This window comes from Microcella indica (assembly GCF_013414345.1).
In the GTDB taxonomy this organism is placed as follows: domain Bacteria; phylum Actinomycetota; class Actinomycetes; order Actinomycetales; family Microbacteriaceae; genus Microcella; species Microcella indica.
Map to the genome: position 1 here is coordinate 113,775 of NZ_CP058670.1, position 224,664 is coordinate 338,438.

The window sequence follows — 224,664 nt, forward strand, 5'->3', positions numbered from 1 at the left end:
TGCGCGCGCTCTTCGACCGCTCGATCGCCCTCGTGGAGAGCACGCGGCAGACGCGCCTCACGATGCCGCCCGAGGAGGTCGCCGAGCGCGCCCGCGAGCTCGGCGGGTCCCTGCCGCCCGCGGAGGCCGCGCGCGCCATCTGCGACTGGGTGCACGAGAAGGTCGAGTACATGTCGGGCGTGACGGGCGTGCACACGACCGCCGCGGAGGCCTGGCAGGACCAGCGCGGTGTGTGCCAGGACATCGCGCATCTCGCGCTCGGGGCCATGCGCACCGCGGGCATTCCGGCGCGTTACGTGAGCGGCTACCTGCACCCGGTTCCGGATGCCCAGATCGGCGAGACCGTGGCGGGCGAGTCGCACGCCTGGGTGGAGTGGTTCGACGGCGGCTGGCGCGGCTACGACCCCACGAACGCGATCGAGATCGGCGACCGTCACGTCATCGTCGGCCGCGGCCGCGACTACACCGACGTGCCGCCGCTGCGCGGCGTCTACGCGGGGCCGGCGAGCTCGCGCCTCTTCGTCACGGTGGAGATCACGCGCGAGGCGTGAGCGCCCCGCCCCCTACGACTTGCGCGTCTCCGCCTCGATGACCGCGAGCTCCTGCGTCGCCGTCTCCCGGTTGCGCAGGCGCTTCGAGTAGTCGTCGCCGTCGTAGGCGACGGTCATGCGCCACCAGCGGTCGTCGGCGTGGCGGCGGCCGACGCGCAGGTTGCGGGTCGAGCGCATCCAGAGGATGGCGATGATCGCGGCGAAGAGCCCGCCGAGGGAGCCCGCGACGATCGCCCAGCGGGGCCCGGCCTCGTTGGCGATGAGGCCGACGAGGGGGGCGCCGAGCGGGGTGCCGCCCATGAAGACGGTCAGGTAGAGCGCGAGGACGCGCCCGCGAATGGATGCCCGGGTCGTGGTCTGCACGTAGGCGTTGGCCGAGGTCACCATCGTCATGGCGGTGAACCCGACCGGGACGAGGGCTACCGCGAAGAGCTCGAAGGTGGGCATGAGGGCCGCGGTCGCCATGGAGGCGGAGAGTCCGAGCGAGGCGAGCACGATGACGCGCAGTCGCGGCCGCACGCGACGCGCGGCGGCGAGGGCTCCCGCCACGGAGCCGACGGCGACGACGGAGGAGAGCAGGCCGAATTCGCTCGCCCCGCGTCCGAACTCCACCCGCGCCATGGTCGCCGTGAAGATCGCGAAGTTGAAGCCGACGGTGCCGATGAGGAAGATCATCGCGAAGATGACGAGCAGATCGCCGCGGCGACGCACGTATCGGATGCCCTCCCGCAGCTGCCCCCGGCCCTTGTTCGTCTTCCGTATCGGCTGCAGCCGATCGGAGCGCAGGAGGGCGATGGCGACGAGCATCGCCGAGAAGGTGAGCACGTTGATGAGCACGACCCAGCCTGCTCCGAGAAGGGCAACGAGCAGGCCTGCGATGCCGGGCCCGATGAGACGAGCTCCATTGAACGAGGTCGAGTTGAGGGCGACCGCGTTGGGCAGGTCGTCCTTGCCGACGAGCTCGCCCACGAACGTCTGTCGGGCCGGAGCCTCGGCGGCGGTCGTGATGCCGAGGCCGAGAGCGAGCGCGTAGACCATCCACAGTTCGGCGACGCCGGTGAGAATGATGATGCCGAGCACGAGTGCCAGGAGCGCCTGCACCGACTGGGTGGTCGCGATGAGCCGTCGCCCGGCGAGGCGGTCGGCGATGATGCCCGCGTATGGCCCGATGACGAGCGCCGGGCCGAACTGCAGGGCGAGGGTGATGCCCACCGCGGCGGCGTCGTTGTCGGTGAGCTCGGTGAGCACGTACCAGTCCTGCGCGGTCCGCTGCATCCAGGTACCGATGTTGGAGACGATCGCGCCGATGAACCAGATGCGGTAGTTCAGGATTCCGAGCGATCGGAACGTCGCGCTCACGAACTGGCGAGGCGGCGCAGGATCGGTCGCACCGCCTCGAGGGCTCGCCGCTCGGTGGCGGTGAGTGCTTCGAGCTGCTCGTGGAACCAGGCGTTGCGTAGCCGGCGGGTCTCGGCGACGAGCTCGTGACCCGCCGGGGTGATCGTGACCCACACTTGGCGCGCATCCTCGCTGCTGGGTTCTCGCGTGATGAACCCGGAGGCCTCGAGGCCGTTGAGGGTGCGATTGATGCTCGGCGGGCTCACGCGCTCATGCTCGGCGAGGGCACCGGGCGTCGTGCGACTGCCGGCGACGAGTCGCCACAGAACACTCAGCTGGCTGTCGGTGACGCCGCTGCCGGCACGCTCGGCGCGAATGCGGCGGGCCACCTGCTGCAGGAGGACTCGCAGCTCTTCATCCGGGTCGGTCGTCGTGGCCATGATGCCCTTAGCCTAGCTCATTACCTCGGCTAACCACTGGGCGACGCATACGATGGGCGTCAGGAGGATCCGCCATGCCCACATTTATCGCCGAGCGCGAGCACCGCACCGTCACCGACGCGCACGGCGTCGTCGTGCACTACTACGTGTGGGCGCCCGGCAAGCCGCGCGGTGCCGTGCAGATCGCGCACGGGGTGGGCGAGCACGCGCTGCGCTACGAGGCGCTCGCGCAGTCCCTCGTCACCGCCGGCTACGTCGTCTACGCCGACGACCATCGCGGCCACGGCCAGACCGGTGTCGAGTACTGGGGCGGTGACCTCAGCAAGATCGGCAAGCTCGGCGTCGGGGGCCTCCGGGCGACGCAGCAGAACCTGCTCGACCTCGCCGAGCTCGTGCGCCTCGACTACCCCGACCTCCCCTTCGCGCTCATCGGCCACTCCTGGGGCTCGCTCATGGCGCAGAACCTCCTCAACGAGGGCCCTGTGCCGTGGGACGCGGTCGTCCTCACCGGCACGGCGTACCGCACGCCGTTGGCGATGAACGGCGGCGACCTCAACGCGCGGCACAAGCACCTCGGCACGACGGGTGCGGAGTGGCTCAGCCGCGACCCGGCCGTCTCGGAGGCCTTCGCGGCCGACCCGCTCACGACCGACGCGAAGGTGCTGCAGCTCTTCGGCCTTCGCGACGGCCTCCGCCTCTACGGCACACCGAAGCGCGTCGAGCGGCCGATGCCGGTGCTCATCATGGTGGGCGACGACGACCCGCTCGGCGGCGAGGCGAGTGCCAAGAAGCTCGCCGACGCCTATCTGCAGCGCGGCGGCCTCACCGATGTCGAGCTCATCGTGTACGAGGGCGCCCGGCATGAGGTCTTCAACGAGACCAACCAGGTCGAGGTGCGCGCCGACCTCGTCGCCTGGCTCGACGACCGGCTGCTCGCCGGCTCCTAGCCGGCCGCGTCCGTCTCGGGCGTCCTGCCCACGGGCATCGAGATCGCCGTCAGCACGACCACGCTCGGCTCGAGCGCGTCGAGACGGTGCACACCGTCGGGGATGCGCGCGATCATCCCTGCGTCCATGTCGATCGTGCGGGTCGCATCGCTGAGGCGCACTCGTCCGCGCACGACCTGCAGCACCGCCTCGCCCGGGTTCCGATGGTCCGGCAGCGCCCCTCCCTCGGCGAATCCGATCGCCGTCATGCGCAGAGTCTCGTGATCGAGGTCGATGCGCTGCGCACTGCGCCCCTGAGGGCTGTCGGCGGCTTGGGCTATCAGGTGGTCGGCCAACGTGGGCAGGTGCAGGGCGATCGGATCCATGCCCGCACCCTACGCCGACGTCCGCACCCGCGCGTCGCGGTCAGCAGTAGGGTGGGTGCCCTGAAGGCGGGGTCTCCCGCCACCTGCACCGCCGACCTTGATTCCGGCGGGCACCGTCTCGAACGAAAGCGCTCCGCCATGTCGATCACGTCCTCGTCGCCGTCCCTGCGAAGGGTCGTGGACCCGATTCTCGAGACCGTCGCCGCTCGAAACCCGGGGGAACCCGAGTACATGCAGGCCGTGCACGAGGTGCTGGAGTCGATCGCACCGGTGCTCGACGAGCGCCCCGACTACGTCGAGGCGGGAATCCTCGAGAGGCTCGTCGAGCCCGAGCGCCAGGTGGTCTTCCGCGTGCCGTGGGTCGACGACGACAATCGCGTGCAGGTCTCTCGCGGGTTCCGCGTGCAGTTCAACTCGGCCCTGGGGCCGTACAAGGGCGGCCTGCGATTCCACTCGAGCGTCAACCTCGGCATCGTCAAGTTCCTCGGCTTCGAACAGATCTTCAAGAACGCCCTGACCGCTCAGGGCATCGGCGGGGCCAAGGGTGGGAGCGACTTCGACCCGCACGGCAGGAGCGACGGCGAGGTCATGCGCTTCTGCCAGAGCTTCATGGATGAGCTCTACCGGCATCTCGGCGAGCACACCGACATTCCCGCGGGAGACATCGGTGTGGGTGCTCGCGAGATCGGCTACCTGTTCGGGCGCTACCGCAAGATCATGAACCGGCACGAGTCCGGCATGTTCACCGGCAAGGGCGTTGCCTGGGGTGGGGCGGAGGTGCGCACGGAGGCCACCGGCTACGGCACGGTCTTCTTCCTCGAGCAGATGCTCGAACGCAGCGGCCGTGCGATCGAGGGATTGAACGCTGTGGTGTCCGGGTCCGGCAACGTCGCGCTCTATGCGATCGAGAAGATCCAGCAGCTGGGGGGAACAGCCATCACGGCGTCCGACTCCTCCGGTTACGTCGTCGATGAGAAGGGCATCGACCTCGATCTGCTCAAGCAGGTCAAGGAGGTCGAGCGCTTGCGCGTGAGCGACTACGCCGAACGTCGACCGGGTGCTCACTTCGTGCGCGCAGGCTCCGTGTGGGACGTGCCCACCGATATCGCGCTCCCCTGCGCCACTCAGAACGAGCTGGACGGCGCGGCGGCGGCCACCCTCGTTCGGCAGGGCGTCACCGCTGTGGCAGAGGGGGCGAACATGCCGTGCACGCCGGAGGCCATCGAGGCCTTCAGGGAGTCCTCAGTGCTCTTCGCGCCGGGGAAGGCTGCCAACGCGGGCGGAGTCGCGACGAGTGCTCTGGAGATGAGCCAGAACGCATCGCGCCAGCGCTGGAGCTTCGCCGACAGTGAGGATCGCTTGCGCGCCATCATGACGTCCGTGCACGACATGACCTACGAGTCATCGGAACGCCATGGCGCGCGGGGGGACTACGTGATCGGAGCCAACACGGCGTCCTTCGTGAAGGTCGCCGACGCGATGCTCGCGCAAGGCGTGATCTAAACGCGACTGCCAGGGTTCCCTGTCGCTGCGTCAGGGCAGGGCGAATAGGCTCAGTGTCATGCACGGTGAGGCACTGCACGCAGAGTACAAGGTTCCCGGCGGCAAGCTCGTCGTCGTCGACCTCGCGGTGAGCGACGACCGCATCGGCATGTTCCGCCTCGCTGGCGACTTCTTCGTCGAGCCCGACGAGACGATCCCCGCGATCGAGGCGGCGGTGCGCGGTATGCCAGCGGCGTCCGATGCGAAGACCCTCACGGCGAGAATCGAGGATGCTCTGCCCGACGGTGCCGTCCTCCTCGGGTTCAGCGCCGAAGCGGTCGCGACGACGATCCGCCGCGCGCTGTCGAGCGCGACGACCTTCGCCGACTACGACTGGCAGCTGCTGCGCGGCCCCGCGCTCGCGCCCCTGCAGCAGATGGCGCTCGACCAGGTGCTCGCCGAGTGCGTGGGCGACGGCTCGCGCGGGCCCACCCTGCGCATCTGGGAGTGGAAGAGCCCCGCGGTCGTCATCGGCTCGTTCCAGTCGGTCAGCAACGAGGTCGATCGCGACAACGCCGAGCGCTACGGCTTCGAGATCGTGCGCCGCATCTCCGGCGGCGGGGCGATGTTCATCGAGCCGCAGTCGGCCATCACCTACTCTCTCTACGCCCCGAGCGAGCTCGTCAACGGCATGAGCTTCGCGGAGTCCTATGCGTTCCTCGACGAGTGGGTCATCGTCGCCCTGCGCGAGCTCGGGCTCGATGCGCGCTACGTGCCGCTCAACGACATCGCGAGCTCGGCCGGCAAGATCGGCGGCGCGGCGCAGAAGCGGCTCGGCTCGGGCTCCGTGCTGCACCACGTCACGATGGCGTACGACATGGACGCGGATCGCATGACCGAGGTGCTGCGCATCGGCCGGGAGAAGCTCAGCGACAAGGGCGTGAAGAGCGCCAACAAGCGGGTCGACCCGCTCAAGTCGCAGACCGGTCTGACGCGGGACGAGGTCATCGAGACCCTGCTGGGCACGTTCCGCTCGCTCAACGGCCTCACCGACAGCGAGATCGCCCCGGAGGAGATGGAGCGCGTGGAGAAGCTCGTCGCGGAGAAGTTCTCCACGGAGGACTGGATCCAGCGCGTTCCGTGAGCCCGCGCATCCGGGCCGTCGGCCTCACGCTCCTGCTCGCCGGCGTCGTCGTCGGCGGCATCGTGCTGTCGGCGATCACGGGGCAGCTCGCGATCACGCCCACCGAGGTCGCTGGCTCGCTGCTGCGTGCTGTCGGCCTCGACACCGCGTGGGCGCCCACCGACCCCATCGTGGAGTCGACGCTGTGGTTCGTGCGCTTCCCGCGCATCCTCATGGGTCTGCTCGTGGGGGCGGCGCTCGCCGTCGCCGGCGCGGTCATGCAGGCGATCTTCGGCAACCCGCTCGCCGAGCCCGGCGTCGTCGGGGTGTCCTCCGGTGCCGCGCTCGGGGCCGCGACGGCGATCGTGCTCGGGGCCTCCGTGCTCGGCGGTGCGGGCATCGCGGTGTTCGCCTTCCTCGGAGCACTCCTCGCGACGCTCCTCGTCTACGTGGTCTCGCGAGCCGGCGGGCGTACGGAGGTCGTCACCCTGCTCCTGACGGGCATCGCGATCAACGCTTTCGCGCAGGCCGGCATCGCCTTCGTGCTGTTCGTCGCCGACACGGCGAGCCGCGAGCAGATCGTCTTCTGGCAGCTCGGCTCGATCGCCGGCTCCCTGTGGTCGCAGGTGGCGATCGTCGCCGGAGTCGGCGTCGCGGGCGTGATCGCCGCGATCCTCCTGGCGCAGCGGCTCGACCTGCTCGCGCTCGGCGAGCGCAACGCGCGTCACCTCGGCGTCAACGTCGAGCGACTGCGCCTCGTCTCGATCGTGCTCGTCGCGCTGCTGACGGGTGTCGCCGTCGCCTTCACGGGCATCATCGCCTTCGTGGGGCTCGTCGTGCCGCACATCATCCGCATGATCATCGGGCCTGCGCACCGCGGCCTCATCATCGCGAGCGCGGTGGGCGGCGGAGCCCTGCTCGTGCTCGCCGACCTGCTCACGCGCACGATGGTCGCGGGCGCCGAGCTGCCCATCGGCATGCTCACCTCGCTCATCGGCGGCCCGTTCTTCTTCTACCTGCTGTGGCGGCAGCGCCGCCGCAGCGGAGGCTGGGCATGAGCGCGCCGGGGTCCGCCCTCATCGAGGCCCGCGGCGTGAGCGTGCGCCTCGACGGGCGGGGCATCCTCACCGGCATCGATCTGGATGTGCGCGCGGGTGAGATCCTCGCCCTCGTGGGTCCGAACGGCGCCGGCAAGTCGACGCTGCTCTCGGTGCTCAGCGGCGACGCGAGCCCGAACGAGGGAGAGGTGACGCTGCTGGGCCGGCCGATCGGCGACTACCGTGCGCTCGAGCTGGCCCGGCTCCGCTCTGTGCTCACGCAGGCGAACGCCGTGAGCTTCCCTTTCCGCGTCATCGAGATCGTGCAGATGGGGCGCAATCCCTGGATGCGCGGCTCGACGGTCGACGACGACCGCGAAGCGGTCATCCGTGCGGTCGAAGCGGCCGACGTGGAGCACCTGCTCGGCCGACGCTTCACCTCGCTCAGCGGCGGCGAGCAGGCCCGGGTGTCGCTCGCCCGCGTGCTCGCGCAGTCGACCGACATCGTCTTCCTCGACGAGCCGACCGCGGCGCTCGACCTGCGTCACCAGGAGGAGGTCATGCGCGTGGCGCGCGGCCTCGCCGCGCAGGGCCGAGCGGTCGTCGTCGTCGTGCACGACCTCTCGCTCGCGGGTGCCTACGCCGACCGCATCGCCCTCCTCGACAGCGGTCGGCTCGACGCGCTCGGCACGCCCGCCGAGGTCATGACGGCCGAGCGCGTGAGTCGCGTCTACGGGCTCGAGGTGCGGATTCACCGGCTCGGCGCCTCGGGGCGACCGGTCGTGCTGCCGCTGCGCGACTGAGCTTCGGGCTGGGACTGAGAGCCGCGCCGACCAGGCTCAGCCCTGTTGCTCGGGGCGGGGCTTCTGCTCGTAGTGCGGCTGAGGACTCTGCTGAGGCTGCGAGCCGGGCTGCGGCCCGGCCTGACGCGGGTCGCGCCCGCTGAGGAGCTTCCAGATGGCGAAGCCCGCCCCGGCGAGCACCGCAAGGTCGTCCCCGAAACCGAGTGGACCCACGAGGATCTCGGGGATCACGTCGATGGGGGAGACACCGTAGGCGAGGGCGCCGAGGCCGACGAGGACAGCGGAGATGATGGCGCGGGTGCGGCTCATGGCACCAGAGTAGTCGCGCATCACCGCGCGCAGCGGCGGCGGGCCCGACCGCGAGCTGCCGTCGGTAGGCTCGACGGGTGATCGAGTGGTGGGGGTGGGTGCTCATCGTGATCGGGGTGATCGCGGTCGGCGTGCTCGCCCAGCGCCGCGGGTGGATCGACTTCCGGAGCAACGGGCGCAGGGGCGGATCAGGAGGAGGGCTTGTGGGCATCGGCGACGAGGTCTTCAACCCCACGCGGCACGAGGCGCAGATCGAGCTCGACCGGCAGACGATGCTACCCGCACCCGCACCTATCCCGGGCGACGAAGGCCCGGGCGGAATCCGCTTCGAGGGTGATCCGGATGACGGCGACGGTTACCGGGGGAGCGTACGCCTCTAGGAGACCGCTGAACAATTCGGGGGTTTAAGGCGCGCCTGCGGACTGGTCCGGGCTGCGGGTTAAGACTTGGTTCATGCAGGGTAGTGACGATGGTCAGCGTCAACTGTTGGATGTTCAGTCCTGGGCGGGTCATTTGCTCCCGCGGGGGTCGGTGTTCGCGTTCCTGGCCGCTCACCGGAGGCAACTGTTCCCGGATGACGCGTTCGCGGATCTGTTCCCGTCCGGGCGGGGTCGTCCCTCGATCCCGGCGGATGTGATCGCGTCGGTGTTGGTGTTGCAGACGATTCATAACCTCTCCGATCGGGAGACTGCGGAGGCGGTCACGTTTGATCTGCGCTGGAAAGCGGCCTGTGGGTTCGCGGTGGCCCAGACAGCGTTCCACCCGTCGGTGTTGACGTATTGGCGGCGCCGTCTGGCTGGCAGTGAGCGGCCGCATCGCATCTTCGATGCCGTGGCCGAGGTCATCGCTCAGTCGGGGGCGTTGACCGGTCGACGGCGACGGGCGATCGATTCCACGATCCTCGACGATGCGGTTGCCCGGCAGGACACGGTGACCCAGCTGATCGCGCAGATCCGCCGAGTCGGGCGGGAGGTCCCCGCAACGGCGGAGCTCATCGCGGGCCTGCCCGGGCATGACTACTCCACGCCTGGGAAGCCGGACATTGCCTGGGATGACCCGGCCGCCCGCGATCTGCTCGTCTCAGCGTTGGTGAACGACGCGTTGACGCTGCTGGCGGAGCTCGACGGTGTCGAACTGAGCGAGAAGCAGCAGGAAACGGTGGCGTTGCTGGCACTGGTCGCAGGGCAGGACGTTGAGCCGGCGGAGGATTCCGATGGCACCGATGGGCGGTGGCGGATCGCCCGGAAGGTCGCCCCGGAGCGGATGATCTCAACCGTTGATCCGGACACCCGGCATGCGCACAAGTCGCGGGAGAAGAAGCAGGACGGCTTCAAAGCCCACGTTGTGATCGAGCCGGACACCGGTCTGGTCACCGCTGCCGCCCTCACGAAGGCGTCCGGGGCGGCGAACAGCGACGCGGCCCGCGGGGCGGAGCTGCTCACCGCCGATACCAGCATCGGCGAGGAACCGGTCGACGTGCTGGCCGATTCGGCCTACGGCAGCGGTGAGCTGCTCGACCAGATCGGAACCGCCGGTCACACCGCGATTATCAAGCCGATGCCGCTGGCCCGGGCGGTTCCTGACGGGTTCACCATCGATGACTTCACCGTCGATGACACCGCGGGAACGATGACCTGCCCGGCCGGAGTCACCCGACCGATCGCCGCCAAGGGAACAGTGACCTTCGGCAGCGTCTGCTCCTCCTGTCCGTTGAAGCTTCGATGCACCACGGCGGCGCGAGGACGGAAGATGACCGTGACTGCGCATGACCGGATCAAACGCGAACACCGGGCCCGAGCCGCGGATCCTGGCTTCCAAGCCGATTACCGGCAACACCGGCCAATGGTCGAACGCTCAATCGCGTGGCTCACCCGCGACGCCAGACGCGTGCCGTTCCGTGGCGTCGCGAAGAACAACGCCTGGTGGGTCACCCGCGCCGCCGGAATCAACCTCAAACGACTTCTCAACCTCGGCCTCACCTTCCACAACGGGAACTGGGCGCTCGGATAGAGCCAGCCAGTGCGCCCAATCACGGTCGCAGCTCGGCGGAACCCCCGCCAACAGTGCCGCAACGCCGCCTTCCGGGCAGACAACTATTGGCACGGCAGACCAAGAACCGAGCCACCGACGCCCGCCCAGAGAACCGACACGGCCCAGCCGACCACGGTCAAGACCCCTTGTTCAGCAGTCTCCTAGGGCGTGATGCGGCGGTGCTCAGGCGCGCGAGGAGAGGTCGGCGTACTCCGGGTGCTGGCGCATCCAGGACGCCACGAAGCCGCAGATCGGCTTCACGGGCTCACTCGTGGTCTCCCGCAGCTCCTGCAGGATCGCCTGCACGACGGCCCCGCCGACGCCCTGGCCGCGCTTGAGCGGCGGCACTTCAGCGTGGAGGAGGCGGAGGGTGCCGCCGGCGTTGTCGTAGATGATCCAGCCCTGCAGCTCGTCGCCGTCATAGGCGGCGTAGCGGTCGGCGTCGGGCTCGTGGGTGACGGTGAGACTCATGCCGCTCACCCTAGCGAGAGGCGTCGAAGGTGCTCTCAGGCACTGTCTTACCAGGGCCTACGCATGAATCCGCTCGCTGGTACGCGTCGAGACTCTCTACGCGTAGCTCTATACGGAGTTCTGGACACGCCGCGCAGAGTTGCGGATACATGTGTAACCTAGTGGTACTCGGGTAATACGAGCGACGACCGACTCAAGCTTGCCTTGAAGGCACGAGAGAGATGAGAACGGTGACAACGCTAACGCTGTCTAACGACTCAATCATTGTTGACGATCAACTTCGAGATGAGGCTATCGAACTCGTTGAGACCGCTGAAGATGACCGACTTGGTCACCTTGAAGTGGTGATCAACGGAACCAACTACGAAGTACCGGAATCACTATCAAGGTTGCTCGTCCACGTCATTGAGCGCGCTGCTCGCGGCGGGACGATGCACATTCGATCGATGCCGGAAGAACTGACGACAACTGTGGCCGCAGAGCTACTGGGGGTTTCCCGACCAACGTTCATGAAGCTCATCAAGGCTGGCGACATCCGTTCGCGGATCGTCGGCACACACCATCGGGTTCTCGCTCAGGATGTTGTGGCACTTCGCGATCGACGCAACGACGCGCGTGTCGACGCGATCCGTGCGCTGCGAGAGGTGTTGCCCGACTAGCCTTGGAAAGTGATTCAGCAACGAGTATTCGTCGATGCAGATGTCCTCTATTCTGCGTGCCTTCGATACTGGCTGTTTCAACTGCGCGTTTCGACACGTTCAATGTTCCTGCTGTGCACTAGCGAAGACGTGATCGCTGAAACTCTCTCCAAGTTGCGAGACAACAATCCTCGGTGGGACGGCGGGCAGATCACGCGAATACGAGCGGCGATCGTCGAGGTCTTCGATGAGCTGGTGGATGATTTCGACGGATCCGTCGCGTATCAGGGTGCTGATCCCGACGACTTTCACGTGCATGCAGCTGCGCTCGCTGCCCAGGCCCAGATATTGCTGACCTGTGACCATGGCCTGCTCAACCAGCCCAATGCCGACGAGCTGGAATACGAGGCATATCATCCGGACGACTTCTTCGTGTTGGTGAATGACTCAGCACCGCTAAACGTGCGTGAGGCGTCTCTCGCGCAGTTGCGCTACTACGCCAACAAGAATGGAGAGCGAAACAGCGGGCTTGTCGATGCCTTGATCGCCGCGGGCAGTCCGCACTTCGCCGAATGCGTTCGACTGCACCTGGTCGATCTCGCGGGAGCCATGCCGCGCGTGCAGCGACGTAAGTTGCGCAGATTCGAGAGGTTGAATCTGGCGGCCTCGTCGCGATTAGGTGCCTAGCGGAGAAGTCGAGCCTGACCTGTAGCGCCCCTTTTGGCTCTCAGGCGCTATCGCCCTCGACGAGCTGCGTCGGAAGGATCGTGACCTGTGCGACTGCGCGACCCTCGATGCGGTCGACGATGAGGCGCGCCATCGTGCGGCCCACCTCCACGGAGGGCTGCTCGACGGTCGTGAGTCGCGGGGTGGCGTTCTGGGCGAAGTAGTCGTTGTCGATGGAGGTGATGGCGACGTCGTCGGGAATCGTGAGCCCAGCATCCCGCAGCACGCTCAGGGCGCCCGAGGCCATCTGCGAACTCGCCGCGAACAGCCCATCGATGCGCACGCCACGATCGAGGATGCGCCGCATCGCATCGGCGCCGCCCGCGGGTGTGAAGTCGCCGCGCTCCACGAGATCGGCTTCGAGCCCTGCCGCCTCGAGCCCGGCGCGCCAACCGTCGACACGATCGAGGCCTGCGGCCATGTCGGCGGGGCCCGCGATCGTCGCGATCCGACGGCGACCGCTCGCGACGAGGTGCTCGGTGGCGAGTCGGGCGGCAGCGACGTTGTCGACGTCCACGTAGTAGCCCTCTCCGCCTTCTGCGCTCATCGGGCGACCGCCGAACACGACGGGGAGAGTGCGGGCGAGCGCCAGGTACGAGCGGTCGTCGGAGTGGTGCGAGAGCACGAGAGCGCCGTCGACGTTGCCCGCCTGCAAGAAGTTGCGGGTCTTCTCGGCGTCGGCCTCGGGCGCGATGAGCAGGCTCAGGGTGTACGCCGTGCTCGACAGCTCGAGCGCGACGCCCTGGATGACTTGAGCGAAGTAGGGGTCGGCGAAGAACTTGGCGGTGTTCTCGGGGATCACGAGCGCGATCGCGAACGTGCGCCGCGAGGCGAGGATGCGGGCCGCGCGGTTGGGTACGTACCCGAGCTCGGCGATCGCGCGTTCGACGGCCGCGATCGCCGCCGGAGTCACGCGCGGCGAATCGTTGATGACGCGTGACACCGTGGCGCGCGAGACGCCCGCGACAACGGCGACCTCCTCGAGGGTCGGCGCGCCCATCGCGGTGGCGTCGGTCGCCGTGTCGTCGCTCATGAGGATGCTCCGATGGGGGTCGTGCCGGTGCGCCTCGGGTCGGCGGGGTCGGTGCGTGTCGCCATCCTACGGCGCGGCGGTCGCCGTGGTGGCGGCGCGCGCCTCGCTGATGAGCTGCGCGTACACGCGACCGCTGCGCTTGATCGTGCGCTTCTGCGTGTCGTAGTCGACGTGCACGATGCCGAACCGCTTGTCGTAGCCCCACGCCCACTCGAAGTTGTCGAGCAGCGACCACACGAAGTAGCCGCGCACGTCGGCTCCATCCTCGATCGCGGCGGCGACCGCCTCGAGGTGGGCGAGCAGGTACTCGACGCGGGGCTCGTCGTCGATCGAGCCGTCTTGCTCGACGACGTCGTCCCACGCCGACCCGTTCTCCGTCACGTAGAGCGGCGGAAGGGTCGGGTACTCGCGACCGAGGCGCACGAGCAGCTGCTGCAGGCCATCGGGGTTGATCTCCCAGTCCATGGCCGTGCGGGGCAGGCCGCGGCGGGGGAACGTGAGGTGCTCCGAGCCCACGAACGGGTTGCCGTGCGCGTAGTCGGTGGGCCGCAGCACGCGCGGAGCATCCGGAGGCAGGGGATGACCGCTCACGTTGTCGTCGTGGTAATGATTCACGCCCAGGAAATCGATCGGCGCCGCGATCGTCTCGAGGTCGCCTTCGCGGATGAGCCCCTCGAAGTGGTGCTCGCGCACGTCCTCGACGAAGTCGGCAGGGTAGGCGCCGAGCAGGAGCGGTTCGAGGAAGGCGCGGTTCCAGATCGCGTCGAGCCGTCGCGCGGCGTCCTGGTCCACGGGGTCATCGGGGTCGTTCGGCACCGCGTTCGTGAGGTTGAGCGTGATGCCGAGCTGCTGGGCTCCGTGCTCGCGCAGCGCGCGTGTGGCGAGCCCGTGCGCGAGGTGCTGGTGGTGCAGGGCCGCAAGCGCGGCGCGCGGCTCGCTGCGGCCAGGTGCGTGCTCGCCGCCCGCGTATCCGATGAGGGAGGAGCACAGCGGCTCGTTGAACGTCGTCCAGTGCGTGACGCGGTCGCCGAGCACCTCGTGCACGAGGGCGGCGTAGTCGCGGAACCGGTAGGCGGTGTCGCGGTTCGCCCAGCCGCCCTTCTCCTCGAGGGCCTGGGGAAGGTCCCAGTGGTAGAGGGTCAGCCAGGGGAGGATGCCCGCCTCGAGCAGCTCGTCGACGAGGCGGCTGTAGAACGCGAGCCCGGCGCGATTCGGCTCGCGGTCACCCGGCTTGACGCGCGCCCAGCTCACCGAGAAGCGGTACGAGTCGAGGCCGAGCTCGCGCATGAGGGCCACGTCGTCGGGCATGCGGTGGTAGTGGTCGACGGCGACGGCGGGGGAATCGCCGCGCGCGACGGCACCGGGAACGCGCGCGAACGCATCCCAGATCGAGTCCTCCTTGCCGTCCTCGTGCGCGGCGCCCTCGATCTGCGCGGCCGCGGTGGCGGACCCCCACAGGAATCCCGGGGGGAGGTTCCGTGGCGCCATCAGCCCTTCACCGCTCCCTGCATGATGCCCGAGATGAGCTGGCGACCGGCGGCGATGAAGAGGATGAGCAGCGGCAGCGTCGCGAGCACGGCGCCGGCGAGCACGATCGAGTAGTCGACGTAGTAGCCGGACTGCAGCTGGCCGAGAGCCGTCTGCAGGGTCGGGTTCTGCGGGCTCAGCACGATCAGAGGCCACAGGTAGTCCGTCCACGCCATCATGAACGTGAAGAGGCCGAGGATCGCCATCGCGGGTCGGGCGGCGGGCACCGCGACCGTGAAGAAGGTGCGGATCTGGTTGGCGCCGTCGACCCTCGCCGCCTCGATGAGCTCGTCGGGAATGACGCCCACGAGGTACTGCCTCATGAAGAAGACCCCGAACGCCGTGACGAGGGTCGGGATGATGACGGCGCCGAGCGTGCCCGTCCACCCCAGCTCGCGCATGACGATGAAGAGCGGGATGATGCCGAGCTGGGTGGGAATCGCCATGGTCGCGATGACGAACACGAGCAGCCCCTCGCGACCCTTGAAGCGCAGCTTCGCGAAGGCGTAGCCCGCGAGGGTCGAGAACGTCACGACGGAGATCGTGATGATCGAGGAGACGATGATCGAGTTGCCGAGGGCGAGCCAGAAGGGAATGGCGTCGAGCACTCGTGCGGCGTTGGCGAGGAAGTTCCCGCCGGGGATGAGCGGCAGCGTCTCGCCACGGGTGGCGTTGGTGCCGCTCGCGACGACGAAGGACCACCACAGGGGGTACGCGGTGCCGAGGACCCAGGCGAGCAGCAGGCCGTAGCTGAGGAAGCCGGGGCGCAGGGCCACGCCGGAGCCGCCGACTCGGCGCCTGCGCGGTCGGGGATGCTCGACCTCGGTCTCGTCGGCACCGGCGGGCCGCACGGGCATGACGGGGGTGGGGGCGGGCGCGGTCATCGGTTTCCCCTCCGGTGGGCGGCGAGTTGTCGTCGCGCACGACGGTTCAGGCGGTTCCCTTCGACGCTCGCGATGCGCCGGGAGATGCCGAAGTTGACGAGCCCGAGAGCGCCGATGAGCAGGAAGAGCAGCCACGCGATGGCCGCGGCCCGCCCGAAGTCCTGGCGGAAGAACGCCATCTCCCACAGGTAGAGCACCGTGGTCTGGAACTGTCGCTGGGCGCCGCCGATGCCACCGGCGTTCGAGACGTCGAACAGGCGGGGCTCGGCGAAGATCTGCAGGCCGCCGATCGTGGACGTGATGATGACGAAGATCACGGTGGGCCGGATGCTCGGGATCGTGATCGAGAAGAACCGACGGGAGGCTCCCGCTCCGTCGATGGCCGCGGACTCGTGAAGGTCGCGGGGCACCGCCTGCATGGCCGCGAGCAGGATGAGGGTGTTGTAGCCGGTCCAGCGCCAGTTGACCATCGTCGCGATCGCGACATGGCTGGCGAAGACGTCGTGCTTCCACTCGACCGGGTCGATGCCGACGAGGCCGATGAGGTTGTTGACGAGACCGGAGTCCTCGCTGAAGACGCTCGAGAAGATGAGGGCGACGGCGACGGGGGTCACGACGTAGGGCAGCAGCACGCTCATGCGCCAGAAGGTGCGGGCCTTGAGGTGCTGGTCGAGAATCGCTGCCAGCACGAGCGCCATCGCGAGCTGGGGCACGGTCGAGATGAGGAAGATGCTCAGCGTGTTGCCGATCGAGTTCCAGAAGAAGCGGTCGCCGAGGACGGCGGCGAAGTTGTCGAATCCGACGAAGTCGCCCTGCCCCTGCAGGAGCGGCCAGTCGTGCAGGGAGACGACGAGCGTGTAGATGAGGGGGAAGAGCCCCGTGACGGCGAAGAGCACGAAGAAGGGGGCGATGTAGAGGTACGGCGAGGCCTTGAGGTCGAATCGGGCCAGGGTGAGCCCCGTGCGACGGCGGGGCGCTGCGCCTGGGGTGGCCGGTGGCGTGCCCTGCTCGGGTCGCGCGAGTGTGCTCGTCATGGTGGTTCCGTTTCGCCGGCGCTCGAGGCCGGTGTCGGCCGCGATACGGGGAGGAGTGGGATGGAGGGAGGTGCGCGACGGGGGCCGTTCCGTTCGGGTCGGGAACGGCCCCCGTCGCCGTGGTGGTGCTAGCCGACCAGCTCGTCGAGCAGGGCCAGGGCCTCGGCCCAGGCGCCTTCGCCGTCGAGCTCGCCGCGGTCGAGCGCCTGCAGCGGCGGGCCGAAGACGTTCTCCTGGATCAGTGAGTCGTCCGGTCCCTTGAACTGCGCGACGACGCCCTCGGCGCGACCCGCGAGGATCGAGCCCACCGGCGCGTCATTGAAGAACGCGTTCGGCGTGGGGTTTGCGGCCAGCTCTGCCTGAGCCTCGAGGGTGCTCGGGAAGGTGCCCGCGGCCTCGAACTGCGTGATCTGCTGCTCGGGCTCGGTCAGCCACGAGGCGAGGGCCGCCGCGGCTTCCTTCTTGTCGCTCGTCTCGGGCACGGCGAGGAACGCGCCGCCCCAGTTCGCCGCGCCGCCGGGGAAGACGTCAGCGAAGTCCCAGCCGGTCGAGGCGTCGCCGCCACCGGCTTCGGTGTTGCCCTGCACGACGCCGAGCATCCAGCCCGGGCACACGAAGGTCGCGAAGGTGCCGTCGACGAACGACTGTCCGCCGTTCCAGTCCCACGCGCCCTGCGCGGCCGACTGGCCGCCCTCGGTCGCGGCGGCGAGCTGGTCGAAGCGCGCCTTGAGCTCGGCGTTGCCGTCGACGTTGAGCTCGCCATCCGAGGTGTAGTAGCCCTCGGGCAGCTGGTTCACCATGGCGTTCCAGACGAAGCCCGAGTGGTCGTACCAGGCCTTGCCGGTGGCGTCGACGTACTGCTGGCCGACCTCGAAGAAGGTGTCCCAGCCGCCATCGAGCAGCTCGGCGACGCCCTCGCGGTCACTCGGCAGGCCGGCGGCCTCGAAGAGCGGGCCGTTGAAGCAGATGCCCTCCGGTCCGATGTCGGTGCCGTAGCCGATGACGCGGCCGTCCGGGTCGGTCGCCTGCTGGTACTTCCAGTCGACCCAGTCGCCTGCGCGGTCCTCGATGCCGTAGTCGCGCAGGTCGACGAACTCGCCGCTGACCTCCATGATCGACCCGAGCCAGCCTTCCTCGAGGGCGACGATGTCGCTCAGTCCGCTGCCGGCGGCGAGCTTCGTGAAGGTGTCGGTGCGGGCGTTGCCACCGGTGTCGATGTTGTTGGCGACGATCGTCACGTTGGGGTTGAGGTCCATGTACTCCTCGTACAGGTCCTCGTACCCGAAGGTGCCGAAGGTCGTGATGGTGAGCTCGATGGGCTCGTCGGCCGAGGGCTCGCTGGCTTCGGTCGCGCAGCCGCTCGCGACGAGCGCGAAGGCTGCGGCTCCCGCGACGGCGGCGCCTGCTGTGGTGCGTCGTGACAGTCTCACGGTCACTCCTTTGTGCGTGTGTGGGTGAATGGATCGAGAGGGGATCTCTCAGCGTGAGAGCGCTCTCATTCAGAGACCGTGAGAGCGCTCTCACACTTCGGCACACAGTACGCATCATCGGACTGGAATGTCAACGCTAGTTCCAGATCGAACTGAAATCCCTGATCAGAGGGATGCTCTTCCCCCACCCGCGCACTCGCCGACCACCCTCGGGCTCGCGTGCGCGGCCCGGTAGGCTCGACTCGTGAACGCACGCGGCACCTCCCTCATCGCCCTCACAGCGGCGACCCTGCTCGCACTCGCGGGGTGCGCCGTCGACCGAGGGCCGCTGCCCGTGCCGAGCACCCCCACGGCGACCCCGAGCGAGACCCCGACGCCCACCCCCACGCCGACTCCGACGCCCACCTTCGACCGCGAGGCGCGCTCGATCGACGACCCGAACTCGCTGTGGGTCGTCGCGAACAAGCTGCGCCCGCTGCAGCCGCAGAGCTACGCCCCGAGCGATCTCGTATTCGTCGACATTCCCTACGTGTACGAGCCGTACTTGCGTGCAGAAGCAGCGGATGCCGCCGTCGACATGTTCGCGACGGCGCGCGAGGAGGCGGGGCTCGAGCTGCAGTCGCAGAGCTCCTACCGTAGCTACGACTCGCAGGTGCGCATCTATCAGGGCTGGGTCGACAGCCTCGGGCAGAGCGCGGCCGACCTCACGAGCGCGCGTCCAGGGCACAGCGAGCATCAGACGGGCCTGTCGATCGACATCAGCTCGGTGCCGTCGGTGTGTCCGCTCGATCAGTGCTTCGGCGACACGCCTCACGGTCAGTGGCTCGCCGCCAACGCGCACCGGTTCGGCTTCCACCTGCGCTACCCGGCGGGGCTCACCGACATCACCGGCTACGAGTACGAGCCGTGGCACTACCGATACGTGGGCGTCGAGCTGGCGACCGAGCTGCATGAGACGGGCATCCGAACTCTCGAGGAGTTCTTCGGGCTGCCCCCGGCGCCCACTTACGCGGGCTGAGCCTCCGTCCTCAGTAGGTCGGCTGCCTCGTCAGCGCCCGGCGGCGCGCGCGATGCCCGCGACGAGCTGCTCGACGAGCGGCCGAGGCGTCGCGAGGATCATGCGCACGTGGCCAGCGCCGGCCCGCCCGCTCGCGGTGCCCTCGGTGAGGGATACGGCAGCGCGCTCGCGAATGGTCGCCGCCGGGGTGTCGCCGAGCCCGAGCGCGCTCACGTCGAGCCACGCGATGTAGGTGCCCTCCGGCCGCCGGTAGCCGACCTCGGGCAGGCGGTCGGCGAGCAGTTCGCCGAGCAGGGCGAGGTTGCCGTCGATGTAGTCGACGACGTCGGCGAGCCACGCGCGACCGTGATCGTAGGCTGCCGTGTTGGCGATGACGCCGAGCGTGCTCGCGCCGTGGCTGCCGAGCGGCCCGAGGCTCTCCCAGATCGCCTCGTCGGCGTCGCTGCTCGTGATGAACTGCGCGCACTTGACACCGGGCAGGTTCCACGCCTTCGACGCCGAGATCGCGGTGACGGTGTGCCGGGCGGTCACGTCGCTCACGCTCGCGTACGGCACGTGGCGCCTCTCGCCGAACACGATCGGGGCATGGATCTCGTCGGAGAACACGCGAGCGCCGTGCCGGTCGACGACGGTCGCAAGCGCCTCGAGCTCCGGCCGCTCGAACACCCGGCCACCCGGGTTGAGCGGATTGCACAGCAGCACGAGACCTGCGCCCGCGGCCAGCGCGGCGTCGATCCCGTCGAGGTCGAGCGTGTGGCGGCCTTCGTCGACGGCGTGCGGAACCTCCACGACCTCCCGCCCGAGCGTCGCCGGGAAGGTCAGGAAGGGCATGTACGCCGGGGTCGGCACGACGACGGCAGAACCGGGGCGCGTGTAGTGCCTGATCGCGTACTCGAGGCCCTGGATGACGTCGGCGATGGGATGCACGCGCTCCGGCGTCGGATCCCACCCGGTCTCCTCGGCCAGCCATCCGGCGGTCGCCCGCGACAGCTCGTTCGAGACGCCCCGCGGCAGGTAGCCGAGGTCGCCGCGGTCGACCGCGTCATGCAGCGCCGCCGTGACCGCGGGCGCCGTGCCGAGGTCCGACTCGGCCACCCACGCGCCGAGCGTGCCGGGGAAGAGCGACCACTTCATGCCGCCGTGGGCACTCAACTGCTCCGGCGTGATCGCATCCCACGCGGCGAAGCGCTCGGCGCGGCTCACGAGCCGCCCAGCGCGGCGTCGACGATCGCCTTCGCCTCGCGCTGCACCTGCGCGAGGTGCTCGGGGCCGCCGAAGGACTCGGCGTAGATCTTGTAGACGTCCTCCGTGCCGCTCGGCCGCGCCGCGAACCACGCCCGGTGCGTCGACACCTTGAGGCCGCCGATGGCCGCACCGTTGCCGGGCGCCTCCGAGAGCGTCGCCGTGATCGGGTCGCCCGCGAGCTCTTCCGCCGTGATCGCGTCGCCCTGCAGCGAGCCGAGCGCGGTCTTCTGCGCGGCGGTGGCGGGAGCATCCACTCGTTCGTAGGCGGGGTCTCCGTAGCGGTCGGTGAGGTCCGCGTAGATCTGCGAGGGGGTCTGCCCGGTGACCGCGGTGATCTCCGACGCGAGGAGGGCGAGCAGAATGCCGTCCTTGTCGGTCGTCCACACCGTGCCGTCCTTGCGCACGAAGCTCGCCCCAGCGCTCTCCTCGCCGCCGAACGCGACCGAGCCGTCGAGGAGGTCGGGCACGAACCACTTGAACCCCACGGGCACCTCCCACAGGCGCCGCCCCAGGCCGTCAGCGACCCGGTCGATCATCGTGCTCGAGACGAGGGTCTTGCCGATCGCGGCATCGGCTCGCCAGCCGGGGCGGTGGGTGTAGAGGTACTCGATCGCGACGGCGAGATAGTGGTTGGGGTTCATGAGACCGCCGTCGGGCGTGACGATGCCGTGCCGGTCGGCGTCGGCGTCGTTGCCGGTGAGAAGGTCGTAGTCGTGCCGGTGGGCGAGCACGCTCGCCATCGCGTGGCGGCTCGACGGGTCCATGCGAATCTTGCCGTCCCAGTCGAGGGTCATGAAGCCCCACCGCGGGTCGACCGTCGGGTTCACGACCGTGAGGTCGAGACCGTAGCGCTCGGCGATGAGAGCCCAGTAGTTGACCGCGGCACCGCCGAGCGGGTCGGCGCCGATGCGCAGGCCGCTCGCGCGCACCGCGTCGAGATCGAGGATGTCGCCCAGGTCCGCGACGTAGTGCTCGCGGAAGTCGTAGGGTTGCGCATCGACGGCGACCTGACGCTGCACGTCACGGTTGCCTCCGGCGATGAGCTCGTTGGCGCGGCGGGCGATCCAGCTCGTCGCGTCCGAATCCGCCGGCCCACCGTGGGGAGGGTTGTACTTGAAGCCGCCGTCGCGGGGCGGGTTGTGACTGGGGGTGATGACGATGCCGTCACGCTGTGCGTCGGTGGGAGCATCCCGATTCGCCCGCAGGATCGCGTGGCTGAGCGCGGGGGTGGGAACCCAGTCGTTGTGAGCGTCGACGAGGGCCGTGACGCCGTTCGCCGCGAGCACCTCGAGCGCCGTCCGCTGTGCAGGGGCGGAGAGCGCGTGCGTGTCGGCGCCGACGAAGATCGGCCCGCGCGTGCCCTGCTCGGAGCGGTACTCGACGATCGCCTGCGTGATCGCGGCGATGTGGGTGTCGGTGAAGGCGCCGTCGAGGCTCGAGCCGCGGTGCCCGCTCGTGCCGAACACGACGCGCTGCGCCGGGTCGTCGAGGTCGGGAACGCGGTCGTCGTACGCCCCCAGCAGCGCGTCGATGTCGACGAGGTCGTCCGGGCGGGCGGGTGTTCCGGCGCGTTCGGTCATGCGCCCATCCAACCACCGGGCCCTGCGAGCATCCACACCCGAACCCCTGCGGCACAAGGGGCGGGATGCTCGGCAATAGACTGCCGAGCATGAGCGACGCCCCCGACGCGACCCCGGTGTACTCCTATCTGGGCCCGATCGGCACGTTCACGTGGGAGGCCCTGCGCCAGGTGCCTGAGGCCGCGGGTGCGACCTGGCGCAGCGTGAGCAATGTCGGCGAGGCGCTCGACGACGTGACCGCGGGCCGCAGCGTCGGCGCGATGATCGCGATCGAGAACTCGGTCGAGGGCGGGGTGAGCGCCACGCAGGACGCCCTCGCGACCGTGCCAGGCCTGCGCATCATCGGCGAGTACCTCGTGCCCGTGAACTTCGTTCTCGTCGCCCGACCGGGTGTGCGCCTCGAGGATGTGCGGGTCGTCTCGGCGCATCCCGTCGCCTACGCGCAATGCCGCCATTACCTGGAGTCGGCCCTGCCCGATCACGGCCACATCCCCGCGCCGTCGAACGTCGCCGCCGCTGCGGGGCTGCTCGAGAACGATCTCGCGCAGGCCGCGGTCGCGCCGCCGGGCATCACCGACCACCACGCTCTCGAGGTGCTCGCCGAGCAGATCGGCGACAACCCGAACGCCGTCACGCGCTTCGCGCTCGTGAGCCGCAGCCTCGCCATTCCCGAGCGCACCGGCGCCGACAAGACGAGCATCATCGCGGAGCTTCCCGACGACGCGCCCGGTCGGCTGCTCGAGATGCTCGAGCAGTTCGCCACGCGCGGTGTCAACATGAGCCTGCTCGAGTCGCGGCCCATCGGCGACGCCCTCGGCCGCTACCGCTTCGTCATCGACCTCGACGGCCACATCCACGACGAACGGGTCGCCGACGCCCTTCTGGGGCTGCGACGCTTCAGCCCCAAGGTCATCTTCCTGGGTTCGTACCCGCGGGCGGACAAGCGTCAGGTCGAGTTCGTGCAGGAGTACGGCGACGAGGTCTTCGCGGATGCGCGCGACTGGTTGCGGAGCATCCTCTCGGGGGAACCGGAAGCCTAGGACTGCCCGGCGGCACCGAGCCGCTCGCGCTCGCCCTTCGGGATGCGCACGATGAGGGCGGCGGGAGCGACCCGCACGGCGACGTGCGTCACGAGGCCGATCTCCTCGCCGTCGATCTCGAACTCCTCGGGCTTGTCGAAACCGAGGGTCATCCTGCGCCCTTGGAAGTAGCGGAGGGCGCGCACGCGCTTGTCCGCGGCCATGATGCGCCGACCGACGCGGGACTTGTGCAGCACCCCGTTCTCCCAGACGAGGGCGGTGCCGACGCGGATCCAGCCCCAGAGATTGCGCGGGCGCATGGCGACGACGTCGAGCAGGCCGTCGTCGATCCTCGCCTCGGGGAGGATGAGCACGCCGCCCGGGAGGGCACCGCAGTTGCCGATGAGCACGGTGTGGGCGCTCGTCGATCGGGGGGAGGAGCCGTCGAGGGTGTACCGCAGGCGCACCGCGTCGACGTCCTTGAAGATGCGCGCGATGGCTTCCACGTAGGCGAGCCAGCCGACGCGCTTCTTGAGGTCGGCATTCGTCGCCGCGATCATCTTCGCGTCGAGCCCGATGCCGATCATGACCACGAAGGCGTGCGCTTCCGTCTCGCCGCCCTCGCGCGTGATCTCCGCGATCCCCGCATCGATCGCGTGGTCCTCGCCCGTGAACGCGGTGCCGACTGCCTCCTTCATGCGGTTGACGCTCACGCCGAGGTTGCGGGCGAGCAGATTGCCGGTGCCCGCGGGCATGAGCACCATGGGCATTCCCGAGTCGACGAGCCCCTCCGAGACCGCCCGCACGGTGCCGTCTCCGCCGGCGACGAGCACGGCGGTCACGCCAGCCTCGACGGCGTCGCGCGCGACACCCTGGCCTGGGTCGTCGACGCTCGTCTCGAGCCAGAGGGACTCGGCCCAGCCGTGGTCCTTCTCCGCGGCCGCCACCGTGCGGCGCAGCTCCTTCAGCTCCACCTTGACCGGGTTGACGACGACGCCGAGACGCGGAAGGTCGGCGGAGGCGCCAGCAGTGGCCATGGCGTCAGAGTAGAGCATGTCGCACGGGCGATGCCGCGTGATTCCCAGCCGGGGTGCGTGACAGACTAGGGGCGTGATCGACCCCCAACTGCTGCGCGAGAATCCGGATTCCCTGCGACGCTCGCAGGAGGCCAGACGGGCGTCGGTCGACCTCGTCGACGAGGCGATCGCGGCCGATCAGGCACGACGCGAGGCGATCACCGCCTTCGAGTCCCTGCGCGCGGAGCAGAACGCCGTCGGCAAGACGGTCGCGGCGGCACCCAAGGAGGAGAAGGCGGCGCTCGTCGCCCAGGCCCAGGAGCTGTCGGCGCGCGTCAAGCAGGCCCAGCACGAGGTGACCGCAGCCGAGGAGGAGTTCGCCCGCGTCGTCGGCGGCCTCCCCAACGTCGTCCTCGACGGTGTGCCCGCGGGCGGTGAAACCGACTTCATCACGCTGCGCGAGGAGGGGACGGTACCGCGCTTCGACTTCGAGCCCCGTGATCACGTCGAGCTCGGCGAGCTGCTCGACGCGATCGACCTGCAGCGCGGAGTCAAGGTCTCCGGCTCGCGCTTCTACTTCCTCAAGGGCGTCGGTGCGCGTCTCGAGCTCGCGATCATGAACCTTGCGCTCGACCGCGCACTGGAGGCCGGCTTCACCCCCATGATCACCCCGACGCTCGTGACACCGGAGGTCATGTCGGGCACGGGCTTCCTCGGCGAGCACGCCGACGAGGTCTACCGCTTGCGCGACGACGACCTCTACCTCACGGGCACGAGCGAGGTGGCGCTCGCCGGCTATCACGCCGACGAGATCCTCGACCTGAGCGGCGGCCCCCTGCGCTACGCCGGCTGGTCGACCTGCTACCGCCGCGAGGCGGGCAGCTACGGCAAAGACACTCGCGGCATCATCCGCGTGCACCAGTTCCAGAAGCTCGAGATGTTCAGCTACGTCGACCCGGCTGACGCGGTCGCCGAGCACGAGGCTCTTCTTGCCCTCCAGGAGGGGATGCTGCGCTCACTCGGCCTCCCCTATCGCGTCATCGACGTCGCGGCCGGCGATCTCGGCTCGAGTGCCGCGCGCAAGTTCGATGTGGAGGCCTGGGTGCCGACGCAGGATGCTTACCGCGAGCTCACGAGCACGAGCAACTGCACGACCTTCCAGGCGCGGCGACTCGACACCCGGTATCGCACCGAGAGCGGCAAGACCGCGCCGGTCGCGACCCTCAACGGCACGCTCGCGACGACGCGCTGGCTCGTCGCGATCCTCGAGACGCACCAGCAGGCGGACGGCTCGGTCGTCGTACCCGAGGTACTGCGCCCCTACCTGGGCGGTCTCTCGGTGATGGAGCCCGTCGCGTGAGCAGAAAGTGGCTGGTGGCCCTCGACATCGACGGCACGGTTCTGCACGAGGATGGCACGCTCTCGGATGCAGTGCGCGACGAAGTGCAGCGCGTGCGCGATGACGGGCACGAGGTCATGCTCGCCACGGGCCGCTCGGTGGCGATGACGCTCCCCATCCTCGACCGGCTCGGCATCGCGCCCGAGTACGTCGTGTGCTCGAACGGCGCGATCACACTGCGTCGCGATGAGAAGGCCCCCACCGGGTACCGGCGCCACCATGTCGAGACATTCGATGCCTCGGCGGTGCTCGAGCGCATCCGGCCCCACCTGACCCACGCGAACTACGCCGTCGAGAACGAGGAGGGGCTGTACCGCTTCCACGGCTCCTTCCCCGACGGCGCTCTCGGCGCGGTGAGCGAGGAGGTGCCGTTCGAGAAGCTCGCGCACGAGCCCGCGACCCGCGTCGTCGTGATCTCTCCCGGGCACGCGATGGAGGAGTTCCTCGCCGCCGTCGAGCTCATGGGTCTGCACCAGGTGAGCTACAACGTCGGCTGGACGGCGTGGCTCGACATCGCGCCCGACGGCGTGAACAAGTCCACCGCCCTCGAGCGAGTGCGGGATGCTCATGGCATTCCCCGAGACCGCGTCCTGTGCGTGGGTGACGGCCGCAACGACATCGAGATGCTCGACTGGGCGACGCGCGGCGGGGGGCGCGGTGTCGCGATGGGGCAAGCCCCGGAGGAGGTCGTCGCCGTCGCCTCCGAGGTCACCGCGACCGACATCGAGGACGGCCTCGCGAAGGCGCTCGCGACACTCCAGGCCTCTGCATAGGCATGGTCGGGTACTCTTCTCACTGACCACCGAGGAGGGCTGTCCGAGCGGCCGATGGAGCTGGTCTTGAAAACCAGTGGGCAGAAATGTCTCGTGGGTTCGAATCCCACGCCCTCCGCTCGAGACGCTCGGCCCCGTCGGGCCGCACGCTTGCACCCTGAACCTGTGCACGAGGAGACCGCATGACTGAGCAGCTTCGTGATCGCGCGAGTCGATCGTTGCCGACAGCGGCCGTGCGCCACGGCCGACTCAAGCGTCACAGTGCATGGAAGACCCTTCTCGCCGTCCTCGGCGGCACGATGGCCGTTGTTCTGGTGAGCGGGGTCTCTGTCGCGGCGATCGCGGTGAATCAGCTCAATGAGAGCATCGACGTCGTCGAGCTCGTCACGGCAGAAGGCGAGGAGCGCGTCATCCCGACTGTCGGGGAGTGGGAAGGCGGTTTCAACGTGCTCCTCGTCGGCGTAGACAACGCCGAGGGCCAATCGGACGGCGACGACCGCGGAGGCGCCGTCCTCAACGACGTCAACATTCTCGTGCACGTCGCCGAGGACCAGCAGTCGGCGGTCGCGGTCAGCATCCCTCGTGACATGGTTGTGCCGATTCCGTCGTGCCCGAACCCGGAGGGCGGCAGCTACTTCGCGATGTCGGCGCAGCCCATCAACGTGGCGATGTCGTACGGCGGCCTGAGTTGTGTTGTGCTGACGGTCGAGGCCCTCACGGGCCTCGACGTCCCGTACGCCGGAATCATCTCCTTCGACGGCGTCGCTCGCATGTCATCCGCCGTGGGTGGCGTAGATGTGTGTGTTGATGGCCCCATCTACGATGAGTTCACAGGATTGAACCTTCCCGAGGCCGGCACCTACAGTCTCGAGGGTCGGCAGGCGCTGGCTTTCTTGCGCTCACGCAAGGGTGTAGGGGACGGTAGCGACCTCGGCCGGATCAGCTCGCAGCAGGTGTACCTCTCGTCGCTCATCCGCAAGGTGCAGTCGGAGGGCGTCCTCACCGATGTGACGAAGCTGTACGGGCTCGCGACGGTGGCGACCAGTTCGATGAAACTGTCGAGCAGTCTCGCGAACGTCGACACGATGGTCTCGATGGCTCTCGTGCTCAAGGACATCCCAACGGAAAACATCACGTTCGTCCAGTATCCCGGCACGACCGGTGGCACAGGGGTGTACTCGGGCAAGGTGCAGCCGATCGAGTGGCAGGCGTCCGCTTTGCTCGAGAAGATTCGCAATGACGAGTCTTTCGCACTCCAGGAGGGTGAGACAGGCATCGGCTCAGCGCTGGACCCCAACGCCCCGGCACCCGAGCCCACGACCCCCGCACCGACGGGTTCGGCGGCACCAACGGTCCCGCCACTCGCGGACGAGGAGCCTGCAGAGGTTCTCGAGGGCGTCAAGGGTCAGACCGCGGCTGACTACACCTGCTCGGTCGCCAACTAGGCCGTGTGAAGCCTCACCCACGAGCGGCTATAGTGGGGGAGGCTTCAGCCAGGAGACGTCGCATAGTCCGGCCGAGTGCACCACCCTGCTAAGGTGGAGTCCCCTTTGAGGGGACCGAGGGTTCAAATCCCTCCGTCTCCGCTCTCCTCCGTCCGTCTGGCTCGCAATGAACCCTGAACGAGTGCAACGAATCGAGAGCGCCCTGCTGGGGGTTCTCGTGATCGTCATCGCGGTCGTCATCTACCCCGAGTGGTGGTGGGTCACGCTCGCCGCCTTCCTGCTCTTCGACCTCTCAGCGCTCGGCTACCTGCGATCCCCGTCAGTGGGCGCCGCCCTCTACAACAGCGTCCACAACTACGCGTGGCCGGCTGTGCTCGGGGCTGTCGCTCTTCTCATGTCAGCATCCTCGCCCGAGCTGTCGACCATCTGCGGTCTCGCAGCGTTGGCCGGTGCCTTCCATGTGGCCGTCGATCGGGCACTCGGATACGGGCTGAAGCGGCCGGACGCTTTCACGCACACCCACCTCGGGTGGATCGGGCGCGACCGCCCGCGCACCTAGCGCGGACCCGTCGGGCTCACACGGGCAGCTCGACGGTCACCGTCGTCCCCCCGCCGAGCTCGCTCTGCACGCGGATGGTGCCGTCGTGCGCATCGAGAATGCGCTTGAGGATGGGCAGACCGAGCCCGACGCCAGGCGCTCCCGAGCGCATCGCGGCCTCGGTGCGGAAGAAGGGGTCGAAGATGCGCTCGATGTCGGCGGCCGAGATACCCATTCCGGAGTCGCGCACGGTGAGGCGCACGATCCCGAGCCCGTCAGTGCCGTCGCCCGCGTCGTAGTCGACGCCCACGTCGACGTGCCCGTGGAGGGGTGTGAAACGCACGGCGTTCGCGATGAGAGCCTCGGTGATGAGGCGGAAGAGCCGGGGGTCGAGTGGGGCCGTCGTCGTGGGCGCGCTGCAGTGCAACTCGATCGACTTGGCTTGCGCCTCATGCCGGAATGTCTCGAGTGCGTTCGCCGTGACGGCGTCGAGCTCGGTCGCCGCGGGCTGTGCCGAGCTCGGCTCCATGTCGGCCTGTGCTGCGAGGATGAGCTGGTCGACGATCGCGAACTCGCGCACCAGGTTGCGCTCGACCACCTCGAGGTACTCGGTGAGGCGGTCCCCTCCGCTCGCGTGGGACTCGGTCGCCAGCTCGAGAAAGCCCCTCATGACGGTGAGTGGCGTGCGCAGCTCGTGCGAGACGCTGCTGATGAGGCGGTCGCGTGAGCGCACGGCCTCGACGTAGGCGGTCACGTCGGTGAAGACCATGACCGTGCCCTCGAGCTGCCCTCGCTCGTCGACGAGGCGACGAGAGTTGGCGATGAACGCTGCGGTCGTGACACCGTCGTGGGCCCTAGCCCAGAACAGTTCGTCGGTCATGCCCTCCTCGGTCATCGCCTGCATAAGGGGCTCCCGCTCGGGAGTGTGCGGCGTGCGGCCGTCGGCCTCGAAGGAGGGGATGGAGCGGATCGCCGAGTACGGGTCGGGCCCTTCCGCGCGCACGACGGGGTGCTCGCGTAACGCGCGGTTGACGATCACCGGTGCACCGTTCCCGTCGAGCACGATCATGCCGACCTCGACCGTGTCGACGATCGCGTCGCGCGTGCGCCGCGCCGCGCGCTCAGAGCTTGAGGCGACTTCCGCCTCGTCGACGAGCTGGAACCCGAACAGGCTCGCGACCGCCGCGATGATCGGAACCATGAGGAGTGCGGGGAGATCTGCCTCGAGGGCGCCGGGCGGCGCCGTGGCAGTGCGGACGAGATCGCCCGCGATCGTGAGCGCCCCCAGCGCGAAGGCCACGAGGATGCTCCACGCGCGGCCGCTCGTGCCCAACCACGTGGCCGGCACGATGATCGCGAGCAGAGGCGAGAGCGACGCCGCGCCATCCGCGTCGACCCGGAGGATCGCGATCGCAAGGCAGTCGAGGGCGGGGACGACGTAGAAGAGCGCCGTCGTGGGGGTGAGAGCGGGTCGCGCGATCGTCATGACGACGGTGATCGCGAGGATGAGGACGAGCCCTGCGAGGGCACCGAGGGTGACGACGCCCTCGGCGTCGATCAGCGCGACGCCGAGCAGGCTCACGACGAGCAGGGCGAGGAACAGCCACTGGGTGATGAGCACGGCAGTGCGCGGGTCGAACGGATGAGGGAACAGGGTTAACGTCCGCACCGGTTGCGCTCGCTTCAGGATTCTCGTCACGTGCTGGTCATGCCTAGGGTCACCATCCTGGCCGAGGGCGACACGTTTCGTCCACGGCCAGGACGGTTTCTGCCCTACACCCGCGCGGGAACGGCAGTCTCCTCTCGGGTGACGGGGCTCGACCGGCGACCGGCACGCAGCAGCCACACCGTGAAGGTCAGTTCGGCGACGATTGAGGGGATGGCGACGATGGCCAGCATGACGTCGGCGATGGCCGCGTAGTCGGAGACGAGGACGTGCGCGAGTGTGTCGAGCGCGTACGTGGCCCCGGCGACGGCCAGGATGACTCCGATGAGGCGCGGGGCGATGCGGGATCGAATGATCAGACCTCCCAGCAGCATGAGGTGCAGGCCGAAGGCGATGAGCCCCACGTACCAGGTGAAGTCGAAGGCCGCGAGCATGAGAAGGGCGACGTCAGCGCCCAGGGAGGTCGATCCCGTGGCGATCTCGAGCCCGAGGAACATGAAGACGGCGCCGACGCCGAGGAAGACCGTGTACACGATGCGGAACCACGCGACCAGCAGCGACCGCGTGCGCCCAGCGGGGGCGAAGAGCACGTAGAGCCCCCAGGCGACGGGGACGTCGATGAGGAAGACGACGATGAAGGCGGCAAGGCCGACGCGGAACAGCGTCTCCTGCTCACGGATCGCGGCAACCGTGGCCTCGGCGTCGGCTGGGTCGATGATGCCTTGCTTGACGACGAAGTTGGCGAAGATCGCCAGGACGAAGAGTGCGATGTAGCCGATCCCGGCTACGCGTGCCGCGGTGCGACGAGAGCTATCGGTGTGCGTGGACATGGGGTGTTCTCCTTTTCTATGGGGTGGGTGACTTCTCAGGGTTGGGGTGGTGCAGGGGTGTGGGGTGGCGATCACTCCGCCACGTGCAGCACGGCTTTGCCGCGGACGCGACCGGCCGCGAGATCCGCAATCGCGTCGCGCACGGCGGACAGCGGGCGCACGGCCTCCGTGGTCGATCGGATGGCTCCGGACTCGATGAGGTGCACGAGCTCCGGCAGCCCGGCGCGAGACTCGGAGGAGATGAAGAAGCCGAGCCGTCGACGCGTGAAGGCGGAGCGGATGCGGGCACCGAACTGGCGCTGGATCCCGCCGGTGAGGCGGTCGCCGTCCTCACCGCCGACGATGACGAGCGCGCCCGTCTGCGTCAGGATGCGCACGAGGCGGTGAAGAGGCAGCCGACCGTTGATGTCGATGATGACGTCATAGCGGTCGGGGAGTCGGGTGACGTCGGTCGTGACGTAGTCGATGACCCGTGCGGCGCCGAGCGACCGCACGAAGTCAGACTTGGCCGCACTTGCGACGCCCACTACCTCGGCGCCGGCGGCGGCCGCAATCTGAACCGCGTAGCCACCGACCCCACCGGACGCACCGATGACGAGTACGCGCTGCCCCGCCTGGACTCGACCATGGTCTCGAACCGCCTCGAGAGCGGCGAGGCCGGAGACGGGGACCGCCGCAGCGTCGTCGTACTCCAGCCCGGCGGGCATCCGTGCAAGCGTGCTGACGTCGGCGACCGCGTAATCGGCGAAGCTGCCCGACGCGGTGCCGAACACGGAGTCGCCGATCGCGAGCTCGGTCACTCCCGGCCCCAGGCCGACGACGGTTCCTGCGACGTCGAGGCCGGGGACTGGCTGCCGGGGGGTCGTCATACCGAACATGGGCCGCACGATGTACGGCAGGCCCGCCATGATGTGCCATACGCCACGGTCGATTCCGGCAGCGTGCACTCGGATGAGGACCTGTCGGTCGCCGGGGTGCGGGACTGCGATGCGCTCCATCGTCAGCACCTCCGGCCCGCCGTAGCCGCGTTGGACGACGGCGCGCATGGTCGCGGGAATGGACTCTGTTCGGGGTTGCGAGAGCTGGTTCATGTGAGATTCCTCCGTTTCGTTCGTACTAAGTACGCTGATTCGAGAAACGTAGCCATACTTAGTACGATGTGTCAAGACCGAGTGTTGAGGAGGGCGAGATGCCTGAGCGGGGAGACCGTCCACGGGGAAGGTTGGGCCGGGATCAGATCATCGGCGCCGCAGTCGAGCTCGCGGATGAGATCGGCCTCGAGCCGCTGACCATTCGACGGCTTGCCGATCACCTCGGCGTGCGGCCCATGAGCCTGTACCACTACGTCCAGAACAAGGACGACATCATCGACGGCATGGTCGGTCGGGTGTTCGCCGAGGTGGAGCGTCCCGACCCCACTTCCCCGTGGAAGGACGAGGTGCGGGCGCGTGCCCGATCCCTGCGCGGCGCTCTGCGCCGCCATCCCTGGGCCATTCCCATCATGGAGTCCCGGCGCACTCCGGGCGCGGAGATTCTCGATCACCACGAGGCGATGCTCGCTACATGGTTGAGCACGGGCTACTCGATGGCGGTGGTGGCGCACGGACTCGCCGTGGTCGATGCTTTCGTGTACGGCTTCGCGCTTCAAGAGGCTGCGCTCCCCTTGGGGGAGAGCGGCGGTGATCTCACCGAGGCGAGCGAGCAGGTCGTGATGCCTCTCTCTCCCGAGCAGTATCCGTCTCTCGTGCGCTTCACGACGGAGCACGTGATGCAGCCCGGCTACGACTTCGGGGACTCCTTCGAGGTCGGCCTCGGCTACGTGCTCGACGGCGTGGAGCGCGCAGGGGAGGCAGCGGCGGGAGCGTGAGGCGATCGAGTGCCGCCGGTGGGGCGGACCACTGTCGGTGGCACTCGATCGGCGACTGTCACGCTCGCGTGAGCGCGCTCCCTTAGTAGGGCGTCGCGGCCAGGACGGACAGTCCCAGCGTGAACAGGGCCCAGAACGCGCCCACGCACACGAGGCCTACCCCCAGGCCCACGGGGGATGCCCACCCGTGCCATCGCATGGCGAGCAGCTTCTCCTCGCGCAGGTGTTCCTCTCGGGTCTTTCCGTGGTTGGTCGAATCGGTCATGTGCTTCTCCTTGTCCGGAATCGTACTAAGTACGTCGATGTGGCCGAGTCTATTCGTACTATGTACGTCTAGTCAAGGCAGGCGTCGGCATCCGGTTCGCCTCCCCGTCGCAGCGCTGGTATGCTCACTCAGTCGCCTCGTGCGACACGCGCCCGTAGCTCAATGGATAGAGCATCTGACTACGGATCAGAAGGTTGGGAGTTCGAGTCTCTCCGGGCGCGCCACCGCTTCACTCGCTACCGGCTAGCCTTGCCCGGTGACCCTCCTGCACCTGTCTCCCGATGTGGAGGCCGCGCTCGCCGCGGGCCGCCCCGTCGTGGCCCTCGAGTCGACCATCATCAGCCACGGCCTGCCGCGGCCGCGCAACCACGAGGCGGCCCTCGAGTTCGAGCAGCTCTTGCGTGACCAGGGCGTGACGCCCGCGACGATCGCCGTGCTCGATGGCGTTCCCCAGATCGGTCTGGACGCCGACGGCGTGCGGCGCATCGCCGAGGAGGATCTCGCGAAGGCGAGCGTGCGCGACCTGCCCATCCTCGCGGCGCGTGGGGCGAGCGGCGCGACGACGGTCGCCGCGACCGCGCACCTCGCCGCGATGGCGGGCATCCGCGTCTTCGCCACAGGCGGCCTCGGCGGTGTGCACCGCGGCGCGAGCGAGACCTTCGACGAGTCCGCCGACCTCTCCACGCTCGCGGTGACACCCATCACGGTCGTCTCGGCGGGGGTGAAGAGCGTGCTCGACATCGCCGCCACCCTCGAGCGTCTCGAGACGTACAGCGTGCCGGTCATCGGTCTCGGCACGACCGTGTTCCCGAGCTTCTGGCTGCGGGAGAGCGCCTTCACCCTCGACTGGTCGGTCGACAGCCCCGCCGACGTCGCCGCCGTCATGGTCGCGCACGATGCGCTCGGCCACCGTCAGGGCATCGTCGTCGCCAACCCCGTGCCCGCCGACCAGGCCTGGGAGCGCGAGGAGCACGACCGCGTGCTCGACGAGGCATTCGCGGCCGCCGAGCGCGCGGGGGTGAGCGGCAAGGCCGTCACGCCGTTCCTGCTCGGCACGATCGTGGAGCTCTCCGGCGGCCGCAGCCTCGAGGTCAACCTCGACCTCGCGCGCAACAACGTGCGGGTCGCGGGCGCGATCGCGCGCGCCTGGGCGGCACGGGCCGGCGCCTGACCGTGGCGGGCTCGCGCGTCGTCGTCGTGGGCGACGTCATCGACGACATCATCGTGGTGCCGGGCGGGCCCGTGCGCCCCGACACCGACACGACGAGCACGATCGTGCGCAGACCCGGCGGCTCCGCATCCAACACTGCGGCGTGGCTGGGGTGGCTCGGAGCTCCGGTCGACCTCGTGGGGCGGGTCGGGGCCGGGGATCTCGACCGGCACGCAGGCGCCCTGAGGGCATCCGGGGTCACGCCGCACCTCTCCGAAGATCCCGATCGCGTGACGGGCATGATCGTCATCGTCGTCGACGGTGAGCATCGCACGATGCTCACCGATCGGGGTGCCAACGCGACGCTGTCGCCGGCGGCGGTCACGGATGCCCTGCTCGACGAAGCTGCGTGCCTTCACCTCACCGGCTACACGCTCTTCGACGCGCTCGAGGCCGAGTCGTTCGCCCAGCTCGTGCGTCGCGCCCACGAGCGCGGAGTAATGGTGTCGCTCGACCCGGGGTCAGCCGGGTTCCTCGTCGACTACGGGGTCGAGCAGTTTCTCGCCGATACGCGCGGCGTCGACATTCTGCTGCCCAACCGGGCGGAGGCGCAGCTGCTCGTCGGGGACGCGATGGCGGCGGACGAGTCGACGCCCACGCCGGAGGAGTGCGCCGAGGCTCTGCTCGAGCACGCCCCGACGGTCGTGCTGACGAGCGGCGGTGATGGAGTGATCGTCGCGCGGCGCGGGCACGAGCTGCAGCGCGTTGCCGTGGAGCCCGTGGACGCCGTGGAACCGACGGGAGCCGGTGACGCCTTCTCGGCCGGTCTGCTGCACGGTCTGCTGGCCGGCGACGACGTGGTGGCGGCGACCGTGACAGGAGTGCGCACAGCACGAGAGGCGGTCGCCCTCTCAGGAGGACGACCGCCTCTCGTGTAGCTGTCGTGTGCTGACCGAGCCCCCCGATGCGGCTCGGGCTGCGCGCCCTTAGTCGGAGGAGCTGACGGAGGCGGGGCTCGCGGGCGAGTCGACGCTTGCCGGCGACGCGGGGCTGGCCGGTGACGGCGGGCTGTCGACGCTCACGGGGCTCGGCGCCGAGGCGGAGGCCGGGCTCAGAGGCGACGCGGGCGACTCCGTGCTCGCCGGGGAGGGCGTGCTCGCGGGCGACGGCGACACGATGCTGTCGCTGTTCACGTCGAACGTGAGGTCGCCGCTGTCATCGGTCGAGACCGAGTCGTCGTCGTTCACGGTGACCCCGGGAATCTGCAGGTTGGTGGCGCCGGAGACGAGCGGCATCGTGCTCGCCGTCGCGACGGCACCGCCGGTGAGGCCCGCGAGTCCGAGCGCCGAGACGGCGCTGATGGCGATCCAGTTCTTGGGGGTGAAGCTCATGAGGTGCTCCTTCTTCTGAGAATCAGGAGGCGGAATCCCTCCCGGTGATGTCTCCATCGTGGGCACTGTCGATGAGAGGGGAAGGAGGCGCGGATGAGGAGATTCTCATGCTGCGGGATCGACTGGAGGCCACAGCTCCCGCGCACGCTGCCATGACGACGACGATCGCGACGAGCTGCGCGGGGGAGAGGTCCTGCCCGAGCACGATGAGCCCGGCCAGCGCTGCGACGGCGGGGCCGAGACTCGAGAGCACGCCGAACACGCGCGTGGGCATCCTCTTGAGGGCCAGGAATTCGAGGGCGTACGGAATCGCGGAGGTCATGATCGCGACCCCGGCGAAGGCGAGCAGCAGGATCGGGTCGAGCGCGACCGCCCCGATCGCGGCGCTCGCCCCCCACGGGGCGACGAGCAGGGCGGCGACGACCATCGCCACCCCGAGGCCGTCGACACCGCGAGCACGAGGCCCGAGTCGCGCCGAGGCGACGATGTAGAGCGCCCAGAAGGCGGCGGCACCGGCGGCGAGGAGAGCACCGACGAGGTCGAGCTGCGCCTCGCCGTCGAGCCCGAGCAGGGCCACACCGATCGCCGCGAGGGCGACCCACGTCACGTCGCGCCACCGTCGAGTACCGGCGACGGCGACCGCGAGCGGCCCGAGCAGTTCGATCGTGACGGCGACGCCGAGGGGGATGCGGTCGATCGCGAGGTAGATGAGCGCGTTCATGCCGGCAAGGCCGACACCCAGGGCGACGACCCCTGCCCACGTCCGGCGGTCCCAGCCGCGCACGCGGGGGCGCACGACCGCGCACAGGATGGCGGCGGCGAGCGTCATGCGCAACGCCGCTGCTCCGAGGGGTCCGACGACGCTGAACAGCGAGCCGGCGATCGCGTTGCCGAACTGCACGGAGAGAATCGCGACGACCGCGAGCAGCACGGGCGGCACGGTCAGCGATCGGGGCGCAGTCATCCCCCTGAGTATCCCGTACTCGGCGGGACGGTCTGGAGACTCAGGCCTTGGCCGCCTTCACGGCTTCGTACGCCGCGAGCGCCTCGTCGCGCGACGCCTTGAGGTCGACGATGGGGTCGGGGTACTCCTCGGTGCCGACCTCGGGCACCCAGCGGCGGATGTACTCCTGCTCGGGGTCGAACTTCTCGGCCTGCAGCAGCGGGTTGAAGACGCGAAAGTACGGGGCCGCGTCGGCGCCGGAGCCGGCGACCCACTGCCAGCTCGCCGCGTTGTTGGCGGGGTCGGCGTCGACGAGCGTGTCCCAGAACCAGTCCTCGCCCACTCGCCAGTCGACGAGCAGGTTCTTGGTGAGGAAGGAGGCCACGATCATCCGCACGCGATTGTGCATCCACCCGGTCGCCCACAGCTCGCGCATGCCCGCGTCGACGATCGGGATGCCCGTCTGACCCTGCTGCCACGCTTCGAGCTGCCCGGGGTCGGGGCGACCCCACGGGAACTCATCGAATTCGCGGCGGAAGTTGACCGTCGCGAGGTCGGGCCAGTGGAAGAGGATGTTCACCGAGAACTCCCGCCAGCCCACTTCGCTGAGGAACTTGGCCCGGTTGCGCGCGGCCTCGGGGCTGATGCCCACCTGCACGCGGTGGCGAATCTGGTGCGGGCTGATCTCGCCGAAGCGCAGGTGCGGGCTCAGACGGCTCGTCGCCTCGATGCCCGGCTCGTCGCGCCGGTGGTAGAGAGCGAGGCCCTCCTCGACGAACTGCTCGAGGCGCTCGTGCGCGCCCTGCTCGCCCGGGGTCCACGTCGCGCGCAGCCCTTCGGCCCAGTCGGGTCGCGTCGGCAGCAGCTGCCAGCCCTCGAGCTGCTCGCTCTGGGCGGCGCGGCCCTCGAGGGCGTCGGGAGCAGTGACCGGATCGCGGGGCTCCTCGCTCGCGAGCGCCGCCTTCCAGAAGGGCGTGAAGACCTTGTACGGGGCGCCCGCGCCGGTCGTGAGAGTCCACGGCTCGTAGAGCACCGAGGCGGCGAAGCTGCGCACCTCGACGCCGTCCTTCCGCAGCCGCGCCTTGAGCTCGGCGTCGACCTCGCGCGCGGCCGAGTATCGGCGGTTCCAGAACACCGCGTCGGCTCCGACCTCGCGCACGAGGGCGGGCAGCACGTCGCTCGCGGCCCCGCGCCGCAGGGTGAGGCTCGCGCCGAGGGCGGCGAGGCTCGCGTCGAGGGCGGCGAGGCTGTGGTGCAGCCACCAGCGGCTCGCGCCGCCGAGCGGGCGCTGGCCGGGGGAGACCTCGTCGAGCAGGTAGAGCACGACGACGGGCGCTTCGCGCTCGGCGGCGGCGAGGAGCGCGGGGTTGTCGGCCACCCGGAGGTCGTCCCGAAGCCATACGATGCTGGAGGGTTGCGGCATGTGTTCAGCGTACGTGCGGCATCCTGCGATCACGCTTCGAGCGAGGGCGGCATGGCAGCGGAGGACGAGCAGGGCGAGGCGGGCATCCCCCTCGTTCCCCCGACCGTGCCCTCGGGACCCTTGCCGCCGTATGCCCTCGCCGGCGACCCCCGCCACGAGGCGTTCCGCGAGGTGTTCGCCGAAGCCGATCGCCTTGCGGTGCCGGTGCTCATGGGCGGTGGTGTCGTGTACGTGCAGCACGGGCTCATCTCACCGCGCGCCTCGACGGCGCTGTCGCTCATCGTCGACCCGGTCGGGTTCGAGGCGCTGCTCGGCACCCTCGGGTCGGCGGGGTGGGTGCCCGCGCGTGCTCCGTCGCGCTCGGTGATCCCTGTCGCGGTCGTCTCGCTGTGGCACCTGCCCTCGAACGCGTACCTCGACCTGTACCCGATCATTCCGGGCTTCCTGCGCCACCCCGTGAGCGTGTTCGAGAGACTGTGGAGCGACCGGGTGCCGATGCGCGCGTTCGGTCGCGAGGTGTGGGCGGTCGACCGTCTCACCATGATGATGCTCGCCGTGCACAGCCGGCTCGGGCCCCGCTCGGGGGGCCCGCGGCTGGAGGAGTTCCGCGCGTTCTTCTTCCAGCAGTTCTCGGTCGTCATCACGCCGGAGGAGAGGGCGCGCCTGCCCGACGTCACACGTTCTGTCGGCGGCGAGGGCGTCATGCGGCCCTTCTTCGACCAGCTCGGCATTCCCTGCCCGCCGTCGAGGGTTCCCTCGCTCGCCTACGCACGCGCCCGGTTCGGCGTCGACGAGGTTCCGAGTGCTGCGCGACTGCTCATCGGTCGCTGGGACTCGGCCGTGCGGCCACGCCCGCGTTTCGCCCGGGATGTGCGCCGCGCGCGGCGCTGGGTGCTGTGGGCGGCCGGGCCGCAGTTCATCCTTGTCTCGCGCATGCTGCCGGCCGCTGCGCTGCGTCGCCGCCGCGACCTCTTCCGAGCGCTCGGCGTCGCACCGCGCACCGCGCCTCGGCCCGCCCGCGAGACGTAGCCGCTACTCGCCGCGCAGGCGATCGCAGAGCGCCGTGAGCTGCCGCAGCTCCTCGGCGTCGAGTGAGCCGCCGACGCGACGGGCGATCGAGTCGGCGTGGATGACGGCCACGCGCTTGAAGAGCTCGAAGCCCTCCGGCGTGAGGGCCACGATCGTGCCGCGCGCATCGCGCGGGTCTGGCGTCTTCGCGACGAGGCCGCGCGCGGCGAGCCGGTCGAGCAGGCGACTCACACTCGGCTGGCTCAGCAGGAGGTGGGGGATGAGGTCGCGAATGCGCAGGCAGCGCCCGTCGGCACGGCTGAGGTTGAACAGCACGTCGTACTCGGTGAACGAGATCTCGTGGGTCGGAAACTCGGCGGTCAACTGCCGCAGCACCGAGACCTGCGCGCGGAACAGCGATTCCCACGCGTCGACAGCCAACGATTTCTCGGTCATGCGACAACTCTATGCACCCGCATGCGCGTGTGCAGAGTGTGACGCTGTGTGGCCGAGACGCCTGATGCGCCCGTCAACAGAATCGAGGGCCGGTTGCCGAGGCAAGCAACCGGCCCTCTCCCTTGCACCAAGAGTGTCCTGCAATCACATTCCGCGTCAGCTGCCACAGCAAACAACTTCCGCACTTGAGAAGGTATAACAGAACGGTAACGGTGTCTAGTTACCTTTCCGTTATTTTTCTGTGGATGCTCGGCGCAGGCCTCCCGGGCGGGGCGCCCCGCTGCTCGGCCGTAGACTGAAGGGTCGAACAGCAGGGGACGAGCGCGAGGTGAGGGTGGCATGACCGAGGTCGTCGAGCAGGCTTCCCGTCGCCGCACGATCGCCGTCATCTCCCACCCCGACGCCGGAAAGTCGACCCTCAGCGAGGCTCTCCTCCTGCACGCGAACCGCATCACGACGGCGGGTGCCGTGCACGGCAAGGGCGGTCGTGCCGCGACGGTGACCGACTGGATGGAGATGGAGAAGGCCCGCGGCATCTCCATCACCTCGGCCGCTGTGCAGTTCGAGCACGAGGGCGCCATCGTCAACCTCGTCGACACTCCCGGCCACTCCGACTTCTCGGAGGACACCTACCGCGTGCTCTCGGCGGTCGACTCGGCCGTCATGCTCGTCGATGCGGCGAAGGGCCTCGAGGCGCAGACGATGAAGCTGTTCGACGTCTGCCGTCGGCGGGGCATCCCGATCATCACCGTCATCAACAAGTGGGATCGCCCCGGCCGTGACGCGCTCGACCTCATGGACGAGCTGCGCGACCGCACGGGCCTCGTGCCGCAGCCTGTCACGTGGCCGGTCGGGCTCTCGGGCGTCTTCCACGGCCTGCTCAACGTCGCCTCGGGCCAGATGGAGCGCTACCACCGCACCCCCGGCGGCGCGACGATCGCGAGCATCGACACCCTCACTCCGGCCGAGGCGGAGGCCGAGTTCGGCGAGGACTGGACGACCGCGCACGACGAGGCGGCGATCGTGGGAGCGGATGCGGCCGACGCCGACGGAGCCGCCGTCACCCCCGTGCTCTTCGGCGCCGCCGTGCTCAACATCGGTGTGCGGCACCTGCTCGACCTCATCGTGAGTGCGGCGCCCGCCGCCGTCGTGCGAGTCGACGAGAAGGGGGCGGAGCGCTCCCTCGACGAACCGTTCTCGGCCTACGTGTTCAAGGTGCAGTCGGGCATGGACCCCGCGCACCGCGACCGCGTGGCCTTCGCCCGCATCTGCTCCGGCCGGTTCGAGCGCGGCATGATCGTGACCCACGCGCAGTCGGGGCGCCCGTTCGCCACGCGCTACGCGCAGCAGGTGTTCGGGCAGGACCGCGCGACGCTCGAGGAGGCCTGGCCCGGGGACATCGTCGGGCTCGTCAACGCCGCCTCGCTGCGCCCCGGCCACACACTCTACGACGAGCGGCCCGTGACGTTCCCGGCGATCGAGCCCTTCGCGCCCGAGCACTTCCGCATCGCGCGCAGCACCGAGGCGAACCGCTACAAGCAGTTCCGCCGCGGCATCGAGCAGCTCGACGAGGAGGGCGTGGTGCAGGTGCTGCGCTCGGAGCGCCGCGGCGATCGCGAGCCCATTCTCGGCGCCGTCGGGCCCATGCAGTTCGAGGTCGTCGCCGACCGCATGGAGCGCGAATTCCGCGTGCCCATCGCGTGGGATGCCCTGCCGTACTCGATCGCGCGCGTCACCGACCGGGCCAGCGCCGAGGTGCTCGCCCGCAAGCGCGAGTGCGAGATCGTCGAGCGCAGCGACGGCAGCCTGCTCGCGCTGTTCTCGAACGAGTGGCGCCTGCTCATCCTGCAGCGCGAGAACCCCGAGCTCATGCTCGAGGCCCCCACGGGTGCGGGAGCCGACGCGGCCCCCGCCTCGTTGCCGCAGACATCCTGAGGCTGTAACTTTTCGGTATGCCGAAAAATCGGGCTGCGGTGCCCGCGCCGTCCCGCCGCGCGGTGAGGGGCGCGGGTCTCGCCGTACTCGCGGCGCTCGCGTTCGGCGGCTGCAGCGTCCCGGCCGAGGAGGCCGACGACCGCCCCCTCGTCGTCACGACCTTCACCGTCATTGCCGACCTCGTGAGCGAGGTCGGTGGTGAGCGCGTGCGGGTCGAGTCGATCACGCGCGTCGGCGCCGAGATCCACGGCTACGAGCCTACCCCGGGCGACCTGAGGCGTGCGCAGGATGCCGCGCTCATCGTCGACAACGGCCTCGGCCTGGAAGCCTGGTTCGAGCAATTCCTCGAGAATCTGGACGTGCCGCGCGTCGTGGCGAGCGAGGGCATCGAGCCCATCGCGATCGCCGGCACGACGGCGCCCAATCCGCACGCGTGGATGTCCCCGGTCGCTGCGGAGAGCTACGTCGAGACGATCCGGGCGGCACTCACCGAGCTCGACCCCGAGGGTGAGGCAGAGTTCGCGAGCAACGCGGCGGCGTACTCGGCCGAGCTGCGCGCACTCGCTGCCGAGCTCACCGCCTCCATCGACACCGTGCCCGAGAGCAGTCGCGTGCTCGTCACATGCGAGGGCGCGTTCTCCTATCTTGCCCGCGACCTCGGTCTCGCCGAGCAGTACATCTGGCCGGTCAACGCCGAGCAGCAGTCCACGCCGCAGCGCATCGCCGACACGATCCGCGTCGTGCGGGAGCGCGAGGTGCCCGCCGTCTTCTGCGAGTCGACGGTCTCCGCCGACCCCATGCTGCAGGTGGCCGAGAGCACCGGCGCCCGGTACGCGGGCGAGCTCTACGTCGACTCGCTCTCCGAACCCGACGGCCCCGTGTCCAGCTATCTCGACCTGCTGCGCTACGACCTCGCCCTCATCGTCGACGGGCTCACCTCGTGAGTGGCGCGGCGCAGGCGGCACCGCACCGCGACCACGGCGGCGGCGTCGTGAGCCTCGACGGCGTGACCGTGCGCCACGGCGAGGTGCTCGCCCTCGAAGACGTGAGCCTCGATATCGCCGCGGGCAGCGTGGATGCCCTCGTCGGCATGAACGGCGCAGGCAAGTCGACACTCTTTGCCGCGATCATGGGCCGCGTTCCCCTCTCGAGCGGCTCGGTCCGCGTGTTCGGCGGGCCGCCGAGCGTCGCGCGCAAGGCGGGCCGGGTGGCTTTCATGCCCCAGGGCGACAGCGTCGACCGTGCCTTCCCGCTCTCGGTGCGCGAGGTCGTGACGATGGGCCGGTACGGTCGCCTGGGCGCGATGCGGCGGGCACGGGCATCCGATCGCGATGCGGTGCAGGATGCCCTCGCGCGCGTCCAGCTCAGCGACCTCGCCGAGCGCCCCATCGGCGCGCTGTCGGGCGGCCAGCGCACGCGTGCCCTCCTCGCCCGCGCACTCGCGCAGGATGCCGAGCTGCTCCTGCTCGACGAACCCTTCGCCGGGGTCGACCAGCGCAGTGAGGCCCTCATCGCGGGGCTGCTCACCCAGCTCGCGCGCGACGGCCGCAGCGTCGTCGTCTCGACGCACGACCTCACGACGCTGCCCGACCGGGCCGACCGCGTCATCCTCCTCGCCCGGCGGCTCATCACCGTCGACAAGCCTGAGGTCGCGCTCGCCCCCGAGTCGCTTGCGCGCGCCTTCCAGTTCCCCCGCGAGGAGCGAGCGTGAGCCTCCTCGACCTGCTCCTGGAGCCCTTCGGCTTCGAGTTCATGGTGCGCGCGATGGCCGCCACGACGATCGCGGCCGTCGTGTGCGCGGTGCTCAGCTGCTGGCTCGTGCTCATCGGCTGGTCGCTCATGGGCGACGCCGTGGCGCACTCGGTGCTGCCCGGCGTCGTGCTCGCCTACCTGGTCGGCGCGCCCTTCGCGCTGGGGGCGTTGGTCTTCGGGCTCCTCGCCGTGCTGCTCATCGGCCTCGTGCGCGACCACAGCCGCGTCAAGGAGGACGCCGCGATCGGCATCGTCTTCACGAGCCTCTTCGCCCTCGGCCTCGTGCTCATCTCCGTCGTGCCCAGTCAGATCGACCTCGGCCACATCGTCTTCGGCAACGTGCTGGGCGTGTCAGCCGGCGACCTCTGGCAGATCGGCATTCTCGGCGCGGTCGCGCTCACCCTGCTCATCGTCAAGCGGCGCGACCTGACGCTCTACGCCTTCGACGCCGACCACGCCCACTCGATCGGCATCTCCCCGCGCGCCCTCTCCGCGCTCCTGCTGGGCCTGCTCGCCCTCACCGCTGTCGTGAGCCTGCAGATCGTCGGCGTCGTGCTCGTCGTCGCCCTCCTCATCATCCCCGGGGCGACGGCGCACCTGCTCACCGACCGCATGGGCCGGATGCTCGTGCTCGCGCCCGTGCTCGCCGCGAGCTGCTCGATCATCGGCGTGTACGCGAGCTACTACCTCGACGTCGCCCCCGGAGGGGCCGTCGTGCTCGCCAACGCGGCGCTCTTCGCGCTCGCCTACCTGCTCGCCCCGCACCGCGGTGTGCTGTGGCGGCTGCGGTCTCTCCGGCGGCGCGCCACCGCTACCGCTTAGAGGGGGCTGACCCTAGAAGAAGTCCGGGCTCGGCGTCGAGGCGTACCGGATGACGACGTCGGCGTGCCGGTCGAAGCGGTAGCCGGCACCGCGCACGGTGCGCACGATGTCCTCGTAACCGCCGAGCTTCGACCGCAGTCGTCGTACGTGCACGTCGATCGTGCGCTCGTTGGGCACATCGTCGCCCTCGGCCGCGTCGGCCCACAGAGCCGCGATGAGCTGGGCACGCTCGATGGTCTTGCCCTCCCGCAGCACGAGGTACTGCAGCAGCTCGAACTCCTTGTAGGTGAGCGCGGCGGTCTCGCCGTCGAGCAGCACGCGCTTGCGGGAGATGTCGATCACGACACCCTCGACCGGTTTCTCGGCGGGCTCCGGTCCGCGGCGGTACCGCGCGAGTGCGGCCGGGTCCTGCAGCGCGAGGCGCACGACGTCGACGTCGCGCCCGCCCGCCCCGGCCGGGGCGAGGGCCACGGCGGCGTGGGTCTGCGACTGCGGGGCGAGCTCGGCGGTCACCCTCTTGAGCTCGTTCACGAGGCGACCGAGGTCGATGCCGGCGGCGGCGGCCTTCGCCTCGTCGAGGCCGACGTAGAGCACGAAGCCGCGCGCCTCGGTGCCCTCGGGCACGGTGCGCACGCGGGGTGTGCCAGACGCGGCTGGGGTGGGGGCGTCCGGCGAGCCGAAACGGACGGGGGAGCTCGGCACGTCGGGCGTGCGGGTGGGGTCGAGGGTCGGAGCGGTGCGGTCGAGGGCGGCGAGAGACATGGGCGTGACGCTTTCGGCTGAGTCGAACGGCTCCGCGCCGTCGGCACGCGAGTCGTTCGAAGATGTGCTGCGAGGGGTGCGCGCATCCCGTGCCGAATTGTCGGCTTCGGGAGCGGGGAGCCCGGCGTCGTCGCGATCGTCCACGGCTTAACTCATGGGTCGCACGGTCGGCGCAGGCTCGACGGAATCGTCGATCACGCGCACATTCGACAGCACTCGTCAGCGCGCACCGGCATCATCATGCCGACGATCCCGAGGGCCGTAGCGGCAGCAAGAGGATTCGCGGTGACGGTCATGCCCTGCAGTATCCCGGGCGCTCGCGGGGTCGTCAAGTCGCCCCGCCCTCCCCGCTGTGCCCGTATGGGCCAGATCTGGCGCGACGGGGCGCTCGGCCGATACGTGTTCGCCCATATGCGCCAGATCTGGCCCGTGTGGGCACACTTGCGCGGGCGTGCGGGCTACGCGACCGTGCCGTAGAGGCGGTCGCCCGCGTCGCCGAGGCCCGGCACGATGTACCCGTGCTCGTTGAGGCGCTCGTCGAGCGCGCCGAGCACGATCGTGACGTTGCGGCCCTCGGTGGCCTTATCGATCATCGCGAGACCTTCAGGTGCTCCGAGGAGGCAGACGGCCGTGACGTCGACGGCGCCGCGGTCGAAGAGGTACTCGATGGCGGAGAGCAGCGAGCCGCCGGTCGCGAGCATGGGGTCGAGCACGAAGCACTGCCGGTTCGCGAGGTCGTCGGGCAGGCGCTCGGCGTACACGCTCGGCTCGAGGGTCTCCTCGTTGCGCACCATGCCGAGAAAGCCCACCTCGGCCGTCGGTACGAGCGTCGTCATGCCGTCGAGCATGCCGAGGCCCGCGCGCAGGATGGGCACGATGAGCGGGCGGGGCTCGCTGATGGCGAGGCCCGTGGTGGTGGTCACGGGCGTCGTGATCTGCACCTCGTGCGTGCGCACTCCGCGCGTCGCCTCATAGGCGAGCAGCGTGACGAGCTCGGCCGTGAGCGCGCGGAAGGTGGGCGACGGCGTCGAGGCGTCGCGCAGAACCGTGAGCTTGTGGGTGATGAGTGGGTGGTCGGCTACGTGCACTCGCATAAGGTCAAACTATACGGAAGGGGCACCATGGCCGTCGTGAGCGCGAGCGACCGCGAGGCGATGCGCGAGGCGCTCGCCGAGGCGCGCGTCGCCCTCGAGACGGGGGATGTGCCGGTCGGGGCCGTGGTACTGGATGCTCAGGGCCGGGTCATCGCGCGTGGCAGGAACTCCCGAGAGCGCGACAGCGACCCGACTGCCCACGCCGAGGTCGTCGCGCTGCGCGAGGCGGGTCGAGCATCCGGCGATTGGCAGTTGTCGGGGTGCACGCTCGTCGTGACCCTCGAGCCCTGCGTGCTGTGCGCCGGCGCCATCCTCGCCGCGCGTGTCGACCGCGTCGTCTTCGGCGCCTGGGACGAGAAGGCGGGCGCGGCGGGCAGCGTCGTCGACCTGCTGCGCGAGCGCCGCCTGCCCTACCGCGTGCGCGAGGTCGTCGCCGAGGTCGACGCGGAGGAGTCTGCGCAGCTGCTGCGCGACTTCTTCAGCGAACGCCGCCCCTAGCAACCGCCTCAGGCGTGCCGCCCGCTACCAGAAGACGGCGATGACGACGTTGACGAGCGCGAGCCCGCCCGCGGCGTGGAAGAAGGGCTTCACGGCGCGCGTGTTGCCGTTCTTGCGGGCGCGCAGCCAACCCAGCAGCGCGGCGATGAAGACGACGAGCGCGATGCCGAGCTTAACGAAGATCTTCGTGTAGTCCTCGATCTGCGAGGCGGCGATGCCCGCGAGGGCGATGCCCGTGACGAGCTGCGTGATCGCGCCGCCGAGGACGGCGCCGATGGCGAAGTCGCTGTTGCGGCGCATCTGCAGCAGGAAGGGGCCCACGATCGCGGCGAGGCCGATGAAGTGGCCCACGATGAAGAACGAATACAGGAATTCCATGGTCACTCTGCTCCTCTGATGACGAAGACGTCGGTGGGCGGGTTGGCGTCGACGCGCGGTGCGGCGACCTCCGGCTCGAGCACGATGTCGCGAGCGCCCGGTACGGCACGGCGGATGCCGGCGCGCACGGCGCCGAGCACCGCGACGACGTCGGCGATGGGCGTGGAGCGCCCGAACCCGAGTCGCGCCGTGATGACGAGGCGCTCGTCCTCGAGGCGCAGCGCGCGCACGTCGCCCACGGACTGCACTCCCGGAGTTCCCGCGATGACCTCGCGAATCGCAACGGCCTCGGCACTCGCGAGAGTGCCGGACTGGTCGGGGTTGTCGTCGGTCACGTTGCTCGCCGCCTTCCGCCTCCTCCGCGCCACCGCGCGGTATCTGTCTGGCGCCCTCCAACCTACACTCGTGGCATGACTGAGCAGCTGCCCTCCCTCGCGATTCTCGGCACCGGCTCAATGGGCGGTGCGATTCTGCACGGATTGCGCCAGCCGGGGATGAGCGTGCCGTCGCTGCGCGCCACGACCCGCACGGACGCCTCGGCGGCCGCTCTGCGCGAGCGCGGCATCGAGGCCAGGGCCACGGAGCACGAGCACGACGCGAACCGGTGGGCGGTCGAGGATGCTCGGCTCGTGCTCCTCGGCGTCAAGCCGGCGCAGATCCTGCCGCTCCTCGATGAGCTCGCTCCCCACCTGCACCCCGAGGCTCTTGTCGTGAGCGTCGCCGCGGGCGTGACGACCGAGGCGATGGAGGAGCGGGTCGCGCAGGCCGTGGTGCGGGCGATGCCCAACACCCCCGCCCTCGTGGGCCGGGGTGTGACGGGGGTGAGCGGAGGGTCGCGCGCCTCGGCGGCAGACCTCGCGCTCGCCGCGACGCTGTTCCGCACCGTGGGCACGGTCATCGAGCTGCCGGAGGCGCAGATCGACGCGCTCTCCACGATCTCCGGCTCGGGGCCCGCCTACGTCTTCCTGCTCATCGAGGAGTTCACGAGGGCGGCCGAGGAGCTCGGCTTCGAGGAGGAGGTGGCCGCCCTCATGGTGCAGCAGACCTTCCTCGGCGCGAGTCTGCTGCTCGAGGCGGGAGACGAGGACCCGGCGGAGCTGCGGCGCCGCGTCACGAGCCCGAAGGGCACGACCGAGCGCGCCGTGGCCGTGCTGCAGGATGCTGAGCTGGCCGAGGTCTTCGGCCGGGCCACCCGCGCCGCCCTCGCGCGGGCGAAGGAGCTCGCAGGCGGCGGGTAGGCGAACGGCGGTGCGCTGTGTCAGCGCTGGGCGAGCCTCGACCTCCCTCCTGCGCTGCGCATAGGCGGCGCATAGGCAGGGCGGCGACCGTGCTCGAGTGGTTCGCAAATCATGCGGGCCGATCGACACGAAGGAGGCCGTCATGACGACGGAGAGCAACGATCGTCCAGACCAGCAAGGCGCCTCGGAGCCCGCACCGGCGACCCCGGCGTCGCCGTCCGCCCCTGCGGCGACGAGTCGCGGGGGCACGCGGACGGTTCTCGCGGCGACGGGCATCGCCGTCGGCTCCGTGCTGCTGCTGGGGCTCACGTTCGGCGGGGGCGTGCTGCTCGGCACGCATCTGCCCGATCGCGGGCCCGGCGGCCCGGTGATGGCGAGCGAGGCGGTCGAGCGCCTGCAGGAGCGCCTCGACGATCGCCGCGAGGAGCGGGGCGACCGCCGCGACTGGGTCCGCGAGCACCGCGAGCTGCACGGTTCGCCGAGCGAGGAGTCGCCCGAGCAGTAGCGTGGCCGCGCGCCTCGCTCGGCGCTAGTGGTCGAGCGAGGCGAAGCGGTCGATGTCGCTCTCGGTGCCCGAGACGATGATGAGGTCGTGGTTCGACACGACCGTCTGCTCGGTCGCGTAGGTGAACGGCTTGCCGGGGCTCTTGACCCCGACGACGGTGATCTTGTACTTCGAGCGCACCTGGGACTCGGTGAGCGAGACCCCGCGGATCGGCTTGGGCGGGTACATCTTGACGAGCACGAAGTCGTCGTCGAACTCGATGAAGTCGATCATGCGGCCCGAGACCAGGTGGGCGACCCTCTCGCCCGCCTCCGCCTCGGGGTAGATGACGTGGTTGGCGCCGATGCGGGCGAGGATCTTGCCGTGCGATTGGCTGATGGCTTTCGCCCAGATCTGCGGCACCTTGAGGTCCACGAGGTTCGCCGTGATGAGCACGCTCGACTCGATCGACGAGCCCGTCGCGACGACGGCGATGGAGAACTCCTCCGCGCCGATCTGGCGCAGAGCATCCAGTGACCGGGCGTCGGCCTGCACCGTGTGGGTGACGCGCTCCGACCACTTCTGCACGAGGTTCGCGTCTTCGTCCACCGCGAGCACTTCGCGGCCGAGCCGCTGCAGCTGGCCGGCCGTGGCCGCCCCGAAGCGGCCGAGCCCGATCACGAGGACGGGGGCGTCGTGCCGGATTCTCTCAACCAACGATCGGCCTCTCTTCTGCTCGCCGGAACAGCTGCCGGCGCTGCGCCGCCGCGAGCGACGCGGCGAGGGTCACTGTACCAACGCGCCCCGCCCACATGGTGGCAGCGAGGATGTACTTCGCCGAGTCCGGCAGGTCGTTCGTCGTGAGACCCGCCGAGAGCCCGCACGTCGCGAACGCCGAGATGACGTCGAACAGCACGATGTCGAGCGGAGCCTTCGTGATGTGCAGGATGGCGATCGAGGATGCGGAGACGATCGTGGCCCCCCACAGCACGATGCTGACCGCGAGGCGCAGCACGTCGGTCGGGATGCGTCGCTCGAACACCTCGATGTCGCGGTCGCCGCGGGCCTCCGCGAACGCGGCGAGGAACAGCACCGCGAGCGTCGTCACCTTGATGCCACCTGCTGTGGATGCACTGCCGCCCCCGACGAACATGAGCATGTCGAGCGCGAGCAGGGTCGAGCCGTTCATCGCGCCGATGTCGATGGGGCTGAAGCCGCCCGAGCGCGTCATCACCGAGACGAAGAACGCGGTGAGCGGCCGGTTCGCGTAGTCCTGGTCGCCGAGAGTCATGGCGTTGTTCCACTCGAGCAGCAGGATCACGATCATGCCCACGAGGATGAGCACGAGGGTCGTGACGATCGTGAGCTTGGCGTGCACGGTCAGGCGCGCGCGGAACCGCGCGAAGCGCGTGAGCGCGAAGATGACGGGGAAGCCCAGGGAGCCGAGGAACACCCCCACGGCGATCGTGATGAGCATCCACGGGTCTGCCGAGAACTGCTCCATGCCGTCGACGAGCGGTACGAATCCCGTGTTGGTGAACGCGGAGGCGGCGAGGTAGAAGCCCTGCCAGATCGACGTCCACACGTCGAAGCCGGCGAGCAGCAGTCTCGGCAGGATGATCGCGAAGAGCACGAGCTCGATGAGGAGCGCGCTCACCGCGACCGTGACGAGGAGGTTGCCGATCTCGCCGAGGCGCACGGCCTGCGACTCCGACACAGGCCCGCCGTGCGTCCGGGCGGCGTTCGTGTCGCTCGCCGCGAGGAGCTTGGCGCGCAGGCCGAGGCGCCGCGAGACGACCAGACCGAGGATGCTGGCGAGCGTGAGCACGCCGATCCCGCCGATCTGCAGCGCGAGGACGATCACGACGTTGCCGAACACCGACCAGTGTGTGGCCATGTCGACGGTCACGAGCCCGGTCACGCAGATGGCAGAGACGGCCGTGAAGAGTGCGTCGGCGAACGGAGTCGGTTCACCACTCGCACTCGCGATGGGCAGCATGAGGAGCGTCGTCACGAGGCCGATGAGCACCGTGAAGACGATGATCGCGAAGCGGGCGGGGGAGGAGGCGAGAACGTCGTTGGTGGCGTCGCGCAGTCGCTGGAGGGGCGTGCGCGCGACTCGCGGCGCGTTGCCGCGCATGCGCGCCCTGCTGGCCATGGAAGCTCCCCTCGGCCCGCGGGCCGCCTGTCATGGTACTCCGGGGCAAGCCTGAGTAGGTTGGTCACATGGCCGACATCTTCGACGTGATCGCGGACGCAACGCGGCGCGAACTCCTCCAGCACCTGCTCGACGCGGCGCTCGCCGCGGACGCCTCATCGGGAGAGTTGAGCGTGGGAGAGCTCGTCGAGCGCATGGACGCGACCCAGCCCACCGTCTCCAAGCACCTCAAGGTGCTGCGCGAGCACGGTCTCGTGACCGTGCGTGAGGAGGGGCAGCACCGCTACTACCGGGTCGAAGCGAGCCCGCTCGAGGAGGTCGAGGACTACCTCGTGCCGTTCCTGAGCGCCGGTGCCGACGGGCTCGAGCCCGTCACGAGCCCCGTCTTCACGGCGTGGGCCGGGGCGGATGTCGAGCGTGCCGGCAGCACGGTCGGTCGCGTCGCGGCCGGGGCCTCGCACCAGGCGCGCACGGTCGTGCACGAGGCTCAGGAGCGCCTGCACGGCGTGCAGGAGCGGTTGCACGAGGTGCAGGAGTCGGTCACGCAGAAGCTGCCCTGGAAGCGCGGCGAGAGCTGAGCATCCCGCTCGATAGCCCCCGATCGGGTCTCTTTACTTCAGTCACACGTGCCCCTACTCTGAACTTCGGACACATTCGTCACTCCACGAGTGTGCGCACGACCCGAGGATGACGACATGGACCGCGACCTGAGCGACGTGCGCTTCCTGACGGTGGCGGAAGTCGCCGACATGATGCGCGTCTCCTCGATGACCGTGTACCGCATGGTGCACGCGGGCGACCTGCCGGCGATCCGCTTCGGGCGCTCGTTCCGCATCCCCGAGTCGGCCGTCGTATCGGCCATCGACACGCCCATCAGCGACGTCGGCTAGACTCCTGCGGTACATGACACGGTCCTGAACGGGCCGTTGCTCCCGTTCAGTCGACGATCAGAGGATTTTCTATGGGTTCCGTCATCAAGAAGCGCCGCAAGCGCATGGCCAAGAAGAAGCACCGCAAGCTGCTGCGCAAGACGCGTCACCAGCGTCGCAACAAGAAGTAGAGGCCACCGAGCCTCCGACAGGCGTCCGGCCCCCAGGGTCGGGCGCCTTTCGTGTTGCCGGGCCTTCCGCCGTCGGGCGTTGCCGGGCCCACCGCTGGCGGGCTCAGCGCCGGCGGCGCATGACAGCAGACGACTGTGCCCACAGGGGGCATGTGTGTCTGTCGGAGCGCACACAGATGCCGCGAGCACGCACAGGTGCGGGGCGCTCGAGACGGCTCTGCTCAGCGCTGGCGGCGCGCCGACCGCGCAACCGCGCGCGCCTCGCGACGGACGCGCCGGCGTGCGGCGCGGATGCTCGCGGCACCCGCGGTGAGGATCGACCACGAGCGTGCCTTCGCGTAGCGCGCGAGGGCCGCATCGGGGTTCACGACCACGCGGTTGCCCACGAGTTCGAGCAGAGGGATGTCGTTGCGCGAGTCGGAGTACGCCCAGCAGTCGGCGAGCTCGGCACCGCGCTCGGCGACGAGCTGAGCCGCGGCCGTCGCCTTGTGCGGCCCGTGCATGACGTGGCCGAGCAGCTCGCCCGTGAACACGCCGTCGACGCTCACGATGCGCGAGCCGATCGCACCCGTGAGCCCGAGCCGCTCGGCGATGACCCGGGCGCAGGCCTCCGGGGTCGCGGTGATGAGCCACACCTCGTGACCCTTGTCGCGGTGATCCTGGGCGAGCCCCACGGTCTCCGGCAGCAGCAGCCGCTCGATGCGCTTCTCGTAGGTCTCGATCGCGAGCTCCTCGAGCTCGGCCTCGGTGTGGCCAGCGATGAGCTCGAGCGCGCGGTCGCGCACGGCGACCTGGTGGCGGTGGTTTTCGCCGACGGCGATGAAGCGCATCTGCTTCCAGCCGAACCGCACGATGTCGCCGAAGGTCACGTAGCCGCGCTTCCAGGCCGCGCGACCCAGGTGGTACACGCTCGCCCCTCGCATGAGCGTGTTGTCCACGTCGAAGAACGCCACGATCGGGGTCGGGCTCGGTGCAGCTGCAGGCCCGGCGTCGGCGGCGGTGTCAGACATCGTGACCAGCATAGGCACGGCGCTCGCTCCCGGCGCACGCGTACACTGAGCGCGTGCCCGCGACGACCGTCACCCTGCTCGCCAAGCCCGGCTGTCACCTGTGCGATGTGGCGCGCGACATCATCGAGGATGCCCTGCTCGACTTCCCGCAGGTCGAGCTCGTCGAGCACTCGATCCTCGATGATCCCGAACTCTTCGAGCGGCACCGCAACGACATTCCCGTGGTGCTCGTCGACGACGTCGTCCACACCATCCACCGCGTCGACTCGACCCGGTTGCGCGCGGCGCTCGCCGCGGAGGCGCCCTGATGTGCGGGCGGTACGCGAACACGAAGAGCGGTGAGGAGCTCGGCGCCTACTTCGAGGCCGACGAGGTCGACGCGGTCGCGATGCCGGCGAGCTGGAACATCGCGCCCACGCAGCAGGTGCCCATCGTCGTCGACCGGGTGCCGAAGAACGACCCGGACGGGATGCCCTCGCGCCTCGTCACGGCGGCGCGCTGGTCGCTCGTGCCGCGGTGGGCGACCGAGCTCGCCTCGAAGTATCCGACGTTCAACGCGCGCAGCGAGACCGTCACCGAGAAGGCCACCTTCAAGAACGCCGTCGTGCGCTCGCGTGCGATCCTGCCCGCCGACGGCTACTACGAGTGGCACACCGTCGAGAGCTCGAGCGGCAAGCCGCTCAAGACCCCGCATTGGATCACCGATCCGGTGGAGGGGGAGCTCGCCTTCGCCGGGCTGTACTCGTGGTGGCGGCCGCCCGCCGCCGAGGGTGCCGAGCCGGAGCCGTGGGTGCTGACCGCGACGATGCTCACGCGCGCAGCCCACGGGCCGGCGGCGAGCATCCACGATCGAGCGCCCGTCATGCTGCCGCGTGAGGCGTGGGACGCCTGGCTCGACCCGACCGTCGAGGGCGATGCCGCCCTCGTCGACATGGTCGTCGCCGAGAGCGAGACGGTGCTCGAGAGGCTCGAGCTGCACGCGGTCGCACCGCTGCGCGGCGACGGGCCGCACCTCATCGAACGGGTGTAGCGCGCGGGCCGCGCGGGCCTTGCGTCAGCACTGCGCCCAGAGCCCGAGCCGGGCATCCCGCGCCTCTCGTTCGGCCGCGCGCAACTCGTCCCAGTAGCGATCGTTGGGCTCGAAGAGGACGGCCTCAGCGGCGCCGCGCGCGACGAGCTCGAGGTTCACGAACGTGCCGTCCTCGGTGTAGAGGTACAGCAGCTCGCGGTCGTAGGGGTCGCGCGGGTCGAGGTCGTATTCCACGCGCAGCACTGCGCCGACGGGTGCGAGGTCGGCGAGGAGTGCCTCCGCCTCCGGCCCGAAGCACTCGACCTCGGGGTGCACCTCGGGGGTGTCGATGCCGATGAGGCGCACGGCGAGCTCCTCGCCATCAAGTGCGAGGCGCAGAGTGTCACCGTCGGTGATCGAGAGGACGGTGCCCGTCGACGTCGCACGTGCGTCGTCACCGATCGACGGAGCCTCGCCGCCGCACGAGGCGAGCCCGAGCAGGAGCCCCGCGACCGTGAGTGTCGCTCCAAGGGAGACGGGCGAGAGCATGCTGTGAGGCTACCGGGCACCCTCCGGCACCCCGAACGGGGCGGGTTAGGCTGACCGCACCGCACGCACCGAAGGAGGTGGGTCGACGTGAGCCCTCGCGAGACAGACCTGGACCCGCGATACCCGACCGCCTTTCAGCGCGGCGGGGCCGAGGAGACTCCGCCACCGGCCGCGGCATCAGAGACACGTGCCGTTCGGTCGGACTCCCCGAGAGGCCCGGTTCTCGATGCTGGCGTCGCTGTGCCGGCGTCGACGCAGCGGCACCGCCCGACGGCGCGTGCGCTCGACGACCACGCGCACTTCGAGATCGTCGTCGCCGGCAACCCCTGGCTGCGTGCACTGTGGGCCGTGGGTGGCCTCGCCCTCGCTCTCGCGATCGCCCTCACCGTGTACAGCGAGTACGCCTTCAGCGTCGCGCCCGGCATCTACGATCCCAGCACCTACGTGGTGCCGCGCATCGCGCAGATGCTCGCGCTGCCGCTCAGCATTGCCGGAGTCGTCGCGCTCACGGCCGCGGCGAGCCTGCGCATCGTCGCCTGGCGCCCGAGCGGGGCGCGCGACGCCGAGGAGTAGCTCCCGACCATCCGCTGTGCTCTCAGTGCTGGCACTGCGGGCAGAACCACGTGATGCGCTCGGTGAGGGCGTCGTCGCCGAGGGTTCCCCGCTGCACGGGGGTTCCGCATCGCCGGCAGGGTTCGCGGTCGCGGTGCGCGACCCACAGTCGGCGCCCTCGACGCGTGTCGCCCGTCGTCGTGCGTTCGACTCGGTCGCGGTTGGCGCGGATGAGGCGCACCGCCAGATCGAGCGCGGCAGCAGCATCCACCTCGCCCACGGTGCGCTCGGGGAGGATGCCGCGCAGGAAGAGCGTCTCGTTGCGGTAGTCGTTGCCGAGGCCGGCGATGATGCGCTGGTCGAGCAGGGCGAGACCGAGGGGCCGAGTCGGGTCGGCGGTCAGGCGGCGCAGCGCCTCCTCCCGGTTCCAGTCGTCGCCGAGCGGGTCGGGCCCGAGGTGGCCGACGAGCTCCTCCTCGCGGTCACGCGGCGCGATGTCGAGCTCGCCCAGCGCGAAACCGACGGCCTGCCAGGGGTGAGCATCCCCGCCTCCGGAGGCCACGTCGAGCACGATGCGCGCCTCGAAGGCGGGGCGGCGCCACCGCGTGCCCGGGCGGTAGACGTGCCACGAGCCCTCCATCTTGAGATGCGAGTGCACGACGCTCGGCCCGATGCGCATGATCAGGTGCTTGCCCCGCGCGACGACAGCGTCGACGACCTCGCCGCTCAGATCGACGGTCGCGTGCTGGGGCACGCGCACGTCGCTGCTGAGCACCGCACGACCCTCGAGCGCCTCGGCCAGCCGACGCGCGGCGCGATGAACGGTGTCTCCCTCCGGCATGCTCGGCGCCTCAGACCCTGAGCCTCAGGCCCTGCGGCGTGGCGACGAAGCCCGCGGCGGTCAGGGCGTCGGCGAGAGGTGTGCCGAACACGCTCTGCGAGTTGACCCGCTCCACCCGCACGCTGCGCAGTCGGGCACGCACGACGGCGGCGAGCTCAGCGGCGGCGGCCTCGAGCACGGCGGCGTCGTCCGTGAACGTCAGGGCGCTCTTGCCGCCGCGCTCCAGGTAGACGGCGAGGTGCCCGTCCACGAGCAGGACGATCGCCCCCGCCTTGCGGCCCGCGCGGTGACCCGGCGAGGCTCCCCGTGCGGAGTCGGCCGAGTCGATCTGGACGGCCGGCCAGGGCAGCGCAGCGCCGTAGGGGTTGGCCGGGTCGCTCGCGGCGAGCACTACGGCGCGCAGCGCCGGGGCGGCATCGGGGTCGCGCGAGTGCGCGCGCACCCGGTCGACGGTCGCCGGCGTGGCGAACTGGGCGGCCCCGAGGTGCTCGACGAAGTAGCCGCGGCGCACCCGGCCGGCCTCCTCCATTCGGCTGAGCACGCGATACAGCAGCGCGAAGCCTCCCACGACCTCCTCCGCCTGCGCGGCACCGCGCGTGATGACGCCATGCCGTTCCAGGAGGGTGTCGGCGAGATGCGCTGCTCGCCGAGTCGCGTCCCCATCACGGTCGGGCAGCAGCGACCACCGGCCCGCCGCGATCGGCGGCCCCGTCCGAGAGACGGAGGCCGGGCGCGCGTACCCGCGATAGCTGCGTGAGCGCGGTGCGCGCCGAGGAGTGCTCGCCCGCTGGCGCGTGGCACCGAGCATCACCCGTACGGGCGCGAGCGTGTCGTTCGTCAGCAGGCCGGCCCACACGAGCTGCCAGAGATCATCGGCCAGGGCGGCATCGTCGACGCGGTCGAGGCCGTCCTGGCTGTTCACGACGTCGGAGAGCTGGCGGAAGAAGTAGGCGCCACCGCTCGAGAGCGCGGCGAGGATCGCCTCCTGCGACAGGGTCGGCTCGGTCGGTGCGGGGTCGTGCAGGCTCAGCGGCGCCGTCTCGGGCAGGTGCAGGCTCAGCCAGCCGTCGTTGCCGGCGAGGGAGCCCTCTCCCGCCCAGACGAGCTCGCCCGCGGCGGTGAGCTCGTCGAGCCAGGCGGGGGAGTAGTCGCGCACACGGCTCGGCAGAACCAGGGTCTCCCATGCACTCGCGGGCAGAGCCGCGCCCTGCAGCTGCTCGACCGCCTGCAGCACGCCGTCGAGCCCGCGCAGCGTGCTGCCCACGTTCTGCCACGAGGGGAGGAAGCGCCCCAGTGTGCCCGCGCTCACGGGCTCGATCTCCGAGCGCAGGGCCGCGAGGCTTCGCGTGCGCAGCCGCCGCAGCACCTCGACGTCGACCCACTCTGTGCCGCTCGCGCCCGGGCGGAACTCGCCCTCGAGCACACGCCGCTCGCCGGCGAGCCGGCGCAGGGCATCCGTCACCACCGCGATGCCGAGCCCGAAGCGGTGCGCGACGTCCTGCGCGACGAACGGGCCGTGGGTGCGCGCGTGGCGCGCGACGAGGTCGCCGATCGGGTCGGGCACGCTCTCCAGGAACGCGGTCGGCACACCGATCGGCACGGGGGTGCCGAGGGCGTCGCGCAGCCTCGCGGCGTCCTCGACGATCGCGTAGCGGGACACCCCCGCGATCGACACCGAGTGGACGCGGTTCGCGCGACCCAGCTCGTGCAGCCAGCCCGAGACGACTTCGGCGCGGCCGGGCGGCTCGGCCGCGAGCTCGACGCCTGCGCGCTCGACGAGCTCCTCGAGCGAGAGCGGCCCGAGGAGGCGAAGCAGGTCGACCACGCCCTCCGCATCGCGAGCCCGGCGATCGGGAGCCAAGCGCTGCAGCTCGGCCTCGGTCTGCAGGATGACCGTCGGGTCGAGCACCTCCCGCAGCTCCGCGCGGCCGAGCAGCTCGGCGAGGAGGGTCGAGTCGATGCTGAGCGCCGCAGCGCGACGCTCGGCGAGCGGGCTGTCGCCCTCGTAGAGGAAGGCGGCGACATAGCCGAAGAGGAGGGAGCGCGCGAAGGGGGAAGGCGTCGGCGTCTCCACCTCGACGAGGCGCACCGATCGCTGGCGGATGCGATCGGTGAGTTGCGTGAGGCTGGGCAGATCGTAGACGTCGCCGAGAACCTCCCGCACGGTCTCGAGAATGATCGGGAAGGCGGGAAACTCGCGGGCGACCTCGAGCAGCTGGCTCGCACGCTGCCGCTGCTGCCAGAGCGGGCTGCGCTGGCTCGGGTTGCGCCGCGGCAGTAGCAGGGCGCGCGCGGCGCACTCGCGGAACCGGCTCGCGAACATCGCCGAGCCCCCCACCTCGACCGTCACGAGCTCGTCGAGCTCGTCCTTCTCGAACAGGAAGAGCTCGGCGCCCGGCGGCTCGCTCTCCGTGTCGGGCAGCCGCACCACGATGCCGTCGTCGGCGGCGATCGCCGCGCCATCGAAGCCGTGGCGCTCGCGGATGCGCGCCGACACGGCGAGGGCCCAGGGCGCGTGCACCGCAAGGCCGTACGGCGAGTGCAGCACGAGCCGCCAGTCGCCGAGCTCATCGCGAAACCTCTCGACGACAAGAGTCTCGTCGGTCGGCAGGTGACCGGTGGAGGCGGCCTGCTCGGTGAGCAGAGCATCCAGATTGAGGATGGCGCGGTCGTCGAGACCCGCGGCGACGAGGCGCTCCCGGCGACCCTCCGCGGTCGCCGCGCCCAGCTCGCGCGTCGCGGTGCCGAGCGCGCGCCCGAGCTCCGCGGGCCGCCCCAGGCCGTCCCCGCGCCAGAACGGCACCTTGCCGGGCTGCCCGAACGCGGGCGTGACGACGACGCGGTCGTGCGTGATCTCGTCGATGCGCCAGCTCGTCGCCCCGAGGGAGATGACGTCGCCGACCCGCGACTCGTAGACCATCTCCTCGTCGAGCTCGCCCACGCGACGACCGGCTCCCTCGCCGGGCAGGAAGACCCCGTAGAGGCCGCGGTCGGGAATGGTGCCGCCGCTCGTGACGGCGAGGCGCTGAGCACCGGGTCGACCGCTGAGCTCGCCTCGTACGCGATCCCACACGATGCGCGGCCGCAGCTCGGCGAAGCGGTCGCTCGGGTAGCGGCCGCTCAGCAGGTCGAGCACGGCGTCGAAGGCCGAGCGCGGCAGGCCGGCGAACGGAGCACTGCGCCGCACCGTGTCGAACCACTCCTCGACGTCGCACGGTTCGAGCGCCACGTGGGCGACCGTCTGCTGAGCGAGCACGTCGAGCGGGTTCTGCGGAATGCGGAGCTCTTCGATGAGGCCGCTCACCATGCGCTCGCTCGTGACGGTCGCGTGCAACACGTCCAGCCGGTGCTTGGGCATGAGCACGCCCGTGGAGACCTCCCCGACCTGGTGGCCGGCGCGGCCGATGCGCTGGAGCCCGCTCGCCACGCTGGGAGGCGCCTCCACCTGGATGACGAGGTCGACCGCTCCCATGTCGATGCCGAGCTCGAGGCTGCTCGTCGCGACGACGCAGCGCAGGCGGCCCGACTTCAGGTCGTCCTCGATGTCGGCCCGCTGGTCCTTGCTCACCGAGCCGTGATGCGCGCGGGCGAGGAGGGGCTCGGCGCCTCCCGTCGCGCCGGCTTGAGCCATCATCGAGGCCGGTGGCGCCGTCGGGGGCGACGGTTCGCCAGCGAGTTGCTCCGCGTAGATCTCATTGAGCCGGGCTGTGAGCCTCTCGGCCAGGCGGCGGGAGTTCACGAAGACGATCGTGGACCGGCGCGCGAGCACGCGCTCGACGATGTCCTCCTCCACGTGCGGCCAGATCGACGGCGGCGGTGCCACGCCCGAGGTCGACCCCTCCTCCTCGACGGGCACGAGCGAGCCGGGCGCAGTCATGTCGTCGACAGGCACCGAGATCGTCAGATCGAAGGTCTTGGCGGCCGGCGGCTTCACGATCGTGACCGGGGCGGCCCCGCCGAGGAACCGCGCGACCTCCTCGACGGGCCGCACGGTCGCCGAGAGCCCAATGCGCTGCGCGGGGCGCGCCAGCCGGGCGTCGAGCCGCTCGAGGCTCAGCGCGAGGTGCGCGCCGCGCTTGGTTCCGGCGACCGCGTGCACCTCGTCGACGATGACCGTCGTGACGCCGTCGAGCGTCTCGCGGGCGCTCGAGGTGAGCATGAGGTACAGGCTCTCCGGGGTCGTGATGAGGATGTCTGGCGGGTTCTTCTGCAGGGCGCGACGCTCCTGCGTGGGGGAGTCGCCCGACCGCACCCCGACGGTGATCGGTGGCACGTCGACCCCGAGCCGTGCTGCCGTGCGCTCGACCCCGATGAGCGGGGCACGCAGGTTGCGCTCCACGTCTACGCCGAGCGCCTTGAGCGGGCTCACGTACAGCACGGTCGTGCGGGAGCCGCCCTCGGTCGCCGTCGCCGAGCGCTGCGAGGGGGTCGCGACAAGACGGTCGATCGACGAGAGGAAAGCCGCGAGTGTCTTGCCCGACCCGGTCGGTGCGACGACGAGCGCGTGGCGCCCGGTCGAGATCGCCTCCCACGCGCCCAGCTGCGCCGGAGTCGCCGCCGGGAAAGCTCCGGTGAACCACTCGCGCGTGGCCGGCGCGAAGCGACCGAGCACGTCGTCAGGCTCGGGGTCGGTCATCCCGCCATTCTGCCCCTCGGCACCGACCGCGAGCCTGACAGGATGCGCCCGGGCCGCGCTCAGGCGTAGCGGGCGCGCAGGAAGGCGAGCACGTCGGCGAGCTCGGGTTCGCTCACGCTGTGGCCGAGCCCTTCGTAGATGCGCGTCGTGAGGGTCGAGTGATGCGGCAGCCAGCGCTGCGTGGCCTCGACGAACGACGACGGGATCACCTCGTCGTGCGTGCCGCGCCCCCAGAAGACCGGGGGAGCGAGCTGCGCAAGCCGGTCATCGGCGGGGGCCTGGCCCGGCACGACGAAACCGGCGAGCGATACCGCGAACGCGAAGCGCTCCGGGGCGTGACGCAGCAGCTGGATGCTCATGGCCCCGCCCTGGCTGAAACCGAGCAGGCCGACCGACGTGGCCGAGGTTCCGTCGAGCCACTGCAGAAGGCCCCGGGCGGCGGCGTCGGCCCCCGCTGCGCGCTCCTCGTGCGAGACGTTCTCGAGCGGGTACCAGGAGTAGCCGGGGCCGGCGCGCAGGGGGGCGCGCACGGCGGCGATGACCGGGTCGAGGGGGAGGTGGGGGGCGAGGCCGAAGAGGTCGCCCTCGTGCGAGCCGTATCCGTGGAGCAGCACGAGCAGTGGTCGGTCGGCGCGCTCGCTCTGCGGTGCAGACCACAGCACGGCGCTCTCGTCGATTAGTTGCACGGCGCTCATTCCCCCATGGTGTCAGGTGCATCGTGTCTGATGCGCGCGGGAGGCCGCCGAGCGGGTGACAATGGAGCATGGCTACCGTGCGCACCCCCGACCCCAACCCGGGCTGGCTCTCGGATGAGGAGCTCGAGCAGATCCGCCAGCGACTGCCTCTCGTCTACATCGAGGCGGTGCCCGTGCGCGTCGACGGCATGGGCACGGTGACCGACGTCGGAGTCCTCCTGCGCGCCACCGACTCGGGCAGCATCACGCGCACGCTCGTGAGCGGTCGCGTGCTGTACGGCGAGACTCTGCGTGACGCGCTGTTCCGCCATCTGGAGAAGGACCTGGGCCCGATGGCCTTCCCGCAGCTTCCCGCATCGCCCGTTCCGTTCGCCGTCGCCGAGTACTTCCCGTTCCCGAGCCCGACGCGGTTCTCCGACGACCGGCAGCACGCCGTCTCGCTCGCCTACGTCGTCCCCGTCACCGGAACGTGCGACCCCCGGCAGGATGCGCTCGAGCTGACGTGGCTGAGCCCGGCCGAGGCGGCGACCGATCGGGTCTCCGACGAGATGGAGGGCGGTCGCGGTGCCCTTCTGCGCTCGGCCCTCGCCTCGGTGGGCGTGCTGCCCTAGCGGCACGAGTTCCCTGTCGTACCCCTGTTTGGGGCCACGAGTACCCCCGTTCTAGGGACATGAATGAGGTTCATGGACCTCTAGGGTGAAAGACGGGGGCGGCGTCCGGTCGTCGCGCCGGCACGTCAACCCGGGGGCAGCACATGTTTCGACGATTCTCTACGCGCGTACTCGCGGCGATCGCGGCCGCGGGTCTCATCGCCCTCCTCGCGCCCTTCGTGACGATGCCGTCGGCGGTCGCAGCCGAGGGCGACCCCGACGAGCCCGTGCTCATCCAGTTCGAGAAGGAAGCGATTCCTGCCGCGCCCACCTCCGTCGGCCCCGGCCAGACGGTGACCTACCAGTTCAGCATCAACTGCTCCTCGCTCGAGACCGACTGCCTCGACCTCACGCTCGCCGACTCGGTGCCCGCGCCGCTCGAGCTTCAGTCGGTCACCATGGCGACGCAGGTGCCGCCCATCGACGTGCAGATCTCGGGCAACGCCTTCACGGTCGAGGTCATCGACGATCTGGGAGGCGGCTTCACGGGCATGCAGGCCGGCACGGGCGTGCAGATCAGCGCGACCGCGACCGTCCCCTCCGACCTGTCCGCCGACTTCGACGGAACCCTGCTGCCCAACACGGCGACCGTGACGGTCAGCAACCGAGAGGACCTCGCGCTCGACCCTCCGCGCCCGAGCCTCGTCGAGTCGAGCGCCGAGGTGCTGCTCGCCGTGCCGCGCGTGCTCGGCTCCGACACGACCAAGTCCGTGACCCCCGCCACCACCCCGGCCGTGCTCGGCCGCACCGTCGCCTTCGACCTGGGGGCGACCAACACGAGCAACGGCTCGGTCGACGAGCTCGTCATCCAGGAACCCGCAGACACCTCCTCGACGATCCTCGACTACGTCGAGATCACGGGCCTGAGCGGGCTCGAGCTCCCCGCGGGCGCCGATCGTGTGCGCGTGGACTGGTTCGACGGCGCCGACTGGACGTCCGGCACGCCCGCGGCCACAGCCGCCCTTCCCACTGGAGTCGACACGGCCGACATTCGCGGGCTGCGCATCGTCTTCTCGTCGAGCACCGGGCGGGTCGACCGGGGTGCGACGGGTGGCATCACGATCGACGGCGAGCTCACGGCGACCGCGGCCGCTGTCGCCTCGACCCTCACTCTCACCAACACGGCGAGCTCGTGGGTGCGCTTCGACGCGACGACGACGAGCCCCGAGCCGGCCGCCGACACGATCCGCCTCGACCCCTCGAGCATCGCCCCTCTCGCGACCAAGCAGTTCGAGAACGCCTACGTGATCGGCGGTGCGTTCGAGCGCGTGACGATCGGAGGCCAGAACGGGGGAGACTTCGCGCTCAAGGAGCTCACGCTCACCGAGCCCGCGCCCGGCTCGACCTCGCTCGCCGATCAGGGCCTGAGCTTCGACAGCTGGGTCGACGCCGATATCGAGTGGCCCGTGAGCGCCACGAGCGCCGAGGTGAGCTACTGGTACGAGGGCGATGCCGACTTCAGCGCGCCCGTCACGACGACCACCGTCGACACGCTCCCGGCCCCGGTGGATGCTGCGCTCGTGCAGAGCGTGCGGGTCCGGTTCCTCAGCACGCAGCCCGGAGGCATGACGCCCGGGCAGTACGCGTCGCTGCCCTTCCGCGTGGTCACGGATGCCGTCGTGAGCGACGAGACCACGACCAACCAGGTGCGTGTCGACGTCGTCGCTCTCGACGACCAATCGGCCTCCGCCCTGGCCTCGGACGACCTCACCCGTCGCACCTCGCGCGTGAACACCGAGGTCGAGAAGATCATCAGCCCCGACGAGCTGTACAGCCTCGAAGGTGCGACGACGCTCATCTCCCTGCCCGGCCGCATCACGCCACTGCCGGCGACGGCAGTCGATCCTTCGTCCTCGACGGTCGGTTCCGTCGCTCTCGTCATCACCGACCCGCTGGAGACGAGCGCCGACGAGTTCTACAACTACTTCACCCTCACCGACATCGTGGCGACAGCCGTTCCCGCGAACACGACTCTCACGGTGGAGTACTTCGACGGGTCGACGTGGAGCGTGCTGCCCGGCGCCGACGGGCTCCTCGGCCCGTCCTTCCTCACGACGAGCATCGATGCCGGCGTGCGCGAGGTGCTCCAGGGCATCCGCTTCAGCTACCAGCACGTCGACTACGACACCTCGGGCACGCTGCTCAACCCCGGCTTCAGCGCGCAGCCCAACCTCCGTTTCGCCCTGCGCGGCGAGCTGCGCGACGGAACGGGCGAGGCCGCGTCGGCCACGCGCACCGCGTCGATCAGCGTCGACAACACCGTGCAGGCCCGCGTGTCGAACCCGGTGGCGACGCCCTCCGAGGCCACGGACGACGCCGTGGCTCCCCTCCTGCTGCTGCCCACCGTCGACAGCGGTGACGGCTCGGGCGGTATTGCGGCGATCTCCAAGGAGTGGCAGCCCGTGGCGAGCACGGGCTTCGAGGCTGTGAATGCCCGCAGCGCCGATCAGGCGACGGCGCGCATCTCGTGGGGCACGGCTGGCACCTTCTTCGACTCGGTCGTGCTGTCCGACACCGCCACCGATCCTGCGACGACGCCCGTCGCCGACACCGTGTTCGAAGCCTTCGACCTCGTCCGTATTCCGGCGATCTCCAGCGGCATGGACGCCCTGCTGACCTTCGACCGCATCGCCGCGGTCGAGCTCTTCGTGCCCGGGTCAGGCTGGGTCGGGGCGACGGGCGACCCGTGCCCCGCGAGCTGCGACGGCACGTTCCCCGGGTACACGCTCACCGACGCCGAGAGCGCGGCGGCGACCGGGGTGCGCCTCATCGTCGAGGAGAGCCCCTCGCGCGGGTCGCGCATCGGCACCAACCCTGCGGCACCTCCCGTCGGCACGGGCGTCGCCCCGTCGATGGGTCTCGACCGCCGCGTCGACCTCGTCTTCGAGGTGCGCGACGTGCGCCGCTCCGACTCCGGTGTCGCCGTGCTCGGCGCCACTCGGGAGGCCCTGTACAACACCGCTGACTTCGGCGTCGTGAACAACACGGCGCGCTTCGAGGGGCGCGATGAGGCCGAGAGCGTGCTGCTGACGCGCACGGATGGCGACACGATCCTCATCTTCGATCAGCCGCTGACCGTCGAGATCACGAAGAGCTGGGTCGACGGCCCGCTCGGCACCCCTCCCGGCGGCACGCCCCAGGCGCTCTACCCTCGAGCCCGCATGACGATCGACGCGCAGAACACGTCAGTGTCGAAGGTCGATGAGCTCTCCATCCTCGACCCGGTCGCGGGTACCACTCCCTTCGAGTCGGTCAACCTGTACGATATCGTCTCGCTCAGCGTGCCGTCGGGGGCGACGTCGACTGAGGTCATCCTCGAGCGTGAAGGGGCGGCGTTCACCTCCTACACCCGCTCGGCCGCCCTCGCGCTCAGCGCGGCGCAGCTCGCCGATGTCGTGGGCATCGAGGTCGTGCACACGGGGCGCATCGATGTCGAGGCCTCCACACGCCTCGTCGTCGACACCCAGCTGCGACAGGACCTCCGCAGCACGCCAGGCACGCGCGTCAACAGCACGACGAGCGCCATCGTGGCGAACACTGCCGAGGCCACGATCACCGACCCGGGCGGTCTGACCGACCCTGCCGAGGGAGAGACCGACAACGTCCTCACCGCGCAGGCGAGCGCGCAGGTCACGGTCGAGAACCTCTCGTACGCGGTCACGGCGACCAAGGGAATCCAGGCAGACACGACGGCGACACCGACCGTGCCGGCGACGCAGTTCGAGGGCAACTCGCGCACCGCGACGGTGACACTGACCGGTCAGCCCTCCGGCAACGTGCGCTCGACCGACATGGTCATCGAAGACCTCACCCCGTCGTTCTGGAATGCGTACAACTTCAGCGGATTCTCCTCTCACTCGTTCGCTGCGCCGCTCAACCGGGTGAAGGTCGACGTCCTCGTCGGCGTCGACTACGTCGTCGATGGCTCCGGTGGCATCACGGCCGAGTGCAGCGGATCCGCCGTGCTCGACGCCTGCTGGGTCGAGGGGTCGTTCGGCTCGACGCTCGAGCTGCCGTCGCTGCCGTCCGGCGCCGTGACCGCCGACATCCGCGGAATCCGTCTGCACTACACGCGCGCCGACGGCGCGGCGTGGGAGCGCCCGTACAACCCGCTGCAGACAGTGCGCTTCACGGCGACGCGGCGTGACCTCCTGGTCGCCCCCAGCACCGAGCCGGTGCCGTCGACCCTCTACATCTACTCAGAGCCTGCTCCCGGGGAGACCGAGGTTGGCGTCTTCACGAACGACGTCGAGGTGACCTCGTGGGCCGACAACGGCGCGGATGCTCCGCTCTGGCAGGCGACCGACGACGACACCCGGCAGATCCTGTTCCAGCACCGCCCGGCCGAGGTTCGCGTCATCAAGACGCCTTTCGGCCCGCTCACCCTGGGCGCTCCGATCCCCTACGAGATCACGGTGCGCAACCTCGGCACGGGCCAGGACAAGGACCTCGCCGAGCTGCAGATCGTCGACCTCATCCCGGTCGACGGCACCGGGCCGATGCTCGAGCTCGGCATCGATCCCGAGACGGGCACGCCGTACGAGCCCGAAGACCTCATCGAGATCTCCGTCGTCGACGAGTCCAGCCAGTCGGTCGCGGCTCCCTCGTTCACTGCTGACCTCGGGGCGAGCGCGTCCGGCGGCCAGCCGCTCACGATCACGCCAGACCCCGCGTTCATCCTCGAGAAGGGCTGGACCCTCACCATCTCGGCGCCGCTGCTCTTCCGCCAGTTCCTGCAGGCGGGCTCCGAGACGTCGGACTTCGTCGTCAACAGCGCGATCGTCACGAGCGACCAGGAGTTCGATCGCTGCGAGTACTCCACGAACGGCATTCTCGAGCCCGACCCGCAGCTCGAGGTATCGAGCTGCACGGCTACCACGAAGGTCTGGGCGCTCCCGAGCGCGCCCATGAACATCGTCAAGGGAGTGAAGGGCGTCGGCGCTGGGCCCCTCGACATCAACGGCGACCCCGTCGTCGACCCCGTCACGAGTGCGCCCTACGACGATCTGGGCGTCATCCGCACGGTCAACAACGGCGTCGACTGCAGCGCTCCCACTCTCGCCGTGGACGGCAAGGACTACTACCGCTACCCCTGCGTGCCCATCACGCGCCCCGGCGGCACGGAAGAGTGGGCCGGCAACTTCTTCAATGCGGGCAACGTGCGCGTCTTCGAGGTCGTCGCGATCGACGTGCTCCCGAGGGAGAACGACCGCGGCGTCATCATCAACGACAACCGCAACTCGCGGTGGACGCCGACGCTCACCGAGCGACCGCGGCTCGTCGGCTGGCCCGATGAGGCCCTCACGGTCTACTACACCGATCGTCTCGATCTCGCGACTCCGGCGTGCAACGGCGCCGACATTCAGCGCGAGCTCGGCATGTCGCCCAGCTCGACCCCGCCGATGGTCGAGCAGTACTGGCCCTGCATCGACAGCCCGAGCACGGGAGGCATCCCCGACCGGGATGACCCTGTCGACGGCTGGCAGGTCATGCCGGCGGTGCCCGACGCAGCGCTGCTCGAGAGCGTCATCGCGCTCAAGTTCGTCGTCGACCTGACGGTCGGCGTCGCCGAGGCCGACCAGGGCCTCCTGCCGGGCGAGGACATCTCGATCGTGTACCGCTCGGAGACCGCGCGCGAGCCGGTGCTGCGCGAGACCGACGCGAACCTCGACCGTGACTCGATCGCCTACAACTCGATCGCCGGTGCCGCCCGCGGCCGCGACGGCGACAACGACCTCCCCTACCGCTTCGTGACCGAGCCGCGCAAGGTCGGCGTCGCTCTCGCGACGGGTGCTCTCGACCTCGCGAAGATCGTCGAGGGAGAAGGAGCCTCGTTCGCACCAGGCTCGGTGCCGATCGATGTCGCCTGCTCGGTCGGCGGCGAGCCCATCTCGCTGCTCGACAGTGCCGGTGACGACCGCTCGCCCTTCACGATCACGAGCAACGCGGCGGCCGAGCGCATCCTCGGCATCCCGCTGTATGCCGAGTGCGGCATTAGCGAGGCGGGCACGACGGGTGCCACCTCGATCACGACGCTGCCGTCGACGGTCACCGTGCGGGCGCTCGACTACAGCCCCTCGACCGTCTTCAACCCGCGCCCCGCCTTCGCCGAGCGCCCCGCGATCCAGCTGAGCGAAGTCACCAACACCTACGACCTCGCCGGGCTGACGATCTCCAAGTCGGTGGACATGAACGGGGCGGTCAACGCGGCTGGCGACCCGATCATGCAGACCAGCTTCACCTTCTCGATCGCCTGCACGTTCGACACCGGGTCGGGCGCGCAGCCGATCGCGGTCTCGCCCTCCACCTTCACCCTCAACGACGGCGGCTCCCGCAGCTACACGGGGCTGCCGGCCGGCGCGGTCTGCACAGTGACCGAGACCCAGTCGCGCGGTGCCACGGTCACGAAGGTCATCACGACGGGCGGAGCGGCCGCGGCGCCGACCGCCGGCACCTCGGCCATCGTGACCCTGGCGCCCAACGACGGCGCGGGCGAGCCGACCAACGCGGTCGACTACACCAACAGCATCCCCGTGGGCTCGCTCACCGTGACCAAGGCGATCACGGGAGCCGGCGCGACCGACCCCTACGACTTCGGCGACGGCACCTTCACCGTTCTCGTCAACTGCACGCGCACCGCGTCGACGATCGCGCCCGCCACGCAGCCGCCGGGGGCGAGTGCCACGGCGGTCTGGTACGGCACGCTCACCTTCAGCGCGTCGACGCAGCTCAGTCAGACCATCGACAACATCCCCGCGGGGTCGACGTGCGCCATCACGGAGCAGCAGAGCGCGGGCGCCACGCAGGTGACGAACCCGAGCAACGTGACGATCTCGGGCAACAGCACGGTGAGCCGCACGGTCACCAACCGCTACGACCTCGCCTCCGTCACCGTGGGCAAGACGGTTCTCACCGACGCCGTCGATGAGAACGACGACCCGGTGTACCCGGCCGACCCCTTCGCCTTCGCGGTGTCCTGCACCTTCCAGGGCGACCCGGTGCTCGCCGACGGCTTCGCCGCCGCACCCATGACATTCGCGCTGCGCCACGACGAGACGCGCACACTCACGGGTCTGCCCGCGGGCGCCTCGTGCACGGTCTCCGAGACGGAAGACCAAGAAGCGGACTCGACGTCGATCGCTCGCACGGTGGGAGGCTTCTCGACCTCGATCGACGGCACGTCGACCACGATCGCCTCTCTCTCCGCGAATGGCACGAGCCCGGTGACCCGCAACACGGTGCAGTTCACCAACCGCTACGGCGTAACGAGCTTCACGATCGCCAAGGACGTCATCGGAGGGGGCGTCGGGCAGTTCGCCCCCGAGTCCGTGACGGCGAACGTCGTCTGCACGAGCCCGCTCGTCGGCGAGTCGTTCAACGGCGACGTCACGGTGCCCGCCGACGGCTTCGTCACGATCGAGAACCTCGCCGACGGCTCGACCTGCGCGGTGTTCGAGCGCGACCCGCTCGCGACGGGCGCCGATGCGCACCGCATCGTCGACGACGAGGGAACAGTCATCGACGGCACCGGCATCGTCGTGACATCCGGCGCGCCCGCGTCGGTGACCCTCGAGAACTACTACCTGACCGGCTCGGTGGAGATCTCCAAGACCGTGCTCGGGGCGGGAGCCACGTACGGCGACGGACCCTTCGAGGTGACGCTGGCGTGCGTGCGCGACGGCGTCGACGTGACGATCGCAGGCGGAGCGACGCGCACTCTCGCCTCGGGCGGTACCGCGAGCTACACGCTTCTGCCGTCTGGTGCCGCGTGCACCCTCACCGAGAGCGACCCGGCCGGCGCGACCTCGAGTCGCATCCTCGATGCGGAGGGCGGTGAGCTGACCACGGACGTGGCCACCGGCCACACGTTCACCGTCGTGGTCGACGACTCCGAGCTCGTCGACGACCAGGTGCAGCCGGCTCTCGAGGTCGAGAACACGTTCGAGCTCGCGAGCCTCGCCGTCACCAAGACCGTCTCGAGCGACGCTGTCGACGCTGCGGGCGCAGCCATCGACTACGGGCCCTTCCCCATCGCCGTCGCGTGCACCTTCGAGGGCGACGCCGTCTACGGCACGGGCTACGACGCGGAGACGCCGATGCAGCGCAGCCTCGCCGACGGTGAGACATGGTCGCTGAGCGGCCTGCCCGACGGGGCCCGGTGCACAATCACCGAGACCGACACGATGGACGCGGCGCAGACGCGCGTCGTGACCGTCGTGGACGGCGGGGGGTCCTCGACGATCGTCGCCGATGCCGCGGTCGTCACCCTCGGCACGAGCACGACCGCCGAGATCGAGAACGACTACACCGTCGGCTCGATCGAGCTCGCCAAGTCGGTGGTCGGCGCGGGCGCCGACGCATGGGCGGACGCTCCTGTCGAGATCGACGTGACCTGCGAGCTCGACGACAGCACCGGTCTGCGCACGGTCTTCACCGATACGTTCACGTTCGCGCGCGGCGACGAGCCCGTGACGATCGAGAACCTCGCCACGGGAGCCGTGTGCACCGTGACGGAGACTGCCACGGGCGGAGCCTCCTCCACGACCGTGACCCTCGCGGGTGCCTCGATCGACGGCTCGATCGTCGACGGCGTCACGGCGGACGTCACGATCGGGAACGAGCCCATCGACGTCACGGTTACCAACACCTTCGCCCTCGGCGAGGTCGAGGTCGAGAAGGAGCGCGTGGGGGAGGGTGCTGCGACGTGGGGCGCTGGGCCGTTCGAGGTCGAGCTCACGTGCCTTCGTGACGTCAACGGGATCGAGCAGCAGCTCGAAATCCCTGGCGGAGCACTGCGCGAACTCACCTCCGACGGCTTCTACCGTGCGACCTACGAGGGTCTTCCCCTCGACGCCGACTGCTCTCTCGTCGAGACGCGCGCGGCGGGCGCGACGAGCACGAGCATCGATGTCGATGAGGTCACCGTCTCCGCCGAGCCGGTCGGCTTCACGGTGACCAACACCTTCGACGTGGGGGGCGTCGTCGTGGAGAAGACTTTCGCGGGCGACGGCACCGGCACGTTCGTGCGGGGATCCTTCGAGGCGAGCCTTGCCTGCACGCTGCCGATCGATGGCGTCGTCACCGCCCTGGAGATCCCGGGAGGTGCGGCGCGCGAGCTCACCGAGCTCAACGGTTACCGCAACAGCTGGGAGCAGATCCCGGCGGGTGCCGACTGCACGGTGACGGAGACCCGCACGGGCGGTGCCACGCGCACCGACGCGACGGCGAGCGAGTTCGTCGTGGTCGCCGACGAGGATCACACCGTGGGACTCGAGAACACCTTCCTGCTCGCGGCCTTCTCGGTCACGAAGGACGTCACGGGCCCCTTCGCGAGCGAGGCCACTGACGCCACGTTCGTCATCGAGACCTCGTGCCTGTGGGACCGCGACGGTGAGCTTGTGCCCCTGTTGCCGGGCGACTGGATGGACGAGGAGAGGCTCCCAGACGAGGGCACCCAGGAGGGCGCGACCGACGAAGGCGGGGAGTCGGAGGAGAGCGAGCCGGAGCCGGAGCGTCCGACGAGCATGGTGTCGCAGATCCGCGACGGCACGACCGTGATGTTCGAGAACCTGCCGGCGAATGCCGTCTGCTCGATCTCGGAGGTGGACAGCGGCGGAGCCACCGCCCAGGTCGTGTGGCTCGATGGCGTCATGCAGCTCGGTGATCTCACTCTCGCCGACGGGCTCAACGACTCGACGCTCTCCAACGTCTTCCTCACGACGCTCGCCCTCACGGGTGTCGAACTCGCCGCGTGGATCGCGCTGGTCATCGCGCTGCTGCTCGCGGGAGCAACCCTCGTCGTGATCAGTCGGCGCCGCGCTCACGCCTCCTAGCGAAACGGCGCCGCTCCCCACGAGGGGGAGCGGCGCCGCCGTGAAGGAGCTGCCGGGTCAGAAGAACCGGATCAGGGCTGCCGGGTCAGCGCCCGCGGCGCTGGCCGCCGGTGCTGTTGGAGCGGACGACCTGGCCGACGCGGATTCCGCCGCCGGTGCTGCCGGGAGAGGATGCCCGGCGCGAGCCCTGGCGCGCACGAGGTGCTGCCGGCGCATCGCTGTGGCGCGGTGCCGCGGCGCGAGCCGGGGCGGCGTCGCCGCGCGTGCGTCCGGCGTCCGTCGACCGTCCGCCGTCGGCGCGAGCCGCGCCGTCACGACCGGAGGCGCTTCGGCCGGAGCCGCCGCGACGCGATCCGCCGCGCTGGCCGCCGCGGCCTGCGCCGCCGCCGTCACCGTCGCGACCGGCGCGCTTGCGCTGAGCGTTGGCGCCCTGCGAGCGGCCCCCACCCTGCACGGGCGGGCGCAGCACGGAGGGGAGGTCGGCGAAGGCGACGGGAGCCGCGACCTCGCCGGTGAGGCGCGTGACGGCCTCCGAGCTCGCGGTGACCTGCTGCGGCTGCACCTGGATGGCGGCCTTGCGCAGCAGCATCGCGGTGTCGCGGCGCTGCTCGGGCAGCACGAGGGTGACGACGTCGCCCGCGGCGCCCGCGCGAGCGGTGCGGCCTGAGCGGTGCAGGTACGCCTTGTGCTCCATGGGCGGGTCGACGTGGATGACGAGCTCGATGTCGTCGACGTGCACGCCGCGCGCGGCGACGTCGGTGGCGACGAGCACGCGCACGCTGCCGTCGCCGAAGGCGGCGAGGTTGCGGTCGCGCGCGGGCTGCGAGAGGTTGCCGTGCAGGTCGACGGCGGGGATCCCGTCGGCCGTGAGCTGCTTGGCGAGCTTCTTGGCCTGGTGCTTGGTGCGCATGAAGAGGATGCGTCGACCGGAGCCCGAGGCGAGCGTGGAGACGAGGCGCTTCTTCTCGTCGACGCCGGAGACCTCGAAGACGTGGTGGGTCATCGCCGCGACGGGCGAGTTGGCCTCGTCGACCGAGTGGGTCGTGGGGTTGTGGAGGAACTGCTTCACGAGCTTGTCCACGCCGTTGTCGAGAGTCGCGCTGAAGAGCAGGCGCTGGCCGTCGGTCGGGGTCGACTTCATGATGCGCGTGACGCCGGGCAGGAACCCGAGGTCGGCCATGTGATCGGCCTCGTCGAGCACGGTGATCTCGACGGCGTCGAGGGTCACGAGGCGCTGCTTCATGAGGTCCTCGAGGCGGCCGGGGCACGCGACGATGATGTCGACGCCTGCGTTCAGCGCCTGCACCTGGCGGTGCTGCGAGACGCCGCCGAAGATCGTCGTCGTCGTGAGGCCGTAGGCCTTCGCGAGCGGCTCGAGCACGGCGTTGATCTGCGTGGCGAGCTCGCGCGTCGGCGCGAGCACCATGCCGAGCGGTGCGCCCTTGCGGCGCGGGCCGCCCGCGAGCCGCGTGCCGAGGCGCGCGACCATGGGGATCGAGAAGGCGAGCGTCTTGCCCGAGCCGGTCTTGCCGCGGCCGAGCACGTCGCGCCCGGCGAGGGTGTCGGGCAGGGTGTCGACCTGAATGGGGAATGCCTCGGTCTTGCCCTGTGCTTCGAGCACCTCGACGAGGGGGTATGGCACGCCGAGCGTGCGGAAGGTGGTGGTCATGGGATGGTGCCTTTCAGTGTTCCACCCCCACCAGATCTGGCGCACAAGGGCGCTTGCCTGGGGTGACAGTCACACTTCGCGGCGAATCTGACGGGGTTTCCGTCACACTGCGCGCAGCGTTGATGTCCGTGCAGAGCACGAGGGTGATGGTTGGCGACGGCGGCGATGGCCGCAATCAGTTCGCCGTGAGAAAGTATCGATTCGCTGCGCGCGAGTCAGTGCGCGATGTACGAGAAGAGGAAGCGTTCTACGACGCTGGGAGCCCATCGATGGGCTGTCCAATACGTCAACCGTAGCAGGTCGCCTTCAGGATGAGTCCAGGAGTGTGTCAGAGCGTGAGGCTGCCGTTGCCGTAGCGCTCGCCGACGGGGATCTCGATGTCGACGACATTGCCGGCTGGAGCGAGCGGGCAGGCCCATGCCTCGTCGTAGGCGCACGACGGGTTGTAGGCGAAGTTGAGGTCGAGCACGAGCGACCACGGCGCCCGGCCTCCCCCGAGATCGGCGCCCTTGACGGTGTCGAGCACGTAACGGCCGCCCCCGTAGGTGCCGCCGGGCTCGCGCGAGAGGTCGTCGCGCACCGGTACGAAGAGGCCGCCGCCGTACGACGCGAGTCGCCAGACGTCGAGAGCGCCGACCCCGGGCACCTCGACGAGCCCGAGCCGCTCGAACGGCACGACCCCGTCGGTGCCGGTCTCGACGTCGAGGCGCCGTGGCTCAGCATCCTGAATCACGCACTCGAACCGCCACGCCGGGTCGTACGGTGTGACGCGCAGGCCGGTGAACGCCTCGCGGTCGGCAGGCAGCAGCGGCGAAGCGGGGTGATGGGCGAAGAGCTCGTCCCGCGCGCGCCGCCAGTGGTCGTGCGCCGCGGGCAGGTCGGTCGCCTCCCGCACCTCGGCGTAGAGCGCCGTGATGCGTCGGCGCCAGTCGGCTACGGCCAGCGCGCTCACCGCGCGCTCGGGAGCGCCGGATGCCGCGCTCACGCCGACCCCTCCGGCGAGGTCGTCGCCCCGAACTGCGCCGCCCAGCCCGGCGCGAGCCGCCGCAGCTGGCGCGCCCGCAGCTGCCAGAAGACCCAGAACCCGAGCCACGCGAACGGCGTCAGCAGCCCCGCGCCCACGTCGAGGGTGTCGCGAAAGCGGGTGCGGCCGTCGCCGGCATCGCTCACGGCCATGCGATGGTGCCACCGACGCACGATGCGCATCGCGCCCGTGAGCGGGCGACCCTCGTCGTGCACGACGCGTTCGCCGGGCAGCATCTCGTCCGAGAGCCGGATGAGTTGAGTGCCCATCGGCAGCATGCCGAGCATCCTCAACCGCACCCGGTGGTCGCCCCCGGGCCAGCGCTGCGGAAAACCGCCAGGCTCGAGGGACTGCGCCACCGTGATCGGTCCCGAGACCGCCTGGAAGACCGCGGGCGAGTGCACGGCCTCCCACGCCGCGTCGGGCGGGCAGTCAAGCAGCAGGTTCAGTCGCACACGCATGAGCCCAGTGTGCGGCACCTCGCTACGATCGACCTGTGACCACAGCATTCGACGCCGCCCCTGAGGCTCAGGAGCGCTACCAGGTCCGCCTCGATGTCGGTCTCGACGGCGCTCGCCGCATCGGCGAGTCGGCGCACCTGCTCGTCTGGTGCGACGCGCTCGTGGGCGAGGTGTGCCCGGTGGATGCTCTGCCTCCCCGCCTCGAGATCATCGACGCCACTCTGGGCTCCGTCGGAGACATCGCTCGGCGACTGCTCGCGCTGCAGGCAGAGCGCGGCGAGCGCACGATGGTCGCCGTCGTCGCGGCAGGCTCGCCCGTCGAGGCGCCGGACGGTCTCGCGGTCGAAGACCTCCTCCTCGCCGGCGCCGTCGTCGAGGCGCTCGGCGCCGTCGGCATCGACGCGACGAGCCCCGAGGCGGCTGCCGCCTCCGCCGCCTACGCGGGGTTGCGCGGTGCCGTCGGCCACATGCTGAGCGCCTCGGTGGGCGGTCGAGCGCTTGCGAGCGAGGCCGGGCCTGAGGCGGTCGCGGCCGCTCGGGAGCGCCTCGAGAGCGGCGAGCTGCGTATCCTGCGGGAATTCAGCCTGCCCGCCTAGCGTTCCTGCCCATGGAGCGTGCCGCTTCCCGGCGCGTGATCCGACACTGAGGGAGGACACCATGAAGGCACACATCAACGGCACCGTGATCGCCGAAGCGCCGCAGGACGAGCTTCTCAAGATCGAGGGCAACTGGTACTTCCCGCCGTCGAGCGTCAAGAGCGAGTTCCTCGAGAAGAGCCCCACGCCGTACCACTGCCCGTGGAAGGGCGACACCCAGTACTTCACGGTCGTCGTCGACGGTGAGAAGTTCCAGGACCGCGCGTGGAGCTACCCCACGCCCATGCCGACGGCGTTCGAGCGCGTGGGTGCCGACTTCAGTGGCTACGTCGCCTTCTGGAAGGACGTGCAGGTCAGCGAGTGATCGCGCGCCACTTAATGAGGTGGGCGCGGTCGAACCCGCGCCCGCAGCGCCCGCACGCCAGATCGCGAGTGGGTCGGCGGAAGCGCACGAACTCGTGGCCGGCCGGGCAGTGCCCGCGCCAGCGAGCGCGATCCTCGGCGATGGGCTGGTCGTGGGTGCGGCCGCCGACGTAGCCGAGCTCGGCGGCGATGCGCTTCCACTCCGGTCCGTGCCCTGCCTTCGGCCCGGCGAGGGCGTGCGCCACCTCGTGCAGGAGGGTCTGATGCACGACGTCGTCCTCGGCCCGCTCGGCGAGGTGGCGTGAGACGGTGATGCGCTTCTTCGCGAAGTCGCAGAGCCCGGCACGCCGTGCCGCCCGGTCGAAGGCGAAGCTCCAGGAGCCGTCGAGGTGCAGTCGAATCAGGGCCTCCGCCCACACGCGCACTCGCTCCAACTCGCTCACGCCCTCGATGGTAGGCGGCCCGCCCGACGGTCGGCGCCCGCGGCGCCCGCGGCACGGGCGCTGTGGACTCAATCGTCGCGGGGGAGGAGCGGCACCGAGAAGAGGTGGTCGTCACCCGTGCGGGGCGAGCCGCGACCGTCGGTGTTGTTGGTGAGGAACCAGAGGGATCCGTCGGGCCCGGCCAGAGCATCCCTCAGTCGTCCGTACTCGCCCGCGTAGACGGCCGTGCTCTCGCTCGGGCGATCGAGGTCGACAAGCCACAGTCGCTGCCCCCGCAGGGAGGCGAGCACGAGGGTCTCGCCCACGATGCCGAGGCCGCTCGGGCTCGCCTCGCTCGTCGACCACTGCTGCACGGGGTCGACGAAGCCCGCTCCGCCGCCCTCGCCCTCGACCTCGGGCCAGCCGTAGTTGGCTCCCGGCTCGATGCGGTTGAGCTCGTCCCAGGTGTTCTGCCCGAACTCGGCGGCCCACAGCTGACCGCTCGCGTCGAAGGCGAGGCCCTGCGGGTTGCGGTGCCCGAGCGAGTAGACGTACGAGCCCGGCGTCGGGTTGTCGTCGGGCACGGCCCCGTCGGGGGTGAGGCGCAGAATCTTGCCGGCGAGGGAGTCGGCGTCTTGCGCGAGACCGGGCTGGCTCGCATCCCCGGTCGTCGCGTAGAGCATCCCGTCTGGACCGACGGCGAGGCGGCCGCCATTGTGGGTGCGTGATCTCGGGATGCCCGTGAGCACGTCCTCGCTCGCTCCGAGTTCGTACCCGCCGGGCTCGCCGAGCAGCTCGAACCGGACGATGCGATTGTCGGAGCCGCTCGTGAAATAGGTGTAGAGGTACGGCGTGCCCGCGTCGTGGGCGGCGAGGCCGAGCAGCCCGCCCTCTCCGCCGGGGACGACTCCCGGCACCGTGCCGACGACGCGTACGTCGCCGCTCGGGGTGTGCTCGAGCACCCGCGCCGTGTCGCGCTCGCTCACGAGCGTCGACCCCACGGGCAGCGGTACGACCGACCACGGCGCGGAGAGGCCGGAGATCACCGTGTCGGGCTCTGCCGCGGGGCGCAGGGGACCGCGCTCGTCGGTGCCGCTGCTCCCGGTGCCGCCGAACTCACCGGTCGGGGTCGGCACCGGCTCGCCGCTCGGCAGGGGAAGGAACTCGGGCCCGGCAGGGGAGCAGCCCGCGAGAAGGAGAAGTGTCGCCGCCGCGAGGGCAGTCGGTGTCGAGCGCCGTCCCATGCGCGTCCTCCCCAGGCTCCGGTATTCCCACACTGGACGGTGCGGCTGGGCGCTCGGTGTGTGACGTCTGCGCGGCCATGTACGCTCACCACGACACCTGAGGGGAGGTCACGATGACCCTGTACGAACGGTTGGGCGGTGCTGCCACCGTCGAGCAGCTCGTCGACGAGCTCTCCCGGCGCCTGCTCGACGACCCTCGGCTCGGGCCGGCCTTCGCCGAGCTCAACCTCGACATCCTCCAGCAGCACCGCGCGGCCTACCTCACGGTCATCCTCGACGGCCCCGAGGAGTACGAGGGCCGCAGCATGCGCGAGGCGCACCAGCCCCTCGGCCTGACCGCTGGCGACATGGATGCCTTCCTCGTCGTCCTGCGCGGCGTGCTCGACGATGCGGCCGTCGACAGTCCAGATGCGAGCGCGGTCGTGCGCGCGATCGAGCGACTGCGGCCCGCGATCGTCGCGGCCGACCCACCGCGTCCCTGACCGCTCAGTTCCTCGCCACGGTTCCGCGCGCGGCGAGGCGCATTCATCGCCGTGTGCTGAAGAGACCGCTCGAGGGCGCGGGGGAGGCGACGGCGGTGGCGTCGGTCGTGATCGGTGCTCCCGCGACCCAGGCGGTCAGGTCCTTCCCGCTCGTGACCGTGGCCGGATGCGGGCCGCGAGCCATGAGGCGGGGCATCCAGTCGAGCGGCAGCGAGTCGGCTCCCGCCGCCATGACGACGTTGCCGAACCGGCGACTCTTGAGCACGCCCGTCTCCGCGAGGATTGCGACCTCGGCGAAGACGTACTGCAACGTGGCGGCCTGGCTGCGGGCGAAGGCGAGGCCCGGGCCGTCGGCGATGTTGACCGCGATGATGCCGCCGGGGGCCAGGAAGGCGCGCAGTTCTTCGTAGAACTCCACGCTCGTGACGTGGGCCGGAATGCGCGCCCCGCTGAACACGTCGACCGCGACGATGTCGACCGAACCGCGCAGGGCCGCCGGCAGGCGCGCGAGCGTGGCTCGGGCATCCCCGTAGCGCAGCCGGATGCCGGACTGCCGGGGAAGAGGAAGGTGCTCGCGCACGAAGCCCACGAGCTCCTCGTCGAGCTCGATGACCTGCTGGCGGGAGCCAGGGCGCGTGGCGTGGATGTAGCGGGGCAGGGTGAGAGCGCCCGCCCCGAGGTGCACGGCGGTGAGCGGCTCGCCGGGGTCGCCCCACTCGTCGATGACGTGGCCGATGCGCTGCACGTACTCGAAGAACAGGCGGCTCGGGTCGTCGAGGTCGACGTGCGACTGCGGTGTGCCGTCCACGACGAGCTGGTAACTTCCGGCGTCCCACCGGTCCGGCTCGATGCGCGCGAGAAGGCCGCTCGGCAGGCGCGTCTCGACTGCTCCCGTGTCGCGTGCGCTCGTCATGCTCGCAAGCGTGGCACATCCCCGTTCCGCGCGCCCTGCGCGGCAAGCCGAGGAATTTTCTGGCGCTTATAGCGCAGGGTTCGCATCTGGTCAAGGAAGGGGACTGGACACAGCGGGCAGGGGGCACCTAGTATTGAGGTTTGCGCTCACCGTGTCTTTCAGCCGTCATATGGCGGATGGCTGAGGTGCCCCGAGTATAGCGGCGGGGCGGATCTCATTCTTCGCAGATCCCCACGAATCGTGGCGCGTTCACTCGACCGAAAATCATCTGTCATCGCCCGACAGGACTTGGGGCCTCTTCTAGGGGCCCACGGAGGTTAGATCCTTGGCTGCTGCGCGCACTGCACGCTCGAACAACTCTCCCAAGAACGGCCGCACCGCCTCGCGGCTGTCATTCGCCAAGGTCAGCGACACGCTGACCGTTCCCGATCTGCTGGCACTGCAGACCGAGAGCTTCGACTGGCTCGTCGGCTCCGATGCCTGGAAGACCCGCCTCGCCGAGGCCGAGGCCGCCGGTCGCACCGATGTGCCCGCCCGCAGCGGACTCGAGGAGATCTTCGAGGAGATCTCCCCCATCGAGGACCTCGGCGAGACCATGCAGCTCTCGTTCACGAACCCCTACCTCGAAGAGCAGAAGTACTCGATCGACGAGTGCAAGGAGCGCGGCAAGACCTACGCGGCCCCGCTCTATGTCGAAGCCGAGTTCATGAACCACATGACCGGTGAGATCAAGACCCAGACCGTGTTCATGGGCGATTTCCCGCTCATGACCGAGAAGGGCACGTTCATCATCAACGGCACCGAGCGCGTCGTCGTGTCGCAGCTCGTGCGCAGCCCCGGTGTCTACTTCGAGCGCGCGCTCGACAAGGTCACCGACAAGGACGTCTACACGGCGCGCATCATCCCCTCGCGCGGTGCGTGGCTCGAGTTCGAGGTCGACAAGCGCGACCAGGTCGGCGTGCGCATCGACCGCAAGCGCAAGCAGTCGGTCACGGTCTTCCTCAAGGCCCTCGGCCTCACGACCGAGGAGATCCGCGAGCACTTCGCCGGCTTCGACTCGATCGAGCAGACCCTCGAGAAGGATGCCGTCCTCACGAAGGAAGAGGCGCTCAAGGACATCTACCGCAAGCTGCGCCCGGGCGAGCAGGTCGCCGCCGAGGCCGCGCGCGCGCTCCTCGACAACTTCTACTTCAACCCCAAGCGCTACGACCTCGCGAAGGTCGGTCGCTACAAGATCAACCGCAAGCTCGGTGTCGAGGCTCCTCTCGCCGACTCGGTGCTGAGCGTCGACGACATCGTCGCGACCATCAAGTACATGGTGTCGCTGCACGAGGGCCGTGAGACGATCGCGGGCCGCCGCAGCGGCAAGCCCGTCGACCTCCGGCTCGACGTGGACGACATCGACCACTTCGGCAACCGTCGCATCCGCGCTGTCGGCGAGCTCATCCAGAACCAGGTGCGCACGGGCCTGAGCCGCATGGAGCGCGTCGTGCGCGAGCGCATGACGACGCAGGACATCGAGGCGATCACGCCGCAGACGCTCATCAACGTGCGCCCCGTCGTGGCCGCGATCAAGGAGTTCTTCGGCACCTCGCAGCTCAGCCAGTTCATGGACCAGAACAACCCGCTGGCGGGCCTCACCCACAAGCGCCGGCTGTCGGCGCTCGGCCCGGGAGGTCTCTCGCGTGAGCGCGCCGGTGTCGAGGTGCGCGACGTGCACCCCAGCCACTACGGCCGCATGTGCCCCATCGAGACGCCGGAAGGCCCGAACATCGGCCTCATCGGCTCCCTCGCCTCGTTCGCCCGCATCAACGCGTTCGGCTTCATCGAGACGCCCTACCGCCGGGTCGACAAGGCCAAGGGCAAGGTCACCGCGACGATCGACTACCTGACCGCGAGCGACGAGGACGACTTCGTCGTCGCCCAGGCCGGTGCCCCTCTCAACAGCGACGGCTCCTTCGCCGACGACCGCGTCCTCGTGCGCAAGAAGGGCGGCGAGGTCGAGCTCGTGCCCGCGAGCACCGTCGACTACATGGACGTGTCGCCCCGCCAGATGGTGTCGGTCGCGACCTCGCTCATCCCCTTCCTCGAGCACGACGACGCGAACCGCGCCCTCATGGGTGCCAACATGCAGCGTCAGGCCGTGCCGCTGCTGCGCTCCGAGTCGCCGCTCGTCGGCACCGGCATGGAGAGCTACGCCGCGGTCGACGCCGGTGACGTCATCACGGCGACCGGTGCGGGAGTCGTCAGCGAGGTCTCGGCCGACGCCGTGACCGTGCAGCTCGACGAGGGCGGAACGCAGGAGTACTACCTGCGCAAGTTCGACCGCTCCAACCAGGGCACGAACTACAACCACCGCGTCGTCGTCAACGCCGGCGACCGGGTCGAGGTCGGCGAGGTCATCGCCGACGGGCCCGCGACTGAGAACGGCGAGCTCGCGCTCGGCAAGAACCTCCTCGTGGCGTTCATGTCGTGGGAGGGCTACAACTTCGAGGACGCCATCATCCTCAGCCAGAACCTCGTGAAGGACGACACCCTCTCCTCGATCCACATCGAGGAGTACGAGGTCGACGCTCGCGACACGAAGCTCGGCAAGGAGGAGATCACGCGCGACCTGCCGAACGTGAGCCCCGAGCTGCTCGCCGACCTCGACGAGCGCGGCATCATCCGCATCGGTGCCGAGGTGGCGCCCGGCGACATCCTCGTCGGCAAGGTCACGCCGAAGGGCGAGACCGAGCTCAGTGCCGAGGAGCGCCTGCTGCGCGCGATCTTCAACGAGAAGTCGCGCGAGGTGCGCGACACCTCGCTCAAGGTTCCTCACGGCGAGCAGGGCACGGTCATCGGCGTCAAGGTGTTCGACGCCGAGGAGGGCGACGACGAGCTCGGCTCCGGCGTCAACCAGCGCGTCGTCGTGTTCATCGCTCAGAAGCGCAAGATCTCCGAGGGCGACAAGCTCTCCGGCCGCCACGGCAACAAGGGCGTCATCTCGAAGATCCTCCCCGTCGAGGACATGCCGTTCCTCGAGGACGGCACGCCAGTCGACATCGTGCTCAACCCGCTCGGCGTCCCCGGCCGCATGAACTTCGGCCAGGTGCTCGAGATCCACATGGGCTGGGCGGCATCGCGCGGCTGGAAGATCGAAGGAAGCCCGAACTGGGCCGAGGGAGTGCCCGCCAACGCGCGCGAGGCGGCCCCCGGCACCAAGATCGCCACACCGGTGTTCGACGGTGCGCGCGAGGACGAGATCGCGGGTCTTCTCGACTCGACGCTCCCGAACCGCGACGGCGTGCGCATGATCGACTCCTCGGGCAAGGCGCGGCTGTTCGACGGCCGCTCCGGAGAGCCGTTCCCTGACCCGATCTCGGTCGGCTACATGTACATCCTCAAGCTGCACCACCTCATCGACGACAAGATCCACGCGCGCTCGACGGGCCCGTACTCGATGATCACGCAGCAGCCGCTGGGTGGTAAGGCGCAGTTCGGTGGCCAGCGCTTCGGCGAGATGGAGGTCTGGGCTCTCGAGGCCTACGGCGCGGCGTACGCGCTGCAGGAGATCCTCACCATCAAGTCCGACGACATCCTGGGCCGCGTGAAGGTGTACGAGTCCATCGTCAAGGGCGAGAACATCCAGGAGCCGGGCATTCCCGAGAGCTTCAAGGTGCTCATCAAGGAGATGCAGTCGCTGTGCTTGAACGTCGAGGTCCTCTCGGCCGACGGCACCGCGGTGAGCCTCAAGGACACCGATGACGAGGTCTACCGCGCCGCGGAAGAGCTCGGCATCAACATCTCCAGCCGCTTCGAGTCGTCGACGATCGACGAGATCTAAGCCGCTCTCGCCCCACGAGTATCTGACGACGTTTAGAGAAGAGAAGAAACGTGCTCGACGCAACAACTTTCGACTACCTCCAGATCGGCCTGGCTACCGCCGAGAACATCCGCAAGTGGTCGCACGGCGAGGTCAAGAAGCCGGAGACCATCAACTACCGCACGCTCAAGCCTGAGAAGGACGGCCTGTTCGGCGAGCAGATCTTCGGCCCCTCGCGCGACTGGGAGTGCTCGTGCGGCAAGTACAAGCGGGTGCGATTCAAGGGCATCGTGTGCGAGCGCTGCGGCGTCGAGGTCACGAAGTCCTCGGTGCGCCGCGAGCGCATGGGCCACATCGAGCTCGCCGCTCCGGTCACGCACATCTGGTACTTCAAGGGTGTGCCGAGCCGGCTCGGCTACCTGCTCGACATGGCGCCGAAGGACCTCGAGAAGGTCATCTACTTCGCCGCCTACATGGTCATCTCGGTCGACGAGGAAGGTCGCCACGCCGACCTCCCCGGGCTCGAGAACGAGCTGCGCCTCGAGATCAAGACCCTCGAGGACCAGCGCGACAGCGGCATCGCCTCGCGCATGCAGAAGCTCGAGACCGAGCTCGCCGAGCTCGAGGCCGAGGGCGCCAAGGCCGATCAGAAGCGCAAGACCAAGGACGCCGGTGAGAAGGAGATGGCGCAGCTGCGCAAGTCCTTCGACGAGCAGATCGGTCAGCTCGAGCGAGTGTGGGAGGACTTCCGCACCCTCAAGGTCGGCGACCTCAAGCCGGAAGACGCCGTCTTCCAGGAGCTGCAGGACCGCTTCGGTCTGTACTTCGAGGCCTACATGGGCGCCGAGGCGATCCAGAAGCGCCTCGAGGCCTTCGACCTGGCGACCGAGAGCGAGCAGCTCCACGAGCAGATCGCGGCTGGCAAGGGTCAGAAGAAGATTCGTGCGATCAAGCGCCTCAAGGTCGTCAACTCGTTCCTGCAGACGGGCAACTCGCCCGCCGCGATGGTGCTCGACGTCGTCCCGGTCATCCCGCCGGAGCTGCGCCCGATGGTCCAGCTCGACGGTGGACGCTTCGCGACGAGCGACCTCAACGACCTGTACCGGCGCGTGATCAACCGCAACAACCGCCTGCGCCGCCTTCTCGACCTCGGAGCACCCGAGATCATCGTGAACAACGAGAAGCGCATGCTGCAGGAGGCCGTGGACGCGCTGTTCGACAACGGTCGTCGCGGCCGGCCCGTCACGGGCACCGGCAACCGCGCGCTCAAGTCGCTCAGCGACATGCTCAAGGGCAAGCAGGGTCGGTTCCGCCAGAACCTGCTCGGCAAGCGCGTCGACTACTCGGGCCGTTCGGTCATCGTCGTCGGCCCGCAGCTGAAGCTGCACCAGTGCGGCCTGCCGAAGATCATGGCGCTCGAGCTCTTCAAGCCGTTCGTCATCAAGCGCCTCATCGATCTGGGCCACGCTCAGAACATCAAGAGCGCCAAGCGCATGGTCGAGCGCTCGCGGCCGCAGGTGTGGGAGGTGCTCGAGGAGATCATCCGCGAGCGCCCCGTGCTCCTCAACCGCGCGCCCACGCTGCACCGTCTGGGCATCCAGGCGTTCGAGCCTCAGCTCATCGAGGGCAAGGCTATCCAGCTGCACCCGCTCGTGTGCGCGGCGTTCAACGCCGACTTCGACGGTGACCAGATGGCCGTGCACCTTCCGCTGTCGGTCGAGGCCCAGGCCGAGGCGCGCATTCTCATGCTCGCCTCGAACAACATCCTCAAGCCCTCCGACGGCCGCCCCGTGACGGTGCCGACGCAGGACATGATCATCGGTCTGCACCACCTCACGACCGAGCGCGAAGGCGCCGAGGGCGAGGGTCGTGCCTTCTCGACGATCCCCGAGGCGATCATGGCCATGGATCAGGGCTCGCTGCACCTCAACGCGAAGATCCGCATCCGCCTCGAGGGCCAGAAGTACGGCGGGCGCCAGCTCAAGGAGACGACGCTCGGTCGCGCCCTCTTCAACGAGCTCATGCCGGAGGACTACCCGTTCATCGCCGATGTCGCCGACAAGGGCACGATCAGCCAGATCGTCAACAACCTGGCTGAGCGCTACCCGAAGACGGTCGTCGCGGCGACGCTCGACAAGATGAAGGACGCCGGCTTCTACTGGGCGACGCGCTCGGGAGTCACGGTCGCGCTGAGCGACGTGCTCACGCCGCCGCGCAAGAAGGAGATCGTGGCGACCTACGAGGCTCGCGCCGCGAAGATCCAGGGTCAGTTCGACAAGGGTCTGACGACCGATGACGAGCGTCGCGCCGAGCTGGTCGCGCTGTGGACGGAGGCGACCAAGGAGGTCAACACCGAGATGCGCGCGAACATCCCGCTCGACAACACCATCAACCGCATGGTCACCTCCGGTGCCCGCGGTAACTGGCTGCAGGTCGGAAACATCGCCGGGATGCGCGGGCTCGTGTCGAACCCTCGTGGTGAGATCATCGCCCGTCCGATCATCAACTCGTACCGCGAGGGCCTCTCGGTGGCGGAGTACTTCATCGCCACGCACGGTGCGCGCAAGGGTCTCGCCGACACGGCGCTGCGCACGGCGGACTCGGGGTACCTGACGCGTCGACTCGTCGATGTCGCGCAGGACGTCATCATCCGCGAGGAGGACTGCGGCACGTCCAAGGGTCTCGACTTCCCGATCGCCCACGAGGTGGATGGCGCCTGGGTGCGCGACGACAACGTCGAGAACCTCGTGTTCGCCCGCACCCTCGCGGCCGACGCTGTCGACGCCAAGGGCACGGTCGTGCTCGAGGCGGGATCCGATGTCGGCGACGTGCAGATCACGGCGCTCGTCGATGCGGGCGTCGCTGAGATCAAGGTGCGCTCGGTCCTGACCTGCGAGTCCGCGGTCGGGGTGTGCGCATCCTGCTACGGCCGCTCCATGGCCACGGGCACGCGCGTCGACCTGGGTGAGGCCGTGGGCATCATTGCGGCCCAGTCGATCGGCGAGCCCGGCACGCAGCTCACGATGCGCACCTTCCACACGGGTGGTTCGGCGGGAGCGGACGACATCACGCAGGGTCTGCCCCGCGTGACGGAGCTCTTCGAGGCTCGCACCCCGAAGGGCGCGAGCCCGATCGCGGAGAGCGCCGGTCGCATCACGATCGAGGAGACCGAGAAGCAGCGCCGCATCGTGCTGACGCCCGACAACGGCGACGAGCCTGTCGCGGTCGTCGTGTCGAAGCGCGTCTCGCTCCTGGTCGAGGACGGCCAGCACGTCGAGCTCGGCCACCAGTTCTTCGAGGGTCCGGTGGACCCGAAGGAGGTCCTGAGGGTCAAGGGCGTGCGTGCCGTTCAGCAGCACCTCGTCGAGGGCGTGCAGGGTGCGTACCGCTCGCAGGGTGTCCCGATCCACGACAAGCACATCGAGGTCATCGTGCGCCAGATGCTGCGCAAGGTCACCGTGGTCGACCACGGCGAGACCGAGCTGCTGCCCGGTGAGCTCGTCGACCGCTCGAAGTACAACTCCCTCAACCGGGCTGCGCTCTCCGAGTCCAAGAAGACGGCGTCCGCGCGTCAGGAGGTCATGGGCATCACGAAGGCCTCGCTGGCCACCGAGTCGTGGCTCTCGGCCGCGTCCTTCCAGGAGACGACGCGCGTGCTCACCGAGGCCGCCATGCAGGGAAAGCGCGACCCTCTGCTGGGCCTCAAGGAGAACGTCATCATCGGAAAGCTCATCCCGGCCGGTACCGGCCTGCCCGCGTACCGCAACGTGTCGGTCGAGGCGACGGAGGAGGCGAAGTCGGAGCGCTACCCGAACCGCATCTTCGCCGACGACTCGAGCTTCACCGAGGCTGACCTCTCGTTCGTCGACTTCGACTCGTTCTCGAGCGACGAGCCGACGCCCGGCACGTACAGCTAGCCGGCACGTCCAGCTAGGCGGGGCCAGGCCCCAGCCAAGCGCTCGCGGGGCCCGCACCGAATACGGTGCGGGCCCCGCGGTGTTCGTGGGGCGAATGTTATTCCTGTGGCGAGTGTGGACTACCCCCGAACGCGGGACTATTGTCGAGCGCACGGCGTGTCGTACCGTGACCGAGAAGCAGTCCATGCATTCGGCCGGTGGCCGGGCGCGTCCAGGGGGGAGGTTCTGCTGTGGTTTCCGTCACCGAAGTGCTGATCATTCGCGGACTCGTCCCGATCGAGTCGCTCGACCAGGTGCACGACCCAGGCGACGACGAGGTGCTCGTCGGCGAGTTCGTCGAGCGCGGTTTCGTGAGCGCGGCCCAGGTCGCGTCCGCGCGAGCCGAGGTCGCCGGGCTGTCCTTCGTCGAGCTCTCCGAGTACCCGGTCGACCGCACGGCGGTCGCGATGGTCCCGGCGCAGCTGTGCCGCCGCCACCACGTACTGCCTGTCCACGCGACCGCGACGACGATCACGCTCGCGATGGTCGACCCGCGCGACGTGCTCGCCATGGACGACGTGCGAGCCCTGACGCGCATGCAGGTCGCGCCCGTCGTCGCCGAGAAGGGCGACCTCGAGGCGGCGATCAATCGCTTCCACCGCGCCGACGGCGAGCTCAGCGATCTCACGACGGCGATCGAGGAGGAGATCGCGCCGACGCCCTCTGACCAGGTGGCGGTGCGCGAGGCCGACCCCGACGACGCTCCCATCGTGCGCTTCGTCAACCTCATCATCGGACAGGCGATCCAAGATCTCGCCTCCGACATCCACATCGAGCCCGGCGAGTTCGAGATGCGCGTTCGCTACCGCATCGACGGCGTGCTGCACGATGTGCAGCAGGCGCCGAAGAACATCCAGAACGGTGTCATCTCCCGGCTCAAGATCATGAGCGACATCAACATCGCCGAGCGCCGCCGGCCGCAGGACGGTCGCATGTCGGTGCAGCACGGCGGCCAGGTCATGGACCTCCGCGTCGCGACTCTGCCGACCGTGTACGGCGAGAAGGTCGTCATGCGCATCCTGGACAACAATGCGACGACGCGCGATATCGGCGATCTCGGGATGCTCGAGGGCAACTTGAGCGCCTTCCGCAACTCGTACACCAAGCCGTACGGCATGATCCTCGTCACCGGGCCGACCGGCTCGGGAAAGTCGACGACGCTCTACACGACCCTGCACGCCGTCTCCCGTCCGGAGATCAACGTGATCACGGTCGAGGACCCGGTCGAGTACCGCATGGCGGGCATCAACCAGGTGCAGGTGAACCCCAAGGCGGGTCTCACGTTCGCGAGCGCGCTGCGCAGCATCCTGCGCTCCGACCCCGACGTCGTGCTCCTGGGTGAGATCCGCGACCAGGAGACGGCGCAGATCGCCATCGAGGCCTCGCTCACGGGTCACCTCGTGCTGTCGACCCTGCACACCAACGACGCCCCCAGCGCGATCACGCGCCTCATCGAGATGGACATCGAGCCCTTCCTCGTCGGCTCGGCGCTCGACTGCGTCGTCGCCCAGCGCCTCGCGCGCCGGTTGTGCGACCGCTGCAAGCAGCTGCAGGAGTACGACCTCGCGCACCTCGACCACCTCGGCTTCGGCCGCCGCGAGGAGGAGACGAGCCCGCGGTTCTACCACGCCGTCGGCTGCTCGGCCTGCTCAGGCACCGGGTATCGGGGTCGCATGGCGATCCACGAGGTGATGACCGTGACGGAGGATATCGAACGGCTCGCCGTTTCTCGCGCCTCAAGCGCCGAGATCATGAGGCTCGCGGTCTCGCAGGGCATGCTCACCCTCCGTCAGGACGGCTGGGCGAAGGTGCGCGCGGGGCTCACCTCGATCGAGGAGATTCTGCGCGTCGTCGCCTGAGCGGGCGCGGCGACACCACACACAGCCGGTATGCACCGGATCACGACGGGGGAGACAGCATGACGGAGGCCAACGGCTTCGGGGGTACGGGGGAGGGCGCCGCGGCGCCGCGCAGGGTGTGGTCGGTGACCGACGAGTCCGCAGGGCCGATCGCCGACCACACCACTGCGCCGAGCGGTACGCCGGTCTCGGGCCTCAGCGCACCATTCGCGCCACCCACCGCGGCCTCCGTGCACGCTATCCCTGACGTCGCGACGGGTACCCCGCACCTTCCTCCGCCCCCGCCGGTCGGGCAGCAGCCGGTCGCCGCGCCGCCTCCCGTCGGCACGCCGATGGCTCCGTCCGCTGCGCCTCCGACGACCTCGGCGGCCGCGCCACCGCTGCGCGGCCCAGGAATCGACGCCGCGCCCCCCGCGCAGCCCGCCTACGATGCGCCGCCGCCCGTCGCGGGGCTCGGCACGGCGATGCCGGGCATCCACCCTCTTCTTCTCCACGCGCTCGACGATCTCATCGCGCGCGGCGGCTCCGACCTGCACATCGCCACCAATGCGCGCCCCATGGCGCGCATCGACGGCGAGCTCACTCCCGTCACGGGCGCGGAGATCTGGGACAAGGCGACGGTCGACGCCGTTCTCGGCAGCGTCATGAGCGATCGCCAGCGCGAGGCCTTCGACGAGCAGTGGGAGCTCGACTTCGCGATCAGCCCGCGCGGCGAGGACCGCTTCCGCACGAACTTCTACCGCGAGCGCGACTCCCTGGCCGGCGCCTTCCGCCTCATCCCCACCGAGATCAAGTCGCTCAAGCAGCTCGGCGTCCCGTCGGTCGTGGGGCGCTTCGCGACCCTGCCGCGCGGCCTCGTGCTCGTCACGGGCCCGACCGGGTCGGGAAAGTCGACGACGCTCGCCGCCCTCATCGATCTCGTCAACAAGACGCGCGCCGAGCACATCGTGACGATCGAGGACCCGATCGAGTTCGTGCATGCCAACCAGCGCGCCCTCGTCAACCAGCGCGAGGTCGGCGCCGACACGCACTCCTTCGCCGACGCCCTCAAGCGCGTGCTGCGGCAGGACCCCGACGTCATCCTCATCGGCGAGCTGCGCGACCTGGAGACCGTGTCGACGGCGCTCACGGCGGCGGAGACCGGCCACCTCGTCTTCGCGACGCTGCACACGCAGTCCGCGGCGCAGACCATCGACCGCATCATCGACGTCTTCCCTCCGCACCAGCAGGGCCAGGTGCGCTCGCAGCTGGCGCTCACACTGCAGGGAGTGGTCTGCCAAACGCTGCTGCCCCGCGCGACCGGCAAGGGCCGCATCATCGCGACCGAGATCATGATGACGACGGGCGCGATCGCCAACCTCATCCGCGAGGGCAAGACCTACCAGATCACCTCGGCGCTGCAGGCGGGCCGTGAGGCTGGCATGCACACGATGGATCAGCACCTCGCCGACCTCGTCAACAGCCACATGGTCACCCATGAGGCCGCGCACGCCAAGATGCAGGATCCGGAGAACTTCAACCGCCTCGTCCACCGTCAGGCCACACCCATGGGTGGTGGCGGGTCGAACGCCATGGCCGCCTCGACCCCCAGGAGCTACTGATGGCGAGCGCGCTCACCTACGCGTACACCGGCCGCGATGCGAGCGGCAAGACCGTCAAGGGCCGTGTGGATGCTCCGAGCGAGACCTCGGTCGTGGCACGTCTGCGCACCATGGGTATCGCCCCCGTCTCCATCCAGCAGGTCGCGGCCGGCGCCGGCCTCAACCGCGACATCTCGCTGGGGGGACTCTTCGACAAGAAGGTCACGCTCAAGGATCTCGCCGTCATGAGCCGCCAGATGGCGACGATGATCAGCGCGGGTCTGCCGTTGCTCAAGGCGCTGAACATTCTCGCCGGGCAGTCGGAGAACCCGAAGCTCGCGGAGACCCTCGACGAGGTGCGCTCGGCGGTCGAGGAGGGCAGCACCTTCTCCGACAGCCTCGCCAAGCACCCGAAGGCCTTCCCGCCGATCTTCGTCAACCTCGTGCGCGCGGGCGAGGTGGGCGGCTTCCTCGAGACATCCCTCGAATCCGTCGCGAAGAACTTTGAGAAAGAGGTCGAGCTCAAGGCCACGATCAAATCGGCTCTGACCTACCCCGTGGTCGTTCTCATCATGGCGGTGCTCGCGGTCGTCGGCATGATCGTCTTCATCGTGCCCGTCTTCGACGACCTCTTCAGCGACCTCGGGGGCACGCTGCCGCTGCCGACCCAGATCCTCGTCGTGATCTCCGAGAACATGATCTGGATCGGTCCGGTCGCCCTCGTGCTCGGCATCGCCGGGTCGATCTGGTGGCGGGCGAATAGGCGCACCCCCAAGTTCCGGTCGATCTACGAGCCGCTTCTGCTCAAGATGCCCGTCTTCGGCGATCTCTTCAAGAAGATCGCGATCGCGCGCTTCACCCGCAATTTCGGAATGATGATCGGCGCGGGCGTGCCCATCTTGCAGGCGCTCTCCATCATCGGTTCGACATCGGGCAACTGGCAGGTCGAGCAGGCGGTGAATTCCGTGCAGGACTCGGTGCGCCAGGGGCGCTCAATCGCGGGTCCCCTCGCGAGCGAGCCCATCTTCCCGCCCATGGTGACGCAGATGATCGCAGTCGGGGAGGACTCGGGGGCGCTCGAGACGATGCTCGAGAAGATCGCCGACTTCTACGATGCCGAGGTGCAGACGACGACCGAGTCGCTCACCTCTCTCATCGAGCCGCTCATGATCGCCTTCCTCGGGGTGGTGCTCGGCGGCATGATCGTCGCGCTCTACCTGCCCATCTTCGACATCTTCAACCAGGTCCAGTAGCAGGGTGGCCCCCGCACTGGGGGCGCCGGGATGCTTGATCACCCCCGTAGAGGGGATATGCACGGTGAGCACCATGAACCACCATTGCTTGCGGGGGGCCAGTTTCATGTTCCGTGGGGGGCCCACCTGTCAATCATCGTTTGATAGGAAAGGAAACGGACACATGTCCATCAACACCGCACTTGCTGCACAGCGCAAGCGCCTCGCCGAGGGCAAGGACGAGGGCTTCACCCTCATCGAGCTCCTCGTCGTGGTCATCATCATCGGCATCCTCGCCGCCATCGCTATCCCGGTGTTCCTGGGTCAGCAGACGGCAGCGCAGAATGCCGCATACGAGTCCGACCTCGCGACCGCCAAGGTTGCGTACGTCAGCTCGCTCGTCGACACGACCACTCCGATCGAGGACTTCGGGTTCCCGGACAACGTCACCGTGACGTCCGAGGACACCGCGGCGGGCACGTTCTGCCTCGACCACGACGACGCCGACTGGAGCGTCACCGAGGCGTCTGCCGGCCCCTCGAACGTCACCTGCGCCGCTCGCCCCTAGAGGCGAGCAGCACCATCCGTCGGGTGGGTCCCCCAGTTCGGGGGTCCCACCCATACGGGTATCCGGGCCGCTCCGAAGAGTCGGAGTCAGCACCGGTCCTGCAGCACCGCAGAGAGGGGGGTCTCTTGAGCACAGAGAGTGCACTGTCGCGCGTCGATAACGAGCGCGGCCTCGGCCTGCTCGAGATCGTCATCTCGATGTTCCTCATCGCGCTCATCGCGATCTCGTTCATCCCTGTCCTCGTTTCGGGTCTGCGGGCCTCCGCGGCGAACTCGACGATCGCCACGGCCACACGGCTCGTCGCGCAGGTCACCGACCGCGCTCTCGCCCAGGCTCCGGATACCTGCGCCGCCCTGCAGATCCTCGGCGGCACGACCTCCGAGGTCGACGCCCAGGGCGTCACGATCGAGGTCGTCACGACGGTGCCCGACCTCGCGACCTGCGTGGAGCGCTCCACGAGCCTCGTGCGCGTGATCGCCCGCGACGCCGCGGACGACAGCGTGCTCGCCGAGTCGCGCACCCTGCTCTTCTTGCCGGGGACCTCGCCGTGAGCGCGCCCCGTCGGTCTGACTCCGGCTTCACTCTCGTCGAGCTGCTCATCAGCTCCGCCCTCGCCTCCGTCGTCATCGTCGTCGTGGGCGGAGTGCTCGTGAGCTCGATGCGGGCGGACGAGACCGTGCGCACCGTCACGACGTCGACGACCGATGGCCAGCTCGTCGCGAACGTCATCGACGGCGGCATGCGCAACTCGACGGCCGTCGCCGTCTCCACAGCGGCCGACGGCATCTCGACCTTCGCCGTCGCCCGCGTCGCCGGCGCGAGTGGAGCCGAGTGCGTCGCCTGGTTCTACGACGCCGAGGTCGACACGATCTTCCGCCGCACGTCCCTCTCGGCGATTGCGGCACCGGAGCCCGGCTCCGTCGGTGCAGACTGGGTTCCCCTGAGCGACGGTATCGTGCCCGATGTCGACGGCGCTGGCACGGAGTACCCTGTGTTCGCGGCCGAGGGTGCCCGCGGTCTTGCGCTGCGGTACGCCGTCGAGGCCGCCAGCGGGCCCAACTCACTCTTCATCACCACGATCACGGGCCGAGCGCCCTCGACGAATGCGAGCCCGCAATGCTTCCCATGATGCGCAGCCAGCGCCAGAGCCGTCTCCGCGATGACGAGACCGGCAACGTCATGATCGCGGTCATCGGGCTCATCGCCGTCACCTCGATCATCACGCTCACGATCTCGTCGGCGACCGTACAGGCGGTCGGCTACACCTCCCTCACGCGCGCGGGCGTGCAGTCGCAGGCCGCCGCGGAGGCCGGTGCCGAGGCCATGCGCGCGGCTCTCGAGACCGACGCCTGCCCCTCCGACGGCAATCTCGGCGCGACGTACGGAGACGTCGACGAGACCATCACGGGGGCTGCCGCCGCGCAGCCCTTCTACGCCGTGGAAGTCGAGCAGCGCGCGGGAGCGACCGGCTCCTGGACTTCGGGCTGCCCGACGGGCTCCTCGACCCACGTGCGCATCCAGTCCACTGGGTTCGCTCTCACCGAGGGTGTCGCCGAGAGCTCCTCCGCGCTCGATTCGGCCGCCGTTGAGGTCGTCTACGACTGGCTGCCGGGAGCGCCTTCCGCTGCGGCGAGCGGTGCAGCCGTGTTCAGCTACGGCAGCCCGGGGCTCAGCAACAACCTCGAGCTCGTCCAGCTCAACGGCAACTCCGCGAACGTCATGGTGCGCGAGGGCAGCATCCAATGCAGCAACTCGGTCACGATCGAGGGTGACATCATCGCCGCGAATGGTGACATCACGCTGAGCAACACGTGCAGCGCCGAGGGCGATGTGTGGGCTTCAGGCGCGGTCGCGCTCAACAACAACCAGGTCATCGGCGGCGACGTCATCGCGGTCGGCTCCGGCACATCGAGGTTCAGCCCGAGCGTGTCGATCGGCGGAGGCGTCTACGTCGGAGGCCTGATCGACACGTGGGGCCAGCGCTGCTCTTCGGGCGACACCGGCTGGAACCCGGCCGGCAACGCGTGCGCCCTCGCCCGCAGCTCGGGTGCTGACCCCGTGCTCTACAACCAGCCCGGCCTGCCGCTGCCCGTCGTGCCCGACTGGGTGGACGTCGACTTCCGGGCCTCCGACTGGACCGACGAGGGGTGGAACGTCGTCACCTACTCGGGGCCGTGCAACATCGACAAGAACGGCTCGCAGACAGCCGCGGTGCAGGCCTTCAGCCAGTACACGACGCCGACGGTGATCGACGTGCGCGGCTGTACGGGCGGGTTCACGATCTGGTACAGCACCTATGAGCTCGAGCTCAAGACCGATCTGACCTTCATCACGCCCAAGACCGTCAACATCGGTCAATTCGAAGTGAGCTCCGATGACCCCAACGAGGAGCGTCGGCTTCGCTTCATTACTCCCGACACGGTTCCGGATGCTCGGCCGACGACCTCGGGCTGCGGCCAGTTCGACGTCAACAACACCAACACCATCGCGGAGCCCGTCGCCGTGCTCATCTACTCTCCCTGCACGATCCGCAACAGCAACCGCCTCACCTGGCGCGGCCACTACTACGGCGGCATCGTGAATTTCAGCAACAACAGCGAGCTGACCTTCGTGCCGATCGGCATCCCTGGCTACAACTTCGACGGCGGCGAACCCTCGGGCGGGGGCGCAGGGGGCGGCGGCGGGGCGGGCGGCCTCGGCGAACTGCTCGAGTACCGCGACGTCGCCGCGGCGGGCTCCTAGGGCACCATGGCAGTTCTCCTGCCGGTGCTCGCCGGGGTGCTCGGCGCTGTCGTCGGCTCCTTCCTCAACGTCGTGATCCACCGCGTGCCCGCGGGGCTCTCGGTCGTGCGCCCGCCCAGTGCGTGCCCGGCATGCTCCTCCCCGGTGCGTGCCTACGACAACGTTCCTGTGCTCTCCTGGCTCGTGCTGCGGGCGAAGTGCCGCGACTGCGGCGCGCCGATCTCTGCGCGGTACCCGCTCGTCGAGCTGGGAACGGCCGTCGCCTTCGTCGTCGTCGCCTCGCTGCTCGGCCCGCAGCTTGTCCTCGGCGCTGCGGTGATGCCGCTCGTCGCCGAGCTCGTCGTGCTCGTGGCGCTCCTGTACCTTGCCGCGATTTCCATCGCCCTCGCCGCGATCGATCTCGACGTTCACCGGTTGCCCAACAGCATCGTGCTGCCGGCGTACCTCGTGGGCGGGGTGGCGCTCACCGTGGCGGCGATCTCGACCGGAGACCTCGTGAGCCTCGCCCGCGCGGCAGCGGGGGCGGGCATCCTCTTCGCCTTCTACCTCGTGCTCGCCTTCATCGCTCCGCGCGGCATGGGCATGGGCGATGTGAAGCTCGCGGGAGTGCTCGGGCTCTTCCTCGGCTGGTTCGGGTGGGATGCTCTGGCGGTGGGTGCGCTTGCCGCTTTCCTGCTCGGCGGACTGTACGGAGTGATCCTCATCCTCGTCCGTCGGGCGCGTCGCACCACCGGAATCCCCTTCGGGCCGTGGATGCTGGCAGGAGCGTGGGTGGGCATCCTGTTCGGTGAACCGATCGCACGCGGCTACCTGGCCGCGTTCGGGCTGGAGTGAGAGGCGAACTATGACGGGGCCAGTAGTCGGAGTCGACATCGGCAGCACGACGCTGCGCGCGGTCGAGCTCGATGACGCCGCTAAGGCGAAGCCCACGATCGTGCGCGCGCACGAAGTACCCCTCCCCGAGGGCTCCGTGAAGCGCGGCGACGTGATCGAGGTGCATACCCTCGCCTCCGCCTTCAAGCGGCTGTGGGCGGCTGGAGGGTTCCGCACGAAGGACGTCGCCCTCGGCATCGGAGGGCAGAGCGTGATCGTGCGCGACCTCACCGTGCCCCGCATGCCGCTCGCGCAGATCAAGGAGTCGCTCCCCTTCCAGGTGCAGGATCTCCTTCCCGTGCCCGTGAGCGACGCCGTGCTCGACTACTACCCGATCAGCGAGACCCAGAGCGAGTCGGGACCCGCGGTCAACGGGCTCCTCATCGCCGCATTCAAGCAGGCGGTCACGACCAACATCACGGCCGTGACGATGGCGGGTCTCACTGCGGTGAGCATGGACCTCCTGCCCTTCGCCACGACGCGCGTCCACGCGCTCTCCTCGCCGACGGAGGGCTACGCCGTGCACATGAACATCGGCGCCAACGCGATGACGATCGTCATCGTGCAGGCTGGCGTTCCCCAGTTCATCCGCATCGTCCCCGCGGGGGGCGACGACACGACGCGGGCGCTCATGAGCCGCCTGAGCGTCTCGCGCGAGCACGCCGAGGGGCTCAAGCGCGAGTTGGGCCTCTCACCGCTCGCGCACACCGACGAGCAGCGGCGGGCCGCCGAGATCATCCACGAGTCGACGAGCGAGCTGCTCACCGCCGTGCGCAACACGCTCGCGTACTTCGCGAGCGTGCGCCCTGGCGTCCTGTACGACCACCTCTCCGCGGGCGGCGGCGCGATGCAGATGCGCGGGTTCAGCGTCGCGCTCGCCGAGTCGACCCGCATCGCGGTCGTGCCCGTCAACCCGCTCGGCGCCGTCACGCTGTCGAGGTCGCTGCGCGGCAAGGTCAGCGAGGAGCGGCTGCAGTCGTGGTCGACGGCGATCGGTCTCGCGATCGGGGGAGGCTCATGAGTCGGCAGCAGTCGCGCGACGCGTCGTCGGCCCTCGTCTACGGTGCCATTCCCCGCGCGCAGCTCATGCCGCCCGAGGTGGCGCTGCGTCGCCGGGAGAGCTCGCGGCGACGAGGGCTCATCGCTCTCGTCGCGGTCGTGCTCGTCCTCGTCGTCGGGGGCATCGTCGCCACGTACTGGCTCGCGGCGGCAGCGCAGCAGCGGCTCGAGGCTGAGCGCGTCGTCACGCAGAAGCTGCTCGCCGAGCAGCTCGAGTATGTGGAGGTTCTCGGCATCCAGGAGCGACTCGAGGCGGTGGTCGCGCAACGCGACGCGCTCGCAGGCGTCGAGGTGCTCTGGCGGGACGAGCTGCAGCCGTACCTTGCTGTTCTCGACTCGAACGAGGTCGTCGAGGCAGTCAATGCCGAGGGGAACACGCCCTTCGAGCCTCCCCTCGCCCAGCAGGGACCACTGCGTTCGGCGCGATCCGCGACAGTGCTTCTCACGGTCGCCACGGTGGAGCTGCCCGATCCCTCGCGATGGCTGAGGGCATGGGAGCAACTCGAGGGGTACGCTGACGCGAGCATCGACTCGATCTCTCTCGACGAGGAGTTGGGCTACCTGACGGTCGTGACGCTCAATCTGTCGAGCGCCGTGCTCACCGAGCAGGAGGTCTCCGAGTGAACTCCGCGTCTACGCGAATCTGGACATTCGCGACGGTCTTCATAATCATCGCCGTCATCGCCCTGGGGTGGTTCCTCGGCGCCGCCCCCAAGCTCGCCGAGATGGCGCGCTATGACACCGAGCGCGCCGCCGTGCTCGTGCAGAACCAGCTCAGTCGCACGACGCTCGCGCAACTCGAGGCCGACTTCGAGCGGCTCGACGAGTTCGAGCAGGAGCTCGCCGAGCTGCAGGCGGAGTTCCCCGAGCTGCCGAAGTATGCCGACTCGGTCGAGACTTTTCTGAGAGGACTCGTGAGCGAGGGTCTCACGCTCGAGAGCCTCGTGGTCGACGAGCCCGTGCCTGCCGACCCCACCGTCGTGCCTGACCAGTTCGGTCAGGTTCCTCCCGGCACACTCCTCCGGCTGGATGTCGTGGCGGATGTAAAGGGGGAGCTCTCACGCGCGCTCGCGTACATCGATGCGCTCCAGGGGTCGGACCGGTTCACCATCGTTCCCAGCTTCGTCTTCAGCGCGGGAACGAATTCCGAGGTGCGCTCCACCACGATCACGATCGCGCTCTACATGATCGCGGGCGACCCTGCTCCGGGAGTCCTGCCTCTCGATGGCACGACGCCCGAGGAGTCGACGGGCGACGAGGTGGACGGAGAGCCCGCCGAGGGCGAGACCGAGGGCGAGTCCTGACGGCGTCCTGAGAGCTCTCACGTGCGGAACCCTCGCATCGCGTCACCTCGCCTTGCTAGGGTGAGCCGCCAGCACCGTCGACGTCTCAGGAGCGTGTCATGACCAGCACACCGTCATCCGACAAGCAGGATCCGACCCCCGATTCGCAGAAGCCGGCCACGGCGGACGTCTCGCAGGAGGAGCAGGGTTCGGCCCCGCAGTCCTCGGCGCCCGCGGGTGATGACTCGACACTCGCTGCCGCTGCTGAGCCCGCGACTCCGGCCGAGGAGCGGCCGGCGGCGACTCCGGAGGCCCCCGTCGAGGAGGCGCCGACCACGAGCGCGACCACGGCGCAGTCGGCCACTGCTGAGCAGTCGACGACGGCCGAGCAGCCCACGGCGACGGCGGCAGACTCCAAGGTCGTCTACGTGAGCGCCCCGCCCGAGCCCAAGAAGAAGGGCGCCCGCGGTGTCGGCACGCTCGTCGTCCTACTCGGCGCCGTCATCTTCGCCGCCGTGTACGCCGCTCTGGTGCTTCTCGTGAGCATCATCGCGCCGCCCGTCTCCGCTGGGGCGATGCTGCAGTACTTCGCGGCCCCCATCTACTGGGTGCCCGTCATCGTCTTCGCCCTGAGCTACCTGCTGCTCGTCATCATCGTCAATCGAGCGGGATGGTGGGCTCACGTGCTGGGCGGCTTCATCGTCGCCGTGCTCGTCTACGTGTCGTTCATCGGCGCCGCGCTCATCATGGCGGGAGCCGTCGGTGCCGAGGCGAGCGTCGTGGGCTCGATCGTGCTCGCGCAGCTCACGAGCCCCCTCGGGTTCGCCGCGGCCATCGCCGCGCGCGAGGTCCCGATCTGGGTCGGCGGGCTCGTCGCCAAGCGCGGGCGCACGGTCACCGCGCGCAACGCGGAAGCCCGGGCGGCGTACCAGCGCGACCTCGAGGCGCACCGGGCGTCGGTCGGGGGGCAGACTGCCGTTTGACCGGCAGGAGCACTGCGGCTATTCTTGGGCAGGTGTGTGCTTCGGCGCGCGCTTGCGCTGTGCCACGGAAGTGGCCGGGGCAACGCGAGTGACGAGCATCCACAATCGGGTCCCTCGCGGGAGTCCGCTTCGGCGGCCGTCCACGACACCCCCACGGCATATCCGTCACCGCGAACCGATCGCGGAGTCCGGCGGATTCGCGTGAGCCCGCATCGTGCACAGCACGGTCGGGGCATAACACCACCGCAACCGCTGTCACCGTGCAGCTTTACGAGGAGCAATCTTGCCCACAATTCAGCAACTGGTCCGCAAGGGTCGCAGCCCGAAGGTCGTCAAGACCAAGGCGCCCGCCCTCAAGGCCAACCCCCAGCAGCGCGGCGTCTGCACGCGCGTCTACACGACGACCCCCAAGAAGCCGAACTCGGCTCTGCGCAAGGTCGCCCGCGTCAAGCTTTCGAACGGCACCGAGGTCACCGCCTACATTCCCGGTGAGGGCCACAACCTGCAGGAGCACTCGATGGTGCTCGTGCGCGGCGGTCGCGTGAAGGACCTCCCCGGCGTGCGCTACAAGATCGTGCGCGGCGCCCTCGACACCCAGGCCGTCAAGAACCGTCAGCAGGCCCGCAGCCGCTACGGCGCGAAGAAGGACAAGAAGTAATGCCTCGTAAAGGACCCGCGCCCAAGCGCCCCGTCGTCGCAGACCCCGTCTACGGCGCCCCGATCGTCAGCCAGCTCGTCAACAAGATCCTCCTCGACGGCAAGAAGGGCCTCGCCGAGCGCATCGTCTACGGCGCGCTCGAGGGCGTCGGCACGAAGAGCGGCCAGGACGCCGTCGTCGTGCTCAAGAAGGCTCTCGACAACGTGCGCCCCACCCTCGAGGTGCGCAGTCGCCGCGTCGGTGGCTCGACCTACCAGGTGCCCGTCGAGGTCAAGCCGCACCGCGCGAACACTCTCGCGCTGCGCTGGCTGACCAGCTACGCGAAGGCTCGTCGCGAGAAGACGATGACCGAGCGTCTCATGAACGAGATCCTGGATGCCTCCAACGGCCTGGGCGCCGCGGTCAAGCGCCGCGAAGACACCCACAAGATGGCCGAGTCGAACAAGGCGTTCGCTCACTACCGCTGGTAGCACTCTTCGCGTGAGCGGGGCGGCCAGCCCGCCCCGCTCACGAATCCCCTCAACCTGACCGGAGGAACCCCGTGGCACTTGACGTGCTCACCGACCTGAACAAGGTCCGCAACATCGGCATCATGGCGCACATCGATGCCGGCAAGACGACGACCACCGAGCGCATCCTGTTCTACACGGGAATCACCCACAAGATCGGTGAGGTGCACGACGGCGCCGCGACGATGGACTGGATGGCGCAGGAGCAGGAGCGCGGCATCACGATCACGTCCGCCGCGACGACGTGCTTCTGGGCCGACCACCAGATCAACATCATCGACACGCCCGGTCACGTCGACTTCACCGTCGAGGTGGAGCGCTCGCTCCGCGTGCTCGATGGTGCGGTCGCGGTCTTCGACGGCAAGGAGGGCGTGGAGCCCCAGTCGGAGACCGTGTGGCGTCAGGCCGACAAGTACGACGTGCCGCGCATCTGCTTCGTCAACAAGATGGACAAGCTCGGCGCCGACTTCTACTTCACGGTCGACACGATCATCAAGCGCCTCGGCGCGAAGCCGCTCGTCATGCAGATCCCCATCGGGTTCGAGAACACCTTCGAAGGTGTCGTCGACCTCGTCTACATGCGGGCCCTCACGTGGCGCGGAGACTCCAAGGGCGACGTCAAGCTGGGAGCCGAGTACGCCATCGAGGAGATCCCGGCCGACCTCGTCGACAAGGCCAACGAGTACCGCCAGGCGCTGCTCGAGACTGTCGCCGAGTCCGACGACGCGCTGCTCGAGAAGTTCTTCGGCGGTGAGGAGCTCACGCCTGAGGAGATCAAGGGCGCGATCCGCAAGATGACCGTGAACAGCGAGATCTACCCGGTCTTCTGCGGTTCGGCCTTCAAGAACCGCGGCGTGCAGCCCATGCTCGACGCCGTCATCGACTACCTGCCGTCGCCGCTGGATGTTCCCGCGGTCGAGGGTCACGACGTGCGCGATGCCGAGAAGATCGTCGAGCGGCACCCCGACTCGACCGACCCCTTCGCCGCTCTCGCGTTCAAGGTCGCCGTGCACCCGTTCTTCGGTCGCCTCACCTACATTCGCGTGTACTCGGGCACCATCGAGTCGGGGTCGCAGGTCATCAACTCGACCAAGGGCAAGAAGGAGCGCATCGGGAAGATCTTCCAGATGCACGCCAACAAGGAGAACCCTGTCGAGAGCGTGACCGCCGGTCACATCTACGCGGTCATCGGCCTCAAGGACACCACGACGGGCGACACTCTGTGCGACCCGAGCGAGCAGGTCATCCTCGAGTCCATGACGTTCCCCGAGCCGGTCATCGAGGTCGCCATCGAGCCGAAGACCAAGGCCGACCAGGAGAAGCTCGGCACGGCCATCCAGAAGCTCGCTGAAGAAGACCCGACGTTCCGCACTGAGCAGAACACCGAGACCGGTCAGACGGTCATCAAGGGCATGGGCGAGCTGCACCTCGACATCCTCGTCGACCGCATGAAGCGCGAGTTCAACGTCGAGGCGAACGTCGGCAAGCCGCAGGTGGCCTACCGCGAGACGATCCGCAAGACGATCGAGAAGTTCGACTTCACCCACAAGAAGCAGACGGGTGGGTCGGGCCAGTTCGCCAAGATCCAGATCATGCTCGAGCCTCTCGAGGTGACGCCGGAGACGAGCTACGAGTTCGTCAACTCGGTCACCGGTGGCCGCGTTCCGCGCGAGTACATCCCTTCGGTGGACGCGGGCATCCAGGACGCCATGCAGGTCGGCGTCCTCGCCGGATTCCCGACGGTGGGCGTCAAGGCGACGCTGCTCGACGGCGCGTCGCACGACGTCGACTCCTCGGAGATGGCGTTCAAGATCGCCGGTTCGATGGCCTACAAGGAGGCCGCTCGCAAGGCGAGCCCCGTGCTGCTGGAGCCGCTCATGGCGGTCGAGGTGCGCACCCCTGAGGAGTACATGGGCGACGTCATCGGCGACCTCAACTCTCGTCGCGGCCAGATCCAGTCGATGGAGGACGCTACGGGTGTCAAGGTCGTTCGCGCCCTCGTGCCGCTGTCGGAGATGTTCGGGTACGTCGGTGACCTTCGGTCGAAGACCTCGGGTCGTGCCGTCTACTCGATGACGTTCGACAGCTACGCGGAGGTCCCGAAGGCTGTGGCCGAGGAGATCGTCCAGAAGAACAAGGGCGAGTAATCGCCCTGCCCGTGAGGGCTCGCTGAGAGCCTTCAGTACGATAGATATCAACCAACTGCGGGAATCCAACTGCAAGAGGAAACCTGCGACCAAGTCCTGAGGAGGACCCACAGTGGCTAAGGCCAAGTTCGAGCGGACCAAGCCGCACGTCAACATCGGAACCATCGGTCACGTCGACCACGGCAAGACCACGCTCACCGCGGCGATCTCGAAGGTGCTTGCTGACAAGTACCCTTCGGCCACCAACGTGCAGCGTGACTTTGCCTCGATTGACTCGGCTCCGGAGGAGCGTCAGCGCGGCATCACGATCAACATCTCGCACGTCGAGTACGAGACCCCCAAGCGTCACTACGCGCACGTTGACGCCCCGGGTCACGCCGACTACATCAAGAACATGATCACGGGTGCCGCGCAGATGGACGGCGCGATCCTCGTGGTTGCGGCGACCGACGGCCCGATGGCGCAGACGCGTGAGCACGTGCTCCTCGCCAAGCAGGTCGGCGTGCCCTACCTGCTCGTCGCGCTCAACAAGTCTGACATGGTGGACGACGCCGAGATCATCGAGCTCGTCGAGCTTGAGGTTCGCGAGCTCCTCGCCAGCCAGGGCTTCGACGGCGACAACGCTCCCGTGATCCAGGTCTCGGGCCTCAAGGCGCTCGAGGGCGACGAGAAGTGGGTTCAGTCCGTTCTCGACCTCATGGACGCCGTGGACGAGTCGATCCCCGACCCCGTGCGTGACAAGGACAAGCCGTTCCTCATGCCGATCGAGGACGTCTTCACGATCACCGGTCGTGGCACCGTCGTCACGGGCCGCGCCGAGCGTGGAACTCTCGCGATCAACGCCGAGGTCGAGATCGTCGGCATCCGCCCGACGCAGAAGACGATCGTCACGGGTATCGAGATGTTCCACAAGCAGCTCGATGAGGCGTGGGCCGGCGAGAACTGCGGTCTTCTCCTCCGCGGCACCAAGCGCGAGGACGTCGAGCGCGGTCAGGTCGTCGTGAAGCCGGGTTCGGTCACCCCTCACACGAACTTCGAGGGCACCGCGTACATCCTCTCCAAGGACGAGGGTGGGCGTCACAACCCCTTCTACACGAACTACCGCCCGCAGTTCTACTTCCGCACCACCGACGTCACCGGCGTCATCACGCTGCCCGAGGGCACCGAGATGGTCATGCCCGGCGACACCACCGACATGACGGTCGAGTTGATCCAGCCCATCGCCATGGAGGAGGGCCTCGGCTTCGCCATCCGCGAGGGTGGCCGCACCGTGGGTGCCGGAACGGTCACGAAGGTTCTCAAGTAGTCCTTCAGTTCCACACGAGAGCGGGGATCGGGCTTCGGCCCGGTCCCCGCTCCGTCGTTAACCCCTCCCAGTGATCGTGCTCGGCACGCTACGCTCAGCCGCACACCATCCCTGAGCGCGGAGGAGCACCATGGCAGGACGCGTCACCCTCGAAGTCGGCGTGACGCTGCTGCTCACGATCCTGCTGGCGTGGAGCATCTTCGGTCTCGTCGCGCTGACCGACTCCGGGGACCCCGTGGGGACCTTTCTCGACCAGGTGCCCAGGGTCCTCTTCGGCCTGCTGGGCATCGCCCTCGTGCTCTGGGCGATCATGCTCATCATCGGCTCGATCGCGCACCGGTATCGCGCCGTGGGCTGGCGGATCGGCACGCACATCCTGAGCCTCGTCGTCGCCGTGATCATCAACGTGGGGGTGCTGGCGTTCGTGACGGTTGCGTCCTCGGGAGGGGGCGGATGGGAGCTGCTGCTCGTCGGTATAGCCGTCGCGGCGGGAGCAGTGCTGCTCGTGAGCGGGGTCGTCGCCGTGCTGGTGGTGGAGTTGGCCATCCTCCGGCCCCGCACGATCCCGCGCAGTGCCCCGCCGGTCCAGGTGTAGAGCCGACAACCGCCCGCCGGGACGGCGAGCCTGTGCTGCTCAGGCCGACAATCGACCGCCGGGACGGCGGTCGGGGCGCTGTCGCCGGCGAGGCCAGAAATGGCCTCGCCTTCAGGCGACACGCCCGAGTTGCAGGGGGGCTATCGGTGTGGCAGACTCTTCTAGTTCCACACGCCGTGCTAGTGCGCGGCTCACTGCCAGGCAGTGCATAGGACGAGCGCCGCATCGAGTGATCGACAGCGGCTCGCGATGAGCCTAGGCCGCGGGCAGAAGAACACAGCTTAAACCGACAACCACTTGGCACAGGGATACCTCTGTGCCTGGCGAAGGCGACACGCCCGAGCGCGGGGGTCGGTGACCTGAGCGGAGATCGCGGCCGCCGAGAATGTCGCGCGAGAGGGAGACCTCGCGTGCGGCAGCGGCAGTCCGGTTGACGTTTGACAGAAGAACAGTGGTGCGACCTCTCACGAGCGCTCCGCAGGAGTGCGCGCCCGACAGGGTGCGCACCGACCTAAGAAGGAAGAGAGTTGAGCATGGCGGGACAGAAGATCCGCATCCGGCTGAAGTCTTACGATCACGCCGGTCTCGATGCATCGGCGCGCAAGATCGTCGACACCGTGACGCGTGCGGGAGCCACTGTGGTGGGCCCCGTCCCGCTGCCGACGGAGAAGAACGTGATCGCCGTCATCCGGTCGCCCCACAAGTACAAGGACAGCCGCGAGCACTTCGAGAAGCGCACGCACAAGCGGCTCATCGACATCATCGACCCGACGCCGAAGGCCGTCGACTCGCTCATGCGACTCGACCTGCCCGCCGACGTCAACATCGAGATCAAGCTCTAAGGAATCCGACAATGTCTGCTACCAAGACGACCAAGGGACTGCTGGGCACCAAGCTCGGCATGACCCAGGTGTGGGATGAGAACAACACACTCATCCCCGTCACCGTTGTCGAGATCGCTCCCAACGTGGTGACGCAGGTCCGTACCCCCGAGGTCGACGGCTACGCGGCGGTGCAGATCGCCTACGGTGCCATCGACCCGCGCAAGGTCACGAAGCCCCTCGGCGGCCACTTCGAGAAGGCCGGCTCCACGCCGCGCCGTCACCTCACCGAGGTGCGTACCGCCGACGCCGGCGAGTACACGCCCGGTCAGGAGCTCGCGGTCGACATCTTCGAGGCCGGCCAGCGCGTCGACGTCGTCGGCACGAGCAAGGGCAAGGGTTTCGCGGGCGTCATGAAGCGCCACAACTTCAAGGGCGTCTCGGCCTCGCACGGTTCGCACCGCAACCACCGCAAGCCCGGCTCGATCGGTGCCAGCTCGACCCCCAGCCGCGTCTTCAAGGGCATGCGCATGGCGGGTCGCATGGGCGGCGACCGCGTGACCGTTCTCAACCTCACCGTGCACTCGGTCGACCTCGAGAAGGGACTCCTGCTCGTCAAGGGCGCCGTTCCCGGTGCTCGCGGCCGCCTCGTGTTCGTCCGCAACGCCGTGAAGGAGGCGTGATCGCCATGGCTGCTTCTCTCAACGTCGTCGACGCCGCAGGCAAGAAGACCGGATCGGTCGACCTGCCCGCCGAGCTGTTCGACGTCCAGACCAACGTGCCGCTGCTGCACCAGGTCGTCGTGGCCCAGCTCGCTGCCGCGCGCCAGGGCACGCACTCGACCAAGGGTCGTGGCGAGGTCTCCGGTGCCGGCCGCAAGCCCTTCAAGCAGAAGGGCACGGGCCGCGCTCGTCAGGGCTCCATCCGCGCTCCTCAGATGACTGGTGGTGGCATCGTCCACGGGCCGACGCCGCGCAACTACGCGCAGCGCACCCCCAAGAAGATGATCGCAGCAGCACTCCTCGGTGCGCTCTCGGATCGCGCTCGTGGCGACCGCCTGCACGTGGTCGAGTCGTTCGGCTCGGACACGCCCTCGACGAAGGCAGCAGCATCCACGCTCGCCGCCGTCGCCTCGGGCCGCAACGTGCTCGTCGTCATCGAGCGCGGGGATGACGTCAACCTCAAGAGCGTGCGCAACCTGCGCAACCTGCACGTCATCAGCCCCGACCAGCTCAACGCATACGACGTGCTGGTCAGCGACGACATCGTCTTCACGACGACCGCGTTCGAGGCCTTCGTGACGGCCAAGACCAAGAAGGAAGAGGTCAGCGCATGAGCGTCCACGAGGTCGCCCAGAACAAGGACCCCCGCGATGTCATCATCGCGCCCGTCGTGAGCGAGAAGAGCTACGCGCTCATCGATGACGGCAAGTACACCTTCATCGTGGACCCCCGCGCGAACAAGTCGGAGATCAAGCTCGCAATCGAGAAGATCTTCGGCGTCAAGGTCGCGTCGGTCAACACGCTCAACCGCACGGGCAAGACCCGTCGCACCCGCTTCGGCACGGGAAAGCGCAAGGACACCAAGCGCGCGATCGTGACCCTGAAGTCCGGCTCGATCGACATCTTCACGGCTGTCGGCTAGGCCCGGAAGGACAGACACCATGGCTATTCGCAAGTACAAGCCCACGACCCCCGGTCGTCGCGGTTCGTCGGTCTCGGACTTCGCCGAGATCACGCGCTCGACCCCCGAGAAGTCGCTGCTCAAGCCGCTGCCCAAGACGGGTGGCCGCAACAACTCGGGTCGCATCACGACGCGCCACATCGGTGGTGGCCACAAGCGCCAGTACCGCATGATCGACTTCCGTCGCAACGACAAGGACGGCGTCAACGCGAAGGTCGCGCACATCGAGTACGACCCGAACCGCACGGCGCGCATCGCGCTCCTGCACTTCGTGGACGGCACCAAGCGCTACATCCTCGCGCCGAACAAGCTCTCGCAGGGCGACATCATCGAGTCGGGCCCCTCGGCTGACATCAAGCCGGGCAACAACCTGCCGCTGCGCAACATCCCCGTGGGTACTGTCGTGCACGCCATCGAGCTCCGCCCCGGTGGCGGCGCGAAGATGGCCCGCTCGGCCGGCGCCTCGGTGCGTCTTGTCGCCAAGGACGGCCCCTACGCCCAGCTGCGTCTGCCCTCGGGCGAGATCCGCAACGTCGACGCGCGCTGCCGCGCCACGATCGGCGAGGTCGGCAACGCCGAGCAGTCGAACATCAACTGGGGCAAGGCCGGTCGCAAGCGCTGGAAGGGCGTGCGCCCGACCGTCCGCGGTGTCGCCATGAACCCGGTCGACCACCCGCACGGTGGTGGAGAGGGCAAGACGTCCGGTGGACGTCACCCGGTCAGCCCCTGGGGCCAGGCCGAGGGCCGCACGCGTCGCCCCAACAAGGAGAGCGACAAGCTCATCGTCCGCCGCCGCACCGTTGGCAAGAAGCGCTAGTAGGAGTCGAAAAAGATGCCACGCAGTCTCAAGAAGGGCCCCTTCGTCGACGACCACCTGCTTCGCAAGGTGTTCACGCAGAACGAGGCCAACAGCAAGAACGTCATCAAGACCTGGTCGCGCCGATCGATGATCGTGCCCGCGATGCTCGGCCACACCATCGCCGTGCACGACGGTCGCAAGCACATCCCCGTGTTCGTGACCGAGACCATGGTCGGGCACAAGCTCGGCGAGTTCGCGCCCACCCGCACCTTCCGTGGACACGAGAAGGACGACAAGAAGGGTCGTCGCCGCTAACGCGGGGACGGTTGAAGAGGAGATACACATGGTGGAGTCGATCGCCCGCGTGCGACACATCCGCGTGACGCCTCAGAAGGCTCGTCGCGTCGTCGACCTGATCCGCGGCAAGCAGGCCCTCGAGGCCCTGGCCATCCTGAAGTTCGCACCCCAGGGTGCGAGCGAGCCCGTCTACAAGCTCGTCGCGTCGGCCATGGCCAACGCACGGGTGAAGGCGGATGCAGCGAACTCCTTCCTCGACGAGCAGGACCTCTATGTGTCCCGCGCATTCGTCGACGAGGGCACGACCCTCAAGCGGTTCCAGCCGCGCGCCCAGGGTCGGGCGTTCCGCATCCTCAAGCGCACCAGCCACATCACGATCGTCCTCGCGACGCCGGATGAGCTGACCGCCGCGGGCTCGAGCACGAGCAAGAAGAAGGCGAGCAAGTAGACATGGGCCAGAAAGTCAATCCGTACGGCTTCCGACTCGGAATCACCACCGACCACGTGTCGCGCTGGTTCTCCGACAGCACGAAGGCCGGTCAGCGCTACTCAGATTATGTCGCGGAGGACGTCAAGATCCGCCGGATGCTCACCACGAGCCTCGACCGCGCCGGCGTCGCCCGCATCGAGATCGAGCGCACCCGTGACCGGGTTCGCGTCGACATCCACACCGCCCGCCCGGGCATCGTGATCGGTCGCCGCGGCGCCGAGGCTGAGCGCATCCGCTCCGACCTCGAGAAGCTCACCGCCAAGCAGATCCAGCTCAACATCCTCGAGGTCAAGAACCCCGAGGCCGAGGCGCAGCTCGTCGCGCAGGGCATCGCGGAGCAGCTCAGCGCTCGCGTGGCCTTCCGCCGTGCGATGCGCAAGGGCCTCCAGGGCGCCCAGCGTGCCGGCGCCAAGGGTGTGCGCATCCAGGTCTCCGGCCGCCTCGGCGGCGCCGAGATGAGCCGCTCCGAGTTCTACCGCGAAGGCCGTGTGCCCCTGCACACCCTCCGCGCGAACATCGACTACGGCTTCTACGAGGCCCGCACGACCTTCGGTCGCATCGGCGTGAAGGTCTGGATCTACAAGGGCGACATCACCAACAAGGAACTCGCTCGCGAGCAGGCGTCTCAGAAGTCGTCGCGCCCCGAGCGTCGTGACTCTGACCGCGGCCCGCGTCGCGACGGCGGCCGTCCGGCCGCCGCCAAGGCGCCCGCTGCGGCCGGAGCGGAAGGCTAGAGACATGCTTATTCCCCGTAAGGTCAAGTTCCGGAAGCAGCACCACCCCAAGCGCGGTGGCCACGCGACCGGCGGAACCGTCGTGTCGTTCGGCGAGTACGGCATCCAGGCCATCACCCCTGCCTACGTGACCAACCGTCAGATCGAGTCCGCTCGTATCGCGATGACGCGTCACATCAAGCGTGGCGGCAAGGTGTGGATCAACATCTACCCCGACCGTCCGCTCACCAAGAAGCCCGCCGAGACCCGCATGGGTTCCGGTAAGGGCTCGCCGGAGTGGTGGGTCGCCAACGTCAAGCCGGGTCGCGTCCTCTTCGAGGTCGCCGGTGTTCCCGAGCAGCTCGCTCGTGAGGCCATGACCCGCGCAATTCACAAGCTGCCCCTCAAGGCACGCATCATCAAGCGCGAGGAGGGCGACGCGTAATGGCGATCGGATCGAAAGAGCTGGCACCTGTCGAGCTCGACACCTTTGAAGACGAGCGACTCGTCGACGAGCTGAAGAAGGCGAAGGAAGAACTCTTCAACCTTCGCTTCCAGGCCGCGACCGGGCAGCTCGAGAGCCACGGCCGGCTTCGTGCCGTCAAGCGCGACATCGCGCGCATCTACACCGTGATCCGCGAGCGCGAGCTGGGCATCCGTGCCACGCCCGCCCCCATCGAGGTTCCCGAGAAGCCGGCGAAGAAGTCCACCAAGGCGAAGGCCGCGGCTGACGCTGGCGAGAAGCCCGAGGCTTCGGACAAGGGTGCTTCGGACAAGACTGAGGAGAAGAACTGATGGCGACGACCGAGAAGAAGGCCGCTGCCGGCCACGAGTCGGCCGCGCACGACGTTCGCGACGAGAGCGCCCGCGGGTACCGCAAGGTGCGCCGCGGCTACGTGACGAGCGACAAGATGGAGAAGACCATCGTCGTCGAGGTCGAGGACCGCGTGAAGCACCCGCTTTACGGCAAGGTCATCCGTCGCACCTCGAAGGTCAAGGCGCACGACGAGCAGAACGCCGCCGGTGTTGGCGACCTCGTGCTCATTTCCGAGACCCGTCCCCTGTCCGCTACGAAGCGCTGGCGCCTCGTCGAGATCCTCGAGAAGGCCAAGTAGGCCCTCGCGCCTATTGGGTAGGAGAGAACAATGCTTCAGCAGGAATCCCGCGTCAAGGTCGCCGACAACACCGGCGCCAAGGAGCTGCTCACGATCCGCGTGCTCGGCGGCTCCGGCCGTCGGTACGCCGGCCTCGGTGACGTCATCGTGGCGACCGTCAAGGACGCCATCCCCGGTGGCAACGTCAAGAAGGGCGACGTCGTCAAGGCGGTCATCGTGCGCACCATCAAGCAGACCCGTCGTTCCGACGGCTCGTACATCAAGTTCGACGAGAACGCCGCCGTGATCCTGAAGGCCGACGGGGACCCTCGTGGTACCCGCATCTTCGGGCCGGTCGGTCGTGAGCTTCGCGACAAGAAGTTCATGAAGATCGTCTCGCTCGCCCCGGAGGTGCTGTAACCCATGGCCAAGATCAAGAAGGGCGACATCGTCCAGGTGATCAGCGGCGCGACCGAGGACCGCGGCGGAGACCGCGGCAAGCAGGGTCGCGTCATCGAGGTGCTCGCGGAGAAGAACCGCGTCATCGTCGAAGGCGTCAACTACGTCACGAAGCACGTGCGCGTCGGTCAGACGCAGCGCGGCACCAAGACGGGCGGCATCGAGACCTCCGAGGCCTCGATCCACATCTCGAACGTGGCGCTCGTCGACCCCAAGTCCAAGAAGCCGACCCGCGTCGGTTTCCGCGAGGAGACCGTGACGAAGGACGGCGTCAAGAAGACCGTCCGCGTGCGGTACGCCAAGAAGTCAGGTGAGAAGTTCTGATGTCAACCACTGCCCCTGCGCAGGCTGGCACAATCCAGCCGCGCCTCAAGCAGAAGTACCGTGCCGAGATCACCAAGGCGCTGACCGAGGAGTTCGGGTACACCAACCCGCACCAGGTTCCCGGTCTCGTCAAGATCGTCGTGAACACGGGTGTCGGCGAGGCCGCTCGCGACAGCAAGGTCATCGACGGTGCGATCAAGGATCTCACCGCGATCACCGGCCAGAAGCCTCAGGTCACGAAGGCCCGCAAGTCGATCGCTCAGTTCAAGCTCCGCGAGGGCATGCCGATCGGCGCCCACGTGACGCTGCGCGGCAACCGCGCCTGGGAGTTCATGGACCGCCTCGTGACGCTCGCGCTGCCGCGCATCCGCGACTTCCGCGGCCTGAGCCCGAAGCAGTTCGACGGCCACGGCAACTACACCTTCGGCCTCACGGAGCAGAGCGTGTTCCACGAGATCGATCAGGACAAGATCGACCGCGTGCGCGGCTTCGACATCACGATCGTGACCACCGCGAAGACGGACGACGAGGGTCGCGCACTCCTGCGCGCGCTCGGCTTCCCCTTCGCGAACCCCGCCCAGTAGGGCACCCACCACCGGTCCGACTCGGACCACGATCGCCCAGGTCGTCACTCGTGTAACGGGTGAGCGAAACCAGGTGAGAAACGGAAGACACCACTATGACGATGACAGATCCGGTCGCAGACATGCTGACCAGACTGCGCAACGCCAACTCGGCGCACCACGACACGGTCTCGCTGCCCGGCAGCAAGCTGAAGTCGCACATCGCCGAGATCCTCAAGCGCGAGGGCTACATCTCGGACTGGGCGGTCGAGGACGCGCGCGTCGGCACGACGCTCACGCTCTCGCTCAAGTACGGGCCGAACCGCGAGCGGTCGATCGCCGGCATCAAGCGAGTCTCCAAGCCCGGCCTTCGCGTGTACGCGAAGTCCACCGAGATCCCGAACGTTCTCGGCGGCCTCGGCGTGGCCATCCTGTCGACCTCCTCGGGTCTCTTGACCGACCGCGAGGCGATGAAGAAGGGCGTGGGTGGGGAAGTCCTCGCCTACGTGTGGTGATCTGACATGTCACGAATCGGACGCATGCCCATCGACATCCCCAGTGGTGTCGACGTGAAGATCGACGGCCAGGCCGTCACCGTCAAGGGCCCGAAGGGCGAGCTCGGCCTCACGGTCGCGCAGCCCATCCGGGTCGCCCTCGACGACAACCAGGTCGTCGTGACCCGACCAGATGACGAGCGCGACTCGCGCTCGCTGCACGGCCTCACGCGCACGCTCATCCAGAACCAGATCATCGGCGTGACCCAGGGATACACCAAGGGTCTCGAGGTGGTCGGCACCGGATACCGCGTGCAGTCGAAGGGCGCCGCGGTCGAGTTCGCGCTCGGCTACTCGCACTCGATCACGGTCGACCCGCCCGCCGGGATCACCTTCACGGTCGAGGGCAACAACAAGCTCACCGTCAGCGGCATTGACAAGCAGGCCGTTGGCGAAGTCGCGGCCAACATTCGCAAGCTGCGCAAGCCCGAACCATACAAGGGCAAGGGTGTGCGCTACGCCGGCGAGGTTGTCCGTCGCAAGGCCGGAAAGGCTGGTAAGTAATCATGGGTCTCGGAACAAGAGGCAAGAGCAAGACGGCCGCCAAGGGCCGCCGTCACGCGAGGCTGCGCAAGCGCGTCACGGGCACGGGGGAGCGCCCCCGCCTCGTCGTCACGCGCTCCGCTCGCCACGTCTTCGTGCAGGTCGTCGACGACACGCAGGGTCGTACCCTCGCGAGCGCGTCGACCATGGAGGGAGACCTCCGCACGTTCGACGGAGACAAGACTGCTAAGGCGCGCAAGGTGGGCGAGCTGCTCGCTGAGCGCGCGAAGAAGGCCGGTGTGGAGGCTGTCGTCTTCGACCGGGGCGGCAACCGCTACGCAGGACGCGTCGCGGCGATCGCCGATGGAGCTCGAGAGGGTGGGCTGAGCCTGTGACCGAGAACGCGAAAGACCAGACCGTGGCTGCCGCTGAGGCTCCCGTGGAGACTGCTGCGTCGTCGGAGACCGCGAACGAGCCCCGTGAGGCGCGTCGCGGCGGTCGCGAGCGCAACCCCAACCGCGACCGTGGGTCGCGCGATAGCGAGAAGAGCCCCTTCCTCGAGCGCGTCGTGACGATCAACCGCGTCTCCAAGGTCGTCAAGGGCGGGCGTCGCTTCAGCTTCACCGCGCTCGTCGTCGTCGGCGACGGCAACGGCATGGTGGGCGTCGGCTACGGCAAGGCCCGCGAGGTGCCGACCGCGATCTCGAAGGGCGTCGAGGAGGCGAAGAAGAACTTCTTCCGCGTGCCTCGCGTAGCCCAGACGATCCCGCACCCCGTGCAGGGCGAAGCCGCTGCGGGTGTCGTGCTCCTGCGCCCCGCCGCTGCGGGTACCGGTGTTATCGCCGGTGGTCCCGTGCGCGCCGTGCTCGAGTGCGCCGGCATCCACGACGTGCTGAGCAAGTCGCTCGGTTCGTCGAACACGATCAACATCATCCACGCGACCGTGGCGGCGCTCAAGCAGCTCGAAGAGCCGCGTGCTGTCGCCGCCCGCCGTGGGCTCGACTTCGAGGATGTCGCTCCTGCGCGCCTCGTGCGCGCCGAGGCCCTCGCGGCCGAGGCGGCAGCCGGAAAGGGTGGTGCCTGATGGCCGCGCAGCTCAAGGTCACTCAGATCAAGTCCGTAATCAGCGAGAAGCAGAACCAGCGCGACACCCTGCGCAGCCTCGGCCTCAAGCGCATCGGCGACAGCGTCGTGCGCGAGGACACCCCGGCGAACCGCGGGTACGTCACCAAGGTTGCTCACCTCGTCAAGGTCGAGGAGATTGACTAATGGCAGAAGACAAGAAGGACGAGGCCGCGAAGGCCCCGGCCAAGAAGGCTCCCGCGAAGAAGGCCCCGGCCTCCTCGAGCGCGAGCAAGGCGTCGGCTGACAAGCCCGCCGCTGCGAAGAAGGCTCCGGCGAAGGCAGGCGCTGACAAGCCAGCCGCTGCGAAGAAGGCTCCGGCGAAGGCCGCGGCTGACAAGGCTCCGGCGACGAAGGCCCCGGCCAAGAAGGCGCCGGCGAAGGCCGCCGCTGAGAAGCCGGCCGCCGACAAGCCGGCTGCTGCGAAGAAGGCACCAGCCAAGAAGTCTGCGGCGACCTCGAGCGCGGCTGCGTCGGACTCGACCGCCGAGAAGGCTCCCGCCAAGAAGCCCGCAGCGAAGAAGGCGTCATCCGACTTCGCACGCGCGCAGGTTCTCAAGGTGCACCACCTCCGCCCCGCGGCGGGCTCCAAGAAGGAGCGCACTCGCGTGGGTCGCGGTGAGGGATCCAAGGGCAAGACGGCCGGTCGCGGTACCAAGGGCACGAAGGCTCGCTACTCGGTGCGCCCGGGCTTCGAGGGTGGAAACCTGAACTTCGTCATGCGCCAGCCCAAGCTGCGCGGCTTCACGAACCCGTTCCGGGTCGAGTACCAGGTCGTGAACCTGGAGAAGCTTGCCGAGCTGTACCCCCAGGGTGGCGAGGTCACTGTGGGTGACCTGGTCGCCAAGGGTGCTGTGCGCAAGAACGAGAAGGTCAAGGTTCTGGGCTCCGGCGACATTGCGGTTAAGCTCACTGTGGCAGTCGACAAGGTCTCGCGCTCCGCGGAGCAGAAGATCGTCGCCGCTGGCGGTTCCATCAAGTAGCCGCTCGGGTGGCCCTTCGGGGCCACCCGCCACCGGCCCGAACGGGCCACAGCAGCTTTCGCCGCCGGGCGGGAAGATGCTCATGTCGTTACTACGGGAGGTCTCGTGTTCAGAGCAATCGGGCGGATCTTCCGCACGCCAGACCTGCGCCGGAAGATCGGTTTCACACTCGGAATCGTCGCGCTCTTCCGCCTGGGTTCCTTCATCCCCGCGCCGTTCGTGGACTACCAGAACGTGCAGCTGTGTCTGGCGGGCAACGAGGGAGCCACGGGCCTGTACCAGCTCGTCAACCTGTTCAGCGGCGGGGCGCTCCTGCAGCTGTCGATCTTCGCGCTCGGCATCATGCCCTACATCACCGCGTCGATCATCACGCAGCTGCTGCGCGTCGTCATCCCGCACTTCGACACCCTCCACAAGGAGGGCCAGGCCGGTCAGGCCAAGCTCACGCAGTACACGCGCTACATGACGATCGCGCTCGCCGTGCTGCAGTCGACGACGCTCATCACCGTCGCACGAGCCGGAGCGCTCTTCCCGACGACGAGCGGTGTCGCCGAGTGCAGCCAGCTCATCACGAACGACGCCTGGTACGCGATCCTGCTCATGGTCATCACGATGACCGCCGGCACGGGCCTCATCATGTGGCTCGGCGAGCTCGTCACCGAGCGCGGCATCGGCAACGGCATGTCGCTGCTCATCTTCGTCTCCATCGCGGCGACGTTCCCGTCAGCGCTCTGGTCCATCGCCGTCACCTCCGGCTTCGAGATCTTCCTGCTCGTCCTCGCGCTCGGCATCCTCGTGATGGGCGCGGTCGTGTTCGTCGAGCAGTCGCAGCGCCGCATCCCCGTGCAGTACGCCAAGCGCATGGTGGGTCGGCGCACTTTCGGCGGCAACAACACGTACATCCCCATCAAGGTCAACATGGCCGGTGTCGTGCCCGTCATCTTCGCCTCGTCACTGCTGTACCTGCCCGCGCTCGTCGCGCAGTTCAACCAGCCGGCGGCCGGGGAGACCGCGCCGGAGTGGGTCGTCTGGATCCAGAACAACCTCGTCTCCGGCGACAACTGGATCTACATGGTCGTGTACTTCCTGCTCATCGTCGGCTTCACGTACTTCTACGTCGCGATCACGTTCAACCCTGAAGAGGTCGCCGACAACATGAAGAAGTACGGTGGCTTCATCCCCGGCATCCGCGCGGGGCGCCCGACCGCGGAGTACCTCGACTACGTCCTGACCCGCGTGACCCTGCCCGGCTCCCTGTACCTGGGGCTCGTGGCACTCATCCCGCTCCTGGCCTTCGCCTCGGTGGGAGCGAACCAGAACTTCCCGTTCGGTGGCGCGAGCATCCTCATCATCGTCGGCGTCGGCCTCGAGACGGTGAAGCAGATCGATGCGCAGCTGCAGCAGCGGCACTACGAGGGCCTGCTGCGATGAGCGAAGCACGACTGCTCCTCATCGGCCCTCCCGGGGCGGGCAAGGGCACGCAGGCGCACGCCCTCTCCGACGCACTCGGCGTGCCGGCCATCTCGACGGGCGACATCTTCCGTGACAACGTGCGCAACGAGACCGAGCTGGGACGTCAGGCGAAGGCGTACATGGATGCCGGCGACAACGTGCCGGACTCGCTCACCAACGACCTCGTGCGCGATCGACTCGCACAGGATGACTGCGCCGGGGGCTTCCTGCTCGACGGCTATCCCCGCACGACCGATCAGGTGCGCGCCCTCGACGAGTTCCTCGCCGGCCAGGGCACGTCCATGGACGCCGTCATCGAGCTCGTTGCAGACCCCGACGTCGTCGTCGAGCGGTTGCGCAAGCGCGCTCTCGACCAGGGTCGCGCTGACGACGACGAGTCGGTCGTGCGACACCGCCTGACGGTCTACCGCGAGCAGACGGCGCCCCTCATCGACGTGTACGCCCAACGAGGCCTGCTGAGCCAGGTCGACGGCATCGGCGAGATCGACCAGGTCACGGGGCGCATCCGCACCGCGCTCGCCGAGCGCGGCATCCACGTTCCCGCGTGAGCGGCTCCGCTCGACTTGCCCCCGGGGTGCATTATCACCTAAGCTAAATCTTTGGTGCTTTCGGCACGCCTCTGGCGTGTCCGCCGCCTCTCACCTGCCGTGCAGACGGGAGTCAACAGGGCTGAGCACCGTGATCCGCACGACCAGTTCGACATTCCCCACTTTTAGCGACGAAGAGGCTATGGCCAAAAAAGACGGTGTCATCGAGATCGAAGGCTCGGTGGTCGAAGCGCTGCCCAACGCGATGTTCCGCGTTGAGTTGAGCAACGGCCACAAGGTTCTCGCCCACATTTCGGGCAAGATGCGCCAGCACTACATCCGCATCCTCCCCGAGGACCGCGTGATCGTGGAGCTGAGCCCCTACGACCTGACCCGCGGCCGGATCGTCTACCGCTACAAGTAATCGGAATCGTCGACCTGGGTAAGGAACGGCCCGAGAATCCACTCGGCGCACGAGGCCAGCGAACAAGAGAGATACGCACCATGAAGGTCAACCCCAGCGTCAAGCCCATCTGCGACAAGTGCAAGGTGATCCGTCGTCACGGCAACGTGATGGTCATCTGCGACAACCCCCGGCACAAGCAGCGTCAGGGTTAAGGCGGCACAGGCCATTTCTGGCCTGTGCAACCCCGACGCGGGCGGTCTTCTTGACCGCCCGGAGGCGACACAGCCGAGAATCTTGTCGCCGAACAACTGAATACGAACACCAGGCAGTTCCAGAACCCGCGAGAGCGGCGGACACCCAGGGCGAGAGGCCTTGGCACCGGAGCTGCTCCACACCTCTCACGAATCCCCTGAAGGAGCCGTCATGGCCCGTCTTGCCGGAGTCGACATTCCTCGCGATAAGCGCGTCGAAGTCGCCCTCACCTACATCTACGGCGTTGGCCGTACTCGCGCGACGCAGACGCTCGCCGAGACCGGTATCGACCGGAACATCCGCGTCAAGGACCTCACCGACGACCAGCTCGTCGCGCTCCGCGACCACATCGAAGGCACCTACAAGGTCGAGGGTGACCTCCGCCGCGAGGTCGCCGCCGACATTCGCCGCAAGGTGGAGATCGGGTCGTACGAGGGCATCCGCCACCGCCGCGGCCTGCCCGTGCGCGGTCAGCGCACCAAGACCAACGCGCGCACCCGCAAGGGACCCAAGCGCACCGTCGCCGGCAAGAAGAAGGCCCGATAGTCCCCGGGTTCGCCCTGACTATCGATTCGACCTCGTTTTAGGAGAACACCATGGCAGCACCGAAGTCGGCCGCTCGTAAGCCGCGTCGCAAAGAGAAGAAGAGCATCGCCGTGGGCCAGGCCCACATCAAGTCCACCTTCAACAACACGATCGTGTCGATCACGGACCCGAGCGGCGCCGTTGTGAGCTGGGCATCGTCCGGGCAGGTCGGATTCAAGGGCTCGCGCAAGTCGACGCCCTTCGCCGCTCAGCTCGCCGCCGAGTCTGCCGCGCGTCAGGCGCAGGAGCACGGCATGAAGAAGGTCGACGTCTTCGTCAAGGGCCCGGGCTCCGGTCGCGAGACGGCGATCCGCTCGCTTCAGGCCGCGGGCCTCGAGGTCGGGTCGATCAGCGACGTGACTCCGCAGGCGCACAACGGGTGCCGCCCGCCGAAGCGTCGTCGGGTCTAGTTTTTCGCCCTCAGTGACCCGACCCGAGCCCAGCTCGTGTCGGTGCTGGGGTCGCGGCGATGCGATGCATCGCTTCCAGCTCCACCGCACTCAATAACTCAACACATCCGGCGGGCCAGCCACCCGCCGCGCCACAAGTGTCATATGGCGGACACTTTGCCGAAAGGAATCCATAGTGCTCATCGCACAGCGTCCCACCCTCACCGAGGAGAGCGTTTCCGACTTCCGCTCGCGGTTCATGATCGAGCCGCTCGAGCCCGGTTTCGGATACACGCTCGGAAACTCGATGCGTCGAACCCTCCTCTCGTCGATTCCCGGAGCGGCCGTCACGAGCATTCGCATCGACGGCGTGCTGCACGAGTTCAGCACCATCGCGGGTGTCAAGGAGGATGTCACCGAGATCATCCTCAACATCAAGAACCTCGTCGTCTCGAGCGAGCACGACGAGCCCATCACGGCGTACCTGCGCAAGCAGGGCGCTGGCGAGGTGACGGCGGCCGACATCTCCGCACCCGCGGGGGTCGAGATCCACAACCCCGAGCTCGTCATCGCGACGCTCAACGACAGCGCCAAGTTCGAGCTGGAGCTGACGATCGAGCGCGGTCGCGGCTACGTGAGCGCCACGCAGAACCGCAGCGAGTTCAGCGAAGCGGGGCAGATCCCGATCGACTCGATCTACTCGCCCGTCCTCAAGGTGACCTACCGCGTCGAGGCGACCCGTGCCGGGGAGCGCACCGACTTCGACCGTCTCGTCGTCGACGTCGAGACGAAGTCGGCCATCACGCCGCGCGATGCGATCGCGTCGGCCGGCCGCACGCTCGTCGAGCTGTTCGGCCTGGCCCGCGAGCTCAACACGCAGGCCGAGGGCATCGAGATCGGCCCTGCGCCGGTCGACGCGGTGCTCTCCACCGAGCTGAGCATGCCCATCGAAGACCTCGATCTGTCGGTGCGCAGCTACAACTGCCTCAAGCGCGAGGGCATCAACACCGTGAGCGAGCTCGTCGCCCTGTCGGAGACGCAGCTCATGAACATCCGCAACTTCGGGCAGAAGTCGGTCGACGAGGTCAAGGACAAGCTCGTCGAGATGGGCCTCTCGCTCAAGGACGCCGTTCCCGGCTTCGACGGCGCGCACTTCTACGGCGGCTTCGACGACGACGAGCAGTCGAGCTAGGCCTCGCGCCGCCCTCGATCCCCACACCGTCACTGATACGAAAGAACAGACATCATGCCTCAGCCCACCAAGGGTCCTCGCCTCGGAGGAGGCCCCGCTCACGAGCGGTTGCTCCTCGCCAACCTGGCGACCGCGCTCTTCACCCACAAGCGCATCACGACGACCGAGACGAAGGCGAAGCGCCTGCGTCCGCTCGCGGAGCGGCTCATCACGTTCGCCAAGCGCGGTGACCTGCACGCGCGCCGTCGCGTCATGACCGTCATCCGCGACAAGAGTGCCGTGCACGAGCTCTTCACGGAGATCGCGCCCCTCGTCGCCGAGCGCGAGGGCGGCTACACGCGGATCACGAAGACCGGGTACCGCAAGGGCGACAACGCGCCTATGGCAGTCATCGAGCTCGTGCTGGAGCCCGTCAACCCGAAGCCCAAGAGCGCCAAGAAGTCGGCTGCCGCCGAGGCAGCATCGGCTCCGGCCGCCGCGCCTGAGGCAACCGAGCCTGAGGCCGAGGCGACGGACGCTCCGGACGCGGTCGAGAACGACGCGGATGCTCAGGCTGACGCCGTCGAGTCCACCGACGAGGCGTCGAGCGAGGACGCCTCGAGCGCCGAGGCCGACGACACCAAGTAGCACCGGCTGCCACAGCACTCGGCCCCCGCACCCGACGGTGCGGGGGCCGTACTGTTGTGCCTGTGACCGAGAACGACCGCATTCCCCTGCGTGAGAGGGTGCAGGCTCCCTCCTCCCTCACGCTCCCCGCCGACTCCGCCCACTACCGGTGGCGCACACTCAGGCGCGATGACGCCGCCCTCGTGACGAGCCTTGCCGAACGCATGAGCGTGCGCGACCACCCGGCGTGGAGCGAGTCGCTCGAGGAGATGCGCGATGCACTCGAGCGCTCGTGGGTCGACCCGTCCGCCGATGGACTGCTGTGCACGGATGCCGGGGGAGCGGCGGTCGCGTACGGGCTCGTCACGATGCCTCCCGACCCCGAGTCGCTCGTGCGCGTCTTTCTCGCGGGAGGGGTGGACCCCACGCACCGCGGGCGGGGCATCGGGCGAACGCTCCTCGCGTGGCAGCACGATCGCGCTCGTCAGATGCTCGCTTCCTCCGACCTCGCCCTGCCGGCGTGGGTCATGAGCCATGCCGCCGAGATCGCGCCCGAGCACGGTGCGCTCCTCGCACGCGAGGGATTCGAGGCGGCGCGCTACTTCACCACGCTCGAGTGCGAGGTAGCCAGTGCGCTGCCCGCGGGCCCGGCTCCCGAGGGCGGCGTGCGCATCGAGCCCTTTCGGGCCGAATACAGCGAGGCCGTGCGTGTGGCCAAGAACCAGGCATTCGCGGACCACTGGGGCAGTCAGCCCATGGGCTCGGAGCAGTGGCAGTCGATGATCGAGCTGCCGACCTTCCGCGCTCCACTGAGCCGCGTCGCCCTCGTCGACGACGAGGTCGTCGGCTTCGTGACGTCCGAGGTCAACGAAGACGATTGGGCGCGGCAGGGCTTCAGCTCGGGCTACATCGGGCTCGTCGGCACGGTGAGGCCCTGGCGTCGCCGGGGCCTCGCGAGCGCACTCCTCGGGGCGGTACTCGAGGCGTACTCCCTCGCGGGCCTCGAGCGCGCCGTTCTGGACGTCGACACCGAGAGCCCGACAGGCGCGCTGGGCGTCTACACGGCACTGGGCTTCACCCCGACGACGCGTGACGTCGCGTACCGGATCGTCTACTGAGAAGCGCTACCGCGGTCGCTGGAGGCCGGGGTTCGCTTCGTAGTCCACGAGGGGAGGCAGGTCCGCGATGCGCTGCAGCGCCGCGGCGAGAGTCTCCGTGTAGACCTGTCCGCCGGTTGGGCCAGGGTGGATCTGGTCGGGGGCGAGAAGGGAGAGCTGCGGGCTGATGGCCGCGCGCCAGTCGCTCAGCTCGACAAGCCGATATGTGCGCGCGAAGTCGACGAGGTGGGCATTGACACCCTCCGTCCAGCCGCGCGGCGCCTGCGCGCTCACGAGCACGAGCGTGCGTTCCGGACCGAGCAGCGCCCGTACCTCGTGGAGCGTCTCCGGGTCGATCGGCCCGTTCGTGCCGAGCCCGAGCACGACCGTGTCGCGCAGGCGGTCAGACTCGACGAGGGCCCTCACGATCTGCGGTGCCTGGCGCATCTGCCGGGACACGACGGCGTCGATCGCGATGCCCGGGAAGCGCTCCTGCAGCTGCGGCGCCGCCGCGAGCATGACGGAGTCCCCGATCGCGGTGATCTCGTCACCCGACGGCAGCGTGCCGGCCACCGCTGCCGCGGGCTCCTCGTCCCGCGGCAGCGGGCGCTCGGCGCGGCGCTGAGACTCCGCGACAGCGACCTGGCCGGTGGCGATGAGCTCGGCGGCCTCCGAGCGAGGCGGCGCCTGGGCGACTGCGGTGCTCGAGGCGGCCAGCAGTGCGAGAACGCCCGCGGCCGCGACGGCGCGCAGAGGGACAGCACGCGCTGCGCGAGGCGCGCGACGGAACGGCGACTCCACGAGTCGGTAGCTCCCGGCTGCCAGCAGCACCGAACCCGCGAGCGCGATCACCCCGAGCAACCAGGTCTCGCCGAGGCTCGCGCGGTCGAGCTCGGTCAGTCGCGCTCCGAGCAGCACGATCAAGGGCCAGTGCCACAGGTACAGCCCGTACGACCTCTCGCCGACCCACCGCGGTAGCGGAGCATCCAGAACGCTGACCAGCCGACTCTGCGGGCGGTCGGCGGCGGCGATGACGGCGAGAGTGAGCGCCACGGCGACGACCAGGCCGCCGCGATACGTCGCCGCGCCATCGATCGTGAGCACGAGGGAGAGGCCGACAAGGCCGAGACCCGCGAGCACACCGAGGGCATCGGTGAGGAGACGGGCGCGTGCGGGGCCGTCGCCGCCCCGCGCGCGCTGCGAGCGCAGGAGGGCCAGCGCGGCACCGGCGGCGAGGCCGAAACCGTGCGTGAGGGTGGAGAAGTAGGCGGCGGAGGCGGCGGCAGTGTCGAGGGCCGGGTCTCCGGCGACGAGGGCCATCGCCGCGGCAGACGCGGCCGCGAGCGCGCTCACGACGGCGATGCGGATGCCCGGCCGAGCAATCGCGAGCAGCGCGAGCAGCGCGACCGGCCAGAGCAGGTAGAACTGCTCCTCCACCGCGAGCGACCAGAGGTGCCGCAGCAGCTCGGGGCTCGTCTGCGTGAGATAGTCGGCCCCGGTCGCGATCGAGAACCAGTTGTAGCTGAACGTCAACGCCCCGACGAGCTGCCAGCCGATGCCCACGAGCACGTCGCCGCCCATGAGGGCCGCGAGCCCCGCGGAGACGGCGACGACGAGCACGAGGGCGGGCAGCAGTCTCCGCGCGCGCCGGGCCCAGAAGCGGCGCAGGGCGATGCGGCCGGAGCGCGCGTGCTCCTCGATGAGCAGGGTCGTGATGAGGTAGCCGCTCACGACGAGGAACACGTCGACGCCGAGGAAGCCGCCGGGCGCGAGACCCGGGAAGAGGTGGTAGGCGAGCACGAGCACGATCGCGAGCGCCCGGAGGCCGTCGAGGCCCGGCAGTCGCCGCGCATCGGCGCTCTCGACGGGTCGCGGTGTCTGGAACATGCTCCCCCCGAATCGCCGTCGTCTCGTCATCGAGCCTCGGGGCGGACGACCGCCCACCCGTGCGCTCCATCGTAGGATGGTCGGCCGTGAACACTGTGCGCCTGCGGCTCGACCTCGCCTACGATGGCGCGGCGTTCTCCGGCTGGAGCAGGCAACCCGGCCTGCGCACTGTCGAGGGAGAGCTGGGCGAGGCGCTCGCGACCATTCTGCGCCGGGGCGCCGACCCCGTCGACGCCCCGAGGGTCACGGTCGCGGGGCGCACCGATGCGGGGGTGCACGCGATCGGGCAGGTCGCCCACCTGGAGCTCTCGCCGGAGGAATGGCACGAGATCGCCCAGCGGGACCGGCGGCGCGGCCCGCGGGAGGGCGGCCCCGAGGCCTCCCTGCGTCGCAGGCTCAACGGCATCGCCGGTCGCCACGGTGACCTCGTCGTGCGCGACGCGAGGCGCGCACCCGCCGGGTTCGACGCGCGATTCTCCGCCCTGTGGCGCCGCTACGAGTACCGTCTCGTGGATCGCGGGGGCCCGCGCGACCCCCGACGTCGCGGCCACACCTTGTGGGTCGAAGAGACGCTCGATCTCGCCGCGATGGACTCCGCGAGTCGGGCGCTCACGGGTCTCCACGACTTCGCGGCGTTCTGCAAGCCGCGAGAGGGGGCGACGACCATCCGCACCCTGCTCGACTACTCGTGGTCCCGCGATGAAGACGGCGCACTGATCGGACACGTGCGCGCTGATGCCTTCTGCCACTCCATGGTGCGCGCCCTCGTCGGTGCGGCGATCGCGGTCGGCGCCGGGCGCCTCGACGAGGATGCTCTGCTCGCCGTGCTCGACGGAGCACGCCGCACCGGCGCCGCTCCCGTCGTGGGCGCGCACGGGCTCACGCTCGTCGAGGTGGGCTACCCGCCCGACGCCGAGCTGGCGGCCCGCGCCGAGCAGACCCGCGCGCGACGGGACCCCCTGCTCTCAGATTGACCGGCGGCCCTCGGCCGAGTAGGCTCTCCCCTTGGTGTCCGTCGCCGACGGCCATCCAGTTGAGCCCTCCACCGAGGCGTTCTCGCGCGATCTGCGTCGAGAACTCCCACCGGAGTGGGATTCGCGAACACCTCGACCAGAAAGTACGCACTGTGACGCGCACCTTCAGCCCCACGCCCGCTGACATTCAGCGCGACTGGGTCGTCATCGACGCAACCGATGTCGTCCTCGGCCGCCTCGCCAGCCACGCCGCCGTTCTCCTGCGCGGCAAGCACAAGCCGACATTCGCCCAGCACATGGACATGGGCGACTTCGTCATCATCATCAACGCCGAGAAGGTCGCCCTCACCGGCTCCAAGCTCGAGCAGAAGAAGGCATACCGCCACTCGGGCTACCCGGGCGGCCTCACGGCGACGACCTACTCGGAGATGCTCGAGAAGAACCCGGCGCGCACCGTCGAGAAGGCGATTCGCGGCATGCTGCCGAAGAACTCGCTCGGCCGTGCTCAGATCAAGAAGCTCAAGGTCTACGCGGGCGCCGAGCACCCGCACGCTGCGCAGCAGCCGAAGACCTACACCCTCGACCAGGTCGCTCAGTAGCGGCCGCCGACGACGCTAAGGACAATGAGCAACGTGGCAGACGTGACGAACAGCGACAACACGAGCACCGACGCGGCGACCGAGGTCGCCCCCTCGAGCTACTCGACCGAGTCGACCGCCCCCGCAGCGGAGGCCGCGCCACGCGCGATCCTCTCCGTGTCGGGCGCCGCAGTGGGCCGCCGCAAGCAGGCGATCGCCCGCGTGCGCATCGCTCCCGGCGCCGGCACCTACGTGGTGAACGGCCGCACCCTCGAGGAGTACTTCCCCAACAAGCTGCACCAGCAGCTCATCAACGACCCCTTCACCGTGCTGCAGCTCGGGGGCGCATACGACGTCACCGCGCGCATCACCGGTGGCGGCCCCTCGGGTCAGGCGGGCGCACTGCGCCTCGCCATCGCGCGCGCACTCAACGAGATCGACCGTGAGAACAACCGTGCGACCCTCAAGAAGGCCGGGTTCCTCACGCGCGACGCGCGCGTGATCGAGCGCAAGAAGGCTGGCCTCAAGAAGGCGCGCAAGGCTCCGCAGTACTCGAAGCGCTAGTCGCGCCTCGGACCACCCACATGGGTCGCCTTTTCGGCACGGACGGGGTTCGGGGGCTCGCCAACGGTGATCTCACCGCTGACCTGGCCCTCGGCCTCTCCCAGGCCGCCGCTCGCGTGCTCACGCAGGGCCGGCACGCCGATGAGTTGCGCGCCCAGGGCAAGCGCCCGACCGCGATCGTCGCGCGCGACCCTCGCGTGTCGGGGGAGTTCCTGACGGCGGCCGTGTCGGCTGGCCTTGCGAGCTCGGGCATCGACGTGCTCGACGCCGGGGTCATCCCCACGCCTGCCGCCGCCTTCCTCGTCGGCGACATCGGGGCCGACTTCGGCGTCATGATCTCGGCATCGCACAACCCGGCGCCCGACAACGGCATCAAGTTCTTCTCCTTCGGCGGCACCAAGCTGCCCGACGAGGTGGAGGACCGCATCGAGGGTGCACTCGAGGGCGAGAAGCTCGCGCCGACGGGCGAGGCTGTGGGGCGCATCCGCCGGTTCGCCGATGCGGAGGACCGCTACCTGCTGCACCTGCTGCGCACCCTGGATGCCCGGCTCGACGGCCTGCACATCGTCATCGATTGCGCGCACGGCGCCGCGGCAGGCATCTCGCCGCAGGTGTTCAGCGACGCCGGTGCCTCGGTGAGCGTCATCGGGTCTGACCCCGACGGCCTCAACATCAACGACGGCGTCGGCTCGACCCACCTCGAGCCCCTGCAGCGCGCGGTGCTGGAGCAGCGTGCCGACTTCGGCATCGCCCACGACGGCGACGCCGACCGGTGCCTCGCGGTCGACGCCGACGGGCGGGTCATCGACGGCGACCAGATCATGGCGATCCTCGCCGTCTCGATGCAGCGGCGTGGTCTACTCGCCCAGAGCACCCTCGTCACGACCGTCATGAGCAATCTCGGCCTCGGGCGCGCCATGGCCGAGCACGGCATCACCGTGATCCAGACGAAGGTCGGCGACCGGTACGTTCTCGAGGCGCTCGCGGAGCACGGCTTGAGCCTGGGCGGCGAGCAGTCTGGCCACATCATCTTCCAGGAGCACGCGACGACCGGTGACGGCATCCTCACGGGCCTGCAGCTCGCCGCCGAGATGTCGCGCACGGGCCGCACGCTCGCCGAGCTCGCCGACGTCATGACGGTCTTCCCCCAGGTGCTCATCAACGTGCGCGGCGTGGACCGCACGCGCGTGCACGACAGTGCTGCCCTCGCGGAGGCCGTTGCCGCGGAGGAGGCGCTGCTCGGGGAGAGCGGACGTGTGCTGCTGCGCGCAAGCGGCACCGAGCCGATGGTGCGCGTCATGGTCGAGGCGGCAGACCAGGAGACCGCGCAGGCCGTCGCCGAGAGGCTCGCCGCCGTCGTGTCGGCCGAGCTCGCCGTCTAGGGTCCTCCGGCAGGAGGCAGCGGTCACCGCGGGTTCGCACCGGCGCGCTCACACCGTGGCGAGGAGCTCCGTGTGGGTCATCGTGAAGCAGCCGCGCTCGTCGGCCGCCCACGCACGCCAGGCGTCGCTGATGGCCTGCAGCTCGTCGACGGTCGCGTGACCGCCCTCGACGGCGTCGGTCGCGAAGCGGGAGTGGAGTGCGCGCTCCGCCCAGGCGCCGCCCCACCACTCGCGCTCCTGCGCGGTCGTGAACGCCCAGGCGGACGCCGTGAACTGCGGCATCGTGAGGTCGGCGTCGAGCGCCCAGCTCGTGAGATGACGCCCGGCGTCGGGCTCGCCGCCGTTCGCGCGGTGCACTCGACGGACGACGTCGAGCCAGAGCTCGAGCTCCGGCAGGAGGGGGAACCATGTCGTCGCCGAGTAGTCCACTTCCCGCGCGGCCACCAGGCCGCCACCGCGCGCCACGCGCGCCATCTCCCGCAGCATCGCCACAAGGTCCTGCACATGCTGCACGGTCTGATGCGTGTGCACGATGTCGAAGGTCTGGTCGTCGAACGGCAGCGCGAGGCGTCGCCGAGGACGAACTCGGCGCTCGTCTCGAGCTCCGCCGCCGCGGCCAGCGCGTTGGGGGCGGCGTCCAGGCCGACGACCCGAGCCGGCGCGAGGCGCTCGGCGAACTTGGCGGTGATCGTTCCCGGGCCGCAGCCGACGTCGAGGAGGGAGCGGTCGGCCGTCAGGTGGGGCTCGAGGTAGTGGGCGGAGTTCGCGATCGTGCGCCATCGGTGCGCGGCCAGGACGCTCTCATGGTGGCCGTGAGTGTACTTCTCGGACTCGGCCATCAGATCTTTCTCAGCAGAACGGTCGAGACGGTGTGGTCGTGCTCCTTGCGCAGCACGAGCGACGCTCGCGCCCGCGTCGGCAGGATGTTCTCCACGAGGTTCGGCTCGTTGATCTCGCGCCAGATCTCGCGCGCCTTGGCGATGGCCTGCTCGTGCGAGAGCGCCGCGTAGCGGTGGAAGTAGCTGCGCGGGTCGACGAACGCGCCGCTCTGCAGGGCGAGAAAGCGGTCTTCGTACCACTGGGCGATGTCGCTCGTGCGGGCGTCCACGTAGACGGTGAAGTCGAACAGGTCGCTCACCGCGAGGCTTGCACCCGGCCCCGGGGGCTGCAGCACGTTGAGCCCTTCGACGATGAGGATGTCGGGCCGCCTCACGATGATCTCGGCATCGGGGACGCGGTCGTACGTGAGGTGCGAGTAGACGGGTGCGCGCACCTCCTCGACGCCTGACTTGATGCGCGAGACGAATCGGAGGAGGGCGCGGCGATCGTAGGACTCGGGGAACCCCTTGCGATGCAGGATGCCCCGACGAGCGAGTTCGGCCGTGGGGAGGAGGAAACCGTCCGTCGTGACGCGCTCGACGCGCGGGGTGTCCTTCCACCGTGAGAGCAGCTCGCGCAGCAGTCGGGCGATCGTCGACTTGCCGACCGCGACAGAGCCGGCGACCCCGATGACGAAGGGCGTGCTGCGCCCGCTCTCGCCGAGGAAGCTGCGGGTCGCAGAGTGCAGATCGCGGGCTCCCGCCGCGTACAGATTGAGCAGACGGCTCAACGGCACGTACACCTCGGCCACTTCGCGCAGATCGAGGGAGTCGCCGAGTCCTCTCAGCTGCACGAGCTCCTGCTCGGTGAGCGGCTGCGGCGTGGCCGGGGCGAGCGCCGCCCACCGTCGGCGATCGATCTCGACGAAGGGACTGGTCTCGCGCGCTGCGCTCGCCTCGGGCATCGGCTCCACGTTACTCCCGTCCGCGGAGCCCTAGAATCGTCAGTCATGTGCGGAATCGTGGGATACGTCGGCCCTCGGGGCAGCGTCGAGGTGCTGCTCGGCGGCCTGAAGCGCCTGGAGTACCGGGGGTACGACTCGGCGGGAGTCGCGGTCATCGACGACCATGGTGCGCTGGGCACCCGCAAGCACGCCGGCAAGCTGCGCGTGCTCACCGACGACCTCGCGTCGACGGCTCTGGCCGATGGCGGCACCGGCATCGGCCACACCCGCTGGGCGACCCACGGCGGGCCGACTGACGAGAACGCCCACCCGCACCTCGGCGACGGCGGCCAGCTCGCGCTCATCCACAACGGCATCATCGAGAACTTCGCACCCCTCAAAGAGGAGCTCGTCGCTCGAGGCCACGAGTTCCACAGCGAGACCGACTCCGAGGTGGCCGCCATCCTCGTGGGCGAGGCCTACCGCGAGACGGGCGATCTGACCGCGGCCATGCTGCACGTCGTCCAGAGGCTCGAGGGCGCGTTCACCCTTCTCGCCGTGCACGCGGGCCAGCCGGGCGTCGTCGTGGGCGCCCGCCGCAACTCTCCGCTCGTGATCGGCCTCGGCGATGGTGAGAACTTCCTCGGCTCCGACGTCGCGGCGTTCGTCGAGCACACGCACCGCGCCATGGAGATCGGGCAGGACCAGCTCGTCACGATCCGCCCCGACAGCGTCGAGGTCGTCGGCTTCGACGGCGTCGCGGTGACGCCCAAGACCTTCGAGGTCGACTGGGACGCTACGGCGGCCGAGAAGGGCGGCTGGTCGAGCTTCATGGCGAAGGAGATCAGCGAGGAGCCGGAGGCGATCGCGAAGACGATTCTCGGCCGGGTGAGCGACGGTCTCGTCCACGTTCCCGAGCTGGATGCTCTGGGCGACGATGTTCTGCGCGGCATCGATCGCGTGCTCATCATGGCGTGCGGCACGGCCGCCTACGCGGGCCTCGTCGGCAAGTACGCGATCGAGCAGTGGGCGAGGGTGCCGGTCGACGTCGAGCTCGCGCACGAGTTCCGCTACCGCGACCCCGTGCTGTCGACCTCGACCCTCGTCATCTCGGTGAGCCAGTCTGGCGAGACGATGGACACGCTCATGGCCGTGAAGTTCGCCCGCGAGGCGGGAGCGCGCACGCTCTCCATCTGCAACACGCAGGGCGCGACGATTCCGCGCGAGTCGGATGCGGTCATCTACACGCACGCAGGGCCGGAGGTCGCGGTCGCCTCGACGAAGGCCTTCGTGGCGCAGATCACCGCGATGTACCTGTTCGGGCTGCAGCTCGCGCAGGCGCGCGCGACGCTCGACGATGAGACCGTGCGCGGTCTCGTGGCGGAGCTGCAGGAGGTGCCGGAGAAGCTCACGAAGGTTCTCGAGGTGGGAGATCGCATCCGGGAGCTCGCGCACTGGATGGCGGACACCCGCTCGGTGCTGTTCCTCGGTCGCCACGTCGGCTACCCGGTCGCGCTCGAGGGTGCGCTCAAGCTCAAGGAGCTCGCGTACATCCATGCGGAAGGCTTCGCGGCTGGTGAGCTCAAGCACGGGCCGATCGCCCTCATCGAACCAGGTCAGGTGGTGTTCGTGATCGTGCCGAGCCCTCGCGACGAGCGCTCGCTGCACGCGAAGATCGTCTCGAACATCCAGGAGATCAGGGCGCGGGGCGCGCGCGTCATCGCGATCGCGGAGGAGGGCGACGTCGCCGTCCTGCCGCACGCCGACGAGGTCATCCGCATCCCCCTCGCCTCGCCGTTCTTCGAACCGCTTCTCGCCGTCGTGCCGCTGCACATCTTCGGCATGGAGCTCGCAGCGGCCAAGGGGCTCGATGTGGACCAGCCGCGCAATCTCGCCAAGTCGGTGACGGTCGAGTAGCCGATGCCGCGGATGCGCTCGTGATCGTCGGGATCGGCGTCGACGTCGTCGACCTGGCTCGCTTCGAGCGCGCCGTCGGACGAACGCCCGGCCTGGTCGATCGTCTCTTCGCCCCCGCTGAGCGCGGCCTGCCGCTGCGCTCGCTCGCGGGGCGGTTCGCGGCGAAGGAGGCGCTCCTCAAGGCACTCGGGGCGACGGACGGCGTGCGATGGCACGACATGCAGGTGGTCTCCGATGCGGAGGGGAACCCCGACCTGCGGGTGAGCGGGCGCGCCGCTCAGATCGCGGCGAGCCGCGGCATCGCGCACCTGCACGTGTCGATGTCGCACGATGCGGGCGTGGCCACGGCGTTCGTCATCGCCGAGTCGGACAATTCCGACCCTGCCGATTCCGACCCTGCCGATTCCGACCCTGCCGATTCCGACCCTGCCGATTCCGACCCCGCCGCGGGGGAGGCCGCATGACCCGCCCCTTCCGCGAGGCCCGCATCGACGTGGGTGCGATCGCGCACAACACCGAGCGGATGCGGCGCGCGGCGCCGACACCCCACTTCATGGCCGTCGTCAAGGCCGACGGCTACGGCCACGGTGCTGCGAGGGCCGCACGCGCGGCGCTCGAGGCTGGCGCCGACCATCTGGGAGTGGCCGACATCGACGAGGCGCTCGAGTTGCGCGCAGCGGGCATCGACGCGCCCGTGCTCGCGTGGCTGCACGACCCGTTCGCCGACCTGGACGCGGCAGCCGAGGCGGGCATCGAGTTCGGGGTGAGCTCGCTCGCGGAGGTAGAGCGTGCTGCCGCGGTCGGCCACCGCGCGGTCGTGCACGTGAAGGTCGACACCGGGCTCAGCCGCAACGGGGCCCCTGCTGCGCAGTGGGGCGCGATCGTCGACGGGGTCGCGCGCGCGCAGGCGGCGGGCTCGCTGCGTCTGGGCGGCGTGTTCACGCACCTGTCGAACACGACGGCCGAGGAGGACCGCGCGCAGCTCGTCGCCTTCGAGGAGTTCCTGGACGCCGTGCGTGCCGCGGGGCTCGAACCCGGGCTGCGCCACGTCGCGGCGTCGGCCGCCGCACTCGACCATCCTGCGGCGCGCTACGACATGGTGCGCGTCGGTATCGCTCTCTACGGCATCGCCCCTGAGGTCCACTTGCGCGGCGCCGTGCCGCTGCGGCCGGCGATGGAGCTCAGCGCGCGCGTCGTGAACGTCAAGCGGGTTCCCGCGGGCTCGGGGGTCTCCTACGGCTACCGCCATCGCACCGACCGGGCGACGACCCTCGCGCTCGTCCCGCTCGGCTACGCGGACGGCGTGCCGCGCCATGCAGTGGACGGCCCCGTCGTGATCGCGGGGCGGCGCCATCGCGTCGTCGGTCGTGTGGCGATGGACCAGTGCGTCGTCGAGGTCGGCGACGCGGACGTGGCGGTGGGTGACCGCGCGGTGCTGTTCGGTGACCCCGCGACGGGCGCCCCATCCCCCGAGGAGTGGGCCGATGCCGCTGGCACGATCGGCTACGAGCTCGTCACCCGGCTCGGGCGCCGGGTGACCCGCACCCAGGTGCGCTCGTGAGCGGCGCCGCGCACCTCACGATCGCCGACCCGGAGGCGATGGAGCAGCTCGGCGCGCGCATCGCCGCGCAGCTGCGGGCGGGGGATGCCGTGCTGCTCACGGGCGAGCTCGGGGCGGGCAAGACGACTCTCACGCGCGGCCTCGGGGCCGCGCTCGGCGTGCGGGGCACGGTCACGAGCCCCACGTTCGTGCTCGCCCGCACGCATCCGCGCGTGGACGGCCCGCCGCTCGTCCACGTCGATGCGTACCGGCTGGCGGACGCGCGCGAGCTCGACGACCTCGACCTCGACTTCGCGGAGAGCATCACCGTCGTCGAGTGGGGGGCGGGCCTGCTCGAGCACGTCATCGACGAGTGGCTCGCGGTGACGATCGCGCGACCGCACGGCGCCGGCGATGCTCACGGCGACTCCTCGGCGACTGACGACCCCTCCCTCGAGCCTGTCGAACCGCGCAGCGTGACGGTCGAGGGCGTCGGGGCTCGCTGGGCCGACCTAGGCTGGCTGCATGCTCCTGGCGATTGATACCTCGGCGGGAACCTCGGTCGCCCTGCTCGCCGAGGACGGTGCGGTCGTCGCCGAACGCTCGACTGCCGACACCCGCCGCCACGCGGAGGTCATCGGGCCGTTCCTCGCCGAGGTGCTCGCTGCGGCTCCCGACGTGCGCGGCTCCCTCACCGCGGTGGCGGCGGGCATCGGCCCTGGTCCGTTCACCGGCCTGCGGGTGGGTCTCGCGGCGGCGCGCGTCCTCGCGCTCGCCCTCGACATCCCGGTGCTCGGGGTGCCGAGTCACGAGGCCGTGGCGCTGCGTCTGCTCGTCGCGGGCGAGGTCGCCGGTCGCTTCGCGATCGTCACGGATGCTCGTCGCCGCGAAGTGGCGGTGACCGTCTACACCGCCGCGCTCCCGGTCCCGGCGGAGGTCGAACCGGCTCACCTCGTGGAGCGCGTCGCCTACGTGCCCGAGCCAGGGCTCACGGTGCACGAGGTGGCGGAGATCCCCGCGGTCTGGCTCGCACGAGCGGCCCAGGCGCGCAGAGCGGTCGGAGCGTCGTTCCCCGAGCCGGCACCCTTGTACCTGCGAGCACCGGATGTGACGCTCGCCGCTCCCAAGCGGGTGTCGGCATGACCGCGTCTCGTGCCGAGGGTGGGCCGGGCATCCGGCTGCGGGAGGCGGCGCTCGCCGACCTCGACGCGATCATGCACCTCGAGCGCGCGACCTTTCCCGCCGATGCGTGGAGCAGGGATGTCATGGCCGCCGAGCTCGCCTCACCGCACACCGTGTACCTCGTGGCCGAGTCGGGGGACGAGGTCGTCGCCTACGCGGGACTGAGTGCGGTGCCCCGCGCCGAGCAGGCCGACCTGCAGACGATCGCGGTCGACCCCACGCACCGGCGGCTCGGGGTCGGTACCGTGCTCGTGCAGCACCTGCTCACGCTCGCCCGGGATCGCGGTGCGCGGGAGATGCTGCTCGAGGTGCGCGCCGACAACCCCGGGGCGGAGGCCCTCTACGAGCGCCACGGCTTCACCCGCATCGCCGTGCGGCCGCGCTACTACCAGCCGGACGCCGTGGACGCGATCGTCATGCGCGCGGAGCTGGCATCGTGAGCCTCGTGCTCGGCATCGAGACGAGCTGCGACGAGACCGGCATCGGCATCGTGCGCGGCTCGACTCTGCTCGCCAACGTCATCTCCTCCTCGATGGAGGAGCACGCCCGCTACGGCGGCGTCGTGCCCGAGGTCGCCGCGCGTGCGCACCTCGAGGCCATCGAGCCCGCCATTCGGGCGGCCCTCGCCGAAGCCGATGTGAGACTCGCCGACCTCGACGCGATCGCCGTCACAAGCGGACCGGGGCTCGCTGGCGCTCTCATGGTCGGCGTGGGCGCCGCGAAAGCACTCGCTCTCGCGCTCGACCGCCCGCTCTACGCCGTCAACCACCTCGTCGGGCACGTCGGTGCCGATGTGCTGCGTGACGACGGCACAGAGCTCGAACTGCCGACCGTGGCGCTGCTCGTCTCGGGCGGCCACACGAGTCTTCTGCTCGTGCGCGATCTCACGAGCGACGTCGAGCTGCTGGGGGAGACGATCGACGATGCGGCGGGGGAGGCCTTCGACAAGGTGGCCCGCCTCCTCGGCCTGCCATACCCGGGCGGCCCGCACATCGATCGCGTCGCCGCGGACGGCGACCCGGCGGCGATCCGCTTTCCGCGCGGGCTCACCCTGCCGAAGGACCTCGAGAGGCACCGATACGACTTCTCGTTCTCGGGGCTCAAGACCGCGGTCGCGCGGCACGTCGAGCGCGTGCGCGATGCGGGAGAGGAGGTGCCCGTGGCGGATGTCGCGGCGAGCTTCCGCGAAGCAGTGGCCGACGTGCTCACGGCGAAGGCGGTCGCGGCCTGTCATGATCTCGGTGTGCCGCGCCTCCTGCTCGGCGGGGGAGTCGTGGCCAACGCGCGCGTGCGGGCGCTCGCCGAGGAGCGCGCCGCGGCGGCGGGCGTGAGCCTGCGCATCCCGCCCCTCGCCCTGTGCACCGACAACGGGGCCATGATCGCCGCGCTGGGCGCCCAGCTCATCGCCGCGGGGCACCCGCCCTCGACGCTCGACGTGAGCGCCGACTCGACGCTGCCGGTCACGCGCATTCAGGCCTAGGGATGCTCGCCGGCGGCTTCGCCGCGCCCGCGCGAGCGTTGACACCCCCTCGGGACACTGGAAACATGGGATCGCCCACCCCGGTACCGCCACGACACCATTAGGAGCACCATGACTGACGCACCTCCTCCCGCCCCCGAGCCCTCGTCGACGCCGTACTCGTCGGCTCCCGAGCAGAAGACCAACACGCTCGCGATCGTCGCGCTCATCCTGGGAATCCTCATTCCCATCGCCGGCATCGTCGTCGGCCACATCTCGCTCAGCCAGATCAAGAAGACCGGGGAGAACGGCCGCGGCCTCGCCCTCACCGGCACCATCCTCGGTTACGTCTTCAGCGTGCTGTGGATCATCTTCTGGGTCGTCACGCTCATCCTGCCGTTCCTCATCTTCGGCAGCGCGGTCAGCTACAGCTCCTTCTAGAGCTGTCGACCTCAGGCCCGTCCGCGATGCGCGGGCGGGCCTTCGCCGTCTGCGTCGTCGTCGTCGGTGCCGTCAGTCCCGCGCCCGCAGGCCTCGCCCGTCGTGGACGACGATCGCTAGGCTGAGGGCATCCGTCATCCGCTCGAGCGAGGACACCGCATGGCCAGCACCGACATCCCCAGCCCCGCCGCCAACGAGGGGGCTGCCGACGAGCCCCTCGCCGCGGCGAAGAAGCCAGCAGCGGCCAATAAGTCCGCAGCCAAGAAGCCGGCAGCGGCGAAGAAGCCCGCTGCTGCGAAGAAGCCGACTGCCGCGCCGCCGCCCCCGCCTCCCGCTCCGGTCGAGGCGGAACCCGCTGCTCCGCCAGCACCCGCGCCCGCCGCTCCGCCGGCGCCCGCCCCCGCAACTCCTGCGGCACGTCCAGACCCCTACGCCGCGCCTCCCGCGGCGCCGGGAGCCTCCCCCTATGCCGCCCAGCAGCCGTACGCCGCACAGCAGCCGTACGCGAGCCAGCAGCCCTACGCGGCCGCGCCGGCCGGCCCCGCGTCGACGCTCAGCATTCTTGCGCTCATCGGCGGCATCGTGGGCCTGCTGCTCTCGTTCGTCGGCTTCGGTCTCCTGCCGGCGCTCGCGGGCGTCATCCTCGGCCACCTGGGCCTCAAGCGCGAGCCGCACGCTCGCGGCATGGCCATCGCGGGCCTCGTGACCGGCTACATCGGGCTCGGCATCTCGATCCTGTGGGGCATCTTCTGGGTCGGCATCTTCCTGCTGCCCCTGCTCTTCATCCCGGCGGCGACGCTCGGCGGGTTCTAGGCACTGCTAGGCCCCGCTCGTCGCGCGCGGCGGTTCGTCCGCCCGCTTGGCGAGCAGGGCCGCCTTCTCGCCCGCGACGCGGGTGAGGATGAGCACCGCTGAGCGATCACCGCGCAGCTGCAGCTTCGGCCGCAGGGCTGCGGGATCGATGTCGACGCCGCGCTTCTTAATCTCGAGCACTCCGATCTTGCGCGCGGCGAGCTCGCGCCGCAGATGACGCACATCGAGGGGCCAGCGTTCCCGAACGTGGAACGCGCGTGCGAAGGGGGTAGGCGCGAGCCGGTCGGCCGCGATGTACGCGATCGTCGGGTCGAGCATCCGGCCCCCCAGCTGGTCGGCCAGCAGGCCGATGAGGCGGGCTCTGATGACCGCGCCGTCTGGCTCGTAGACCCAGTCGCCGAGCTCGCCGACCGGAGCGTCCTCGCTGTCGCGCTCCGCGGTGAGCTCGTGCGCGCTGTCGTCGGCGCCCAGAACCAGAGCGGCGCGCCCGACGTTCGGGCGGGCGAGGCTGCCGCTCCACAGCACGAGCTCGACGACGTCGCCGCCCACGGAGACCCACTGCGCCTCGCCGGAATCGGGCAGCAGCGCTCGATCCATGCCCGGCCCGAGCTTGATGCCGGCCGGCCGCCGACGGGCGAGCTCGAGGGCCGTGTCGAGGCGGGGCGACCAGTCGCCGGGGTCGGCGAGTCGGCGTGCGCCTTCGCGCCGAGCGGGGTCGAGCCAGATGCCGTCGACGCCGTCGAGGTCGATCGCCGTCAGATCGCCATGCACGACGTGGGCGCTCGCCCACGGCGCCAGGTTGTAGGCGGCGAGGGCGGCCGTGACCTCGTCGCGCTCGACCGCGGTCACGCGCAGGTCGAGTGCGGCCATCGCCATCGCGTCCCCCCCGATGCCGCACCCGAGATCGGCGACGTGCTCGAGGCCCGCGGCCGCGAAGCGGCCGGCGTGGAGCGCGGCGACGCGCAGTCGGGTGGCCTGTTCGAGGCCGGTTTCGGTGAACAGCATGCGATCGGCGAACTGGCCGAATTTTGCGGAGGCGCGGCGGCGCAGACGGTACTGCGAGAGTACGGCGGCTACGCGAGTAGCGGGATGCCCGTCTCGACGCAACCGACCCACGAGTCGCACGACATCGTCGGTGGAGGTGCTCGGTTCGAGCGAATCGAGCAGTACGAGCGCCTCCTGCGTCAACAGTTCTCGTAGCTCGGCGCTCTCCATGCCAGCGATCCTCCCACCCTTGCGCACTCGGCGCATTGGCACTCGGATTGCATGAGTGCTAACTCCTTGGGTACAGTGGTGCTGGCACTCGCAGGGCGAGTGTGCCAACTCCCTCATCGTCTTTAGGAAAGAAGAGGTCAACCGTGTCGGTCTCCATCAAGCCGCTCGAAGATCGCATCGTCATCAAGCAGGTCGAGGCGGAGCAGACCACTGCTTCCGGTCTCGTGATCCCGGACACCGCCAAGGAGAAGCCCCAGGAGGGCGAGGTCGTGGCGGTCGGCCCCGGCCGCATCGACGACAACGGCAACCGCGTCCCCATCGATGTCTCCGTCGGTGACCGCGTGCTGTACTCGAAGTACGGCGGTACCGAGGTCAAGTACGACGGCGACGAGCTGCTCGTCCTCTCGGCGCGCGACGTGCTCGCGGTGGTCGTCCGCTAGCGCGGATCCTCCACGGGCCGAGACCCCCGTTGCGCTTCGGCGCAACGGGGGTCTCGGCGTCTCCGGGAGCATGCCGGAGCGGTGCGGCGAGCCCCGCGAGCGGCACTACAGTGAGGCTGTGCCCGACCCTCGCTCCTCGTCGACAGGCCTTCTCGCCGCCATCGGCGCCTACGGGCTCTGGGGTCTCCTGCCGGTCTACTTCATCGCCCTCATGCCGACGGGGCCCGTCGAGATCGTCGCGTGGCGCATCCTGCTCTCTCTGGTCTTCTGCCTTCTCATCATCGGGGTGACGCGCACCTTCCCTGCCCTACGGGCGCTCATCGTCGACCGGCGCATCCTGCTCCTCAGTGCCGTCGCGGCAGTCCTCATCGCCGTCAACTGGCACGTCTACGTCTACGCCTCCCTCAGCGGCTTCATCCTCGAAGCCGCGCTCGGATATTTCATCAATCCCATCGTCACGGTCGCGCTCGGGGTCGTCTTCCTCCGCGAGCGGTTGCGGCCCGCCCAGTGGTGCGCAGTCGCTCTGAGCATCGTCGCCGTGATCGTGCTGGCCGTCGGCTACGGCACGGTGCCCGTGATCGCGCTCGCGCTCGCCTTCTCGTTCGGGTTCTACGGCTATGTGAAGAACCGCATGGGCCCCCGAGTCTCGGCTGTGGGCGGGCTCACCCTCGAGACCGCCTGGCTCGTGCCGCTCGCCATCGGCGAGCTTGTCGTCATCAGCATGCTCGGCTCGCTCACCGCCGGCACGGTGGACCCCGGTCACACGCTGCTGCTCGCTCTCGCCGGCGTGGTCACGGCCATTCCGCTCCTCCTCTTCGCCGCGGCAGCCCGGCGACTGCCCCTCACCGTGGTCGGCTTCGTGCAGTACCTCGCACCCGTGCTCCAGTTCCTCTTCGGGGTGATCGTGATGGGAGAAGCGATGCCCCTCGAGCGCTGGATCGGCTTCTCCCTCGTCTGGCTCGCCCTCATCGTGCTGAGCACGGACGCGGTGCGTGCGCGTCAGCATTCCCGGCGCCGCGCCGCACCGCCGCCGGTGGAACCGGTCTGAGCGGCGGAGCGCTAGTGTGCGGGTGAGCAGCCACCGTCGTCCGCGCGACCCCAGCACTCGACACCGACCAGCGCGAAGGAGACCCCGATGCGCACAACACCTCGTGCCGCCTCAGCGGTGCTCGTCGCGGCCGCGCTCGGCCTCACGGCATGCTCGGGCCTCGGGCCCATGCCGACGCCCAGCGAGACGCCGAGCGCCGTCGCGACCGTCGAGGCGAGCGGCGACGGCGTGCTGCGTATCGGCACCCTCTTCCCGACGAGCGGCGACATCTCCTTCATCGGCCCTGCCCTCGTCGCGGCCGCCGAGGTCGCGGTGCGCGACGTCAACGCGGCCGGGGGAGTGCTGGGCGAGCCCGTCGAGGTCTTCCACCGAGATTCCGGGGACGCCTCGGGCGACGACCTCGAGTCGGCGATGGCAGACCTCCTCGAGCTCGAGGTCGACGTGATCATCGGGCCCGCAACCTCCGTGCTGGCCGAGCGGATCATCCCGCTCGCCGCGGAGGCGGGCGTGACGGTCATCTCGCCCGCGGCCACCTACCCCTCCTTGCGCGCGCAGGATGAGGATGGCGTGCTCTTCCGCACCATTCCCTCCTACGAGAACCAGGGGGCGCTCATCGCGCAGTCGGTCCTCGCCGCAGGGGGCTCCTCGATCGTGCTCGTCACCGACGATGACCAGCTCGGCCTCGCCCTCGAGGCGAGCATCATCGCGGGCCTCGCTGACGAGGACGCGCTGCTGGGCGGCCTCGAGACGCTCACCGAGTCGAGCAACCTGGCGCGCATGGCGACCGACATCGCAGCGGTGGAGCCGGATGCCGTGGTCATCGCGACGACGACGGCCCTCGATGAGCAGACACGCGGTCTCATCGTCGCGCTCGCGGAGGAGGACGTCGCAGGGCGCACGCTCTGGCTGACATCGCAGAACATGGCCGATTACTCCGCCACCCTTCCCGAGGGCGTGCTGGAGGGCGCGTACGGGGTGCTCGAAGGCACCCCAGCGAGCGATCAGTTCATCGCGCGGCTCCGCCAGTCCGACCCGGCGCTGCGCAGCTTCCGATACGCGGTCGAGACCTACGACGCCGTCGTCCTCGCCGCGCTCGCCGCGCTCGAGTACGACGACGACGGCGGACCGTCCATCGCCGCCGGCCTGCCCCGCATCACCGCGGAGGGCTACCGTTGCGGGAGCGTCGCCGAGTGCCGGGTCGTCCACGACGATCGTGGCTCGTTCCACTACGTCGGGCTCGTCGGCGATGTCGCGTTCGACGCCTCGGGTGACGTCACGAAGGCCGACTACGGGCTCTACCGGTACTCGGAGGAGAACCGGCCGGTGCGCATCGGCACGCTGCGGTTGCGATGATCGACCGGGCATCACCGTCCCGATGCGGAATCGCGCGCTCGATGCACACTTCTCGACGGAATCCGTCGCTGTGATCGGATTGTGACATCGAATCTCGGCGTTACAGGGATGTAACCCGTACGTATTGTGCGTGCCTCACTACCGCCGTACGGTGGCTTAATGGTGACGTATCCCGTTGCCGTGTCCTGAACACATTCGAAACGCAAGGAGCAACATGGGCGTATTCACTTCCGGCTCGGCCGGCCGCTCTCGTTCTCTCAAGTCGGTCCTCGGCGGCATTGCCGTCCTGGGCACCAGCGCACTCATCCTCGGTGGATGCGCAGCGACGACAGAGGAAGAGCCTGCTGGCCCCGCTGAAGACCTGACTCTCACGATCGGCACCATCCTGCCCCAGAGTGGCGCGCTGGCGTTCCTCGGGCCCCCCGAGGAGGCGGGCGTCGCGCTCGCCGTGCAGGAGATCAACGAGGCGGGTACGAGCCTCACCGTCGAAGCGATCTACCGCGACTCCGGTGACACCACGACCGACACCGCAACCGTCTCGGTGACCGACCTCCTCTCGCAGGACGTCGACGCCATCATCGGCGCAGCGTCCTCGGGTGTCTCGTTCACGGTGATCGACCAGATCACCGGCGCGGGCGTCGTGCACTTCTCGCCGGCGAACACCTCGCCGGACTTCACGACCTACGACGACGACGGCCTGTACTTCCGCACCGCCCCCTCGGACCTGCTCCAGGGTGAGGTTCTCGGAAACCTGATCGCGGAAGACGGCGCAGCGACCCTCGGTCTGCTCGTGCTGAACGACGCGTACGGCACCGGTCTCGCGGCCCAGCTCACCTCGACCTTCGAGGCCGCCGGTGGCGAGGTCGTCGAGGAGCAGCTGTTCAACGAGGGTGACACGAGCTTCGACTCGCAGATCTCGGCGCTGACCGCTGCCAACCCCGACGCGGTCGCCGTCATCACGTTCGACCAGGCGAAGATCGTCGTTCCGGGCCTCGTCGGCGCGGGATACCCGGGTGAGAACCTGTACTTCGTGGACGGCAACCTCGCCGACTACAGTGCAGACTTCGAGACCGGTCTGATCACGGGCGCCAAGGGCACTGCCCCGGCCCCGAACCTGACGGACGACTTCCTTGAGCGTCTCGATGCGATCGACCCCGACCTGGACTCGTACCTGTACTCGTCCGAGTCGTATGACGCCACCATCCTCATCGCGCTCGCCGCTCTCGCGGCCGGCTCGACCGATGGTGTCGACATCGCGTCGAAGCTCCAGGAGGTCTCCGGTGGTTCCGGCGACGGTGAGAAGTGCACGGACTTCGCGTCCTGCGCACAGATCATCGCCGACGGCGGCATCGTCGACTACGACGGCCCCTCGGGTCCGATCACGCTCAACGACGCCGGTGACCCCACTGAGGCCACCATCGGCATCTTCGAGTACGGTGACGACAACACCTACGCGGGCAACCGCCTCAACTAGTCTCGACTAGCTGACCACGGAGGGCCCCGGCATCACGCCGGGGCCCTTTGTCGTGCCGCCGCGTGGCGGAGCCCCGCGAGCAGACGCACGAGGGCCCCGCGGAGACGTGCTCTACGGGGCCCTGGTGGCGGTTCTGAGGGCGCTACTCCTGGCCGAGGGTCCCCAGGTACAGGCCGATGACCTTGGGGTCGTTGAGCAGGTCGCGGCCCGCGCCCTCGTAGGCGTCGGTGCCCTGGTCGAGCACGTATCCGCGGTCGCAGATCTGCAGGCAGCGTCGAGCATTCTGCTCGACCATGATCGTCGTCACGCCCGCCTTGTTGATCTCCTTGACGCGCAGGAAGGCCTCGTCCTGCCGCACGGGGGAGAGGCCCGCGCTGGGCTCGTCGAGCAGGATCACCTCGGGACTCATCATGAGCGCGCGGCTCATGGCGACCATCTGCCGTTCGCCGCCCGAGAGGGATCCGGCGCGCTGACCCAGCCGCTTGCCGAGCTCGGGGAAGATCTCGACCACGAACTGCAGACGCTGGTCGAGCTCCTTCGGCTTCTGGAAGAGGCCCATCTCGAGGTTCTCGCGAATCGTCAGCGTCGGGAAGACGTTGTTGGTCTGCGGCACGAAGCCCACGCCCTTCGAGACGAGCTTGTTCGCCTTGAGGTTCGTGATCTCGTCACCGTAGAGCGAGATGGTGCCCTGCCGCACCTTCACGAGGCCGAAGATGGCCTTGAGGAGTGTCGACTTGCCGGCGCCGTTGGGGCCGATGATGCCGATGAGCTCGCCGTCGTACGCCGTGAGCGAGCAGTCGGTGAGGATGTCGATGCCCGGCAGGTAACCGGCCGTCACCTTGTCCACGTGCACGACGAGCTTGCGGTCGTCCACGACGGGGCTGCTCGTGTCAGTGCTTGACTTCGTCGGCGTCGTCATCGGCCAGCTCCTTGATCGCTTCCTTCGCCTCGGAGTCGATGTCTCCGAGATCTTCGTCGTGGTGGGCGCCCAGGTAGGCGTCGATCACGGCCGGATTCGCCATGACCTCGTGCGGGTCGCCCTCGGCGACGATGCGGCCCTCCGCCATGACGATGACCCAGTCGGCGATGTGCCGCACCATGTGCATGTCGTGCTCGACGAAGAGCACGGTCATGCCTTGCTCCTTCAGACCCAGGATGTGGTCGAGGAGCGACTGCGTGAGGGCGGGGTTCACACCCGCCATAGGCTCGTCGAGCATGACGAGCGTGGGCTCGCTCATGAGAGCGCGTGCCATCTCGAGCAGCTTGCGTTGACCGCCGGAGAGACTCGCGGCGTAGTCGTCCTTCTTCTCGAGGAGCTTGAAGCGTTCGAGCAGCACGAGCGCGCGCTCCTCGATCTCCTTCTCCTGCTTCCTCCAGTTGAACGGGAAGAGCGCGCGGAAGAGGCTCTCGCCCCGCTGCCCCTTCGCCCCGAGCATCATGTTGTCGAGAACCGTCAGGAGCGCGAGGGCCTTCGTGAGCTGGAAGGTGCGAACCTGACCCTTGCGGGCGACCTTGAAGGCGGGGATGCCCGAAATGCCGGAACCGTCGAACGTCCATTTCCCCGAGTCAGGCTGATCGAAGCCCGTGAGCAGGTTGAAGAGCGTCGTCTTGCCCGCCCCGTTAGGGCCGATCAGGGCCGTGATCGCGCCGCGGGGAATCTCGATGTGGTCGACATCGACCGCCGTGAGACCACCGAAGCGGCGCGTGATGTGATCGGCGACGATGATCGGATCGGTCTTGGCCACACCCGGTGCGGCCTCGCCGACGTGGAGCCCCGTCGTCTTGACGGGCCCCGTGGCGTCACTCGGGCTGCTACTTGACAAAAGCCAGCTCCTTCTTGTTGCCCAGGATTCCCTGTGGTCGATATATGACGATGAGCATGATCGCGACGCCGACGAAGATGAAGCGCAGCTGGCCGGCCTGCACGGTGGTCATGAAGGGTATGAAGCCCTCGCTGACAGCCCGGGCGATGAACCCGGAGAAGAACGACAGGAGCACCCAGAAGACCATCGCGCCGAGAATCGGGCCGAAGACCGTGGCGGCGCCGCCGAGCAGGAGGATCGCGTAGATGAAGAACGTCAGAGTCGGCTGGTAGTTCGCGGGTACGACCGACCGCGGGAGGATGAAGATCATGCCCGCGAGGGAGCCGTAGACGCCGCCGAGGATGAGCGACTGCATCTTGTAGAAGTACACGTTCTTGCCGAGTGCGCGCACAGCATCCTCGTCCTCGCGGATGCCCTTGATGACGCGGCCCCAGGGGCTCTTGAAGAGCTGCCACGTGATGATGGCCGCGATGACGACGACCCCCCACCCGACGATGCGGACCCACCAGTCGTACTCGTTGTACACGAAGGGTCCGAAGCCGTAGGTGCCTTCGGGAATCGGGTTGAGATCTTCAAAGCCGCCCTTGTAGCCCTGCAGGCCGTTGGCGGACCCCGTGACGGGCTCGAAAACGTTCGTCGTGAACAGCAGGCGCACGATCTCAGCCGCGGCGATCGTCACGATCGCGAGGTAGTCGGCGCGCAGCCTCAGGGTGGGTAGGCCCAAGATGAAGGCGAACACGATGGACGCGACCACGCCGAACAAGACGGCGGCCCACACGGGCCAGCCGAACGTGAGCGTCGCGATGGCGAAACCGTACGCGCCGAGCATCATGAAGCCCGCTTGGCCGAAGTTCAGCAGGCCCGTGAATCCGAAGTGCACGGCGAGGCCGAGAGCGGCGAGCGCGTAGGCGGCCGTCGTCGGGGAGATGAACTCCTGCGCGGCGTTGGAGAGTAGTTGAATCCAGTCCATGGTCCGCTCCTAGCCGATTCGTTCTTTGCGTCCGAGGATTCCCTGAGGCCTCACGAGCAGCACCAGGATGAGGATGATCAGCGCCCCGACGTACTTCGTGTCGGACGGGATGATGAGCGTCGACATCTCGACGAAGAAGCCGACGATGAGGGCGCCCACGAGAGCGCCGAATGCCGTGCCGAGCCCGCCGAGCGTCACCGCGGCGAAGGTGAGCAGCAGCAGCTGGAAGCCCATGTCCCAGCCAACGCCGGGGCGGAAGTACGCCCAGATGATGCCCGACATGCCGGCGAGGAATCCGGCGAGCACCCACACGATCCGGATCACGCGGTCGACGTCGATGCCCGAGGCCGCCGCGAGAGCCGGATTGTCGGAGACGGCGCGCGTCGCCTTGCCGATGCGGGTGCGCAGCAGGAAGTACGCGACCGCGAGCAGCACGACGACCGAGAGCGCCATGCTGCCGACATCGATCCAGGAGAGACCGAAGGCGCCGATCGAGAACGATGAGTCGGTCGCGCCGGGAAGCTGTTGGGTCTCGCCGCCGTAGAAGAACTGGAAGACGTAACGGAGGGTGAGCGACAAGCCGATGCTCACGATCATCATCGGGATGAGCCCGACTCCGCGCCTGCGCAATGGCTTCCACAGGCCAGCATCGTTGGCCCACCCGAATGCAGCACTCAAGATGAGTGCGATGAGAAGAGCGAGCCAGAGCGGCAGCGCGACCACGGTGCTGAAGGTGAGCGCCATGAGGGCGCCGAAGGTGATGAGCTCGGCGTGCGCGAAGTTGCTCAGGCCAGTCGTGCCGAACACGAGAGACAGGCCGATGGCGGCGAGCGCCAGCAGCAGGCCGAAGTTGAGCCCGTTGAAGAAGCGGTCAACGATCTGATCCCACAGATTGAGGGTGTTGCGCTCGCCCTGGCCGATGAAGAAGTTCAAGACGGTGCTGCCGGACTGTCCGACGTTGACATCGCGGCTGTTGGGGGTCTCGTCCCCCTCCTGCGTCGTCTGCACGACGGCGATGCCGTCGGGGAGCGTCGTCTCGTCGAGCGTGACGGTGTAGTCGCCCTGTTCGGGCACGCCCACGGCCCAGCGGCCGTCCGCGCCGGTCTCCACCTCGACGCTGAAGCCAGCCCCGTCGATGACGAGCCGTACGTCTTCGAGTGGTTCGTCGGCGAGCTCGACGAGGCCGCTGATGCGGAAGTCGTACTCGTCGAGACCGACTTCGTCGGCGGCAGCAGGTGCGGCGACGGAGAGAGTGAGAGCAGCCACGACCGTGGCGAACAGGACAGCCATGAGCCGCCGTGGTGCCCGCCGGGCGACTGGTCTGCTAGCAGCGTGTGCCACGAAACCTCCAGGTTGTTCCGGGTCGAGGCGTGCTGCCCCGCGGGCGGGTTGGGCCCTGTCGTCATCGTTGACGATACGGATCGTTTGTTGCCGTCGCGTTTCGCGGCGGCAACCACCGATGACTAGCCATTATTGCCACGGAATACGTTTCTGCCTAACGCGTTAAGCTGAAGAACCGGAATTCGCCGTTGCATCCGGGCCCACTTCCGCGCACCTCGAGGGGACTCATGGACCAGCCCGATCCGTTCGGCTTCGTCGGCCTCACCTATGACGACGTCATGCTCCTGCCCGCCCACACGGACGTCATTCCGAGCGAGGCCGAGACCGCCTCGCAGTTGACGCGGCGCATCCGCGTCAACGCTCCGCTGCTGTCCTCCGCGATGGACACCGTGACGGAGGCGCGCATGGCGATCGCGATGGCGCGCCACGGCGGCATGGGGGTGCTGCACCGCAACCTCTCGATCGACGATCAGGCCGAGCACGTCGACAAGGTGAAGCGCTCAGAGTCGGGCATGATCACCAATCCCGTCACGACGACGCCCGATGCGACGGTCGCCGAGGTGGACGCCCTGTGCGGGCGCTTCCGTGTCTCTGGCCTCCCTGTCGTGGAGGGCGACGGCACGCTCGTGGGCATCATCACGAACCGTGACATGAGGTTCGTGTCGGCCTTCGAAGCCCCGACGACCCTCGTGCGCGACGTCATGACGGCCGCCCCGCTCATCACGGGTCCTGTGGGCATCTCGCAGGACGACGTGCTGGCGCTCTTCGCCCAGCACAAGATCGAGAAGCTGCCGCTCGTCGACGATGCGGGTCGTCTGAGCGGACTCATCACGGTCAAGGACTTCGACAAGAGCGAGAAGTACCCGAACGCGACGAAGGACACGGCCGGTCGACTGCGCGTCGGCGCCGCCATCGGCTTCTTCGGTGACGCGTGGGACCGCGCTGGAGCCCTGCGGGACGCGGGGATCGATGCGATCGTGGTGGACACGGCGAACGGCGACAGCCGGGGCGTGCTCGAGATCATCGCTCGGCTCAAGGCCGACCCGGCCTTCGCGGAGGTCGACGTCATCGGAGGCAATGTCGCGACGCGCACGGGAGCCCAGGCGCTCATCGATGCGGGCGCCGACGCCGTGAAGGTCGGTGTGGGCCCCGGCTCCATCTGCACGACGCGCGTCGTCGCGGGCGTCGGTGTGCCCCAGGTCACGGCCGTCTACGAGGCGTCCCTCGCGGCCCGGCCGGCGGGCGTCCCGCTCATCGCCGATGGCGGCCTGCAGTACTCGGGCGACATTGCGAAGGCGATCGTCGCCGGCGCTGACACCGTCATGCTCGGCTCGCTGCTCGCGGGCACCGACGAGAGCCCGGGTGACCTCATCTTCGTGAACGGCAAGCAGTTCAAGTCGTACCGCGGCATGGGCTCCCTCGGCGCGCTCCAGACGCGCGGAACGAAGACCTCGTACTCGCGCGACCGCTACTTCCAGGCCGATGTGCCGAGCGACGAGCAGCTCATCGCGGAGGGCATCGAGGGCCAGGTGCCCTACCGCGGCCCCGTCGGCTCGGTCGTCTACCAATTGCTCGGTGGCCTGCGGCAGTCGATGTTCTACACCGGGGCCCGCACGATCGAGGATCTCAAGCAGCGGGGCAAGTTCGTGCGCATCACGGCGGCCGGCCTCAAGGAGTCCCACCCGCACGACATCCAGATGGTCGTCGAGGCTCCCAACTACCGCCGGTAGGCGCCATCCACCCCACTCCCGCCGGCCGCGCATCTGCGGTCGCCTCGTACGGGTTGCGACACCTCGCACTGTCGGAAGCGTGCGAGGTGTCGCAACGAGTACGACGTGCTGACGCGCCTCCTCAGGAGATGCTCGCGAGCGGACACTGTGCACATTCGGGTACCTGACGCACGCGGCTCCCGGTAGCTGGGGCAAGGTCACGGCATGGCCGACATCATCGCCGACGCACTCGCTCACGCCATCGTGGTCGCCGAGGTCGACGACCCATCCCTCGCCCGGTCGCTGCAGCGAGCGACTGTGCAGGGCGAGGTCGTGCGACTGGTTCGCGGCATCTACGTGCCGCGCGCGGTGGTCGAGCGTCTTGACCCTTGGGATCGCGAATTGCTGCGCACGGTTGCCGCCGCAACTCGGGGGCGCCTTCGGCAGCCGCTGTGCGGCATCTCTGCGGCGCGGGTGTGGGGAGTACCGATTCTGGAGGACGAGTTCGCTCCGGTGGTGGATGCGCTCGGGTGGGACGACCGCGCCACCCGGCGTGCCTCTGATCTGCGGTACTGGGCAACCGCGGATGACGAGTTCCGTGTCGTCGAGCATCGCGGGGCAGTGGTGACGGATCTGCCGCGCACGCTCGCCGAACTGGCCGTCCGTTCAGGGTTCGGGCGGGCCGTCGCGGCGATCGACTGGGCGGTTCGGGTACGGCGGCGTCCCGGCGCCCCGGCGACGACCCTGGACGACATCCGCGCGGCTGCGGAGGCTCTCGCGCTCGTGCGAGGCAGGGCTCGCCTCGAGCGCGCTCTCGCATTCGCCGACGGACGCGCCGAGTCGCCGGGGGAGTCCTGGATGCGTGTGCTCATCCACCAACTCGGCTTCGAGGTTCCCGACCTGCAGCATGAGTACCGGCTCGCCGACGGTCGACGCTTCCGCACCGACGTTCGGTGGCCGACGATTCGGCTCGCGGGTGAGTTCGATGGGCGCCTCAAGTACCGAGCCGGCGAGGCGCGGGGCGGCCGCAGCGCCGAGCAGGTGGTCATCGAGGAGAAGGATCGGGAGGACGCCGTTCGGGGAACCGGCGACGGGATGCTCCGCTGCGTGTGGGACGACCTGCGAGATCCGCGTCTCCTGCGCCACAAGCTCGAGGCTGCCGGAGTGCCTCGGCGGTCACGGCCTGCGCGCCTCGCACTGAAAGAGACACCTCGCACGCTCTGACGCGTGCGACGTGTCACTTTCCGTGCGAAGCGCGGGTGGCGGGGCGGGTGCGGCGGGCGGCTACGCGCCTGCGCCGACGGGCGGCTACGCGCCGGCGGGCGCGGTCGGCACGCGAGCCCCGGTCTCGTGCGAGCGGATGACCGCGTGCGCGAGCTCGAGCGCACGGCGACCCGCCGACGCCGGCACGGGCGGCGGCGTGCCGGCGCGCAGAGACGCGAGCACAGCATCCAGGTGCCGGTCGAAGGTGCGCTCGAACGACCGTGCCTCGTCGTCGAAGTAGCCCGGCCGCCACACCCGCTCGGTCTCGTCGCCGACCGACTGCAGGCTCAGCGATCCGACGGTGTCGCGGATGACCGCACGGCCCGCCGTGCCGTTGAGCTCGACGACCTGGCTGTCGCGGTAGGCGTACGACGAGTCGTACGTGCCGAGCATCGTGCCGACCGCGCCCGAGGCGAACTCGAGGGCGATCGCGACCGTGCTGAACGCCCCGTAGGTCATCGACGTCATCTGCGCGGCGACCGACGCGATAGGCCAGCACAGGTGCTCGAGCAGGTCGAAGCCGTGGCACTGCGTCTCGATGAGGTTGGCGTGCGGCGACGGCCCGCGGTTCGCCTCGCCGCCGAAGCGCCAGGTCGCGAACACGAGGTCGCCGAGCTCGCCGGCCTCGATCGCGGCCCGCGCGCGCAGCACGGGCTCGGCGTAGCGGTGGTTGAAGTTGATGGCGAAGAACGTGTCGCCTGCGGCCTCGAGCAGCGCGTCCGCCTCGCCGAGGTCGAACACGAGCGGCTTCTCGACGAGCAGGGGCACGCCTGCGCGCAGCAGCGCGAGGGTGGGGGCGAAGTGCTCCTCATTCGGGAGGCACACGGTGACGAGGTCGGGATGCTCGGCCTCGAGCATCCCGTCGAGGGAGGTGTAGCCGCGCGTGCCGTAGGTGGCCGCGCGCGCCTCGGTGCGCCCGGGGTCGCGACCCACGATGCCCACGAGCTCGGTGTCGAGACGCTCGGTGACGACCCGCGCGTGCTGGGCGCCCCAGCCGCCTGCGCCGACGACCGCGATGCGCAACGGCGCGACGTCGCGCTCGCCGCGCCGCTCGATGCTCAGTGCGCTGCTCGTCATGTCGCCCTCCTCGCGGCGCTCGCCGTCGACCGCCTTCCGTCACCGCACCGCTCGCCGTGCGCCGGGCTTCCGCCGGTAGGGTTGAGGCGTGATGGAGATCGAGATCGGGCAGACCAAGCGCGCGCGTCGGGCGTACTCGTTCGACGACATCGCGGTCGTGCCCAGCCGTCGTACCCGCGACCCCCAGGTGGTGTCGCTCGCGTGGAGCATCGACGCGCTCAAGTTCGAGATGCCCGTGCTCGCGGCGCCCATGGACTCGGTGATGAGCCCCGCGACGGCGATCGCGATGGGTCGCCTCGGCGGTCTGGGCGTGCTCGATCTGGAGGGGCTGTGGACCCGGTACGAGGATGCTGAGGCTCAGCTCGCCCGCATCCGCGACCTCGACCCGGCCGAGGCGACGGCAGCCATGCAGGCCATGTACGCCGAGCCGATCAAGCCTGAGCTCATCAGCGCGCGGCTCGCGGAGATCCGCGCGGCAGGGGTGCCCGTTGCTGGAGCGCTGAGCCCGCAGCGCACGCAGGAGTACCACGAGGCCGTGCTCGAGGCCGGGGTGGACCTCTTCGTGATCCGAGGGACGACGGTGAGCGCCGAGCACGTGAGCACCGACGCCGAGCCTCTCAACCTGAAGAAGTTCATCTACGAGCTCGACGTGCCCGTCATCGTGGGCGGCGCCGCGAGCTACACCGCCGCGCTGCACCTCATGCGCACAGGCGCTGCAGGGGTGCTCGTCGGCTTCGGCGGCGGGGCTGCGTCGACGACGCGCTTGAGCCTGGGCATCCACGCGCCGATGGCGACCGCGATCAGCGATGTCGCCGCCGCCCGACGCGACTACCTCGACGAGTCTGGAGGCCGCTACGTGCACGTCATCGCCGACGGCGGCCTCGGTACGAGCGGCGACATCGTCAAGGCGATCGCAATGGGCGCCGACGCGGTCATGCTCGGGTCGGCTCTCGCGCGCGCGACGGATGCTCCGGGCGGGGGCTGGCACTGGGGCGCCGAGGCGCACCACCCCGAGCTGCCGCGCGGCCATCGCGTGCACGTCGGCCAGCTCGCGCCGCTCGAGCAGGTGCTCCTCGGGCCGAGCTCTCAGGCGGATGGCCAGGTCAATCTCATGGGAGCTCTGAGACGATCGATGGCGACGACCGGCTACTCGGACGTCAAGGAGTTCCAGCGCGTGGAGGTCGTGATCGCGCCGTACCAGTCGCACTAGCGTCGGGGGCGCCGCGCGGCCCCCGCGCCTCACACTCGGGAGAACAGCATGGTTCGAGGAAAGACCGTCACCCGCTCCACCAAGCTCGGCCCCGACGAGCGTGCGGCGGCGATCGCCCGGCTGCGTGAGAAGGAGCTCGACATCCTCGTCGTCGGCGGCGGCATCGTCGGCACCGGCGCCGCGCTCGATGCCGTGACGCGAGGGCTCAGTACCGGGATGCTCGAGCAGCGTGACTGGGCGAGCGGAACGAGCTCGCGCTCGTCGAAGCTCGTGCACGGCGGCATTCGGTACCTCGAGCAGCTCGACTTCCGCCTCGTGCGCGAGGCGCTCATCGAGCGGGGGCTGCTGCTGCAGCGCCTCGCCCCGCACCTGGTCAAGCCCGTGAAATTCCTCTTCCCCCTCACGAAGCCGCTCATCGAGCGCGCCTACATCGGAGCGGGCATGGCGCTCTACGACCTCTTCAGCTACACGGGCGGGCGCCCGCCCGGGGTTCCCCACCACCGACACCTGAGCCGCCGCCAGGTGCTGCGGGCGGCACCGAGCCTGCGCGGCGACGCGTTCACGGGTGGGCTCACGTACTACGACGCCCAGGTCGACGATGCCCGCTACGTGTCGACCCTCGCGCGCACGGCCTCGTTCTACGGGGCCCACGTCGCGAGCCGCGTGCGCGTCGAAGGGTTCCTCAAGGTCGGCGAGCGAGTCGTCGGGGTCACGGCGCACGACCTCGAGACGGGGGAGCGCTTCGAGGTGAAAGCGCGCCAGGTCGTCAATGCGACGGGCGTGTGGACGGACGACACGCAGGCGATGGTCGGGGAGCGCGGGCAATTCAAGGTGCGGGCCTCGAAGGGCATCCACATCGTTGTGCCGCGCGATCGGTTCCAGTCGACCCTCGGCCTCCTGCTGCGCACCGAGAAGAGTGTGCTCTTCGTCATCCCGTGGGGCCGGCACTGGCTCATCGGCACGACCGACACCGACTGGGATCTCGATAAGGCGCACCCGGCAGCGACGGCGGCCGATATCGACTACCTGCTCACGACGGTCAACGAGGTGCTCGCCGTGAAGCTCACGCGCGAGGACGTCGAGGGCGTGTTCGCCGGGCTGCGGCCGCTGCTCGCGGGGGAGTCGGACGAGACTTCCAAGCTGTCTCGCGAGCACATCGTCGCGCACACCGTGCCCGGGCTCGTCGTCGTCGCGGGCGGCAAGTGGACGACGTACCGCATCATGGCCAAGGACGCGATCGACGAGGCCGCGGCCGCACTCGACGGCAAGGTGCCGGCGAGCGTCACGGAGGACATCGCGCTGCTCGGTGCCGAGGGCTACCAGGCGGCGTGGAACAAGCGGGGCAAGATCGCGCGGGCCTTCGGCGTGCACAAGGTGCGCATCGAGCACCTGCTCAACCGCTACGGCGTGCTCACGGATGAACTGCTCGACCTCATCATCGCGCGGCCTGAGCTGCAGGAGCCCCTGCCGGGTGCCGATGACTACATCGCCGCGGAGGTCGTCTACGCCGCGACGCACGAGGGCGCTCTGCACATCGAGGACGTGCTCGCGCGTCGCACGCGCATCTCGATCGAGGCGTGGGATCGCGGCGTCGAGGCGGCACCCGTCGTCGCGGACCTCATGGCTGCCGAGCTCGGCTGGGACGACGAGCGCCGCCAGTGGGAGGTCGAGCACTATCTCCGCCGTGTAGAGGCGGAACGCGCGAGCCAGGAGCAGCCGGACGACGAGAGCGCCGACCGCGTGCGGATCGCGGCGCCGGATGTGTCATCGCGCGTGGGCGGTAGCAGTGCCTAATCTTGCCTATTCGGGCGGCGCGACATGGTGGGCGGTCGCCCGACGCCCCAAGTGGGTCGCCGCCCTCGCCCTCGCCCTCGGCGTCGCCGCCGCCTTCGCGGCCCTCGGCCAGTGGCAGCTCGAGCGGTCCATCGAGAGCGCGACCGTCATTGAGCGCGACACCGAGACAGCGGTGCCGCTCGCCACCGTTGCCGAACCCCAGCAGGTCATGACCTCCGACGCGAGCGGCCGGCTCGTCACGGTCGACGGCTCCTGGCAGGCCGACGACGAGGTCGTCGTCACCGGTCGGCTCAACAACGCTCCCGGCGGCGACGGTGCGCCGGGCGACTGGGTCGTGCGCCACCTCGTGACCGACGACGGCCACAGCCTTGCCGTGGTGGTGGGCTTCGTCGAGCCCGGGGCGAGCATCCCGACCCTGCCGGCGGGCGAGACGCAGCTGACCGGGCGGTACGTGCCCGGGGAGGCGCCGCAGGTCGGCGACTTCGAATCCGGCGCACGCGAGACGATCTCCGTCGCCGAGCTCGTCAACCTGTGGGCCGACCCGCAACCCGTCTACGCCGGCTACCTCGTCGACAGCGACCCGCCCCCCGGCTTCACCGCCGTCGCCGCACCCCCGCCCGAAGCGGAGGTCGAGCTCAACCTGCTCAACCTCTTCTACGCGCTCGAGTGGGTCATCTTCGGCGGCTTCGCCGTGTACCTGTGGTGGCGACTCGTGAAGGACGAGCAGGAGAAAGAGCAGGCCGAGCGGGATGCGGACGCAGCAGACCCGGCAGGGCTCGCCCCCGCGCACGAGTCGCCCCAGCCCGCGCCCGTAGACTGAGCGCATGGTGATCGGCCCGAAGCCCGCAGACATCCCCCTCATCCGACGAACTCTCGCGGTCTACAAGGTCTCCTCGATCATCACGGGCATCTTCCTGCTCGGGCTCGTCGTCATGATGGTGACCCGCTACGGCCTCGGCAGCGACATCGAACTGAACGGCCCCTCCGGGTTCATCGCGCTCAGCCCCGTCGACACCCTCACCGGGTTCAACCTCTCGATCTTCCTGCTCGCCGTCCACGGCTGGCTCTACGTGCTCTACCTCGCCTGCGACTTCGTGCTGTGGCGCGTGCTGCGGTGGCCGTTCCGGCGGTTCCTGTGGATCGCGATGGGCGGCATCATCCCGTTCCTCTCGTTCTTCTTCGAGCGCCAGGTGCCCCGCCAGGTGGAAGACGTCATCGCCGGGCTGACGCCCGAGGATGCGCACGCCGTCACCGAGGGGAGCGCGGCATGAGCGAGGTCAGCACTGAGGCGGTCACTGCGGCGGTCACCGAAGCCCGGCCCGTGCTCGTCGTCGACTTCGGCGCTCAGTACGCCCAGCTCATCGCGCGGCGTGTGCGCGAGGCGAGCGTGTACAGCGAAATCGTGCCGCACACGATCACGGCCGCCGAGGTCGCGGCCAAGAACCCCGTCGGCATCGTGCTCAGCGGCGGCCCCTCGAGCGTGTACGAGCCGGGCTCGCCCGACCTCGACCCGGGAATCCTGCAGCTCGGCGTGCCCGTCATGGGCATCTGCTACGGCTTCCAGGTCATGGCCAAGCAGCTCGGCGGCGAGGTCGCGCGCACGGGTCGCCGTGAGTACGGGTCGACCCCGATGCGCGTCGTCGGCGACGGCGGCGTGCTGCTCGCCGGTCAGCCCGACGCGCAGACGACGTGGATGAGCCACGGCGATTCGGTGGCGCAGGCCCCCGACGGCTTCGACGTGCTCGCCTCCACCGACGACACCCCCGTGGCGGCGTTCGCGAGCGACGAGCGCAAGCTGTACGGCGTGCAGTGGCACCCGGAGGTGAAGCACTCCGAGTTCGGGCAGGGCGTGCTCGAGAATTTCCTGCACCGCGCGGCGGGCATCCCGGCCGACTGGAACAGCGGCAGCGTCATCGCCGAGCAGGTGGAGCGCATTCGCGAGCAGGTCGGCTCGGCCCGCGTCATCTGCGGCCTCTCGGGCGGCGTCGACAGCGCGGTCGCGGCGGCCATCGTGCACGAGGCGGTCGGCGATCAGCTCGTGTGCGTCTTCGTCGACCACGGCCTGCTGCGCGCCGACGAGCGGCGGCAGGTCGAGGAGGACTACGTCGCGGCGACGGGCATCCGACTGGTGACGGTGGATGCCCGCGAGCAGTTCCTCGACGCCCTCGCAGGTGTCACCGACCCCGAGTCGAAGCGCAAGATCATCGGGCGCGAGTTCATCCGCACCTTCGAGGGTGCGGCGGAGGCGCTCGTGCTCGAAGCGCAGGGCGAGGGGGAGGCCGTGCGTTTCCTCGTGCAGGGCACGCTCTACCCCGACGTCGTCGAGTCCGGCGGGGGCACCGGCACGGCCAACATCAAGAGCCACCACAACGTGGGCGGGCTGCCCGAGGATCTCGAGTTCGAGCTCGTCGAACCGCTGCGCGCGCTCTTCAAGGATGAGGTGCGGGCGATCGGCCGCGAGCTCGGGCTGCCCGAGGCGATCGTCGGCCGTCAGCCGTTCCCCGGGCCGGGGCTCGGCATCCGCATCATCGGCGAGGTCACGCTCGAGCGCCTCGACCTGCTGCGCGAGGCGGACGCGATCGTGCGCGCCGAGCTCACGGCGGCGGGGCTCGACCAGGAGATCTGGCAATGCCCGGTCGTGCTGCTTGCCGACGTGCGATCGGTCGGCGTCCAGGGCGACGGGCGCACGTACGGGCATCCCATCGTGCTGCGCCCCGTCTCCTCGGAGGACGCGATGACGGCGGATTGGACGCGCCTCCCATACGACGTTCTCGCGCGCATCTCGAACCGCATCACGAACGAGGTGGACGGCGTCAACCGGGTCGTGCTCGACGTCACGTCGAAGCCCCCCGGCACTATTGAATGGGAATAGTTGCGCAGCGAGGCCATTTCTGGCCTCGCTGCGCAACTATTCCAGCGGGCGTCCCGGTGCGCGCGCTGGAGCTAAAGGCGAAGGCCATTTCTGGCCTTCGCGCGACGCCAGCGCCGACCGCGGTCCCCGCGGTCGGTCTCTGAACCCGCGGGCAACATGAGCCGGACAGTGCTGTCGTTGGGCTCCGAACTCCCAAGCAACCCCCACACAACAAGAAAGGGCCGCCCCGAAGGGCGGCCCTCATCCCGTACCTCTGTCGGCTATTCGCCGCGCAGGATGGCGAGCATCCGCAGAATCTCCATGTAGAGCCAGATGACGGTGAGGACGATGCCGAACACGGCGCGCCAGGCGAACATGCGCGGGGCGCCGTTCTCGACGCCGGTCTTGATCTGGTCGAAGTCGAGCACGAGCGAGTAGGCGGCGAGCAGGACGACGAGCACGCCGAGCACGAGGCCGATCGGGATCTCCGTGCCGGGAATGTACGCGCTGCGCAGGCCGAACGCGTTGTCGGTTGCGCCGAACAGCATCATGCCGAGGTTGACGAGCGAGAACAGGGCGTAGCCGACCATCGCGATGAGGAAGACCTTCGTGGCCCGCTTCGACGCACGAATTTTGCCGCTGCGGAAGAGAAGGAGGGTCACGACGAAGACAGCTGCGGTGCCGATGAGCGCCTGGATTGCGATGCCCGGGTAGAGCACTTCGAAGATCGCCGAGATGCCTCCGGCGAAGATGCCCTGCACACCGGAGTATGCGAGCACGAGGCCGGCTGACGGCTTCTTCTTGAAGATGTTGACGAGGGCGAGTACGAAGCCGACGATCGCGGCGGGGATGGTGAGGAAGGGCACGAACCAGCCGACTGCGGCGCCGAGGGCGACGAGCGCGAACGCGCCGACGGCCTTCTGGATCGTGTCTTCGTAGGTCATGCGTTCGGTCTGCTCGGGGCTCGCCGAGGGCTTGCCGTAGAGCTCGTCGAGCTGCTCGCTGGAGGGCGTCGCGGCACGGTGCATGATCGCGGAGGACTGGTTGAGCGAGAACGCGGGGGAGTTGAACGCGGGGTTCGAGGTAGCCATGGCTCGATTCTAGTGAGAATCGCTATGAGCACGCCGAGCGATCGCTGCGGCCCACCAGGCCGACCCGACGATGACGAGGGCGGATGCGCCCAGTGCCAGCGGCATCCCTTCGTACTCGCGGAACACCGCCGCAGCGATCACGCCGTTGAGCAGCACGGGGCTCACGGCGAGCAGGCTGCGCCACGGGCGGTGCCGCACGAGCAGCCAGAAGAGAAAGGGAATCGTGAGGGTCCACATCAGCTGCGGCCCGGCGAGCAGCAGCCACCCGACGAAGGTGCTGAGCACGATCGGCAGCACTCGGCGCCAGCCCCGCGCGGGCATGATGAGCCAGCCGACGACGTGCGCGACCGTGCCGACGGCGAGGGGCAGCAGGCTGTCGGGGCCGGCGGCCTGCAAGTGCACGAGGCCGCCGACGATGAGGGTGAGGCCCGCCCAGCGGCGACCGTCGTAGGTGCCCCAGCGCAGGGGTAGCCGCGCCGCGGCCTCGAGGGGCGCTACGGCCACGGCAGCACTCCGCCGTCGAGGGCCACGAGCACCGCTCCCACGATGATGAGCAGGCCGACGAGCCATAGGTAGCCGAGGCCGACGGCGATCCAGGCGGGTGCGGTGCCCCGTTCGCGGCCCTGCGAGCGCGCGATCTGGCCGAGCGCGATGTGGCCGAAGAGGGCGGCCACGGGGCTGAGTAGCACGGCGAGGATGAGCGCGGCGATCGCGAGCGGGTTGGTGCGGCGTCGCGGCCGTCGGGGAGGAGTGCGCGCGGTGTCGCCCTGGCGCTCATGGAGGTTCGCGCCGGGCAGCGTGTCGCCGTCGGCGACCCCGGGCTGCTCGGCGTTCATGCCTTGCAGAGTATCGGCGTAGCGTTGACGGCGTGTCAGACGCGCCACGCCCCCAGGTCATCGCTCATCGCGGCGCGAGCGCGTACCGGCCGGAGCACACGATGGCCGCCTACCGCCTCGCCATCGCGCTGGGCGCCGACGCGATCGAGCCCGACATCGTGCCGACCAGGGATGGCCAGCTCGTGCTCCGCCACGAGAACGAGATCGGCGGCACGACCGACGTGGCAACCCGCCCCGAGTTCGCCGACCGTCGGCGCACGCAGACCATCGACGGCGAGCGCGTCACCGGCTGGTTCACGGAGGACTTCACGTGGGCCGAGCTCGCGACCCTGCGGGCCCGCGAACGGCTGCCCGAGCTGCGTCAGGCGTCGGCCCGGTTCGACGGGCACTACCCGATACTGCGGCTGCGCGACCTCATGGCGTTGCTCGATGGCGCGGAGCGGCCCGTGCGCATGGTGGCCGAGCTCAAGCACGCGACGCACTTCGCGGCGGCTGGCCTGCCGCTCGACGAGCTCTTCGCCGCCGAGGTGGCCGGCTGGGGCGGTCGGGAGCGCCTCGTCGTCGAGTCGTTCGAGCAGACGGTGCTCGGGCAGGTGCGCGCGCGGGGCGTCGATGCCGAGTACGTGTACCTGCTGGAGCGGCGCGGTGCGGCGGCCGACCTCGTCGCGCGCGAGGGGTCGGCGGCGCCCAACTATGCCTCGCAGCTGACCGATGGCGGCCTCGCGGTTCTTGCTCGCGACGTGGACGGCATCAGCCCGGAGGTCTCCCTGCTCGTGCGGCCCGGGACCGGGGTGGCGGGCCGCGACGGCGAGGACTGGCGGATGCTCGATCACGGCCTCGCAGCATCCTCTCTCGTGGCGCGCGCTCACGACCGGGGCCTGCGCGTCTACACGTGGACTCTGCGCGCCGAGAACCGCTTCCTGCCGGCTCCTTGCCGCGTCGGCTCGAGCCCTGCCGCGCACGGCGACTGGCATGGGTTCTTCGGCGCCGTGCTGTCGACCGGGCTCGACGGCGTCTTCGCCGACCAGCCCGACCTGGCTCTCGAGGCTCGCGCCGCCCTCTGACCCTCGAGCGGGGAGGCGGTCGGGGGCGCGACCTAGACTGGGGCCGCCATGAGCTTCCTCCCCGACGACACCCTTGACACCTCGAGTGGGCACGGTGACCCGCTGCTCGAGGGCCTCAACCCGCAGCAGCTCACCGCAGTGCAGTCGCGCGCGCAGGCGCTGCTCATCGTCGCGGGTGCCGGCTCGGGCAAGACGAGCGTGCTCACCCGCCGCATCGCCCGGCTCATCCGTGATCGCGAGCTGTGGCCCAGCCAGATTCTCGCAATCACCTTCACCAACAAGGCGGCGGGCGAGATGCGTGAGCGCGTCGAGCAGCTCGTCGGCCGGGATGCCGCGCAGGGCATGTGGATCTCGACGTTCCACTCGGCGTGCGTGCGCATCCTGCGCCGGGAGGCCGAGCAGTTCGGGTTCACGCGCGGGTTCACGATCTACGACTCCGCCGATTCCCGCGCGCTCATCAAGCGGCTTGTGAAGGATATGCAGGCCGACACGCTCGGCTTCACGGTGAGCGCGGTCGCCGGCAAGATCTCGAAGCTCAAGAACGAGCTCATCGACGTCGAGGGCTACAGCCGCCAGATCAACGCCAACGACCCGACCGAGGTCATGTTCCTCGAGCTGTTCCGCCGCTACACGGCCGAGCTCCGACGTGCGAATGCTTTCGACTTCGACGATCTCATCGCGCAGACCGTGTACCTGTTCCGCGCCTTCCCGCAGGTTGCGGCGCTCTACCAGCGCCGGTTCCGGCACCTCCTGGTGGACGAGTACCAGGACACCAACCACGCGCAGTACGCCCTCATCCGCGAGCTCACGCGGCCGGTCGAGCCGGCGCACGTGCCCGCCGATACTCGCATCGAGACCGACGCGAGCGGGGGCATCCCCGCGGCGGCACTCACGGTCGTGGGCGATTCCGATCAGTCGATCTACGCGTTCCGCGGAGCCGACATCCGCAACATCGTCGAGTTCGAGCGCGACTTCCCCGGCGCCGAGGTGATTCTGCTCGAGCAGAACTACCGGTCGACGCAGACGATCCTCGACGCCGCGAACGCCGTCATCGCGAACAACTTCGACCGCATCGCGAAGAACCTGTTCACGGCGGTCGGCTCTGGGGAGAAGATCGTCGGCTTCACGGGCTACAGCCAGCACGACGAGGCGCAGTTCGTGGCCGACGAGATCGGCACGCTGCACGATGCGGGCACGCCGTACAACCAGATCGCCGTGTTCTACCGCACGAACGCGCAGACGCGAGCGCTGGAGGAGATCTTCATCCGCTCGGCGATCCCGTACCGCGTGCTCGGTGGCACGAAGTTCTACGAGCGCGCCGAGATCAAGGACATGATGGCGTACCTCATCGCCGTCGCGAACCCGGCCGACGGCCTCGCCATGCGGCGCATCCTCAACACCCCCAAGCGCGGCATCGGGCCGGCGACGGAGACGGCCCTCGCGAACCACGCCGACGAACTGGGCGGCACGATGATCGATGCGCTGCGGGATGCCCCCGCCCTCGGTCTCGGGCCAAAAGTGACCGCCGCCATCGTCGACCTCGCCGCGATCCTCGACGCGGCGAGCGAGTCGCTCGACACGGGTCTGGTGCCGGACATCCTCACGGGAATCCTCGAGAAGACCAAGTATCTCGAGCTGCTGCGCGGCAGCCGCGACCCGCAGGACGAGGCGCGCGCCGAGAACGTGGAGGAGCTCGTGGCGGTGACCCGCGAGTTTCAGAAGAACAACCCAGAGGGTCGCCTCATCGACTTCCTCACCGAGGTCGCGCTCGTCGCCGCAGCCGACGACCTCGACGACTCGAGCGGCACCGTGTCGCTCATGACCCTGCACACGGCCAAGGGGCTCGAGTACGACGCCGTCTTCATCACGGGGGTGGAGGAGAACCTGCTGCCGCACCAGATGAGCGCGACCGAGCCGGGCGGCCCTGCTGAGGAGCGCCGCCTCTTCTATGTGGGCATCACGCGCGCCCGCCAGCGGCTGCACCTGAGCCTCGCGATGACCCGCACGACCTTCGGTGACACGCAGGTCGCCGCCCCGAGCCGGTACCTGCAGGAGATTCCGGCCGAACTCATCGACTGGCGGGACGCCCCGGGCATGGGCACGCGCACGACCGGGGGCGGCCAGCGCGCGCTCGGCGGCTCGGGCACGCCGAAGTTCGGGTACAGCACCTCGCTGCCACCGGGGAAGCCGAAGAAGGAGTGGGCGAACACGGTCACGGCGAAGGTGCGCGACAACGGCGACCTGACGCTTGACGTGGGAGACCGCATTCGGCACGCCGACTTCGGCGACGGATCGGTGACGAGCGTGACGCAGAACGGCGCGAAGTCGATCGCCGAAGTGCAGTTCGAGAAGGCGGGGCGCAAGCGCCTCCTCGTGAAGATTGCCCCGATTCAGAAGCTCTAGGACCTCGCCGAACCCCGCCAGCCTGCCGGGCTCGAGCGGACGCAGCAGGGACAATGGTGTGACAGACGTCAGGAGACCTTCATGGACATCTCGATCATTCCGCACCCGCAGGGCGTGACGGAGATCAGCGTGAGCGGCCGGCTCAACATGGTCACCGCGGCTCGGGTGCGCGAAGCCATCCAATCGGCCGTCGACGACAACCGGCCCCGCGTCGCGATCACTCTTGAGCACGTCGTCTTCCTCGACTCCTCGGGTCTCGGCGCACTCATCGCCGGCATGAAGACAGCACGAGAGGCGGGGGGCGATGTGCGGCTCGTGAAGCCGACCGAGCAGGTGGAGCTGGTGCTGGAGCTCACCAACATGGCCGGCGTGCTGCGGAGCTTCGACAGCGTGGAGAGTGCGTACGCGGATGCCTGACATGGTGACCCGCACCCTGCGGCTCACTGCGCCGCCCCACACGGTCGACACTGTGCACGACCTGCTCGACTCGGTGTGGGAGAGCGTGCCTGACCTGAGTGCGCGCGACCGCATGTCGCTCGAGACGGCGATCATCGAGCTCACGGCGAACGTCATCCAGCATGCGAACCACGGGCGAGGTGTGCAGGCGACCCTCACCGTCATCGCGTACGAGGACCGCCTGGAGGCGACGCTGAGCGACTCGGGCGAGGTCGACCACGTCGACCTCGAGGGCCGCGAGATGCCCGAGGCGGAGTCCCTCGCCGAGTCGGGCCGGGGCGTTCCCCTCATGAAGGCCCTCGTCGACACGGTCGAGCACCGACGCGTCGACGGATTCAACCACTGGACTCTCGTGCGTGGCCGTGAGGCGCAGGACGTGGATCGCTCCTCGACCCGCGGCATGCCCTCGGTGTCGATCACCGGGGTCATCGACGAGATGGCGCGGCAGCGCGCGCTCGAGGAGCTGGGCATCCTCGATACGTCGCCGGAGGAGCGCTTCGATCGGGTGACGCGCCTCGCGAAGAGCCTGTTCGGCGTGCAGTCGGCGGCGATCAACCTCATCGACGGCGACCGCCAGTGGGCGAAGTCCATCGCCGGCGATGCGGTCGTGGAGATGCCGCGAGAGAGCTCCGTGTGCACTGACACGATCATGGGCGACGACACTCTCGTGGTACCGGAGCTGACAGCCGATCCCGCGTACGCGGTTCGCGCGCAGGACGGTCTCATCAACTTCTACGCGGGCCACCCGCTCTACGCGTCGACGGGCGAGCGCATCGGAGCGTTCTGCATCTACGACCCGCACCCTCGAGCGTTCAGCGAGCGCGAGCAGGCGATGCTGCGCGACCTCGCGTCATGGGTGCAGCAGGAGCTCTCGGTGAGCCAGGAGCTCTCGCGCGCCGCCGAGGTGCAGCAGGGCCTGCTGCCGTCGAAGATGCTGAGCATGCCGGGGTGGGACATCGCCGGTTTCTGCCAGCCCGCGAGGGCGGTGGGCGGCGACTTCTACGACTGGTACCCGGTCGGGGAGGGTGCGGCGATCACGCTCGCCGACACGATGGGCAAGGGCATCGCGGCGGCGATCATCGCGGCGACGGTGCGCGCGGTGCTGCGGTCGGCGGCGCGCTTCGGCGATGTCACGGGCGCTGTCAACCTCGCCGCGGCCTCCCTCAACGCCGACCTCGACACGACGGGCCTGTTCGTGACGCTCTTCCACGCGCGCGTCGACATGGACTCGGGCGAGGTCACCTTCGTGGATGCCGGGCACGGCCTGACGGTCATCGCGCGCACGGACGGCACGATCGAGCGCCTGCGCTCGCACTCTCCGCCCCTCGGCGTCGACATCGACACGGAGTGGGAGGAGCAGACGATCACGCTGGAGCCTGGAGACACGCTCGTGGCGGCGAGCGACGGCGTGCTCGATCTATACGACGGCTCGCTCGACGGCCTGGATCGCGTGGCGGCGCTCGCCCTGCTCGCGTCCTCCTCGCAGGAGGTCGTGGATGCTCTGCGCACGCGTGCCCGCGGCACCTCCTCCGACGACGTCACGGTCGTCGTCGTGCGGCGCGACGACTGAGCGAGAAGGACCCCGCGGTCTTGAGGCTGCGGCGAGCACGCTAAAGTTGGACGCGGATTTGTCTCGACATCGAGAAATCTCGACATCGAGAGACCGCATCGACCACTTCCAATGTTGTGCACGCGGATGGGATGAAACACCGTGGATCTTTTCGAGTACCAGGCCCGAGACCTCTTCGAGAAGTACGGGGTTCCCGTGCTTCCCGGCGTCATCGCCGACACCCCTGAGGAGGCGAGGGCCGCAGCCGAGAAGATCGGCGGCGTCACGGTCGTCAAGGCCCAGGTCAAGGTCGGCGGGCGCGGCAAGGCCGGCGGCGTCAAGGTCGCCAAGACGGCCGACGAGGCCGAGGCTCACGCCCGTGACATCCTCGGCCTCGACATCAAGGGCCACGTCGTCCAGCGCGTCATGGTCGCGGCGGGCGCCGACATCGCCGAGGAGTACTACTTCTCGGTGCTCCTCGACCGGGCGAACCGCACCTACCTCGCGCTCTGCAGCGTCGAGGGCGGTGTCGAGATCGAGCAGCTCGCGGAGGAGCGCCCCGATGCCCTCGCGAAGGTGCACGTCGATCCGCTGACGGGCATCGACCTCGACACGGCGCGCGAGATCGCCCGTCAGGGCGGCTTCTCGGAGGAGCTCGTCGAGAAGGTCGCCCCGGTCTTCGTGAGCCTCTACCGCGTCTTCGACGACGAGGATGCGACGCTCGTCGAGGTGAACCCGCTCGTGCTCACGGGCGCTGGCGACATCATCGCGCTCGACGGCAAGGTCTCGATCGACGAGAATGCCGGCTTCCGCCACCCGCATCAGGCAGAGTGGGCTGGCGGCGAGCAGGGCGACCCTCTCGAGGCGAAGGCCAAGGAGCACGACCTCAACTACGTCAAGCTCGACGGCGAGGTCGGCATCATCGGCAACGGTGCGGGGCTCGTCATGTCGACGCTCGACGTCGTCGCCTACGCGGGCGAGGCCCACGGTGGCGTCAAGCCGGCGAACTTCCTCGACATCGGGGGCGGAGCATCCGCGACCGTCATGGCGGCCGGCCTCGACGTGATCCTCGGTGACGCCCAGGTCAAGAGCGTGTTCGTCAACGTCTTCGGCGGCATCACCTCGTGCGATGCCGTCGCGAACGGCATCGTGAAGGCGCTCGAGATTCTCGGCGATGCGGCGACCAAGCCGCTCGTCGTGCGCCTCGACGGCAATAACGTCGAGGAGGGCCGCCGCATCCTCGCGGAGGCCGCTCACCCGCTCGTGACGCTCGCGAGCTCCATGGACGAGGGCGCCGACAAGGCTGCCGAACTGGCTGCGAAGTAAGGGATACGCGAACAATGTCGATCTTCCTCACCAAGGATTCCAAGGTCATCGTCCAGGGCATCACGGGCGGCGAGGGCACCAAGCACACCGCGCTCATGCTCAAGGCGGGCACCCAGATCGTCGGCGGCGTGAACGCGCGCAAGGCCGGCACGACGGTCGAGCACTCCGCGAAGGACGGCTCGGCTCTCGAGCTGCCGGTCTTCGGCTCGGTCGCCGAGGCGATGTCGAGCACGGGCGCCGACGTGTCGATCGCCTTCGTGCCCCCGGCCTTCGCGAAGGACGCCGCGATCGAGGCCATCGAGGCGGGCATCCCGCTGCTGGTCATCATCACCGAGGGCATCCCCGTGCAGGACTCCGCCGACATCTGGGCGACGGCGCAGGCGCACGGCAACGTGACGCGCATCATCGGCCCGAACTGCCCCGGCATCATCACGCCGGAGGAGTCCCTCGCGGGCATCACGCCCGCGACGATCACGGGCAAGGGCCCGATCGGTCTCGTCTCGAAATCGGGCACGCTCACCTACCAGATGATGTTCGAGCTGCGCGACCTGGGCTTCTCGACCGCGATCGGCATCGGCGGCGACCCCATCATCGGCACCACGCACATCGATGCCCTCGCGGCATTCGAGGCCGACCCCGAGACGAAGGCGATCGTCATGATCGGCGAGATCGGCGGTGACGCCGAGGAGCGCGCGGCCGACTTCATCAAGGCCAACGTCACGAAGCCCGTCGTGGGCTACGTCGCGGGCTTCACCGCCCCCGAGGGCAAGACCATGGGCCACGCCGGTGCCATCGTTTCCGGCTCCGCGGGAACCGCGCAGGCCAAGAAGGAGGCCCTCGAGGCCGCGGGCGTCAAGGTCGGCAAGACGCCGAGCGAGACGGCTTCCCTCATGCGCGAGGTCATCGCCGCGCTGTAAGCGGCGACCGCACTCAGCAGACGACGGCCCTGCCGACCCCCTGGATGGGGCGGCAGGGCCGACGCTGTGTGCGGAGAGGCGGGCGTGTGCCACCCCGCACGATCGTGGGCGCCCGAGCTCAGGCGCGGTAGTGGTCGTCGCGCTCGTACTCGCGCAATGGGCGGGCACGGGGAACCCGGCGGTAGCCGTCGCGCATGATCGCGATGCCCTTGCCGCCGATGCCCGCGGCGGCGAGGAGTGCGAGGAGGATGAGAGCGATCGTGGTCATGGCAGAAAATCTATGACTGGATAATCTCGGCCACGAGTGGCAGGATTGCCATAGTCAGTCAATATTCCGCCACGCTGCTTCGTCTCCTGGAAAGGCCGTCCATGCTCCGACGTGTCGTCGCCCTCGCAATCCCCGGCCTCGCGCCCTTCGAGTTCGGCGTGCTGTGCGAGGTCTTCGGTATCGACCGCAGTTCCTCCGGCGCACCCGCGTTCGACTTCCACGTCGTCACCGCCGACCCCGGGCCCGTGCGCACGAGCCTCGGGTTCGACATCCTCGTGACCGACGACCTGTCGGTCGTGGCCGAGGCCGATCTCATCGCGGTCGCCGCGCGCAGCATCGGTCCGGTGGACGAGCGCTACCTCGAGGTGATCCGCGCGGCGGAGGCGCGGGGAGCCTGGGTGCTCAGCGTGTGCAGCGGGTCGTTCGTGCTGGGTGAGTCGGGCATCCTCGACGGTCGCCGCAGCGCGACGCACTGGATGTACGCGGAGGAGATGCAGCGCACCTACCCCCGCACCGTCGTCGACCCTGACGTGCTGTTCGTCGAGGATCGTCGCGTCATCACGGGCGCGGGCACCGCGGCCGGCATCGACGCGTGCCTGCACCTCGTGCGCCGCGAGCACGGTGCCGCCGCAGCGTCGGTGATCGCGCGGCGCATGGTCGTGCCGCCGCAGCGCGATGGCGGGCAGAGCCAGTACATCCAGCAACCCGAGCTGCAGCACGGCGGCACGAGTCTCGCCGAGCTCACCGACTGGATGCTCGACCACCTCGGCGACGATCACTCGGTCGAGGCCCTCGCGCGCCGCGCGCTGATGTCGGAGCGCACCTTCGCCCGCCGATTCCGCGCCGAGCTCGGCGAGAGCCCCGCCGCATGGCTCAACCGCCAGCGGCTCTTGCGCGCGCAGCAGCTGCTCGAGGAGTCCGACGCCCCCGTCGAGGAGGTCGCGCGCGTGTGCGGCTTCGGCTCCTCGGCGACGCTGCGGCACCACTTCACGCGGTCGCTCGGCACGACGCCGCAGGCCTACCGCCGCGCGTTCGGCGTGCGCGTCGCGCGCTAGGTTGCCGGCATCGCTGCCAGGTGCAGGAACATCGGGCAGGTACTGCCCGAGATGAGCGGGTCCACTACCTGCGGGGCCCCGACTTACTGCACGTGGCAGAACCCCACGTGATCTCCACGCACCTTTCCTCGGATCTGTGGAACCCTGTCCGCATGAGGAATGCACGCGATCGCGCCGGCCCTCGCCTCGCGGCGATCGTCGCGGTGACGGCCGTCACGGTGACGATCGCGGGATGCTCCCCTCGGGTTCTCGAGTCGCCGAGCGGGCTGCTCGTGCCGGTGGCGGCCGAGTACAACGGAATGGAAGCACTGCTCGAGGGCGAACTCGCCACGACATCGGGTGGGTGTCTCGCTGTTCGCTGGGGTGAGCCGGCGACGGTGACGGTCATCGTGACCGCTCCCGGGACCCGGCTTGAGGGTGACAGCGCCGTCGTCATGCCCGGCCACGAGTCGCTGACCGTGGGAGACACGGTTGCACTGGGAGGGGGCTTCCGGAACCCGGACGACTGGCCCGAGAACATCGCCCTTCCCGCCGAGTGCGATTCGGAGACCGAGGTCTTCTTCGTCAACTCGGGCGGCTGACCGGTCTACTCGCGGCGGTCGTGCCGCCGGGGGAGGACGTGCGCGGGCGCCTCGACAGCGGCCGGGAACTCGCACGTGAAGCGGCCCTCGTAGCCGAAGAGGAACCCGAACGTGCGGTTGCGCACCTCGAGGCGGATCACGTACTCGCGCGCCTCGTCGTCGAACGACTCGCGCAGGTCGGCGCGGCCCGAGAAGAGCATCGGGAAGGGGAACGCGAGTGGACCGGCAGAGAAGCGCTGAGCATCCGACCGCAGGTGCAGCGAGCCGTCCTCCTCGACCGCGAGGTCCAGGTCGACGGCGAGGTGCTGGTGCGTGCCGAGGTAGTCGACGACGCGACCCGTCGCGCCGAGGATCATGGTGGCGTCGAAACGCCCGGGCCGCTCAGGGTGATGCGGGTAGTCGAAGGTGCGCACGAATGTCACCGTCTCGCGCCCGAAGGGGTCGCGGTAGGCGTAGTTCTCGACGGTGAAGGGCACGTTCTTGCCGGGATACGGGGCGAGGATGTTGCGGATGCGCCCGATGTGGAGGAACGGCACCGTCCACCACGGGCCGCGCCGGATGCTCGTCATGATGCCGCCACCGACGCACGCGTAGCCCGCCGCGAGGCTGACGCCGAAGCGTCTCTGCAGCATGGGGTGCAGCCGGTCGAAGTCTTCGCCCATGGCTTGCGCGAAGATGCTGCTGCTGTCGGGCCCCTCCCCGCGCTCGGCGTCCCGCGGCACGGCGTCGGGGGTGCTCACGGCGCCGCCAGCGCGGCGAGGTCGGCCGGGGCATCCGCCATCGCGGCGGGGCGTCCGATGCTCCACGTGCAGTCGGAGGCGCGCGGCCGGCCGCGCGGCCACGGCAGCACTGCGCGCCACAGCGGCCAGCGCTCGGGCTCCTCGCCGCGCTCAACCCACCGTCGCAGCCGCGCGAAGCTGTAGGCCGTCATCCACGCGACGAGCGGGCGCACGAGCACTCGGTCGAGCAGCGCACCCCAGCCGGGCTCGTAGTCGTAGCCCGTGAGGAAGCGCACGCCGCCCTCGACGGGCTCGTACCGCCAGTAGCCGCGGCCGTCGCGCAGCGGCGAGAGCCGGTCGGTGGTCGTGAAGCGCAGCGCGGAGGTGCGGGCGCCGTCGGCGCCGAGGCGGGAGCCGAGCGAGATGCCGGTTCCGCGGATCGTGCGCACGAGCATCCCGCGTTCGTACTGGAACCGCCAGAGGCCGCCCTCGCCCTGCTCGGTGGGCACGATGCGGCTGAAGCGCGCGTCCCATCGTGCGTGCGACTGCGGGTCTTGCGTGAGGCTCCACACCGCGTCGAGGTCGGCCGCGACGGTGATCTCGACGCGGATCGCTCGACTGCTCATGCGCTCAGTCTGGCAGGCGGGGCACGGCGTTCGGGGTGCGGGCCGCGCCGTAGACTGCCGCCGTGAGCGCGGGTGAAGCGGGGCCGGTGAGCGGCGGCGGCGAGGTCGTCGTCGAGACCGCCGTGCGCAATGTCGGCGGCCTGCACACGCGCCCCGCCGCCGTCATCGCCGAGCTGCTCGCAGGCTTCGCCGCGACCGTGACGCTCGCCGTGCCCGGCAAGGAGCCCGCGACCGCCACGAGCGCCATCAGCATCGCGATCCTCGCCGCCGCCCCCGGAACCCCCGTGCGCATCACCGGCACCGGCGCCGACGCGCGCGCCGCCGTCGAGGCCGTGCGCGAGCTCATCGAGGAGGGCTTCGGGGAGGAGCTTGCCGAGGAGCTCGCTGAGGAGCTCTCCGAGACGGGCGGGCCGTCGACGGGGGCACCGGATGCGGCCCCCGTCGCTGCGCCGCCGTCCGCCCCCGCCGAGCACCACCCCGCCCGCCCGCTCGGGGTCAGCCCCGGCCGGGTCGTCGGCCCGGTGGCCGTGCGCCGCGGCGCCCGCCCGGTCGCGCCGTCCACCGCGGAGCGGCTTCCGGCGGCCGCGCGCCCCGACGCCGTCGAGCGCCTCGAGCGCGCGACGGCGCACGTCGCCGAGGGTCTGCGCGCGAGCGGCGAGCGGCTCGAGGGTCAGCGGCGCGAGGTGCTGCTCGCCACGGCGGTGCTCGCTGCAGACGAGGCTGTCGCGGCGGCCGCCGCCGCGGGAATCCGCGATGACGGCCTCACGCCCGAGGCCGCTGTGTGGCGCGAGCTCACGCGCACGGCGGAGCGCTACCGCGAGGCGGGCGGGCGGTTCGCCGAGCGCACGATCGACCTCATCGATGTGCGCGACCGCATCATCGCGCGCCTGCGCGGCGTCGAGCTGGCCGGGCTGCCGGAGACGGGGCATCCGGTCATCGTCGTCGCCGACGATCTGGCGCCCGCCGACACGGTCGCGCTCGACGCGACCACGTGCCTCGCGCTCGTGACGGAGCAGGGCGGGCCGACCTCGCACACGGCGATCATCGCGCGCGAGCTCGGAATCCCCGCGATCGTGGGCGCGGTGGGGGCGACGGGCCTCGCCGACGGCACGCTCGTGCTCGTCGACGGCAGCACGGGCGAGCTCGTCGTGCAGCCCGACGCGGCCGAGCAGGCCACCGCGACGGGGGTGCTCACGGTGCCGCCGTTCGTCGGGCCCGGCCGCACGAGAGACGGCCACCTCGTGCAGCTCACCGCCAACATCGGGGCGCCGCGCGATGCCGCGCGCGCCCTCGAGCGGGGCGCGGAAGGCGTGGGTCTGTTCCGCACCGAGTTCTGCTTCCTCGACCGCACGACCGCGCCGATCGTGGAGGAGCAGGTCGACGCCTACGCCGAGGTGCTCTCGGCATTCGCGGGGCGCACCGTCGTGCTGCGCACGCTCGACGCCGGCAGCGACAAGCCCCTGCCGTTCCTGACCCCCCAGGACGAGCCGAACCCGGCGCTCGGCGTGCGCGGCTACCGCACGTCGCGGCGCGACCCCGGGGTGCTCGACGACCAGCTGCAGGCGATCGCGATCGCGGCCGAGCGCACGGCCGAGCATCCCCACGTCATGTCGCCCATGATCGCGACCGTCGGCGAGGCGCGCGAGTTCGTGCGGCGCGCACGCGCCGCGGGGCTCGCCACGGTGGGCATCATGATCGAGACGCCCGCCGCCGTCATGGTCGCCGAGGAGCTGTGCGCGCTCGCCGACTTCGTCTCCGTCGGCACGAACGACCTCGCCCAGTACACGATGGCCGCCGACCGGCAGTCGGGGGAGCTCGCCGAGCTCACCGACGCGTGGCAGCCGGCCGTGCTGCGCATGATCTCGCTCGTCGGCGCGGCCGCCGCACGCACCGGGACACCGCTGAGCGTGTGCGGCGAGGGCGCGGCGGATGCGCGCCTGGCTCCCGTGCTGGTCGGCCTCGGGGCACAGAGCCTGTCGATGGCGGCACGCGCGATCCCCGCCGTCGGCGACACGCTCGCGCAGGCCACGCTCGAGCAGTGCCGCCGGGCGGCCGAGGCGGCGTGCGCGGCCGACACGCCCGCCGCGGCGCGCGAGGCGGCGCAGCGGGCGCTCGCCTAGGCTCGGGGCACCCATGACGCGCCGCCTCACCGCCACTCTCGCCGCCCTCGAGGCGCTGCTCGTCGTCGGCGTCGGGCTCAGCATCCCGCTCGCTCTCGGCACCGTTCTGTGGGCGGCGCAGTTCGGCTTCCAGCTCGACTGGATCATCTTCTGGCGCGCCGCCGCAGACCTGTGGCTGCTCGGCCACGGGGTCACCATCACCTTCCAGCTCGACCCCGTGACGGCCCTCGCGCTCGGAGGCGGGGTCGACAGCAGCGCCGGCGTCGGCGATCCGTTCGCCGTCACGCTCGCGCTGCTCGGCTTCGCCCTGCTCACGGCGCTGCTCGGCGTCCGTCTCGGGCGTCGACTGCGGGCAGAGCCGCACCGCATCCTCGGCGAGCTCGTGGCGGTCACAGGAGTGCTCGTGCTCTCGGCCCTCGTGGTGCTCAGCGCCGGGCATCCCGCCGCTCTGCCGTCGCGGTGGCAGGGGGCGATGTTCCCCGCCCTCGTCTACGGGCTCGGCGTCGCGATCGGCTCGATAGGTGCGACCAACCCGGCGCGCGTGCGCCTGCGGCAGCTCATCGCGGATGCTCCGCCCCTGCTCACCGGCGTCGGCGGCGCCGCCCTCCGCACGGGCCTCGGTGCCGTCGCCACCGTGGTGCTCGCAGGCTCCCTGCTCGCGACCACCGCACTCGTGTTCGGCTTCGGGCAGGTCATCGCGCTCTACGAGAGCGTGCAGGCAGGCGTGCTCGGCGGGCTCGCGCTCACACTCGGGCAGCTCGCGCTGCTGCCGACGATCGTGCTGTGGTCGGCGTCGTGGCTCATCGGGCCGGGCTTCGCGCTCGGCGCAGGGTCGATCGTGAGCCCCGTCGCGGTGTCGCTCGGGCCGCTGCCGGCGATCCCGTTGCTGGGGGCGCTGCCGGCCGGCGAGTCCCCGCTCGGCTACCTGACCCTCCTCGTGCCGGTCGCCGCGGCGTTCGCGGCGGGCCTTGCCGTGCGCCCCCGCCTCGCGGACGCCTTCGGTCGCGCCTACGCGTACGACCTGCCACTCGGAGCGCGGGTCGGCTGGTCCGTGCTCACGGGCGTGCTCGCGGCGATCGTCGCCGGCCTCGCCATGGGCTTCCTCGCGTGGCTCGCCGCGGGTGCGGCGGGGCCCGGTCGCCTCGCGGTGGTTGGCCCCGACCCGGTCGCCGTCGGGGTCTGGATGCTCGCCGAGACGCTCCTCGGAGTCACCCTCGGCCTGCTCGCCGCCGGCGCGCGAGCACCGCGGCCCACCACGCCCCGCGCGGGCGCTAACTCGGCCCGCGCGCAACCGCCAACTGGCCCCGCGCGCAGCCGCTAGCCTGGCGTGGTGGTGAGAGTCGCGTGCTGAGGGTCGCTGTGCTGATCTCCGGCGGCGGGTCGAACCTGCGCGCTCTGCTCGAGGAGTGCCGCCACGACTCCTACCCCGCGCACGTCGTCGCGGTCGGCGCCGACCGTGACGCCGACGGGCTCGCCCACGCCGAGGTCTTCGGCATCCCCTCCTTCACGGTTCCCTACTCGGCGTACCCCACGCGCGAGGCCTGGGGTGACGAGCTGCTCGCGGCCCTCGCACCGTGGGGTGCCGACCTCGTCGTGCTGAGCGGCCTCATGCGGCTTCTGCCCGCAGGCGTCGTCACCGCGCTCGCCCCCGGGCTCATCAACACCCACCCCGCGTACCTGCCCGAGTTCCCCGGCGCGCACGCCGTGCGCGACGCGCTCGCCGCGGGCGCCACGCAGACCGGCGCGAGCGTCATCGCCGTCGACGCGGGAGTCGACACTGGCCCGATCCTCGCTCAGGAGCGCGTGCCCGTGCTGCCCGGCGACACCGAGCACGCGCTGCACGAGCGCATCAAGCCCGTCGAGCGGCGCCTGCTCATCGACGTCGTGCGGGGCATCGCCGACGGGTCGATCGACCTCGGCGCAGCATCCGCGCCCCGCTCCTCCTGACCCCACGACCCCGTACCTACCCTTGGAGACCCTCATGGCCGGCCCCGTTCACGACCCCGCCCTCTACCGTGAGCGCGACGCGATCCCCGTGCGCCGTGCGCTCATCAGCGTGAGCGACAAGACCGGTCTGCTCGAGCTCGCTACGGCGCTCGCGGGGGCGGGCGTCGAGATCGTGTCGACCGGCTCGACGGCGGCGACGATCGCCGAGGCCGGGCATGCCGTCACCGAGGTCTCCGCCGTCACGGGCTTCGCCGAGACGCTCGACGGGCGCGTCAAGACGCTGCACCCGAGCGTGCACGCCGGCATTCTCGCCGACTTGCGGCTCGCGTCGCACGAAGCGCAGCTCGCCGAGCTCGGCATCGCGCCGTTCGACCTCGTGATCGTCAACCTGTACCCCTTCGTGGAGACCGTCGCGAGCGGTGCGGAGGCGAGCGCGATCGTCGAGCAGATCGACATCGGCGGGCCCGCGATGGTCCGCGCCGCCGCGAAGAACCACGCCAATGTGGCGATCATCGTCGACCCGGCCGACTACCACCAGGTGACGAAGGCCGTGACGCTCGGCGGCACCACCCTGCTGCAGCGGCAGCGTTTCGCGGCGAAAGCCTTCGCGCACACCGCTGCGTACGACACCGCTGTCGCCGGGTGGTTCGCCGAAAACCTCGGGGTGCGCGCGCGCGGAGCTGAGGCGAAGCCCATTTCTGGGCTTCGCGCGACGCCAGCGCCCGACGCCGTCTCGGCGTCGGGCCCAGCGGGGGACGGCAGCCCCGAGACCGTCGACGTGCACGCGCGACTGCAGCAGGTACTGCGCTACGGCGAGAACAGCCACCAGTCGGCGGCCCTCTACCGAACGGACGGGGGCGCGGGCATCGCGCAGGCCACGCAGCTGCACGGCAAGGAGATGTCGTACAACAACTACGTCGACGCCGATGCCGCCGTGCGCGCCGCCTACGACCACGAAGCCCCCGCCGTCGCGATCATCAAGCACGCCAACCCGTGCGGCATCGCCGTGGGCGCGTCGATCGCCGCAGCCCACGCCGCCGCGCACGCGTGCGACCCCGTCTCCGCCTTCGGCGGCGTCATCGCCGCCAACCGCGTCGTCACGCTCGCCGCCGCCGAGTCGATCGCACCGATCTTCACCGAGGTCGTCGTCGCTCCCGGCTTCGAGCCCGAGGCGCGGGCCTTGCTCAGCGAGAAGAAGAACATCCGCCTGCTCGAGCTGCCGACCGGGTTCACCCTGCCGGCCGTCGAGCTGCGGCAGGTGAGCGGGGGGCTGCTGCGGCAGGAGGCCGACCACTCGTTCGCGCCCGCATCGACGTGGCAGCTCGCGGCGGGAGAGCCGGCCGACGACGCGACCCTCGCTGATCTCGAGTTCGCGTGGCGCGCGTGCCGCGCCGTGAAGTCGAACGCGATTCTGCTGGCGTCGGGCGGAGCATCCGTCGGTGTCGGAATGGGCCAGGTCAACCGGGTCGACTCGTGCCACCTCGCGGTGTCGCGCGCCGGCGACCGGGCGCGCGGCTCGGTCGCCGCGAGCGACGCGTTCTTCCCCTTCGCCGACGGCCTGCAGGTGCTGCTCGACGCGGGAGTGCGCGCGATCGTGCAGCCCGGCGGCTCGGTGCGCGACGAGGAGGTCGTCGCGGCGGCGCAGGCCGCTGGGGTGACGATGTATCTCACGGGCGAGCGCCACTTCTTCCACTGACCGCACGGCCCGGTGGCACCCTCGACGGTCTCAGCACGGTCGCGCGGGCGATAGCGTGGCACGCATGACCCCGATGCTGCGCCGCCTGCTCGACTCGACCCTCACCGCCCTCGCGGTCGCCCTCACGACCCACCTGGTGACGATCGTGCTGTTCGCCGCGATCAACGGCGCGACCCTCGAGGTGCTCACGCAGGTGAACGGCATCTTCGGCTTCTCGTCGATCCTGCTCTTCGTGTTCCTCGCCCTCGCGGGCCTCGCCCCGATCTACCGGCACTGGGCGGTCGCGCTCGGCACGGGCATCCTCGCGGCGCTGCTCTCGTCGTGGTTCGGCGCGCTGCTCGCGCTCGTCGTCGCCGGCAACCCGATCACGCAAGAGCTCATCGACTACCTGTGGCTGAGCGTGCTCGGCTTCAACCTGCTGTACCAGGTCATCGCCGTGCTCGCGGTCATGACGATCGGCCGTCGCATCATGACGACGCGGGATGCCTCTGCCACGGCCGCGCGCCGCCTCGCGCTCGTCCGCATGCCGTCACCGCGCCTGGCCGAGGGGCTGCTCACGCACCAGGACCGCGTGGAGGTCGACGTCGACCTGGCCGACGCGCAGTGGGAGGGATACGTGGAGGCACTGCGGGCGGAGGGCTTCACCCTCGTCGACGTGCCTCCCGCCGATGAGCTGCCCGACACCGTCTTCGTCGAGGACGCCCTCGTCGTCATCGCCGGTACCGCGGTCGTCACACGGCCCGGCGCTGTGGAGCGGCAGCCGGAGACCGCGGCGGCCGAGCAGACCGCGCGCGAGCTGGGTCTGCGCCTCGAGCGCATCGTCGAGCCCGGCACGCTCGACGGCGGCGACGTGCTCGCGGTCGGCGACACCCTCTACGTCGGCCGGGGCGGCCGCACCAACGCGGAGGGCATCCGCCAGCTGCGCGTCATCGCCGCGCGGCACGGGCTCGGCGTCGTCGCGGTACCCGTGTCGAAGGTGCTGCACCTCAAGAGCGCCGTGACGGCGCTGCCCGACGGCACGGTGATCGGGCATCCCGATCTGGTGGATGACGTGTCGATGTTCCGCTCGTTCCTGCCCATGCCCGAGCCGGAAGGCGGACACGTCGTCGTCCTCGACGACCACACGGTGCTCATGGCGGCGAGTGCACCGCATTCCGCCGAGCTGATCCGCTCGCTCGGCTACCGCGTGATCACGGTCGACATCTCCGAGTTCGAGAAGCTCGAGGGCTGCGTCACGTGCCTGAGCGTGCTCGTGCGGTAACGATCCGCTCTCGCGTTTCTGCGCCCGCCCGCTGAGGGATAGTCTGTAAGGCTGCGCGCTCGACCACCACCGAGCCTCTGCGGCACCATCACCACCGTGCCAACACCACTGTGCGACCGCCACAAGCGGTCGCCGCGCTCACTCGAGGATCCACCGTGTCGACGACCACGCCCGCCCCGCCCCGCCTGAACACCATGCGGGCGATCGCGCGCATCTACCCGTACGCGAAGCCGGCCATGAAGTGGATCTACGCGGGCATGGGCGCGGCGCTCGCCGCGGGAGTCGTGACCCTCATCATCCCGATCGTGCTGCAGGGCCTCGTCGACGGGCCACTGCGCACGGGCGACGCCTCGCAGATCTGGCCGGCCGGCCTGCTCGTGCTCGCCCTGGGGTTCCTCGAAGCCGTCTTCATCATGCTGCGCCGCTGGTTCGTGCTCACGCCCGGCACGCACATCGAGGCGCGCATGCGCAACGGCCTCTACGCGCAGCTGCAGGACTTGCCCGTCGCGTTCCACGACCGCTGGCAGTCGGGGCAGCTGCTGAGCCGCGCGGTGAGCGACCTCAACCTCATCCGCCGCTGGCTCTCCTTCGGCTTCGTGCTGCTTATCGTCAACACGGTCACGATCCTCATCGGCTTCGCGGTGCTGCTGAGCTGGAGCCTGTGGCTGGGCCTGCTGTTCCTCGCGATGAGCGTCCCCCTCTGGGTGTACGGCTACCTGTTCGAGAAGAAGTACTCGATCATCGCGCGGCGCGCGCAGGACCAGCAGGGCGACCTCGCGACGGCGGTCGAGGAGAGCGTGCACGGCATCCGCGTGCTCAAGGCGTTCGGGCGCGGCAAGCATTCGCTGCTCAAGTTCGCCGATCAGGCCGAGCTGCTGCGCGGCACCGAGATCGAGAAGGCCAAGGCGATCGCCGGCATCTGGTTCTGGCTCGTGCTCATCCCCGACGTCGCTTTCGCGCTGTGCCTGCTGGGCGGTGTGGCGCTCGCCGCCGCCGGAGAGCTGAGCGTGGGCGAGCTGTTCGCGTTCTTCGCGACGGCGACGGTGCTGCGCTTCCCGATCGAATCGATCGGATTCCTGCTGTCGATGACCTTCGACGCGCGCACGGCCACCGACCGCTTCTTCGAGGTCATGGACGAGGTCAACACGATCACCGACCCGGAGGCGCCGCGCACGCTCGAGAAGCCCACGGGGCGCATGACGTTCGAGAACGTCGAATTCCGCTATCAGGATGCTCCCGCCGACCTTCCTGGAACGCTCGACGGCATCACCCTCACTCTCGAGCCGGGCGAGACCATGGCGCTCGTCGGCATCACGGGCAGCGGCAAGACCACGCTCACGGCACTCGCGACGAGGCTCTACGACGTCACGGGAGGGCGGATCCTGCTCGATGACGTCGACATTCGCGACCTCACGCGCGAAGAGCTGCGCCGCCACGTCGCGATGGCGTTCGAGGACGCGACGCTGTTCTCGGCGAGCGTGCGCGACAACGTTCTGCTCGGCCGCCCCGACCTCACCGAGAGCGACGACCCCGCCGCCGCGCGCGAGGCCGAGCGGGTGCTCACCGAGGCGATCGAGATCGCCCAGGCAGGCTTCACCTACGATCTGCCGAACGGGCTCGACACGCTCGTCGGCGAGGAGGGCCTGAGCCTCTCAGGCGGTCAGCGTCAGCGGCTCGCGCTCGCGCGCGCCGTCGCGGCCGACCCGGCCGTGCTCGTGCTCGACGATCCGCTGAGCGCCCTCGACGTCGACACCGAAGCCCTGGTCGAGGCCGCCTTGCGCCGCGTCCTCGCGAAGACGACGGGCCTCATCGTCGCGCATCGCCCCTCGACCGTGCAGATGGCAGACCGCGTCGCGCTCCTGCAGGAGGGCCGCATCACCGACGTCGGCACGCACTCCGAGCTGCTGCAGCGCAACGAGCACTACCGCTACGTGATCTCGTCCCTCGAGGACGAGGAGCTCGCGGCCGAGGAGCGCGCTGAGCGCGAGCTGCGTCTCGCCGAGGAGCAGAGCCGCCGACAGGATGCGATCGACCGCGAGAGCAGGGTCATCGACCACGACGGGGAGGGAATCCGATGAGCGTCGTCGGCGTCGAGGGCGAGGAGCGCGACGACTTCACGCGAGGCGAGTCCCGTCAGATGAGAGCCCGCTCGCTGCGGCTGCTCGGCTCGCTCGTGCGCCCGGTGCGTGCGCGGGTCATCCTCACCATGGTCGTCATCGTCCTCTCGACGGCGCTGCAGGTGGCCGGCCCCGCGCTCATCGCGTACGGCATCGACACCGGTCTGCCGGCGCTGCTCGACGAGAACGACTGGATGCCGATCGGCCTCATCGTGGGCGCGTACCTGCTGACGGGCATCTCGGGTGCGGCGTTCATCGCGCTGTACCAGGTCATGTCGGCGCGCTTGAGCCAGGCCATCCTGCTCGATCTGCGCAAGCGCGTGTTCCTGCACACGCAGCGCCTGTCGCTCGAGTTCCACGAGTCGTACACCTCGGGCCGCATCATCGCGCGGCAGACGAGCGACCTCGACTCGATCCGCGAGCTGCTGGATTCCGGCCTCAACCAGCTGGTCTCCGGGATGCTCTACATGAGCTTCACAGCCGCCGCACTCGTGCTGCTGGACCCGACCTCGGGTCTCGTCCTGGCCGTGTCGCTCGTGCCGCTCCTGCTGCTCACGCGCTGGTTCCAGGTGCGCTCGCAGAAGCTCTTCCGGTACACCCGCGTCGCCTCGGCGCGCCTCATCGTGCACTTCGTGGAGACCATGACGGGCATCCGCGCCGTGAAGGCGTTCCGCAAGGAGCCGCGCAACGCGGTGCAGTTCGGCGACCACGTCGAGGAGTACCGGCACGCCAACGCGCGCGTCATCCGCCTGTTCGGCATCTTCGACCCGGGCCTCGTCCTCATCGGCAACGTGACCGTCGCCGCCGTGCTCGTCGTCGGCGGATTCCGCATCGTCGACGGCGCGCTCGAGATCGGCGCGCTGCTCGCGATCGTGCTCTACACCCGCCGGTTCTTCGACCCGGCGGAGGAGATGGCGATGTTCTACAACTCCTACCAGGGTGCCGCGGCCGCGCTCGAGAAGATCTCGGGCGTGCTCGAGGAGACCCCCTCGGTCGCGGACCCGACGACACCCATCGACCTGTGGAAGGCGCGCGGCACCGTGCACTTCGACCGCGTGCGCTTCCAGTACACGCAGGATGAGGTCGTGCTGCCGGATCTCGAGCTCGAGATCCCGGCCGGGCAGACGATCGCGCTCGTCGGCACGACGGGGGCGGGCAAGTCGACTCTCGCCAAGCTCATCGCGCGCTTCTACGACCCCACGTCAGGAGCGGTGACGCTCGACGGCGTGGACCTGCGCAAGCTGCACCCGAAGGATCTGCGGCGCGCGATCGTCATGGTCACGCAGGAGGCGTACCTGTTCTCAGGCACTGTCGCCGACAACATCGCCTTGGGCAACCCGGAGGCTTCGCGTGACGAGATCGTGGACGCGGCGAAGGCCGTGGGTGCGCACGAGTTCATCGAGTCGCTGCCGCACGGCTACAACACCGACGTGAACAAGCGCGGCGGCCGCGTCTCGGCCGGCCAGCGCCAGCTCATCTCGTTCGCGCGCGCGTTCCTCGCCGACCCGGTCGTGCTCATCCTCGACGAGGCGACGGCCTCGCTCGACATCCCGAGCGAGCGGCTCGTGCAGCAGGCCCTCAACACCCTGCTCAGCGATCGCACGGCCGTCATCATCGCCCACCGCCTGTCGACGGTCGCGATCGCCGACCGCGTGCTCGTCATGGAGCACGGCCGCATCGTCGAGGACGGCACGCCCGCCGAGCTCATCGCCGGCACGGGCAAGTTCGCGCAGCTGCACGCCGCCTGGCGCGACTCCCTCGTGTAGCGGAGCGGTGCCGCGGGGGATGCTCCGCGCGGGCCTACTCCGACAGCGAGCGGCTTAGCATCGAGAGCGTCGCCGCCTGCGCGACGCGCGCTCGATCGCCGCGCCGCGAGACGAGCAGTTCGACGACGAACTCCGTGACGAGCATGAGCGCCGCGCGCGAGGTGTGCACGAGCTCGTCGCGGAAGGTGTCGTCGATCGGGGCGACGATGAGCGCGGCGTCGGCGAGCTTGGCCGCCGCGGACTGCGGAAAGCACGTGATGACGAGCACCGTCGCCCCGCTCTCCCGCGCCGCGGTCATGACCTCGAGCGAGGCGCGGTTGGCGCCGGATCCCGTGACGACGACGCACGCCGAGCCCGCGCCGAGCTGCGTCGCCGAGATCTGCTGCCCGATCGTGTCGGGCAGGTACTCGGCCGGGCGCCCCGCCGAGATGAGGCGAAGCGCGAGGTCGAGACCGAGCGGCAAGGAGAGGCCGTTGGCAACGACGAGCACGCGCTGCGACTCGTCGACGACCCGCACGAACTGCTCGACGCTCTCCTCCGTGAGTGCCGAGAGGGTGTGGCCGAGGCGGTCGGAGAAGCGCTCGATCATCGTGCGGAGCGCACCCATCACCGTGCCGTCCGCGCCCTCCGAGGCGCTCGTCGTCTGAGATCCGAGGGCGAGCTCGCGCACGAGCGCGACGCGCAGCTGCTGATATCCGCTGTAGCCGAGGGACTGGGAGGTGCGGATGACACTCGCCCGCCCCACGCCGAGGAGGTCGGCGACGTCCTGCGCGGTGCGCTCGATCGCCGCCTCGACATCGCTCGCGATCGACTCGGCGACGCGCCGCTCGGTCGGATGGAGCGAGGGCGCGAGCATGGCGATGCGCGCCGTCGGCGGGGCGTCAGCGGATCCCGACCACATGGCGGCTCCTCTTCTCCGTGATGCGCGGACCGCCCGTGATGCGTCGGCGGATCGCGCCCGAGATCGCGTCCATGATCATCGTCACGACGACGACCACGATCAGCAGCATTCCGACGGTATCCCACTCGCGGAAGTTGGTGTAGTTCGCGAGCATGCTGCCGACGCCGCCCGCGCCGACGAGGCCGAGCACGGCGGAGGTGCGGATGTTGATCTCGAAGCGGTACAGCGCGAACGACATGAGCGCGGGGGCGACCGCGGGCCAGAGCGCCCAGCGGGCGACCTCGGCCGTGCTTCCGCCCGCGGCTCGCACGGCCTCGGAGGCGCCCTCCTGGGCGGACTCGATGGTCTCGTAGACCCACTTGCCCTGCGTGCCGATGCCCGCGATGCCCAGCGCGAGAGCGCCCGTGAACGGGGTGAGGCCTGTGACGGTCAGGAGGAGGAGCGCGATGATCACCTCGGGCACCGCGCGGATGATGGCGAAGACCACCCGCAGCGGCAGGCGCACCCAGGAGGGTCCGACGTTGCCGGCGGCGAGCATCCCGAGAGGGATCGAGACGATCACGCACAGGATCGCGCCGATCCACGCCATGGAGATGGAGCGCCACATCTCGAATAGGGCGCGCGGCAGGCGCTCCCAGTTCGGGTCGGCGAACATGAGCGTGCTGTAGCGCAGCACGTCGCCGGGCACGTCGCCGAGCTCGCTCCAGTCGATCCTCAAGCCGACGGTCGCGGCGATCACGACACCGCCCACGACGATCGCCCACAGGCTCGCGGCGGTGCGCGAGGGCCGCGACGGCGGAAGCGGCGGTGCGGTGCGCGCGTTCACACGAGCCTCCGTCGCAGGGTCGTGGAGACAAGCTCGATGAGCACGACGACGACGAGGATCTCGAGCACGATGATCGCGACGTCGTCGTAGGCGTAGAAGGCGCGTCGCTCGTCGAGCAGCCGCCCGATGCCGCCCGCGCCGACGATGCCGAGGATCGCGGAGATGCGCACGTTGAGCTCGAGGGCGTACAGCCACTGGTTGGCGAAGAGCGGCCAGGACTGCGGCAGCGCGGTCGCGCGGTTGATCTGCAGTTGAGAGCCACCCGCGGCGCGACCGGCCTCCATGTACGCGTGGTCGCCCGAGTCGATCGCCTCCGAGACGAGCTTGACGACGACCCCGACGTTGAAGAGGAAGAGCGTCACGAGGCCGGGAAGCGCGCCTACGCCGATCATCGCGACGAGGACGGTCGCGTAGACGAGGTCGGGCACGGCCCGCAGAACGTTGATGACCGTGCGGACAGCGTGACGCGTGACGCCGTTCGGGTTGGTGGGTGCGGCGGCCCACAGCGTCAGCGGCACGGAGACGAGCGCAGCGGCCGCCGCGCCCACGAGCGCCATCTGCAGCGTCTCGAGTATCGGCTCGAGCGTGCGGGGGAGGAAGGAGAAATCCGGCTGGATCAGTTGCACGAGCAGTCCCGAGCCGTTGCTCCAGTTGCGGACGAGAGCACCGAGGTCGACCTCGATGCCGCCGATCGCGGGCACGCACGTCGCGATCGTGAAGAGCGCGAACGCCGCGATCGCGAGGCCGTTCCGCGCCCGGTTGCGGGGGCGGGGAGGCAGGTCGAGCGCGCGTAGCGGCGCGGTCGCCGCCTCGACGCTGTCGGCGCTCGCGCCGATCAGCCTCGTGCTCACGAGCCGAGCCGATCGTCGGGCTGGATGGGCCGACCGTAGATCTGCTCGAAGTCGCTCTCCGCCGCCTCCGCCGCCGGGCCGTCGTAGACGAGCCGGCCGTCGCGCAGGCCGATCATGCGCGTCGTGTACATGCGAGCCAGATCCATGAGGTGGATGTTCACCAGCACGGTGAGGCCCTTCTCGGCGTTGACCCGGCGCAGGTCGTTCATGACGGCGTGGGCGGTCGGCGGGTCGAGGCTCGCCACCGGCTCGTCGGCGAGCATGACGCTCGGTTCCTGCGTCAGGGCGCGGGCGATCGCGACGCGCTGCTTCTGGCCGCCCGAGAGCTGACCCGCGCGGGTCCACACCTTGTCGAGGATCCCGACCGAGTCCAGCGACCGCAGCGCGAGCTCGCGGTCGTGCGCCGTCGTGATGCCGAGCAGCGATCGGTAGATCGGAGTGTGGGCGAACCGCCCGACGAGCACGTTGCGGTACACGTCGGTGCGATCGGCGAGGTTGAAGCCCTGGAAGATCATCCCGATGTGCCCGCGGAGGCTGCGCAGCCGACGGCCGCGCATGCCGTTGACGGTATGCGGCCCCACGGCGACCGTGCCGCTCGTCACGGGTACGAGCCCGTTGATGGTACGGATGAGCGTCGACTTGCCCGAGCCGGAGAGTCCGACGATGGAGACCATCTCACCGGGAGCGATGTCGAGGGAGACGTTGCGCAGGGCCGTCGTGCCGTTCGGATAGGTGACCGATACGTCGTCGAGGCGGATGGACCACGACCCGGAGGCCGAGGGGGTGACCTCGGCCTCCGGGCGCTGCGGTGCAGAACGCATGAAGCGAACCTTCGCGATCGATGCGATCAGTTGGAGAACTGGGCGAGGATCTCGCCGTAGCGGGTGATCTCGCCGATCTCCGTCTCGCTCGTCCAGTCGGAGAGGCCGACGAGGTCGAACATGACGGTGGCCGCCTCCTCGGAGGAGTCCGCATAGGCGTCCATGAGCGCGGTCAGCTGGGTGACGAGGTCGTCGGGCAGCGACGAGGAGACCGCGACGCCGCCGTTCGGGATGAGGTCGGTGTAGGCGAACGCCACGACTTGCTCGGCGATGTCGGGAGCCTCCTCGGTGACCGTGGTGCGGGCATCCCAGTAGGCGAAGCCCACCTCGGCGTCGCCGTTGTAGACGGCGAGGACCGAGTTGTTGTTGCCCTCGACCGGGATCTGCGTGATGTCGGCGTCGGTGTCGATGCCGAGCTCGCGCATGGCGACGACGGGGTACTGGTAGCCAGCGGGCGACGTGGCCGCCTGGAGGGCGACCTCCGTGCCGTTGTCAATGAGCTCCAGCGCTTCGAGGCCGGCCGGGCCTGCGCCAGCGGCGGTGCCCTGCTCGATGCCGTTGCAGTAGGACAGCTCGATGCCGCTCGCGGCGTACGTGGCCATGACAGGGGCCTCGGCGCAGTACTTGGCCGGGTTGTTGGTGTACGCGACAGACGCGTACGAGGTGGCTCCGAAGCGCACGTCACGCAGGATGAGCTCGGCGTCGTAGCGCTCGATCGCGTTGTACAGCGAGCCGGCGTCGGTGATGACGACCTGAGCCTGGTCGCTGCCCAGTGCTTCGACGGTCGCCGAGTATTCGGAGGCGACCACGCCGTTGATCTCGATGCCGAGGTTGTCGGAGAGGTAGCTGGTGAGCGGGTCGAGCGCCTCGGCGAGGTCAGCGCCCTCGACCGAGGGGACGAGGGAGATCGTGATGGACTCGGGCCACTCGGAGGCCTCGCCCGAGGCGTCGGTCTCAGCCTGGCCGCTGCAGCCGACGAGGGCGACGGCGGCGACGGCCGCGACACCGGAGATGAGGAGGGACTTGCGCATGATCAGTGGTTCCTTTCGATGGTGTGGTGAGGGAGGGAATCGGCAGAAGGAGTCAGGAGGGGAGGAGCGGCGTGCACCCACGCCGTGATCTCGTCGTAGAGATCGGCGAGGCTGTGACCGCGCATCGTGGTGGCAGCGGCGGAATGCGCGGCGGTGACGCCGACGAGAGCGGTGTCCGCTCCGAGCGCGGTCGCCGGGTCGAGGTCGAACTCGGCGATGTCGCCGATGGCGAGCACCGCACCCTGCTCGAGCGCCTCGCGCAGCACGGGCACGAGGCCGTGGGGCTTGCCGACCGCGAAGTGCAGATCGTCGAAGACCTCGGCCACGCCCCACGCCTCGAGGACGTCGAGGATGCGGCCGGCCGGTGCGTTGGTCGCGAGGACGAGGCGCGCGCGTGCGCTGAGACCGTGCAGGAACTCGCGCAGGCCCTGCGGCGGGTCGACGAGGGCGTCGTCGGATCCGAGCAGCTCGCGCGAGGCGGCGTACGCGGCGTCGAGGCGCTCGCGTGCGATGCCCTCGGCGGCGGCGACCCGGCTGACGGCGTCGTAGCCGTCGCGGTACTCGGCCTCGCCCGCCTCGAAGGCGGCGAGCGCGGCCTCGGCGCGACCGAGGAACGTCGCATCACCGGCGTGCGCGGCGATCGCACGAGCGAACGCCGAGATCGGCCCGTTGCCGAGCGCGAGTGTGCCGTCGAAATCCAGCACGATCGTGGGCCTCACCGCTCTCCTCTCCGCCCGCGGGCAGGTTCGTCGCCCTGACGTGGACGATGCGTCTATGGTGGCCAAATTTGGTGGACGAAGCGGCCATGAGTGGTGAACACTGCGTGAACTCATCCGGGGCGACGGCCGTCTACGCTGGGACGTCGTGATCCACACGCTCGACGATGCCGCGGCGCGAGCGCTCACCGACCCCAGCGGCGTCCTGCGCGAGCACTCCTGGCTCGGCGCCGCGATCGACGATGACGTCGGCGCGGGCAGGCTCGAGAAGTGGGGCCGGTCGACGGCGATGGACGAGAACACCGGGACGGCGACCGTGGACCCCGCGCTGTTCGCGGCACTCCACTCCCGCGCGCACGTCGAGGCGCGCTGGCCAGTCGGCCATGCCGGCCTCCTGCACGTGTACGGCTACCTGCTGTCGACGACGCCCACTCCGTACGGGCTGAAGCGCGAGAGGTGGCTGGACGGCGGGCTCGCGCGCGCCTACGGGCTCGCCGACGACGCTTTCGTGCCGTGGGCGCGATCGACCACTCTGCTGGAGCGCGTGAGCGACGCGGCGGAGGCGCTCGTCGCGCTCGGGGCGACGCGCGTCCAGACCGTCGACGGGGTCGAGTCGGTGCTCGCCCTCGGACGCGCGCGCGACGACGGGCCGTTCGCGCTCGCCTACGCCGTGGACGGGAGGCTCGTCACCACATTCCCGGTCGGCTCGGCCGAATCGGTGCTCGCCGAGTGGGATGCCGACGCCGCGCGGCTGCGGTGGAACGCCGCGGGAGAGGCGCATTCCGCCGCGCTTGGTCCGGAAGGTCAGAGGTGGCGGGCGACCGCGAGGTCGAGCCGGTAGGCGAGGGCCTCGACGTACTCGGGCTCGTGCGGCTGCACGAGCCAGCGCAGGGGAGTGCGCTCGGCGCGGTAGTGCTCGAGCGCAGCATCCTCGTGTCCGGAAGGCGGTCGGCCGTCGGCGCGCACGACGCGCCACCAGGGCACTGAGCCGCCCTCCATGGCCATGACGCGGCCGACGGCGCGGGCGCCGCGCGAGCCGAGCTCGGCGGCGACGTCGCCGTAGGTCATGACGCGGCCGGGCGGGATGTCGTCGACGACGGCGAGCACGGCGCCGGCGAAGTCGAGGGAGGTCACCGTGACACCGGGCGCGCGCTTCTCGTTCACGAGTGTGCCCGTCTGCGCGGCCTCGTCAGACGGTGAGCTCGCCGATCTTCTCGCCGTACTCCGTCTCGCCGACCTCGGTGAAGCCGATGCGACGGAAGAACTCTCCGGGCCCGTCGTCGCCCGACTCCCAGATGACGGTGAGGCGGTCGAAGCCGCGCTGGCGGGCCTCCTCCGCGAGGGCGTGCACGGCGAACTTGCCGATGCCGCGGCCCTGAGCCGTGGCATCCACGTTGACGCGCCAGACGCAGCTGCGAAACTCCGGCTTCGGGTTGTCGGCGTCGAAGTTGCCGCGGATGAAGCCGACGACCTCGTCGCCGTCGAGGACGACGCGCGCCCACGTGGTGCTCGGGTCGACGTAGGCGTCGGCGGCCGAGTAGGAGACCGGGGTGATGTACTGCTCCTGGCCCGGCAGCAGGGTGAGGCCGTTCGCGGCCACAATCGTCTTCGCCGACAGCTCTTCGACTCGCAAGTTCCCCATGCGCTCCACAGTAGCGCGTGGCCCCCGCACGAGGGTCAGACTTCGGTATCTCGATGTCGAGATATCTCGCTCAGCCGCTAGGCTGGCTTCTGCCACCGAAGAGAGGAACCCCCGTGCAGAAGATCAAGGTCGAGGGCACCGTCGTCGAACTCGACGGCGACGAGATGACCCGCATCATCTGGCAGTTCATCAAGGACCGCCTCATCCACCCCTACCTCGATGTGACGCTCGAGTACTACGACCTCGGCATCCAGCACCGCGACGAGACCGACGACCAGGTCACGGTCGATGCGGCGCACGCGATCCAGAAGCACGGCGTCGGCGTCAAGTGCGCCACGATCACGCCCGACGAGGCGCGCGTCGAAGAGTTCGGCCTCAAGAAGATGTGGCGCAGCCCCAACGGCACCATTCGCAACATCCTCGGCGGCGTCATCTTCCGCGAGCCGATCATCATCAGCAACATTCCGCGACTGGTGCCCGGCTGGAACAAGCCCATCATCATCGGCCGCCACGCGTTCGGCGACCAGTACCGCGCCACCGACTTCCTCTTCAAGGGCAAGGGCACGCTCACGGTCGAGTTCACGCCCGAGGACGGCTCCGAGCCTCAGAAGTTCGAGGTCTACCAGTCGCCCGGCGACGGCATCGCCCAGGTGCAGTACAACCTCGACGCCTCGATCATCGACTTCGCTCGCGCCTCGCTCAACTACGGGCTCTCGCGCCAGTACCCCGTGTACCTCTCGACGAAGAACACGATCCTCAAGGCTTACGACGGCCGCTTCAAGGACCTCTTCCAGGAGGTCTACGAGAACGAGTTCAAGGACAAGTTCGAGGCTGCCGGCATCACCTACGAGCACCGCCTCATCGACGACATGGTCGCCTCCGCCATGAAGTGGGAGGGCGGATACGTCTGGGCCTGCAAGAACTACGACGGCGACGTGCAGTCAGACACCGTCGCGCAGGGCTTCGGCTCGCTCGGCCTCATGACGAGCGTGCTCACGACCCCGGACGGCAAGATCGTCGAAGCCGAGGCCGCGCACGGCACCGTCACGCGCCACTACCGCCAGCACCAGCAGGGCAAGCCCACGTCGACGAACCCCATCGCATCGATCTTCGCGTGGACCCGTGGCCTCATGCACCGAGGCAAGCTCGACGGCAACCAGGAGCTCATCACCTTCGCCGAGACCCTCGAGGACGTCGTCATCACGACCGTCGAGAGCGGCAAGATGACGAAGGACCTCGCGCTGCTCGTGAGCGACGACCAGGCCTACCTCACGACGGAGGACTTCCTCGCAGCCCTCGACGAGAACCTCGCCTCGCGACTCGCGTAGACACCGTCGCTGCCGCGTGAGGCAGAACCGCTGACCGGATGCCCGTGGCCGAGTGCCACGGGTATCCGTCGTCTCGGCGCACCTCCCCGCGGCACCCGCGGAGCCCCGACCCCCCGGAATGGGGCGCCCTCCGCCCCCGGATGGGGGGAGGTGAACCTCTTTCGCCCCCGCTCGCCGTCCCTCAGGATGGTGAAGCGGCGTCACGCCCGAGCGCCGCAACCCGACCGAGCCCCCGCTCGGCGCTGGGGGGAATCGGGCCCTGGGGGGATTCACCGTGTCGATCTCGCACGTTGCACACCGCGCACTGGCAGCACTGCTGACGACCGCCGTCATCACGGCGGCCGCGATCTCGATGCCGACGGCACCCGCAACGGCGGCGCCCTCCGCCGTCACGCAGACCTTCAGCTACACGGGCGCCGTTCAGACCTTCACGGTGCCGGCCGGGGTCACGCAGCTCTCCACTGTCATCACTGGCGCCGAGGGCGGCCGCGGCGGCCGCGACTCGCAGGGCGAGCCCATCCCGGGCGGCTACAAGGGTCAGGTGACCGGCACGATCGCCGTCACTCCCGGCCAGGTGCTCACGATCGCTGTCGGCGGCGGCGGTGCGACGGGCAACAGCAGCACGTCGAGTCAGACGCGCGCGGCGGCGGGCCAGAGCCCGCTCACCGGATACGCCGGTGGTCGCGGCGGTATGCCTGGCGGACAGGGAAGCTCGGGCGGCGGTGGCGGCGGTGGCGCGGCCACCGTGCTGCTCACGGGCACCGAGACGATCGTGGCGGGCGGCGCAGGGGGTGGCGGCGGCAGCGGCCAGTACTACTCGCTCGTCGGCCGACAGGCCGAGGCCTCGCACGCACCGCGCACCGACATGACCACGGGCATCGGCCAGGACGGCCTCAACGTGCAAGACATCTGCACGACCCGCTGCGACGGCGGCGGCTCCGGCGCGGGCGGCGGTGGCGCCGCGGGCGGCTCCTCCGGCTCGATCGAGTTCGGCATCGGCGCCGACACCGAGTGGCTCGGCTACGGCGGCTTTCCTGGCGCGAACTCGACCGCGGGCCTCGCGAGCCTCAGTGCCACGTACGTCTACTTCTCGGGCAACAACGGGCACGGCTCCGTCTCGCTCACCTACTCGACCGGTTCGGCCGACGCGCCGACGAGCGTCATCGGCGCCACGGGCGACGAGCAGATCGCCCTCAGCTGGACGGCGCCCGCCAACGAGGGCGGCGCGAGCATCACCGACTACGTCATCGCCTACGCCGAGGACTCGGCGACGCCCGACTGGCAGATCGTCGAGGAGGGCGAGTCGACCGCAACCACCGCCACTGTCACGGGCCTGACCAACGGCACGGCGTACATCTTCCGGGTCGCGGCCGTCAACTCGTTCGGCACGAGCGCGCCCTCGGCCGCCTCCGACCCGGTCTATGCGAGCGGCGTGCCCGGTGCGCCGTCCATCACCTCCGTCATCTCGCGGGATGCTGCGCTCACGGTCGCGTTCGACGCGGCTTCCTCGCCCATCGCGATCGAGCGCTACGAGTATCAGCTCGACGGCGGCCCCTGGGTCGCGACCGCCGAGGCCGAGTCGCCTCTTCTCATCAGCGGCCTCAGCAACGGCTCCACCTACGACGTGCGCGTGCGCGGGGTCAACGCGATCGGCGCTGGAGCCGCCTCCGACCCTGTTTCGGGCATGGCCATCTCGACGCCAGGAGCCCCGACGATCGACGCGGTCAGCCCCATGATCGGTGGTGCGAGCATCGAGTTCACTCCAGGCTTCGGCGGCGGTGGCACCATCACGGGCTACGAGTACCGCGTGGACGGCGGCAGCTGGGTCGATGCCGGCACCACGAGCCCCGTCACGATCGTCGGCCTCGACGACGGCGCGAGCGCGGTAGTCGAGCTGCGCGCCCTCAACTCCGCGGGAGCAGGCACGCCGTCGGCGCCCGTCACCGTCACGACGCCGTCGACTCCCGACGCGCCCGTCATCGACGGCATCACGGCGGCCGACACCTCCCTGCAGGTCGCCTTCCCCGCCGTCTTCGACGGGGGGTCCGTCGTCACCGCCTACGAGTACCAGCTCGAGGCGGGCGGCGCATGGACGCCCCTCGGCACGACCGCGAGCCCCGCGACCATCACGGGCCTCGTCAACGGAACGAGCTACGACGTGCGACTGCGTGCCGTCAATGCTGTCGGCGCGAGCACTCCCTCGACCGCTGTCGTCGGCACACCCGCCACGACGCCGGGAGCACCCTCGATCGTCGGCGACACCGTCGCGGGCTCCGACGCGACCCTGAGCGCGCAGTTCACCGCCCCCGACTCCGACGGCGGGTCGGCGATCACGACCTACGAGTACTCGACCGACGGCGGCGCCACCTGGCGAGCGCGCGACGCGGGTACGACCGAGAGCCCGCTCGTCATCACGACCCTCTCGAGCGACGGCACGACCCCGCTCACGAACGGCACGACCTACTACGTCGAGGTGCGCGCCGTGAACGCGCAGGGCCCCGGCACCGCCTCCGGCGTCGCCGAGGGCATCGCCCGCACGACTCCGAGCGCCCCGACGATCGCGAGCATCACGCCCGGCTCGACGGAGCTGCGCGTGCGGTTCGACGCGGCCTCCAACGGCGGCTCGCCCATCACCGCGTACGAGTACCGCGTCGATGACGGCGCATGGGTCTCGACCGGAGGTCTGGGCACCGCGTTCTCGATCGCGGGGCTGACCAACGGCACCGAGTACCTCGTCACCGTGCGTGCCGTCAACGCCGTCGGCGACGGACCCTCGTCCGAGCCCGTCGCGGCGACCCCCGTGGCGGTGCCCGGCCAGCCGACGATCGTCTCGTACCTGCCGACCGACCGCACCCTCACCCTCACGGTGGATCTCGCCGACGACGGCGGCACCGAGGTCACAGGCTGGGAGTACTCGACCGACGCGGGCACGACCTGGGCCGCAGCGGGAGCCGACTCGAGCCCCTTCTCGATCACCTCTCTCTCCTCCGACGTGGATGCGCGACTCGTCAACGGCGAGAACTACACGGTCATCGTGCGCGCGGCGAGCGCTGCGGGCGTCGGTGCGGCGTCGGCCCCGCGCATCCTGACTCCGCGTGCGGTGCCGGCCCAGCCGGTCACGTCGCTCACGGCGCTCGACGGCGCCGTCTCGGTGGCCTTCTCGGTCGCCGACGACGGCGGCTCGCCGGTTCTCGACCTGCAGTACAGCCTGAACGGTGCGCCGTTCGTCTCGACCGGCACGCTCTCCTCGCCGTTCGTGCTCACGGGGCTCACCAACGGGCAGCCGGCCACGATCGAGCTGCGGGCCGTCAACGTCTCCGGCCCGAGTGCGGTCTCGGATGCCCGTTCCGCGACCCCGCGCACGGTTCCGGGCGCCCCGACCGGCGTGGCCGTCGTCTCCGGCAACGCTCTCGCCGCGGTGTCGTGGTCGGTGCCCGCCTCCACGGGCGGCGCCAGCATCACGCAGTACACCGCGAGCACATTCGCCACGGCGAGCTCGACGACCGCGCTCGCGAGCTGCTCGAGCGCGAGCACCGCCTGCGAGATCACGGGACTGAGCAACGACACGACGTACTTCGTCTCGGTCGTCGCGCAGAACGCCGCGGGCACGGGGCCTGCGTCGGCGCCGCGCGTGTCGGTGCTGCCGCTCGCGAAGCCCTCGGCCCCGACGCTCGGCACGGTGACTCCCGCCAACACCTTCCTCTCGGCAGCCTTCACGCCGGGCGCTGCAGGCTCGCGTTCCATCACGGGCTACGAGTACCAGCTCAACGGGGGCGAGTGGCGCCCCGCGGCCAGCACGTCGAGCCCCATCGTGATCTCCGGCCTCGCCAACGGCACGGAGTACACGGTCGCGTTGCGCGCGGTGAGCGCCGCCGGTGCCGGGGAGGCGTCGAACACGCGCACCGCCACGCCCTTCGCCCTGCCCAGCACGCCCGATTCGGCGACGATCGTGGCGGAGCCCGCGAGCGGCTCCGCGATCGTGAGCTGGGAGGCGCCGAACGCCAACGGCTCGACGATCACGAAGTACACGGTCGTCGCCTGGTCGGCGGCCTCGCAGGGCAGCCAGCTGCGAACGTGCACGACGACGGGCGCGACGAGCTGCACGATCACGGGCCTGACCAACGGCACGACGTACTACATCACGATCGACGCGACCAACGCGGCAGGCACGAGCACGCGCTCCACGCCGCGCGTGCCCGTCGTCTACACGGGCAAGCCCGGCTCGGTGAGCGGTGTGACCGCCGTCGCCGGTGACGCGCAGGCCTCCCTCACCTGGACCGCGGGAGCGGCGGGCGCGAGCGCCGTCAGCGACTACACGGTCTGGTACCGCGCCGTCGGCGACAGCGACTACACGCGCTTCATCGAACCAGTCTCGACCGACCGGTCGGCCACCGTCACCGGGCTCACGAACGGCACCGAGTACACGTTCATCGTCTACGCCGTCAACGCGCAGGGCACGAGCCTCGCGAGCGCCCCGTCCGCCGCCGTGAGCCCCACGGGCATCGGCGTCGCGCCGACCTTCGCAGCGCCGGTGCGCACGCCGGACGGTTTCACGGTCGCGATCAGCAACTACTCGGAGGTCACGACGTACGGAGCGAGCGCGACGAACGGCGCGAGCGCACGTGTGAGCGGCTCCACCGTCACCGTGAGCGGCCTCGCGGCGAACGCCGAGTCGACGGTCACCGTTGAGGCGGTGCGCCACGGCTACACGACCGCGTCGGCGAGCACGAGCGGCACGTCGCTCGAGGCGGGTGTCGCGCCCGTGCTCGGCGAGCCGGTCTCGATCGACGGCGGTTTCACCGTGCAGCTCGAGAACCTCGACGCGCTCGCCGTGTACGAGTTCTCCCTGCCGGGTGAGGCGACCGCGACCCTCGACGGCACGACCGTGACGGTCGCAGGCCTCGCCCCGGGGGAGAGCGCCGAGCTCACGGTCACGGCCCAGCGCGCCGGTCGCGCCGACGCGCCCACGACGGTGACCGGCGAGGCCTTGCCCGCCGCACCGAGCCCGCAGCTCGGAGACGTGACGCGCACCTCCGACGGCTTCACTGTGCCGCTCGTCGACGCCGTCGACGGCGTCGACTACTCCGTCTCCTCGACGGAGGGCGTCGCGGCTCTCAGCGACGGCGTGATCGTCGTCACGGGTCTCGACCCCGAGCAGGAGGCAACCCTCACGGTGACCGCTTCCCTCGCGGCTCACGTGGATGCGTCGACCTCGGTGACGAGCGCGGCACTGGGCACCGGCATCGCGCCCGCCCTGTCACTCGGCGACCGCACGCCGGACGGCTTCAGCGCGACGATCGACAACCCGCAGGACGGCGTGGACTACCTCGTCTCCACGACGGCGGGCTCCATCGTCCGCAGCGGTACGACCATCACGGTCACGGGACTCGCCCCGGCGCAGAGTGCGACGGTCACGGTCGTCGCGGTTGCTACCGGTCGCACCGACGCCCCCTCGAGCGTCACCTCGTCGGCGCTCGGTCAGGGCGCGATCGACCCGGCGGCCCCTGAGCCCACCCTCGACGGCTTCCGCGCTGAGATTCAGGACTTCGATGCCGAGGCGACCTACGAGGTCACGACCTCCGCGGGAGCGGTGGCGCTCGAAGGCGAGACGATCGTCGTCACGGGCCTCGCCCCCGGCGAGTCGGCGACCGTCACGATCGCCTTCACGAAGGAGGGTGAGACGGATGCCACGGCCGAGGTGACCGGAGCGGCCCTCGCCATCGGCACGGCCCCGACGTTCTCGTCCTCCACGAGCTCGGCGAGAGGCTTCACCTTCACGATCACGAACTACTCGGCCGAGATCAGCTACACGCTCGCCGCGACCAACGCCGGCAGCGTCACGCGCAGCGGCGCAACGGTCACGGTTGCCGGTCTTGCCCCGGGTGCGACGTCCGCGGTGACGGTCACGGCGAGCCGTGTCGGCTACCGGGATGCGTCCGCGGTGACCTCGGGCGTGGCCCTGCCCCCGGCACCGACCCCGCCCCCCGCCCCGGCGCCCGAGCCCGAGCCGACCGAGCCGTCGACCCCGACGCCGCCGCAGACCACGCCGCAGAACCCCGGCACATCGACGGCGATCGTCGATGGCGAGACTCAGCAGTCGACGATCGTGGTCGACGGCGAGCGCTTCACGGTCTCGACCCAGGGTGCAACCCTCGTCGTCGAGCCGATGTCGGGCGGCGCCTCAACCGGCTCGAGCGGCGGTACCACTCCCGTCGTGTTCGTGGGCGGCGACGTGAGCATCGACGTCGGCGGGTTCGCGGCTGACAGCTCGATCGAGATCTGGGCGTACTCGACGCCCACTTATCTGACGAGCATGACCGTCGGCTCGGATCTCGCGGCTGGCACGGTCGTGACGCTGCCGTCGAGCATCCGACCAGGCGAGCACACGATCGTCGTGACGGGCACGGGCGCGGATGGCGAGCCGATCGAGCTCTCCCTCGGCATCCTCGTGGTCGAGGAGATCGAGGAGCCTGCGGCAGAGCCCGCGGTCGTCGCGGATGACGCGACCGAGGCGACGACGGAGACCGATGGCGGAGCCTCGACCGGTATCGTCATCGCCTTCGCGATCCTGGCACTGCTGCTCGCGACGGGTCTGCTCTTCTTCCTGCTGGCGCGTCGTCGCCAGCGAGGCAGTACCGACGACAGCGCAGCCGCGCGGGCCTGACGCCACCGGGAGGGTCGGTGAGGCAAGCCTCGGCTTGCTGGCGCCGCGCCCTCCCGGGGCGTAGACCTGTCATCATGCGGAGACTTGTCGCGGCGGCACGGCGCTACCCCCTCGTCGGGCTCGCGGTGCTCGTCGGCGCCGTGGGGCTCGCGCTCCTCGCCGCCGACCTCGAGCCGATCGCCCGCTGGGGAGTGTCGATCTTCGCTCTCGGGGTCGCCCTCAAAGAGGGCGTCGGCATGGTGCGCAGCCTGCTCTCCGGACAGTTCGGGCTCGATGTGCTCGCGATCATGGCCATCGTGAGCACCGTCGTCGTGGGCGAGTACTGGGCGAGCCTCGTGATCGTGATCATGCTCGCCGGCGGCGAGGCGCTCGAGGATGTCGCGGCGGGCCGTGCGCAGCGCGAGCTGCGATCGTTGCTGGGTAAGGTGCCGCAGCAGGCTCACCGCCTCTCCGCCGAGGGCGACGTCGAGGATGTCGCGGTCGACGACGTCTCACCGGGCGATCGTCTACTCGTGCGCCCCTCCGAGGTCGTTCCCGTCGATGGCGAGCTCGCGAGTGCCGCCGCGACCTTCGACGAGTCCTCTCTCACGGGGGAGAGCATGCCCGTCGAGCGGCAGCGCGGCGACGCCGTGCTCAGCGGCTCGCTCGCCGGGGCCGACGCGGTCGAGATCGTGGCAACGGCACGCGCCGCCGACAGCCAGTACCAGCGCATCGTCGCGCTCGTGGAGGAGGCCTCCCAGTCGCGCGCCCCCATCGTGCGCCTCGCTGACCGCTACGCGCTGCCCTTCACGATCGTGTCGCTCGTCATCGCGGGCGTCGCCTGGGCGCTCAGCGGCGACCCCGTGCGCTTCGCCGAAGTGCTCGTCGTCGCGACGCCGTGCCCGCTGCTCATCGCCGCGCCCGTCGCGTTCATGGGCGGCATGTCGAGTGCTGCCAAGCACGGCATCGTCGTCAAGAATGCTGCCGCGCTCGAGCGGCTCGCGCGCACACGCACGGTCGCCTTCGACAAGACGGGCACTCTCACGCAGGGGCATCCGCAGGTCGTCGCTGTGCACCCGGCCGGTGGTATCGATGAGGATGACCTACTACGGCTCGTCGGCTCGGCCGAGCGGTACTCCTCCCATGTGCTCGCCGCAGCTCTCGTCGAGGCCGCGACCGACCGCGGCCTGGCCCTCGGCAGCTCGGAGGATGCGCGCGAGGTCGCCACGCACGGCGTCACCGCGACCGTCGACGGCCTCGCTGTCGTCGTGGGCAAGCCGGCCTTCGTGGCCGAGCACGCCGTCGGCGTGGAGCGGCGAGAGCTGCCGAGCGGCGAGTCCGCCGTCTACGTGGCGGTCGATGGAGAGTTCGCGGGCACGGTCGTGCTGCGCGACGAAGTGCGGGCGGATGCCGCGGCGACGCTGCGCGTGCTGGGCGAGCTGGGCATCCGGCGCACCCTCATGGTGACGGGCGACGTCGAAGCGACCGCGCGCCCCATCGCCGCCGGTCTCGGCATCGACGAGCTGCACGCGGAGTGCCTCCCGGAGGACAAGGTGCGCATCGTGCGCGAGCTCCAGCCGCGTCCGGTCGTCATGGTGGGCGACGGCGTCAACGACGCGCCTGTTCTCGCGGTCTCGGATGTCGGCATCGCGATGGGTGCGCGCGGCTCGACGGCCGCCTCCGAGTCGGCCGACGTCGTCATCATGCTCGACGACGTCGCCCGCGTCGCCCGCGCCGTGAGCATCGGGCAGCGCACTGTGCGCGTCGCCTTGCAAAGCATCTGGATGGGCATCATCATCTCGGTCGGGCTCATGCTCGTCGCCGCGTTCGGGTTCCTGCCCGCGATCGCCGGCGCGGCCCTACAGGAGGTCGTCGACCTCGTGGCGATCCTCGGCGCCCTGCGCGCCGTGCGCGCGGGGGAGGCGCGGCTGCCGGGGCTCGATCGGGCCGGAGGCATGAGAACGGGCCCCGCATCCGAGGATGCGAGGCCCGTCGAGGCACCCTCCCGCGGGAGCGCGCCCGGAGGCGTCACCCGCTAGGCGGAGACCTTCTTGCGGTCGCCGGCCATCGCAATCTCGATTTTGCGCGGCTTCGCCTTCTCGGCCACGGGGATCATGACGCTCAGCACGCCGTTCTCGTAGTGGGCCGAGATGTTCTCGGTGTCGATGTCTTTGCCGAGGGTGAGCTGGCGCAGGTAGCTGCCGGTGCCGCGCTCGCGGGCGAGCCACTGGACGCCCTCTTCGGTGCGGGCCGAGCGCTCAGCGCGGATCGTGAGCAGCTGGCCATCCACGTCCACATCGACCGTGCCGGGGTCGACACCAGGGAGGTCGGCGGTGAGCACGTAGTGGTCGCCGTCGCGGAACAGGTCCATGGGCATGAGGCGCGGGCTCTGGCGCTGGTCGAGCATGCTCGAGGCAACGCGGTCGAGCTCGCGGAACGGGTCGAAGAACATCGTCATCGCGGTACTCCTTGTCACGTCGCCCGCCGGGTGGCGGGTGGTCGATGTAAACCTGAGTCGGGGTGACTCAAGTAAGGAGATATTAGCACTCGAGTAGGGAGAGTGCCAAGTGTTCGCGCACGGCGAAAGTCCTGGTGAGAGCGGCTTCTCACCCGTGAATCGAGGTTCTCAGTACCCGACGAAGTAGTCGGTCTGCATGCGCTTCGCACCCGCCGCACGAAGGGCCGCGCGCCCCGCGGAGACCACTGCAGGGGCACCCGAGACGTACCCGCGCCGAGAAGCGAGGTCGGGCACGAGCTCGAGCAGGGCATCCCGCGTCAGGCTCTCGAGCGGCACCTCGACGACGCGCGCTCCCGCCGCCTCGAGAACGTCGCGGTAGAGCAGCTCGCCGGGGTTCGACGGCACGACCAGCACGACGACGTCGCGCCGCTCGCCGCGGGCCGTGAGCTCGGCGAGCTGACTGGCGAACGGCGTCACGCCGATGCCGCCCGCGAGCAGGACCAGCGGGATGCTCCGGTCGCGGGGCAGCAGGAAGTCGCCGGCGATGAGCGTGGTCGCCACGCGGGCCCCCGGCTTGAGCTCGCGCAGGGTTCGCTTGAGCGTGGAGCCCGGGTCGGGCATCCGCATGCCGAGGCGCACGATCGGATCGCTCGGGGCCGACGCGATCGTGAAGCTGCGGCGCATTCCCCTCTGGTCGGCTCCGTGCGGCACGTGCAGCTCAAGGTACTGGCCCGCCTCGAAGCGCAGCGGCCGCGAGGGCTCGAAGCGCAGCTCGGTCGCGTGCGGCGAGAGGGGCGCCGCGCCGATGAGGCGCAGCGAGACACCGGGGCGGCGCGAGACAGCGAAGGCGACGATGTTGCCCACGACGAGGGCCAGCTCGGGGGAGGTGTAGAGCGGGCCGAGGCTGAAGGGCACCGAGAACACCACGGCGACGACCGCCGCGGTGAGCCACTGCTGCCAGCGTCGCGGCGGCAGGGTGAGCGGCTCGGTGAGCATGAACCCGGCGAGGAAGACGATGGGGAACAGCAGCAGCACCGAGCTGTAGGCGTCGAGCGGCGCCGCGCCCGTGAGGGTGATGCGCGTACCGATGATCGCGACCGTGAGCACGATCGCGACGAGCCCGACGTCGAGGCGCCGCGTGCGGTCGAGCAGCAGGAGGGCGCCGAGGGCGACGACGGGCAGCATGGCGGGAGTCGCGATCCACCACGCGCCGATCGTGAGCCCGGCGAGGCTCGCGACGAGCACGCCCGTCGCGGCAGGGTTGAGCAGATGCCGCCCGCGCCACACGATGAGGTACTTCGACAGCGCCGCGATGATGCCGGCGGCGGCGGCGCCCACGAGCGCCATCGTGGCGAGGCTCGGCGGCACGAGGCACACGATGATGAGCGCTGTGATGACGCTCGACTCCCGGTGCGGCACGACGCGCGCGAGTCGTGCCGCGACCTCGTTTGCGCCGAGAGTGGCGACGAGCACGACCCCTGCGGTGCCGAGGATCGCGTACGGGTCGGGCCCGATGATGTCGAGGAACGCGAGGACGACACCGAGAGCGAGCACCACGACGAGGCTCGCGGTCGCCAGTCGGTACATGCTCACGCGGCCGGTGACGGCGTCGATCGTCGCTCTCATGCGAACAGCTCTCCTGACAGGTCGGGGCTGCCCTCGAGGCGGCCATCGTCGAACAATCGAACCCACTGGAACGGGAAACGCTCGGCCAGGCGCGCCGGTTCGGTGAGAAAGAGCGCCGTCGCGAGCCCATCGGCGAGCAGCGCCGTCTCGGCGATCGCCCACGCCGCGATGACTCCGCCGACCGGTCGGCCCGTCGTCGCGTCGACGATGTGGTGCAGGCCGTCGCCCCACGCGCGCCGGTTCGACGCCGACCCGCAGAGGGCCGCGCCGCGCACCTCGACGACGCCGACCGCCTTCGCGGGGTTGGCCGGGTTCTCGAGAGCGACACGGATGCTGCGCTCGCCCCAGCAGCGCAGGTCTCCGCTCGCATCCACGACGGTCTCGATCGCGCCACGGGCCTGCAGCAGGTCGCCGACGAGGTCGACGAGGTAGCCCTTGCCGGCCGCGCCCACGTCGAGCAGCACGGGGGCGGGGCAGTCGAGCACGAGCCCGGCCGCGGTCTCGCGCAGGCTCAGGGCGTCGCCCCAGCGCGGCGCAGCGCGCGGGGCGCCGCGCGGCTCGAGCCGGTAGGTCGCGTCGTAGCCGAGCTGCTCGAGCGAGGCGCCCGCGAGCGGGCTGAGCCTGCCGTCGGTGAGGTCGTGCAGCTCGCGGTAGAGGTCGAGCATCGGCACAGCATCCTCGGGCAGGGTCCAGGAGCCGGCCCCGCGCGCGATGCGGCTCACGAGCGAGTCGGTGCGGAAGCGCGACCAGTCGCGGTCGAAGCGCTCGATGCGCGCGTGCACGGCGGCGAGGTCGTCGTCGCTGAGTTCGCCGTCGGCCTCAACGCCGTGTTCACCGTCGTGCTCGCCGCCGTGCGCACCGCTGACGTCGAGGCGCCATGGCACCCCGATCGCGTCGAAGCGGCTCGACGCCACGTCTCAGCCCTCGAGCGCGTCGGCCTTGATGCTCGCGATGGCCTCGCGGAACCCGCCGCTCGTGAGCGAGGAGCCGGAGACGCGCGTGACGTCGAGCAGGTCGATGTCGACGCCGACCGCCTCGGCGGCGATGCCCTCGGCGAAGGCCGACTGGTAGAACTCGGTCGTCGGGTTGTTGGGGTTGGTCGTCACCTCGACCTCGGTCACCACGTCGTCCTCGAGCGTGACCGCGACGATGATGTTTTCGCTGCCGTTGGGTGAGGTGTAGGTGCCGTTGGCCTGGTAGCTGCCGTCGGCGTAGCTCGCCGAGGTGTCGCCAGGGGTCGTGCCGCCGGCCGTCGCGCCCGCATCAGCGCACCCGGCGAGGGTGCCGAGGAGGGTGAGGCCGGCTGCCGAGGCGTAGAGCGGCATGGCGGAGGGCCGAGTGCTGCGGGTCATGGGTCTCCTCGAGTCTGCGGTGAGGGGGCGCGTACTCGCGCTCGCGAGCTCAGAGTGCACTCGGCACACCATCAGCCTCGTGCCTCTGAGTGAGTATTCGCTGTGGTCGCGCCGAGCGATTGCCCCCGGCGCTCGCCGTGCTCTACCGCGCGACCTCGACCCCGTTCGCCCAGACGCGCTCGGTGCGCCAGTCGTCGTCGAGGACGACGAGGTCGGCGGCGAAGCCCGCCGCGAGCGAGCCCCACTCGTGGTCGCGGCCGAGCACGAACGCCGGCGTGCGGGTGAGCGCCTCGACCGCGCGCGCCTCGTCGATACCGGCGACGGTCACGGCCGTGCGCAGCGCGACATCCTGCGTGAGGGTCGAGCCGGCGATCGTCTGCGTGCCGTTGAGCACGGCGAGACCGTTCTGCACGGTGACGTTGAGCGAGCCGAGCTGGTAGTAGCCGTCCTGCCCTCCCGCGGCCGCCATCGCGTCGGTCACGAGCGCGACCCGGTGCGGAGCGGCGCGGAAGATCATCTGGGCGACCGAGGGGTGCACGTGCACCCCGTCGAGCACGAGTTCGAGGGTCACGCTGTCGTCGTCGAAGCCCGCGACGATCGGTCCAGGGTCGCGGTGGTGGATGCCCGGCATGGCGTTGAAGATGTGCGTCACGAGCGTCGCCCCCGCCTCGAAGGCGGCCCGCGCGAGGTACTCGTCGGCCTCGGTGTGCCCGACCGCGACGACGACGCCCGCCGCGACGAACTGCCGCACCGCGTCGAGCGCTCCGGGCAGCTCGGGGGCGATCGTGACCTGCCGGATGCAACCGTCACCCGCCTCGAGCAGGGTCGCCACGGTGGCCTCGTCCGGGTCGCGGAGGAACTCGGGGGAGTGCGCGCCCCGGCGGCCGATCGCGAGGAACGGGCCCTCGAGGTGCGCGCCGACGACGGTCGGGTCGCTCTCCGTGAGCGCCGCGACCACCCCGAGGCTCGCGACGACGTCGTCGAGGGGGTTGGCGACGAGCGAGATGACCGAGCGGGTCGTGCCGTGGGCGCGGTGCGTCGCGAGTGCCTGGCGAATCTCGTCCGGCCCGTTGTCGTACGCGGCACCGCCGCCGCCGTGCCCGTGGAGGTCGATGAACCCGGGCGTGATCGTGCGGCCGGCGACGTCGATCGTGGTCGCGGCGGGAGGCGGTGCATCCTGACCCGTCAGGCCGGTCGCCGCGATGCGATCGCCCTCGAGGAGGACCCAGCCGTGCCGGGACCCCTCGGCGTCGAGCAGCCGGCCGCCGGTGAGCAGTGTCGTGGTCATGCGAGCCCTTCGGGTGGGGAGCGAGCGACTACTGGAAGATGATGGTCCGCTGGCCGTCGAGGAGCACTCGGTCCTCCGCGAACCACGTGACCGCCTGGCTGAGGGTGCGGCTCTCCTCGTCCTGCCCGATCGCGACGAGCTCGGCCGGCGACCGCGAGTGGTCGACCCGCACGACGTTCTGCTCGATGATGGGGCCCTCGTCGAGGTCGCTCGTGACGAAGTGCGCCGTCGCACCGATGAGCTTCACACCCCGCTGATGGGCCTGCCGGTACGGGTTCGCACCCTTGAAGCCCGGCAGGAACGAGTGGTGGATGTTGATGATGCGGCCCTCGAGCGCGGCGCACAGCTCGGGGGAGAGGATCTGCATATAGCGGGCGAGCACGACGAGCTCGATGTCGTGCTCCTCGACCGCGCGCAGCACGCGCTCCTCGAACGCCGCCTTCTCGTCGGCGGTCGTGACCGGCCGCGACTCGAAGGGGACGTCGTAGAAGCTCGCGAGCTCGGCGAGGTCGGGGTGGTTGCCGAGCACGAGCGGAATCTCGACAGGCAGCTGCCCGCTGCGCTGGCGGAACAGCAGATCGTTGAGGCAGTGCGCCGCCTTCGAGACGAGCACGAGCGTGCGCAGGGGGCGACCGACGCGGTCGACGCGGCACTCCATGCCGTAGTTCTCGATCACCGGCTGCAGTGCCGCGAGCAGCCCCTCGTGGTCGGTCGCCGTCTCGGTCTGCAGGCGCAGGAAGAAGCGCCCGCTCTCGAGCCCCGAGAACTGCTGCAGCTCGGTGATGTTGCCCTGCGCTTCGACGATCGCTCCCGTCACGGCATGCACGATGCCGGGCCGGTCGTCGCAGACGATGGTCACGATCCAGTGGTTCAGGGGGCTTGTCACGCCCTTCAGCCTACGGTCGCCGCTGCCCGCAGGTGGTCATCCAACGCGGGTAGAGTGGCGCGCGGCTCGTCGTCAGGGCGCGCCCCGGGACAGTCGGCCCGTCGCGCCGACCGCGAAAGCTCTTGCCACTCACATGACTCACCCCACTCGTCCGTTCCCCTGGGTCGGGCTGCTCACCCTCTCCACCGCGATCTTCTTCATGGTCACGAGCGAGTTCCTGCCCACCGGCCTGCTGCCGCAGATCGCCGCCGACCTCGATGTCTCCGAAGCCCAGGTGGGGCTGCTCATCACGATCTTCGCGGGCACGGTCGTGCTCACGACGGCGCCGTTGGCCGCCCTGACCCGCCGCTTCGAGCGCAAGCACCTGCTGCTGGCCGTGCTCGTGCTCTTCGCGATCGCCAACGTGGGCGCGGCGATCGCCCCCGACTACGCGCTCCTCGTCGTCGCCCGGGTGCTCGGCGGTCTCGCGCACGGTCTGTTCTGGGCGATCGCGGGCGCCTACTCGGGCCACCTCGTTCCTCGTCATCAGATCGCGCGGGCCGTCGCGGTCACGAGCGGTGGCGGCACCGCGGCGTTCGTTCTCGGCGTGCCGGCCGGTACTGCGCTCGGCACGGCCCTCGGCTGGCGTGCCGCGTTCGGCGTCATCGCCGCGATCGTGCTCGTGCTGCTGGTGCTCGTCGTGCGGTTCCTGCCGGCTGTGCAGCACCGCCCGACGCTCGCCACGGGCGAGATCACCCTGCCCGCCCGCCGCGACCCCACGTTCCCCGCCGTGCTGTTCATCTGCTTGCTCGTGCTCATCGTCGTCGGCGGCCAGAACGTCTTCTACACCTACATCGCCCCGTTCCTCATCGACTCGGCGGGCTTCGCGGAGGCGAGCGTCGGCGCGCTCCTGTTCGTCTACGGGGGCGCGGGGGCGATCGGCTTGGTCCTCGCCGGATTCCTCGGGTCTCGATTCCCCCGCGGGGGGCTGTACGGGATGCTCGGCGTCGTCGCCGTGTCGGTGGCAGGTGTCGGCCTCTCGGCGGGAGTGCCGTTGCTCGTCATCGTGCTGCTCTTCGTGTGGGGCGCCGCCTTCGGCGGCATCCCGACCCTCCTGCAGACGCGCCTGCTGCACACGGCGTCGGCGCGCGTGCGCGACGTGGGCGCCGCGCTGCTCACAACCGCGTTCAACATCGGCATCGGCGGCGGCGCCGCGATCGGCGGTGCGCTCTTCGTCGTGCTGCCGACGCCGGCCCTCGCGCTCGTGCAGGCCGCGATCATCGGGTTCGGTCTCGCTCTGCTCGTCGTCGTCGACCTGGTGCGCGCCCGCCGCGCTCCCGTCGCCGTCGCCGATGACGACGTGGCGGACGAGTCGAGCGTGCCGCTCATCACCGGGTCGATCGTGCTGCCCGATCACTCTCAGCGCGGCGGGCGAGAGCCGCGGTAGACTCGACGCCGTCGCAACTGGCGTTCAGATGGGTCACCATCAGGAAGCGACTGACACGGCGAGGGGCCGTTCGCCTGGGCCCTCAGCACACCACCCGCCGGGGCAGCGTGCCCCGAGCCCGCGTACAAGGAGCCGACCGTGTCTGATTCCCTGCCTTCGACCTTCAACGAGCCCCTCGAGACGGTGGACCCCGAGATCGCCGCCGTGCTCGACCAGGAGCTGAGCCGCCAGCGCCACACGCTCGAGATGATCGCGAGCGAGAACTTCGTTCCGCGCGCCATCCTCGAAGCCCAGGGCTCCGTTCTCACGAACAAGTACGCCGAGGGGTACCCCGGCAAGCGCTACTACGGAGGCTGCGAGTTCGTCGACATCGCCGAGAACCTCGCCATCGAGCGCGCCAAGAGCCTGTTCGGCGCCGAGTTCGCCAACGTGCAGCCCCACTCGGGCGCCTCGGCCAGCGCGGCCGTGCTGCACGCTCTCGCGACGCCCGGCGACACGATCCTCGGCCTCGAGCTCGCCCACGGCGGCCACCTCACGCACGGCATGAAGCTCAACTTCTCCGGCAAGGTCTACAACGCCACCGCCTACGGCGTCGACCCCGAGACGATGCTCATCGACATGGATGCTGTGCGCGCGAAGGCGCTCGAGGTCAAGCCGACCGTCATCATCGCCGGCTGGTCGGCGTACTCGCGCCAGCTCGACTTCGCCGCCTTCCGTGCCATCGCCGACGAGGTCGGCGCCAAGCTGTGGGTCGACATGGCGCACTTCGCCGGTCTCGTCGCCGCGGGCCTGCATCCCTCGCCGCTGCCCCACGCCCACGTGGTGAGCTCGACCGTGCACAAGACACTCGCGGGCCCGCGCTCGGGCATCATCCTCAGCAACGACGAGTCGCTGTTCAAGAAGCTCAACTCCGCCGTCTTCCCCGGCCAGCAGGGCGGACCGCTCATGCACGTCATCGCGGCCAAGGCTGTGGCGTTCAAGCTCGCCGCGACTCCCGAGTTCGTGTCGCGGCAGGAGCGCACCATCCAGGGTGCGCGCATTCTCGCCGACCGCCTCACCCAGCCGGATGCCATCGACGCGGGCGTCAACGTGCTCACCGGGGGCACCGACGTGCACCTCGCGCTCGTCGACCTGCGCACCTCGCCGCTCGACGGCAAGCAGGCGGAGGACCTGCTGCACGAGGTCGGCATCACCGTCAACCGCAACGGCGTGCCCTTCGACCCGCGCCCGCCGATGGTCACCAGCGGCGTGCGCATCGGCACTCCGGCCCTCGCGACCCGCGGCTTCGCCGAGGAGCAGTTCGGCAAGGTCGCCGACATCATCGCGCACTCGCTCATGCCGAGCCCCGACATCGCTGCGCTGCGCGGCCGCGTCGAGGCGCTCACCGAGGCGTTCCCGCTCTACCCGGGGCTGTAGCCATGGCCGAGCACGAGCGCGACCGCGCCGACTCGTCGGCGCGCATCCTCGACGGAACCGCCACCGCGGCGACCATCAAGGCCGAGCTGACCGGGCGCGTCGCCGACCTCGCGACCCGCGGCATCGTGCCGGGGCTCGCGACCGTGCTCGTCGGCGACGACCCAGGCTCCCGCTGGTACGTCGGCGGCAAGCACAAGGACTGCGCCGAAGTCGGCATCGCATCGATCCGCCGCGATCTGCCGGTGGAGACGACGCAGGCCGAGCTCGAGGCCGTCATCGACGAGCTCAACGCCGACGACGCCGTCACGGGCTTCATCGTGCAGTTGCCGCTGCCGCCGCACATCGACACCGACGCGATTCTCGAGCGTGTGCATCCCGACAAGGACGCCGACGGGCTGCACCCCACCAACCTCGGGCGCCTCATGCTGCGCGTCACGCGCGAGATCGACTCGCCCCTGCCGTGCACGCCGCGCGGCGTCATCGAGCTCGTCGAGCGCCACGGGCTGTCGTGGGTGGGCAAGGACGTCGTCGTCGTCGGCCGCGGCGTGACCGTCGGCCGCTCGCTCGGCGCACTCCTGACGCGCCGCGAGTACAACGCGACCGTGACACTCACCCACACGGGCACGCGCGACCTCGCCGAGCACCTTCGTCGCGCCGACGTGATCGTGGCGGCCGCCGGCGTGCCCGGCATCGTGAGCGCCGCCGACGTGTCGCCCGGGGCGATCGTGCTCGACGTCGGCGTCTCCCGCGTCGAGGACCCCGAGTCGGGTCGCTCGCGCATCGCGGGCGACGTGGCGGCCGATGTGGCGAGCGTCGCCGGCTGGGTGTCGCCGAACCCCGGAGGCGTCGGCCCCATGACGCGCGCGCTCCTCCTCGCGAACGTCGTCGAGACCGCCGAGCGCGCCGCCGGCTGACCTGCCCCTCGCGGTCGGCTGGAGGGGTGGGGTATTCTCGACCCCATCATGAAGAGATGACGCAGTCCGTCCCGCGCCCGAGGCTTCGCCCGGCGGGAGACCTGCGAGCCGAAACGGCACCATCCTCATGTCAACCTCTGTTGCCCTGCGCGCGCTCGGCGTCGCGCGCTCCTTCGACGCCCGCCTCGTCCTCGACGGCGTCGACCTCGTCGCTCCTCCGGGCGCGCGGCTCGGCCTGATCGGCGAGAACGGCGCGGGCAAGTCGACCCTGCTGCGCATCCTCGCCGGGGTCGACGAGCCCGACGGCGGTCGCGTGGAGAGCCCCGCACGTGTCGGCTACCTCCCCCAAGAGGTGGTCCACGATCCGGCCCAGCCGATCGCGGCCCTCCTCGACGATGCCGTCGCCCCGCTCCGCGCGATCGAGCGCGCACTCGAGACGGCGGCCCGCGACCTCGGCACGCGGCCCGAGGCGGCGGACGAGTACGCGGCGGCGCTCGCCACTGCCGAGCGGGCCGAGCTGTGGAGCCTGGAGGCGCGCCGGGATGCTCTGCTCGACGGGCTCGGCGTGGCGGGCATCCCGCTCTCGACACCGCTCGGTGCCGTCTCGGGAGGTCAGCGCAGCCGCATCGCCCTCGCGGCCCTCCTCCTGGGCCGGCCGGACGCGCTCGTGCTCGACGAGCCGACCAACCACCTCGACGATGCCGCGGCGCAGACGCTGCGATTCGAGTTGCGCGCCTGGCGCGGGCCCGTCGTCTTCGCGAGCCACGACCGGGCGTTCCTCGACGATGTCGCGACCGCGCTCGTCGACCTGGACCCGAGCCGCCGCGCCGCGACGGGGGAGAACGGCGGCGGCATGGCCGTGCGGTACGGCGGCGGGTTCAGCGAGTACCTAGCCGAGCAGGCCCGGGAGCGCGAGCGGTGGGCCCAGCGGCATGCCGAGCAGCAGCGAGAGCTCGACGGGCTGCGCGACTCGCTCGTGACGACCGCGCGCGCCCTCGGCTCGGCGGATCGCCGGGTGCGCGACAACGACAAGTTCGTGCGCAAGTTCAAAGCCGCGCGCACGCAGGCCGGTACGAGTCGTCGCGTGCGGAGCGCCGAGCTGCGGCTCGCGCAGCTCGAATCGAGCCAGGTGCGGCGCCCACCCGAGCCGTTGAGCTTCGCGGGTATCCCGGCTGGAGCCACCGCCCCGAGCGACGCCGTGCTCGTGCAGCTGGAGGCGGCCGCCGTGCGCGAGCGGCTCCGTGCTACGAGCGTGCGGCTCGGAGCGCAGGATCGGCTGCTCGTCACGGGGGCCAACGGCGCGGGCAAGTCGACGCTGCTCGCCGTGCTCGCAGGCACGCTACCGCCCAACGCGGGGGAGCGCACCGTTCGGCGCGGCCTCCGCGTCGCGCTCCTCGAGCAGGACGTGCGTTTCCGTGACCCGGAGCGCTCTCCTCGGGAGGTCTACGAGCGGTCGGTCGGCGAGCGTCGGGCCGCGACCGTGCCGCTCATGGACCTCGGTCTGCTCGCGCCGCGCGACCTCGAGCGGCCGGTGGGTGCACTCTCGGTGGGTCAGCAGCGGCGACTGGCGCTCGCGCTCGTGGTGGCGCGACCACCGCACCTCTTTCTGCTCGATGAGCCGACCAACCATCTGTCGCTGCGTCTCGCGGCCGAGCTCGAGGACGCGCTCGGCACCTACCCGGGCGCGGTCGTCGTCGCGAGCCACGACCGCTGGCTGCGCACGCGGTGGGACGGCCCCACCCTCGCCCTCTGATCGTGTGGTCGAGGGTCAGGGGCGGCCGGCGACGAGGTGCAGGCGCACGGGCTGCCCGGGGCGCAGCTGGGCGAGGCGGTCGAGCGAGGCCTCCGTCACGACGAGCGCGACGGGGTACCCTCCGGTCACGGGGTGGTCGGGGCCCAGAACGGTGGGCGCGCCGTCGGGGGAGATCTGGATGCTCCCGCGCAGCATCCCCTCGCTCGCGAGCTCCCCGTGCCGAGCGAGGTCGAGCCGGGGCCCCTCGAGCCGCACGCCCGTGCGGTCGCTGCGGGCCGACGCCTGCCACACGACGCCGAGCAGCAGGTCGCGCGCGCCTGCCGTGAGCCACTCGAGCCGAGGGCCGGGGCGCACGTCGAGCTCGACAAGACCGGTCGTCGGCGGGTCGACCGGCAGGCGGTCGGCGGGCGGCACGAGGTCGTCAGGCTCCGGCCCGATCGGCAGCTCGTCGCCCGCGGCGAGCGGCGCGGGCCCCAGCGCCGCGAGCGTGTCGCGCGATCGCGAGCCGAGCGTCTCCGCCACGGCGAGGCCGCCGCGCACGGCGACGGTGTAGCGCACGCCGTGCGTCGCGGGGCCCAGCGCGAGCTCGCACGGCAGTGACGTGCGCACGGCCGTGTGCGGCTCGAGGCGCTCGCCCTCGAGGGTCACCGGACCCCACGCGCCCGTCACGGCGAGCCAGCAGCCGGCGGGCAGCGCCAGGCGCACCCCGCCGAGCAGGACCTCGAGCGCCGCGGCATGCTCGGGGTTGCCCACGAGTCGGTTCGCGAGGCGGTGGGCGGCGCGGTCGAAGGCGCCCGACCCGCTCACGCCGAGGTGCGCGAGGCCGACGCGACCGAGGTCCTGCACGAGGGCTCGGCCCTCCACGGCGAGCACCCGCACAACCGGATGCGCAGCGGACGAGCTCGCGAGAGCGTCGGGGGAGAGCATCACGGCACCACCCGCGCGAAGCGCACGCGCGTGCCGGGGGTCACGAGGGCGGGGTCGGCGCGGGCCGCATCCCACAGCACGGCGTCGGTCGTGCCGATGAGCTGCCAGCCGCCAGGAGAGCTGCGCGGGTAGATGCCGCAGTACTCGGCCGCAAGGGCGACGGCTCCCGTGGGAACCGTCGTGCGCGAGGTCGATCGTCGTGCCACGGGAGGGAGCGCCGCCGCACCGTCGGCCGGCACGAGGTAGGGGAAGCCCGGGGCGAAGCCGACGAAGGCGCACACCCACTCGGATGCGGAGTGCCGATCGACGACCTCGTCGGGCGAGCACGCCCACGCCTGCGCGACCGTGGCGAGATCCTCGCCGTCGTAGCGCACCGGGATGGTGACCTCGGCGCCCACCGGGAGGGCCGCCTCGGCGCGCGGGGTCGTCGTCAGCCAGTGCTCCAGGTGCCCGAGCCCGAGCACACCAGGGTCGACGCGCACGAGCACGGTGCGGGCGGCGGGGACGAGCTCGAGCACGCCGGGCGGAGCGTCCTGCCACGCCGCGAGCGCGCCGAGCACACCCCCCTGGGTGGCGAACTCGGCGAGCAGCGCACGGTCCCCGCAGGCCAGCAGCCTCATGCGAAGGCGGCGATCGTGACCCCGGCACGCGTCAGCGCCTCGCGCACTGCGTGCGCGAGCTGCACCGCTCCGACGGTGTCGCCGTGCACGCACAGCGAGTCGACGCGCACGCTCACGGTGGAGCCGTCGAGCGCCGTCACCTCGCCGTCGGCGACGATGCGCTCGGCTCGGTCGGCGACCTCCGCCGGGTCGGTGATGACCGCCCCCGGCAGTCCCCTCGGGGCGAGCGTGCCGTCGGCGAGGTAGGCGCGGTCGGCGAAGGCCTCGCGCACGAACCTCACCCCGGCGCGCGAGCAGGCCGTCTCCACGGCGGAGAGCGGCGGACCGAGCACGGGCAGCGCGAGGGTGGCGGCGGCCTCTGCGACGACGTCGGCGACGACCGGGTCGACCGCCATGCGCGTGTAGAGGGCGCCGTGCGGCTTGACGTAGGCGACGCGCGCGCCGATGCTCTCGGCGACGCCGACCAGGGCCCCCACCTGGTACAGGAGTTCCGCGCCCAGCTCCTCGGGCGCGACCTCCATGTCCCGGCGCCCGAACCCGACGCGATCGCGATACGAGGGATGCGCGCCGATCGTCACCCCGTGGGCGAAGGCCGTGCGGCACGCCGCGAGGAGGCCCAGCGGATCCCCGGCGTGGAAACCGCAGGCGAGGTTCGCGCTCGACACGAGCGGCAACATCGCCGCATCGTCGCCCATCGTCCAGGCACCGAAGGATTCGCCGAGGTCGCTGTTGAGGTCGACGTGCGGCATCCCCCGAGCCTACGACTGCGCGGGCGCCCCGTCACGGGTCGATGGTCCCCGACTTGACGAGTGATCGAACGTATGTTCGACTATCGCCAGGAGGTGCGGCATGCGGTGGAGCAGTCAGAAGCCGACCGCGCTCGCCGCCGACGCGTTGCCCGGCTTCGACTCGCCTGACAGCGCACTGGCGCTCAGTGGGCTCGTGCGCACGGTGCGGCCGCCGGAGTTCGCAGGGCTCACGTTTCACGAGGTGCTCGCCAAGTCGGCCCTCAACCGCGTGCCCGGCGGGGGAGGCGGGCTGCCCTTCGGCTGGACGATCAACCCCTACCGCGGCTGCAGCCACGCGTGCGTCTACTGCTTCGCGCGGCCGACCCACGAGTACCTCGACCTCGACGCCGGTCGCGACTTCGACGCCCAGGTGATCGTCAAGCTCAACGTCGCCGAGGTGCTCGCGCGTGAGCTCGCGCGGACCTCCTGGCAGCGCGACCCCGTAGCTCTCGGCACGAACACCGACCCCTACCAGCGTGCCGAGGGCCGCTATGCGCTCATGCCCGGCATCATCGAGGCTCTGGCGTCGAGCGGCACGCCCCTGAGCATCCTCACGAAGGGCACGCTGCTGCGCCGCGACCTGCCGCTCCTGCACCGCGTGGCGCAGAGCGTGCCCGTCGACCTGAGCATGTCGATCGCCATCTACGATCACGAGCTGCAGCAGTCGATCGAGCCGGGGACCCCCTCGACGGATGCTCGGCTCGCGACCATCCGCGCGGCGGTCGATGCGGGCTTCGCCCCGAGCGTGTTCCTCATGCCCCTGCTGCCCGACCTCACCGACACGCGCGCGCACCTCGACGAGGCGTTCGCCCGCATCCGCGAGGCCGGGGCTCGCTCTGCCGTGCACTCCTCGCTGCGGCTGGGCCCTGGCGTGCGCGAGTGGTTCTTCGCCTGGCTCGAGCGCGAGCACCCGGACCGGGTCGAGAGGTACCGCGAGCTCTACCGCGACGGGCCGCACCCGCCGAAGGCCTACCGCGCGTGGCTCGCAGCGCGCGTCGACGAGGTGCGCCGCTCGCACGGCCTGCGCGCGCCCGCGCTCGACACGGCGACGGGCACCGTGCGGTCTGCCGCTCTCGCGGGGTCGCGGCAGCGCGCCGCCGCCGTACGACCCGTAGCACCGCGCACGACAGCCGCGGCACCTGAGCGCCGCGGGGCCGCCACGCTCTTCTGACTCGTGCCCCCTGGATGTGGACTGGCCGTGCGGCTGCGGGCGGGCCATAATGCCTCGGGGGGCTGTGGGCCCTTCTTCTAGCGCGCGGAGAGGGGGAGGCGATGCCGCTCGGGCTACCGAGTCACCTTGCTGCCCGTACGACGAGCACCGCTGTCGCTCGCGCCGGGCACGCGATCGCCGCCGTGAGCCTCGTCTCTGTCGGAATCGTGGGGCTCTCCGTCGAAGTCTCGCTCCCGGAGGTCGCGCTGTGGCCCGCGCTTCTGGCCCTCCTGCCGATGCTCGCCCTCCTCGTCATGCTCGACCGCACACCCTCCCGCTTCATCGCCGTCTGCTACGTCGTCATCGGGGGGCTCGGCGTCTACCTCTCCACCCTCATCATCTCGACCGAGCTCGGCGCGCCGATCGCCTACGACGACTACGTGGTGCAGTTGCTCAAGCTCGCGCTCATGATGGTCGTGGGGGTGACGCCGAAGGCGCGCGACGCGATCGCGTGGACCACCCTCGGTTACCTCGCTGGTGAGCTCGCCACCTTCGCTGCGCGCGCCACCGTCGGAGCAGGATGGCAGTTCGACGGGACACCGTTCGCGATCTATCTCGCCATTGTCGGCACCCTCGCCGTGGTCGGCGCCGAGCGGTTCACGACGCGGGCCTCGCAGTCGGCGCTCTTCCGGGCGGCGAAGGACGAGCAACTGGCCGAAGTGCGTGCCGTCTTCGAGTCGCGCGCCACGGCGCTGCTGCACGACACCGTGCTCAATCAGCTCGCGGTCGTCACGGCGACGCCGGATGCTCGGATCTCGCACGAGGTGCGCGAGTCGATCGCGGCCGACCTGGCGATGATCGTCGGCGAGGAGTGGTTCGCGGTCGATGCGCCCGGCGACGGCACAGCCGGCGCCCAACGAGCCGAACTGCTGCGACGGGCGGTCGCGGAGGCGGGGGGAGAGCTCGAGGTCACCCTCGCGGGCGATCTGGACGCGCTGGAGACTCTGCCTCGGGAGACCGCGGACGAACTCGTGAGGGCGATAGCCCAGTGCATCTCGAATGTTCGACGGCACGCGGTGACGACGCACGCCGAGATCGTGGTCGGCGCCTCTCCGGAGGAACTCTCGGTCATGGTCATCGATGCGGGTGTCGGCTTCGATGTCGCCGGCCGCAGCGGGGGGCGGCTCGGGGTCGGGTCGAGCATCATCGGGCGGCTCGACTCCATCGGGGGCGCCGCGACGGTCTGGTCGCAACCGGGCAAGGGCACGTCAGTCATGCTGCGCGTGCCGACGGGGGCGCCGCGACGATGACGACCCACTCCACGCTCGCGCGCCGAGAACTCGCGCGTTTCCCCTGGGGAATCGCGGCGCGCGGTCTGCGGGCAGGTCGGGCCACGACCGAGCGCATCGACCCCCTCTCGGCCGTCGCAGCGCGGCCGGTCACGGGCGGCATCCTCGCCCTCGCCGTGGCCCTGCCCCTGCTCACGCTGCTCTCGCGCGGTTCCGAGGTGACGTGGCTCGCAGGCTTCGTCCTCGCCACCGTGCTCGTCATCGCGATCGCCGCCATCATCCTCGACCGCACGCGAGCCCACCGATCGGTGTTCTCCGTCACGTGGGGGCTCCTGATCTACCTTGTGCTCGGCGCAGTTCTCGGCCTCGCGGTCGCCTCCACGTACGGGGCCAACCTCCTGCTGCGCGACGACTGGGCGCCGCTCGTGGCAGGACTCGTCCTGCTGTCACTCGCGCCCTATCGACCGGCCCTCGAGCTCGCGACGGCTACAGCCAGCCTCACCGCGGTCTCTGCCATTCTCGCCCTGCTGCAAGCACCCTTCGCCGCGTCACCCGTGCCCCTGGCGACGTTCGCTGTGGCGGGCTCCAGCTCGCTCGCCTGCCTGGGTTTCGCCTCCGCCGCCTACGCCTTCTCCATGAACAGCTCGATCCTCACCTGGCTCGAGCAGGCCTGGCGCTCTGCGGCAGGAACGGCCGTCGAGCAGCGCGGCGGGGTCGCGCGCTCGGTGCAGCAGCAGCGGGTCAGCCTCGTGAATCGCAAGGTCGTGCCGTACCTCACGCGCATCGGCGCGGCGGAAAGGCTCACGCCCGAGGATCGGGAGGAGGCGCGCGAACTCGCGCAGAGCATCCGGGCCCTCCTCGTGGCGGACGTTCAGCGATGCTGGGCGCAGAGCCTCCTCGACGAGCTCTGCTCGCGGGCCCCCGGGGCCGCCGTGCGCGGAACGGCCGACGACCCCGACGACGTGGGCCGCCGACTCACGACGGCGCAGCGCACGCTCCTGCGCGCGATCGGCATGGAAGCGGTCGAGCGCGTCGAAGCGTCGGCGATCGGATTGCGCATCCGCGCGACGGCCACGGGGGTGAGCGTCCGGTGGTCCCTTACGACCCCCACGGGTGGTTCTCGTGCGGTGCGCGTGCTCACGCCCACCCTGCATCTCGTGCGCGGACTCACGCATCGCTCGCGCGTCGACGCCCAGGCCGAGGCGGTGACTCTAGAGTTTGAGTATGGACACTGACGCGAGGCTGGGCCGCCGGGTTCGCCTCGCCATCCTGGACGATCATGAACTTCTTCTCGACAGCCTGTCGAGCTGGATCGAGGGCAACGCCCCCGACTTCGAACTCGTGCTCACCGCACCCACCTGGTTCGAGCTCGTGCAGAGCGACCAATTTCCGACCGACCTCGTCCTCCTCGACTTCCAGCTGCAGGAGCCCGTCTCGATCGAGGCGCGCGTGCGCACCTGCCGGGCAGCCGGAGCCAAGGTCATCGTGCTCACCAGTCTCGACACCGACGAGGCGCGCGAGCGCGCGCTCGCCGCGGGTGCCGCAGCCTTCCTCTCCAAGGCGCTGCCCCTGAGCGAGGTCATGGAGGCCGCGCGCGGCGTCATGGGCATGGAGTCCTCCGGCGAGGCGGTGCGTGACTGGAGGCCGCTGCCGAGAGGAGCCGTGCATCCCGCCCGCCCGAAGCTCAGCATCAGTGAGCGTGAAGCCCTCGTGCTCTACGCGAGCGGGTACAGCGTGAGCGAGGTCGCGGCCAAGATGAACGTGCAGTACGAGACGGCCAAGACCTATGTGCGCCGTGTGCGCGAGAAGTATGCGAAGGCTGGGCGCCCCGCGAGCAGCAAGGCCGAGCTGATCCGCCGGGCGGCGGAGGACGGACACCTGCAGTAATGGCCAAGCTCTACTTCCGCTACGGCGCGATGAACAGCGGCAAGAGCACCGCGCTGCTGCAGGCCGCCTACAACTACGAGGAGCGCGACCAGTCCGTCGTGCTCGCCAAGCCGCGCATCGACACCAAGGGCGACCAGACGATCGTGTCGCGGCTCGGCGTCACGCGCGCCGTCGACTTCACGATCGACGAGACCGACGACGTCTACACGCGCTTCCAAGCGCATCGTGCGTCCCTGCTGCGGGTGCGGCAACGGGATGTCTCGTGCCTCCTCGTCGACGAGGCGCAGTTCCTCACTCCACCGCAGGTCGACGACCTGCTGCGCATCGCGATCCGGGAAGACATCCCCGTCCTCGCGTACGGCATCCGCACCGACTTCCAGACGGTCGCGTTCCCCGGCAGCCGCCGACTGCTCGAGATCGCGCACTCCCTCGAAGAGCTCAAGACCATCTGCCGCTGCGGCCGCAAAGCCGTCTTCAACGCGCGCTCGATCGACGGCGTCTTCGTCTTCGACGGCGACCAGGTCGCCATCGATGGCGTCGACGTCGCCTACGAGAGCCTGTGCGGGGCGTGCTACCTCGACGAGTCGGGAGAGTCGCTGGCCTCCGGGTGGAAGGCCCCGGTGGGGCTGGAACTCGAACCTGACCCGGACTTCAGCTAGTCGCGGGCCGCTCCGCTCCGCCCCCACCGCCCCGCCCCGCGTAGCTCGTCCCGCCCCAGATTTGCCCCCAACGGGGCCGCGCGCAGAGCTCAAGCGCCCATTCGTGCCAGATCTGGCGGGGTGACGAGCCTGGGGGACGACAGAAGCCCCCGAACCCGTAGGTTCGAGGGCTTCTGTCGTTCCCGAGAGAGAACACTGTCGGGGTAACAGGATTTGAACCTGCGACCTCGTCGTCCCGAACGACGCGCGCTACCAAGCTGCGCCATACCCCGATGCGCCCTCAGTGAGGGCGACCCGTCAAGAATAGCCGATGTCGTCGTCGACGAGAGTCACGAGCACCGCCTCGGGCGGGCAGGCGAGGCGCACGGGCGCGAAGATCGAGGTGCCGAGACCCGCCGAGACGTTCAGGTAGGCCGCTGACAGGGCGTGGTGCCACACGTGCAGCCCCCTCGCGTACTCGCGGGGAAGGTCGCAATTGGTGACGAGCGCGCCGACGCCCGGCACGCACACCTGCCCGCCATGCGTATGCCCCGCGAAGATGACATCGGCGCCCTGCGTCGTGAAGGAGTCGAGCACGCGCTGGTAGGGGGCGTGCGTGACACCGATCGTCACGGCGGGGTCGTCGGTCGGGTCCTCGTCGAGCTCGCGCAGAGCATCCATGAGGGCCGGCAGCACATCGAGGCGATCCCATCCGCGGTGGGCGTCGTTGGTGCCGAGCAGTTCGAGGCGGGAGCGCTTGAGGAAGAGCTGGGTGACGTCGTTGTTGAGGTTCAACCACCCCAGACGGTCGAGGAAGAAGCTCTCGAGCGCGTCGACGTCCAGCCGCGTCGCCTCCTCGGCGCGGTGCTGAGAGGGGCCGATGAGGTACCGCAACGGGTTCTTGGGGCCGGGCGCGAAGTAGTCGTTGGAACCGTGCACGAACACGCCGGGGACTCCCGCGAAGGGTTCGAGCGCGCGACGCAGGGCCGGCAGCGCTTCGAGGTGACCCAGGCTGTCGCCGGTCATGACGACGAGATCGGGCTCGAGTTGCGCAAGGTTCCGCACCCACTCGATCTTGTCGCGCTGCCAGGGGGCGAGGTGCAGGTCGCTCAGGTGCAGGATCCGAATCGGCTCGGCGCCGGGGGAGAGAACGGGCACGGTCTCCCGTCGCACTCGGAAGGCGCGGCGCTCGACGACCGTCGCGTACACGGCGACGGCCGCCGCGATCCCGAGGGATGCGGCGGCCGTTCCGCGAACGAGAGCGCTCACGAACAGTCGAGTCGCGAGACCGTCAACGTGATCGACTTCTCATACTTGACCTTCGAGCCTCCACTCGGATTCTGCCCCGTGACGATGCCGTCCATGAGCGGATCGCCGCCTTCTTCCACCGGCGGGATCTCGGAGCAGGACTCGGAGACGTTCGTGAACCCGGCGTCGCCGAGAATGTCGCGAGCCTCTTCGAAGGTGTAGCCGTCGGACGAGACGTCGGGCAGCTCGATGAGGTTGCCGCGACTCGTCTCCACCCGCACGATCACCCCTCGCGCGAGCAGGGTGCCCGGTTCGATCGACATGCTGGCCACGCGGCCCTCTTCGAGATCGGAGTCGACCTGGCCGGAGACCTCGAAGCCGAAGCCGAGCCCCTCGAGCAGGGAACGGGCGTCCTCCTCGGTCTCGCCGCGCACGTCAGGCAGTTCGACGCCCGAACCGATGAGGAGTCGACCCGGGGGATCCGGGAAGCCGCCTCCGCCGTACTGGCCGTTCACGGCAGTCATGAGGGGCTTGAAGATGAGGTGCCGGAGGCTGCCGCCGCTCGGGTAGTTGCGGATAGGGAAATCGCCCTTGATGTTGCCGACCCACACAGCCGTCGCAACCTCGCGCGTGGAGCCGACGACCCACGTCTGCTTCGATCGGTCGGTGGTTCCCGTCTTTCCGATGATCGGCACACCATCGCGAGGGTTGGAGGCGACACCGGTTCCCCCGCTCATCACGCCCTGCATGGCGTAGGCGGCAGCGGCGGCGATCTCGGGGTCGAGACCCTGGCGGCAGTCCGGCGCCTGACCGGGAAGCTCCTCACCGTTGCGGGTCACGAAGCGGTCGACCGCGATGGGCTCGCAGTAGCGGCCGTCGTTCGCGATCGCAGCGAACGCCGCCGCCATCGTCATGGGCGCGATGTTGTTCGTGCCCAGGACCGACGAGGGGTTCGTCTCCAGGGGAGCCCCGTCGGCGCGGTGCACTCCGATGCTCTCCGCCGTCTGTCGGATGCCGCACAGGTCGAGCTGCTGGGCGATCGCGACGAAGGCGGTGTTCACCGAATCGGTGGTGGCGCGGTAGGCGCTCATCGCCGGTGCCGCCGGCGCGTCGTTCTTCGGTGTCCACGGCCCGCCCCAGCCGCCCACGCACGAGTCGGTGAAGGAGGCCTGGTTGAAGGTGCGCACCGTCGAGTCCACGTACTCGTTGAGCCCGTGGCCCTGCTTGAGCCACTCGAGGAGAGCGAAGACCTTGTAGGTCGATCCGGTCTGGAATCCGCCTGAGCCGCCGTAGGGCTGGTCGGTGTTGAAGTTGACGGCAGTCGTGCCCAGGCCGCCGCCCTCGAGGGTGTTGTCGAAGGTCTTGTTCTGCGCCATCGTGATGATGCGGCCGGAGCCCGTCTCCACCGACACGGCGGTGCCACCGAGCTCGAGCGCGGTCTCCTTGCGCGGCACGTAGTTCCACACCTCGTCCTGCGCCACCTTCTGCAGCGAGAGGTTGAGCGTCGTGTAGACGTCGAGACCGCCCAGGCGCCACGCATTGCGCCGTTCCTCCACGGTGGAACCGAGCGACTCGAAGTTGTCGACGTTCTCGACGACGAAGTCGCAGAAGAACTTGGCGTATCGATGGCCCGCCATGCAGCCGTTCGAGGGAGGGCTCGGGTTCACGAACTCCTCGTCGACCGGCTGGTCGATCGCCTCGCGGTGCTCGGCGGCCGTGATGAAGCCCTCATCGAGCATCGCATCGAGGATGAAGTCTCGGCGGGCCTGGTTTGCTGGGTAGTTCTCCGGGCTCTTGAGCGAGCGCGCGCCGGGCTGCTGAACGATCGCGATGAGGCTCGCGGCCTGGGCGATGGTCACATCGGCGGCGGTAACCCCGAAGTACTCCTGTGCGGCCGCCTCGATGCCGTAGGTGTTGCCGCCGAAGCCGGCGATGTTCAGGTAGGCCAGCAGGATCTCGTTCTTGGTGTACTGCTTCTCGAGCCCGATCGCGAGCTTGGCCTCCTTGAGCTTGCGCTCGAGGCTCGTCTCCTGCGCCGCGCGGATGGCCTCGAGCTGATCCTCCTCCGACTCGAGCTGCAGGGCCTCGTTGATGAAGAGGTTCTTGACGAGCTGCATCGTGAGCGTCGAGGCGCCCGACTCGATGTCGCCCGAGGCGACGTTGCCGACCGCGGCACGCACGATCGACTGCACGTCGACGCCATTGTGGTCGTAGAAGCGGCGGTCCTCACCGGCGAGCACGGCATCCTTGATGTACTGCGAGACGTCGTCCCAGCCGGCCTCCTCGCGGTTCTGGTAGTACACCGTCGCGATTTCGGTGTAGCCGTCATCGGGGTTGGCCGTCTTCTGAGCCCACAGCGTGTTGCGCTGGGACTGCTCGTCGATGCGGATGTACTCGGGCAGACCCTCGAAGATGCCGATGGTGTTGGAGGCGGCCATTCCGGTGACCGCGAGCGCCGGGGTGACCATGACGGTCACGAGAACTCCGGCGAGTGCGCTGAGGCCGAGCATGCCGGCGAGTGCGCCGATGATGCCGGAGGCCTTCTGATTCTGGGCAGACATATGCTTGAGGGTACGGCAACTTGCCCCCCTTAACCCTGAACGGAGACCGAGATGACGCAATGGGAGTACCTCACGACTCCGCTCATGATCCACACCACCCAGGCGATCCTCAACAACTGGGGCGCGGAGGGCTGGGAACTCGTGCAGATCGTGCCGGGCCCGGAGGGCGGGCTTGTCGCGTACTTCAAGCGTCCCCTCGAAGGCGGCGCCGCATGAGCGGCATCGACGCGCGCCTGGCCGAGCTCGGCATCAGCATCCCGCAGCTGGCGAAGCCCGTCGCCGCCTACGTGCCGGCCGTCGTGACCGGCCACCTCGTGCACACGGCGGGGCAGCTGCCCTTCGTCGACGGCGCCCTGCCCGCGACCGGCAAGGTGGGCGCCGAGGTGAGTGCCGAGGATGCTGCGGGCTACGCCCGCACGTGCGTGCTCAACGCGCTCGCCGCGGCGCAGAGCGTCATCGGCTCTCTCGACCGCGTCACTCGTATCGTGAAGGTCACGGGCTTCGTCGCGTCGGCTCCAGACTTCACAGGCCAGCCGACCGTGCTCAACGGCGCCTCCGAGGTGCTGGGCGAGATCTTCGGCGAGGCGGGCCACCACGCGCGCAGCGCCGTCGGCGTCGCCGTGCTGCCCCTGGATGCTCCGGTCGAGGTCGAGCTCATCCTCGAGTTCGCCTGACCCGGCCGGGCCTCTCTCCGCTACTTCATGGTGTCGGAGATGATGCGGATGACGCTCGTGTCGGTGAGCGTCGTCGTGTCACCCACCTCGCGGCCTTCCGCGACGTCCTGCAGCAGGCGGCGCATGATCTTGCCCGAACGAGTCTTGGGCAGCTCCTCCACGACGAACACCTGACGGGGCCGGGCGATCGCGCCGATCTGCTCGGCGACGTGCGCCCGCAGGAGGTCGCTCGCCTCCTGCGGCGTGACGGTGTTCGCGAGACGACCCTTGAGGATCACGAAGGCGACGACCGCCTGACCGGTCGTGTCGTCGTGCGCGCCGACGACCGCGGCCTCGGCCGTGAGCTCGTGCGACACGAGCGCCGACTCGATCTCCATCGTCGAGAGGCGGTGGCCCGAGATGTTCATGACGTCGTCGACGCGGCCGAGCAGCCACACGTCGCCGTCCTCATCGAGGTGCGCGCCGTCGCCCGCGAAGTAGGTGTTCGCGAACTTCGACCAGTAGGTGTCCTTGTAGCGCTGCTCGTCACCCCAGATGCCACGCAGCATGCTCGGCCACGGCTCGGTGAGCACGAGGAGCCCTCCGGCCTCCTTGCCGACGTGCACGCCCTCCTCGTCGAGCACATCCACCGAGATTCCCGGCAGGGGAACCTGGGCGGCGCCCGGTTTGGTCGTCGTGATGCCGGGCAGCGCGCTGATCATGATCGCGCCCGTCTCGGTCTGCCACCACGTGTCGACGATGGGCGCGGTGCCGCCGCCGATGATCTCGCGGAACCAGACCCATGCCTCGGGGTTGATGGGCTCACCGACCGATCCGAGCAGGCGCAGGCTCGACAGGTCGAACTTCTGCGGTATCTCGCGACCGAGCTTCATGAACGAGCGGATCGCCGTCGGCGCGGTGTAGAAGATGCTCACCTTGTACTTCTCGATGAGCTCCCACCACCGGCCGGGGTGGGGAGTGTCGGGCGTGCCCTCGTAGAGCAGCTGTGTTGCGCCGTTCGCGAGCGGGCCGTAGACCACGTAGCTGTGGCCCGTGATCCAGCCGACGTCGGCCGTGCACCAGTAGACGTCGCTCTCGGGCTTGAGGTCGAACACGTTCTTGTGCGTGAACGCGACCTGCGTGAGGTAGCCGCCTGAGGTGTGCAGGATGCCCTTGGGCTTGCCGGTCGTTCCCGAGGTGTAGAGGATGAACAGCGGGTTCTCGGCTTCGAAGCCGCGTGCCTCGTGCTCGTCGCTCATGGGCGCGATCTCGTCGTGCCACCACAGGTCGCGCCCCGCTGTCCAGTCGATCTCGTTCTCGCCGCGCCGCACGACGAGCACCTTCTCGACCGTCGTCTCGCCGGCGGCGAGGGCCGCGTCGACGGCGGGCTTGAGCGGCAGCACCTTGCCCTTGCGGTACGCGCCGTCGGCGGTGATGACGAGCTTGGCGCCTGCATCGTCGATGCGGGCGCGCAGGCTCTCGGCCGCGAAGCCGCCGAACACGACCGAGTGCACGGCGCCCAGCCGCGCGACGGCGAGCATCGCGATGACGGCCTCCGGAATGACGGGCAGGTAGATCGCGACGCGATCGCCCTGACTGACGCCGAGGCTCGCGAGCAGATTGGCGGCGCGCTTGACCTCGACGGTCAGCTCGGCGTAGGTGAGGCTGCGCGTGTCGCCGGGCTCGCCCTCCCAGTGGATCGCGACGCGGTCGCCGTGGCCCGCGAGCACGTGCCGGTCGAGGCAGTTGTAGGCGACGTTGAGCTCGCCGTCGCCGAACCAGCGGGCGACGGGAGCGTTCGACCAGTCGAGCGTCTCCGTGAAGGGGCGGTGCCAGTGCACGAGGTCGCGCGCCTGCTCGGCCCAGAAGGCGAGGCGGTCGTCGGTCGCGCGCTCGTAGAGCTCGGGGCGGGCGACCGCGCTCGCGGCGAAGCCGGGGTCGGGGGCGAAGCGGCGCTTCTCGTGCAGAAGGCTGTCGATCGAGGTGCTGGACATCATCATCCTTGAGTGTCGAGTGTCTGCGGGCTGGCCTGGTCTGCCGCACCGGTGAGGAACACCGGCCATCATACGAGGATGCTCGTGGTGCGCGAGAGCACCCGTCACGACGCGACTCGGGCGGCGTTTTCGTACCCCGTCGGGGTACAATTCTGTGTGTCCGCCGTTTGGAGGACACATAAGTGCCCCGAAAGACTTGACCGGCCCATGCGCTGGCATACACTGAGATTCGTCAGCAGCAAGCCTGACCTCGCAACGCGATCGATTCCCCCCAATCCCGTGTTGCTGTGGCGGCGCCCGCTTCCCCCCATTGTGGGCGCCGCCCCCGAACTACCCGAGAGCCCCTCCCCACGGAGGGGCTCTCGGAGTTTCTCCCCCTTGCGTCGCCTGCGGCTGCGTGCTCGATCGGGGGGCTCCACGATGGCCGGGTGACCTCCTTCGTGCCGCGCGACCCGCGGCGCGCCGGCGAGGGCTCGGCGGTCCGTCCGCTCTCGTCGAGCCTCGTCGCAGCGCTCGGGCCGCTTGCCCCCGCGGTCGCCGATGCGCGAGCGACCGACGTGTTCGTGACGGGCGATGGAGCGGTGTGGAGCGACGACGGTGCCGGCAGTACGCGCGTGCCGGGCGTGCGGCTCACCTCGGCAGACGCTCGAGATCTGGCCGTGAGGCTCATCGCCGACGGCGGCCGCCACGTCGACGAGGCGACTCCGACGGCCGACGTGCGGCTCGGCGAGGGCATCCGCGTGCACGTCGTGCTGCCGCCCATCGCGCGAGCGGGCACGGCCATCTCGCTGCGTCTGCCGCGCGTGCAGCGGGTGACGCTCGACGACTGCGGACTGCCCGCGCCGGTCATCACTGCTCTGCGTGCGGCCCTCGAGGAACGACGCACGCTTCTCGTGACCGGCGCCACGGGCAGTGGCAAGACGACTCTCATGGCGGCCTGGCTCTCGGAGGCCTCGCCACGCGACCGCATCGTGCTCATCGAGGACGTCGCCGAGGCTCCGGTGGAGCATCCTCACGTGGTCGCTCTCGAATGCCGACAGGCGAATCTGGAGGGCGCGGGGGCGATCGACCTCGCGAGACTCGTGCGTGAGGCGCTGCGGATGCGGCCGGACAGGCTTGCGGTAGGCGAGTGCCGCGGGGCGGAGGTGCGCGAGTTTCTCGCCGCGCTCAACACCGGCCATCGCGGGGGAGCAGGCACGTTGCACGCCAACTCCCTCGTCGACGTACCGAGCCGACTCGAGGCGATCGGCATGATCGCGGGCCTCGCGCCGGAGCCACTGGCCCGGCAGGTGTGCAGCGGCATCGATCTGGCAGTGCACGTGCAGCACGCGACGACGGGGGAGCGCACGGCGGCACTGGGTCGCTTCGCGCTCGACGCACGGGAGCGGCTCACGATCATCCCCCTCGAGGATGCTCGGTGACGGCCACGCCCCCCGTGAGGCTCGCGGCGCACGTGCACCGGCTCGCCGTGCTCCTCGCCGCGGGAATCGCCCCAGCATCCGCGTGGCGCCACGTCGCGGCCGAGGGTGACGACGAGACCCTCGACGGCGTGGTCGCGCAGCTCGAGCGCGCTCCCGATGCGGCGCTCGCGCTCGAGCGTGCGGCGCCCGCGCAGGACCCAGCGTGGGCGGGGCTGCTGGCCGCGTGGCGAGTCGCTGCCGCCAGCGGCGCGCCGCTCGCTCCCGCGCTCACGGCCTTCGCCGGCGCGATCCGCGATCGGCAGGAGGCTGCTCGCGACATCGAGATCGCTCTCGCCGGCCCGCAGGCCACGGCGCGCATCGTGCTCCTGCTGCCCGTGTGCGCCATCGTCCTCGCGCTCCTGCTCGGTGTCGATCTGCTCGGCACACTCGCCCAGCCGCTCGGGTTCACGAGCGCGGTGCTCGGGGTCGGCCTCCTGCTGCTGGCGCGGCGGTGGATGCGGCGCATGCTGCGCGCCGCGGCGCCGCCGCCGCCCACGGCGGGGCTCCCTCTCGACCTGCTCGCCGTCGCCGCGGGCGGCGGCGGCTCACCCGAGGCGGCTCTCGCACTAGTGACGGCCGAGCTCGACCGCGCGTCCCTCGCGCTGGACGAGGTCGAGACGGCGGCCGCGCAGTCGCTCGTGCGGCTCTCACGCGTCTCAGGAGCTCCGCTGGGTGCCCTGTGCCGAGCAGAGGCCGTGGAACGTCGTGCGGATGCCCGCGCGAGCGCGCGCGGCAGCGCGGAGAGGCTCGCAGTGCGCCTCATGCTGCCCCTGGGTGCGTGCATCCTGCCGTCGTTCGTGCTGCTGGGGGTCGTGCCGCTCCTGCTCGGCCTGCTCTCCTCCACACCCGCCTCGTGAGACGGGCTCTGCGCTGTTCTGCGGCGGCCATGCCTGCCGGCGCGCCCCACGTCGCAGACTGATCGGGTTCGTGCCACTGGACCGCCCGCCGCCTGCGGGCATGATCGCCCAAGGAGCACACCATGAGCACCGCCCTCCCATCCTCCTGCCCGCCGGCCGCGACTCGCGGGCCGAATACCGCCCGCCGCCGAGGCCGGGTGCGGCTCACCGACGATCGCGGTGCCGCGACCGCCGAGTACGCCATCGCGACCATGGCAGCAGTCGGCTTCGCGAGCCTGCTCGTCGTCATCATGCAGAGCGACGAAGTGCGCGGCATCCTCACCGACCTCGTGCGCACCGCGCTCACCGTCGGGTGAGAGACGACCGCGGGGCGGCCACGGCCGAGGTCGCGGTCGCCCTTCCCGCCGTCGCTCTCGTGCTCGTCGCCTGCCTGGGTGGACTGCTCGCCGCCACCGAACTCGTGCGCCTGCAACTGGCAGCGGCCGACGCCGCGCGACTGCTCGGTCGGGGCGAGTCCTCGGCGCTGGAGCACGTGCAGCGGGCGGTGCCCGGCGCGACGGTCTCGGCGAGCCGCTCTGACGGGCTCGTGTGCGTTGACGCGCGTTCCGCGCCCCGAGTGCTCGGCGTGCCGATCGCGGTGAGCGCGTCCTCGTGCGCGCTCGACGGAGGGTGGTGACGCGCGTGCCCCGATGGTCTGCAGACCGCGGTGCGGGCACGCCGCTCGTCGTCGGAGTGCTCGCAGCCGTGGTCATCGCCGGGCTCGCTCTCGTCGGCGCCGCGAGCGCCGTCTCGGGTGCGCAGCGGGTGGGGGCGGCCGCGGATGCCGCCGCGCTCGCCGCGGCGGACGTCATGCTCGGGTGGATCGCCGGCGATCCGTGCGAGATCGCCGCGCGCGTCGCGCGGGCCCACGACACCGCCCTCGTGGGCTGCCGCACCGAGGGCTTCAGCATGATCGTGACGGTGCGGGCCACCGTCCTCAGCGTGGCCGTGGAACGGACAGCACGGGCCGGGCCTCCCGGTGCCCGTGAGGTGCGCACTCGCGCACCCTGTGTATGGTGTGGCTGACCGCGGCTTCACGCCGCGCACCCCGTCGCGGTGCGGATCCCATCCCCGCGGCATCGAGAGCGACAGTAAAAGAGGAGCACCGTGTCAGGAGCCAAGAAGCTGGTCATCGTCGAGTCGCCTGCCAAGGCGAAGACGATCGGCAAGTACCTCGGCGACGACTACGAGGTGCAGGCCTCCGTCGGCCACATCCGTGACCTCATCGAGCCGAAGAACCTGCCTCCCGAGCTCAAGAAGGGCCCACTCGGCAAGTTCTCCATCGACGTCGAGAACGGCTTCGAGCCCTACTACGTGGTCTCCGATGCGAAGAAGAAGACCGTCGCCGACCTCAAGCGAGCCCTGAAGGGGGCCGACGAGCTCTGGCTCGCAACTGATGAGGACCGCGAGGGGGAGGCGATCGCCTGGCACCTGCTCGAAGTGCTCAAGCCCAAGGTCCCGGTCAAGCGCATGGTCTTTCACGAGATCACCTCCGAGGCGATCCAGCGCGCCGTCGATGCCACGCGCGACCTCGACACCGCGCTCGTCGACGCGCAGGAGACCCGGCGCATCCTCGACCGGCTGTACGGCTACGAGGTGAGCCCCGTGCTCTGGCGCAAGGTGGGCCCGGGGCTCAGCGCGGGCCGCGTGCAGTCGGCGGCGACCCGTCTCGTCGTCGACCGCGAGCGCGAGCGCCTCGCCTTCGTCACCGCGAACTATTGGGACCTCGACACGACGCTCGCGCCCGTCGGCGGCGATACGCCGTTCACAGCGCGACTCGGCAGGCTCGACGGCAAGAAGGTCGCCACCGGGCGCGACTTCACTGACCGCGGCGAGCTCAAGTCGGCCGAGACCGTCGCCCTCGACGAGTCCACGACAACATCGCTCGCCGCGGCGCTGCGCGACCCCGACCTCGCCGTCACGGTCGCGAACGTCGAATCGAAGCCGTACACGAGGCGGCCCGCCGCGCCGTTCACGACGTCGACGCTGCAGCAGGAGGCCGGCCGCAAGCTGCGGTTCACCGCGCGCCAGACCATGTCGGTCGCCCAGTCGCTCTACGAGAACGGCTACATCACCTACATGCGCACCGACTCGGTGACGCTCTCCCAGCAGGCCGTCGACGCCGCACGCGCGCAGGCCACCCAGCTGTACGGCGCCGACAGCATTCCCGAGAAGCCCCGCACCTACTCCGGAAAGTCGAAGAACGCCCAAGAGGCCCACGAGGCAGTGCGCCCCGCCGGAGACGTCTTCCGCACCCCCAGCGAGCTCGAGGGCACCCTGCGCGGCAACGACTGGAAGCTCTACGACCTCATTTGGAAGCGCACCGTCGCGAGCCAGATGGCCGATGCGCGCGGGCAGACCGCCTCGGTCACCATTCACGCGGGCCCCACGCCGCAGAGCGCTACCCCCGCC

The 224,664-nt window shown here is 69.8% G+C and carries 217 protein-coding genes, 4 tRNA genes, 2 pseudogenes and 1 riboswitch (2 of these 224 running past the window's edge); of the genes and pseudogenes, 149 read left to right on the forward strand and 74 right to left on the reverse strand.

What is annotated here, in order from left to right; genetic code table 11:
- Positions 1-551, forward strand: partial view of a transglutaminase family protein gene (locus HUJ41_RS00545; RefSeq protein ID WP_179872910.1) — the 3' portion only. Its footprint begins 292 nt before the window's first position; 551 of the gene's 843 nt are visible here — the last part of the coding sequence; the start codon falls outside the window, past its left edge; it ends in the stop codon at positions 549-551.
- 12 nt (positions 552-563) lie between these two features.
- Here HUJ41_RS00545 and HUJ41_RS00550 read toward each other — a convergent pair whose 3' ends face one another.
- Both HUJ41_RS00550 and HUJ41_RS00555 read right to left on the reverse strand, forming a co-directional pair.
- Complete coding sequence (locus HUJ41_RS00550) at positions 564-1,910, reverse strand: MFS transporter (protein WP_152582576.1); 1,347 nt, start codon at positions 1,908-1,910, stop codon at positions 564-566.
- Positions 1,907-2,329 (reverse strand): MarR family winged helix-turn-helix transcriptional regulator, encoded by a 423-nt coding sequence (locus HUJ41_RS00555; RefSeq protein ID WP_152582577.1) that lies wholly within the window; start codon positions 2,327-2,329, stop codon positions 1,907-1,909. The genes HUJ41_RS00550 and HUJ41_RS00555 overlap by 4 nt, the downstream gene beginning before the upstream one ends.
- Positions 2,330-2,403: 74 nt before the next feature.
- Between HUJ41_RS00555 and HUJ41_RS00560 the strand changes: the two genes are divergently transcribed.
- Positions 2,404-3,276, forward strand: a complete 873-nt coding sequence (locus HUJ41_RS00560; protein ID WP_179872911.1) for an alpha/beta fold hydrolase — start codon at positions 2,404-2,406, stop codon at positions 3,274-3,276.
- On the opposite strand, the gene HUJ41_RS00565 is transcribed toward HUJ41_RS00560, so the two are convergent.
- Positions 3,273-3,641 carry a cupin domain-containing protein gene (locus HUJ41_RS00565; protein ID WP_152582579.1) on the reverse strand — a complete coding sequence of 123 codons (369 nt, stop codon included), beginning with the start codon at positions 3,639-3,641 and terminating at the stop codon, positions 3,273-3,275. The two genes, HUJ41_RS00560 and HUJ41_RS00565, sit on opposite strands and share 4 nt — an antisense overlap.
- A 138-nt stretch (positions 3,642-3,779) precedes the next feature.
- Between HUJ41_RS00565 and gdhA the strand changes: the two genes are divergently transcribed.
- The 4 genes from gdhA (at position 3,780) to HUJ41_RS00585 (ending at position 8,086) form a co-directional block, all read left to right on the forward strand.
- A complete protein-coding gene (gene gdhA, locus HUJ41_RS00570) occupies positions 3,780-5,144 on the forward strand; it encodes an NADP-specific glutamate dehydrogenase (protein WP_152582580.1) in 1,365 nt (454 codons plus the stop codon).
- A gap of 73 nt (positions 5,145-5,217) precedes the next feature.
- On the forward strand, positions 5,218-6,267 hold the full coding sequence (gene lplAB / locus HUJ41_RS00575) for a lipoate-protein ligase LplAB (RefSeq protein WP_179873805.1): 1,050 nt from the start codon (positions 5,218-5,220) through the stop codon (positions 6,265-6,267).
- A complete protein-coding gene (locus tag HUJ41_RS00580; protein WP_179873806.1) occupies positions 6,246-7,304 on the forward strand; it encodes a FecCD family ABC transporter permease in 1,059 nt (352 codons plus the stop codon). The genes lplAB and HUJ41_RS00580 overlap by 22 nt, the downstream gene beginning before the upstream one ends.
- On the forward strand, positions 7,301-8,086 hold the full coding sequence (locus HUJ41_RS00585) for a heme ABC transporter ATP-binding protein (protein ID WP_152582581.1): 786 nt from the start codon (positions 7,301-7,303) through the stop codon (positions 8,084-8,086). The genes HUJ41_RS00580 and HUJ41_RS00585 overlap by 4 nt, the downstream gene beginning before the upstream one ends.
- Positions 8,087-8,122: 36 nt before the next feature.
- Here HUJ41_RS00585 and HUJ41_RS00590 read toward each other — a convergent pair whose 3' ends face one another.
- Positions 8,123-8,395, reverse strand: coding sequence for a YkvA family protein (locus HUJ41_RS00590; RefSeq protein ID WP_218925619.1), 273 nt, complete (start codon positions 8,393-8,395; stop codon positions 8,123-8,125).
- Positions 8,396-8,472: 77 nt separating this feature from the next.
- On the opposite strand from HUJ41_RS00590, the gene HUJ41_RS00595 reads away from it, so the two are divergent.
- Both HUJ41_RS00595 and HUJ41_RS00600 read left to right on the forward strand, forming a co-directional pair.
- Positions 8,473-8,775, forward strand: a complete 303-nt coding sequence (locus tag HUJ41_RS00595) for a hypothetical protein (protein ID WP_179872913.1) — start codon at positions 8,473-8,475, stop codon at positions 8,773-8,775.
- A 73-nt stretch (positions 8,776-8,848) separates the two neighbouring features.
- Positions 8,849-10,405 carry an IS1182 family transposase gene (locus HUJ41_RS00600; RefSeq protein WP_179871905.1) on the forward strand — a complete coding sequence of 519 codons (1,557 nt, stop codon included), beginning with the start codon at positions 8,849-8,851 and terminating at the stop codon, positions 10,403-10,405.
- Between the two features lie 204 nt (positions 10,406-10,609).
- On the opposite strand, the gene HUJ41_RS00605 is transcribed toward HUJ41_RS00600, so the two are convergent.
- Complete coding sequence (locus HUJ41_RS00605) at positions 10,610-10,897, reverse strand: GNAT family N-acetyltransferase (protein WP_179872914.1); 288 nt, start codon at positions 10,895-10,897, stop codon at positions 10,610-10,612.
- Positions 10,898-11,127: 230 nt separating this feature from the next.
- Here HUJ41_RS00605 and HUJ41_RS00610 point away from each other — a divergent pair, with 230 nt between their 5' ends.
- Both HUJ41_RS00610 and HUJ41_RS00615 read left to right on the forward strand, forming a co-directional pair.
- Positions 11,128-11,556 (forward strand): helix-turn-helix domain-containing protein, encoded by a 429-nt coding sequence (locus HUJ41_RS00610; protein WP_179872915.1) that lies wholly within the window; start codon positions 11,128-11,130, stop codon positions 11,554-11,556.
- 9 nt (positions 11,557-11,565) lie between these two features.
- Positions 11,566-12,222: a PIN domain-containing protein gene (locus tag HUJ41_RS00615; protein WP_179872916.1), complete on the forward strand. Its 657-nt coding sequence runs from the start codon at positions 11,566-11,568 to the stop codon at positions 12,220-12,222.
- A 40-nt stretch (positions 12,223-12,262) separates the two neighbouring features.
- Here the strand turns inward: HUJ41_RS00615 and HUJ41_RS00620 are convergent, their stop codons facing one another.
- From HUJ41_RS00620 to HUJ41_RS00640, 5 genes are all read right to left on the reverse strand, one after another.
- On the reverse strand, positions 12,263-13,294 hold the full coding sequence (locus HUJ41_RS00620; RefSeq protein WP_179872917.1) for a LacI family DNA-binding transcriptional regulator: 1,032 nt from the start codon (positions 13,292-13,294) through the stop codon (positions 12,263-12,265).
- 66 nt (positions 13,295-13,360) lie between these two features.
- Positions 13,361-14,782, reverse strand: coding sequence for a glycoside hydrolase family 1 protein (locus tag HUJ41_RS00625; RefSeq protein WP_179872918.1), 1,422 nt, complete (start codon positions 14,780-14,782; stop codon positions 13,361-13,363).
- Entirely contained in the window at positions 14,782-15,678 is an 897-nt protein-coding gene (locus HUJ41_RS00630; protein ID WP_152582618.1) for a carbohydrate ABC transporter permease, read from the reverse strand. The genes HUJ41_RS00625 and HUJ41_RS00630 overlap by 1 nt, the downstream gene beginning before the upstream one ends.
- A gap of 23 nt (positions 15,679-15,701) precedes the next feature.
- Complete coding sequence (locus HUJ41_RS00635) at positions 15,702-16,739, reverse strand: carbohydrate ABC transporter permease (RefSeq protein ID WP_179872919.1); 1,038 nt, start codon at positions 16,737-16,739, stop codon at positions 15,702-15,704.
- Positions 16,740-16,867: 128 nt separating this feature from the next.
- On the reverse strand, positions 16,868-18,169 hold the full coding sequence (locus HUJ41_RS00640) for an ABC transporter substrate-binding protein (protein ID WP_152582587.1): 1,302 nt from the start codon (positions 18,167-18,169) through the stop codon (positions 16,868-16,870).
- A 244-nt stretch (positions 18,170-18,413) separates the two neighbouring features.
- Here HUJ41_RS00640 and HUJ41_RS12820 point away from each other — a divergent pair, with 244 nt between their 5' ends.
- Complete coding sequence (locus HUJ41_RS12820; RefSeq protein ID WP_179872920.1) at positions 18,414-19,187, forward strand: M15 family metallopeptidase; 774 nt, start codon at positions 18,414-18,416, stop codon at positions 19,185-19,187.
- Positions 19,188-19,217: 30 nt separating this feature from the next.
- On the opposite strand, the gene HUJ41_RS00650 is transcribed toward HUJ41_RS12820, so the two are convergent.
- Positions 19,218-20,390, reverse strand: a complete 1,173-nt coding sequence (locus HUJ41_RS00650) for a MalY/PatB family protein (protein ID WP_246299271.1) — start codon at positions 20,388-20,390, stop codon at positions 19,218-19,220.
- Positions 20,387-22,012, reverse strand: a complete 1,626-nt coding sequence (gene pgm / locus HUJ41_RS00655) for a phosphoglucomutase (alpha-D-glucose-1,6-bisphosphate-dependent) (protein WP_152582589.1) — start codon at positions 22,010-22,012, stop codon at positions 20,387-20,389. The genes HUJ41_RS00650 and pgm overlap by 4 nt, the downstream gene beginning before the upstream one ends.
- Before the next feature lie 89 nt (positions 22,013-22,101).
- Here pgm and pheA point away from each other — a divergent pair, with 89 nt between their 5' ends.
- Positions 22,102-23,052 (forward strand): prephenate dehydratase, encoded by a 951-nt coding sequence (gene pheA / locus HUJ41_RS00660; protein WP_152582590.1) that lies wholly within the window; start codon positions 22,102-22,104, stop codon positions 23,050-23,052.
- Here pheA and HUJ41_RS00665 read toward each other — a convergent pair.
- The gene (locus HUJ41_RS00665; protein WP_179872921.1) at positions 23,049-24,068 is read right to left on the reverse strand and encodes a diacylglycerol/lipid kinase family protein; all 1,020 of its coding nucleotides are present in this window, start codon (positions 24,066-24,068) and stop codon (positions 23,049-23,051) included. The genes pheA and HUJ41_RS00665 overlap by 4 nt on opposite strands.
- 73 nt (positions 24,069-24,141) lie before the next feature.
- Between HUJ41_RS00665 and serS the strand changes: the two genes are divergently transcribed.
- The 6 genes from serS (at position 24,142) to HUJ41_RS00695 (ending at position 28,223) form a co-directional block, all read left to right on the forward strand.
- Entirely contained in the window at positions 24,142-25,407 is a 1,266-nt protein-coding gene (serS, locus tag HUJ41_RS00670) for a serine--tRNA ligase (protein ID WP_179872922.1), read from the forward strand.
- Complete coding sequence (locus HUJ41_RS00675) at positions 25,404-26,219, forward strand: HAD family hydrolase (RefSeq protein ID WP_179872923.1); 816 nt, start codon at positions 25,404-25,406, stop codon at positions 26,217-26,219. The genes serS and HUJ41_RS00675 overlap by 4 nt, the downstream gene beginning before the upstream one ends.
- Positions 26,220-26,252: 33 nt before the next feature.
- Positions 26,253-26,337, forward strand: a tRNA-Ser gene (locus tag HUJ41_RS00680).
- A 64-nt stretch (positions 26,338-26,401) separates the two neighbouring features.
- Positions 26,402-27,664, forward strand: coding sequence for an LCP family protein (locus HUJ41_RS00685; protein ID WP_179872924.1), 1,263 nt, complete (start codon positions 26,402-26,404; stop codon positions 27,662-27,664).
- A gap of 51 nt (positions 27,665-27,715) precedes the next feature.
- Positions 27,716-27,805 (forward strand) — tRNA-Ser (locus HUJ41_RS00690).
- A gap of 40 nt (positions 27,806-27,845) precedes the next feature.
- Positions 27,846-28,223: a DUF4260 family protein gene (locus HUJ41_RS00695; RefSeq protein ID WP_246299272.1), complete on the forward strand. Its 378-nt coding sequence runs from the start codon at positions 27,846-27,848 to the stop codon at positions 28,221-28,223.
- Positions 28,224-28,239: 16 nt separating this feature from the next.
- Here HUJ41_RS00695 and HUJ41_RS00700 read toward each other — a convergent pair whose 3' ends face one another.
- The 3 genes from HUJ41_RS00700 to HUJ41_RS00710 all read right to left on the reverse strand — a co-directional run bounded on the left by HUJ41_RS00700 (position 28,240) and on the right by HUJ41_RS00710 (position 31,789).
- On the reverse strand, positions 28,240-29,871 hold the full coding sequence (locus HUJ41_RS00700; RefSeq protein ID WP_179872926.1) for a sensor histidine kinase: 1,632 nt from the start codon (positions 29,869-29,871) through the stop codon (positions 28,240-28,242).
- A 104-nt stretch (positions 29,872-29,975) separates the two neighbouring features.
- Entirely contained in the window at positions 29,976-30,698 is a 723-nt protein-coding gene (locus HUJ41_RS00705; RefSeq protein WP_179872927.1) for a DUF4386 domain-containing protein, read from the reverse strand.
- 71 nt (positions 30,699-30,769) lie between these two features.
- The gene (locus HUJ41_RS00710; protein WP_246299273.1) at positions 30,770-31,789 is read right to left on the reverse strand and encodes an NAD(P)-dependent alcohol dehydrogenase; all 1,020 of its coding nucleotides are present in this window, start codon (positions 31,787-31,789) and stop codon (positions 30,770-30,772) included.
- Between the two features lie 98 nt (positions 31,790-31,887).
- On the opposite strand from HUJ41_RS00710, the gene HUJ41_RS00715 reads away from it, so the two are divergent.
- Positions 31,888-32,565, forward strand: a complete 678-nt coding sequence (locus tag HUJ41_RS00715; RefSeq protein WP_179872928.1) for a TetR/AcrR family transcriptional regulator — start codon at positions 31,888-31,890, stop codon at positions 32,563-32,565.
- 82 nt (positions 32,566-32,647) lie between these two features.
- On the opposite strand, the gene HUJ41_RS00720 is transcribed toward HUJ41_RS00715, so the two are convergent.
- The gene (locus HUJ41_RS00720) at positions 32,648-32,830 is read right to left on the reverse strand and encodes a hypothetical protein (protein WP_179872929.1); all 183 of its coding nucleotides are present in this window, start codon (positions 32,828-32,830) and stop codon (positions 32,648-32,650) included.
- A 148-nt stretch (positions 32,831-32,978) separates the two neighbouring features.
- On the opposite strand from HUJ41_RS00720, the gene HUJ41_RS00725 reads away from it, so the two are divergent.
- The 3 genes from HUJ41_RS00725 (at position 32,979) to HUJ41_RS00735 (ending at position 34,918) form a co-directional block, all read left to right on the forward strand.
- Positions 32,979-33,054 (forward strand) — tRNA-Arg (locus HUJ41_RS00725).
- 32 nt (positions 33,055-33,086) lie between these two features.
- Positions 33,087-34,001 (forward strand): pseudouridine-5'-phosphate glycosidase, encoded by a 915-nt coding sequence (locus HUJ41_RS00730; protein WP_179872930.1) that lies wholly within the window; start codon positions 33,087-33,089, stop codon positions 33,999-34,001.
- Between the two features lie 2 nt (positions 34,002-34,003).
- Entirely contained in the window at positions 34,004-34,918 is a 915-nt protein-coding gene (locus HUJ41_RS00735; protein ID WP_179872931.1) for a carbohydrate kinase family protein, read from the forward strand.
- Between the two features lie 48 nt (positions 34,919-34,966).
- Here HUJ41_RS00735 and HUJ41_RS00740 read toward each other — a convergent pair whose 3' ends face one another.
- Genes HUJ41_RS00740 through HUJ41_RS00750 form a run of 3 tightly spaced genes read right to left on the reverse strand, consistent with a single transcriptional unit; the run spans position 34,967 to position 37,737 of the window.
- On the reverse strand, positions 34,967-35,371 hold the full coding sequence (locus HUJ41_RS00740) for a hypothetical protein (RefSeq protein ID WP_179872932.1): 405 nt from the start codon (positions 35,369-35,371) through the stop codon (positions 34,967-34,969).
- 22 nt (positions 35,372-35,393) lie between these two features.
- The gene (locus HUJ41_RS00745) at positions 35,394-36,335 is read right to left on the reverse strand and encodes an EamA family transporter (protein ID WP_179872933.1); all 942 of its coding nucleotides are present in this window, start codon (positions 36,333-36,335) and stop codon (positions 35,394-35,396) included.
- 40 nt (positions 36,336-36,375) lie between these two features.
- On the reverse strand, positions 36,376-37,737 hold the full coding sequence (locus tag HUJ41_RS00750; RefSeq protein WP_179872934.1) for a cryptochrome/photolyase family protein: 1,362 nt from the start codon (positions 37,735-37,737) through the stop codon (positions 36,376-36,378).
- A 51-nt stretch (positions 37,738-37,788) separates the two neighbouring features.
- On the opposite strand from HUJ41_RS00750, the gene HUJ41_RS00755 reads away from it, so the two are divergent.
- Positions 37,789-38,766 (forward strand): hypothetical protein, encoded by a 978-nt coding sequence (locus HUJ41_RS00755; RefSeq protein ID WP_179872935.1) that lies wholly within the window; start codon positions 37,789-37,791, stop codon positions 38,764-38,766.
- 3 nt (positions 38,767-38,769) lie between these two features.
- Here the strand turns inward: HUJ41_RS00755 and HUJ41_RS00760 are convergent, their stop codons facing one another.
- On the reverse strand, positions 38,770-39,201 hold the full coding sequence (locus tag HUJ41_RS00760) for a MarR family winged helix-turn-helix transcriptional regulator (RefSeq protein ID WP_179872936.1): 432 nt from the start codon (positions 39,199-39,201) through the stop codon (positions 38,770-38,772).
- A 339-nt stretch (positions 39,202-39,540) separates the two neighbouring features.
- On the opposite strand from HUJ41_RS00760, the gene HUJ41_RS00765 reads away from it, so the two are divergent.
- The 4 genes from HUJ41_RS00765 to HUJ41_RS00780 are packed head-to-tail and all read left to right on the forward strand — an operon-like array spanning position 39,541 to position 43,710.
- Positions 39,541-41,136, forward strand: a complete 1,596-nt coding sequence (locus HUJ41_RS00765; protein WP_179872937.1) for a peptide chain release factor 3 — start codon at positions 39,541-39,543, stop codon at positions 41,134-41,136.
- Between the two features lie 38 nt (positions 41,137-41,174).
- Complete coding sequence (locus HUJ41_RS00770; protein ID WP_246299274.1) at positions 41,175-42,080, forward strand: metal ABC transporter substrate-binding protein; 906 nt, start codon at positions 41,175-41,177, stop codon at positions 42,078-42,080.
- Entirely contained in the window at positions 42,077-42,847 is a 771-nt protein-coding gene (locus HUJ41_RS00775) for a metal ABC transporter ATP-binding protein (RefSeq protein WP_218925620.1), read from the forward strand. The genes HUJ41_RS00770 and HUJ41_RS00775 overlap by 4 nt, the downstream gene beginning before the upstream one ends.
- Positions 42,844-43,710 carry a metal ABC transporter permease gene (locus tag HUJ41_RS00780; RefSeq protein WP_179872939.1) on the forward strand — a complete coding sequence of 289 codons (867 nt, stop codon included), beginning with the start codon at positions 42,844-42,846 and terminating at the stop codon, positions 43,708-43,710. Before HUJ41_RS00775 ends, HUJ41_RS00780 begins: the two co-directional genes overlap by 4 nt.
- 12 nt (positions 43,711-43,722) lie before the next feature.
- On the opposite strand, the gene HUJ41_RS00785 is transcribed toward HUJ41_RS00780, so the two are convergent.
- Complete coding sequence (locus HUJ41_RS00785; protein ID WP_179873809.1) at positions 43,723-44,472, reverse strand: winged helix-turn-helix domain-containing protein; 750 nt, start codon at positions 44,470-44,472, stop codon at positions 43,723-43,725.
- Between the two features lie 458 nt (positions 44,473-44,930).
- Positions 44,931-45,566, reverse strand: coding sequence for a uracil phosphoribosyltransferase (gene upp / locus HUJ41_RS00790; RefSeq protein ID WP_179872940.1), 636 nt, complete (start codon positions 45,564-45,566; stop codon positions 44,931-44,933).
- A 27-nt stretch (positions 45,567-45,593) separates the two neighbouring features.
- On the opposite strand from upp, the gene HUJ41_RS00795 reads away from it, so the two are divergent.
- Entirely contained in the window at positions 45,594-46,064 is a 471-nt protein-coding gene (locus HUJ41_RS00795; RefSeq protein WP_179872941.1) for a nucleoside deaminase, read from the forward strand.
- A 24-nt stretch (positions 46,065-46,088) separates the two neighbouring features.
- Here the strand turns inward: HUJ41_RS00795 and HUJ41_RS00800 are convergent, their stop codons facing one another.
- Complete coding sequence (locus HUJ41_RS00800) at positions 46,089-46,442, reverse strand: hypothetical protein (protein WP_179872942.1); 354 nt, start codon at positions 46,440-46,442, stop codon at positions 46,089-46,091.
- A gap of 2 nt (positions 46,443-46,444) precedes the next feature.
- A complete protein-coding gene (locus HUJ41_RS00805) occupies positions 46,445-46,777 on the reverse strand; it encodes a cation diffusion facilitator family transporter (protein ID WP_179872943.1) in 333 nt (110 codons plus the stop codon).
- A gap of 75 nt (positions 46,778-46,852) precedes the next feature.
- On the opposite strand from HUJ41_RS00805, the gene proC reads away from it, so the two are divergent.
- Both proC and HUJ41_RS00815 read left to right on the forward strand, forming a co-directional pair.
- On the forward strand, positions 46,853-47,680 hold the full coding sequence (gene proC, locus HUJ41_RS00810; protein WP_179872944.1) for a pyrroline-5-carboxylate reductase: 828 nt from the start codon (positions 46,853-46,855) through the stop codon (positions 47,678-47,680).
- 142 nt (positions 47,681-47,822) lie between these two features.
- Entirely contained in the window at positions 47,823-48,185 is a 363-nt protein-coding gene (locus HUJ41_RS00815; RefSeq protein WP_179872945.1) for a hypothetical protein, read from the forward strand.
- Positions 48,186-48,209: 24 nt separating this feature from the next.
- On the opposite strand, the gene HUJ41_RS00820 is transcribed toward HUJ41_RS00815, so the two are convergent.
- Positions 48,210-48,881 carry a potassium channel family protein gene (locus HUJ41_RS00820; RefSeq protein WP_179872946.1) on the reverse strand — a complete coding sequence of 224 codons (672 nt, stop codon included), beginning with the start codon at positions 48,879-48,881 and terminating at the stop codon, positions 48,210-48,212.
- Positions 48,874-50,322 carry a TrkH family potassium uptake protein gene (locus HUJ41_RS00825; protein WP_224744514.1) on the reverse strand — a complete coding sequence of 483 codons (1,449 nt, stop codon included), beginning with the start codon at positions 50,320-50,322 and terminating at the stop codon, positions 48,874-48,876. The genes HUJ41_RS00820 and HUJ41_RS00825 overlap by 8 nt, the downstream gene beginning before the upstream one ends.
- A gap of 68 nt (positions 50,323-50,390) precedes the next feature.
- Here HUJ41_RS00825 and HUJ41_RS00830 point away from each other — a divergent pair, with 68 nt between their 5' ends.
- The 3 genes from HUJ41_RS00830 to HUJ41_RS00840 all read left to right on the forward strand — a co-directional run bounded on the left by HUJ41_RS00830 (position 50,391) and on the right by HUJ41_RS00840 (position 51,382).
- The gene (locus tag HUJ41_RS00830; protein ID WP_179872947.1) at positions 50,391-50,900 is read left to right on the forward strand and encodes an ArsR/SmtB family transcription factor; all 510 of its coding nucleotides are present in this window, start codon (positions 50,391-50,393) and stop codon (positions 50,898-50,900) included.
- Between the two features lie 117 nt (positions 50,901-51,017).
- Positions 51,018-51,212 carry a helix-turn-helix domain-containing protein gene (locus HUJ41_RS00835; RefSeq protein ID WP_179872948.1) on the forward strand — a complete coding sequence of 65 codons (195 nt, stop codon included), beginning with the start codon at positions 51,018-51,020 and terminating at the stop codon, positions 51,210-51,212.
- A gap of 71 nt (positions 51,213-51,283) precedes the next feature.
- Positions 51,284-51,382: a 30S ribosomal protein bS22 gene (locus HUJ41_RS00840; RefSeq protein WP_003792170.1), complete on the forward strand. Its 99-nt coding sequence runs from the start codon at positions 51,284-51,286 to the stop codon at positions 51,380-51,382.
- 221 nt (positions 51,383-51,603) lie between these two features.
- Here the strand turns inward: HUJ41_RS00840 and HUJ41_RS00845 are convergent, their stop codons facing one another.
- Complete coding sequence (locus HUJ41_RS00845) at positions 51,604-52,392, reverse strand: HAD family hydrolase (protein WP_179872949.1); 789 nt, start codon at positions 52,390-52,392, stop codon at positions 51,604-51,606.
- A 53-nt stretch (positions 52,393-52,445) separates the two neighbouring features.
- On the opposite strand from HUJ41_RS00845, the gene HUJ41_RS00850 reads away from it, so the two are divergent.
- Both HUJ41_RS00850 and HUJ41_RS00855 read left to right on the forward strand, forming a co-directional pair.
- The gene (locus tag HUJ41_RS00850) at positions 52,446-52,700 is read left to right on the forward strand and encodes a glutaredoxin family protein (RefSeq protein WP_179872950.1); all 255 of its coding nucleotides are present in this window, start codon (positions 52,446-52,448) and stop codon (positions 52,698-52,700) included.
- Positions 52,700-53,422: an SOS response-associated peptidase gene (locus HUJ41_RS00855; RefSeq protein ID WP_179872951.1), complete on the forward strand. Its 723-nt coding sequence runs from the start codon at positions 52,700-52,702 to the stop codon at positions 53,420-53,422. The genes HUJ41_RS00850 and HUJ41_RS00855 overlap by 1 nt, the downstream gene beginning before the upstream one ends.
- A gap of 24 nt (positions 53,423-53,446) precedes the next feature.
- On the opposite strand, the gene HUJ41_RS00860 is transcribed toward HUJ41_RS00855, so the two are convergent.
- On the reverse strand, positions 53,447-53,950 hold the full coding sequence (locus tag HUJ41_RS00860) for a thermonuclease family protein (protein WP_179872952.1): 504 nt from the start codon (positions 53,948-53,950) through the stop codon (positions 53,447-53,449).
- A gap of 240 nt (positions 53,951-54,190) precedes the next feature.
- Here HUJ41_RS00860 and HUJ41_RS00865 point away from each other — a divergent pair, with 240 nt between their 5' ends.
- Entirely contained in the window at positions 54,191-54,523 is a 333-nt protein-coding gene (locus tag HUJ41_RS00865; protein WP_179872953.1) for a hypothetical protein, read from the forward strand.
- A 22-nt stretch (positions 54,524-54,545) separates the two neighbouring features.
- On the opposite strand, the gene HUJ41_RS00870 is transcribed toward HUJ41_RS00865, so the two are convergent.
- From HUJ41_RS00870 to HUJ41_RS00880, 3 genes are read right to left on the reverse strand one after another with little or no spacing between them, the layout of a single operon-like run.
- Positions 54,546-55,343, reverse strand: a complete 798-nt coding sequence (locus HUJ41_RS00870; RefSeq protein WP_179872954.1) for an Fpg/Nei family DNA glycosylase — start codon at positions 55,341-55,343, stop codon at positions 54,546-54,548.
- Positions 55,344-55,353: 10 nt separating this feature from the next.
- The gene (locus HUJ41_RS00875; protein WP_179872955.1) at positions 55,354-59,979 is read right to left on the reverse strand and encodes an ATP-dependent helicase; all 4,626 of its coding nucleotides are present in this window, start codon (positions 59,977-59,979) and stop codon (positions 55,354-55,356) included.
- A 59-nt stretch (positions 59,980-60,038) separates the two neighbouring features.
- Positions 60,039-60,674 carry an alpha/beta hydrolase gene (locus tag HUJ41_RS00880; RefSeq protein ID WP_179872956.1) on the reverse strand — a complete coding sequence of 212 codons (636 nt, stop codon included), beginning with the start codon at positions 60,672-60,674 and terminating at the stop codon, positions 60,039-60,041.
- Positions 60,675-60,742: 68 nt separating this feature from the next.
- Between HUJ41_RS00880 and HUJ41_RS00885 the strand changes: the two genes are divergently transcribed.
- Both HUJ41_RS00885 and HUJ41_RS00890 read left to right on the forward strand, forming a co-directional pair.
- Positions 60,743-61,285, forward strand: coding sequence for an NUDIX hydrolase family protein (locus HUJ41_RS00885; RefSeq protein ID WP_179872957.1), 543 nt, complete (start codon positions 60,743-60,745; stop codon positions 61,283-61,285).
- Positions 61,286-61,428: 143 nt separating this feature from the next.
- Positions 61,429-71,157: a DUF5979 domain-containing protein gene (locus tag HUJ41_RS00890; RefSeq protein ID WP_179872958.1), complete on the forward strand. Its 9,729-nt coding sequence runs from the start codon at positions 61,429-61,431 to the stop codon at positions 71,155-71,157.
- 85 nt (positions 71,158-71,242) lie between these two features.
- On the opposite strand, the gene HUJ41_RS00895 is transcribed toward HUJ41_RS00890, so the two are convergent.
- The 3 genes from HUJ41_RS00895 to HUJ41_RS00905 all read right to left on the reverse strand — a co-directional run bounded on the left by HUJ41_RS00895 (position 71,243) and on the right by HUJ41_RS00905 (position 74,311).
- Entirely contained in the window at positions 71,243-72,826 is a 1,584-nt protein-coding gene (locus HUJ41_RS00895) for a DEAD/DEAH box helicase (protein ID WP_179872959.1), read from the reverse strand.
- Between the two features lie 328 nt (positions 72,827-73,154).
- Positions 73,155-73,811: a DUF1684 domain-containing protein gene (locus tag HUJ41_RS00900; RefSeq protein WP_246299275.1), complete on the reverse strand. Its 657-nt coding sequence runs from the start codon at positions 73,809-73,811 to the stop codon at positions 73,155-73,157.
- Complete coding sequence (locus tag HUJ41_RS00905; protein ID WP_179872960.1) at positions 73,808-74,311, reverse strand: hypothetical protein; 504 nt, start codon at positions 74,309-74,311, stop codon at positions 73,808-73,810. The genes HUJ41_RS00900 and HUJ41_RS00905 overlap by 4 nt, the downstream gene beginning before the upstream one ends.
- Before the next feature lie 35 nt (positions 74,312-74,346).
- Between HUJ41_RS00905 and HUJ41_RS00910 the strand changes: the two genes are divergently transcribed.
- Both HUJ41_RS00910 and HUJ41_RS00915 read left to right on the forward strand, forming a co-directional pair.
- Complete coding sequence (locus HUJ41_RS00910) at positions 74,347-74,907, forward strand: hypothetical protein (RefSeq protein WP_179872961.1); 561 nt, start codon at positions 74,347-74,349, stop codon at positions 74,905-74,907.
- Between the two features lie 61 nt (positions 74,908-74,968).
- The gene (locus HUJ41_RS00915; RefSeq protein ID WP_179872962.1) at positions 74,969-75,271 is read left to right on the forward strand and encodes a DUF427 domain-containing protein; all 303 of its coding nucleotides are present in this window, start codon (positions 74,969-74,971) and stop codon (positions 75,269-75,271) included.
- Here the strand turns inward: HUJ41_RS00915 and HUJ41_RS00920 are convergent.
- Entirely contained in the window at positions 75,261-75,713 is a 453-nt protein-coding gene (locus HUJ41_RS00920; protein WP_179872963.1) for a SprT-like domain-containing protein, read from the reverse strand. The two genes, HUJ41_RS00915 and HUJ41_RS00920, sit on opposite strands and share 11 nt — an antisense overlap.
- 68 nt (positions 75,714-75,781) lie before the next feature.
- Positions 75,782-76,936 carry a PQQ-dependent sugar dehydrogenase gene (locus HUJ41_RS00925; protein WP_179872964.1) on the reverse strand — a complete coding sequence of 385 codons (1,155 nt, stop codon included), beginning with the start codon at positions 76,934-76,936 and terminating at the stop codon, positions 75,782-75,784.
- A 113-nt stretch (positions 76,937-77,049) separates the two neighbouring features.
- Here HUJ41_RS00925 and HUJ41_RS00930 point away from each other — a divergent pair, with 113 nt between their 5' ends.
- Positions 77,050-77,418 carry a group I truncated hemoglobin gene (locus tag HUJ41_RS00930; protein ID WP_179872965.1) on the forward strand — a complete coding sequence of 123 codons (369 nt, stop codon included), beginning with the start codon at positions 77,050-77,052 and terminating at the stop codon, positions 77,416-77,418.
- Between the two features lie 43 nt (positions 77,419-77,461).
- On the opposite strand, the gene HUJ41_RS00935 is transcribed toward HUJ41_RS00930, so the two are convergent.
- A complete protein-coding gene (locus tag HUJ41_RS00935; protein WP_179872966.1) occupies positions 77,462-78,331 on the reverse strand; it encodes a spermidine synthase in 870 nt (289 codons plus the stop codon).
- A 325-nt stretch (positions 78,332-78,656) separates the two neighbouring features.
- Here HUJ41_RS00935 and rpoB point away from each other — a divergent pair, with 325 nt between their 5' ends.
- From rpoB to HUJ41_RS01175, 48 genes and pseudogenes are all read left to right on the forward strand, one after another.
- Positions 78,657-82,157 carry a DNA-directed RNA polymerase subunit beta gene (rpoB, locus tag HUJ41_RS00940; protein WP_179872967.1) on the forward strand — a complete coding sequence of 1,167 codons (3,501 nt, stop codon included), beginning with the start codon at positions 78,657-78,659 and terminating at the stop codon, positions 82,155-82,157.
- Positions 82,158-82,207: 50 nt separating this feature from the next.
- Entirely contained in the window at positions 82,208-86,053 is a 3,846-nt protein-coding gene (rpoC, locus tag HUJ41_RS00945) for a DNA-directed RNA polymerase subunit beta' (protein WP_179872968.1), read from the forward strand.
- Positions 86,054-86,283: 230 nt separating this feature from the next.
- Positions 86,284-87,951 (forward strand): GspE/PulE family protein, encoded by a 1,668-nt coding sequence (locus tag HUJ41_RS00950; protein WP_179872969.1) that lies wholly within the window; start codon positions 86,284-86,286, stop codon positions 87,949-87,951.
- A gap of 59 nt (positions 87,952-88,010) precedes the next feature.
- Complete coding sequence (locus HUJ41_RS00955) at positions 88,011-89,552, forward strand: type IV pilus twitching motility protein PilT (RefSeq protein ID WP_281363104.1); 1,542 nt, start codon at positions 88,011-88,013, stop codon at positions 89,550-89,552.
- Positions 89,552-90,784: a type II secretion system F family protein gene (locus HUJ41_RS00960; protein ID WP_179872970.1), complete on the forward strand. Its 1,233-nt coding sequence runs from the start codon at positions 89,552-89,554 to the stop codon at positions 90,782-90,784. The genes HUJ41_RS00955 and HUJ41_RS00960 overlap by 1 nt, the downstream gene beginning before the upstream one ends.
- Before the next feature lie 163 nt (positions 90,785-90,947).
- Positions 90,948-91,331 (forward strand): type II secretion system protein, encoded by a 384-nt coding sequence (locus HUJ41_RS12825; protein ID WP_218925621.1) that lies wholly within the window; start codon positions 90,948-90,950, stop codon positions 91,329-91,331.
- Between the two features lie 125 nt (positions 91,332-91,456).
- Positions 91,457-91,882, forward strand: coding sequence for a type IV pilus modification PilV family protein (locus HUJ41_RS00970; protein ID WP_179872971.1), 426 nt, complete (start codon positions 91,457-91,459; stop codon positions 91,880-91,882).
- The gene (locus tag HUJ41_RS00975) at positions 91,879-92,460 is read left to right on the forward strand and encodes a PulJ/GspJ family protein (protein WP_179872972.1); all 582 of its coding nucleotides are present in this window, start codon (positions 91,879-91,881) and stop codon (positions 92,458-92,460) included. Before HUJ41_RS00970 ends, HUJ41_RS00975 begins: the two co-directional genes overlap by 4 nt.
- Positions 92,457-94,073, forward strand: coding sequence for a hypothetical protein (locus HUJ41_RS00980; protein ID WP_179872973.1), 1,617 nt, complete (start codon positions 92,457-92,459; stop codon positions 94,071-94,073). The genes HUJ41_RS00975 and HUJ41_RS00980 overlap by 4 nt, the downstream gene beginning before the upstream one ends.
- Before the next feature lie 6 nt (positions 94,074-94,079).
- Positions 94,080-94,907: a prepilin peptidase gene (locus HUJ41_RS00985; RefSeq protein ID WP_179872974.1), complete on the forward strand. Its 828-nt coding sequence runs from the start codon at positions 94,080-94,082 to the stop codon at positions 94,905-94,907.
- Between the two features lie 10 nt (positions 94,908-94,917).
- Positions 94,918-95,967 carry a type IV pilus assembly protein PilM gene (gene pilM, locus HUJ41_RS00990; protein ID WP_179872975.1) on the forward strand — a complete coding sequence of 350 codons (1,050 nt, stop codon included), beginning with the start codon at positions 94,918-94,920 and terminating at the stop codon, positions 95,965-95,967.
- Positions 95,964-96,629: a hypothetical protein gene (locus tag HUJ41_RS00995; protein ID WP_179872976.1), complete on the forward strand. Its 666-nt coding sequence runs from the start codon at positions 95,964-95,966 to the stop codon at positions 96,627-96,629. The genes pilM and HUJ41_RS00995 overlap by 4 nt, the downstream gene beginning before the upstream one ends.
- Positions 96,626-97,309, forward strand: a complete 684-nt coding sequence (locus HUJ41_RS01000) for a hypothetical protein (protein ID WP_179872977.1) — start codon at positions 96,626-96,628, stop codon at positions 97,307-97,309. The genes HUJ41_RS00995 and HUJ41_RS01000 overlap by 4 nt, the downstream gene beginning before the upstream one ends.
- A 98-nt stretch (positions 97,310-97,407) precedes the next feature.
- The gene (locus HUJ41_RS01005) at positions 97,408-98,271 is read left to right on the forward strand and encodes a hypothetical protein (RefSeq protein WP_179872978.1); all 864 of its coding nucleotides are present in this window, start codon (positions 97,408-97,410) and stop codon (positions 98,269-98,271) included.
- Positions 98,272-98,554: 283 nt separating this feature from the next.
- Positions 98,555-98,929, forward strand: coding sequence for a 30S ribosomal protein S12 (rpsL, locus tag HUJ41_RS01010; RefSeq protein WP_152582702.1), 375 nt, complete (start codon positions 98,555-98,557; stop codon positions 98,927-98,929).
- Complete coding sequence (rpsG, locus tag HUJ41_RS01015) at positions 98,929-99,399, forward strand: 30S ribosomal protein S7 (RefSeq protein ID WP_100823539.1); 471 nt, start codon at positions 98,929-98,931, stop codon at positions 99,397-99,399. The genes rpsL and rpsG overlap by 1 nt, the downstream gene beginning before the upstream one ends.
- A gap of 71 nt (positions 99,400-99,470) precedes the next feature.
- Entirely contained in the window at positions 99,471-101,585 is a 2,115-nt protein-coding gene (gene fusA, locus HUJ41_RS01020) for an elongation factor G (protein WP_179872979.1), read from the forward strand.
- A gap of 112 nt (positions 101,586-101,697) precedes the next feature.
- On the forward strand, positions 101,698-102,891 hold the full coding sequence (gene tuf, locus HUJ41_RS01025) for an elongation factor Tu (protein WP_179872980.1): 1,194 nt from the start codon (positions 101,698-101,700) through the stop codon (positions 102,889-102,891).
- Positions 102,892-103,021: 130 nt separating this feature from the next.
- Positions 103,022-103,486 (forward strand): hypothetical protein, encoded by a 465-nt coding sequence (locus tag HUJ41_RS01030; protein ID WP_179872981.1) that lies wholly within the window; start codon positions 103,022-103,024, stop codon positions 103,484-103,486.
- 533 nt (positions 103,487-104,019) lie between these two features.
- Entirely contained in the window at positions 104,020-104,328 is a 309-nt protein-coding gene (rpsJ, locus tag HUJ41_RS01035; protein WP_047561503.1) for a 30S ribosomal protein S10, read from the forward strand.
- 11 nt (positions 104,329-104,339) lie between these two features.
- Positions 104,340-104,990 (forward strand): 50S ribosomal protein L3, encoded by a 651-nt coding sequence (gene rplC, locus HUJ41_RS01040; RefSeq protein WP_179872982.1) that lies wholly within the window; start codon positions 104,340-104,342, stop codon positions 104,988-104,990.
- A gap of 5 nt (positions 104,991-104,995) precedes the next feature.
- Positions 104,996-105,643 (forward strand): 50S ribosomal protein L4, encoded by a 648-nt coding sequence (rplD, locus tag HUJ41_RS01045; protein ID WP_179872983.1) that lies wholly within the window; start codon positions 104,996-104,998, stop codon positions 105,641-105,643.
- Entirely contained in the window at positions 105,640-105,951 is a 312-nt protein-coding gene (rplW, locus tag HUJ41_RS01050; protein WP_152582693.1) for a 50S ribosomal protein L23, read from the forward strand. Before rplD ends, rplW begins: the two co-directional genes overlap by 4 nt.
- 19 nt (positions 105,952-105,970) lie before the next feature.
- Positions 105,971-106,807 (forward strand): 50S ribosomal protein L2, encoded by an 837-nt coding sequence (gene rplB, locus HUJ41_RS01055; RefSeq protein WP_152582692.1) that lies wholly within the window; start codon positions 105,971-105,973, stop codon positions 106,805-106,807.
- Between the two features lie 15 nt (positions 106,808-106,822).
- Positions 106,823-107,104 (forward strand): 30S ribosomal protein S19, encoded by a 282-nt coding sequence (gene rpsS, locus HUJ41_RS01060; RefSeq protein ID WP_100823533.1) that lies wholly within the window; start codon positions 106,823-106,825, stop codon positions 107,102-107,104.
- Between the two features lie 28 nt (positions 107,105-107,132).
- Positions 107,133-107,534: a 50S ribosomal protein L22 gene (gene rplV / locus HUJ41_RS01065; protein WP_100823532.1), complete on the forward strand. Its 402-nt coding sequence runs from the start codon at positions 107,133-107,135 to the stop codon at positions 107,532-107,534.
- A gap of 2 nt (positions 107,535-107,536) precedes the next feature.
- The gene (rpsC, locus tag HUJ41_RS01070; RefSeq protein WP_100823531.1) at positions 107,537-108,310 is read left to right on the forward strand and encodes a 30S ribosomal protein S3; all 774 of its coding nucleotides are present in this window, start codon (positions 107,537-107,539) and stop codon (positions 108,308-108,310) included.
- 4 nt (positions 108,311-108,314) lie between these two features.
- Entirely contained in the window at positions 108,315-108,734 is a 420-nt protein-coding gene (rplP, locus tag HUJ41_RS01075) for a 50S ribosomal protein L16 (RefSeq protein ID WP_152582691.1), read from the forward strand.
- The gene (rpmC, locus tag HUJ41_RS12830) at positions 108,734-109,084 is read left to right on the forward strand and encodes a 50S ribosomal protein L29 (RefSeq protein WP_179872984.1); all 351 of its coding nucleotides are present in this window, start codon (positions 108,734-108,736) and stop codon (positions 109,082-109,084) included. Before rplP ends, rpmC begins: the two co-directional genes overlap by 1 nt.
- On the forward strand, positions 109,084-109,404 hold the full coding sequence (rpsQ, locus tag HUJ41_RS01085; RefSeq protein WP_179872985.1) for a 30S ribosomal protein S17: 321 nt from the start codon (positions 109,084-109,086) through the stop codon (positions 109,402-109,404). Before rpmC ends, rpsQ begins: the two co-directional genes overlap by 1 nt.
- Before the next feature lie 30 nt (positions 109,405-109,434).
- Entirely contained in the window at positions 109,435-109,803 is a 369-nt protein-coding gene (rplN, locus tag HUJ41_RS01090) for a 50S ribosomal protein L14 (protein WP_100823527.1), read from the forward strand.
- 3 nt (positions 109,804-109,806) lie between these two features.
- A complete protein-coding gene (gene rplX, locus HUJ41_RS01095; protein WP_179872986.1) occupies positions 109,807-110,166 on the forward strand; it encodes a 50S ribosomal protein L24 in 360 nt (119 codons plus the stop codon).
- Positions 110,166-110,750 carry a 50S ribosomal protein L5 gene (gene rplE, locus HUJ41_RS01100; RefSeq protein WP_152582687.1) on the forward strand — a complete coding sequence of 195 codons (585 nt, stop codon included), beginning with the start codon at positions 110,166-110,168 and terminating at the stop codon, positions 110,748-110,750. Before rplX ends, rplE begins: the two co-directional genes overlap by 1 nt.
- 95 nt (positions 110,751-110,845) lie before the next feature.
- Positions 110,846-111,244 (forward strand): 30S ribosomal protein S8, encoded by a 399-nt coding sequence (gene rpsH / locus HUJ41_RS01105; protein WP_152582686.1) that lies wholly within the window; start codon positions 110,846-110,848, stop codon positions 111,242-111,244.
- 6 nt (positions 111,245-111,250) lie between these two features.
- Positions 111,251-111,787 (forward strand): 50S ribosomal protein L6, encoded by a 537-nt coding sequence (rplF, locus tag HUJ41_RS01110; RefSeq protein WP_179872987.1) that lies wholly within the window; start codon positions 111,251-111,253, stop codon positions 111,785-111,787.
- 2 nt (positions 111,788-111,789) lie between these two features.
- Positions 111,790-112,161, forward strand: coding sequence for a 50S ribosomal protein L18 (gene rplR, locus HUJ41_RS01115; RefSeq protein WP_152582684.1), 372 nt, complete (start codon positions 111,790-111,792; stop codon positions 112,159-112,161).
- Positions 112,158-112,850, forward strand: a complete 693-nt coding sequence (gene rpsE / locus HUJ41_RS01120) for a 30S ribosomal protein S5 (RefSeq protein WP_179872988.1) — start codon at positions 112,158-112,160, stop codon at positions 112,848-112,850. Before rplR ends, rpsE begins: the two co-directional genes overlap by 4 nt.
- On the forward strand, positions 112,850-113,035 hold the full coding sequence (rpmD, locus tag HUJ41_RS01125) for a 50S ribosomal protein L30 (RefSeq protein WP_179872989.1): 186 nt from the start codon (positions 112,850-112,852) through the stop codon (positions 113,033-113,035). Before rpsE ends, rpmD begins: the two co-directional genes overlap by 1 nt.
- A 215-nt stretch (positions 113,036-113,250) precedes the next feature.
- Positions 113,251-113,871 (forward strand): annotated as a pseudogene (gene rplO, locus HUJ41_RS01130) (50S ribosomal protein L15); the annotation flags it as partial.
- 105 nt (positions 113,872-113,976) lie between these two features.
- Entirely contained in the window at positions 113,977-115,302 is a 1,326-nt protein-coding gene (gene secY / locus HUJ41_RS01135; RefSeq protein WP_152582681.1) for a preprotein translocase subunit SecY, read from the forward strand.
- A complete protein-coding gene (locus HUJ41_RS01140) occupies positions 115,299-115,892 on the forward strand; it encodes an adenylate kinase (protein WP_179872991.1) in 594 nt (197 codons plus the stop codon). The genes secY and HUJ41_RS01140 overlap by 4 nt, the downstream gene beginning before the upstream one ends.
- A gap of 181 nt (positions 115,893-116,073) precedes the next feature.
- The gene (infA, locus tag HUJ41_RS01145; RefSeq protein WP_066056559.1) at positions 116,074-116,295 is read left to right on the forward strand and encodes a translation initiation factor IF-1; all 222 of its coding nucleotides are present in this window, start codon (positions 116,074-116,076) and stop codon (positions 116,293-116,295) included.
- 80 nt (positions 116,296-116,375) lie between these two features.
- Positions 116,376-116,489 carry a 50S ribosomal protein L36 gene (rpmJ, locus tag HUJ41_RS01150; RefSeq protein WP_152582680.1) on the forward strand — a complete coding sequence of 38 codons (114 nt, stop codon included), beginning with the start codon at positions 116,376-116,378 and terminating at the stop codon, positions 116,487-116,489.
- Between the two features lie 211 nt (positions 116,490-116,700).
- Positions 116,701-117,075 (forward strand): 30S ribosomal protein S13, encoded by a 375-nt coding sequence (gene rpsM / locus HUJ41_RS01155; protein WP_152582679.1) that lies wholly within the window; start codon positions 116,701-116,703, stop codon positions 117,073-117,075.
- A 50-nt stretch (positions 117,076-117,125) separates the two neighbouring features.
- Entirely contained in the window at positions 117,126-117,524 is a 399-nt protein-coding gene (rpsK, locus tag HUJ41_RS01160; protein WP_100823513.1) for a 30S ribosomal protein S11, read from the forward strand.
- 175 nt (positions 117,525-117,699) lie between these two features.
- The gene (locus tag HUJ41_RS01165) at positions 117,700-118,695 is read left to right on the forward strand and encodes a DNA-directed RNA polymerase subunit alpha (protein WP_152582678.1); all 996 of its coding nucleotides are present in this window, start codon (positions 117,700-117,702) and stop codon (positions 118,693-118,695) included.
- Positions 118,696-118,749: 54 nt separating this feature from the next.
- The gene (gene rplQ, locus HUJ41_RS01170; protein WP_179872992.1) at positions 118,750-119,322 is read left to right on the forward strand and encodes a 50S ribosomal protein L17; all 573 of its coding nucleotides are present in this window, start codon (positions 118,750-118,752) and stop codon (positions 119,320-119,322) included.
- A gap of 62 nt (positions 119,323-119,384) precedes the next feature.
- Entirely contained in the window at positions 119,385-120,419 is a 1,035-nt protein-coding gene (locus HUJ41_RS01175; protein WP_179872993.1) for a GNAT family N-acetyltransferase, read from the forward strand.
- Between the two features lie 6 nt (positions 120,420-120,425).
- On the opposite strand, the gene HUJ41_RS01180 is transcribed toward HUJ41_RS01175, so the two are convergent.
- On the reverse strand, positions 120,426-122,285 hold the full coding sequence (locus HUJ41_RS01180) for an acyltransferase family protein (protein ID WP_179872994.1): 1,860 nt from the start codon (positions 122,283-122,285) through the stop codon (positions 120,426-120,428).
- An 86-nt stretch (positions 122,286-122,371) separates the two neighbouring features.
- On the opposite strand from HUJ41_RS01180, the gene HUJ41_RS01185 reads away from it, so the two are divergent.
- The 4 genes from HUJ41_RS01185 to glmM all read left to right on the forward strand — a co-directional run bounded on the left by HUJ41_RS01185 (position 122,372) and on the right by glmM (position 125,783).
- On the forward strand, positions 122,372-123,259 hold the full coding sequence (locus tag HUJ41_RS01185) for a tRNA pseudouridine synthase A (protein WP_246299276.1): 888 nt from the start codon (positions 122,372-122,374) through the stop codon (positions 123,257-123,259).
- Positions 123,260-123,411: 152 nt separating this feature from the next.
- Positions 123,412-123,858 (forward strand): 50S ribosomal protein L13, encoded by a 447-nt coding sequence (gene rplM, locus HUJ41_RS01190; protein WP_179872995.1) that lies wholly within the window; start codon positions 123,412-123,414, stop codon positions 123,856-123,858.
- 24 nt (positions 123,859-123,882) lie between these two features.
- On the forward strand, positions 123,883-124,401 hold the full coding sequence (gene rpsI / locus HUJ41_RS01195; RefSeq protein WP_152582544.1) for a 30S ribosomal protein S9: 519 nt from the start codon (positions 123,883-123,885) through the stop codon (positions 124,399-124,401).
- A 20-nt stretch (positions 124,402-124,421) separates the two neighbouring features.
- On the forward strand, positions 124,422-125,783 hold the full coding sequence (gene glmM / locus HUJ41_RS01200) for a phosphoglucosamine mutase (RefSeq protein WP_179872996.1): 1,362 nt from the start codon (positions 124,422-124,424) through the stop codon (positions 125,781-125,783).
- A 48-nt stretch (positions 125,784-125,831) separates the two neighbouring features.
- Here glmM and HUJ41_RS12885 read toward each other — a convergent pair.
- Both HUJ41_RS12885 and coaA read right to left on the reverse strand, forming a co-directional pair.
- Positions 125,832-126,563 (reverse strand): annotated as a pseudogene (locus HUJ41_RS12885) (class I SAM-dependent methyltransferase); the annotation flags it as partial.
- Between the two features lie 58 nt (positions 126,564-126,621).
- Positions 126,622-127,566, reverse strand: a complete 945-nt coding sequence (coaA, locus tag HUJ41_RS01210) for a type I pantothenate kinase (protein ID WP_179872997.1) — start codon at positions 127,564-127,566, stop codon at positions 126,622-126,624.
- A gap of 45 nt (positions 127,567-127,611) precedes the next feature.
- Between coaA and glmS the strand changes: the two genes are divergently transcribed.
- The 9 genes from glmS to HUJ41_RS01255 all read left to right on the forward strand — a co-directional run bounded on the left by glmS (position 127,612) and on the right by HUJ41_RS01255 (position 134,897).
- Positions 127,612-129,462, forward strand: coding sequence for a glutamine--fructose-6-phosphate transaminase (isomerizing) (glmS, locus tag HUJ41_RS01215; RefSeq protein ID WP_179872998.1), 1,851 nt, complete (start codon positions 127,612-127,614; stop codon positions 129,460-129,462).
- 20 nt (positions 129,463-129,482) lie between these two features.
- Positions 129,483-129,926: a holo-ACP synthase gene (locus tag HUJ41_RS01220; protein ID WP_179872999.1), complete on the forward strand. Its 444-nt coding sequence runs from the start codon at positions 129,483-129,485 to the stop codon at positions 129,924-129,926.
- Positions 129,923-131,023 (forward strand): alanine racemase, encoded by a 1,101-nt coding sequence (gene alr, locus HUJ41_RS01225; protein WP_179873000.1) that lies wholly within the window; start codon positions 129,923-129,925, stop codon positions 131,021-131,023. The genes HUJ41_RS01220 and alr overlap by 4 nt, the downstream gene beginning before the upstream one ends.
- The gene (gene tsaE / locus HUJ41_RS01230) at positions 131,020-131,544 is read left to right on the forward strand and encodes a tRNA (adenosine(37)-N6)-threonylcarbamoyltransferase complex ATPase subunit type 1 TsaE (protein WP_246299277.1); all 525 of its coding nucleotides are present in this window, start codon (positions 131,020-131,022) and stop codon (positions 131,542-131,544) included. The genes alr and tsaE overlap by 4 nt, the downstream gene beginning before the upstream one ends.
- Complete coding sequence (gene tsaB, locus HUJ41_RS01235) at positions 131,528-132,145, forward strand: tRNA (adenosine(37)-N6)-threonylcarbamoyltransferase complex dimerization subunit type 1 TsaB (protein WP_179873001.1); 618 nt, start codon at positions 131,528-131,530, stop codon at positions 132,143-132,145. The genes tsaE and tsaB overlap by 17 nt, the downstream gene beginning before the upstream one ends.
- Positions 132,142-132,624, forward strand: a complete 483-nt coding sequence (rimI, locus tag HUJ41_RS01240) for a ribosomal protein S18-alanine N-acetyltransferase (RefSeq protein WP_179873002.1) — start codon at positions 132,142-132,144, stop codon at positions 132,622-132,624. The genes tsaB and rimI overlap by 4 nt, the downstream gene beginning before the upstream one ends.
- Entirely contained in the window at positions 132,621-133,664 is a 1,044-nt protein-coding gene (tsaD, locus tag HUJ41_RS01245; protein WP_246299278.1) for a tRNA (adenosine(37)-N6)-threonylcarbamoyltransferase complex transferase subunit TsaD, read from the forward strand. The genes rimI and tsaD overlap by 4 nt, the downstream gene beginning before the upstream one ends.
- Before the next feature lie 111 nt (positions 133,665-133,775).
- Positions 133,776-134,084 carry a DUF4190 domain-containing protein gene (locus HUJ41_RS01250; RefSeq protein WP_179873003.1) on the forward strand — a complete coding sequence of 103 codons (309 nt, stop codon included), beginning with the start codon at positions 133,776-133,778 and terminating at the stop codon, positions 134,082-134,084.
- Between the two features lie 159 nt (positions 134,085-134,243).
- Positions 134,244-134,897, forward strand: a complete 654-nt coding sequence (locus HUJ41_RS01255; protein ID WP_179873004.1) for a DUF4190 domain-containing protein — start codon at positions 134,244-134,246, stop codon at positions 134,895-134,897.
- A 6-nt stretch (positions 134,898-134,903) separates the two neighbouring features.
- Here the strand turns inward: HUJ41_RS01255 and HUJ41_RS01260 are convergent, their stop codons facing one another.
- Positions 134,904-136,112, reverse strand: a complete 1,209-nt coding sequence (locus tag HUJ41_RS01260; RefSeq protein WP_179873005.1) for a class I SAM-dependent methyltransferase — start codon at positions 136,110-136,112, stop codon at positions 134,904-134,906.
- A 143-nt stretch (positions 136,113-136,255) separates the two neighbouring features.
- Between HUJ41_RS01260 and groES the strand changes: the two genes are divergently transcribed.
- From groES to HUJ41_RS01280, 4 genes are all read left to right on the forward strand, one after another.
- Positions 136,256-136,552 carry a co-chaperone GroES gene (gene groES / locus HUJ41_RS01265; RefSeq protein WP_152582531.1) on the forward strand — a complete coding sequence of 99 codons (297 nt, stop codon included), beginning with the start codon at positions 136,256-136,258 and terminating at the stop codon, positions 136,550-136,552.
- A gap of 70 nt (positions 136,553-136,622) precedes the next feature.
- On the forward strand, positions 136,623-137,600 hold the full coding sequence (rarD, locus tag HUJ41_RS01270; RefSeq protein WP_179873006.1) for an EamA family transporter RarD: 978 nt from the start codon (positions 136,623-136,625) through the stop codon (positions 137,598-137,600).
- Positions 137,601-137,687: 87 nt separating this feature from the next.
- The gene (locus tag HUJ41_RS01275; protein ID WP_179873007.1) at positions 137,688-138,953 is read left to right on the forward strand and encodes an ABC transporter substrate-binding protein; all 1,266 of its coding nucleotides are present in this window, start codon (positions 137,688-137,690) and stop codon (positions 138,951-138,953) included.
- 214 nt (positions 138,954-139,167) lie between these two features.
- A complete protein-coding gene (locus tag HUJ41_RS01280; protein ID WP_179873008.1) occupies positions 139,168-140,427 on the forward strand; it encodes an ABC transporter substrate-binding protein in 1,260 nt (419 codons plus the stop codon).
- A gap of 142 nt (positions 140,428-140,569) precedes the next feature.
- Here HUJ41_RS01280 and HUJ41_RS01285 read toward each other — a convergent pair whose 3' ends face one another.
- From HUJ41_RS01285 to HUJ41_RS01300, 4 genes are read right to left on the reverse strand one after another with little or no spacing between them, the layout of a single operon-like run.
- Positions 140,570-141,346, reverse strand: coding sequence for an ABC transporter ATP-binding protein (locus HUJ41_RS01285; RefSeq protein WP_179873009.1), 777 nt, complete (start codon positions 141,344-141,346; stop codon positions 140,570-140,572).
- A complete protein-coding gene (locus HUJ41_RS01290; protein WP_179873010.1) occupies positions 141,318-142,250 on the reverse strand; it encodes an ABC transporter ATP-binding protein in 933 nt (310 codons plus the stop codon). The genes HUJ41_RS01285 and HUJ41_RS01290 overlap by 29 nt, the downstream gene beginning before the upstream one ends.
- A complete protein-coding gene (locus tag HUJ41_RS01295) occupies positions 142,240-143,220 on the reverse strand; it encodes a branched-chain amino acid ABC transporter permease (protein WP_179873011.1) in 981 nt (326 codons plus the stop codon). The genes HUJ41_RS01290 and HUJ41_RS01295 overlap by 11 nt, the downstream gene beginning before the upstream one ends.
- Before the next feature lie 9 nt (positions 143,221-143,229).
- A complete protein-coding gene (locus tag HUJ41_RS01300) occupies positions 143,230-144,510 on the reverse strand; it encodes a branched-chain amino acid ABC transporter permease (protein WP_179873012.1) in 1,281 nt (426 codons plus the stop codon).
- Between the two features lie 278 nt (positions 144,511-144,788).
- Between HUJ41_RS01300 and guaB the strand changes: the two genes are divergently transcribed.
- Both guaB and HUJ41_RS01310 read left to right on the forward strand, forming a co-directional pair.
- A complete protein-coding gene (gene guaB, locus HUJ41_RS01305) occupies positions 144,789-146,291 on the forward strand; it encodes an IMP dehydrogenase (RefSeq protein ID WP_179873013.1) in 1,503 nt (500 codons plus the stop codon).
- A gap of 204 nt (positions 146,292-146,495) precedes the next feature.
- Positions 146,496-147,494 carry a hypothetical protein gene (locus HUJ41_RS01310; protein ID WP_179873014.1) on the forward strand — a complete coding sequence of 333 codons (999 nt, stop codon included), beginning with the start codon at positions 146,496-146,498 and terminating at the stop codon, positions 147,492-147,494.
- An 84-nt stretch (positions 147,495-147,578) separates the two neighbouring features.
- Here the strand turns inward: HUJ41_RS01310 and HUJ41_RS01315 are convergent, their stop codons facing one another.
- The gene (locus HUJ41_RS01315; RefSeq protein ID WP_179873015.1) at positions 147,579-148,610 is read right to left on the reverse strand and encodes a Gfo/Idh/MocA family protein; all 1,032 of its coding nucleotides are present in this window, start codon (positions 148,608-148,610) and stop codon (positions 147,579-147,581) included.
- A 91-nt stretch (positions 148,611-148,701) separates the two neighbouring features.
- On the opposite strand from HUJ41_RS01315, the gene HUJ41_RS01320 reads away from it, so the two are divergent.
- Genes HUJ41_RS01320 through guaA form a run of 5 tightly spaced genes read left to right on the forward strand, consistent with a single transcriptional unit; the run spans position 148,702 to position 154,486 of the window.
- Positions 148,702-149,820 carry a GuaB3 family IMP dehydrogenase-related protein gene (locus HUJ41_RS01320; RefSeq protein ID WP_179873816.1) on the forward strand — a complete coding sequence of 373 codons (1,119 nt, stop codon included), beginning with the start codon at positions 148,702-148,704 and terminating at the stop codon, positions 149,818-149,820.
- A 48-nt stretch (positions 149,821-149,868) separates the two neighbouring features.
- Entirely contained in the window at positions 149,869-151,614 is a 1,746-nt protein-coding gene (locus HUJ41_RS01325) for a glycerol-3-phosphate dehydrogenase/oxidase (RefSeq protein ID WP_179873016.1), read from the forward strand.
- Positions 151,607-152,434 (forward strand): SURF1 family protein, encoded by an 828-nt coding sequence (locus HUJ41_RS01330; protein WP_179873017.1) that lies wholly within the window; start codon positions 151,607-151,609, stop codon positions 152,432-152,434. The genes HUJ41_RS01325 and HUJ41_RS01330 overlap by 8 nt, the downstream gene beginning before the upstream one ends.
- Before the next feature lie 4 nt (positions 152,435-152,438).
- A complete protein-coding gene (locus tag HUJ41_RS01335; RefSeq protein WP_179873018.1) occupies positions 152,439-152,885 on the forward strand; it encodes a DUF3817 domain-containing protein in 447 nt (148 codons plus the stop codon).
- A complete protein-coding gene (gene guaA, locus HUJ41_RS01340; RefSeq protein WP_179873019.1) occupies positions 152,882-154,486 on the forward strand; it encodes a glutamine-hydrolyzing GMP synthase in 1,605 nt (534 codons plus the stop codon). The genes HUJ41_RS01335 and guaA overlap by 4 nt, the downstream gene beginning before the upstream one ends.
- Positions 154,487-154,746: 260 nt before the next feature.
- On the opposite strand, the gene HUJ41_RS01345 is transcribed toward guaA, so the two are convergent.
- From HUJ41_RS01345 to HUJ41_RS01355, 3 genes are read right to left on the reverse strand one after another with little or no spacing between them, the layout of a single operon-like run.
- Complete coding sequence (locus HUJ41_RS01345) at positions 154,747-155,556, reverse strand: Bax inhibitor-1/YccA family protein (RefSeq protein ID WP_179873020.1); 810 nt, start codon at positions 155,554-155,556, stop codon at positions 154,747-154,749.
- A gap of 9 nt (positions 155,557-155,565) precedes the next feature.
- Positions 155,566-156,060 carry a hypothetical protein gene (locus tag HUJ41_RS01350; protein ID WP_179873021.1) on the reverse strand — a complete coding sequence of 165 codons (495 nt, stop codon included), beginning with the start codon at positions 156,058-156,060 and terminating at the stop codon, positions 155,566-155,568.
- Entirely contained in the window at positions 156,051-156,392 is a 342-nt protein-coding gene (locus tag HUJ41_RS01355; protein ID WP_179873022.1) for a DUF4190 domain-containing protein, read from the reverse strand. The genes HUJ41_RS01350 and HUJ41_RS01355 overlap by 10 nt, the downstream gene beginning before the upstream one ends.
- Before the next feature lie 32 nt (positions 156,393-156,424).
- Here HUJ41_RS01355 and HUJ41_RS01360 point away from each other — a divergent pair, with 32 nt between their 5' ends.
- The 6 genes from HUJ41_RS01360 to sucD all read left to right on the forward strand — a co-directional run bounded on the left by HUJ41_RS01360 (position 156,425) and on the right by sucD (position 164,107).
- A complete protein-coding gene (locus HUJ41_RS01360; RefSeq protein ID WP_179873023.1) occupies positions 156,425-157,456 on the forward strand; it encodes a glycerophosphodiester phosphodiesterase family protein in 1,032 nt (343 codons plus the stop codon).
- A gap of 48 nt (positions 157,457-157,504) precedes the next feature.
- Positions 157,505-159,859, forward strand: a complete 2,355-nt coding sequence (locus HUJ41_RS01365; RefSeq protein ID WP_179873024.1) for an ATP-dependent helicase — start codon at positions 157,505-157,507, stop codon at positions 159,857-159,859.
- A gap of 81 nt (positions 159,860-159,940) precedes the next feature.
- Positions 159,941-160,276 (forward strand): STAS domain-containing protein, encoded by a 336-nt coding sequence (locus HUJ41_RS01370; RefSeq protein WP_179873025.1) that lies wholly within the window; start codon positions 159,941-159,943, stop codon positions 160,274-160,276.
- Between the two features lies 1 nt (position 160,277).
- On the forward strand, positions 160,278-161,885 hold the full coding sequence (locus tag HUJ41_RS01375; RefSeq protein WP_179873026.1) for a SpoIIE family protein phosphatase: 1,608 nt from the start codon (positions 160,278-160,280) through the stop codon (positions 161,883-161,885).
- A gap of 141 nt (positions 161,886-162,026) precedes the next feature.
- Positions 162,027-163,190, forward strand: coding sequence for an ADP-forming succinate--CoA ligase subunit beta (gene sucC, locus HUJ41_RS01380; protein ID WP_179873027.1), 1,164 nt, complete (start codon positions 162,027-162,029; stop codon positions 163,188-163,190).
- 14 nt (positions 163,191-163,204) lie between these two features.
- Complete coding sequence (gene sucD / locus HUJ41_RS01385) at positions 163,205-164,107, forward strand: succinate--CoA ligase subunit alpha (protein WP_179873028.1); 903 nt, start codon at positions 163,205-163,207, stop codon at positions 164,105-164,107.
- A gap of 118 nt (positions 164,108-164,225) precedes the next feature.
- On the opposite strand, the gene HUJ41_RS01390 is transcribed toward sucD, so the two are convergent.
- Positions 164,226-164,375 (reverse strand): hypothetical protein, encoded by a 150-nt coding sequence (locus HUJ41_RS01390; protein WP_179873029.1) that lies wholly within the window; start codon positions 164,373-164,375, stop codon positions 164,226-164,228.
- A gap of 101 nt (positions 164,376-164,476) precedes the next feature.
- Between HUJ41_RS01390 and HUJ41_RS01395 the strand changes: the two genes are divergently transcribed.
- Together HUJ41_RS01395 and HUJ41_RS01400 are read left to right on the forward strand one after the other, a co-directional pair.
- Complete coding sequence (locus tag HUJ41_RS01395; protein WP_179873030.1) at positions 164,477-165,430, forward strand: GlxA family transcriptional regulator; 954 nt, start codon at positions 164,477-164,479, stop codon at positions 165,428-165,430.
- 152 nt (positions 165,431-165,582) lie between these two features.
- Entirely contained in the window at positions 165,583-166,011 is a 429-nt protein-coding gene (locus HUJ41_RS01400; protein ID WP_179873031.1) for a hypothetical protein, read from the forward strand.
- A 5-nt stretch (positions 166,012-166,016) separates the two neighbouring features.
- On the opposite strand, the gene HUJ41_RS01405 is transcribed toward HUJ41_RS01400, so the two are convergent.
- On the reverse strand, positions 166,017-166,751 hold the full coding sequence (locus tag HUJ41_RS01405; protein WP_246299280.1) for a DUF4166 domain-containing protein: 735 nt from the start codon (positions 166,749-166,751) through the stop codon (positions 166,017-166,019).
- Complete coding sequence (locus HUJ41_RS01410) at positions 166,748-167,356, reverse strand: SRPBCC family protein (protein WP_179873032.1); 609 nt, start codon at positions 167,354-167,356, stop codon at positions 166,748-166,750. The genes HUJ41_RS01405 and HUJ41_RS01410 overlap by 4 nt, the downstream gene beginning before the upstream one ends.
- A 62-nt stretch (positions 167,357-167,418) precedes the next feature.
- On the opposite strand from HUJ41_RS01410, the gene ptsP reads away from it, so the two are divergent.
- The 7 genes from ptsP to HUJ41_RS01445 all read left to right on the forward strand — a co-directional run bounded on the left by ptsP (position 167,419) and on the right by HUJ41_RS01445 (position 178,263).
- Positions 167,419-169,476 carry a phosphoenolpyruvate--protein phosphotransferase gene (gene ptsP, locus HUJ41_RS01415; protein WP_179873033.1) on the forward strand — a complete coding sequence of 686 codons (2,058 nt, stop codon included), beginning with the start codon at positions 167,419-167,421 and terminating at the stop codon, positions 169,474-169,476.
- A 13-nt stretch (positions 169,477-169,489) separates the two neighbouring features.
- Complete coding sequence (locus HUJ41_RS01420) at positions 169,490-170,797, forward strand: cell division protein PerM (protein WP_179873034.1); 1,308 nt, start codon at positions 169,490-169,492, stop codon at positions 170,795-170,797.
- A gap of 23 nt (positions 170,798-170,820) precedes the next feature.
- Positions 170,821-171,423, forward strand: coding sequence for a phosphoribosylglycinamide formyltransferase (purN, locus tag HUJ41_RS01425; protein WP_179873035.1), 603 nt, complete (start codon positions 170,821-170,823; stop codon positions 171,421-171,423).
- A 34-nt stretch (positions 171,424-171,457) separates the two neighbouring features.
- The gene (purH, locus tag HUJ41_RS01430) at positions 171,458-173,119 is read left to right on the forward strand and encodes a bifunctional phosphoribosylaminoimidazolecarboxamide formyltransferase/IMP cyclohydrolase (RefSeq protein ID WP_179873036.1); all 1,662 of its coding nucleotides are present in this window, start codon (positions 171,458-171,460) and stop codon (positions 173,117-173,119) included.
- Between the two features lie 64 nt (positions 173,120-173,183).
- Positions 173,184-174,380 carry a dimethylargininase gene (ddaH, locus tag HUJ41_RS01435; RefSeq protein WP_179873037.1) on the forward strand — a complete coding sequence of 399 codons (1,197 nt, stop codon included), beginning with the start codon at positions 173,184-173,186 and terminating at the stop codon, positions 174,378-174,380.
- 194 nt (positions 174,381-174,574) lie between these two features.
- Positions 174,575-176,458: an ABC transporter ATP-binding protein gene (locus tag HUJ41_RS01440; protein WP_179873818.1), complete on the forward strand. Its 1,884-nt coding sequence runs from the start codon at positions 174,575-174,577 to the stop codon at positions 176,456-176,458.
- A complete protein-coding gene (locus HUJ41_RS01445; RefSeq protein ID WP_179873038.1) occupies positions 176,455-178,263 on the forward strand; it encodes an ABC transporter ATP-binding protein in 1,809 nt (602 codons plus the stop codon). The genes HUJ41_RS01440 and HUJ41_RS01445 overlap by 4 nt, the downstream gene beginning before the upstream one ends.
- A gap of 34 nt (positions 178,264-178,297) precedes the next feature.
- Here the strand turns inward: HUJ41_RS01445 and HUJ41_RS01450 are convergent, their stop codons facing one another.
- The 6 genes from HUJ41_RS01450 to HUJ41_RS01475 are packed head-to-tail and all read right to left on the reverse strand — an operon-like array spanning position 178,298 to position 183,412.
- Entirely contained in the window at positions 178,298-179,164 is an 867-nt protein-coding gene (locus tag HUJ41_RS01450) for a MurR/RpiR family transcriptional regulator (RefSeq protein WP_179873039.1), read from the reverse strand.
- Positions 179,145-179,990 (reverse strand): phosphonate ABC transporter, permease protein PhnE, encoded by an 846-nt coding sequence (phnE, locus tag HUJ41_RS01455; protein ID WP_152582494.1) that lies wholly within the window; start codon positions 179,988-179,990, stop codon positions 179,145-179,147. Before phnE (HUJ41_RS01455) ends, HUJ41_RS01450 begins: the two co-directional genes overlap by 20 nt.
- Positions 179,987-180,841, reverse strand: a complete 855-nt coding sequence (gene phnE / locus HUJ41_RS01460; protein WP_246299281.1) for a phosphonate ABC transporter, permease protein PhnE — start codon at positions 180,839-180,841, stop codon at positions 179,987-179,989. Before phnE (HUJ41_RS01460) ends, phnE (HUJ41_RS01455) begins: the two co-directional genes overlap by 4 nt.
- A complete protein-coding gene (gene phnC, locus HUJ41_RS01465; RefSeq protein ID WP_152582493.1) occupies positions 180,838-181,662 on the reverse strand; it encodes a phosphonate ABC transporter ATP-binding protein in 825 nt (274 codons plus the stop codon). The genes phnE (HUJ41_RS01460) and phnC overlap by 4 nt, the downstream gene beginning before the upstream one ends.
- 26 nt (positions 181,663-181,688) lie before the next feature.
- Positions 181,689-182,693 (reverse strand): phosphate/phosphite/phosphonate ABC transporter substrate-binding protein, encoded by a 1,005-nt coding sequence (gene phnD / locus HUJ41_RS01470; RefSeq protein WP_152582492.1) that lies wholly within the window; start codon positions 182,691-182,693, stop codon positions 181,689-181,691.
- A gap of 2 nt (positions 182,694-182,695) precedes the next feature.
- Entirely contained in the window at positions 182,696-183,412 is a 717-nt protein-coding gene (locus tag HUJ41_RS01475; RefSeq protein ID WP_210416796.1) for an HAD family hydrolase, read from the reverse strand.
- A 145-nt stretch (positions 183,413-183,557) separates the two neighbouring features.
- Between HUJ41_RS01475 and HUJ41_RS01480 the strand changes: the two genes are divergently transcribed.
- A complete protein-coding gene (locus HUJ41_RS01480) occupies positions 183,558-184,250 on the forward strand; it encodes an amino acid deaminase (RefSeq protein WP_152582491.1) in 693 nt (230 codons plus the stop codon).
- On the opposite strand, the gene HUJ41_RS01485 is transcribed toward HUJ41_RS01480, so the two are convergent.
- Both HUJ41_RS01485 and HUJ41_RS01490 read right to left on the reverse strand, forming a co-directional pair.
- Positions 184,214-184,573 carry an MGMT family protein gene (locus HUJ41_RS01485; protein ID WP_179873040.1) on the reverse strand — a complete coding sequence of 120 codons (360 nt, stop codon included), beginning with the start codon at positions 184,571-184,573 and terminating at the stop codon, positions 184,214-184,216. The two genes, HUJ41_RS01480 and HUJ41_RS01485, sit on opposite strands and share 37 nt — an antisense overlap.
- Before the next feature lie 25 nt (positions 184,574-184,598).
- On the reverse strand, positions 184,599-185,051 hold the full coding sequence (locus HUJ41_RS01490; RefSeq protein ID WP_152582489.1) for a GNAT family N-acetyltransferase: 453 nt from the start codon (positions 185,049-185,051) through the stop codon (positions 184,599-184,601).
- A 113-nt stretch (positions 185,052-185,164) separates the two neighbouring features.
- Between HUJ41_RS01490 and HUJ41_RS01495 the strand changes: the two genes are divergently transcribed.
- From HUJ41_RS01495 to HUJ41_RS01505, 3 genes are all read left to right on the forward strand, one after another.
- Positions 185,165-186,379 (forward strand): NADP-dependent isocitrate dehydrogenase, encoded by a 1,215-nt coding sequence (locus HUJ41_RS01495; protein ID WP_179873041.1) that lies wholly within the window; start codon positions 185,165-185,167, stop codon positions 186,377-186,379.
- Between the two features lie 274 nt (positions 186,380-186,653).
- Positions 186,654-193,043 carry a beta strand repeat-containing protein gene (locus HUJ41_RS01500; RefSeq protein ID WP_179873042.1) on the forward strand — a complete coding sequence of 2,130 codons (6,390 nt, stop codon included), beginning with the start codon at positions 186,654-186,656 and terminating at the stop codon, positions 193,041-193,043.
- Positions 193,044-193,117: 74 nt separating this feature from the next.
- Positions 193,118-195,061, forward strand: coding sequence for a heavy metal translocating P-type ATPase (locus HUJ41_RS01505; RefSeq protein WP_179873043.1), 1,944 nt, complete (start codon positions 193,118-193,120; stop codon positions 195,059-195,061).
- Here HUJ41_RS01505 and HUJ41_RS01510 read toward each other — a convergent pair.
- From HUJ41_RS01510 to purU, 6 genes are all read right to left on the reverse strand, one after another.
- Positions 195,058-195,480 (reverse strand): Hsp20/alpha crystallin family protein, encoded by a 423-nt coding sequence (locus tag HUJ41_RS01510; RefSeq protein WP_179873044.1) that lies wholly within the window; start codon positions 195,478-195,480, stop codon positions 195,058-195,060. The genes HUJ41_RS01505 and HUJ41_RS01510 overlap by 4 nt on opposite strands.
- A 168-nt stretch (positions 195,481-195,648) precedes the next feature.
- Complete coding sequence (locus HUJ41_RS01515) at positions 195,649-197,106, reverse strand: FAD-dependent oxidoreductase (RefSeq protein WP_179873045.1); 1,458 nt, start codon at positions 197,104-197,106, stop codon at positions 195,649-195,651.
- Positions 197,103-198,020: an FAD:protein FMN transferase gene (locus HUJ41_RS01520; RefSeq protein ID WP_179873046.1), complete on the reverse strand. Its 918-nt coding sequence runs from the start codon at positions 198,018-198,020 to the stop codon at positions 197,103-197,105. The genes HUJ41_RS01515 and HUJ41_RS01520 overlap by 4 nt, the downstream gene beginning before the upstream one ends.
- 3 nt (positions 198,021-198,023) lie before the next feature.
- The gene (locus HUJ41_RS01525; RefSeq protein ID WP_179873047.1) at positions 198,024-198,458 is read right to left on the reverse strand and encodes an FMN-binding protein; all 435 of its coding nucleotides are present in this window, start codon (positions 198,456-198,458) and stop codon (positions 198,024-198,026) included.
- A 142-nt stretch (positions 198,459-198,600) separates the two neighbouring features.
- Positions 198,601-199,746, reverse strand: coding sequence for an N-acetylglucosamine-6-phosphate deacetylase (nagA, locus tag HUJ41_RS01530; protein ID WP_179873048.1), 1,146 nt, complete (start codon positions 199,744-199,746; stop codon positions 198,601-198,603).
- 28 nt (positions 199,747-199,774) lie between these two features.
- On the reverse strand, positions 199,775-200,632 hold the full coding sequence (gene purU, locus HUJ41_RS01535) for a formyltetrahydrofolate deformylase (RefSeq protein ID WP_179873049.1): 858 nt from the start codon (positions 200,630-200,632) through the stop codon (positions 199,775-199,777).
- Between the two features lie 133 nt (positions 200,633-200,765).
- On the opposite strand from purU, the gene HUJ41_RS01540 reads away from it, so the two are divergent.
- The 4 genes from HUJ41_RS01540 to HUJ41_RS01555 all read left to right on the forward strand — a co-directional run bounded on the left by HUJ41_RS01540 (position 200,766) and on the right by HUJ41_RS01555 (position 206,141).
- Positions 200,766-202,058, forward strand: coding sequence for an MFS transporter (locus HUJ41_RS01540; protein ID WP_179873050.1), 1,293 nt, complete (start codon positions 200,766-200,768; stop codon positions 202,056-202,058).
- A gap of 3 nt (positions 202,059-202,061) precedes the next feature.
- A riboswitch (ZMP/ZTP riboswitch) is annotated at positions 202,062-202,145 on the forward strand.
- Positions 202,146-202,196: 51 nt separating this feature from the next.
- Entirely contained in the window at positions 202,197-203,474 is a 1,278-nt protein-coding gene (gene glyA, locus HUJ41_RS01545; RefSeq protein ID WP_179873051.1) for a serine hydroxymethyltransferase, read from the forward strand.
- A gap of 2 nt (positions 203,475-203,476) precedes the next feature.
- Positions 203,477-204,388 carry a bifunctional methylenetetrahydrofolate dehydrogenase/methenyltetrahydrofolate cyclohydrolase gene (locus HUJ41_RS01550; RefSeq protein ID WP_179873052.1) on the forward strand — a complete coding sequence of 304 codons (912 nt, stop codon included), beginning with the start codon at positions 203,477-203,479 and terminating at the stop codon, positions 204,386-204,388.
- A 127-nt stretch (positions 204,389-204,515) separates the two neighbouring features.
- Entirely contained in the window at positions 204,516-206,141 is a 1,626-nt protein-coding gene (locus tag HUJ41_RS01555) for an ABC-F family ATP-binding cassette domain-containing protein (protein WP_179873053.1), read from the forward strand.
- 15 nt (positions 206,142-206,156) lie between these two features.
- Here the strand turns inward: HUJ41_RS01555 and HUJ41_RS01560 are convergent, their stop codons facing one another.
- Genes HUJ41_RS01560 through HUJ41_RS01570 form a run of 3 tightly spaced genes read right to left on the reverse strand, consistent with a single transcriptional unit; the run spans position 206,157 to position 208,437 of the window.
- Positions 206,157-207,068: a 5-oxoprolinase subunit C family protein gene (locus HUJ41_RS01560; RefSeq protein WP_179873819.1), complete on the reverse strand. Its 912-nt coding sequence runs from the start codon at positions 207,066-207,068 to the stop codon at positions 206,157-206,159.
- The gene (locus tag HUJ41_RS01565) at positions 207,068-207,688 is read right to left on the reverse strand and encodes a 5-oxoprolinase subunit B family protein (RefSeq protein WP_179873054.1); all 621 of its coding nucleotides are present in this window, start codon (positions 207,686-207,688) and stop codon (positions 207,068-207,070) included. The genes HUJ41_RS01560 and HUJ41_RS01565 overlap by 1 nt, the downstream gene beginning before the upstream one ends.
- Complete coding sequence (locus HUJ41_RS01570; RefSeq protein ID WP_179873055.1) at positions 207,685-208,437, reverse strand: LamB/YcsF family protein; 753 nt, start codon at positions 208,435-208,437, stop codon at positions 207,685-207,687. The genes HUJ41_RS01565 and HUJ41_RS01570 overlap by 4 nt, the downstream gene beginning before the upstream one ends.
- Before the next feature lie 100 nt (positions 208,438-208,537).
- On the opposite strand from HUJ41_RS01570, the gene HUJ41_RS01575 reads away from it, so the two are divergent.
- From HUJ41_RS01575 to HUJ41_RS01595, 5 genes are all read left to right on the forward strand, one after another.
- Complete coding sequence (locus HUJ41_RS01575) at positions 208,538-209,647, forward strand: Rv2578c family radical SAM protein (RefSeq protein ID WP_179873056.1); 1,110 nt, start codon at positions 208,538-208,540, stop codon at positions 209,645-209,647.
- Positions 209,648-209,748: 101 nt separating this feature from the next.
- Positions 209,749-210,936 carry a sensor histidine kinase gene (locus HUJ41_RS01580; RefSeq protein ID WP_179873057.1) on the forward strand — a complete coding sequence of 396 codons (1,188 nt, stop codon included), beginning with the start codon at positions 209,749-209,751 and terminating at the stop codon, positions 210,934-210,936.
- Complete coding sequence (locus HUJ41_RS01585; RefSeq protein WP_179873058.1) at positions 210,933-212,150, forward strand: hypothetical protein; 1,218 nt, start codon at positions 210,933-210,935, stop codon at positions 212,148-212,150. Before HUJ41_RS01580 ends, HUJ41_RS01585 begins: the two co-directional genes overlap by 4 nt.
- Positions 212,140-212,802 (forward strand): response regulator transcription factor, encoded by a 663-nt coding sequence (locus HUJ41_RS01590; protein WP_179873059.1) that lies wholly within the window; start codon positions 212,140-212,142, stop codon positions 212,800-212,802. Before HUJ41_RS01585 ends, HUJ41_RS01590 begins: the two co-directional genes overlap by 11 nt.
- A complete protein-coding gene (locus HUJ41_RS01595; RefSeq protein WP_179873060.1) occupies positions 212,802-213,461 on the forward strand; it encodes a thymidine kinase in 660 nt (219 codons plus the stop codon). The genes HUJ41_RS01590 and HUJ41_RS01595 overlap by 1 nt, the downstream gene beginning before the upstream one ends.
- Before the next feature lie 198 nt (positions 213,462-213,659).
- Here HUJ41_RS01595 and HUJ41_RS01600 read toward each other — a convergent pair.
- From HUJ41_RS01600 to HUJ41_RS01610, 3 genes are all read right to left on the reverse strand, one after another.
- Positions 213,660-213,733 (reverse strand) — tRNA-Pro (locus tag HUJ41_RS01600).
- Positions 213,734-213,758: 25 nt separating this feature from the next.
- On the reverse strand, positions 213,759-214,709 hold the full coding sequence (locus tag HUJ41_RS01605) for a metallophosphoesterase (protein ID WP_246299282.1): 951 nt from the start codon (positions 214,707-214,709) through the stop codon (positions 213,759-213,761).
- Positions 214,706-217,249, reverse strand: a complete 2,544-nt coding sequence (locus HUJ41_RS01610) for a transglycosylase domain-containing protein (RefSeq protein WP_179873061.1) — start codon at positions 217,247-217,249, stop codon at positions 214,706-214,708. Before HUJ41_RS01610 ends, HUJ41_RS01605 begins: the two co-directional genes overlap by 4 nt.
- Positions 217,250-217,300: 51 nt before the next feature.
- Here HUJ41_RS01610 and sp36 point away from each other — a divergent pair, with 51 nt between their 5' ends.
- Both sp36 and HUJ41_RS01620 read left to right on the forward strand, forming a co-directional pair.
- The gene (gene sp36 / locus HUJ41_RS01615; RefSeq protein ID WP_179873062.1) at positions 217,301-217,465 is read left to right on the forward strand and encodes a Sp36 family protein; all 165 of its coding nucleotides are present in this window, start codon (positions 217,301-217,303) and stop codon (positions 217,463-217,465) included.
- The gene (locus HUJ41_RS01620; RefSeq protein ID WP_179873063.1) at positions 217,462-217,923 is read left to right on the forward strand and encodes a RidA family protein; all 462 of its coding nucleotides are present in this window, start codon (positions 217,462-217,464) and stop codon (positions 217,921-217,923) included. The genes sp36 and HUJ41_RS01620 overlap by 4 nt, the downstream gene beginning before the upstream one ends.
- A gap of 20 nt (positions 217,924-217,943) precedes the next feature.
- Here HUJ41_RS01620 and acs read toward each other — a convergent pair whose 3' ends face one another.
- Entirely contained in the window at positions 217,944-219,896 is a 1,953-nt protein-coding gene (acs, locus tag HUJ41_RS01625) for an acetate--CoA ligase (protein WP_179873064.1), read from the reverse strand.
- Between the two features lie 428 nt (positions 219,897-220,324).
- Here acs and HUJ41_RS01630 point away from each other — a divergent pair, with 428 nt between their 5' ends.
- The 6 genes from HUJ41_RS01630 to topA all read left to right on the forward strand — a co-directional run.
- Positions 220,325-221,317 (forward strand): TadA family conjugal transfer-associated ATPase, encoded by a 993-nt coding sequence (locus HUJ41_RS01630; RefSeq protein WP_224744523.1) that lies wholly within the window; start codon positions 220,325-220,327, stop codon positions 221,315-221,317.
- Positions 221,314-222,213 carry a type II secretion system F family protein gene (locus HUJ41_RS01635; protein ID WP_179873066.1) on the forward strand — a complete coding sequence of 300 codons (900 nt, stop codon included), beginning with the start codon at positions 221,314-221,316 and terminating at the stop codon, positions 222,211-222,213. The genes HUJ41_RS01630 and HUJ41_RS01635 overlap by 4 nt, the downstream gene beginning before the upstream one ends.
- Before the next feature lie 122 nt (positions 222,214-222,335).
- The gene (locus HUJ41_RS01640) at positions 222,336-222,569 is read left to right on the forward strand and encodes a DUF4244 domain-containing protein (RefSeq protein ID WP_179873067.1); all 234 of its coding nucleotides are present in this window, start codon (positions 222,336-222,338) and stop codon (positions 222,567-222,569) included.
- Positions 222,566-222,889 (forward strand): TadE family type IV pilus minor pilin, encoded by a 324-nt coding sequence (locus HUJ41_RS01645; protein WP_179873068.1) that lies wholly within the window; start codon positions 222,566-222,568, stop codon positions 222,887-222,889. Before HUJ41_RS01640 ends, HUJ41_RS01645 begins: the two co-directional genes overlap by 4 nt.
- A 5-nt stretch (positions 222,890-222,894) precedes the next feature.
- Positions 222,895-223,278, forward strand: a complete 384-nt coding sequence (locus tag HUJ41_RS01650; RefSeq protein WP_179873069.1) for an Rv3654c family TadE-like protein — start codon at positions 222,895-222,897, stop codon at positions 223,276-223,278.
- Between the two features lie 81 nt (positions 223,279-223,359).
- Positions 223,360-224,664 carry the 5' portion of a type I DNA topoisomerase gene (topA, locus tag HUJ41_RS01655; RefSeq protein WP_179873070.1) on the forward strand. The gene runs 1,530 nt beyond the window's last position, so only the first 1,305 of its 2,835 coding nucleotides appear in the window; the start codon lies at positions 223,360-223,362; the stop codon falls past the right edge of the window.

Excerpts from the sequence above, each read along its gene's own strand:
- HUJ41_RS00555 (WP_152582577.1), bottom strand. The coding sequence starts at position 2,329 with ATGGCCACGACGACCGACCCGGATGAAGAGCTGCGAGTCCTCCTGCAG.
- HUJ41_RS00560 (WP_179872911.1), top strand. The coding sequence starts at position 2,404 with ATGCCCACATTTATCGCCGAGCGCGAGCACCGCACCGTCACCGACGCG.
- HUJ41_RS00565 (WP_152582579.1), bottom strand. The coding sequence starts at position 3,641 with ATGGATCCGATCGCCCTGCACCTGCCCACGTTGGCCGACCACCTGATA.
- gdhA (WP_152582580.1), top strand. The coding sequence starts at position 3,780 with ATGTCGATCACGTCCTCGTCGCCGTCCCTGCGAAGGGTCGTGGACCCG.
- HUJ41_RS00585 (WP_152582581.1), top strand. The coding sequence starts at position 7,301 with ATGAGCGCGCCGGGGTCCGCCCTCATCGAGGCCCGCGGCGTGAGCGTG.
- HUJ41_RS00590 (WP_218925619.1), bottom strand. The coding sequence starts at position 8,395 with ATGAGCCGCACCCGCGCCATCATCTCCGCTGTCCTCGTCGGCCTCGGC.
- HUJ41_RS00600 (WP_179871905.1), top strand. The coding sequence starts at position 8,849 with ATGCAGGGTAGTGACGATGGTCAGCGTCAACTGTTGGATGTTCAGTCC.
- HUJ41_RS00605 (WP_179872914.1), bottom strand. The coding sequence starts at position 10,897 with ATGAGTCTCACCGTCACCCACGAGCCCGACGCCGACCGCTACGCCGCC.
- HUJ41_RS00620 (WP_179872917.1), bottom strand. The coding sequence starts at position 13,294 with ATGAGCGACGACACGGCGACCGACGCCACCGCGATGGGCGCGCCGACC.
- HUJ41_RS00625 (WP_179872918.1), bottom strand. The coding sequence starts at position 14,782 with ATGGCGCCACGGAACCTCCCCCCGGGATTCCTGTGGGGGTCCGCCACC.
- HUJ41_RS00630 (WP_152582618.1), bottom strand. The coding sequence starts at position 15,678 with ATGCCCGTGCGGCCCGCCGGTGCCGACGAGACCGAGGTCGAGCATCCC.
- HUJ41_RS00635 (WP_179872919.1), bottom strand. The coding sequence starts at position 16,739 with ATGACGAGCACACTCGCGCGACCCGAGCAGGGCACGCCACCGGCCACC.
- pgm (WP_152582589.1), bottom strand. The coding sequence starts at position 22,012 with ATGACCGAACGCGCCGGAACACCCGCCCGCCCGGACGACCTCGTCGAC.
- pheA (WP_152582590.1), top strand. The coding sequence starts at position 22,102 with ATGAGCGACGCCCCCGACGCGACCCCGGTGTACTCCTATCTGGGCCCG.
- HUJ41_RS00665 (WP_179872921.1), bottom strand. The coding sequence starts at position 24,068 with ATGGCCACTGCTGGCGCCTCCGCCGACCTTCCGCGTCTCGGCGTCGTC.
- HUJ41_RS00685 (WP_179872924.1), top strand. The coding sequence starts at position 26,402 with ATGACTGAGCAGCTTCGTGATCGCGCGAGTCGATCGTTGCCGACAGCG.
- HUJ41_RS00705 (WP_179872927.1), bottom strand. The coding sequence starts at position 30,698 with ATGTCCACGCACACCGATAGCTCTCGTCGCACCGCGGCACGCGTAGCC.
- HUJ41_RS00710 (WP_246299273.1), bottom strand. The coding sequence starts at position 31,789 with ATGAACCAGCTCTCGCAACCCCGAACAGAGTCCATTCCCGCGACCATG.
- HUJ41_RS00715 (WP_179872928.1), top strand. The coding sequence starts at position 31,888 with ATGCCTGAGCGGGGAGACCGTCCACGGGGAAGGTTGGGCCGGGATCAG.
- HUJ41_RS00720 (WP_179872929.1), bottom strand. The coding sequence starts at position 32,830 with ATGACCGATTCGACCAACCACGGAAAGACCCGAGAGGAACACCTGCGC.
- HUJ41_RS00740 (WP_179872932.1), bottom strand. The coding sequence starts at position 35,371 with ATGAGCTTCACCCCCAAGAACTGGATCGCCATCAGCGCCGTCTCGGCG.
- HUJ41_RS00745 (WP_179872933.1), bottom strand. The coding sequence starts at position 36,335 with ATGACTGCGCCCCGATCGCTGACCGTGCCGCCCGTGCTGCTCGCGGTC.
- HUJ41_RS00750 (WP_179872934.1), bottom strand. The coding sequence starts at position 37,737 with ATGCCGCAACCCTCCAGCATCGTATGGCTTCGGGACGACCTCCGGGTG.
- HUJ41_RS00755 (WP_179872935.1), top strand. The coding sequence starts at position 37,789 with ATGGCAGCGGAGGACGAGCAGGGCGAGGCGGGCATCCCCCTCGTTCCC.
- HUJ41_RS00760 (WP_179872936.1), bottom strand. The coding sequence starts at position 39,201 with ATGACCGAGAAATCGTTGGCTGTCGACGCGTGGGAATCGCTGTTCCGC.
- HUJ41_RS00765 (WP_179872937.1), top strand. The coding sequence starts at position 39,541 with ATGACCGAGGTCGTCGAGCAGGCTTCCCGTCGCCGCACGATCGCCGTC.
- HUJ41_RS00785 (WP_179873809.1), bottom strand. The coding sequence starts at position 44,472 with ATGTCTCTCGCCGCCCTCGACCGCACCGCTCCGACCCTCGACCCCACC.
- upp (WP_179872940.1), bottom strand. The coding sequence starts at position 45,566 with ATGCGAGTGCACGTAGCCGACCACCCACTCATCACCCACAAGCTCACG.
- HUJ41_RS00795 (WP_179872941.1), top strand. The coding sequence starts at position 45,594 with ATGGCCGTCGTGAGCGCGAGCGACCGCGAGGCGATGCGCGAGGCGCTC.
- HUJ41_RS00800 (WP_179872942.1), bottom strand. The coding sequence starts at position 46,442 with ATGGAATTCCTGTATTCGTTCTTCATCGTGGGCCACTTCATCGGCCTC.
- proC (WP_179872944.1), top strand. The coding sequence starts at position 46,853 with ATGACTGAGCAGCTGCCCTCCCTCGCGATTCTCGGCACCGGCTCAATG.
- HUJ41_RS00815 (WP_179872945.1), top strand. The coding sequence starts at position 47,823 with ATGACGACGGAGAGCAACGATCGTCCAGACCAGCAAGGCGCCTCGGAG.
- HUJ41_RS00825 (WP_224744514.1), bottom strand. The coding sequence starts at position 50,322 with ATGGCCAGCAGGGCGCGCATGCGCGGCAACGCGCCGCGAGTCGCGCGC.
- HUJ41_RS00830 (WP_179872947.1), top strand. The coding sequence starts at position 50,391 with ATGGCCGACATCTTCGACGTGATCGCGGACGCAACGCGGCGCGAACTC.
- HUJ41_RS00835 (WP_179872948.1), top strand. The coding sequence starts at position 51,018 with ATGGACCGCGACCTGAGCGACGTGCGCTTCCTGACGGTGGCGGAAGTC.
- HUJ41_RS00840 (WP_003792170.1), top strand. The coding sequence starts at position 51,284 with ATGGGTTCCGTCATCAAGAAGCGCCGCAAGCGCATGGCCAAGAAGAAG.
- HUJ41_RS00845 (WP_179872949.1), bottom strand. The coding sequence starts at position 52,392 with ATGTCTGACACCGCCGCCGACGCCGGGCCTGCAGCTGCACCGAGCCCG.
- HUJ41_RS00855 (WP_179872951.1), top strand. The coding sequence starts at position 52,700 with ATGTGCGGGCGGTACGCGAACACGAAGAGCGGTGAGGAGCTCGGCGCC.
- HUJ41_RS00860 (WP_179872952.1), bottom strand. The coding sequence starts at position 53,950 with ATGCTCTCGCCCGTCTCCCTTGGAGCGACACTCACGGTCGCGGGGCTC.
- HUJ41_RS00870 (WP_179872954.1), bottom strand. The coding sequence starts at position 55,343 with ATGCCGGAGGGAGACACCGTTCATCGCGCCGCGCGTCGGCTGGCCGAG.
- HUJ41_RS00875 (WP_179872955.1), bottom strand. The coding sequence starts at position 59,979 with ATGACCGACCCCGAGCCTGACGACGTGCTCGGTCGCTTCGCGCCGGCC.
- HUJ41_RS00880 (WP_179872956.1), bottom strand. The coding sequence starts at position 60,674 with ATGAGCGCCGTGCAACTAATCGACGAGAGCGCCGTGCTGTGGTCTGCA.
- HUJ41_RS00885 (WP_179872957.1), top strand. The coding sequence starts at position 60,743 with ATGGCTACCGTGCGCACCCCCGACCCCAACCCGGGCTGGCTCTCGGAT.
- HUJ41_RS00890 (WP_179872958.1), top strand. The coding sequence starts at position 61,429 with ATGTTTCGACGATTCTCTACGCGCGTACTCGCGGCGATCGCGGCCGCG.
- HUJ41_RS00895 (WP_179872959.1), bottom strand. The coding sequence starts at position 72,826 with ATGACCACCACCTTCCGCACGCTCGGCGTGCCATACCCCCTCGTCGAG.
- HUJ41_RS00905 (WP_179872960.1), bottom strand. The coding sequence starts at position 74,311 with ATGCGTGTGCGACTGAACCTGCTGCTTGACTGCCCGCCCGACGCGGCG.
- HUJ41_RS00915 (WP_179872962.1), top strand. The coding sequence starts at position 74,969 with ATGAAGGCACACATCAACGGCACCGTGATCGCCGAAGCGCCGCAGGAC.
- HUJ41_RS00925 (WP_179872964.1), bottom strand. The coding sequence starts at position 76,936 with ATGGGACGGCGCTCGACACCGACTGCCCTCGCGGCGGCGACACTTCTC.
- HUJ41_RS00930 (WP_179872965.1), top strand. The coding sequence starts at position 77,050 with ATGACCCTGTACGAACGGTTGGGCGGTGCTGCCACCGTCGAGCAGCTC.
- HUJ41_RS00935 (WP_179872966.1), bottom strand. The coding sequence starts at position 78,331 with ATGACGAGCGCACGCGACACGGGAGCAGTCGAGACGCGCCTGCCGAGC.
- HUJ41_RS00955 (WP_281363104.1), top strand. The coding sequence starts at position 88,011 with ATGACGGAGGCCAACGGCTTCGGGGGTACGGGGGAGGGCGCCGCGGCG.
- HUJ41_RS00960 (WP_179872970.1), top strand. The coding sequence starts at position 89,552 with ATGGCGAGCGCGCTCACCTACGCGTACACCGGCCGCGATGCGAGCGGC.
- HUJ41_RS12825 (WP_218925621.1), top strand. The coding sequence starts at position 90,948 with ATGTCCATCAACACCGCACTTGCTGCACAGCGCAAGCGCCTCGCCGAG.
- HUJ41_RS00980 (WP_179872973.1), top strand. The coding sequence starts at position 92,457 with ATGATGCGCAGCCAGCGCCAGAGCCGTCTCCGCGATGACGAGACCGGC.
- HUJ41_RS00985 (WP_179872974.1), top strand. The coding sequence starts at position 94,080 with ATGGCAGTTCTCCTGCCGGTGCTCGCCGGGGTGCTCGGCGCTGTCGTC.
- pilM (WP_179872975.1), top strand. The coding sequence starts at position 94,918 with ATGACGGGGCCAGTAGTCGGAGTCGACATCGGCAGCACGACGCTGCGC.
- HUJ41_RS00995 (WP_179872976.1), top strand. The coding sequence starts at position 95,964 with ATGAGTCGGCAGCAGTCGCGCGACGCGTCGTCGGCCCTCGTCTACGGT.
- HUJ41_RS01005 (WP_179872978.1), top strand. The coding sequence starts at position 97,408 with ATGACCAGCACACCGTCATCCGACAAGCAGGATCCGACCCCCGATTCG.
- rpsG (WP_100823539.1), top strand. The coding sequence starts at position 98,929 with ATGCCTCGTAAAGGACCCGCGCCCAAGCGCCCCGTCGTCGCAGACCCC.
- HUJ41_RS01030 (WP_179872981.1), top strand. The coding sequence starts at position 103,022 with ATGGCAGGACGCGTCACCCTCGAAGTCGGCGTGACGCTGCTGCTCACG.
- rpsJ (WP_047561503.1), top strand. The coding sequence starts at position 104,020 with ATGGCGGGACAGAAGATCCGCATCCGGCTGAAGTCTTACGATCACGCC.
- rplC (WP_179872982.1), top strand. The coding sequence starts at position 104,340 with ATGTCTGCTACCAAGACGACCAAGGGACTGCTGGGCACCAAGCTCGGC.
- rplD (WP_179872983.1), top strand. The coding sequence starts at position 104,996 with ATGGCTGCTTCTCTCAACGTCGTCGACGCCGCAGGCAAGAAGACCGGA.
- rplW (WP_152582693.1), top strand. The coding sequence starts at position 105,640 with ATGAGCGTCCACGAGGTCGCCCAGAACAAGGACCCCCGCGATGTCATC.
- rplB (WP_152582692.1), top strand. The coding sequence starts at position 105,971 with ATGGCTATTCGCAAGTACAAGCCCACGACCCCCGGTCGTCGCGGTTCG.
- rpsS (WP_100823533.1), top strand. The coding sequence starts at position 106,823 with ATGCCACGCAGTCTCAAGAAGGGCCCCTTCGTCGACGACCACCTGCTT.
- rplV (WP_100823532.1), top strand. The coding sequence starts at position 107,133 with ATGGTGGAGTCGATCGCCCGCGTGCGACACATCCGCGTGACGCCTCAG.
- rpsC (WP_100823531.1), top strand. The coding sequence starts at position 107,537 with ATGGGCCAGAAAGTCAATCCGTACGGCTTCCGACTCGGAATCACCACC.
- rplP (WP_152582691.1), top strand. The coding sequence starts at position 108,315 with ATGCTTATTCCCCGTAAGGTCAAGTTCCGGAAGCAGCACCACCCCAAG.
- rpmC (WP_179872984.1), top strand. The coding sequence starts at position 108,734 with ATGGCGATCGGATCGAAAGAGCTGGCACCTGTCGAGCTCGACACCTTT.
- rpsQ (WP_179872985.1), top strand. The coding sequence starts at position 109,084 with ATGGCGACGACCGAGAAGAAGGCCGCTGCCGGCCACGAGTCGGCCGCG.
- rplN (WP_100823527.1), top strand. The coding sequence starts at position 109,435 with ATGCTTCAGCAGGAATCCCGCGTCAAGGTCGCCGACAACACCGGCGCC.
- rplX (WP_179872986.1), top strand. The coding sequence starts at position 109,807 with ATGGCCAAGATCAAGAAGGGCGACATCGTCCAGGTGATCAGCGGCGCG.
- rplE (WP_152582687.1), top strand. The coding sequence starts at position 110,166 with ATGTCAACCACTGCCCCTGCGCAGGCTGGCACAATCCAGCCGCGCCTC.
- rpsH (WP_152582686.1), top strand. The coding sequence starts at position 110,846 with ATGACGATGACAGATCCGGTCGCAGACATGCTGACCAGACTGCGCAAC.
- rplF (WP_179872987.1), top strand. The coding sequence starts at position 111,251 with ATGTCACGAATCGGACGCATGCCCATCGACATCCCCAGTGGTGTCGAC.
- rplR (WP_152582684.1), top strand. The coding sequence starts at position 111,790 with ATGGGTCTCGGAACAAGAGGCAAGAGCAAGACGGCCGCCAAGGGCCGC.
- rpmD (WP_179872989.1), top strand. The coding sequence starts at position 112,850 with ATGGCCGCGCAGCTCAAGGTCACTCAGATCAAGTCCGTAATCAGCGAG.
- HUJ41_RS01140 (WP_179872991.1), top strand. The coding sequence starts at position 115,299 with ATGAGCGAAGCACGACTGCTCCTCATCGGCCCTCCCGGGGCGGGCAAG.
- infA (WP_066056559.1), top strand. The coding sequence starts at position 116,074 with ATGGCCAAAAAAGACGGTGTCATCGAGATCGAAGGCTCGGTGGTCGAA.
- rpmJ (WP_152582680.1), top strand. The coding sequence starts at position 116,376 with ATGAAGGTCAACCCCAGCGTCAAGCCCATCTGCGACAAGTGCAAGGTG.
- rpsM (WP_152582679.1), top strand. The coding sequence starts at position 116,701 with ATGGCCCGTCTTGCCGGAGTCGACATTCCTCGCGATAAGCGCGTCGAA.
- rpsK (WP_100823513.1), top strand. The coding sequence starts at position 117,126 with ATGGCAGCACCGAAGTCGGCCGCTCGTAAGCCGCGTCGCAAAGAGAAG.
- rplQ (WP_179872992.1), top strand. The coding sequence starts at position 118,750 with ATGCCTCAGCCCACCAAGGGTCCTCGCCTCGGAGGAGGCCCCGCTCAC.
- HUJ41_RS01180 (WP_179872994.1), bottom strand. The coding sequence starts at position 122,285 with ATGTTCCAGACACCGCGACCCGTCGAGAGCGCCGATGCGCGGCGACTG.
- rpsI (WP_152582544.1), top strand. The coding sequence starts at position 123,883 with ATGAGCAACGTGGCAGACGTGACGAACAGCGACAACACGAGCACCGAC.
- glmM (WP_179872996.1), top strand. The coding sequence starts at position 124,422 with ATGGGTCGCCTTTTCGGCACGGACGGGGTTCGGGGGCTCGCCAACGGT.
- coaA (WP_179872997.1), bottom strand. The coding sequence starts at position 127,566 with ATGCCCGAGGCGAGCGCAGCGCGCGAGACCAGTCCCTTCGTCGAGATC.
- glmS (WP_179872998.1), top strand. The coding sequence starts at position 127,612 with ATGTGCGGAATCGTGGGATACGTCGGCCCTCGGGGCAGCGTCGAGGTG.
- alr (WP_179873000.1), top strand. The coding sequence starts at position 129,923 with ATGACCCGCCCCTTCCGCGAGGCCCGCATCGACGTGGGTGCGATCGCG.
- tsaB (WP_179873001.1), top strand. The coding sequence starts at position 131,528 with ATGCTCCTGGCGATTGATACCTCGGCGGGAACCTCGGTCGCCCTGCTC.
- rimI (WP_179873002.1), top strand. The coding sequence starts at position 132,142 with ATGACCGCGTCTCGTGCCGAGGGTGGGCCGGGCATCCGGCTGCGGGAG.
- HUJ41_RS01250 (WP_179873003.1), top strand. The coding sequence starts at position 133,776 with ATGACTGACGCACCTCCTCCCGCCCCCGAGCCCTCGTCGACGCCGTAC.
- HUJ41_RS01255 (WP_179873004.1), top strand. The coding sequence starts at position 134,244 with ATGGCCAGCACCGACATCCCCAGCCCCGCCGCCAACGAGGGGGCTGCC.
- HUJ41_RS01260 (WP_179873005.1), bottom strand. The coding sequence starts at position 136,112 with ATGGAGAGCGCCGAGCTACGAGAACTGTTGACGCAGGAGGCGCTCGTA.
- rarD (WP_179873006.1), top strand. The coding sequence starts at position 136,623 with ATGCCGGAGCGGTGCGGCGAGCCCCGCGAGCGGCACTACAGTGAGGCT.
- HUJ41_RS01275 (WP_179873007.1), top strand. The coding sequence starts at position 137,688 with ATGCGCACAACACCTCGTGCCGCCTCAGCGGTGCTCGTCGCGGCCGCG.
- HUJ41_RS01280 (WP_179873008.1), top strand. The coding sequence starts at position 139,168 with ATGGGCGTATTCACTTCCGGCTCGGCCGGCCGCTCTCGTTCTCTCAAG.
- HUJ41_RS01285 (WP_179873009.1), bottom strand. The coding sequence starts at position 141,346 with ATGACGACGCCGACGAAGTCAAGCACTGACACGAGCAGCCCCGTCGTG.
- HUJ41_RS01295 (WP_179873011.1), bottom strand. The coding sequence starts at position 143,220 with ATGGACTGGATTCAACTACTCTCCAACGCCGCGCAGGAGTTCATCTCC.
- HUJ41_RS01300 (WP_179873012.1), bottom strand. The coding sequence starts at position 144,510 with ATGGCTGTCCTGTTCGCCACGGTCGTGGCTGCTCTCACTCTCTCCGTC.
- guaB (WP_179873013.1), top strand. The coding sequence starts at position 144,789 with ATGGACCAGCCCGATCCGTTCGGCTTCGTCGGCCTCACCTATGACGAC.
- HUJ41_RS01310 (WP_179873014.1), top strand. The coding sequence starts at position 146,496 with ATGGCCGACATCATCGCCGACGCACTCGCTCACGCCATCGTGGTCGCC.
- HUJ41_RS01315 (WP_179873015.1), bottom strand. The coding sequence starts at position 148,610 with ATGACGAGCAGCGCACTGAGCATCGAGCGGCGCGGCGAGCGCGACGTC.
- HUJ41_RS01320 (WP_179873816.1), top strand. The coding sequence starts at position 148,702 with ATGGAGATCGAGATCGGGCAGACCAAGCGCGCGCGTCGGGCGTACTCG.
- HUJ41_RS01325 (WP_179873016.1), top strand. The coding sequence starts at position 149,869 with ATGGTTCGAGGAAAGACCGTCACCCGCTCCACCAAGCTCGGCCCCGAC.
- HUJ41_RS01335 (WP_179873018.1), top strand. The coding sequence starts at position 152,439 with ATGGTGATCGGCCCGAAGCCCGCAGACATCCCCCTCATCCGACGAACT.
- guaA (WP_179873019.1), top strand. The coding sequence starts at position 152,882 with ATGAGCGAGGTCAGCACTGAGGCGGTCACTGCGGCGGTCACCGAAGCC.
- HUJ41_RS01345 (WP_179873020.1), bottom strand. The coding sequence starts at position 155,556 with ATGGCTACCTCGAACCCCGCGTTCAACTCCCCCGCGTTCTCGCTCAAC.
- HUJ41_RS01355 (WP_179873022.1), bottom strand. The coding sequence starts at position 156,392 with ATGAACGCCGAGCAGCCCGGGGTCGCCGACGGCGACACGCTGCCCGGC.
- HUJ41_RS01365 (WP_179873024.1), top strand. The coding sequence starts at position 157,505 with ATGAGCTTCCTCCCCGACGACACCCTTGACACCTCGAGTGGGCACGGT.
- HUJ41_RS01370 (WP_179873025.1), top strand. The coding sequence starts at position 159,941 with ATGGACATCTCGATCATTCCGCACCCGCAGGGCGTGACGGAGATCAGC.
- HUJ41_RS01375 (WP_179873026.1), top strand. The coding sequence starts at position 160,278 with ATGGTGACCCGCACCCTGCGGCTCACTGCGCCGCCCCACACGGTCGAC.
- sucD (WP_179873028.1), top strand. The coding sequence starts at position 163,205 with ATGTCGATCTTCCTCACCAAGGATTCCAAGGTCATCGTCCAGGGCATC.
- HUJ41_RS01390 (WP_179873029.1), bottom strand. The coding sequence starts at position 164,375 with ATGACCACGATCGCTCTCATCCTCCTCGCACTCCTCGCCGCCGCGGGC.
- HUJ41_RS01395 (WP_179873030.1), top strand. The coding sequence starts at position 164,477 with ATGCTCCGACGTGTCGTCGCCCTCGCAATCCCCGGCCTCGCGCCCTTC.
- HUJ41_RS01400 (WP_179873031.1), top strand. The coding sequence starts at position 165,583 with ATGAGGAATGCACGCGATCGCGCCGGCCCTCGCCTCGCGGCGATCGTC.
- HUJ41_RS01410 (WP_179873032.1), bottom strand. The coding sequence starts at position 167,356 with ATGAGCAGTCGAGCGATCCGCGTCGAGATCACCGTCGCGGCCGACCTC.
- HUJ41_RS01420 (WP_179873034.1), top strand. The coding sequence starts at position 169,490 with ATGACGCGCCGCCTCACCGCCACTCTCGCCGCCCTCGAGGCGCTGCTC.
- purH (WP_179873036.1), top strand. The coding sequence starts at position 171,458 with ATGGCCGGCCCCGTTCACGACCCCGCCCTCTACCGTGAGCGCGACGCG.
- ddaH (WP_179873037.1), top strand. The coding sequence starts at position 173,184 with ATGACCCCGATGCTGCGCCGCCTGCTCGACTCGACCCTCACCGCCCTC.
- HUJ41_RS01440 (WP_179873818.1), top strand. The coding sequence starts at position 174,575 with ATGCGGGCGATCGCGCGCATCTACCCGTACGCGAAGCCGGCCATGAAG.
- HUJ41_RS01445 (WP_179873038.1), top strand. The coding sequence starts at position 176,455 with ATGAGCGTCGTCGGCGTCGAGGGCGAGGAGCGCGACGACTTCACGCGA.
- HUJ41_RS01450 (WP_179873039.1), bottom strand. The coding sequence starts at position 179,164 with ATGTGGTCGGGATCCGCTGACGCCCCGCCGACGGCGCGCATCGCCATG.
- phnC (WP_152582493.1), bottom strand. The coding sequence starts at position 181,662 with ATGCGTTCTGCACCGCAGCGCCCGGAGGCCGAGGTCACCCCCTCGGCC.
- phnD (WP_152582492.1), bottom strand. The coding sequence starts at position 182,693 with ATGCGCAAGTCCCTCCTCATCTCCGGTGTCGCGGCCGTCGCCGCCGTC.
- HUJ41_RS01490 (WP_152582489.1), bottom strand. The coding sequence starts at position 185,051 with ATGGGGAACTTGCGAGTCGAAGAGCTGTCGGCGAAGACGATTGTGGCC.
- HUJ41_RS01505 (WP_179873043.1), top strand. The coding sequence starts at position 193,118 with ATGCGGAGACTTGTCGCGGCGGCACGGCGCTACCCCCTCGTCGGGCTC.
- HUJ41_RS01510 (WP_179873044.1), bottom strand. The coding sequence starts at position 195,480 with ATGACGATGTTCTTCGACCCGTTCCGCGAGCTCGACCGCGTTGCCTCG.
- HUJ41_RS01515 (WP_179873045.1), bottom strand. The coding sequence starts at position 197,106 with ATGAGAGCGACGATCGACGCCGTCACCGGCCGCGTGAGCATGTACCGA.
- HUJ41_RS01525 (WP_179873047.1), bottom strand. The coding sequence starts at position 198,458 with ATGACCCGCAGCACTCGGCCCTCCGCCATGCCGCTCTACGCCTCGGCA.
- nagA (WP_179873048.1), bottom strand. The coding sequence starts at position 199,746 with ATGACCACGACACTGCTCACCGGCGGCCGGCTGCTCGACGCCGAGGGG.
- HUJ41_RS01540 (WP_179873050.1), top strand. The coding sequence starts at position 200,766 with ATGACTCACCCCACTCGTCCGTTCCCCTGGGTCGGGCTGCTCACCCTC.
- HUJ41_RS01550 (WP_179873052.1), top strand. The coding sequence starts at position 203,477 with ATGGCCGAGCACGAGCGCGACCGCGCCGACTCGTCGGCGCGCATCCTC.
- HUJ41_RS01555 (WP_179873053.1), top strand. The coding sequence starts at position 204,516 with ATGTCAACCTCTGTTGCCCTGCGCGCGCTCGGCGTCGCGCGCTCCTTC.
- HUJ41_RS01560 (WP_179873819.1), bottom strand. The coding sequence starts at position 207,068 with ATGCTCTCCCCCGACGCTCTCGCGAGCTCGTCCGCTGCGCATCCGGTT.
- HUJ41_RS01565 (WP_179873054.1), bottom strand. The coding sequence starts at position 207,688 with ATGAGGCTGCTGGCCTGCGGGGACCGTGCGCTGCTCGCCGAGTTCGCC.
- HUJ41_RS01570 (WP_179873055.1), bottom strand. The coding sequence starts at position 208,437 with ATGCCGCACGTCGACCTCAACAGCGACCTCGGCGAATCCTTCGGTGCC.
- HUJ41_RS01575 (WP_179873056.1), top strand. The coding sequence starts at position 208,538 with ATGCGGTGGAGCAGTCAGAAGCCGACCGCGCTCGCCGCCGACGCGTTG.
- HUJ41_RS01580 (WP_179873057.1), top strand. The coding sequence starts at position 209,749 with ATGCCGCTCGGGCTACCGAGTCACCTTGCTGCCCGTACGACGAGCACC.
- HUJ41_RS01585 (WP_179873058.1), top strand. The coding sequence starts at position 210,933 with ATGACGACCCACTCCACGCTCGCGCGCCGAGAACTCGCGCGTTTCCCC.
- HUJ41_RS01590 (WP_179873059.1), top strand. The coding sequence starts at position 212,140 with ATGGACACTGACGCGAGGCTGGGCCGCCGGGTTCGCCTCGCCATCCTG.
- HUJ41_RS01595 (WP_179873060.1), top strand. The coding sequence starts at position 212,802 with ATGGCCAAGCTCTACTTCCGCTACGGCGCGATGAACAGCGGCAAGAGC.
- HUJ41_RS01610 (WP_179873061.1), bottom strand. The coding sequence starts at position 217,249 with ATGTCTGCCCAGAATCAGAAGGCCTCCGGCATCATCGGCGCACTCGCC.
- sp36 (WP_179873062.1), top strand. The coding sequence starts at position 217,301 with ATGACGCAATGGGAGTACCTCACGACTCCGCTCATGATCCACACCACC.
- HUJ41_RS01620 (WP_179873063.1), top strand. The coding sequence starts at position 217,462 with ATGAGCGGCATCGACGCGCGCCTGGCCGAGCTCGGCATCAGCATCCCG.
- acs (WP_179873064.1), bottom strand. The coding sequence starts at position 219,896 with ATGTCCAGCACCTCGATCGACAGCCTTCTGCACGAGAAGCGCCGCTTC.
- HUJ41_RS01640 (WP_179873067.1), top strand. The coding sequence starts at position 222,336 with ATGAGCACCGCCCTCCCATCCTCCTGCCCGCCGGCCGCGACTCGCGGG.